The 224,604-nt window shown below is 64.4% G+C and carries 213 protein-coding genes, 3 tRNA genes and 3 pseudogenes (2 of these 219 only partly in view); 107 read left to right on the top strand and 112 right to left on the bottom strand.

Annotation, left to right across the window (positions count from 1 at the left end):
• From AXW83_RS16760 to ykgO, 3 genes are all read right to left on the bottom strand, one after another.
• Positions 1 to 942: the 5' portion of an alpha/beta fold hydrolase gene (locus tag AXW83_RS16760; RefSeq protein ID WP_066615239.1), read on the bottom strand. 24 nt of this gene lie to the left of the window's left edge; 942 of the gene's 966 nt are visible here — the first part of the coding sequence; it begins with the start codon at positions 940 to 942; the stop codon falls past the left edge of the window.
• A 49-nt stretch (positions 943 to 991) separates the two neighbouring features.
• Complete coding sequence (locus AXW83_RS16755) at positions 992 to 1,633, bottom strand: tetratricopeptide repeat protein (protein ID WP_082767515.1); 642 nt, start codon at positions 1,631 to 1,633, stop codon at positions 992 to 994.
• A gap of 166 nt (positions 1,634 to 1,799) precedes the next feature.
• Complete coding sequence (gene ykgO / locus AXW83_RS16750) at positions 1,800 to 1,925, bottom strand: type B 50S ribosomal protein L36 (protein ID WP_066615235.1); 126 nt, start codon at positions 1,923 to 1,925, stop codon at positions 1,800 to 1,802.
• A 522-nt stretch (positions 1,926 to 2,447) separates the two neighbouring features.
• Between ykgO and AXW83_RS16745 the strand changes: the two genes are divergently transcribed.
• Positions 2,448 to 5,531, top strand: coding sequence for a cyclic nucleotide-binding domain-containing protein (locus AXW83_RS16745; RefSeq protein ID WP_066615234.1), 3,084 nt, complete (start codon positions 2,448 to 2,450; stop codon positions 5,529 to 5,531).
• Positions 5,524 to 6,378 (top strand): MBL fold metallo-hydrolase, encoded by an 855-nt coding sequence (locus AXW83_RS16740; protein ID WP_082767193.1) that lies wholly within the window; start codon positions 5,524 to 5,526, stop codon positions 6,376 to 6,378. The genes AXW83_RS16745 and AXW83_RS16740 overlap by 8 nt, the downstream gene beginning before the upstream one ends.
• A gap of 202 nt (positions 6,379 to 6,580) precedes the next feature.
• Here AXW83_RS16740 and AXW83_RS26645 read toward each other — a convergent pair whose 3' ends face one another.
• The 9 genes from AXW83_RS26645 to AXW83_RS16695 all read right to left on the bottom strand — a co-directional run bounded on the left by AXW83_RS26645 (position 6,581) and on the right by AXW83_RS16695 (position 16,212).
• Complete coding sequence (locus AXW83_RS26645; protein WP_082767192.1) at positions 6,581 to 7,393, bottom strand: phosphate/phosphite/phosphonate ABC transporter substrate-binding protein; 813 nt, start codon at positions 7,391 to 7,393, stop codon at positions 6,581 to 6,583.
• 11 nt (positions 7,394 to 7,404) lie between these two features.
• Entirely contained in the window at positions 7,405 to 8,406 is a 1,002-nt protein-coding gene (locus AXW83_RS16730) for an ornithine cyclodeaminase family protein (protein ID WP_066615231.1), read from the bottom strand.
• A 145-nt stretch (positions 8,407 to 8,551) separates the two neighbouring features.
• Positions 8,552 to 9,736 carry a mandelate racemase/muconate lactonizing enzyme family protein gene (locus AXW83_RS16725; RefSeq protein ID WP_066615230.1) on the bottom strand — a complete coding sequence of 395 codons (1,185 nt, stop codon included), beginning with the start codon at positions 9,734 to 9,736 and terminating at the stop codon, positions 8,552 to 8,554.
• On the bottom strand, positions 9,733 to 10,734 hold the full coding sequence (locus AXW83_RS16720; RefSeq protein WP_066615228.1) for an Ldh family oxidoreductase: 1,002 nt from the start codon (positions 10,732 to 10,734) through the stop codon (positions 9,733 to 9,735). Before AXW83_RS16720 ends, AXW83_RS16725 begins: the two co-directional genes overlap by 4 nt.
• Complete coding sequence (locus AXW83_RS16715) at positions 10,734 to 11,693, bottom strand: oligopeptide/dipeptide ABC transporter ATP-binding protein (RefSeq protein WP_066615227.1); 960 nt, start codon at positions 11,691 to 11,693, stop codon at positions 10,734 to 10,736. Before AXW83_RS16715 ends, AXW83_RS16720 begins: the two co-directional genes overlap by 1 nt.
• A gap of 11 nt (positions 11,694 to 11,704) precedes the next feature.
• Positions 11,705 to 12,688 (bottom strand): ABC transporter ATP-binding protein, encoded by a 984-nt coding sequence (locus AXW83_RS16710; protein WP_066615225.1) that lies wholly within the window; start codon positions 12,686 to 12,688, stop codon positions 11,705 to 11,707.
• Between the two features lie 2 nt (positions 12,689 to 12,690).
• A complete protein-coding gene (locus AXW83_RS16705) occupies positions 12,691 to 13,545 on the bottom strand; it encodes an ABC transporter permease (RefSeq protein WP_066615223.1) in 855 nt (284 codons plus the stop codon).
• Positions 13,542 to 14,516, bottom strand: a complete 975-nt coding sequence (locus AXW83_RS16700; RefSeq protein ID WP_210179605.1) for an ABC transporter permease — start codon at positions 14,514 to 14,516, stop codon at positions 13,542 to 13,544. Before AXW83_RS16700 ends, AXW83_RS16705 begins: the two co-directional genes overlap by 4 nt.
• A 151-nt stretch (positions 14,517 to 14,667) precedes the next feature.
• On the bottom strand, positions 14,668 to 16,212 hold the full coding sequence (locus tag AXW83_RS16695) for an ABC transporter substrate-binding protein (protein ID WP_066615221.1): 1,545 nt from the start codon (positions 16,210 to 16,212) through the stop codon (positions 14,668 to 14,670).
• Positions 16,213 to 16,499: 287 nt separating this feature from the next.
• On the opposite strand from AXW83_RS16695, the gene AXW83_RS16690 reads away from it, so the two are divergent.
• Positions 16,500 to 17,456 (top strand): fatty acid desaturase, encoded by a 957-nt coding sequence (locus AXW83_RS16690; RefSeq protein WP_082767514.1) that lies wholly within the window; start codon positions 16,500 to 16,502, stop codon positions 17,454 to 17,456.
• A gap of 69 nt (positions 17,457 to 17,525) precedes the next feature.
• On the opposite strand, the gene AXW83_RS16685 is transcribed toward AXW83_RS16690, so the two are convergent.
• Positions 17,526 to 18,383 carry a helix-turn-helix domain-containing protein gene (locus AXW83_RS16685; protein ID WP_066615219.1) on the bottom strand — a complete coding sequence of 286 codons (858 nt, stop codon included), beginning with the start codon at positions 18,381 to 18,383 and terminating at the stop codon, positions 17,526 to 17,528.
• A 240-nt stretch (positions 18,384 to 18,623) separates the two neighbouring features.
• Here AXW83_RS16685 and AXW83_RS26640 point away from each other — a divergent pair, with 240 nt between their 5' ends.
• From AXW83_RS26640 to AXW83_RS16590, 20 genes are all read left to right on the top strand, one after another.
• Positions 18,624 to 19,205, top strand: a complete 582-nt coding sequence (locus AXW83_RS26640; RefSeq protein WP_168166111.1) for an aromatic ring-hydroxylating oxygenase subunit alpha — start codon at positions 18,624 to 18,626, stop codon at positions 19,203 to 19,205.
• The gene (locus tag AXW83_RS26635) at positions 19,205 to 19,792 is read left to right on the top strand and encodes an SRPBCC family protein (protein WP_082767190.1); all 588 of its coding nucleotides are present in this window, start codon (positions 19,205 to 19,207) and stop codon (positions 19,790 to 19,792) included. Before AXW83_RS26640 ends, AXW83_RS26635 begins: the two co-directional genes overlap by 1 nt.
• Positions 19,793 to 19,844: 52 nt before the next feature.
• Positions 19,845 to 21,374 (top strand): HAL/PAL/TAL family ammonia-lyase, encoded by a 1,530-nt coding sequence (locus tag AXW83_RS16675; RefSeq protein ID WP_236841965.1) that lies wholly within the window; start codon positions 19,845 to 19,847, stop codon positions 21,372 to 21,374.
• Positions 21,375 to 21,440: 66 nt separating this feature from the next.
• Positions 21,441 to 21,620: a hypothetical protein gene (locus AXW83_RS16670; RefSeq protein WP_054140785.1), complete on the top strand. Its 180-nt coding sequence runs from the start codon at positions 21,441 to 21,443 to the stop codon at positions 21,618 to 21,620.
• 479 nt (positions 21,621 to 22,099) lie between these two features.
• Entirely contained in the window at positions 22,100 to 23,158 is a 1,059-nt protein-coding gene (locus AXW83_RS16665) for an ABC transporter substrate-binding protein (RefSeq protein ID WP_442855252.1), read from the top strand.
• A 30-nt stretch (positions 23,159 to 23,188) separates the two neighbouring features.
• The gene (locus tag AXW83_RS16660) at positions 23,189 to 24,061 is read left to right on the top strand and encodes a branched-chain amino acid ABC transporter permease (RefSeq protein WP_066615216.1); all 873 of its coding nucleotides are present in this window, start codon (positions 23,189 to 23,191) and stop codon (positions 24,059 to 24,061) included.
• 56 nt (positions 24,062 to 24,117) lie between these two features.
• Complete coding sequence (locus tag AXW83_RS16655; RefSeq protein ID WP_066615215.1) at positions 24,118 to 25,104, top strand: branched-chain amino acid ABC transporter permease; 987 nt, start codon at positions 24,118 to 24,120, stop codon at positions 25,102 to 25,104.
• Positions 25,101 to 25,871 carry an ABC transporter ATP-binding protein gene (locus tag AXW83_RS16650; RefSeq protein ID WP_066615213.1) on the top strand — a complete coding sequence of 257 codons (771 nt, stop codon included), beginning with the start codon at positions 25,101 to 25,103 and terminating at the stop codon, positions 25,869 to 25,871. Before AXW83_RS16655 ends, AXW83_RS16650 begins: the two co-directional genes overlap by 4 nt.
• A complete protein-coding gene (locus AXW83_RS16645; RefSeq protein WP_066615211.1) occupies positions 25,864 to 26,604 on the top strand; it encodes a branched-chain amino acid ABC transporter ATP-binding protein in 741 nt (246 codons plus the stop codon). Before AXW83_RS16650 ends, AXW83_RS16645 begins: the two co-directional genes overlap by 8 nt.
• A gap of 75 nt (positions 26,605 to 26,679) precedes the next feature.
• Positions 26,680 to 27,651, top strand: a complete 972-nt coding sequence (gene nac, locus AXW83_RS16640) for a nitrogen assimilation transcriptional regulator NAC (protein ID WP_066615208.1) — start codon at positions 26,680 to 26,682, stop codon at positions 27,649 to 27,651.
• Between the two features lie 146 nt (positions 27,652 to 27,797).
• Positions 27,798 to 29,861 (top strand): hydantoinase/oxoprolinase family protein, encoded by a 2,064-nt coding sequence (locus AXW83_RS16635; protein ID WP_066615207.1) that lies wholly within the window; start codon positions 27,798 to 27,800, stop codon positions 29,859 to 29,861.
• Between the two features lie 11 nt (positions 29,862 to 29,872).
• Positions 29,873 to 31,558, top strand: coding sequence for a hydantoinase B/oxoprolinase family protein (locus tag AXW83_RS16630; RefSeq protein ID WP_066615206.1), 1,686 nt, complete (start codon positions 29,873 to 29,875; stop codon positions 31,556 to 31,558).
• A gap of 9 nt (positions 31,559 to 31,567) precedes the next feature.
• Complete coding sequence (locus AXW83_RS16625) at positions 31,568 to 32,371, top strand: SDR family oxidoreductase (protein WP_066615205.1); 804 nt, start codon at positions 31,568 to 31,570, stop codon at positions 32,369 to 32,371.
• A gap of 16 nt (positions 32,372 to 32,387) precedes the next feature.
• On the top strand, positions 32,388 to 33,092 hold the full coding sequence (locus tag AXW83_RS16620; protein WP_066615204.1) for an HpcH/HpaI aldolase family protein: 705 nt from the start codon (positions 32,388 to 32,390) through the stop codon (positions 33,090 to 33,092).
• A 101-nt stretch (positions 33,093 to 33,193) separates the two neighbouring features.
• Positions 33,194 to 35,974 (top strand): heavy metal translocating P-type ATPase, encoded by a 2,781-nt coding sequence (locus AXW83_RS16615; protein WP_156640138.1) that lies wholly within the window; start codon positions 33,194 to 33,196, stop codon positions 35,972 to 35,974.
• Between the two features lie 236 nt (positions 35,975 to 36,210).
• A complete protein-coding gene (locus tag AXW83_RS16610) occupies positions 36,211 to 37,710 on the top strand; it encodes an ABC transporter substrate-binding protein (RefSeq protein ID WP_066615203.1) in 1,500 nt (499 codons plus the stop codon).
• A 75-nt stretch (positions 37,711 to 37,785) separates the two neighbouring features.
• Complete coding sequence (locus tag AXW83_RS16605; RefSeq protein ID WP_066615201.1) at positions 37,786 to 38,730, top strand: ABC transporter permease; 945 nt, start codon at positions 37,786 to 37,788, stop codon at positions 38,728 to 38,730.
• Positions 38,720 to 39,595 carry an ABC transporter permease gene (locus AXW83_RS16600; protein ID WP_066615199.1) on the top strand — a complete coding sequence of 292 codons (876 nt, stop codon included), beginning with the start codon at positions 38,720 to 38,722 and terminating at the stop codon, positions 39,593 to 39,595. The genes AXW83_RS16605 and AXW83_RS16600 overlap by 11 nt, the downstream gene beginning before the upstream one ends.
• The gene (locus AXW83_RS16595) at positions 39,592 to 40,641 is read left to right on the top strand and encodes an ABC transporter ATP-binding protein (protein WP_066615198.1); all 1,050 of its coding nucleotides are present in this window, start codon (positions 39,592 to 39,594) and stop codon (positions 40,639 to 40,641) included. Before AXW83_RS16600 ends, AXW83_RS16595 begins: the two co-directional genes overlap by 4 nt.
• Complete coding sequence (locus AXW83_RS16590; RefSeq protein WP_066615197.1) at positions 40,638 to 41,606, top strand: oligopeptide/dipeptide ABC transporter ATP-binding protein; 969 nt, start codon at positions 40,638 to 40,640, stop codon at positions 41,604 to 41,606. Before AXW83_RS16595 ends, AXW83_RS16590 begins: the two co-directional genes overlap by 4 nt.
• Positions 41,607 to 41,649: 43 nt before the next feature.
• Here the strand turns inward: AXW83_RS16590 and AXW83_RS16585 are convergent, their stop codons facing one another.
• Positions 41,650 to 42,834, bottom strand: a complete 1,185-nt coding sequence (locus AXW83_RS16585) for a nickel/cobalt efflux transporter (RefSeq protein WP_066615196.1) — start codon at positions 42,832 to 42,834, stop codon at positions 41,650 to 41,652.
• Positions 42,835 to 42,976: 142 nt separating this feature from the next.
• Positions 42,977 to 43,531, bottom strand: a complete 555-nt coding sequence (locus AXW83_RS16580; RefSeq protein WP_082767188.1) for a GNAT family N-acetyltransferase — start codon at positions 43,529 to 43,531, stop codon at positions 42,977 to 42,979.
• Positions 43,532 to 43,637: 106 nt separating this feature from the next.
• Here AXW83_RS16580 and AXW83_RS16575 point away from each other — a divergent pair, with 106 nt between their 5' ends.
• The 3 genes from AXW83_RS16575 to AXW83_RS16565 all read left to right on the top strand — a co-directional run bounded on the left by AXW83_RS16575 (position 43,638) and on the right by AXW83_RS16565 (position 45,193).
• Positions 43,638 to 43,922, top strand: a complete 285-nt coding sequence (locus AXW83_RS16575) for a metal-sensing transcriptional repressor (RefSeq protein ID WP_066615192.1) — start codon at positions 43,638 to 43,640, stop codon at positions 43,920 to 43,922.
• Positions 43,923 to 43,983: 61 nt separating this feature from the next.
• Positions 43,984 to 44,628 carry a hypothetical protein gene (locus AXW83_RS16570; protein ID WP_066615190.1) on the top strand — a complete coding sequence of 215 codons (645 nt, stop codon included), beginning with the start codon at positions 43,984 to 43,986 and terminating at the stop codon, positions 44,626 to 44,628.
• A 118-nt stretch (positions 44,629 to 44,746) separates the two neighbouring features.
• Positions 44,747 to 45,193 carry a MerR family transcriptional regulator gene (locus AXW83_RS16565; protein ID WP_066615188.1) on the top strand — a complete coding sequence of 149 codons (447 nt, stop codon included), beginning with the start codon at positions 44,747 to 44,749 and terminating at the stop codon, positions 45,191 to 45,193.
• Here the strand turns inward: AXW83_RS16565 and AXW83_RS27180 are convergent.
• A complete protein-coding gene (locus AXW83_RS27180; protein WP_236841964.1) occupies positions 45,180 to 45,404 on the bottom strand; it encodes a hypothetical protein in 225 nt (74 codons plus the stop codon). The two genes, AXW83_RS16565 and AXW83_RS27180, sit on opposite strands and share 14 nt — an antisense overlap.
• A gap of 83 nt (positions 45,405 to 45,487) precedes the next feature.
• Positions 45,488 to 45,610 carry a hypothetical protein gene (locus AXW83_RS28055; RefSeq protein WP_257722104.1) on the bottom strand — a complete coding sequence of 41 codons (123 nt, stop codon included), beginning with the start codon at positions 45,608 to 45,610 and terminating at the stop codon, positions 45,488 to 45,490.
• 17 nt (positions 45,611 to 45,627) lie between these two features.
• Between AXW83_RS28055 and AXW83_RS16560 the strand changes: the two genes are divergently transcribed.
• Positions 45,628 to 45,816, top strand: coding sequence for a ring-opening amidohydrolase (locus AXW83_RS16560; RefSeq protein ID WP_066615186.1), 189 nt, complete (start codon positions 45,628 to 45,630; stop codon positions 45,814 to 45,816).
• 9 nt (positions 45,817 to 45,825) lie between these two features.
• Here the strand turns inward: AXW83_RS16560 and AXW83_RS16555 are convergent, their stop codons facing one another.
• Positions 45,826 to 47,367, bottom strand: a complete 1,542-nt coding sequence (locus AXW83_RS16555; RefSeq protein WP_156640134.1) for an aromatic amino acid ammonia-lyase — start codon at positions 47,365 to 47,367, stop codon at positions 45,826 to 45,828.
• 955 nt (positions 47,368 to 48,322) lie between these two features.
• Between AXW83_RS16555 and AXW83_RS16550 the strand changes: the two genes are divergently transcribed.
• Positions 48,323 to 48,508, top strand: coding sequence for a hypothetical protein (locus AXW83_RS16550; RefSeq protein ID WP_066615185.1), 186 nt, complete (start codon positions 48,323 to 48,325; stop codon positions 48,506 to 48,508).
• Between the two features lie 60 nt (positions 48,509 to 48,568).
• Here the strand turns inward: AXW83_RS16550 and AXW83_RS16545 are convergent.
• Together AXW83_RS16545 and cpdR are read right to left on the bottom strand one after the other, a co-directional pair.
• Positions 48,569 to 48,643 (bottom strand) — tRNA-Val (locus tag AXW83_RS16545).
• A gap of 128 nt (positions 48,644 to 48,771) precedes the next feature.
• Entirely contained in the window at positions 48,772 to 49,131 is a 360-nt protein-coding gene (gene cpdR / locus AXW83_RS16540; protein ID WP_038363805.1) for a cell cycle two-component system response regulator CpdR, read from the bottom strand.
• 218 nt (positions 49,132 to 49,349) lie between these two features.
• On the opposite strand from cpdR, the gene AXW83_RS16535 reads away from it, so the two are divergent.
• Together AXW83_RS16535 and hisN are read left to right on the top strand one after the other, a co-directional pair.
• Positions 49,350 to 50,270, top strand: coding sequence for an N-formylglutamate amidohydrolase (locus AXW83_RS16535; RefSeq protein WP_082767187.1), 921 nt, complete (start codon positions 49,350 to 49,352; stop codon positions 50,268 to 50,270).
• 333 nt (positions 50,271 to 50,603) lie between these two features.
• A complete protein-coding gene (gene hisN / locus AXW83_RS16530; RefSeq protein WP_066615184.1) occupies positions 50,604 to 51,386 on the top strand; it encodes a histidinol-phosphatase in 783 nt (260 codons plus the stop codon).
• Here hisN and AXW83_RS16525 read toward each other — a convergent pair.
• Entirely contained in the window at positions 51,291 to 52,346 is a 1,056-nt protein-coding gene (locus tag AXW83_RS16525; protein WP_082767186.1) for an alpha/beta hydrolase, read from the bottom strand. The two genes, hisN and AXW83_RS16525, sit on opposite strands and share 96 nt — an antisense overlap.
• 198 nt (positions 52,347 to 52,544) lie before the next feature.
• Between AXW83_RS16525 and AXW83_RS16520 the strand changes: the two genes are divergently transcribed.
• Positions 52,545 to 53,018 carry an Hsp20 family protein gene (locus AXW83_RS16520; protein WP_066615182.1) on the top strand — a complete coding sequence of 158 codons (474 nt, stop codon included), beginning with the start codon at positions 52,545 to 52,547 and terminating at the stop codon, positions 53,016 to 53,018.
• A 225-nt stretch (positions 53,019 to 53,243) separates the two neighbouring features.
• Here the strand turns inward: AXW83_RS16520 and AXW83_RS16515 are convergent, their stop codons facing one another.
• Together AXW83_RS16515 and AXW83_RS16510 are read right to left on the bottom strand one after the other, a co-directional pair.
• Complete coding sequence (locus tag AXW83_RS16515) at positions 53,244 to 54,032, bottom strand: hypothetical protein (protein ID WP_066615181.1); 789 nt, start codon at positions 54,030 to 54,032, stop codon at positions 53,244 to 53,246.
• 83 nt (positions 54,033 to 54,115) lie between these two features.
• Positions 54,116 to 55,177: a threonine aldolase family protein gene (locus AXW83_RS16510; protein ID WP_066615176.1), complete on the bottom strand. Its 1,062-nt coding sequence runs from the start codon at positions 55,175 to 55,177 to the stop codon at positions 54,116 to 54,118.
• 598 nt (positions 55,178 to 55,775) lie between these two features.
• Between AXW83_RS16510 and gltB the strand changes: the two genes are divergently transcribed.
• Together gltB and AXW83_RS16500 are read left to right on the top strand one after the other, a co-directional pair.
• Positions 55,776 to 60,464, top strand: coding sequence for a glutamate synthase large subunit (gene gltB / locus AXW83_RS16505; protein WP_066615175.1), 4,689 nt, complete (start codon positions 55,776 to 55,778; stop codon positions 60,462 to 60,464).
• Positions 60,465 to 60,577: 113 nt separating this feature from the next.
• Entirely contained in the window at positions 60,578 to 62,002 is a 1,425-nt protein-coding gene (locus AXW83_RS16500) for a glutamate synthase subunit beta (protein WP_066615174.1), read from the top strand.
• Between the two features lie 107 nt (positions 62,003 to 62,109).
• On the opposite strand, the gene AXW83_RS16495 is transcribed toward AXW83_RS16500, so the two are convergent.
• Positions 62,110 to 63,324, bottom strand: a complete 1,215-nt coding sequence (locus AXW83_RS16495) for an SGNH/GDSL hydrolase family protein (protein ID WP_066615173.1) — start codon at positions 63,322 to 63,324, stop codon at positions 62,110 to 62,112.
• 57 nt (positions 63,325 to 63,381) lie between these two features.
• Entirely contained in the window at positions 63,382 to 64,614 is a 1,233-nt protein-coding gene (locus AXW83_RS16490; RefSeq protein WP_236841694.1) for a lytic murein transglycosylase, read from the bottom strand.
• A 174-nt stretch (positions 64,615 to 64,788) separates the two neighbouring features.
• Here AXW83_RS16490 and AXW83_RS16485 point away from each other — a divergent pair, with 174 nt between their 5' ends.
• Together AXW83_RS16485 and AXW83_RS16480 are read left to right on the top strand one after the other, a co-directional pair.
• On the top strand, positions 64,789 to 65,031 hold the full coding sequence (locus AXW83_RS16485; RefSeq protein ID WP_066620618.1) for an AbrB/MazE/SpoVT family DNA-binding domain-containing protein: 243 nt from the start codon (positions 64,789 to 64,791) through the stop codon (positions 65,029 to 65,031).
• On the top strand, positions 65,028 to 65,417 hold the full coding sequence (locus AXW83_RS16480; protein WP_066615172.1) for a type II toxin-antitoxin system VapC family toxin: 390 nt from the start codon (positions 65,028 to 65,030) through the stop codon (positions 65,415 to 65,417). Before AXW83_RS16485 ends, AXW83_RS16480 begins: the two co-directional genes overlap by 4 nt.
• Positions 65,418 to 65,424: 7 nt before the next feature.
• Here the strand turns inward: AXW83_RS16480 and galE are convergent, their stop codons facing one another.
• Positions 65,425 to 66,414, bottom strand: a complete 990-nt coding sequence (gene galE, locus AXW83_RS16475; RefSeq protein ID WP_066615171.1) for a UDP-glucose 4-epimerase GalE — start codon at positions 66,412 to 66,414, stop codon at positions 65,425 to 65,427.
• 184 nt (positions 66,415 to 66,598) lie between these two features.
• Between galE and AXW83_RS16470 the strand changes: the two genes are divergently transcribed.
• The 7 genes from AXW83_RS16470 to grxD all read left to right on the top strand — a co-directional run bounded on the left by AXW83_RS16470 (position 66,599) and on the right by grxD (position 72,291).
• Positions 66,599 to 67,480 carry a UTP--glucose-1-phosphate uridylyltransferase gene (locus tag AXW83_RS16470; protein WP_066615169.1) on the top strand — a complete coding sequence of 294 codons (882 nt, stop codon included), beginning with the start codon at positions 66,599 to 66,601 and terminating at the stop codon, positions 67,478 to 67,480.
• Between the two features lie 30 nt (positions 67,481 to 67,510).
• Positions 67,511 to 68,392, top strand: coding sequence for a methyltransferase domain-containing protein (locus AXW83_RS16465; RefSeq protein WP_066615167.1), 882 nt, complete (start codon positions 67,511 to 67,513; stop codon positions 68,390 to 68,392).
• Positions 68,393 to 68,396: 4 nt separating this feature from the next.
• On the top strand, positions 68,397 to 68,834 hold the full coding sequence (locus AXW83_RS16460; protein ID WP_066615161.1) for an acyl-CoA thioesterase: 438 nt from the start codon (positions 68,397 to 68,399) through the stop codon (positions 68,832 to 68,834).
• Positions 68,835 to 68,927: 93 nt separating this feature from the next.
• Positions 68,928 to 71,138 (top strand): phosphoribosylformylglycinamidine synthase subunit PurL, encoded by a 2,211-nt coding sequence (gene purL / locus AXW83_RS16455; protein ID WP_156640132.1) that lies wholly within the window; start codon positions 68,928 to 68,930, stop codon positions 71,136 to 71,138.
• A 12-nt stretch (positions 71,139 to 71,150) separates the two neighbouring features.
• Entirely contained in the window at positions 71,151 to 71,387 is a 237-nt protein-coding gene (locus tag AXW83_RS16450) for a BolA family protein (protein WP_066615159.1), read from the top strand.
• Between the two features lie 41 nt (positions 71,388 to 71,428).
• Positions 71,429 to 71,956 carry a DUF29 domain-containing protein gene (locus AXW83_RS16445; RefSeq protein WP_066615157.1) on the top strand — a complete coding sequence of 176 codons (528 nt, stop codon included), beginning with the start codon at positions 71,429 to 71,431 and terminating at the stop codon, positions 71,954 to 71,956.
• Positions 71,956 to 72,291, top strand: coding sequence for a Grx4 family monothiol glutaredoxin (grxD, locus tag AXW83_RS16440; protein WP_066615155.1), 336 nt, complete (start codon positions 71,956 to 71,958; stop codon positions 72,289 to 72,291). Before AXW83_RS16445 ends, grxD begins: the two co-directional genes overlap by 1 nt.
• Positions 72,292 to 72,313: 22 nt before the next feature.
• Here the strand turns inward: grxD and AXW83_RS16435 are convergent, their stop codons facing one another.
• From AXW83_RS16435 to argJ, 3 genes are all read right to left on the bottom strand, one after another.
• A complete protein-coding gene (locus AXW83_RS16435; RefSeq protein WP_066615153.1) occupies positions 72,314 to 72,562 on the bottom strand; it encodes a DUF1272 domain-containing protein in 249 nt (82 codons plus the stop codon).
• Between the two features lie 86 nt (positions 72,563 to 72,648).
• Positions 72,649 to 74,379, bottom strand: coding sequence for a carbamoyltransferase family protein (locus tag AXW83_RS16430; protein ID WP_066620615.1), 1,731 nt, complete (start codon positions 74,377 to 74,379; stop codon positions 72,649 to 72,651).
• 72 nt (positions 74,380 to 74,451) lie between these two features.
• Positions 74,452 to 75,702 (bottom strand): bifunctional glutamate N-acetyltransferase/amino-acid acetyltransferase ArgJ, encoded by a 1,251-nt coding sequence (gene argJ, locus AXW83_RS16425; RefSeq protein ID WP_066615151.1) that lies wholly within the window; start codon positions 75,700 to 75,702, stop codon positions 74,452 to 74,454.
• 134 nt (positions 75,703 to 75,836) lie between these two features.
• Here argJ and AXW83_RS26630 point away from each other — a divergent pair, with 134 nt between their 5' ends.
• Both AXW83_RS26630 and AXW83_RS16415 read left to right on the top strand, forming a co-directional pair.
• Positions 75,837 to 76,106 (top strand): BrnT family toxin, encoded by a 270-nt coding sequence (locus tag AXW83_RS26630; RefSeq protein WP_082767183.1) that lies wholly within the window; start codon positions 75,837 to 75,839, stop codon positions 76,104 to 76,106.
• Positions 76,084 to 76,335, top strand: a complete 252-nt coding sequence (locus AXW83_RS16415) for a BrnA antitoxin family protein (protein WP_066615145.1) — start codon at positions 76,084 to 76,086, stop codon at positions 76,333 to 76,335. Before AXW83_RS26630 ends, AXW83_RS16415 begins: the two co-directional genes overlap by 23 nt.
• Before the next feature lie 9 nt (positions 76,336 to 76,344).
• Here the strand turns inward: AXW83_RS16415 and AXW83_RS16410 are convergent, their stop codons facing one another.
• A complete protein-coding gene (locus AXW83_RS16410; protein ID WP_066615142.1) occupies positions 76,345 to 77,202 on the bottom strand; it encodes a peptidylprolyl isomerase in 858 nt (285 codons plus the stop codon).
• A 352-nt stretch (positions 77,203 to 77,554) separates the two neighbouring features.
• On the opposite strand from AXW83_RS16410, the gene secA reads away from it, so the two are divergent.
• The 6 genes from secA to serA (AXW83_RS16380) all read left to right on the top strand — a co-directional run bounded on the left by secA (position 77,555) and on the right by serA (AXW83_RS16380) (position 85,122).
• Positions 77,555 to 80,368 carry a preprotein translocase subunit SecA gene (secA, locus tag AXW83_RS16405; RefSeq protein WP_066615140.1) on the top strand — a complete coding sequence of 938 codons (2,814 nt, stop codon included), beginning with the start codon at positions 77,555 to 77,557 and terminating at the stop codon, positions 80,366 to 80,368.
• Positions 80,369 to 80,531: 163 nt separating this feature from the next.
• The gene (locus AXW83_RS16400) at positions 80,532 to 81,383 is read left to right on the top strand and encodes a phosphogluconate dehydrogenase C-terminal domain-containing protein (protein WP_066615138.1); all 852 of its coding nucleotides are present in this window, start codon (positions 80,532 to 80,534) and stop codon (positions 81,381 to 81,383) included.
• 5 nt (positions 81,384 to 81,388) lie between these two features.
• The gene (locus tag AXW83_RS16395; RefSeq protein ID WP_066615136.1) at positions 81,389 to 82,099 is read left to right on the top strand and encodes a transcriptional regulator NanR; all 711 of its coding nucleotides are present in this window, start codon (positions 81,389 to 81,391) and stop codon (positions 82,097 to 82,099) included.
• 104 nt (positions 82,100 to 82,203) lie between these two features.
• Entirely contained in the window at positions 82,204 to 83,181 is a 978-nt protein-coding gene (locus AXW83_RS16390) for an SPFH domain-containing protein (RefSeq protein WP_066615132.1), read from the top strand.
• 9 nt (positions 83,182 to 83,190) lie between these two features.
• Entirely contained in the window at positions 83,191 to 83,637 is a 447-nt protein-coding gene (locus AXW83_RS16385; protein WP_066615130.1) for an NfeD family protein, read from the top strand.
• Between the two features lie 228 nt (positions 83,638 to 83,865).
• Positions 83,866 to 85,122, top strand: a complete 1,257-nt coding sequence (serA, locus tag AXW83_RS16380) for a phosphoglycerate dehydrogenase (protein WP_066615127.1) — start codon at positions 83,866 to 83,868, stop codon at positions 85,120 to 85,122.
• A 17-nt stretch (positions 85,123 to 85,139) separates the two neighbouring features.
• Here the strand turns inward: serA (AXW83_RS16380) and tlpA are convergent, their stop codons facing one another.
• Entirely contained in the window at positions 85,140 to 85,769 is a 630-nt protein-coding gene (gene tlpA, locus AXW83_RS16375; RefSeq protein WP_066615125.1) for a thiol:disulfide interchange protein TlpA, read from the bottom strand.
• Positions 85,770 to 85,797: 28 nt separating this feature from the next.
• Here tlpA and argH point away from each other — a divergent pair, with 28 nt between their 5' ends.
• The 4 genes from argH (at position 85,798) to AXW83_RS16355 (ending at position 91,670) form a co-directional block, all read left to right on the top strand.
• A complete protein-coding gene (gene argH / locus AXW83_RS16370; RefSeq protein ID WP_066615124.1) occupies positions 85,798 to 87,189 on the top strand; it encodes an argininosuccinate lyase in 1,392 nt (463 codons plus the stop codon).
• 111 nt (positions 87,190 to 87,300) lie between these two features.
• Positions 87,301 to 87,564, top strand: coding sequence for an LPS translocon maturation chaperone LptM (gene lptM / locus AXW83_RS16365; RefSeq protein ID WP_066615123.1), 264 nt, complete (start codon positions 87,301 to 87,303; stop codon positions 87,562 to 87,564).
• A gap of 9 nt (positions 87,565 to 87,573) precedes the next feature.
• Complete coding sequence (gene lysA / locus AXW83_RS16360; RefSeq protein WP_066615122.1) at positions 87,574 to 88,863, top strand: diaminopimelate decarboxylase; 1,290 nt, start codon at positions 87,574 to 87,576, stop codon at positions 88,861 to 88,863.
• A 131-nt stretch (positions 88,864 to 88,994) separates the two neighbouring features.
• Positions 88,995 to 91,670 (top strand): TIGR02302 family protein, encoded by a 2,676-nt coding sequence (locus AXW83_RS16355; RefSeq protein WP_066615121.1) that lies wholly within the window; start codon positions 88,995 to 88,997, stop codon positions 91,668 to 91,670.
• A 187-nt stretch (positions 91,671 to 91,857) separates the two neighbouring features.
• On the opposite strand, the gene yddG is transcribed toward AXW83_RS16355, so the two are convergent.
• A complete protein-coding gene (gene yddG / locus AXW83_RS16350) occupies positions 91,858 to 92,760 on the bottom strand; it encodes an aromatic amino acid exporter YddG (protein WP_066615120.1) in 903 nt (300 codons plus the stop codon).
• Positions 92,761 to 92,934: 174 nt separating this feature from the next.
• On the opposite strand from yddG, the gene AXW83_RS16345 reads away from it, so the two are divergent.
• Entirely contained in the window at positions 92,935 to 94,143 is a 1,209-nt protein-coding gene (locus AXW83_RS16345) for an MFS transporter (RefSeq protein WP_442855251.1), read from the top strand.
• Here AXW83_RS16345 and arsC read toward each other — a convergent pair.
• The 3 genes from arsC to AXW83_RS16330 are packed head-to-tail and all read right to left on the bottom strand — an operon-like array spanning position 94,140 to position 95,615.
• Positions 94,140 to 94,553 carry an arsenate reductase (glutaredoxin) gene (gene arsC / locus AXW83_RS16340; protein WP_066615119.1) on the bottom strand — a complete coding sequence of 138 codons (414 nt, stop codon included), beginning with the start codon at positions 94,551 to 94,553 and terminating at the stop codon, positions 94,140 to 94,142. The genes AXW83_RS16345 and arsC overlap by 4 nt on opposite strands.
• Positions 94,550 to 95,251 (bottom strand): aquaporin, encoded by a 702-nt coding sequence (locus AXW83_RS16335; RefSeq protein ID WP_066615118.1) that lies wholly within the window; start codon positions 95,249 to 95,251, stop codon positions 94,550 to 94,552. Before AXW83_RS16335 ends, arsC begins: the two co-directional genes overlap by 4 nt.
• A gap of 10 nt (positions 95,252 to 95,261) precedes the next feature.
• Positions 95,262 to 95,615: an ArsR/SmtB family transcription factor gene (locus AXW83_RS16330; RefSeq protein WP_442855193.1), complete on the bottom strand. Its 354-nt coding sequence runs from the start codon at positions 95,613 to 95,615 to the stop codon at positions 95,262 to 95,264.
• 62 nt (positions 95,616 to 95,677) lie between these two features.
• On the opposite strand from AXW83_RS16330, the gene arsH reads away from it, so the two are divergent.
• A complete protein-coding gene (gene arsH / locus AXW83_RS16325; protein ID WP_066615116.1) occupies positions 95,678 to 96,403 on the top strand; it encodes an arsenical resistance protein ArsH in 726 nt (241 codons plus the stop codon).
• A 27-nt stretch (positions 96,404 to 96,430) separates the two neighbouring features.
• Here the strand turns inward: arsH and phbB are convergent, their stop codons facing one another.
• The 3 genes from phbB to AXW83_RS16310 are packed head-to-tail and all read right to left on the bottom strand — an operon-like array spanning position 96,431 to position 98,589.
• Positions 96,431 to 97,153 carry an acetoacetyl-CoA reductase gene (phbB, locus tag AXW83_RS16320; RefSeq protein WP_066615115.1) on the bottom strand — a complete coding sequence of 241 codons (723 nt, stop codon included), beginning with the start codon at positions 97,151 to 97,153 and terminating at the stop codon, positions 96,431 to 96,433.
• Positions 97,154 to 97,188: 35 nt separating this feature from the next.
• Entirely contained in the window at positions 97,189 to 97,404 is a 216-nt protein-coding gene (locus AXW83_RS16315) for a DUF1737 domain-containing protein (protein ID WP_066615114.1), read from the bottom strand.
• Positions 97,405 to 97,407: 3 nt separating this feature from the next.
• Positions 97,408 to 98,589, bottom strand: a complete 1,182-nt coding sequence (locus AXW83_RS16310) for an acetyl-CoA C-acetyltransferase (protein ID WP_066615113.1) — start codon at positions 98,587 to 98,589, stop codon at positions 97,408 to 97,410.
• Positions 98,590 to 98,901: 312 nt separating this feature from the next.
• Here AXW83_RS16310 and phaR point away from each other — a divergent pair, with 312 nt between their 5' ends.
• Positions 98,902 to 99,501: a polyhydroxyalkanoate synthesis repressor PhaR gene (phaR, locus tag AXW83_RS16305; RefSeq protein WP_066615112.1), complete on the top strand. Its 600-nt coding sequence runs from the start codon at positions 98,902 to 98,904 to the stop codon at positions 99,499 to 99,501.
• Between the two features lie 15 nt (positions 99,502 to 99,516).
• Here phaR and AXW83_RS16300 read toward each other — a convergent pair whose 3' ends face one another.
• Positions 99,517 to 101,208 carry a bifunctional diguanylate cyclase/phosphodiesterase gene (locus AXW83_RS16300; protein WP_066615111.1) on the bottom strand — a complete coding sequence of 564 codons (1,692 nt, stop codon included), beginning with the start codon at positions 101,206 to 101,208 and terminating at the stop codon, positions 99,517 to 99,519.
• Between the two features lie 175 nt (positions 101,209 to 101,383).
• Here AXW83_RS16300 and AXW83_RS16295 point away from each other — a divergent pair, with 175 nt between their 5' ends.
• Entirely contained in the window at positions 101,384 to 101,572 is a 189-nt protein-coding gene (locus tag AXW83_RS16295) for a hypothetical protein (protein WP_066615110.1), read from the top strand.
• A gap of 74 nt (positions 101,573 to 101,646) precedes the next feature.
• Here AXW83_RS16295 and rpmF read toward each other — a convergent pair whose 3' ends face one another.
• Together rpmF and mtgA are read right to left on the bottom strand one after the other, a co-directional pair.
• Complete coding sequence (rpmF, locus tag AXW83_RS16290) at positions 101,647 to 101,832, bottom strand: 50S ribosomal protein L32 (RefSeq protein ID WP_043233137.1); 186 nt, start codon at positions 101,830 to 101,832, stop codon at positions 101,647 to 101,649.
• 135 nt (positions 101,833 to 101,967) lie between these two features.
• Entirely contained in the window at positions 101,968 to 102,672 is a 705-nt protein-coding gene (gene mtgA, locus AXW83_RS16285; RefSeq protein WP_236841693.1) for a monofunctional biosynthetic peptidoglycan transglycosylase, read from the bottom strand.
• Positions 102,673 to 102,754: 82 nt separating this feature from the next.
• Between mtgA and AXW83_RS16280 the strand changes: the two genes are divergently transcribed.
• Together AXW83_RS16280 and AXW83_RS16275 are read left to right on the top strand one after the other, a co-directional pair.
• The gene (locus AXW83_RS16280; protein ID WP_066615109.1) at positions 102,755 to 103,705 is read left to right on the top strand and encodes a polyprenyl synthetase family protein; all 951 of its coding nucleotides are present in this window, start codon (positions 102,755 to 102,757) and stop codon (positions 103,703 to 103,705) included.
• A gap of 146 nt (positions 103,706 to 103,851) precedes the next feature.
• Positions 103,852 to 104,499, top strand: coding sequence for a glutathione S-transferase family protein (locus AXW83_RS16275; RefSeq protein ID WP_066620608.1), 648 nt, complete (start codon positions 103,852 to 103,854; stop codon positions 104,497 to 104,499).
• Between the two features lie 116 nt (positions 104,500 to 104,615).
• On the opposite strand, the gene AXW83_RS16270 is transcribed toward AXW83_RS16275, so the two are convergent.
• From AXW83_RS16270 to AXW83_RS16260, 3 genes are all read right to left on the bottom strand, one after another.
• Positions 104,616 to 105,017, bottom strand: a complete 402-nt coding sequence (locus AXW83_RS16270) for a GFA family protein (protein WP_066620606.1) — start codon at positions 105,015 to 105,017, stop codon at positions 104,616 to 104,618.
• A gap of 121 nt (positions 105,018 to 105,138) precedes the next feature.
• Positions 105,139 to 106,347, bottom strand: coding sequence for a hypothetical protein (locus AXW83_RS16265; RefSeq protein WP_066615108.1), 1,209 nt, complete (start codon positions 106,345 to 106,347; stop codon positions 105,139 to 105,141).
• Between the two features lie 67 nt (positions 106,348 to 106,414).
• Complete coding sequence (locus tag AXW83_RS16260) at positions 106,415 to 107,707, bottom strand: adenylosuccinate synthase (RefSeq protein ID WP_066615107.1); 1,293 nt, start codon at positions 107,705 to 107,707, stop codon at positions 106,415 to 106,417.
• 229 nt (positions 107,708 to 107,936) lie between these two features.
• Here AXW83_RS16260 and AXW83_RS16255 point away from each other — a divergent pair, with 229 nt between their 5' ends.
• A complete protein-coding gene (locus AXW83_RS16255) occupies positions 107,937 to 108,515 on the top strand; it encodes a tyrosine phosphatase family protein (protein ID WP_066615106.1) in 579 nt (192 codons plus the stop codon).
• Between the two features lie 184 nt (positions 108,516 to 108,699).
• Here the strand turns inward: AXW83_RS16255 and AXW83_RS16250 are convergent, their stop codons facing one another.
• The 5 genes and pseudogenes from AXW83_RS16250 to AXW83_RS16240 form a co-directional block, all read right to left on the bottom strand.
• Positions 108,700 to 110,427 carry a mucoidy inhibitor MuiA family protein gene (locus AXW83_RS16250; protein WP_066615105.1) on the bottom strand — a complete coding sequence of 576 codons (1,728 nt, stop codon included), beginning with the start codon at positions 110,425 to 110,427 and terminating at the stop codon, positions 108,700 to 108,702.
• Between the two features lie 213 nt (positions 110,428 to 110,640).
• Entirely contained in the window at positions 110,641 to 111,999 is a 1,359-nt protein-coding gene (locus AXW83_RS16245) for an MATE family efflux transporter (protein WP_066615104.1), read from the bottom strand.
• Positions 111,999 to 112,088 (bottom strand): DUF6460 domain-containing protein, encoded by a 90-nt coding sequence (locus tag AXW83_RS27860; protein ID WP_236841962.1) that lies wholly within the window; start codon positions 112,086 to 112,088, stop codon positions 111,999 to 112,001. The genes AXW83_RS16245 and AXW83_RS27860 overlap by 1 nt, the downstream gene beginning before the upstream one ends.
• Positions 112,089 to 112,094: 6 nt before the next feature.
• Positions 112,095 to 112,287, bottom strand: a pseudogene (locus tag AXW83_RS27855) (LysE family translocator); the annotation flags it as partial.
• 149 nt (positions 112,288 to 112,436) lie between these two features.
• Positions 112,437 to 113,321 (bottom strand): type 1 glutamine amidotransferase, encoded by an 885-nt coding sequence (locus tag AXW83_RS16240; RefSeq protein ID WP_066615103.1) that lies wholly within the window; start codon positions 113,319 to 113,321, stop codon positions 112,437 to 112,439.
• A 132-nt stretch (positions 113,322 to 113,453) separates the two neighbouring features.
• On the opposite strand from AXW83_RS16240, the gene AXW83_RS16235 reads away from it, so the two are divergent.
• Positions 113,454 to 114,365, top strand: a complete 912-nt coding sequence (locus AXW83_RS16235) for a DMT family transporter (RefSeq protein WP_236841692.1) — start codon at positions 113,454 to 113,456, stop codon at positions 114,363 to 114,365.
• Positions 114,366 to 114,512: 147 nt separating this feature from the next.
• On the opposite strand, the gene bla is transcribed toward AXW83_RS16235, so the two are convergent.
• From bla to AXW83_RS16215, 4 genes are all read right to left on the bottom strand, one after another.
• Complete coding sequence (bla, locus tag AXW83_RS16230) at positions 114,513 to 115,505, bottom strand: class A beta-lactamase (RefSeq protein ID WP_066615102.1); 993 nt, start codon at positions 115,503 to 115,505, stop codon at positions 114,513 to 114,515.
• A 48-nt stretch (positions 115,506 to 115,553) separates the two neighbouring features.
• Positions 115,554 to 115,784, bottom strand: coding sequence for a DUF1902 domain-containing protein (locus AXW83_RS16225; RefSeq protein ID WP_168166109.1), 231 nt, complete (start codon positions 115,782 to 115,784; stop codon positions 115,554 to 115,556).
• Positions 115,785 to 115,840: 56 nt separating this feature from the next.
• Complete coding sequence (gene serA, locus AXW83_RS16220; RefSeq protein WP_066615100.1) at positions 115,841 to 117,433, bottom strand: phosphoglycerate dehydrogenase; 1,593 nt, start codon at positions 117,431 to 117,433, stop codon at positions 115,841 to 115,843.
• A gap of 220 nt (positions 117,434 to 117,653) precedes the next feature.
• Entirely contained in the window at positions 117,654 to 118,832 is a 1,179-nt protein-coding gene (locus tag AXW83_RS16215) for a phosphoserine transaminase (protein WP_066615099.1), read from the bottom strand.
• Between the two features lie 1,220 nt (positions 118,833 to 120,052).
• Here AXW83_RS16215 and AXW83_RS16210 point away from each other — a divergent pair.
• Entirely contained in the window at positions 120,053 to 120,313 is a 261-nt protein-coding gene (locus tag AXW83_RS16210; protein ID WP_066615098.1) for a hypothetical protein, read from the top strand.
• Positions 120,314 to 120,489: 176 nt separating this feature from the next.
• Here the strand turns inward: AXW83_RS16210 and AXW83_RS16205 are convergent, their stop codons facing one another.
• Complete coding sequence (locus AXW83_RS16205; protein ID WP_066615097.1) at positions 120,490 to 121,140, bottom strand: GGDEF domain-containing protein; 651 nt, start codon at positions 121,138 to 121,140, stop codon at positions 120,490 to 120,492.
• A 322-nt stretch (positions 121,141 to 121,462) separates the two neighbouring features.
• On the opposite strand from AXW83_RS16205, the gene AXW83_RS16200 reads away from it, so the two are divergent.
• Genes AXW83_RS16200 through AXW83_RS16190 form a run of 3 tightly spaced genes read left to right on the top strand, consistent with a single transcriptional unit; the run spans position 121,463 to position 123,811 of the window.
• Entirely contained in the window at positions 121,463 to 122,167 is a 705-nt protein-coding gene (locus tag AXW83_RS16200) for an ABC transporter permease (RefSeq protein ID WP_168166167.1), read from the top strand.
• A 5-nt stretch (positions 122,168 to 122,172) separates the two neighbouring features.
• On the top strand, positions 122,173 to 122,895 hold the full coding sequence (locus AXW83_RS16195) for an ATP-binding cassette domain-containing protein (RefSeq protein ID WP_066620603.1): 723 nt from the start codon (positions 122,173 to 122,175) through the stop codon (positions 122,893 to 122,895).
• Between the two features lie 37 nt (positions 122,896 to 122,932).
• A complete protein-coding gene (locus tag AXW83_RS16190) occupies positions 122,933 to 123,811 on the top strand; it encodes an ABC transporter substrate-binding protein (protein WP_210179604.1) in 879 nt (292 codons plus the stop codon).
• A 103-nt stretch (positions 123,812 to 123,914) separates the two neighbouring features.
• Here AXW83_RS16190 and AXW83_RS16185 read toward each other — a convergent pair whose 3' ends face one another.
• From AXW83_RS16185 to AXW83_RS16160, 6 genes are all read right to left on the bottom strand, one after another.
• Positions 123,915 to 124,793, bottom strand: coding sequence for a hypothetical protein (locus AXW83_RS16185; RefSeq protein ID WP_066615096.1), 879 nt, complete (start codon positions 124,791 to 124,793; stop codon positions 123,915 to 123,917).
• Positions 124,794 to 124,995: 202 nt separating this feature from the next.
• Positions 124,996 to 125,739: an extensin-like domain-containing protein gene (locus tag AXW83_RS16180; protein ID WP_066615095.1), complete on the bottom strand. Its 744-nt coding sequence runs from the start codon at positions 125,737 to 125,739 to the stop codon at positions 124,996 to 124,998.
• Between the two features lie 36 nt (positions 125,740 to 125,775).
• Positions 125,776 to 126,891 (bottom strand): L,D-transpeptidase, encoded by a 1,116-nt coding sequence (locus tag AXW83_RS16175; RefSeq protein ID WP_236841691.1) that lies wholly within the window; start codon positions 126,889 to 126,891, stop codon positions 125,776 to 125,778.
• On the bottom strand, positions 126,884 to 128,800 hold the full coding sequence (locus tag AXW83_RS16170) for a hybrid sensor histidine kinase/response regulator (protein ID WP_066615093.1): 1,917 nt from the start codon (positions 128,798 to 128,800) through the stop codon (positions 126,884 to 126,886). The genes AXW83_RS16175 and AXW83_RS16170 overlap by 8 nt, the downstream gene beginning before the upstream one ends.
• A gap of 165 nt (positions 128,801 to 128,965) precedes the next feature.
• Positions 128,966 to 129,175, bottom strand: coding sequence for a hypothetical protein (locus tag AXW83_RS16165; protein ID WP_156640130.1), 210 nt, complete (start codon positions 129,173 to 129,175; stop codon positions 128,966 to 128,968).
• 488 nt (positions 129,176 to 129,663) lie between these two features.
• Positions 129,664 to 129,739: transfer RNA gene (locus AXW83_RS16160), tRNA-Ala, on the bottom strand.
• Between the two features lie 116 nt (positions 129,740 to 129,855).
• Here AXW83_RS16160 and AXW83_RS16155 point away from each other — a divergent pair.
• The 4 genes from AXW83_RS16155 to AXW83_RS28110 all read left to right on the top strand — a co-directional run bounded on the left by AXW83_RS16155 (position 129,856) and on the right by AXW83_RS28110 (position 132,043).
• The gene (locus AXW83_RS16155; protein ID WP_066620598.1) at positions 129,856 to 130,146 is read left to right on the top strand and encodes a YggT family protein; all 291 of its coding nucleotides are present in this window, start codon (positions 129,856 to 129,858) and stop codon (positions 130,144 to 130,146) included.
• 17 nt (positions 130,147 to 130,163) lie between these two features.
• Entirely contained in the window at positions 130,164 to 130,484 is a 321-nt protein-coding gene (locus AXW83_RS16150; RefSeq protein ID WP_066615091.1) for a DUF167 family protein, read from the top strand.
• A 67-nt stretch (positions 130,485 to 130,551) separates the two neighbouring features.
• The gene (locus tag AXW83_RS16145; protein WP_066615090.1) at positions 130,552 to 131,250 is read left to right on the top strand and encodes a carbonic anhydrase; all 699 of its coding nucleotides are present in this window, start codon (positions 130,552 to 130,554) and stop codon (positions 131,248 to 131,250) included.
• A gap of 121 nt (positions 131,251 to 131,371) precedes the next feature.
• Complete coding sequence (locus AXW83_RS28110; protein WP_066615089.1) at positions 131,372 to 132,043, top strand: cold-shock protein; 672 nt, start codon at positions 131,372 to 131,374, stop codon at positions 132,041 to 132,043.
• Between the two features lie 155 nt (positions 132,044 to 132,198).
• Here the strand turns inward: AXW83_RS28110 and AXW83_RS16135 are convergent, their stop codons facing one another.
• The 3 genes from AXW83_RS16135 to AXW83_RS16125 form a co-directional block, all read right to left on the bottom strand.
• Positions 132,199 to 132,741 carry an MOSC domain-containing protein gene (locus AXW83_RS16135; RefSeq protein ID WP_082767178.1) on the bottom strand — a complete coding sequence of 181 codons (543 nt, stop codon included), beginning with the start codon at positions 132,739 to 132,741 and terminating at the stop codon, positions 132,199 to 132,201.
• A gap of 10 nt (positions 132,742 to 132,751) precedes the next feature.
• A complete protein-coding gene (locus AXW83_RS16130; RefSeq protein WP_236841690.1) occupies positions 132,752 to 133,669 on the bottom strand; it encodes a DMT family transporter in 918 nt (305 codons plus the stop codon).
• A gap of 96 nt (positions 133,670 to 133,765) precedes the next feature.
• Positions 133,766 to 134,248, bottom strand: a complete 483-nt coding sequence (locus AXW83_RS16125; protein ID WP_066615087.1) for a MarR family winged helix-turn-helix transcriptional regulator — start codon at positions 134,246 to 134,248, stop codon at positions 133,766 to 133,768.
• Between the two features lie 262 nt (positions 134,249 to 134,510).
• Between AXW83_RS16125 and folD the strand changes: the two genes are divergently transcribed.
• A complete protein-coding gene (folD, locus tag AXW83_RS16120; RefSeq protein ID WP_066615086.1) occupies positions 134,511 to 135,371 on the top strand; it encodes a bifunctional methylenetetrahydrofolate dehydrogenase/methenyltetrahydrofolate cyclohydrolase FolD in 861 nt (286 codons plus the stop codon).
• Between the two features lie 110 nt (positions 135,372 to 135,481).
• On the opposite strand, the gene lpdA is transcribed toward folD, so the two are convergent.
• The 11 genes from lpdA to AXW83_RS27170 all read right to left on the bottom strand — a co-directional run bounded on the left by lpdA (position 135,482) and on the right by AXW83_RS27170 (position 147,737).
• Positions 135,482 to 136,879: a dihydrolipoyl dehydrogenase gene (lpdA, locus tag AXW83_RS16115; RefSeq protein ID WP_066615085.1), complete on the bottom strand. Its 1,398-nt coding sequence runs from the start codon at positions 136,877 to 136,879 to the stop codon at positions 135,482 to 135,484.
• 43 nt (positions 136,880 to 136,922) lie between these two features.
• Complete coding sequence (locus AXW83_RS16110; RefSeq protein ID WP_066615084.1) at positions 136,923 to 137,225, bottom strand: pentapeptide repeat-containing protein; 303 nt, start codon at positions 137,223 to 137,225, stop codon at positions 136,923 to 136,925.
• A complete protein-coding gene (locus AXW83_RS16105; RefSeq protein ID WP_236841689.1) occupies positions 137,222 to 137,614 on the bottom strand; it encodes a hypothetical protein in 393 nt (130 codons plus the stop codon). Before AXW83_RS16105 ends, AXW83_RS16110 begins: the two co-directional genes overlap by 4 nt.
• Positions 137,615 to 137,623: 9 nt before the next feature.
• The gene (gene odhB / locus AXW83_RS16100; protein ID WP_066615083.1) at positions 137,624 to 138,922 is read right to left on the bottom strand and encodes a 2-oxoglutarate dehydrogenase complex dihydrolipoyllysine-residue succinyltransferase; all 1,299 of its coding nucleotides are present in this window, start codon (positions 138,920 to 138,922) and stop codon (positions 137,624 to 137,626) included.
• Between the two features lie 134 nt (positions 138,923 to 139,056).
• A complete protein-coding gene (locus tag AXW83_RS16095; RefSeq protein WP_066615082.1) occupies positions 139,057 to 142,014 on the bottom strand; it encodes a 2-oxoglutarate dehydrogenase E1 component in 2,958 nt (985 codons plus the stop codon).
• A 123-nt stretch (positions 142,015 to 142,137) separates the two neighbouring features.
• Positions 142,138 to 143,022 (bottom strand): succinate--CoA ligase subunit alpha, encoded by an 885-nt coding sequence (gene sucD, locus AXW83_RS16090; RefSeq protein ID WP_066615081.1) that lies wholly within the window; start codon positions 143,020 to 143,022, stop codon positions 142,138 to 142,140.
• Between the two features lie 9 nt (positions 143,023 to 143,031).
• Positions 143,032 to 144,228: an ADP-forming succinate--CoA ligase subunit beta gene (gene sucC / locus AXW83_RS16085; protein WP_066615080.1), complete on the bottom strand. Its 1,197-nt coding sequence runs from the start codon at positions 144,226 to 144,228 to the stop codon at positions 143,032 to 143,034.
• Positions 144,229 to 144,319: 91 nt separating this feature from the next.
• The gene (mdh, locus tag AXW83_RS16080; protein ID WP_066615079.1) at positions 144,320 to 145,282 is read right to left on the bottom strand and encodes a malate dehydrogenase; all 963 of its coding nucleotides are present in this window, start codon (positions 145,280 to 145,282) and stop codon (positions 144,320 to 144,322) included.
• Between the two features lie 262 nt (positions 145,283 to 145,544).
• Complete coding sequence (locus tag AXW83_RS16075) at positions 145,545 to 146,144, bottom strand: TetR/AcrR family transcriptional regulator (RefSeq protein WP_066615078.1); 600 nt, start codon at positions 146,142 to 146,144, stop codon at positions 145,545 to 145,547.
• A gap of 2 nt (positions 146,145 to 146,146) precedes the next feature.
• On the bottom strand, positions 146,147 to 147,325 hold the full coding sequence (gene zapE, locus AXW83_RS16070) for a cell division protein ZapE (protein ID WP_066615077.1): 1,179 nt from the start codon (positions 147,323 to 147,325) through the stop codon (positions 146,147 to 146,149).
• A gap of 202 nt (positions 147,326 to 147,527) precedes the next feature.
• Positions 147,528 to 147,737 carry a hypothetical protein gene (locus tag AXW83_RS27170; RefSeq protein WP_156640128.1) on the bottom strand — a complete coding sequence of 70 codons (210 nt, stop codon included), beginning with the start codon at positions 147,735 to 147,737 and terminating at the stop codon, positions 147,528 to 147,530.
• 133 nt (positions 147,738 to 147,870) lie between these two features.
• On the opposite strand from AXW83_RS27170, the gene AXW83_RS16065 reads away from it, so the two are divergent.
• From AXW83_RS16065 to AXW83_RS16040, 7 genes are all read left to right on the top strand, one after another.
• Complete coding sequence (locus tag AXW83_RS16065) at positions 147,871 to 148,254, top strand: hypothetical protein (RefSeq protein ID WP_066615076.1); 384 nt, start codon at positions 147,871 to 147,873, stop codon at positions 148,252 to 148,254.
• A 34-nt stretch (positions 148,255 to 148,288) separates the two neighbouring features.
• A complete protein-coding gene (locus tag AXW83_RS16060; RefSeq protein WP_066615075.1) occupies positions 148,289 to 148,573 on the top strand; it encodes a BrnA antitoxin family protein in 285 nt (94 codons plus the stop codon).
• An 89-nt stretch (positions 148,574 to 148,662) separates the two neighbouring features.
• A complete protein-coding gene (locus AXW83_RS27165; protein WP_156640125.1) occupies positions 148,663 to 148,830 on the top strand; it encodes a hypothetical protein in 168 nt (55 codons plus the stop codon).
• 13 nt (positions 148,831 to 148,843) lie between these two features.
• Positions 148,844 to 149,047, top strand: a complete 204-nt coding sequence (locus tag AXW83_RS16055) for a hypothetical protein (RefSeq protein WP_156640123.1) — start codon at positions 148,844 to 148,846, stop codon at positions 149,045 to 149,047.
• A 28-nt stretch (positions 149,048 to 149,075) separates the two neighbouring features.
• A complete protein-coding gene (locus AXW83_RS16050) occupies positions 149,076 to 149,288 on the top strand; it encodes a hypothetical protein (protein ID WP_066615073.1) in 213 nt (70 codons plus the stop codon).
• 245 nt (positions 149,289 to 149,533) lie between these two features.
• A tRNA-Ser gene (locus AXW83_RS16045) sits at positions 149,534 to 149,623 on the top strand.
• A gap of 110 nt (positions 149,624 to 149,733) precedes the next feature.
• Entirely contained in the window at positions 149,734 to 151,044 is a 1,311-nt protein-coding gene (locus AXW83_RS16040; protein WP_066615072.1) for a tyrosine-type recombinase/integrase, read from the top strand.
• On the opposite strand, the gene AXW83_RS16035 is transcribed toward AXW83_RS16040, so the two are convergent.
• The 10 genes from AXW83_RS16035 to AXW83_RS15990 form a co-directional block, all read right to left on the bottom strand.
• Positions 151,022 to 151,291 carry a hypothetical protein gene (locus AXW83_RS16035; protein ID WP_156640121.1) on the bottom strand — a complete coding sequence of 90 codons (270 nt, stop codon included), beginning with the start codon at positions 151,289 to 151,291 and terminating at the stop codon, positions 151,022 to 151,024. The two genes, AXW83_RS16040 and AXW83_RS16035, sit on opposite strands and share 23 nt — an antisense overlap.
• A 68-nt stretch (positions 151,292 to 151,359) precedes the next feature.
• Positions 151,360 to 152,982, bottom strand: coding sequence for a hypothetical protein (locus AXW83_RS27160; protein ID WP_156640118.1), 1,623 nt, complete (start codon positions 152,980 to 152,982; stop codon positions 151,360 to 151,362).
• Positions 152,983 to 153,270: 288 nt separating this feature from the next.
• Positions 153,271 to 153,789 (bottom strand): RraA family protein, encoded by a 519-nt coding sequence (locus tag AXW83_RS16025; RefSeq protein WP_066615069.1) that lies wholly within the window; start codon positions 153,787 to 153,789, stop codon positions 153,271 to 153,273.
• 175 nt (positions 153,790 to 153,964) lie between these two features.
• On the bottom strand, positions 153,965 to 154,669 hold the full coding sequence (locus AXW83_RS16020) for a hypothetical protein (RefSeq protein WP_156640116.1): 705 nt from the start codon (positions 154,667 to 154,669) through the stop codon (positions 153,965 to 153,967).
• A gap of 272 nt (positions 154,670 to 154,941) precedes the next feature.
• Positions 154,942 to 156,114 (bottom strand): AAA family ATPase, encoded by a 1,173-nt coding sequence (locus AXW83_RS16015; RefSeq protein WP_082767177.1) that lies wholly within the window; start codon positions 156,112 to 156,114, stop codon positions 154,942 to 154,944.
• Between the two features lie 164 nt (positions 156,115 to 156,278).
• The gene (locus AXW83_RS16010; RefSeq protein WP_066615066.1) at positions 156,279 to 157,274 is read right to left on the bottom strand and encodes a hypothetical protein; all 996 of its coding nucleotides are present in this window, start codon (positions 157,272 to 157,274) and stop codon (positions 156,279 to 156,281) included.
• Positions 157,275 to 157,403: 129 nt separating this feature from the next.
• Entirely contained in the window at positions 157,404 to 158,354 is a 951-nt protein-coding gene (locus tag AXW83_RS16005; protein WP_066615065.1) for a hypothetical protein, read from the bottom strand.
• 351 nt (positions 158,355 to 158,705) lie between these two features.
• Entirely contained in the window at positions 158,706 to 159,668 is a 963-nt protein-coding gene (locus AXW83_RS16000; RefSeq protein ID WP_066615064.1) for a hypothetical protein, read from the bottom strand.
• 124 nt (positions 159,669 to 159,792) lie between these two features.
• Positions 159,793 to 161,154, bottom strand: coding sequence for an exonuclease domain-containing protein (locus AXW83_RS15995; RefSeq protein ID WP_236841688.1), 1,362 nt, complete (start codon positions 161,152 to 161,154; stop codon positions 159,793 to 159,795).
• 65 nt (positions 161,155 to 161,219) lie between these two features.
• A complete protein-coding gene (locus AXW83_RS15990) occupies positions 161,220 to 161,603 on the bottom strand; it encodes a hypothetical protein (RefSeq protein WP_156640113.1) in 384 nt (127 codons plus the stop codon).
• Positions 161,604 to 162,204: 601 nt separating this feature from the next.
• On the opposite strand from AXW83_RS15990, the gene AXW83_RS15980 reads away from it, so the two are divergent.
• The 3 genes from AXW83_RS15980 to AXW83_RS27555 all read left to right on the top strand — a co-directional run bounded on the left by AXW83_RS15980 (position 162,205) and on the right by AXW83_RS27555 (position 166,209).
• Complete coding sequence (locus tag AXW83_RS15980; protein ID WP_082767176.1) at positions 162,205 to 164,391, top strand: mechanosensitive ion channel family protein; 2,187 nt, start codon at positions 162,205 to 162,207, stop codon at positions 164,389 to 164,391.
• Between the two features lie 128 nt (positions 164,392 to 164,519).
• On the top strand, positions 164,520 to 165,878 hold the full coding sequence (locus AXW83_RS15975) for a methyl-accepting chemotaxis protein (protein ID WP_066615059.1): 1,359 nt from the start codon (positions 164,520 to 164,522) through the stop codon (positions 165,876 to 165,878).
• Between the two features lie 82 nt (positions 165,879 to 165,960).
• Positions 165,961 to 166,209, top strand: a complete 249-nt coding sequence (locus AXW83_RS27555) for a hypothetical protein (RefSeq protein ID WP_066615058.1) — start codon at positions 165,961 to 165,963, stop codon at positions 166,207 to 166,209.
• A 246-nt stretch (positions 166,210 to 166,455) separates the two neighbouring features.
• On the opposite strand, the gene AXW83_RS15965 is transcribed toward AXW83_RS27555, so the two are convergent.
• The 4 genes from AXW83_RS15965 to AXW83_RS15950 form a co-directional block, all read right to left on the bottom strand.
• Positions 166,456 to 167,748 carry a TRAP transporter large permease gene (locus AXW83_RS15965; protein WP_066615057.1) on the bottom strand — a complete coding sequence of 431 codons (1,293 nt, stop codon included), beginning with the start codon at positions 167,746 to 167,748 and terminating at the stop codon, positions 166,456 to 166,458.
• A gap of 2 nt (positions 167,749 to 167,750) precedes the next feature.
• Positions 167,751 to 168,251 (bottom strand): TRAP transporter small permease, encoded by a 501-nt coding sequence (locus AXW83_RS15960; protein ID WP_066615056.1) that lies wholly within the window; start codon positions 168,249 to 168,251, stop codon positions 167,751 to 167,753.
• A 110-nt stretch (positions 168,252 to 168,361) separates the two neighbouring features.
• On the bottom strand, positions 168,362 to 169,357 hold the full coding sequence (locus AXW83_RS15955; protein ID WP_066615055.1) for a TRAP transporter substrate-binding protein: 996 nt from the start codon (positions 169,355 to 169,357) through the stop codon (positions 168,362 to 168,364).
• A gap of 90 nt (positions 169,358 to 169,447) precedes the next feature.
• Entirely contained in the window at positions 169,448 to 170,806 is a 1,359-nt protein-coding gene (locus tag AXW83_RS15950) for an NAD(P)H-dependent oxidoreductase (protein WP_066615054.1), read from the bottom strand.
• Between the two features lie 291 nt (positions 170,807 to 171,097).
• Here AXW83_RS15950 and AXW83_RS15945 point away from each other — a divergent pair, with 291 nt between their 5' ends.
• A complete protein-coding gene (locus AXW83_RS15945; RefSeq protein ID WP_066615053.1) occupies positions 171,098 to 172,012 on the top strand; it encodes a LysR substrate-binding domain-containing protein in 915 nt (304 codons plus the stop codon).
• Positions 172,013 to 172,453: 441 nt separating this feature from the next.
• Here AXW83_RS15945 and AXW83_RS15940 read toward each other — a convergent pair whose 3' ends face one another.
• Genes AXW83_RS15940 through mobC form a run of 3 tightly spaced genes read right to left on the bottom strand, consistent with a single transcriptional unit; the run spans position 172,454 to position 174,363 of the window.
• On the bottom strand, positions 172,454 to 173,395 hold the full coding sequence (locus tag AXW83_RS15940; protein WP_066615052.1) for a hypothetical protein: 942 nt from the start codon (positions 173,393 to 173,395) through the stop codon (positions 172,454 to 172,456).
• Between the two features lie 30 nt (positions 173,396 to 173,425).
• Entirely contained in the window at positions 173,426 to 173,995 is a 570-nt protein-coding gene (locus AXW83_RS15935) for a relaxase/mobilization nuclease domain-containing protein (RefSeq protein ID WP_066615051.1), read from the bottom strand.
• The gene (mobC, locus tag AXW83_RS15930) at positions 173,995 to 174,363 is read right to left on the bottom strand and encodes a plasmid mobilization relaxosome protein MobC (RefSeq protein WP_066615050.1); all 369 of its coding nucleotides are present in this window, start codon (positions 174,361 to 174,363) and stop codon (positions 173,995 to 173,997) included. The genes AXW83_RS15935 and mobC overlap by 1 nt, the downstream gene beginning before the upstream one ends.
• A 316-nt stretch (positions 174,364 to 174,679) precedes the next feature.
• On the opposite strand from mobC, the gene AXW83_RS15925 reads away from it, so the two are divergent.
• The 14 genes from AXW83_RS15925 to AXW83_RS15860 all read left to right on the top strand — a co-directional run bounded on the left by AXW83_RS15925 (position 174,680) and on the right by AXW83_RS15860 (position 189,806).
• On the top strand, positions 174,680 to 175,285 hold the full coding sequence (locus tag AXW83_RS15925; RefSeq protein WP_066615049.1) for a hypothetical protein: 606 nt from the start codon (positions 174,680 to 174,682) through the stop codon (positions 175,283 to 175,285).
• Positions 175,286 to 175,319: 34 nt separating this feature from the next.
• Positions 175,320 to 176,189, top strand: coding sequence for a hypothetical protein (locus AXW83_RS15920; protein ID WP_066615048.1), 870 nt, complete (start codon positions 175,320 to 175,322; stop codon positions 176,187 to 176,189).
• Position 176,190: 1 nt separating this feature from the next.
• Positions 176,191 to 177,093, top strand: coding sequence for a hypothetical protein (locus AXW83_RS15915; RefSeq protein WP_066615047.1), 903 nt, complete (start codon positions 176,191 to 176,193; stop codon positions 177,091 to 177,093).
• A gap of 3 nt (positions 177,094 to 177,096) precedes the next feature.
• Positions 177,097 to 178,704, top strand: coding sequence for a hypothetical protein (locus tag AXW83_RS15910; protein ID WP_156640109.1), 1,608 nt, complete (start codon positions 177,097 to 177,099; stop codon positions 178,702 to 178,704).
• A gap of 346 nt (positions 178,705 to 179,050) precedes the next feature.
• Positions 179,051 to 179,503, top strand: a complete 453-nt coding sequence (locus tag AXW83_RS15905; protein WP_066615045.1) for a hypothetical protein — start codon at positions 179,051 to 179,053, stop codon at positions 179,501 to 179,503.
• A gap of 19 nt (positions 179,504 to 179,522) precedes the next feature.
• Positions 179,523 to 180,209 carry a hypothetical protein gene (locus AXW83_RS15900; RefSeq protein ID WP_066615044.1) on the top strand — a complete coding sequence of 229 codons (687 nt, stop codon included), beginning with the start codon at positions 179,523 to 179,525 and terminating at the stop codon, positions 180,207 to 180,209.
• A gap of 131 nt (positions 180,210 to 180,340) precedes the next feature.
• Positions 180,341 to 180,949 (top strand): hypothetical protein, encoded by a 609-nt coding sequence (locus tag AXW83_RS15895; RefSeq protein ID WP_156640106.1) that lies wholly within the window; start codon positions 180,341 to 180,343, stop codon positions 180,947 to 180,949.
• Between the two features lie 469 nt (positions 180,950 to 181,418).
• Positions 181,419 to 182,924 (top strand): ABC transporter substrate-binding protein, encoded by a 1,506-nt coding sequence (locus tag AXW83_RS15890; protein WP_066615042.1) that lies wholly within the window; start codon positions 181,419 to 181,421, stop codon positions 182,922 to 182,924.
• Positions 182,925 to 182,953: 29 nt separating this feature from the next.
• Complete coding sequence (locus AXW83_RS15885; RefSeq protein ID WP_066615041.1) at positions 182,954 to 183,874, top strand: ABC transporter permease; 921 nt, start codon at positions 182,954 to 182,956, stop codon at positions 183,872 to 183,874.
• A 62-nt stretch (positions 183,875 to 183,936) separates the two neighbouring features.
• On the top strand, positions 183,937 to 185,817 hold the full coding sequence (locus tag AXW83_RS15880; RefSeq protein WP_066615040.1) for a dipeptide/oligopeptide/nickel ABC transporter permease/ATP-binding protein: 1,881 nt from the start codon (positions 183,937 to 183,939) through the stop codon (positions 185,815 to 185,817).
• A complete protein-coding gene (locus tag AXW83_RS15875; protein ID WP_066615039.1) occupies positions 185,814 to 186,905 on the top strand; it encodes an oligopeptide/dipeptide ABC transporter ATP-binding protein in 1,092 nt (363 codons plus the stop codon). The genes AXW83_RS15880 and AXW83_RS15875 overlap by 4 nt, the downstream gene beginning before the upstream one ends.
• Positions 186,906 to 186,973: 68 nt before the next feature.
• Positions 186,974 to 187,267: a (2Fe-2S)-binding protein gene (locus AXW83_RS15870; RefSeq protein WP_066615038.1), complete on the top strand. Its 294-nt coding sequence runs from the start codon at positions 186,974 to 186,976 to the stop codon at positions 187,265 to 187,267.
• Positions 187,267 to 188,661: an FAD/NAD(P)-dependent oxidoreductase gene (locus AXW83_RS15865; protein WP_066615037.1), complete on the top strand. Its 1,395-nt coding sequence runs from the start codon at positions 187,267 to 187,269 to the stop codon at positions 188,659 to 188,661. Before AXW83_RS15870 ends, AXW83_RS15865 begins: the two co-directional genes overlap by 1 nt.
• Entirely contained in the window at positions 188,658 to 189,806 is a 1,149-nt protein-coding gene (locus tag AXW83_RS15860) for an NAD(P)/FAD-dependent oxidoreductase (protein WP_066615036.1), read from the top strand. The genes AXW83_RS15865 and AXW83_RS15860 overlap by 4 nt, the downstream gene beginning before the upstream one ends.
• Positions 189,807 to 189,825: 19 nt before the next feature.
• Here the strand turns inward: AXW83_RS15860 and AXW83_RS15855 are convergent, their stop codons facing one another.
• Positions 189,826 to 190,719 (bottom strand): LysR family transcriptional regulator, encoded by an 894-nt coding sequence (locus AXW83_RS15855; RefSeq protein ID WP_066615035.1) that lies wholly within the window; start codon positions 190,717 to 190,719, stop codon positions 189,826 to 189,828.
• A gap of 125 nt (positions 190,720 to 190,844) precedes the next feature.
• Here AXW83_RS15855 and AXW83_RS15850 point away from each other — a divergent pair, with 125 nt between their 5' ends.
• The 5 genes from AXW83_RS15850 to dapA all read left to right on the top strand — a co-directional run bounded on the left by AXW83_RS15850 (position 190,845) and on the right by dapA (position 197,193).
• Positions 190,845 to 192,314, top strand: a complete 1,470-nt coding sequence (locus tag AXW83_RS15850; protein WP_066615034.1) for an NAD-dependent succinate-semialdehyde dehydrogenase — start codon at positions 190,845 to 190,847, stop codon at positions 192,312 to 192,314.
• A gap of 366 nt (positions 192,315 to 192,680) precedes the next feature.
• Positions 192,681 to 193,730 carry an amino acid ABC transporter substrate-binding protein gene (locus AXW83_RS15845; RefSeq protein ID WP_066615033.1) on the top strand — a complete coding sequence of 350 codons (1,050 nt, stop codon included), beginning with the start codon at positions 192,681 to 192,683 and terminating at the stop codon, positions 193,728 to 193,730.
• Positions 193,731 to 193,796: 66 nt separating this feature from the next.
• Positions 193,797 to 195,080 carry an aspartate aminotransferase family protein gene (locus AXW83_RS15840; protein WP_066615032.1) on the top strand — a complete coding sequence of 428 codons (1,284 nt, stop codon included), beginning with the start codon at positions 193,797 to 193,799 and terminating at the stop codon, positions 195,078 to 195,080.
• Between the two features lie 9 nt (positions 195,081 to 195,089).
• A complete protein-coding gene (locus AXW83_RS15835; RefSeq protein WP_066615031.1) occupies positions 195,090 to 196,265 on the top strand; it encodes a YyaL domain-containing protein in 1,176 nt (391 codons plus the stop codon).
• Between the two features lie 34 nt (positions 196,266 to 196,299).
• Positions 196,300 to 197,193, top strand: a complete 894-nt coding sequence (gene dapA / locus AXW83_RS15830) for a 4-hydroxy-tetrahydrodipicolinate synthase (protein WP_066615030.1) — start codon at positions 196,300 to 196,302, stop codon at positions 197,191 to 197,193.
• A 216-nt stretch (positions 197,194 to 197,409) separates the two neighbouring features.
• On the opposite strand, the gene AXW83_RS15825 is transcribed toward dapA, so the two are convergent.
• The 7 genes and pseudogenes from AXW83_RS15825 to AXW83_RS15795 all read right to left on the bottom strand — a co-directional run bounded on the left by AXW83_RS15825 (position 197,410) and on the right by AXW83_RS15795 (position 203,436).
• Positions 197,410 to 198,108, bottom strand: a complete 699-nt coding sequence (locus AXW83_RS15825; RefSeq protein WP_236841960.1) for a LysR substrate-binding domain-containing protein — start codon at positions 198,106 to 198,108, stop codon at positions 197,410 to 197,412.
• Between the two features lie 63 nt (positions 198,109 to 198,171).
• Positions 198,172 to 198,360 (bottom strand): annotated as a pseudogene (locus AXW83_RS27840) (LysR family transcriptional regulator); the annotation flags it as partial.
• Positions 198,361 to 198,752: 392 nt separating this feature from the next.
• A pseudogene (locus AXW83_RS26625) lies at positions 198,753 to 199,510 on the bottom strand (IS5 family transposase).
• Positions 199,511 to 199,579: 69 nt separating this feature from the next.
• Positions 199,580 to 200,263, bottom strand: a complete 684-nt coding sequence (locus AXW83_RS15810; RefSeq protein ID WP_066615027.1) for an amino acid ABC transporter permease — start codon at positions 200,261 to 200,263, stop codon at positions 199,580 to 199,582.
• A complete protein-coding gene (locus AXW83_RS15805) occupies positions 200,260 to 201,060 on the bottom strand; it encodes an amino acid ABC transporter permease (protein ID WP_082767171.1) in 801 nt (266 codons plus the stop codon). The genes AXW83_RS15810 and AXW83_RS15805 overlap by 4 nt, the downstream gene beginning before the upstream one ends.
• 49 nt (positions 201,061 to 201,109) lie before the next feature.
• A complete protein-coding gene (locus AXW83_RS15800) occupies positions 201,110 to 202,012 on the bottom strand; it encodes an amino acid ABC transporter substrate-binding protein (RefSeq protein ID WP_066615026.1) in 903 nt (300 codons plus the stop codon).
• Positions 202,013 to 202,113: 101 nt separating this feature from the next.
• On the bottom strand, positions 202,114 to 203,436 hold the full coding sequence (locus tag AXW83_RS15795; RefSeq protein ID WP_066615025.1) for an aspartate aminotransferase family protein: 1,323 nt from the start codon (positions 203,434 to 203,436) through the stop codon (positions 202,114 to 202,116).
• A gap of 189 nt (positions 203,437 to 203,625) precedes the next feature.
• Between AXW83_RS15795 and gcvA the strand changes: the two genes are divergently transcribed.
• Complete coding sequence (gene gcvA / locus AXW83_RS15790) at positions 203,626 to 204,606, top strand: transcriptional regulator GcvA (RefSeq protein ID WP_236841687.1); 981 nt, start codon at positions 203,626 to 203,628, stop codon at positions 204,604 to 204,606.
• 776 nt (positions 204,607 to 205,382) lie between these two features.
• Positions 205,383 to 205,838, top strand: a complete 456-nt coding sequence (locus AXW83_RS15785) for a hypothetical protein (protein ID WP_066615024.1) — start codon at positions 205,383 to 205,385, stop codon at positions 205,836 to 205,838.
• 158 nt (positions 205,839 to 205,996) lie between these two features.
• On the opposite strand, the gene AXW83_RS15780 is transcribed toward AXW83_RS15785, so the two are convergent.
• The 5 genes from AXW83_RS15780 to AXW83_RS15760 all read right to left on the bottom strand — a co-directional run bounded on the left by AXW83_RS15780 (position 205,997) and on the right by AXW83_RS15760 (position 211,555).
• A complete protein-coding gene (locus AXW83_RS15780) occupies positions 205,997 to 207,739 on the bottom strand; it encodes an acetolactate synthase catalytic subunit (RefSeq protein WP_066615023.1) in 1,743 nt (580 codons plus the stop codon).
• 75 nt (positions 207,740 to 207,814) lie between these two features.
• Positions 207,815 to 208,564, bottom strand: a complete 750-nt coding sequence (locus tag AXW83_RS15775; RefSeq protein WP_066615022.1) for an ATP-binding cassette domain-containing protein — start codon at positions 208,562 to 208,564, stop codon at positions 207,815 to 207,817.
• A gap of 61 nt (positions 208,565 to 208,625) precedes the next feature.
• Positions 208,626 to 209,546, bottom strand: a complete 921-nt coding sequence (locus AXW83_RS15770) for a substrate-binding domain-containing protein (protein ID WP_066615021.1) — start codon at positions 209,544 to 209,546, stop codon at positions 208,626 to 208,628.
• A gap of 47 nt (positions 209,547 to 209,593) precedes the next feature.
• Positions 209,594 to 210,586: an ABC transporter permease gene (locus AXW83_RS15765; protein ID WP_156640100.1), complete on the bottom strand. Its 993-nt coding sequence runs from the start codon at positions 210,584 to 210,586 to the stop codon at positions 209,594 to 209,596.
• A 45-nt stretch (positions 210,587 to 210,631) separates the two neighbouring features.
• A complete protein-coding gene (locus AXW83_RS15760) occupies positions 210,632 to 211,555 on the bottom strand; it encodes a MaoC family dehydratase (protein ID WP_066615020.1) in 924 nt (307 codons plus the stop codon).
• A gap of 247 nt (positions 211,556 to 211,802) precedes the next feature.
• Between AXW83_RS15760 and AXW83_RS15755 the strand changes: the two genes are divergently transcribed.
• Both AXW83_RS15755 and AXW83_RS15750 read left to right on the top strand, forming a co-directional pair.
• Entirely contained in the window at positions 211,803 to 212,912 is a 1,110-nt protein-coding gene (locus AXW83_RS15755) for a LacI family DNA-binding transcriptional regulator (protein ID WP_168166108.1), read from the top strand.
• 24 nt (positions 212,913 to 212,936) lie between these two features.
• Positions 212,937 to 214,088 carry a CaiB/BaiF CoA transferase family protein gene (locus AXW83_RS15750; protein ID WP_066615018.1) on the top strand — a complete coding sequence of 384 codons (1,152 nt, stop codon included), beginning with the start codon at positions 212,937 to 212,939 and terminating at the stop codon, positions 214,086 to 214,088.
• 20 nt (positions 214,089 to 214,108) lie between these two features.
• Here AXW83_RS15750 and AXW83_RS15745 read toward each other — a convergent pair whose 3' ends face one another.
• From AXW83_RS15745 to AXW83_RS15730, 4 genes are read right to left on the bottom strand one after another with little or no spacing between them, the layout of a single operon-like run.
• Positions 214,109 to 215,026: a carbohydrate ABC transporter permease gene (locus tag AXW83_RS15745; RefSeq protein WP_066615017.1), complete on the bottom strand. Its 918-nt coding sequence runs from the start codon at positions 215,024 to 215,026 to the stop codon at positions 214,109 to 214,111.
• 3 nt (positions 215,027 to 215,029) lie between these two features.
• Positions 215,030 to 215,893 carry a carbohydrate ABC transporter permease gene (locus AXW83_RS15740; RefSeq protein WP_066615016.1) on the bottom strand — a complete coding sequence of 288 codons (864 nt, stop codon included), beginning with the start codon at positions 215,891 to 215,893 and terminating at the stop codon, positions 215,030 to 215,032.
• Positions 215,894 to 215,950: 57 nt separating this feature from the next.
• Entirely contained in the window at positions 215,951 to 217,237 is a 1,287-nt protein-coding gene (locus AXW83_RS15735; RefSeq protein WP_082767169.1) for an ABC transporter substrate-binding protein, read from the bottom strand.
• A gap of 47 nt (positions 217,238 to 217,284) precedes the next feature.
• Positions 217,285 to 218,685, bottom strand: a complete 1,401-nt coding sequence (locus tag AXW83_RS15730) for an FAD-dependent oxidoreductase (RefSeq protein ID WP_066615014.1) — start codon at positions 218,683 to 218,685, stop codon at positions 217,285 to 217,287.
• Positions 218,686 to 218,868: 183 nt separating this feature from the next.
• On the opposite strand from AXW83_RS15730, the gene AXW83_RS15725 reads away from it, so the two are divergent.
• Positions 218,869 to 219,696 (top strand): IclR family transcriptional regulator, encoded by an 828-nt coding sequence (locus AXW83_RS15725; RefSeq protein ID WP_066615013.1) that lies wholly within the window; start codon positions 218,869 to 218,871, stop codon positions 219,694 to 219,696.
• 700 nt (positions 219,697 to 220,396) lie between these two features.
• Here the strand turns inward: AXW83_RS15725 and AXW83_RS15715 are convergent.
• From AXW83_RS15715 to AXW83_RS15700, 4 genes are all read right to left on the bottom strand, one after another.
• Complete coding sequence (locus AXW83_RS15715) at positions 220,397 to 221,233, bottom strand: fumarylacetoacetate hydrolase family protein (protein ID WP_066620575.1); 837 nt, start codon at positions 221,231 to 221,233, stop codon at positions 220,397 to 220,399.
• Between the two features lie 115 nt (positions 221,234 to 221,348).
• Positions 221,349 to 222,245 (bottom strand): MBL fold metallo-hydrolase, encoded by an 897-nt coding sequence (locus AXW83_RS15710; protein WP_066615011.1) that lies wholly within the window; start codon positions 222,243 to 222,245, stop codon positions 221,349 to 221,351.
• A 9-nt stretch (positions 222,246 to 222,254) separates the two neighbouring features.
• Positions 222,255 to 223,259 (bottom strand): ABC transporter substrate-binding protein, encoded by a 1,005-nt coding sequence (locus tag AXW83_RS15705; RefSeq protein WP_082767168.1) that lies wholly within the window; start codon positions 223,257 to 223,259, stop codon positions 222,255 to 222,257.
• A gap of 110 nt (positions 223,260 to 223,369) precedes the next feature.
• Entirely contained in the window at positions 223,370 to 224,167 is a 798-nt protein-coding gene (locus tag AXW83_RS15700) for an ABC transporter permease (protein WP_066615009.1), read from the bottom strand.
• A gap of 148 nt (positions 224,168 to 224,315) precedes the next feature.
• On the opposite strand from AXW83_RS15700, the gene AXW83_RS15695 reads away from it, so the two are divergent.
• Positions 224,316 to 224,604, top strand: the beginning of a protein-coding gene (locus tag AXW83_RS15695; RefSeq protein ID WP_156640098.1) for an ABC transporter ATP-binding protein. The gene runs 467 nt beyond the window's last position; the window shows 289 of its 756 coding nt (coding positions 1-289); the start codon lies at positions 224,316 to 224,318; the stop codon falls past the right edge of the window.

The raw sequence follows: 224,604 nt of genomic DNA, 5'->3' as shown, positions 1-224,604 counted from the left end.
CGGCCCGACCAACTGGTCGATCGCCTCGACGACGATCTCCGGCGCAGCATGGTGGGGCATGTGGCCGACGCCAGGCAGCAGCACGAAGCGGCCTTGCGGCGCCTGGCGCGCGATCGTGGCCGAATGGATCGTCGGCGAGACGATGGCGTCGCTGTCGCCGGTGATGGCCACGACCGGCACCTTCAGCTCGCGATAGCGCGGGGCCTGCGCGGTCACGAAATCGAATGTCGCGGCGACGTCCTGCGAATTGGCCTGGAAGTCCGATGGGCGCAGCAGCAGCCGAATCTCGCCGGTTTCGATATAGTCGGACGGGGCCTGGCGCGGGGCGAAGACGCTTTCGGCGCCGGGCTCGAGCAGCAGGCTCGCGGCCGGCAGCGCGGCGAGCCTGGTGAAGAGTGGCCCGACCAGCGGCCAGGAGGTCGGGTGGTGGTACCAGGCGATACCGCCCGGCCAGGGATGCGTCACGCCGCCGAGCAGGACGAGACCTTTCAGCCGCTCCGGCCGGTCGAGTGCGATCCGGGTCGAGAGCGCGCCGGCGAGCGAATGGGCGACCAGCACGAAGGATTCGGGCGCGATGCCGTCCAGAGCCTGCATCAGCACGGCGGCCTGCCGTCCGGGGTCGGCCATGGCGCGGCCTTCGAGGCGGTCGCTCCAGCCATGGCCGGGCCGGTCGAGCGCGATGACGCGGTAATGGCCGAGATCGGGACCGAGCGTCGCCAGCAGGTCGGCATGGTTGGAGGAGGCGCCATGGATCAGCACCACGGTGCCGCGAGGGTCGCCCGAGGGCTTTTGCTCGACATAATGCAGGCGGCCGCCTGGCACGGGGAGGAAGGTGCCCTTCGGCGGATAGGCGCGCGCGACCTGCGCCGCGATCCATTCCGTCCTGACGACGAGGCCCGATGCGATGACGAGGGCAAGCAGAACAAGAGCGCGGGTCAGCATGTCTTGCTTACGTCGCTGCGCCCGTTTTGGTTTCGATGGGAGGGTGGGTTCAGGCGTCGCGCCCGTCGACGTCGGCCTTGAGTGAATCGACGGCGCTTCTGATCGCTTCCATCTGGGGATAGACTTCGAGGGCGCGGCGGTAGGCGACCATCGCGCTCCTGTCGTCGCCCTGCTGGCGCAGAATGGTGCCGAGCCCCATCATCGCGCCGAAATGGCGTGGCTCGCGCTTCAATGCCTCGCCGATGTCGATCATGGAGCGGATGGGGTCGCCTGCGATGAAAAGTGCGTTGGCACGCTGGTTCCAGCCCTCCGCCCAGTCGGGTTCGAGGCTAACGACGCGATCGAGCAGTTCGATCGCGAGTTCGAGCTGTTTGCCGCGCATCGCGGTCTGGGCGCGTGTCATCAGCAAGTCGGCGGTATCGGAGCCCGAACGCGCCCAGCGGCGCTGGATCAGGTTCGCAATACCCTTTGCCTCTTCGGCGTCCTTGGCGGCCGCCAGACGCTCGAACAGCCGGTCGAGCGTCGCCGCCGGCGTCCGAGACGGGGCAGGCGGCGCGACTTGAGGATTGTCGTCCTTGTCGGAGGGGGCGACGATGCCGGGGCGGGGCGGCGGGCTCTCCTGCGCCGTCGCGGGGGCTGCCGCAATGGTTGCGGCAATGGCCAGTGCCAGCACGATGTCAGTGGGAAGCATTCGCGTGATCATCATGACACAAGAGTGTCATGACCGGCTGCCGCGCGTCAATTCACGGGATGGCGACCGCCCCGACGCAAAAAAGCGGGCTACGCCATCGGCGCCCCGCTTTCCGTCTCCAGCCGAAGCCCGGATACCGCGCGGACATCGCTGTCCGCGCGAGATCTCAGCCCTGGCGCGCCTTGAAGCGCTTCTGGACCTTGTTGATGATGTAGACGCGGCCTTTGCGGCGCACGAGCTGGTTGTCGCGATGGCGGCCGCGCAGCGACTTCAGCGAATTGCGAATCTTCATCGGTCTCAACTCCATCGATCCGGCCTCAAAGGGTCGAACCGGTCAAAAAATCCACCGACGCGACGCGAACCGGAGACCGGTCCTCATCGACCACGCGAATGGTGCGGCTGATGCGATGCCGGCTGTATACGGATTTCCACGCGGATCGCAAGGGGATGGCCTCAGGCAATTCGGGTCGAGGTCGGTGAAGGCGGCTGTTTTGAAGCCGCTCCGAATGCAGTCGGCTGCCCTTGTCGCGGCATCCAGCGGGACGTTCGTGCCCCCCGATGCCTTGCGGGAGGCCTTTACGGCATTCCCCGGTTGACTCGGAGCAATCAGATCATGCTCTTGTCTTGGATCGCGCCGTATTCGGTTTGGGCATGTCCTGATCAGGAAACGGGATGGGCGGACTTCATGGAAAGTGGTAGATTCTCTCTATTTGGTTGGTTTTCAACTTAAGCGGGGCCAAATCGAACGCTGCCTCGCAGGAAATCGCGACAGAAATTTGATTGGTAGACAGAAAAGAGGCTCCCTGATTTTGTCATGATCGGCTTCTTTTCCTACATATGGCGCAACAGCCGTATCGAGCAGATCAAGATACTGTCCATCGTCGTCGTTTCATTGCCGTTCTATTTTCTGTCTCTGGATCTCCCAAAATACATCATTTCCGATGCCCTGCAGGGACGCGCCTTCCCGGGAGGGGCAGAGACGGCGCGCGTGTTCCGGATCGATCTGGGCTTGCCGGCCTGGCTCGGAGGCCCCCGGCATGTCTTCGATGGCGTCCTGCTCGATCGCCTGTCCTATCTCATGGCGTTGTCGGGCGCGTTCCTCCTGCTGGTATTGATCAATGGCGGCTTCAAATACGTCATCAACATGCGCAAGGGCGCGCTGGGCGAGCGGCTGCTGCAGAAACTCCGCTTCGATCTGTTCTCGGCGCTGCTAAACTTCAGCCCGGAGGCGATGCAGCGGCTGAAACCCTCGGAAGCGGCCACGATCATCAAGGACGAGGTCGAGCCGATCGGCGGCTTCGTCGGCGACGCCTTCGTGCAGCCCGTGTTCCTGGGCGGCCAGGCGCTTACGGCGCTCGTCTTCATCCTGCTTCAGAATGTCGTGCTCGGGCTGATCGCGGCGTCGATGGTGCTGATCCAGGGTATGCTCATCCCGTGGCTGCGGCGCGAGCAGATCCGGCTGGGGAAACAGCGCCAGATCGCCTCCAGGGCCTTTGCCGGCAAGATCGGCGAGGTCGTCGAGACAATCGGCGAGGTTTCGAACCATGGCACCGCGGCGGTCGAGCGCAATCTGGTCGCCGAGAGGCTGGAGGTGCTGTTCGGCATTCGCTACCGGCTCTATGGCCGCAAATTCGCGGTCAAGGCCCTGAACAATCTCCTGGCCCAGGTCACGCCGTTCCTGTTCTACACCGTCGGTGGACTGGCGGCGCTGTCGGGACAGCTCGGCATCGGACAACTTGTTGCCGTCATCGCCGCCTATCGCGATCTGCCGCCGCCGGTGAAGGAACTTATCGACTGGGACCAGCAGCGGCTCGACAGCGAAGCCAAGTTCCAGCAGATCATCGAGCTGTTCGAACTGCCCGATGATCCGTCACGCGCGGATCCGCCGGATGTTCACACGCAGGGCGACCTGCCGGCTGCCGGGACGATTTCAGCACAGCGCCTGACGGTCGCTAATGCGACGGGCGACCGCCTGCTGGACCAGGTCTCGCTGGCGGTTCCGCTCGGCCGGCATGTCGCCATCACCGGGACGGGCGAGGGCGCGAGCTGCTTCGCGCAAATTCTGGGCGGACGCATGACCGCGACCGAGGGCACGCTGTCCATTGCGGAGATTCCGATCGGCGAGTTGTCGCATTCGGTCCGCGGGCGCTGCCTGGCCTATGCCGGGCCGGAACCCGCACTGCTCGACGGCACCTTGCGGGACAACATCCTTTACGGCCTGCGGGCGCCCCCGCCAGCCGGCCAGACGCCGTCACATTGGTCGATCGACTTCTCCGGCGCGAAAGCCGGCAGCGCTGCCGAACTGGACGTCCGAGTGATCGAGGTGCTGCGTGTGGTCGGGCTGGCCGATACCGTCTTCCGCTTCGGCCTGGCGCGCAAGATCGGGCTGGACGCTCCGACCGAGCTCGTGCCACGTATCGCCGAAATCCGCTCGCGGCTCCGCGATACGCTCGCGAGTTACGGCGCCGAGGACGCCATCGAGCCTTTCGATCCACAGCGCTACGTCAGGAACGCCTCGATCGGCGAGAACATCCTGTTCGGCGTCCCGATCGAGTCGGCTTTCGCCGGTGCCAATCTCGCCAATCACACCATGACGCGGCAGGTGCTCGATCAACTCGATCTGACGGATCACCTGACGCAGACGGGCCGGCGGATTGCCGCGACCATGCTGGAGATCTTTCAGGACGTGACGCCCGATCAGGCGCTGTTCGAGCAGTTCTCATTCATCGCGGCCGAAGATTTTCCAGAGTATCGCGAAAGCCTGGCGAGGACCGAAGGCGGGGCCGTCGGCGAGGCGGACCGGTCGCGCTTCATCGGGCTGGCCTTCCGCTATGTCGAGCCGGTTCACCGCCTCGGCCTTCTGGACGGCGAGTTCGAGCATCGGATTTTGTCCGCCAGAGATGCGTTCCGCACGCGCGCCGCCTCCGATCAGGGCCGATCGATCGCGTTCTACGACCCCGCAACCTACTGCCCGGCGGCTCCGGTGCGGGACAACCTGCTCTTCGGCCTGGTCGCGCATGGGGCTGCGGCCGCCCGCGAGCGTGTCGACGAGGCCATCTTCGATAGCCTCACAGAACTCGATCTGGAGGGGGAAATCTATCAGCTCGGCCTGGAGCAGCCGACGGGCTATGCGGGCCGGTTGCTGTTCCCGTCGGTGAAGGCCCAGGTCGCTCTGGCGCGCTGTCTGATCAAGCACCCCCAGATCCTGATCCTCGACAATGCATTCGGCGCCTTCAGCCAGACAGAAGCGCAGCAGATGCAAAGCCGTCTCCGGGCGGAAATGGCGGGGCGGACACTGATCGTCGTCGGCCGTGAAATCGATGCCAAGGCGGATTTCGATCTGCACGTCGCCTTCGATGGCGCAAAGCTGGCGACAGGGCCTGCGAGCCATGCCGATGTACCCATCGAGCGCTTGGAGGCGCCAGTGACGAGGGATGGCGACAATGAGGAACTCAGGGCGCTTCGCGCGGTCCCCATCTTCGCCTATCTCGATATCGCCCGCCTCAAGCTGCTGGCCTTCACCAGCGAGCGGGCCGTCTTCGCCCCCGGCGAGGTGCTGTTCCGGCAGGGCGACGAATCGGATGCGGCCTATGTCGTGATCGCCGGGTCGGCCGACGTGCTGATCGAGACGTCCGACGGCCCCGTGCGGATTTCGACGGTCGAAGCCAGTGCCATTCTCGGGGAAATGGGGATCGTCACGGGCGATCTGCGCTCCGCCACGATCGTCGCGGCGACGGCGGTGACGACATTGAAACTACGCAAGGAGATTTTCCTCGCCTTGCTGGCCGAGTTCCCGCAGATGGCTCTTTCCGTCACAAGGCTGATGGTCAAGCGGCTTCAAGACAACGTCGTCACGATGAGCCAGGGTTCGCGCACCGGGTCGAAGAGCGATGGCTGACGTCATGTCTACCGGCAATGGCCCGTTCGGCATCCGCTTCTGGGGCGCGCGCGGCTCGATTCCGGTCTCCGGTGCGGAGTATCGAGTCTATGGCGGCGATACGAGCTGCTTCGAGGTTACGGTCGGCAGCCGGAGCTTCATCATCGATGCAGGATCCGGGCTGCGAAGGCTCGGGCAGGCGATCATGCAGGCGGGGACTTCCGAGGCGACGCTGCTCCTGACGCATCTGCATCTCGACCACATCATCGGCCTCTCGGCCTTCAAGCCGCTGTTCTCGCGACAGGGCCGTGTCGCCATTCACGCGCCAGCCCCCGGCGGCGCCAATCTGCCGGCTGTGCTGGCGCGCCTTTTCGCCGAACCGTTCTTCCCCATCGCCTTCGAGCGGCTGCCCTGCCGGCTCGATTGCTCAAGCTTCGTGCCGGGAGCGACTTTGAGCCTCGGCGAGACCGCCGTGCGGACGATCGCCTTGCGCCATGGCGGTGGGGCTAGCGGCTATCGCTTCGACCATGCCGGCCACGCGCTGGTGATCCTCACCGACCACGAGCATGACGGCGCAGAGCCCGAACAGGGCCTCGTCGCCTTCTGCCGCGGCGCCGATCTCGTGGTCTATGATGGGATGTGGGACGAGACGCTGGATTTCGAAGCCCATCGCGGCTGGGGCCATTCGAGCTGGCAGGCGGGCCTGCGCCTGATCGCGGCCGCCGGAGCCGGGCGCCTGGCGTGCACGCATCATGCGCCCAATCACGACGACACCGAGCTGAGCGAGCGGGAAGCCCGGCTCAAGGCCATTCAGCCCGCCAGCTTCTTCATTCGCCAGGACGAAAGCGTCATCCTGCTGCCGCGCTGAGAGATCGGCCGCGGCCGCCGCTGTTTTTCGAACCCGGTTTGGATTCTGGCGTCGTAGAATGGATAGAGGCGCGACATGTCGGCAGCCCGGCTTCCGGCCAGGAATGAATTGGCAAGATGCGCTGCGCGGTCGACCAGCTCGTCACTGGCACTTTGCGATCAGCATAATAGCTGGCGCCAGTCATCATTTGACGGCTTCGGCATCAGTCGAGGCACGCATGACCAGCGTCGCGCGCGGCTGTGTCCCATCGATCGAGAACTTCATACGACGCGACATCGACCACGGCGAAGCCCTTGAGCTGCAGTCTATCGAGGATCGCCTTTGCCTCCCCGTCCGCAGAACTGTTCAGGAGTGCGGCGGTAAGCCGATCCGTCGTGCCACGTGAGGTCGAGGGGGCGGCGACGAGGAAGGGAATTGGCGCAGGCTCGGTCACGGCCACAACGCGAAGCTGATGGACCGGGTCGCCTGGCGACATCTTCATCAAATCGAATGCATAGGAATCGATTGGACCGAGATCGATTTTCCCCGACACGAGCGCGTTCACGACTGCGCGCGGTGTGTAGAGAGGTCCGATGCTGGCGGCGTAAAGTCGAGGTTTGGCTTGGCTCCGAAATGGAAGCAAGTGATAACGTAGCGCGTTGAATCCAGACTGACTTTCTTCAATTGTATAACCCAGCCTGCCGCCAAACGTGTCAGGCAGTTCTTGAAATCGGCTGTCGGCACGCACCGCTAGATAGGTCATGTAGTAGGGGCGCTGGTCGTACTGCGCGAGGGAGGGAACCGGCGCTGCCAGTGGAACCGGTTTGGGCCAGGCACGACGCCAGGGCCTGCCGCACATAAAAACGCAACCGAGATCACTTCGCCTCCAGAGAGCCGACATCGGCGCAGGAGGGGCGTGGGCAATCGGTTCCAAGGCAACACCGCTCGCCTTGGCTAGCCAAGCGAACAGGTCCGCCCAGGCCGCGGCGACCTGAGCATTGACGGAATACATCCGGGCGTTGGCGATGAGGGTCATCGGCGGATAACTCACGCGTAGCGGAGGCGTTGGCCGATCTGCAGTTTATGCGCCTTCTGCAGCATGGCGTGGCCGAGGGCGATATCCGAAAGCGAAAGCCCGCGGTGCCAGAAAAGATTGGTCTCGTCGTCGCTTTGCCGACCCGGCTTGAGACCTGCTACAATCTGCCCAAGTTCGGCATGGAGTGTGTCGATCGAAAGTCGACCGGTTTCGACATGGGCGCGGAGGCTGCCGAATTTGCCGCCTTTGCATTGCCCCCAATCATCGACGACGAGTTTGTCCATGACATCGGTCAAGGACAGCTCGACTGCGCTCATCGTCCCGTAAGGCACAACGAAGGCTCCCTTCTTGATCCACTCCGTCTTGAGGATTGGTGTTGGCGCGTCGAGGCGGGAGGCTTCGACGACGATATCGGCCCCGACCACGCAGCTTTGCCAGTCGTCAGTGGCAACAACCGTCTTGCCGAGATCCTGGCTCAGTCGCTCGGCAAAGCTGTTGCGGCTTTCCGGCCGACGGGAATGGACGCGGATTTCGTCAAAGTCGAACAGATGGTCCAGAAGCCTCACATTCCAATATGCCGTTCCTCGCGCACCAATATGGCCGAGAATCCTCGATCCCTTCCGCGCCAGATACTTCGCGCCGATCGCCGTGACAGCGCCGGTGCGCATGTCCGTGATCGCGCTCGCATCGAGGAATGCTTTGGGAACGCCAGTGCGTGGATCGAACAAGAGCAGGCTGGCAAGTTCCGATGGCAGGCCGAGCTTATAATTGTCGACGAAATCGCCGACGATCTTCACACCCGCTGAATCGATGGGCTCCTTCAGAGCACCGCGCAGAACATTGAAGTGACCGTTGGCGACACCAGGCTCGAGGTGCATGCGTGGCTCGATGACGGCTTCCCCGCGCCCCTGGGTCGCGAGACTCGTCTCGATGGCTTCGAGGATCTCGTCCTCGGTCATTGCCAACTCCTCAACATCGAGACGGTTGAGGTAGTCCATGTAGATCGGTTTCATCGTCTTCCGTCCTGTCTCATACGAATGTCAAACTGGTCCGAAGGGCGAGCCGATCGTGACGAGAGCGCTTCGGGCTTTTGCGGCATGAGATTGCGGTCGCCGCAAAATCGACAGCCATAGGCGTCTGCGCGCGGTGCTCATCGACTCACGACAGCGGCAGGCGCCGAAAGATGCCAGGACGATCCGGGTCGTGGAACTTGTCGTAGGGTCCGTTGTCAACGAAGTCGCGATGACAGAATGCCAAGCGATCGCGAGACAGCGTGACCCCGATCCCCGGACCTTGCGGAACCGCCACGACATTGTCGCGCGGGCGCAGCGGACCTTCTTCGATCACGTCGAAGGGCTGCATGTGAAACAGCGACTGCGAGGGCTCCCGGATGTGATGATGGGCGGCTGCGAGGTGCAGATATACGCTGCTCGCGATGCCGGAGTCGCCTGAGTAGCACCAGAAATCGAGGCCGACCTGTTCGCAGGCGGCGATGAACTTCAGCGTGCGTCCAATACCACCATGCACGTTGACATCCGTGCAGAAGGCATCGGGAACGCCAAGTGCCAGCGCCCTGCGCAGGTCCGGGGTGTGGACAGAAAATGGAATGCTGGTATGGCGGCGCAGCTTCGCCATGTCCTCGAATGTCGCGACCGGATCTTCCCAGGACCGAATCCCGAGCGGCTCGATCGCCTGGGCGATGCGTGTGGCCGCGCCGAGAGAATAGGCTTTGTTGGAATCGATACGCAAAACGGCGTCCGCACCAAGGCGTTCGCGCAGAAGCTCCAGGGTCTCGATCGAAGGCCGGGGGTCGGCCGTCGAGAGCTTGCCTTCGAACATGGTGGTTCCGAAGCGCTCCCTTTGTCCGAGGCAGTAGTCGAGTACGGCCTGCGGGTCGCTTTCTCCACCGACCCCGTCTTTCTCCTCGCGAAACGAGAAGTAGTCCGTGAATGTGATTGCGTCGCGCACGCGGCCTCCGAAGAGGTCGCAAAGCGGCCGCCCCCACGCCTTCCCGCGAATGTCCCAAAGGGCCATCTCGATGGCGCCGAAAGCGCGGATGCTGGCGAAGTCGACATCCGTGTAGACCCCGCGCCATGACGGCAGGCACCGTGCTTCGCAGGCTTGAATGTCGATCGCGTCCATGCCGATCAGGCGCGGAGCGAAATTGTTGATGATGACTGACGCGTTCGCGGGCGACGGGCCTTCGCCGAGGCCGACCAGCCCATCGCTGGTCTCGACCTCCACAATCGTCTTCGAGAACCCTGCCAATGAGCCGTAGGACCAGAGATAGGGCGCCTCGAGCGCGATATTGACCGGCGTGGCGCGGATGGCCGTGATCTTCATGACGTGGCCTGGATTGTTCTGATCTCGGCGATGAGCGCATCGTCGACGTCGACGCCGGCGATCTCTGCTTGCCGACGAGCCTGCAGCCTCCGGTCGCCAGGAAGGCGAGCTCCGGACTGAGCGGTGATGGCCAGGGCGAGATCCTCGATGCGATCGCCAAATCCCGGAGCGAAAGCCTCTGGAGCGAAGGCGATGATGCACTGGCCGACGCCGGGTGGCGGGCCATCCGGCTTTGCATAGGCCGATGCGTCCTTCGAGAAATTCGCACCGGTCAGCCCTGCGGCCAGGATTTCGACGAGGAGCGACAGTGCTGCGCCCTTGGCACCCCCCATCGGGGCAATCGAGCCCGTCAGGGCCGCAGCAGGGTCTTTGGTTGGCCGGCCATCGGAATCGAGAGCCCAATGATCTGGGAGTGGGTCGCCAGCTCGCGCGGCAGCTGTGAGAGCGACCTTCGTGACCTGGCTCGTGGCAAGGTCGATTACCAGCGGCGATTGCCCAGGCCTCGGACATGCAAATGCCAGTGGATTTGTGCCAAACAGCGGTTTCCGCCCTCCCCACGGCGCGACATTCGGCGGAGAGTTGCTGAAGGCGAGAGCGATCAGGCCGTCCTCCGCCAAATCTTCCACCGGATGGCCCAGCACTCCGATCGAATAGGATCGACGGATCGCCAGCGTTGCACAGCCGACCTCGCGTGCGGCTGCCGCGAGCGACGGACGTGCAAGGTCGAACGCCGGATGGGCAAAGCCGTGCTGCGCATCGACGAGAACGGCGCCCGCCCGTGCAGATGTCACCAGCGGAAATGCGTAGCCGTCGACCTTGGCCGACTTGAGATGGCCGAGATAGATTCCGAGATATCCCAGACCGACGCTCCCGATCCCGTCGGCCTGCGCCCGACGGATCGAGCGCGCGACCGAGGCCGCAGCGGTCTCCGAGGCGCCGCACGCAATCAGTGCTTCCTTCGCAAAGATCTCGACGTCCGTCAGAGTAAGCCTTGCCATCAGGTCGAAGCCTGGGTTGCGGTCAAAGGGAAGTGACAGCGCACGGTTCCGCCCTTGATGGTTGGTCTAAGCAGCGGTTTTTCCTGGCTGCACCGGGCCTGCACCTGCGGGCAGCGGGTGTGAAAGCGGCAGCCTGATGGCGGGTTGATGGGGCTGGGGATCTCGCCCTTCAGGATGATGCGCTCTCGGCGTCGGGCGGGATCGACGGAAGGGTTGGTCGAGAGCAGCGCGGACGTGTAGGGATGGGCAGGCGCCTCGAACAGAGACTTGGTCGGAGCTTCTTCGACGATCTGGCCGAGATACATCACGACGGTGCGGTTGGTCAGACGCCGCACGACATTGAGGTTGTGGCTGACGACGAGATAAGTCAGAGCAAACTCCTCATGCAGATCCCGCATCAGGTTCAAGAGGTCGCCCTGGACCGACACGTCCAGCCCTGCCGTTGGTTCATCTGCGACGACGATCTGCGGCTCGAGGACAAGCGCTCTTAGAATCGCGACACGGCGGGCCTGCCCGCCCGAGACCTGATGCGGAAACTTGTCGAGTGTTGTCTCTGGAAGGCCGAGCCGCTTGAGAATACGCAGCAGCCGGGCCCGGCCCTCGACCATGGGCAAGCCATGAATCTTCAGGGGTTCCTCTACGAGAGCGCGGATGCGCATTCGCGGCGAAAGCGAGGCAACTGCATCCTGCAGCAGCATCTGCGTCTGCCGGCGGAAGCCCAGCGGATCGCGTGACAACCGAGTCGCCAGGAGCTCGCCGTCGATGGCAATCGTTCCAGAGGTAGCTCGAACGAGCCCCATGAGCACGCGGCACAGGGTGGTCTTGCCTGAGCCGGATTCGCCGACAAGGCCGACGATTTCGCTTCGCTCGATGGCAAGCGAAATGCCATCGAGCGCGCGGACCTGACCATTGTAGACGACCGCGACATCACTGAAATCGATCAACGGGCGGTTGACCATTGGCAACGCGCTCATGGCAGGACCTCGTGCGAGCGCACGCAGGCGGCCTGGCGTCCAGCGCCTGCTGTTGCGAGCGGTGGATGCCTTTCCAGGCAAATCTCAGCGGTAAAGCCGCAGCGGCTCGCGAAGATACATTGCGTCAGCTCGCTCAGAGGATTGGGCACCTCGCCTGGAATCGTCGCGAGACGTCCCTCGTCGCCATCCTCAATCTCGCAATCGAGCAAAGCGCGGGTGTAGGGGTGGCGGGGGCGGTTGAGCACCTCGGCAACCGGTCCGGTCTCAACGATGGCGCCGCCATACATCACGCAGAGATCGTCGCAGAGCTCGGCGATCAGGCCGAGGTGATGCGAGATGAAAACGATAGATCCGGAAAAATCCTGCCGGAGACGGTCGAACAGAGCAACGATCTGGGCTTCGACGGTTGCGTCGAGCGCCGTCGTCGGCTCGTCGGCCAACAACAGATCGGGTTCGACAGAGAGCGCCATCGCGATCATCACGCGCTGGCGCATGCCGCCGGATAGTTGGTGCGGGTAGGCCTTCAGCCGCATGGCGGGCGCGGCGATGCCGACCTTGGCCAACATCGCTTCGCTACGGGTCATGGCCTCGCGCTTCGTCAGCTTGGGAAACCGTCTTCGCAGCACATCGACCATATGCGTGCCGACGGTGAAGAGTGGGTTCAGCGCCGTCATCGGATCCTGGAAGATCATGGCGATGCGCGTCCCGCGCCACCCCTGGATTTCCTTGGCCGACAGTTTGAGGAGGTCGGTGCCGTCGAAGCTGATCTCACCATCAAGGCGACTGATGTTGCCCGGTAGAAGCTGCAGCAGGGCCGAGGCCAGCGTTGATTTGCCGGAGCCGGATTCCCCGACCACACCGAGGATGCGTCCTCGGCCGATCTCGAGATCGAGCCCGCGCAGGATATGCGCCTGCCCACGCTCGGTGCGTGCATCGAGGGTGAGATTGCGAATGCTGACGAGGGACGATGCGTGAGCCATTGCTAGCGATCCGTGTTCAGGCGCGGATCGACCGCGTCGCGCAGGGCTTCGCCGAAGAGTGTGAATCCGAGGGTAGCGATGCCGAGCGCGCTACTGGCGATCACCACAGGAAGCTTTGAATCCGAGAGGTAGGCATAGCCGTCGTAGATGAGCGTCCCCCAGCTTGCGAGCGGCGGCCGGACGCCGAGTCCGATGAACGAAAGCCCGGCCTCGATGGTGATGACGACAGGGATGTCGATCGATGCCAGCACCATCAATGGCCCGGCGATGTTGGGTAGGATGTGGGATACGATAATGCGCCAGGAGGAGGCGCCCAGCAGCCGCTCAGCCTCGATATAGGGCGCATTGCGGACGGTCAGCACCTGAGCCCGTGCGACCCGGCCAAAATGCGGGATCAAGGTGATCGCGACGATGACGACCACGAGCGCCGTCGAGGGGCCGAAGACCGCAACCACGGCAAGCGCCAGCACGAGACTCGGGAAGGAAGAGATGACGTCGAAGAGGATCAGGATAAGCCGCTCGGAGCGCGCAGGCAGCGAAGCGGCGAGGATGCCCAGCAGCGTGCCGGCGATCAACGCGGTCGAAATCGAGGTCAGTGCAACAGCCATCGCCACGCTGGAACCATGAACGAGGCGGCTGAACAGATCGCGGCCGAGATGGTCTGTGCCGAGCCAATGCTGCGTGGTAGGGCCGGAGAAGCGGTTCAGGACGTCGAGCGCATCGGGATCATGTGTTGCCACCAGCGGCGCGAACACGGCCGATGCGACCACGACGAGAACAATTGCAAGACCGACGGCGCCTCCGAATTGCGAGCCGATGCGTCGAAACATTCCGGCAGTCGCGGTGACAGCGTTCATCGTCCCGCTCTTTCGGATGTCGTGTTGCGGCGGATGCGCGGGTCGATCGCGGAATAGCTCAGATCGACCAGCAGATTGGTGACGACGAAGATCAGCACAACAACGAGCACCGCGCCCTGCAATACCGGGAAGTTGCGCGTGGCGATCGCATCAAAAATCAGGCGCCCAAGTCCGGGCCTTGCAAAGACGATCTCGACCAGAACGGCGCCGCCTAGCAGCCGGCCGATACCCATGCCGAGGACGGCGATGGTCGGGATGCAGGCGTTCTTCAGCGCGTATTTATAGGTCACCATGCTGTTGGACAGGCCATAGGCGCGTGCTGTCCGGATATAGCTCTCGCCCATCACCTCCAGCATGGAGGAGCGGACGAGCCGGGCGATGAACCCGATCCAGCCGACGCTGAGCGCCGTGGTCGGCAGGATCAATCGCTTGGCCTGGTCGGCCCAGTTTCCAGCCTCGCCGGCGCCGAGAACAGGCAGCCAGTCGAGCCAGATCGAGAAGATCAGCAAGAGGAAGATCGCGATGACGAAGGAGGGGATCGCGATGAAGGCCACGCTGACGAAGGCGAGCGCATGGTCGGCAACCGAGCCGCGATGGGTCGCGGCATAGCAGCCGAGTGGCACGCCGATCAGCACGGCGAGCCCGATCGAGGCGAAAGTCAGGATAAAGGTATAGGGTATGACGGCCCCGACGATGGCCGTGACCGGCCGCCCCGACAACACATCCGTGCCGAGATTGCCGACCAGCAGATTGCCGAGAAAGATGAAGAGCCGGCGATACCAAGGCTGATCGAGCCCCATCTCCATGATGAAGCGCTTTGCATATTCCGGCGTCGCCTGTGGCCCTAGCAGAGCCGTTGCTGGATCGCCCGGCACGATGGCTGACAGCGTGAACAGCAGCAGCATCGCGCCGAGCACGATCAGGGCTGTGGTAACGAGGCGGCTTAGGAGATAGCGGGCGGTGTCGTTCATGGGGACGAGCCATGTCGCCCACCTTCAGCCCTCATCCTGAGTAGGCTGCGCAGCAGCCGTCTCGAAGGATGCTCCAGAGCGTACTGAAGCATCCTTCGAGACGCGCATGCGGCGTTCCTCAGGATGAGGGCTTCGAGGTTGGGGAGCCCGCTCAAGCGGCCGTAAACCTGTCGAGCTGCCAATCGATCGCGCCCGGCAGATAGGCTGGCTTCACGGTCGCGCGGCGGACAGGGAAGGCGACGTCGTTGGTCAGCCAGACGAAGGCGGCGGACTTGTCCATCTCCTGCTGCGCCTTGATGACGATCGCGGCCCGTTTGGCCGGGTCAGCCTCGACGATCGCCTCCTGGTAGAGCCTGTCGAATTCGGGGCTATTGAAACGCTGCCAGTTCCAGGTGCCGATCTGGCCCGAGACGAACCACTGCATCAGGAAGTTGGGGTCGAGCTTGCCGTTGAAGCGCATCATGAAGAGATCGAGGTTCTTGCCGGCCTCGCCCTTGCCGGCCTCCCAATAGGTACCGCCCTCCTGCACGTCGAGTTCGGCCGTGATGCCGACCTCGCGCAGCAGCGCCTGCGCCACCAGCGCCATGGTCTGGTAGGCGGGCTGATTGAGGATTGTGATGCGCGTCTTGATCGCGGGATGGCCGGCTTCGGCCAGCAGCTTCTTCGCCTCGACGACGTTGCGCTTGTAGACCGGCGCCTCGGTCCAGGCGCCGAGGACGGGCGCCATCACCAGCGTGTTGAGGCGCGGCGCCTTGCCGTTGAAGCCGGCGAGCAGCATCTGGTCGACGTCAAGCGCAAGTCTGATCGCCTGGCGCACGCGGAGATCGGTGAACGGCGCCTTCTCCATGTTGATACCAAGCCAGATATAGGCAAGGCCGGGCGCCTGATCGACGACCAAGCCCGAAACATTGCGCATCGGTTCGGCGACGGCGGGTGGGAGCACGGCAAAATCGAGCTCGCCGGAACGCAGCGCCAATTCGGCAGTCTTCGGGTCCTGAATGAAGTTAACCTTGATCTCCTCGAAAGTCGGCTTCGGGCCTGTATAAGCCGGGTTGCGCTTGAGCACGGCGCCACGCTGTTTCTCGACTGAGATGACCTGATAGGGACCCGAGCCGACCGGCTTGATGTTGTGCTCGACGCCGCGCTCCAGGACCGCCTTCTTGCAGACGATGCAGCCCGAGCCATCGGCCAACGCAATGGCGTAGAGTCCCGCATTGGGCTGGGAGAGCACGATCTTGCCGGTGTATTTGCCGGTGACTTCAACCCCGGTCAGCCCGGTCCAATCGCCCTTGTAGGGCGACACCTTGCCATCGACGGGCGAGACCGAAAAGCGCTCGAAGGAGAATTTCACATCCTCGGCAGTCATTTCGCCATAGCCGTCGGTGAACATCTGGCCGGGCTTCAGCGTAAACTCGATCAGTGTCGGGCTGACCTGCTTCAGTTCGGAGGCGGCGTCGAGTTCGGTCTCGGCGGAATTGTCCTTCTGCTTGATCAGGCGCTGATAGACAGACTTGAAGATATTGGCGTCGTGCGGGCCGCCGCGGAAGGCAGGATCCAGCGCCGTGACATCGCGGTCGATCCGAACACTGATACTGGTTTTCTGCTGCGCGAGAGCCCCGCGACCTGACGACACGGCCAATGCCGCGGAGGCAGCGGCACCGCCCAACAGATCGCGCCGCGAAATGATATTCTTCATGACAATCCCCTTCGTTATTGCAGGTCAGTGCCCGCTTTCATTGGACCATTTCTGATTGAGGCCGGATCGTAAAGCGCTCGTTTGGGATTTGCATATGCATGAGCGCTGCAGTGCAGCATTGGGTGCGTTTAGCGCCGGAAATGACCATTTTGTCGATGGATCGAGCGAAAAGTAAATTTTCAAAACATTCGACCATAAATCACACCAATGGTGACTGTATGGTGCATTCATCTCGTTGTGAAAACGCTGACCATTTGCTGTTTTAAGGGGAGCATATGGAGCCCGCTATGATCAGCCAACTATCGATTTCCATCGCTTGTGAGCAAGATGAGCGCTCAAATTCGCAGTTTGTGGCTCGGCGGCGGAAGATCGAGTGGCCAACAATCGCTCTGGCCGCGCTGATCTACGGCAGTTGGCTTGCTCTGACCTATTTCCATGCATTGCTACCGTCCTGGTTCGTGGCAGCGGCTGGCGCCTGGCTCGTCGCCTGGCACAGTTCGCTGCAGCATGAAATCTTGCATGGTCATCCCACACGCTCGCGAACGATGAATCGTCTGATAGCATCGTGGCCGATTTCTTTGTGGCTGCCTTACGAGAGCTATCGCGTCTCTCACCTGCGCCACCACAATAACGAGCGACTGACCGACCCGCTTGACGATCCCGAGTCGCGATATGTCACGACGGCGGACTGGGAGGCTCTGGGGCCGGCTGGTCGATGGTTGCTGCGAATCCAGAAGACTCTATTTGGTCGCCTGACGATCGGTCCTGCATGGAGCATCATCGCGTTCCTTGTCGATCAAGCCCGGGGCGCCCGCCGGGGTGACGCAGCCATATGCCGCGCGTGGCTCCAGCATCTCCCGATGATGGTGCTGGTCGTGATCTGGCTTGTCGCGATCTGCGAGATGGACCTCTGGTTCTATGGTCTCGCTATCGTTTACCCTGCGACGTCATTAATGCTTCTACGCTCATTCGCGGAACACAAGGCGGCCGATGGCGTGCTGGAGCGCACGGCGATCGTCGAGAATGCACCAATCCTGGGCTTGCTCTATCTTTATAATAACCTGCACGCCGCTCATCACGAGTGTCCAACCATGCCCTGGTACGAGATTCCGCGATGGTATCAGGACAACCGCGACCGACTGGTCATGGAGAATGGAGGGATGGTCTACGATGGCTATATCGACGTCGTCCGGAGGTTTCTTTTGCGTGCGCACGATCCTGTCGTGCACCCCCTAAATGTCTGACAAGCCTGTTTCACGCGAAATTGCAGAGCGCTCCAGCGCCACCTTTCTCACGCGAGATTGCTCACGATATCATTCGATCTCGGACAAAATGTCTTTGAGCGTCTCTTCGATTTGGTGAGGTTGGACGACCGCCAATTTGATCAAATCGTCGAAGCGTTTACTGAACAAGCGGATATGGTCAACGCCGTTCAATACCAGGTAGCTTGTGCCAAGGAAAAGAGCGACGCGCTTTGGCCCAAACACGGTAAATGGATTTGAATATGTTTCGACTAACGTATAAAAATAGATCCTCAAGCTTGGATAAAGCTCTCGATATAATTCTATAAGATATGCCAACTGATTGCAGCGTGCAGTTTTACTAAGGCCAGCCCATTTTCCTTCGGCTTTCGCCATGGTCGTGATGGCCTGTATCGATGCGCACACTTCAAGCTCGCTATCGGGGCGCCGCATCACGGCAAGTCGCGCCGCCATCGCCTCGACCGAACTCCCGACCGTGTTGAATGACGAGCCCTGATACTCGAATTTGAGAACGTCTTCCGTCTTCAAAAAATCAGGAAAACTTTCGGGGACGGTTCGGACGCGATAGCCCTCCGCCTCGCGCAGCCAACCGACAAAACGCTCGTCGATGGGGGAGCGCGTATGAGACTGGATCTGGAGCATCGAATCGATGATTTCGAGGCCGATCTCTTCGCGCGGCGTGAGACCGAGCAACCAGTCTATCGAGACCCGACAGGAGGTTGCGAGCGCGACGAGCGTATCTGCTCGCGGCATGCGCGGTCCCTCCGCCGAGAGAAGTTGCGACAAGGTCGAGCGGTCTACGCCCGCCATTCGCGCGAATGAAGCCTGATTCATATCCGATCGATCGATCAGGGCATGAAGCCGTGCGCGAAAGCCGTCTGCCATCGTACTGGAGATGACGGTGTTCATTGGCGCGCGAGACCGTTCATTTGAATCACAAAGAGATACAACTGGATCGTCTGGTTACATTGCTCGCGAAAAATAGACAAGTGTAACCACGATCGCCTTGGCGCAGCTTGGTCTCCGACGATATCAAAATGTCGGTTCGCAAAGGGCGGAATAATGGACGACAGAACAGCGGCAAGCCGCGCGCAGCATGCGAGCTCCAGTCGGCAAATGGCACAACTCTTGAGCGAGCGATCGCCCCGGATGTCGCTGCCACATGCATTCTACAATGACCCGGATTTCTTTCGTCTGGACATGCGCGGTATTTTCGAGAGCCGCTGGATTTTTGCCGGGCCAGCCTGCGAGCTTACTTCATCTGGCTCGTTCTTCACGATTGAGATCGGCGAAACTTCGGTTGTCGTCTGCCGCGATCGCGAGGGCGTCATACGCGCATTCTTCAACAGCTGCCGCCATCGGGGCTCTATCGTCGTCGATCAGGCCTGCGGCCGTAGAATGTCATTCGTATGTCCTTATCATCATTGGAGTTACGATCTGACAGGCCGATTGCTGCGCGCGGCCAATCTCGATGCCAATGCTGACAAAAGTGAGCTTGGACTGCGCCCGGTCCATGTCCGCGATATCGCCGGGCTGATCTATATCTGCCTGGCTGACGTTGCGCCGGATATCGAACCCTTTGCCGCGGCTCTTGGGCCTGCTGCGGCGCCGCATGATCTCACCCACGGCAAGGTCGTCCATACGATCACGCTGCACGAGCAGGGCAACTGGAAGCTCGTGATGGAGAACGCGCGCGAGTGCGATCATTGCGAGGCAGGCCACCCAGGTTGATGAACACCCTGCTGATCTTTGATTTTGCCGACCCTTGGAGCGATCCCTATATCGCCGATTTCTGGACGCGCTGCGAAGCAACAGGATTGCCCAGCGTCACCAAAGATGGCGAGGATTTTCGCGTCGGCAGAATGCCGTTCAAGCCGGGCAATCTGTCGATCACAATGGATGGCCAACCAGCCGTTGCAAAGCGTCTTGGAAACTGGCCGGACCAGGATATCGGTTCGCTGCGCTTCACGCATTATCCGAGCATGTTTTGTCACATACACGCAGATTACGCGGTGATCATCCAGATGCTGCCCAAGTCGGCACATGAGACCACCGTGATCTGCAAGTGGATCGTCCCTGGCGACGCTGTCGAAGGGGTCGATTACGACTTGGAACGCCTGGTTCAGGTCTGGCGCGAAACCAATGATCAGGATCGGAAACTCGTGGAACGCAATCAACGTGGTGTGCGCTCGATCGGATACCGTCCCGGCCCCTACGCCGAGACATCGGAGCACGGCGTCTGGACCTTTGTTGAATGGTATGCACGCACGATGCAGAACCACGTCGGCCATCTCTCTGCGCGCGCCGCTGCCGAGTGATTCTGAGGCCGCCTTTCAGCCGTTTCGAACAGGAAAAATGCACGTGAACGTCATGGAACTGGGATTGGGCGTCGCGTCACTTGGCGACGTGCTGGCAAACATTGAACAGGGATCGCGTATCAGCATCAGCGCAAAGGCTCGTGACCGGCTCGCGCAAGCACGAAAGGTCGTTGACCGCTATACCGAGGGCGACGAGCCCATTTATGGCATCAATACCGGCCTTGGCGGCAATGTCGCCTACCGAATTCCAAAGGCGGAAATCGAGGCTTTTCAGGTTCAGATGATCCGCGGCCGCTGTATCGGTGTCGGTGAGCCGTTTCCTGAGAGTACCGCGCGCGCCATGTTTCTGTGCCGACTGATCAGTCTTGCGCAAGGCGGGTCCGGCATTTCACCCTCGGTATTCGAGCTTATGGTCGCGATGTTCAACGCCGGGATCACGCCCGTCATTCCGGGACGTGGGTCAATTGGCGGTGGGGACCTCGGCCTTTGTGCCCATATCGGTGCAGCTCTCATCGGGCGTGGGGACGTTTATGTTGGGGGTGAGCGCATGCCGGCCGCCTCGGCTCTGAAAGCGGCTGAACTCGTGCCCGCAAAACTCGCCGCGAAAGATGGTCTCGCAATTCTCAATGCAAGCGCAGTAAGTTGCGGCTATGGGGCAATTGTACTTGCGAATTTGGCGCAGACATTGTCATCGTCGATGGTCATTGCTGCCATGGCTGGCGAAGGCTACGCAGCCAATCCGAGTATTTTTGACGCACGTTTGGCGGAGGCGCGCCCGGCCCGAGGGCAGGTTAAAGCCGCCGGAATTTTTCGAAGCCTGCTTCAGGGCAGCTATCTCCACGACAATGGTGCTGCGCGTTCGATCCAGGACGCCTTGAGCTTCCGTGTGCTCTCGCAAATTTACGGGCCTGCCCTGGAGAGCTTCAAATTGGCCGTGGAAAGCGTGGCGACCGAGATCAATGGCGCTGCGGACAATCCTTTGGTTCTGACCCAAGACGACTTGATACTGTCTACTGCAAATTTTCATACGCCGGATATCGCCCTATGCTTCGACGTTCTGGCTATTGTCAATACACAGCTTGCCACGGCTTCAACCTATCGCACGATTAAGATGATGAATGCCCAGTTGTCCGGCTTGCCTAAGTATCTATCCCCGATCGGGGGCGCATCGAATGGCTTTAATTCGATGCAGAAGACTCTCTCTGCGTTGCATGGCGAGGTCCGCTTGAAAGCCCTGCCGGCGAGCACGGATTCGATCCCGGTTTCGGAAACGGTCGAGGACCACGCTCCCCAGACGCCGTTGGCAATTCGCAAGCTCGAGGAGCAGATCGTGCCGCTGCGCCTCATCTTCGCAATCGAGGCGCTGGTCGCAGCTCAGGCGGTGGATATGCGCTCCAGACCTCGCCTCGCACCAGCCACCGCGATTCTATATGATGCGATCCGTGCCTGGATCCCAATGGTGAATGAGGATCGCGAAAACGGTCCCGACGCCGATACCGTTGCAAGAATCCTGGCGGATCCGATCTTAGCCAAGGCGCTACGGGTCGGACTTGGCGACACCGGCGCGTTTGCGCTGAGCTGAGCGCGTCTGTCGCGCAGTTGAGATGGCGAGAATGCCTCAAATGGACCGACGGAGCAGGAGCAGATTGTGACCGAGCGATTTGAACGGCATCGCCAACCCTGGACATATGAGGAACTCGAGAAGCTAAAGTTGCTCGCCAAGAAGGGCATGGCACTGAAAGCGATTTCGAAAGCGATGACCCGCAGCGAAGAATCCATCAAAGACCGCGCGAAACTCGATGGCATCGGGATCGCCAAGCTCCGTTAGCCGTGCTCACGTCTAGGCGTTAGAGCGCAAACCTGACGTCGGTTGTCGGATCATGATGCAACGGCCGCTCCTGGCGCCTTACCCAAGCGAAGCCAGTTCGGATCGCTGGCGACGTCCTGCTATCCCCGTTCTGACCGCCCATTTCATAGCGTACCGTTGCACGCCATAAAGAATCCCTATGGCGGCAGAATGCAGTTGTGTTTCCCAGGCCGCGCTTGCTGAACCTAGACTTTTTTCCAGTCGGGCATGCCAGCCAGGTCCGATCGGACGGAGCGTCGCCAGCTTGTGACTGAGCCGTTCCGGCTAACCGCGACGCGATCGCGGAACACGATCAGGGAACGGAGTCGATCATGGCCACGAGCATTCACCGCAGGACTTTCTGCCTTCTCGCATCCGCCACCTGCCTTGCCGGCGCGCCCGCCTTCCATGGCGTGGGATTGGCGCAGGACAACAGCATCCGGCTCGGCATCGTCGCGCCGATGAGCGGCCCCAATGCGCGCTACGGCGCGTTTTCGCTGCGCGGTGCGCAGCTCGCCGCCAAGGAGATCAATGCGACTGGGGGTATCGACGGGCGCAAGATTGAGATCTTTTCGGCCGACAGCCAGGGCACACCCGTGGAAGGCGTCTCGGCGACCAAGCGGCTGATCGCGCAGGACAAGGTCGATTTCGTCATCGGCGACGTGTCGAGTTCGGTGACGCTGGCGATGCAGCCGGTCGTCGAGGATGCCGGCGTGCTGCTGATCAACGCGGCCTCGTCCAACCCCAAAATCACCTATGCGGCGGGCGTCGGCGGCTTCAAATGGAGCTTCCGCAATTATCCGACCGACGAGAACCGCGCGCTGATCGTCGCGCAATACGCCGCCGAGAAGCGTGGCTTCACCAAATTCGCGGTTCTGTCAGTCGACAGCGACTATGGCCGCTCGGCGATCGAGTTCACCAAGAAGTACCTGCCGCGCTTCAAGGGTCAGATCCTCACCGAGGACTACTACAAGGAAGGCGAGGTCGATTTCCGCAGCGTGCTCGCCAAGATCCGCGATTCCGGCGCGCAGGCGATCATCATGTACGGGCTAGCCGACACCACCCCGATCGTGGCCCGCCAGATGACCGAGGTCGGTCTCGCCGGCAAGATCCCGCTGATCGGCAATGGCGAGTTCAACACTGAGAAGACGATCAAGTCGGCGCCCAAGGCCATGGAGGGCGCCGTCGAGGCCGCAGCCTGGCTGCCGGCCTGGGACAGCCCTAAGAGCAAGGCCTTCGTGACGAAGTTCAATGCGGAATACCGCGAGGCGCCCAACAACCACGCCTATGTCCATTGGGAGACCGTGAACCTGCTCGGCAAGGCGGTCGAGGCGGCCAAGAGCATCGACCGGGCCCAGGTTCGCGACGCGCTCGCCAAGATCAAATACGACAGCGCAGTGGGCGAGGTGACCTTCGACGATCACAATCAGGCGAAGCTGCCGATGATTCTGCTGCAGATCGAGGACGGCAAGCCGGTGGTCAAGGGCGCCTATTCCGCCGACATCGACTATCCGCGCTGATCATCTCGTCGAAGGTCGAAGGAGCTCGAGATGCTGTTCCAAATCTCCGAGCAGATCGTCAACGGCATCGTGACCGGGGCCGTCTATGCCCTGGTCGCGGTCGGCATGACGATGATCTTCGGCGTCCTGCGCGCGATCAATTTCGCCCATGGCGAATACTACATGGTCGGCACCTTCGGGGCCTGGGTCGCGATCGAGTATTTCGACCTGCCTTACCCGATCGCGATCGTGGCCGGCGTCATCGCCACTGCCTTCGTCGCGCTGGTCGTCGGGCAGTTCGTGATGCAGCGCATGGTCGGGGCTCCGGCCGAGGCCGGCGTGCTGGCGACGCTCGGCATCGCGCTGATCCTGCAGAACACTGTGATCCTCGTCTTCGGTGGCGGCTACAAGTTCTTCGAGGGTGGCTATATCGAGCCGGTCACGATCTTCGGCATCTCGCTCGCCGAGCAGCGCCTGCTGATCATCGCGGTCGCGGTGCTGGTGTTCTTCGGGCTCGAGCTTCTGGTCACCCATAGCCGCATGGGCAAGGCGATGCGGGCCGTTTCGCAGAACGTCGATTGCTGCGCGGTCGTCGGCATCGATGTCCGCAAGGTCGTGGTGCGGACCTTCATCCTGGGTGCGGCGCTGGCGGGGCTGTCGGGCGTCCTCACCGCTCCGGTCAATGTCAGCGTCTATGGTGGCATGGGCGAGCTGATCACCTTCAAGACGCTGCCGATCATCATCATGGGCGGGTTGGGCAATGTCCGGGGCACCTTCTTCGCCGCGATGATCCTCGGCATCGCCGAGAGTCTCGTCGCCACCTATGTCGGCCTGCAATTCCGCGACACGGTCGGCTTCGCCACGCTGATGCTCGTGCTGATGTGGCGCCCGCATGGATTGTTCTCCTCGCAGGCCCGCTACTGACCAAGCCTTCTCTAGAACGCGCGGCCGATTGCGGCCACTCTGTCCGAGGATCGACGATGTCGCTGAACGAGACCTCGCTTCCAGCTGCCGGACGCGACCTGCGATGGCCCTTCGGTCTCGCCATCGCCGTGCTGGCCTGCTGTGCGCCGCTGCTCTTGGGCAGCTACGCGCTCCATGCGGTGATCATCTCGCTGATCTTCCTGCTGCCGGCGCATGGGCTCAATCTGCTGGTCGGCTATACCGGGCTGCTCTCGCTGGCCCAGGCGGCCTTCTTCGGCGTCGGCGCCTATGTCTCGGCCCTGATGGCGGTGCATTGGGGCACGCCGTTCTATCTCAACCTGATCGCCTCGGGCCTGTTCGCCGGCGCCCTCGCCTTGCCCTTGGGCATCCCGGCGCTGAGGCTGCGGGCGACCTCCTTCGTGATGTGTACGCTCGGCTTCGTCATCATCGGACAGGCGGTCGCGAAGAACTGGATCAGCGTCACGCGCGGCGACATGGGCCTGTCGGCCATTCCCAAGCCCCATTTCGCGCTGGGGCCTGCGTCCTTCACGGTGTCGGGTACGGTCGGGTTCTACTATCTCGTGCTCGCCGTCGCGGCTCTGGCGACCTTCGCCGTCTGGCTGATCGTCAATTCGCCAGCCGGGCGCAACATGGTGGCGATCCGCGAAAACGAGACGCTGGCCGAATCCGTCGGCGTGCCGACCTGGCGCTACAAGCTGGTCGTGTTCATGATCAGCGCGGCTTTCGCCGGGCTCGGTGGTAGCGTCTACGCGCATTACCTCACCGTGGTCAGCCCGCTGACCTTCCAGATGTCGAACTCGACGCTAATGCTGATCATCGTGCTCGGCGGCGGACCGGGCACGATCTCGGGCGTCGTCTTCGGCAGTCTGCTCTTTGTTGGCCTGTCGGAGTTTCTCCGCATCGCCCCCGAGCTGCGCATGATCGCCTATGGCTTCTGCCTGCTGGCGCTGGTGTTCTGGTTCCCGAAGGGCTTCGCGCCGCTGATCACGCGCTTTTGGACTTTGCTGAGGGGGCGCTCATGACCGGTCTTCCGATCCTCGAGATCAGCGGCCTCAGCAAGTCCTATGGGGCGATCAAGGCCGTCGACGGCGTCGATCTGCAGGTTCACCGCGGCGAGATCTGCGGTCTGATCGGCCCGAACGGCTCGGGCAAGTCGACCTTCTTCGACTGCGTATCCGGACTCGCCAAGCCCAATGCCGGCTCTGTCAGGCTCGATGGACAAGACATCACCGGCTGGTCCTTGAACCGCATCGCGCGCGAAGGCCGCATGCTGCGCTCCTTCCAGAAGACGGTCACGTTCGGTGCGCTCGATGTCGAGGAGAACCTCGTCATCGCCGGCCAGATGTTCACCTTTCCCGGCGTCGCCTCGACCTTCGGCTTCGGCGCGCGCTCGCGCGCCCGGGTCGAGGGGCTGCGCAAACGGGCGCGCGAGCTGATCAAGTTGTCGGGCCTCTGGGACGTACGGACGCAAGCGGCCGGCAATCTGTCGGGCGGCCAGCAGAAGCTGATCCAGTTCGCCTCGATGCTGATGCCCGAGCCCAAGCTGATCCTGCTCGACGAGCCGATGGCGGGCATCAATCCCAAGCTGATCGAGCGCGTCGTCGAGGCGATCCGCTATGCCAACACCGAACTCGGCGTCAGCTTCCTGGTGATCGAGCACAATATCGACGTCATCACCAGCATCTGCCAGCGCGTCGCGGTCCTCGACCAGGGGCGCAAGCTCGCCGAGGGCACGGCATCCGAGATCATGCGCAACCAGGCGGTTCGGGAGGCCTATCTCGGTGGCTGAGACCAATCTTTCGATCGCAGGCTTGCGAGCCGGCTATGGCTCGCTCGACATCCTCAACGGCATTGATCTCGAGGTGCCGCAAGGCCAGTTCGTGGCGCTGATGGGGCCGAACGGCGCCGGCAAATCGACGCTGCTCAAGACGCTCTACGGCATGACCACGGTCAAGGGCGGCACCATTCGCTGGCAAGGCCGGGACATCGCCGGGCTGGCCTCGCGCGAAATCCTGGCGCAAGGCGTTTCCTTCGTGCCGCAGGGGCGCTGCAACTTTCCGCTGATGACGGTCGACGAGAACCTGCAGATGGCGGCCTATACGCTGCGCGACGCCAAGGTGAAGAGCGACCGCGACTATGTCTACGAGCTGTTCCCGATCCTGAAGAAGCGTCGCGCGACCATCGCCGGCAACATGTCGGGCGGCGAGCAGCAGCTTCTCGAGGTCGCCATGGCGGTGCTGCAGCGACCGCGCATCCTCCTCGTCGACGAGCCCTCGGTGGGCCTGTCGCCGGCCGCGATCGGCATCGTCTTCGACGAATTGCTGCGGATCAACGCGATGGGGCAGACCATCCTGCTCGTCGAGCAGAACACCAAGAAGGCGATGGAGGTCGCGCAGCGCGCCGTCATCCTGCGGCTCGGCCAGGTGATCTGGGACGGCAAGCCGGCCGAGATCAGCCATGACGAACTCGGCGAACTGTTCATGACCGGCAAGATGCGCGGCGAGACGGAGGCGCAGCACTGAGGGCAGCCGCAGCGCGCTGGTTTCGTGATCCTCCGGAATGACCTATCGTCCCCACCCAGGGAGCCGGCCTGGTCGATGAGCGTCGATTTCAAGAAGTTGAAGAGTTTCGTGAAGGTCGTCGATGCGGGTAGCGTGTCGCGCGCGGCCGACATCCTGCGTACGGCACAGCCGGCGCTGTCCCAGCAGATCGCCGCGCTGGAAAGCCATTTCAAGCACAAGCTCTTGATCCGCAGCAATCACGGCATCACGCCGACCGAGGCGGGGCTGATCCTCTACCGCCATGCCCAGCTCCTGCTGAAGCAGGTCGAGCAGGCGCAGATCGACATCGAGCAGTCCTCGCGCTCCGTCGCGGGCCGGGTCTCGATCGGGCTTGCCACCTATTCCGCGTCGAGCGCGCTCTCACTGCCGCTGCTCAAGGCGATGAAGACGCGCTATCCCGACATCGTCATCCATATCAACGACAGCTTCGGCCATGTGCTGAGCGAGCTGATCATGACCGGCAAGATGGACATGGCGGTGATCTACGGCTCGCGGCCGATCAAGGGCGTGGTGCTGCAGCCGCTGTTCACGGAAGAGCTCGTGCTGGTGTCGCCGCCGGGCTCCGTCTTCGAGACACCCGAGGGCGAGGCGCTACCACTTTCGGCGCTGGCCGAGGTCGATCTGCTGCTGCCGAGCCGGGGGCATTTCCTGCGCCAGATGATCGATGAATCGCTGGGGCGGGCCCGCGTCGCGCCCCACGTTGCAGCTGAAATCGAGTCGGTCTCGTCGCTGGGCGCGGCGGTGATGGACGGGCTCGGATCGACGATCCTGCCTGGCTCGGTGGCGGCCAGTGCGGCGGGCTTTCGCGGCGCCGTCGTCCGGCCGCTGGTTCGCCCGGCGATGACCGCGACGGTCTCGCTGTGCGTCTCGGACCATCTGCCGATGTCGGAGCCGGCGATCGCGGCTCGCTCCGTGCTGATCGAGATCGTCCAGGAGCTGATCCGCGAGGCGCCCTTCGGCCTGAAGCCGGTGCCTGTCGAGGTCGAGCGGGCGCCGCCGGCCCCATAAGCCGGGCGCCGCCAGCCCCATAAGCAAAGTCTATGGCGGCAGACCGCAGTCCTGTTGGCCAGTCCCGTGCCGAGGCCTCTACCCTTCGCGTGTCGTCGTGGAGCACACGGCTCCGCGATCTCCGCAAGGCAGGATCAGAGGACATCATGGCCAAGCTGGCATTCGACACCGGTGGCACCTTCACCGATTTCGCGCTGCTCGACGATGCGGGCGAGGTGCATCTGCACAAGGTGCTCAGCACTCCCCTGAACCCGGCCGAGGCCGTGGTGCAGGGCGTAAGCGAACTTCTGGAGCAGTTCGGCGCCGCCATCGACATCGGCAAGCTTCAGGTGCTGGGCGCGACGACGGTCGTCACCAACGCGGTGCTGGAGCGCAAGGGCGTCGAGACCGGCTTCATCGCCACCGCCGGGTTCCAGGACATGCTGCGCATCCGCAACGAGGGCCGCTACGACCTCTACGATTTGAACCTGCGCTATCCCGATCCGCTCGTCACCCGCGCCAACAGCTTCGGCGCCCGCGAGCGCATCGCCGCCGATGGCGAGGTCGTCACCGAGCTGCAAGAGGACACGGTCCGCGAGATCGCAGGGCGCCTGCGCGAGAAGGGCGTCCGCTCCGTCGCCGTCTGCCTGCTGCACGCCTACAAATATCCCGCCCATGAGCAGCGTGTCGCGGCGCTGCTGAAGGACGAATATCCCGACATCTTCGTCTCGCTCTCCTCGGAAGTCTGCCCGGAAGTCCGCGAATTCGACCGCGCCTCGACCACGGTGGTCAACGCCTATACGCGGCCCCAGATGGCCGGCCATGTCGCCCATCTCCAGCGCGAGTTCGCCCGGAAGGGCATCGACCGCCAGGTGCTCTGGATGACCTCCTCGGGTGGGCTCGTTCCGAGCCGCCGCGCCGCAGAACTGCCCGTGCGCCTGATCGAATCCGGCCCCGCGGCCGGCGCGGTGGCGGCCGCCGAGTTCGGCCGCATCGCCGGCGAGGGCAGCGTGCTCTCCTTCGACATGGGCGGCACCACCGCCAAGCTCTGCCTGATCCCCAATGGCGAGCCGACGGTTGGCACCGATCTCGAAGTCGCCCACTACCAGCGCTTCCGCAAGGGCTCGGGCTTCCCACTCAAGATCCAGTCGATCCAGATGATCGAGATCGGCGCCGGCGGCGGCTCGATCGCGGCGAAAAACCCGCTCGGCCTGCTCGATGTCGGCCCGCGTTCGGCCGGCGCCCTGCCGGGACCGGCGGCCTATCAGCGCGGCGGCACGGAGCCCACGGTCACCGATGCCGATATCCTGCTGGGCTATATGGGCACTGAATCCTTCGTCGGCGGCTCGTTCAAGGTCTCCAAGCAGGCCGCCCATGATGCGATGGCCCGGCTGGCCGCCGATCTCGGCGTCAGCGTCACGCGCTGCGCCTGGGGAATCCACGACCTCGTCAATGAATCGATGAGCAAGGCCGCCGCGATGCATGCGACCGATCTCGGCGTCGATCCGCGCTCGCTGCCGATGGTCGCCTTCGGTGGCGCCGGGCCGGTGCATGCCTATGGCATCGCCCAAAAGCTCGGCATCAAGCGGATCATCTGCCCGACCGGCGCTGGCGTGACCTCCGCGATCGGCCTGCTGATCGCGCCGGTCGCAGTGGATCTCTCGGCGAGCTTCCCGATGGCGCTCAGCGAGTGGGACGCCGCCGAGATGCGCCGATTGCTCGGCGATCTCGCAGCGCAGGGCGCCGAGGTCGTCTCCGCCGCCGGCGTGCCGAAGGAGACGATCGCCAACCGCTACACCGTCGACATGCGCTATGTCGGCCAGGGCCACGAGATCACAGTCGCACTGCCCGATCTCGACCTGCCGCAGGACGCGTTCCTGGCGCAGCTCACGGCCAATTTCACCACGCTTTATCGCGAACTCTTCGGCCGCACCGTCAAGGCCGGGCTTGAGGTCATCACCTGGCGCCTGCGGGCCGGCGGTGAGAAGGACAAGGTCACCCGGCCGCACGGCACGACGGCAGCCAACGCCATGAAGGGCACGCGCGAGGTCTATTTCCAGGAACTGGGCACGGCCGTCGAGACCCCGGTCTACGACCATTACAGCCTGACGGTGAACCAGCCAGTGCAAGGTCCAGCCATCGTTGAGCAGCGCGAATCCACGGCCGTCATCGGCCCGAGCGGGACGGCCCATGTCGATTTGCATGGCAATCTCGTCATCAACATCCTTTGAGGACGATCCCGATGTCCAAGACCGAGACGACCAAAGCCGCCACCGACTTCAACGATCCGATCAACCTGCAGGTGATGTGGAACCGCCTGATCTTCATCGCCGACCAGGCCGACACGGTGCTCGGCCGCACCGCCTTCTCGCCGATCGTGCGCGAAAACCATGATTACGTCACCGTGCTGCTCGACAGCCGCGGCCGGGCGCTGGCCCAGTGCACCTGGTCGATCCCCGTCTTCATCACCTCGCTGCCGGTTGCGGCGCAGACCTATTTTCTGCCGAAGTTTCCAGAGGACACGTTGCAGGAAGGCGACGTTCTCGCCACCAACGATCCCGAGATCGGCACCGGCCATCTGCCCGACGTGACGATGATCACGCCGATCTTCAAGAACGGCAAGATCGTCGCCTATGCCGGCTCGATCGCGCATCTGCCCGATATCGGCGGCGCGCCGCTGCATTCGGAGGCGAGCGACATCTATGAGGAGGGCATCCGCTTCCCGATCGTGAAGCTGCACCGCGCCGGCGTGCCCAACCAGGACGTGCTCGACATCATCGCGGCTTCCGTGCGGCTCCCGACCGAAGTGCTCGGCGACCTGGAATCGATGGTCGCCGCCAACAACGTCATGGGCCGCGAACTGGTGAAGTTCCTCGATGAATACGGCCTCGACGAGGTCGATGGTCTGGCCGACGCGATCCATTCGCGCTCCGAGGCGCAGATGCGCAAGGCGATCCGCGCCTGGCCCAACGGACGCTACGAGGCGGAGGTCGTGCTCGACGGCTACCATGACGACATCACGCTGAAGGCTGCGGTCATCGTCGGCGACGAGACGATCCATGTCGACTACGCCGGCACCTCCGACCAGGTGCTGCACTCGATCAACTGCCGCACCAATTACCGTTACGCCCACTCCGTCTACGCGCTGAAATGCCTGCTCGACCCCGAGACGCCCAACAATGAGGGCTGCATCACACCCGTCACCGACGAGGCGCCGCTGGGCTCGATCCTCAATCCCGAAGCCTGGACGGCCGGCAACTCCCGCAACCTGATCGGCCATGTCATCCCCTCGCTGATCTTCAAGGCGCTGGAAGGCATCGTGCCCGACAAGGTGATGGGCGACAGCGGTGGCGCGCCGATCTGGGCCGCCAACTGCGTCGGGCGTCGTGATGACGGCTCGCAATATGGCTCGGTGCAGAATTTCCATGGCGGGCAGGGCGCGCGGGCGGAGATCGATGGGTTGGACACACTGAGCTTCCCGTCCAACTGCAAGGTCACCGCGATCGAGATGTTCGAGATCGCCGTGCCGGTGCTGACCGAGTGCAAGGAATTGATCGCCGATTCCGGCGGCGCCGGGCAGCATCGCGGCGGGCTCGGCCAGCGCGTCATCCTGCGCAATCGCGCCAGGGCGCCGATGAACGTCTATCTCGCGACCGAGCGCGTCCGCCACCCCTGCTTCGGCGTTGTGGGCGGACAGTCGGGCACACCCGGCAAGGTCGCCAAGAACAGGCAGGCACAGTTTCCGAAAGGCAAGGTGGTTCTCCAGACGGGCGATCGCCTCGAGGTCGAGACGCCGGGTGGTGGCGGCTGGGGCAGGGCGGCCGCGCGCTCCGCCGATCTCATCGCGCAGGATCTCGCCGAGGGGCTTGTCAGCCCCGATGCAACCCGGCGTCTCTATGGCAACGCCTTCTCGGCGGCGGCTGAATAGGACAAGATCATGGCATTGCTCAAGGGCAAGATCGCGCTCGTCACCGGCGCGGGCACCGGCATCGGCCGCGAAAGCGCCATCCTGCTGGCGCGTGAGGGCGCGGCCGTGGTGCTGACCGGGCGGCGCCAGGGTCCGCTCGACGAAGTTGCGCAAGTGATCGCGGCGGAGGGCGGCCACGCTGTCGCCCGTACGCTAGACATCGCCTCGCGGGGCGCCATCGTCGCGACCGTCGCGGCGATCGAAGCGGAGGTCGGGCCCGTCGATATTCTCGTCAACAATGCCGGCAGCGCCAGCAAGGTGCTGAACGCCCGCTTTCTCTCCGAGGAAGAGTGGAACGCGACGCTGAACGTCAACCTCACCGCCGTATTCTCGCTGACGCAGACGGTTCTGCCGGCGATGATCGCGCGGGGCGCAGGCACCATCATCACGGTCTCGTCGCTGGCGGCGTTGAATCCGAACCTGCTGGGCGGCGCGGCCTATGGCGCGGCCAAGGCCGGCGTGAAGAATTTCATGGGCTTCCTGCACAATACCTATCGCAACCAGGGCATCCGCGCGACCACGATCCTGCCCGGCGAGACCGACACGCCGATCATGAACAACCGCGCCCGGCCGCCTCTGGCCGAGGAGCGCGCCATCATGCTTGACCCGCACGACGTCGCCCGCGCGGTGCTGCTCTGCGCCAGCCTGCAGCCCGGCGCGACGATCCCCGAGCTGCACATCTGTCCGACGCGGATGCGCGACACCGCCGCCGATATCGAGACCGCGCGCTGGGTCGGCGCGCCCGACGATACGCCTGATATGCCGAAGCGCTGAAAGCGAGGACGACCTCATGAACGGAGCCAAACTGCGCGAGAAGCTGAGCCGCGGCGAGTGTGTGAGCATGCTGACTTCGCATTACGCGTCACCCGGCCATGCCGTGCGCCTGACGGAACTCGGGGCAGATTCGATCTTCCTCGATTGCGAGCACGGCACCTGGAGCTTCGAGGATGTGCGCCTGACGGCCCAGGCGATCCGGGGCGCGGGCGGCGCCGCGATCGTGCGGCCCGACTGCCACCAGCGCTCGCTTTTAATCCGCTATCTCAACGCCGGCGCCGACGGTCTGATGGTGCCGATGATCGACACCGTCGAGCAGGCGCGCGCCGTGGTCGATGCCGTCCGCTACGGCTGCCATGCCGATCATGAAAAGCGGCTCGTCATCGGCATGATCGAGACGCTCGAGGCCATCGACGGGATCGATGCGCTGCTCGCCGTAGAGGGCATCGACGTCTTCTTCATCGGCCCCGGAGATCTTTCGCAGAACATGGGCTATCCGCCCGCGCCGCCTTTCGGCCAGCCGCGTCCGCAACCGGTCATCGACAAGGTCGGCGAGGCCGTCGCCAAGATCCGCGCCGCCGGCAAGGTCGCCGGCACGCTGGCGACTGCCGACGAGCTGCCGTTCTGGCAATCCAGGGGGGTACAGTTTTTCTATGTGCATTCGGACCCGTTCCTGCGCGCCGGCATGAGCGAAATAGTCCGGCTGCTCGTCGCAGAGTAATTGCAGGCCCCACCGCGGCTTCACAAAAAAGTTAAAAAAGCCTCTTGCTCCTCTAGTCGGTAGAGGAATTAGCGTCTCCTCGACAACAGGAGGAGAGCGCCATGTCTTCGGCCACAATCGCCGCTTCGAAGGTCCGTCAATCCTTGACCTGGAAGGTCGAGGGCATGGATTGCGGCAGTTGCGCGGCGACGCTGCGCACAGCGCTGGAAAACCTCCCCGGTGTCAGCGAGGTCGCGGTCTCGGTGCCGCGCGAGCGGCTGACCCTCACCCTTTCCGGCGAGGCCACCAGCCGCGAGCAGATCGAGGGGCGCGTCCGCAAGCTCGGCTTCGGCCCGACCATGCTCAGCCAGAAGAGCGATGCGCCCGCGCCGGAGGTCACGCCGGCCGAGACCGGCGGCTGCGGTCACGACCATAGCGACGGCCACAGCAAGTCGCACGGGCATGACCACGACCATGGCAAGGCTCATGATCCCGCGGCCCACGCCCACGCCCATGCGCATGCCGGCGATGCGCATGGCGACCACCCGGGCCACGACCCTCACGCTGGCTGCAACCACGATAACGACCATGGCCACGCTCACAGTCACGGCAAGACCCACAGCCACGCGGGCCCGACTCATGACCATGCCGGCTGCGACCACGCTCATCATGACCACGGCCCTGCCCACCACGATCACGACCATCATGGCCATGCACCCGCGCACGCCGCCGATCCCGGCCGCCTGACCTGGAAAGTCAGCGGCATGGATTGCGCAAGCTGCGCCGGCACGGTCCGCACCGCTCTGGAGCGCCTGCCAGGCGTGCGGGATATTGCCGTCTCCGTCACCAACGAGACGCTGTCGCTGAAGCTCGCGTCCGGCGGCACGACCGCCGATGCGATCACGGCGCAGATCGCCAAGCTCGGCTACGGACCGGAAATCCAGCAGGCTGCGGTCCCGGCGATCGTCCGCGCCGCCGAGGCGCCAAAGCGCTGGTGGCAGACCAGCAAGGCCCGCGTCGCGATCACCGCGGGCGCGCTGCTCGTCGTCGCCTACATCGCCGGCGAACTGGTTCCGGCCGCCTCGTTCTGGTTCTTCGTCGCGGCGACGCTGCTCGCGATCGCGCCAATCACGCGGCGCGCCATCGCCGCGGCCATGGCCGGCGCGCCTTTCACCATCGAGATGCTTATGACGATCGCCGCCGCCGGCGCACTCTTCATCGGCGCGATCGAGGAGGCCGCGGTGGTCGTCTTCCTCTTCGCCGTCGGCGAGGTGCTCGAAGGGGTCGCCGCCAACAAGGCCCGCTCCGGGATCCGGGCGCTCGCGGCGCTCGTACCGAAGACCGCATGGCTCGACGAGGGCGGGAGCGTCCGCGAGGTCAAGGCGGAGGCCCTGCGCATCGGCCAGACCGTGCTGGTGCGGCCGGGCGACCGTGTACCGGCCGACGGCACCGTCCTCGAAGGCCATTCCGGCGTCGACGAATCGCCGATCACCGGAGAATCCGTGCCCAAGGCGAAGGAGCCGGGCGCCCCGATCTTCGCCGGCTCGATCAACCAGGAAGCCGCGCTACGGATCCGCGTCGAGAAGGCCGCCGAAGACAACACCATCGCCCGCATCGTCACCCTGGTCGAGGAGGCGCAGGACGCCAAGGCGCCGACCGAGCGCTTCATCGACCGCTTCTCCCGGATCTACATGCCTTTCATCGTCGGCCTCTCGGCACTCGTCGCCGTGCTGCCGCCGCTGCTTGGCGGCGGTGACTGGTCGAGCTGGATTTATCGCGGGCTTACATTGCTATTGATCGGCTGCCCCTGCGCCCTCGTGATCTCCGTCCCGGCGGCGATTGCATCGAGCCTGTCGATGGCAGCGCGCCGCGGCCTGCTCGTCAAGGGCGGCGCGGTGATAGAGGAACTCTCCCGCGTCCGCTCCATCGCCTTCGACAAGACCGGCACGCTGACCTGGGGCCGACCCGTCGTGACCGATATCGTGCCCCTCGATGGCGATGCCCGCAGCCTGCTCTCGCTCGCCGCCGCGGTCGAGCGTGAATCCAGCCATCCGCTCGCCCGGGCCATCGCAGAGCGCGCCGCCGACGACGGCGCCCCGCAGCTCTCGGCCAGCGCCGCCCGCGCCGTCGCCGGCAAGGGCATGGAAGGCGTCGTCGCCGGCGCCCGGATATTCATCGGCGCGCCGCGCTTCGCCGCCGAGCGCGGAGCGCTGGCAGAAGCCGTTTCCCGGCAGATCAGCGCGCTGGAGGAGCAGGGCAAGACCGTCGTCGTCGTGCAGAGCGAAGCGCAGGCTGTCGGCCTGATCGCGCTGCGCGACGAGCCCCGTCCCGACGCCCGCGCCGCCATCGCCGAGCTTCGTTCGCTCGGCATCACGCCGATCATGCTGACCGGCGACAACCGCCGGACCGGCGCGGCGATCGCCCGCGATCTCGGCATCGACGTCCAGGCCGAGATGATGCCCGAGGCCAAGGTCGCGGCAGTGCGCCAGCTCGCCGCGCAAGGCCATGTCGCCATGGTCGGCGACGGCATCAATGACGCGCCGGCGCTCGCTGCCGCCCATGTCGGCATCGCCATGGGCTCGGGCACCGACGTTGCGCTCGAGGCAGCAGACGCCGCCCTGCTCAAGAGCCGCGTCGCCGATGTCGGCCGACTGGTCCGGCTCTCGCGCGGCACCATGGCGAATATCCGCCAGAACATCGCGATCGCGCTCGGGTTGAAGCTGGTCTTCCTCGTGACGACCGTGACCGGCACCACCGGCCTCTGGCTCGCTATCTTCGCCGATACCGGTGCGACCGTGCTCGTCACCCTCAACGCGCTGCGGCTTCTCGGCTTCTTCCGGGATGAGGAAAGCGCTCCGGCGGAACCCAGCCAGCGCGCCGGCGAGGCGCTCGCCTCGGCCTGAGTCAACCCCGGGTGGGGACCGCAGGCCCCCGCCCAGCATCCTGCAAGTACGCTTGCGGGTCATCGGAGGCGACGACGACCGGACGAGACGCGCTTGGGCGCTCATCTCGCCGGGATCCCAAGGAGCCGACTATCACAGCGTAACGACCAGAAATGGAGCCTGACGCCTCATCGCCCAAACGCCCATGAGAGGCGGGGCGCACCGGGCCGGCAGGCGTTCAGCGGAGGGGTTAGACCATGCAGAAGACACTCATCTTGGCCTTCGCCTGCGCCACGGCCTTTCCGGCCGCGGCCCTCGCCCAGAGCGGCGGGAAGATCGTCATCGCCGAGAATTTCGCGCCAAAAGCCGGCTTTGCGCTCGAGACCGACGACGCCAACGTTCTCGCCAAGGCCGGCTGCCTCGAGCCGCTGACGCGGATCGACTTCGACGGCAAGCTGCAGCCCTCGCTCGCCGAGAGCTGGACACAGGCCGCGCCCGACAGCTGGGACTTCAAGTTGCGCAAGGGCGTGACCTTCCAGGATGGCAAGCCGCTCGACGCCGCCGCCGCCGCCGCGTCCCTCAATGCCGTGCTCAAGGTCCCGACACCCGCCCGCGCCTTCTCGCCGCGCGTGATCAAGTCCGTCGAGGCGGTCGGCGAAGATACGGTGCGGGTGACGACACCGACACCCTCCGTGCTGACGCCCCTCAGGCTCGCCGCCGCCAATGCCGGCATCCTGTCGCCGGCGGCCTACAAGGACGGCAAGATCGATCCGGCCGGCACCTGCACCGGCCCCTTCGTCATCACCCGCGTCAACGGCCAGCAGAGCATCAGTCTGAAGCGCAATGACAGTTACTGGGGCGGCAAGGTCGCGCTCGCCGAGGCCGAGATCAGGTTCATCCCGGACGCCAATGTCCGCGCCACGCAATTGCGCACGGGCGAGGCCGATGTGGCCGGCGCCGTGCCGGCCTCGACCCTGGCGCGCCTGAAGCAGACCCCCGGCCTCAAGGTCGCAACGCTGGCGACGCCGCGCACCACCACGCTGCTGATCAACACGAAGAAGGCCCCTTTCGACAACGAGAAGGTCCGCCAGGCCCTGCAGGCCGCGCTCGACCTCGAAAGCATTGCGGGCAGCATCTACGAAGGCTCGGTTCAGCCCGCGATCGGTCCGTTCGCGCCGCATGAGCCCTGGGTCCCAAAGGCGGCCAAGCCCGCCGCCTATGATGTCAGGAAGGCGCAGGCGCTGCTCGCCGAGGCCGGGATCAAGCCGGGCGGGCTCGAGTTCGAGATCATGGCCTATAGCGAGAAGGTCGAGTTCAAGGACCTGGCCGCGATCCTGCAGGACCAGTTCAAGGCCGTTGGTATCAACGCCCGCATTCGCCTCGCCGAATACAAGGCTCTGGAGCCGGACATGACCGCGGGGCGCTACGACGTGGCGCTGCTCTCGCGCAGCCATCTGGTCGACGTCGCCGATCCGGCAGGCTTCCTCCAGTCCGACTATGGCTGCGGCGGCGGCTTCAACCTGTCGCAGCATTGCGACAAGGATTTCGACGCCAGGCTGGCCACCGCGACGGGGGAGGCGGATGCCGGCAAGCGTTACGCCGTCTACGCCGATCTGGCGCAGCATTTGCAGTCGAAAGCGGTCAACGTCTTCGTCGTCCACGAGGCCGGCAATGACGGCTACAAGACCAGGGTGAGGAACTACCGGATTCACCCGCTCTACCAGTACGTGCTGACCAAGGATCTCGCCGTCGACTGAAGGCAACGGACAAGAACGACACCGGGCGCCGCACCGCGACGGCGCCCGGCGGCCAGAACGCAAGGAGCCCACCCAATGTGGCACTTCGCTCTTCGCCGCGGCACCGTCCTGCTGCTGACGCTGCTCGTGGTTTCCATGATCGCCTTCCTGATCCCCTATATCGGCGAGGGCGACCCCGCCCTCCTGGTGTTGCGTGCCCGCATCGCCGACCCCAATGTCGACCACGTCACGCTCGAGGCGATGCGTCGCCAGCTCGGTCTCGATCGGCCGCTGGCGGTCCAGTACCTTGCCTGGCTCAGCGATGCGGTGCGCGGCGATTTCGGCCTGTCCTTCACCAGCCGCGCCCCGGTCACGGACATGCTCGGCGGCGCGCTCATCGTCTCGATCACGCTGGCGCTCTCGGCCTTGCTGATCGCGCTCCTGGTTTCGGCGCCGCTCGGCACGGCGGCGGCGATGCGTCCCGGCGGAGGCGCCGACACCGCCGCAACGCTGCTGACCCAGACGCTCATCGCGATTCCCGCATACTGGATGGCGCCGATGAGCATTCTGGTCTTTGCGCTCTGGCTCGGCTGGCTGCCCTCGGCCGGCTGGAACGGTCCGGCCTCGCTCGTCCTGCCGGCGCTCGTCCTGGCGCTGCGCCCGCTCGCCTATTTCACCCGCATCATCCGCGCCTCGATGATCGATGTGCTCGACGCGCCCTTTATCACCGCCGCCCGCAGCCGCGGCCTCAGCCTGACCCAGACGGTTATGCGCCACGGGCTGCGAAACGGCGCGATGCCGGTCATCACCATGTTCGCCCTCTGGCTGGCCGGCCTGCTCGGCGGCTCGGTCATCGTCGAGGTCATCTTCGCCATCCCCGGCATGGGCCGGCTGATCTACGAGGCCGTGATCAACAAGGACATCCCCGTCCTGCAAGGTGGTTTCGTCGCCATCGTGACGTTCGCCGTCTTAGTCAACACGCTTGTCGACCTCGCCTATCTTGCCATCAACCCAGCTCTGAGGCACAGCCATGGCGCTTGACGCAGCCCTGCCGGACGCCGCGTCGCCCTTTCGCTCGTCGGATGTCGCGCGCCGACCGCGCTTCGCCACCCCGCCCTGGACGCTCGTCACCGGCGCGCTGCTGTTCTTGCTGGTCGCGCTGACACTTTGCCTCGGCCCCTGGCTCGCCCCCCATGATCCGACGGCACAGGCGCTGATCCGCCGCCTGAAACCACCAAGCGAAGCGCATTGGCTCGGGACCGACCATCTCGGCCGCGACGTGTTCAGCCGTCTTCTCGTCGGCGGGCATTTCGCCATCGTGATCGCGGCGGTGACGCTGACGCTGTCGGTGGTCATTGGTACGCTGATCGGCGTGATCAGCGCCCGCAAGGGCGGGCTCTTCGACGAGATCGCGATGCGTTCAGTCGATCTGCTGATTTCCTTCCCCGAGGTGGTGGTAGCGATCTTCCTGATCGCGCTGCTCGGGCCTGGCTATGGTACCCTGATTCTGGCGCTCACCCTCGTCAGCTGGACGCCTTTCGCCCGCCTCGCCCGCGGGCTCGCCATGGAGATCAACGCCAAGCCCTACATTCGCGCCGCTGAAATCCTCGGCTGCTCGCGCCGCTTCATCATTCTGCGCCACATCATCCCGAACGCGATCGGCCCGATCTCGGCCCTGGCCTTCCTCCGCTTCGGTCACAAGATGATCACCGTAGGCGGCCTGTCCTATATCGGGCTCGGCATCCAGCCGCCTCATGCCGACTGGGCCGCGATGATGGCGGAGGCGCAGCCCTATATCGAACGCGCGCCGCTGCTCGTTCTCTGCCCGGGGTTGGCGATCTTCATAACCGCGCTTTCGGTCACCTGGATCGGACAGGGCCTGTCGCAACGTGGGGGCACGCCATGACCGTCGTACTTTCCCTCGCCGACCGTCGACCCGCCGTGGAGCCAGCAGAACCGCTCCTGGCGATAGAGGACCTGCATGTCGCAATCGGACCGGCCGGACGCGCCGCGCCGGTTATCGAGAGCCTGAATCTAGAGATACGCCGCAGCGAGGTCGTCGCGCTTGTCGGAGAGTCGGGGTCCGGCAAGAGCCTCACCGCCCTGTCGGCGATGCGGCTCCTGCCGCGCGCTGCGCAGGTCACCCGTGGTCGGATCCGCTTCGACGGCGAGGACGTGCTGACCATGAAACCGCGCGAGCTCGACGCCCTGCGCGGCGGCCGCATCGGCATGATCTTCCAGCAGCCGCAGGCCATGCTCGACCCGACCTGCCGCGTCGGCGACCAGGTGGCGGAAGGGCTTCGCCGGCATCGCGGGCTGTCGCGCAGCGCAGCCGCTGCCCGCGTCGTCGAGCTCTTTCGCGAGGTCGGCATCCCCGCGCCGGAGGCCCGCGCCCGGGACTACCCATTCGCCTTCTCCGGGGGCATGGCTCAGCGAGTCATGATCGCCGCAGCGCTCGCAGCCGATCCAGACCTGCTCATCGCAGACGAGCCGACGACCGCGCTCGACGTCACCGTCCAGGCCCAGATCCTGCGGCTGCTTGACGAGCAGCGCCGGCGCCGGCGTATGGCGCTGCTGCTGATCACCCATGATCTCGGTATCGTCGCGGCGTTGGCCGACAGGGTCGCGGTCATGTATGCCGGCCGCGTCATAGAGGAAGGGCCGGCGCGCCAGATCCTGTCGGCGCCGCGCCACCCCTATACGCAGGCGCTCGTCGAATGCTCGCTGCTGAAGCGCGATACCGGCGGCCGACTGATCGCACTGCCGGGCAGCGCGATCTCGGCGCGCGAGCTGTCGTATGGTTGCCGCTTCCAGCCCCGCTGCGCGATCGTCGCCCAGAGCCCGCACAACCATAAATGCTGCAGCAGCGAGCCGACGCTCTCCTGCTGCCAGGGCTCGCACAAGGCACGCTGCTGGGCAGTGACGCCGGAGATGGAGGAGGCGCAGCAATGAGGTCGCAAACGGCCCCTGCCTTCCTCGACGCCCGCGACATGGTCAAGACCTACCCGGTCCCCGGCTGGCTGACGGGCGGCCGCCGGGTGAACTCGGTCGACCAGGTCTCGTTCTCGATCGGCAAGGGCGAGGTGCTCGGCCTCGTCGGCGAATCCGGCTGTGGCAAGAGCACGGTCGCAAGGCTGCTGGTGCGGATGGACCGGGCCGACAGCGGATCGATCCGGATTGGCGGCGCCGAGATCGGCGGGCTCGCGGGGCAGGACCTGATGGCGCTGCGCCGCAAGGTCCAACTCGTCTTCCAGGACCCCTTCGGCGCGCTCGACCCGCGCATGCGGCTGGGCGAGAGCCTGGAGGCGCCCTTGCGCGCCCATGGCATCGGCGATCGCGGCCAGCGCCGCGCCATCGCCCTCGACATGCTGCGCGAGATGGGACTCGATGAAAGCTTCTACGACCGTCTGCCGCGCGAATGCTCGGGCGGACAGCTCCAGCGCGTGGTGATCGCGCGCGCCCTGATCCTGAAGCCCGATCTGCTCGTCTGCGACGAGCCGACCTCCGCGCTCGACGCCTCGCTGCGCTCGCAGGTCCTGAACCTGCTGGTCGATTTGAAGCAGCGCCTCGGACTCACCTTGCTGATGATCTCGCATGATCTGCGCGTCGTGCGCGAACTCTGCGACAGGATCGCTGTGATGTATCTTGGCGAGATCGTCGAACTCGCCCCGGCGGCCGAGCTCTTCGCCAATCCGCGCCATCCCTATACGCGCGCACTGATCGCCGCCTCGATGCTCGACAACCCGGACCTCTCTGCCGTCGGCGCCGCGCTCAGGGGCGAGCCGCCGAGCCCGCTCAATCCGCCGCCGGGCTGCCGCTTCCATGGTCGCTGCCCGCAGGCCGAGGCGCTCTGCTCGGAGGGCCGCCCCGCCTTTGATGCGACAGCGGCACATGCCGCCCGCTGCCATTTCGCCTGAGCCGTCGGCGCCGGGGCGGCCGATACGCCCCGGGCCTATTTGCTCATCCCATGCTCGGCGCGACCGTGACGGCCGCCGCCGGCTTGCCGTGATGCTGCGCCTGCAGGCCGCTCCAGCCGTGATAGCCGGTGTACAGCCCCACCAGGATGATCAGGGCACTTGAAAAATAGGGTGCCCGGGCGGTCGCGGTCGACAACCAGCCGACACGCTTGGTCGCATGGCGTACCCCGATCGCTGCCACTGCGCCGACCGTGACCAGCGTGATCGCCAGCCCGATCGAGAAGCACACCACCAACACCGCCCCGAGCGAGAATTCGCGCAACTGGATGCAGAGCAGCAGAACGGTGATCGCCGCCGGACAGGGGATCAACCCTCCGGTGAGGCCAAACAGCACGATCTGCCAGGTGGTGACGTTGCGCCCCGAGAAGCGCTTGCGGATGTCGTTGGCATGAGACAGGGCGTGGGCGTCCATATAGCCCTCATCGGCGAGTTCGACCCCCTTCTGCTGGTGCAGCGGGCCGCTCCCCGTGTTCCCTTGCAGGAAGGAGACGTCGTAGCTGTGCTCGTGGTCGCCATGGTCGAGGTTGAGCCGGACCATGAAATCATGGGGTTCGGCCACCTTTTCCGCCGATTCCATGTAGCCGTCGCGATCGACGAAGGTGAAGCGCTGCGTGCTTCCGTCGGGCAGCTCGGTCGTCAGCGTCACATATTCGCCTTGCCATTGGTCGCCGCTGATGACTGTCAGCCGAAAGTGGGCGGGCCTTTCCGGCGGGATTTCGAGCGACATGAACCCGTGGCCCGTATCGACACGATGGCTCGGCGCCGTCCCGGCCCTGTTCTTCTCGTAGTCCTCGACCTCGCGGGCATGGCGTTTGGCCGCTTGCTGGTCGCGCCAGGTCTGCCGGAACATCCAGGCGGCGATGGCGATGATGATGACGGCGGAGACGAGCTGGAAATAGGGTTCGGTCGTCTCGGCATCGATGCCCTTGAACAGGTACATGCCGCCGAGCGCGATCGCCCAGACGATCGCCGTATGGGACACCGTTGCCGCGAGACCCAGCAGCACGGCCTGGAAGAAGGTGCCGCGCACCGCGACGATGAAGGCAGCCATCATCGTCTTGGAATGGCCGGGCTCGAGTCCGTGCAGTGCGCCAAGCATGATCGCGGTTGGAACGAAGAGCCAGGCATTGGCGACGCCTTGCTGGAGCAGCTCCGTGAAACTGGTCATGGTTTTAGTTCCGACAGTTCGGCCGGACACCGCATCGCCGCACCCGCCCGCGACGGGGCCGACGGCCGAGGATGCTGGTGCCCGATCCTCGCTAGTCCTGACTGAAGGGGCGGCGCGCGGACTTCTGCCGGCGCAGGCCGGGTCAGGGGGAATTCGACAAGGTCTTGTCGAAATGAAAATAGGCCCCGAGCGCGGCGATCTCGGCATAGCCGCGCCCGCGCCAGAAGCCGAGCGTCGCCGGCGCGTCTGCGCTGGCGTGCAGATAGAGCCTGTCGTAACCGAGGCGGCGCGCCCCGGCTTCGGCGATGTCGTTGAGCCAGCGGCCGATCTGCCGGCCGCGCTGGTCGGCCCGGACATAGACCCGCGCGAGCTGCGGCACCCGATCGGGCCGCGGATAGAGCGCCGCCAACTCCGTGGCGAGATTTGGTTTCCAGCCGAGATGATAGAGGCCGGCGGTCGCGACGATCGCCCCGTCGTCGTCCCTCGCCATCCAGAACGCGCCGCGGTTGAGCGAGCTGTACCAGGAGCGCGCCGGCTCCCCGGTCAGCGAGTCCAGATCGGCGTGCCAGTCTGACCGATAGTCGGTGCTGTAGAATTCCTTGATCACCGCGAGGCAGAAGGCTCGCGCCTCGATATGGCGAGCGTCCGGCCGATCGGTCAGTCGGTCGAGCGCGAGCATGGATCGGGTAGCCGACATGATCTCGTCTCCGCAGCCGGAAAATTCTGATGCCGCCGACGCCGCTCTCTTGCCGGCCGGCGAGAAAAAGTATATCCCCTCCCCCAGGATAGGATCAAGTCAAAAAATGGAACCGCACGACCAGATTCACCACCACCGCCACCCGGAGATCATCACCCGGCTGAAGCGGGCCGAGGGGCATCTGCGTTCGACCATCGAGATGGTCGTCAATGTTCGCTCTTGTCTTGAAATCGCCCAGCAATTGCAGGCGGTCGAAAGCGCCATCGCCAATGCCCGCAAGATCCTGATCCAGGAACATATCGACCATTGCCTCGAAGAGGCCGCCGGCCATGTCCCGGCGGACGCCCGCGAACTTCTCAAGGAATTCAAGGCCGTCGCGAAATTCCTCTGACGGCGTCAACGCTTCCCCCGGCGATGTGCTCGGCCGGCCCCCCTTCGAATGGAGAGTTTCAATGTCGCAGCCGAACTCGATCCATATTGGTCACGGCCAGATGGTCGATATCGTCACCATCGGCACCGACGCCTGGGAACTCGTCTTCAGCGAGGCCGGTGTCGCCGATTACAAGGCGCCGCCGCTGGCCGAGGTCGAGGTCGACGCCATCGACGGTTCCGGCCGGATCCACCCGCTCGCCATCTCGTCTGGCAGCAGCGGCTCGCGGGTCAGGGCCAGCGGCCATGTCGCCGGCGCCTATCGGGCGCGGGTCCGCGTCGTGCACGGCGACCATTTCCACACCCGCGAATCGCCGCTGCCCGGCGCCAGTGCGGTCGCCCCGGCGCGGGGGCCGTCCGGCGGCGCGCTCGCGACCTTCGACGACGGCCTCGGCATCGAGGTGAGTTGGGTCGATTCGACCCGCTGGCAGCTTACCTTTCTGCGTGATGGCAAGCCGGTCAGTGCTCCGGCCTCCACGTCCGTCATCGCCCAGGCTGTCGGTCCCCGCGCCGAGGACTACCAGATCCGCAATTTGGCGACCGAGCCGAGCCCAACCGGCGAAACGCTGATCGTCGGTGGCAAAATCAAGGATGCGACATTCGCCCGCCTGACGTTGAAGACCGCGACGGGCGAGCAGATCCGTAGCATCCCGATCATCCCGGCCTGAACCCTCTGGTGGGCCTGCCTGCCAGCGCGACGACCTTGTTCCGGCGTTGCATCAAACTGGTAAAAGGATTGAAATGAGCCAAGGCTCCAGCCTTGCCGATGCCTTGTGGGAAGCAACCATGCATGAATTGCCTATCGGCGAACTCTCGCGTGATACGGGCGTCAAGATACCGACAATCCGCTTTTACGAGCAAATCGGCTTGCTGAAGGTGCCTCGGCGCACGAGCGCCAACCGCCGCTACTACAGCGGCGACGACGTCAACCGCCTGCATTTCATTCGTCATGCCCGCGAACTCGGCTTCGAGATCGATGATATCCGGGCGCTGCTGGCGATGTATGACGAGCCACAGTCGTCTTGCGACAGCGTTCACCGGATTGCGAAGCGCCATCTCGACCAGATCGACCTCCGCATTGGCCAGCTCGAGGCCCTGCGCGGCGAATTGCAGCGCATGGTCCACGAGGGCCAGCACGGCCGCATCTGCGATTGCCGCGTGATAGAGGTGTTGGCCGACCATAACCAATGCCGGCACGATCACGCCCGAGCCGGCGGCGTCATGGAAAGATGAAGCCGAGCCGCAGGTTGAGGAACGGCCTGATCTCGATCACGGGCGGCGGCGCCATGACATAGGTCAGGATCACCCTCTCGGCCTTCAACTCGTCCGCCGCCGCAAACGGCGCCTGGCCGAAGGTGTCGCTGCGACCGCAGCGGGTAAGGGACGCGACCACGTCGCGCGCCCGGACATTTTCGCCGTTGTGGAAGACGAGCTCCGGCCGCAGCGTGATCGGCCAGCGCCGACCGCCGTCCTCGATCTCCTCGCCGCCGACCGTCTGGGCTGCGGCCGCAACTGGCTGTCGAGGTCCTACAGCGTGTCGAACACCAACAGCCCATGGGTGCGGCCGATGATGGCAGTGGAGGTGATCGGGTCAAGCACCGCAAGGTCGGCCTGCGGCACGAAGACGAGCGGCCCTTCACCCGTCCCCAATCCTTCGGAGTTAACCCATGCATGTCGGCGTCTGGAAATGCGCGATGGCCGCTCCCAACGACGTGTCCGAGATCAAGGTGCTGATCGCCTCCGGTTCGGTCGAGCCGGCGACCATCGTCGCCCGGATCGGCAAGACGGTTCTGGCACGTCATGACGCCGTCAACGCGCAGCGCGCCGGTTGTGAAGCCGGCGCGCCCAATGATTGAAAATATGACTCAATGAGGAAATTTGGCGGCCGCGAACGGTGTCTTCGCGTCGGGCCGCACAGGGCCTGCCGCGTAGAAATGCGAGGCCGGATTCTCACGCATGAAATCGTAGACAACGGCGCCGATAGGTCGTTGCGGTCGCTCGGACGCCGGCTGGCGCCACGGCAAAGCCTTACGTAACGCGGTGAGCGCGGCGGTCGGAGCAATGCCGAAATTGCGGGCCGGGGTTTGGGCCTTGCGGATTTCCATCCAGTGACTGGCCGTCAAAAGGTCCTGAGCAAGAAGGTGGAAGGAGACATCGACGGCGCTGCGTGCGCGCAGCGGTTTGATGCGCGTCTGGGCCTCGAGATCCTCGACCGTTCCGACGATGGCCTGCCCGGCTGGAGTGACCGGGGTCCCCATTCCCGCGAGCTCCTGCCACAAATCCGTGGCCAGATAGACATCGAACGGCAGAATGTCCCTTCGCTCCTCGGCCGTGAGGACGTCCGTCAGCTTCGCGACGGTGAAGAAAGGATTTCTGAAACGCTCGATCCGCTGGGCGACGGCGACGCCGAGGTTGGTGAGGGCGATGGTAAATGCCTCGATCTGGTTCGCCATCGGGTAGGGGTCCCAATTGGCGTTCGACAGAATGTACCCAGACTGCCCGTTGCTCAGCGGCCCGCCCTTTACGTAGTACTGCATGAATTGCGGCGTGCTCAGTTCCCATGAGCTGTCGGGCGTCAATCCGGGCAGGACTGCAGGATTGTGATCCGACGAGTTGATCGACAGGTGCACGGAATCCCGGAGGTCGGCCCAGGCTTGCCAAGCCGATCCCTGCCTCTGGCTGGAGGCTCTCATACTTTCGGGGTCCTGGATGATGCGGGTGGGATCCTTCTCGAAGAGATAGCTTCCCTTGATCATGTCCATGATGCGAGCAGCGTCCCATTCCAGCCATCCGTAAGGGCGCATGGCCTGCACGGGAGCGGAAATCGGGGTGATGCTCGAGTTCATGCCGGTCAGGCCCATCGCGTGGCTCAGGTCCGTCCATTCCAGCAACTCGCGCGCATCCTCGACCAGCAGGGCGGCCTGCGCGTGCGCATAGGCGTAGGTGCTGACGAAGGCAGCCTGATCGGCTGCGGTCGGCTCCAATGGCTTGATCCCGGCTTCGGACAAGGCCTTCGCAGCGGGCATCCGAATGCCGTTGTAATAAACGTCTCCAACGCCGACCATCGCGGCGGCAATATTGTTCATGGTCGGCAGATCACCCTCTCCCACGGTCCCTCGCGACTGGACGACCGGGGTGATCCGTTTGTTCAACAATTCGACCAGAATATTGGTCAACTGGGGGCTGGCAGCCTCGTAGGACATGGTATTGGCGCGTATCGCCATGATCGCCCTGACAAGCGCCTCCTCCTTGATCTCGGGACCGTAGCCACGCGTGGCGCCGGCCTTGAACCTCTGCAATTGCTGGTCTTTCAGGAAAGCCGCGTTTGCCGGGGTCATAGGGTCGCCCGAGAAGATAACGGATTCGCGCTGGTCGCCCGCTCCGCGATTGAACCAGTAGATGGTCACGCCTTCGGCGGCACCCTGAAGAAGAAGACCTTAAGCTGCCGCGGAGCGCGCCAATGCCGACTCACTCAACTCGACCCTGGCGCCATTACGGGCAATATCGATCACCTGTTCGAACGTAAGGTCACGCCCAGTCAGCGGTGATCGTCTTGTCAGACAATCCCGGAATCGTCATATACGCTGTTTGAAATTCAAGTCCTTTGGAATTTACCGTAGGTGATATGAATATGGCGGCGCTTACAAATATAAGTGCTGATTTCCTCAAAATATTATAACCTTTACCACAATTCATGATTCTCTCCATTCGATCAAAGATAGAAAATTGATGCATTCGCACTTCTGTATCAAAGGAAAATCTTCTCATATGCTTCGAACAGGCGTGGAGAGTTGCGGCGTTTAGGTCATGCCGGATCGATATTTGAAACCAGACGGATCGCATTCAGCAGAAGATTTCACGCTCCGGCATCAGGGGTCCACAACGGCTACCAACGATAGTGTTCAAGCTTCGTCGTGTCAGCGAGGGGCAGACGATCCGATCGGCCACGGTGCTCAACGAGTGTCTGCGTGATGGCGCGAAGAATCCCGCCGACCCTGTGTCCTTCTGGACCCGTCGCGCCCACTCGATCTCGCGCGCGCAAGACGTACAGCAACAGCGCGGCAACGATCGACCGGACTCTCAGCGTGCTAGGCGCCGCTATGAACGACGCCGCCGCCCTCACGATGCGGCCCGATCCGAGGGGGGCGAGATCGAGGGCGCGCTCGTCTCGCGTGTTCCGACAATCACTTATCGGCGGATGCGCATCTCAAGGGAGCTTAAAATAGCCCGCCGAAGAAGGGCGGTTTCGTCCCGTCGCCCAGCAGATGGCGACATTCATCGAATCGATCGAGACGAAGCATCTTCTGCGATCAATTATCTTGGCGCTCCACACATGGGCGAGGCCCGAAGCGACCACGGACCTTGATCCGTCCGCGAGCGCTGACCCTATGGCTCGGTCATACCGTCAGGGAAGGCTCGCTGACCACGGAGCATTACGAGGCGTTCGATGTCGACGTGCTGGACGAGGTAGCGCTTGCAACCGACTTCGTCATCGTCGAGCTGCAGAAACTGACCACGACGCGGCAGTTTCCTGTTGAAGTGCAGTGACGAAGGAGGATTTAGGGGGAACCCCCGTGCCGCAAAAGCCTTGCGGGACGGGGGTTCAATTGGTGGGCGCGACAGGGATCGAACCTGTGACCCCTACGATGTCAACGTAGTGCTCTCCCGCTGAGCTACGCGCCCGTCTGCCGTCGGAATATTATCCTTCGGCTTGCCGGAACAGGCTTCCGCGTTGCAGCGGCGATCCTGTTGCGAGGTGAGCGGCTATAGCCGCTCAGGCTTTGGCTTGCAAGGCGCTTTCGCGGCAAACGTCAGGCGGCGAGAAGCTTCTCGACCTCATTGACCAGTTCGCGAAGGTGGAAGGGCTTGGAGAGCACCTTGGCATCCTTGGGCGTCTGCGAATCGGGGTTGAGCGCCACGGCGGCGAAACCCGTGATGAACATGACCTTGATGTCGGGGTCGAGCTCGGTGGCGCGTCGCGCGAGCTCGATGCCGTCCATCTCCGGCATCACGATATCGGTCAGCAGCAGCTCGAAGGGTTCTTCACGCAGGCGGTTATAGGCCGAGAGCCCGTTGTCGAAGGAGGCCACGTCATAGCCCGCATTCTGCAGGGCCTTGACCAGGAAGCGGCGCATGTCGTTGTCGTCTTCGGCGAGAAGTATCTTCGTCATGGGCCTGCTGTGTCCGTCCCGTGTCGTCTTGATCGTCGCTATGGTCGGCCGTCGTCTGCCGGGTGCGCGCTGGAGCGTTAGAGCGCCCGCGCGGTGCGTGGAACCACGTCGTTCTATAAGGCATCGCCATGGTAAACAACGCGTGAATGCCGCCATGGTTTACGCCGTTCATCGACGGTGCTTCTACAGGGCGCCGTTGTGTGCTTCAGTCCTTGAGCATGACCGCTCCCTCCGGCTCTTTTTCACCCGACCCAGACGATGTCGTCGCCGAGATCGAGCGGCCTTTCACGCTGTATCAACCGGCGCTTCAGGTCGTTCCCGTGGTCGTCGATGTGCCCCATGCCGGACGGCGCTATCCGCGCGCGTTCGTCGATCGGGCCCGGCTGCCGCTGCGCTCGCTCAGGCGCTCCGAGGATGCCTATGTCGACAGGCTGTTCTCGCAGGCGGTCGGGCTTGGCGCGCCGCTACTGGTGGCCGAATTTCCGCGTGCCTTTCTCGACGTCAATCGTGAGCCTTACGAACTCGATCCGCGCATGTTCGACGGGCGCCTGCCGGCCTTCGCCAATACGCGGTCGATGCGGGTCGCAGGCGGGCTTGGAACGATCCCGCGTATCGTCGGCGATGCGCACGAGATCTATTTCGGCCGCATCCCGGTCGAAGAGGCGCTGTCGCGGATCGACGGGCTGTACCGGCCCTATCATGCGGGCCTGCGCGGACTGGTGCACCGCACGCAAGGGGCGTTCGGGACCTGCATCCTGGTCGATGCCCATTCGATGCCCTCCAACGGCCTCGACCGCGATGGTCTCGCCAAGGCCGATGTCATCCTGGGTGACCGCTTCGGCACCAGCGCGGCGGGCTACGTCATCGACATCGCGGAGGCGGCCTTCACACGGCTGGGGTTCCGCGTGACGCGCAATCGCCCCTATGCCGGCGGCTTTATCACCGAGCACTACGGCGCGCCGGCGTCGGGCGTTCATGCGCTGCAGATCGAGATCAACCGGGCGCTCTACATGAACGAGGCGACGCTGGAGCCACATGCCGGATTCGCCGAACTCGAACAGGCGATGGGTGCGGCGATGGCGGACTGTTTCGCGCGCTGGAGCGGCTGGCTCGACGAATGGCGCGAGGCGGCGGAATAGGGGAAATCCATGCCCGTGACCGGCTTGCCATGGGCAGGCCAGAAAAAAGGGCCGCACACTTGCGTGGCGGCCCAAGTCTAGGGAGGAAACGCCCAAGGAGGGCAACGAAGGCTTGAGGTGATCGCCCCTTCGCAGTGCAACATATGACAGTGCAGCGCAAAAATGCAAGGGGATTTCTCCGAAATCTTGAGGGGTATGCGCTGCGCGCAGGTGTGGCCCTCAGGTTAGCCGCTGTTTTCCTCGTTTTCCGGCTGTACCCCTCGCACGAAGACCGGCAGAAACGGCCAGTCGCATATGGGTGGGCGGGCAACCGCAGGCTGCGGAGAACTCGGAATGAGCGCGATTGATTTCGGTGCCTTTGTCGCGGAACTCGCGACGCAATCGGGCAAGGCGATCCTGCCGTTCTTCCGGGCGCATTACGCGACCGAGGACAAATCGCTGGGCGGCGTATTCGATCCCGTCACCGAAGCCGATCGGGCCGGCGAGAACGTCATGCGCCATCTGATCAAGCGCAGCTTTCCGGCCCATGGCGTGCTCGGCGAGGAGTTCGGCTCGGAAAACACCGACGCCGAATATGTCTGGGTGCTGGATCCGATCGACGGCACGCGCGCCTTCATCTCCGGCATTCCGGTCTGGGGGACGCTGATCGGCCTGACGCGGAACGGCGTGCCGGTCTATGGCATGATGCACCAGCCCTTCACCGGCGAGCGCTATTCGGGCGACGGCCGGCAGTCGCGCTATGAAGGACCCAACGGCCCGCGCACTTTGCGCACCCGGCAGGTCACCGAGCTTTCGGCGGCAACCTTGATGACGACGTCGCCGGGCTTGTTCGAAGGCCCACATGCGCAAAGCTACGCCCGCGTCGAGAAACAGGTGCGCATGGCGCGTTATGGCTGCGATTGCTACGCGTACTGCATGCTTGCGGCCGGACATATCGACCTCGTCATCGAGACGGGGCTGAAGCCCTACGACATCGTCGCGCTGATCCCGATCGTCGAGGGGGCCGGCGGCATCGTCACCTCATGGGACGGTGGCAGCGCCGCCGGTGGCGGTGCGGTCATCGCTGCCGCCAACGAGACGCTGCATCAGGCCACGCTCGCTCTTCTCGCCGGCTGAAGCGGTCACCTTGTTGTCCTCGCCGGGGATGAAGGCGTCGAAGGCCGCCCAGAACTGCGCCCTGATATCGTCGGTTTCCATCAGGATCTCGTGCCGTGCGGTGGGCAGGACCAGCGCCGAACCGGTCTTCAGCCGCGCGGCGAATCGTTCGATCGCAGGCGTCGAGACCACCGGATCCTGGCCAGCCGCGATCACCAGCGTCGGCACGCGCACGTCACGGGCCGCCGAGGGGGCGTTGAGCCGGGCCATCAGCTGAAATGCCGTCCTGACCCAGCCGATGGTCGGGTCGCCGATGGACAGGTGGCGCGCCTGCGCCGACAGCGCGCTGTTGCGGGCATAGCGCACCGGATCGCCCGTGAGACGATTGCCATCGAAGGGTTTCGTTGCGATCGCGGTATCGCCGCCGCCTGGGACGAAGGATTTGCCTAGGCCGAGCCAGAACAGAAAGCTCGCCAGCCGCCGGGCGGCATCGGGTCTTTCGATGATGGACAGCCCCAGCATCGGCGCCAGCGCGACGAGGCGCGAGACCGGCAGGTCGCCACGCCTTGCGGCATCGAGGCAGATCGCCGCGCCCATCGAATGGGCGAGCGCGAAATAGGGCGCTGGAAGGTTCGCCTGCATCTGCGCCATCGCCAGGGCGAGGTCGTATTCGTAGTGGCGCGGCCAGCCGACATGGCCCTTGCGGTCGCGCCTGACGAAACGCTGCGAGCCGCCCTGGCCGCGCCAGTCGAAGGTCAGGACGTGGAAGCCGCGACGGCGCAATTCGGCAATTGTCTCGCTGTAGCGCTCGATGAATTCGGCCCGGCCCTGCACGACGACGACGGTGCCGCGCACCGGCTTCACAGTCGGGCGCCAACTCGCGAAGCGCAATTGCGCGCCGTCGCGGGTCGTCGCGAGCCAGACCTTGCCGTGGCCGGGCACCGGATAATCGGGATCGGCGAAAAGTTCGGCCTCAGCCATTCCGGCCTTTCCAATCGCAGGGGCGCCACGCGGGCGCCAGCTTGCTTATGCCTGTCGGGGCGGCCTCTTGAAAAGCCGAAATCATACTCCCAGATCAGTCCTGCGCAGGCCAGAGCCGGCTGCGCAAGACTGAAACAGGCCCGCGCTCACGATGAGGCGGGCTGGATTTGAACCGTCGCTTCTTCTGGAGGACATACCATGCGTCACTTCGATCTTTCGCCGCTCTATCGCTCGACTGTCGGCTTCGACCGGCTGTTTTCGCTGCTCGATCAGGCCAGCGCCAGCGAGGCGGCTCCGACCTACCCGCCCTATAATATCGAACGCACCGATGAGAACGCCTACCGTATCACCATCGCGGTCGCGGGCTTCGGCGAGACCGACCTCTCTATCGAGAGCAAGGAAAACACGCTGACCGTGCGTGGCGAGAAGCAGGCCAACGACAATGGGCAGACCCGCGAGGTCCTGCATCAGGGCATAGCCGCGCGCGCCTTCGAGCGTCGCTTCCAGCTTGCCGACTATGTGCAGGTGACCGGAGCCAGCCTCGAGAACGGGCTGCTCCATATCGATCTCGTGCGCGAGATTCCCGAGGCCAAGAAGCCGCGCCAGATCGCGATCGGCAGCAATCAGGCCAAGGTGCTCGAAGCCAAGGTCGAGACCGCCAAGGCCGCGTAACCGCCGGCTTTGTGGGCTGACATGACAGGGCGCCTCCGGATATCCGGGGGCGCCTTTTTGTTGCCTATTCCACAACGGGAACGTCATTCCGGACAAGCCGCGAAAGCGGCGCCGATCCGGAATCCATCGTAAGGCGCAGTCCTCGACGATGGATTCCGGGTCTCCCCTTCGCTGCGTCTGGAATGACGGCGCGTTTGTAAGGAGAGCTTTACCCTGCCCGAACCGTCAATCCAGCGGAGCGGCGGGCACGGCCGGCGTCTCGGGGCCAGGTTTCGGAGGCGCGATGTCCTCGATCTGGACGGGTGGCAGCTCGACCGGCGGAATCGAGATGGTCGGTGATTCGGCCCTGGCGAGCGGCGGGGAGCGCTCGGCTTCGCCGGTACCGCGTACATCCTGCGGATTGACGAGGCCGGGCTTGGCAGGTTCCGGCCTCGCCAGTTCAGGTTTGGGCTGGCCGCTGGCCGGGTTCACCGGGCCAGGCGTGGGCGTCGGCGGCATTGCCGGCAATGCGGGGACGGCTGTCGCCGGCGCGCTCGCCTGAGCCGGAGGCTTCAGTGAAGCGGGGCGCTCGGGCGGGCGCGGGATGATCCGGGGGGGCGGCCTGTCGTCGTCGCGCGGATCGACGCGGGCGACGCGCGGTGCCGGCGGGCGGTCGGGCCGCTGCAGTATGACGCGGTCGACGAGAAGGCCGCTGCGGGCGTCGAAAATCAGGCGCAGGCGGGCGCCGTCGGTCGCGCTGCCATCGACGACATAAGACGAGCCGGTGCGCAGGGTGCGCTCGATTCGGTTCATGCCGAAATCGCGCACCGCGATGCGATTGACCATTCGTGGCGGGGTCGGCGGGGCGCGATAGACCTCGCGATAACCATCGTCATAGTCGTATCCGCGGCGATACCCGCCGCCGTAGTCGTCGATATACTGAGCCGCTGCGCCGCCGGCCGTTCCAGCCAGCGCGCCGGCGAAGGCAAGGCCCGCCCAGGCGCCGCGGCTGGACGCGATCGAACGAAATGCCATGTCGTCATCCTCTCGGGATCGAATCGTGGCTTTAGTCTTCCTTAGGGATTGCGGCATGCGTGCGGCTGAAACCGGAGCGGAATTCAGCCCTGCGCGGCGGCGAAGACCTCGATCAGCCGCGTGACATCCTCGGGTTTAGTGGCGAACGACATCACGAAGCGGCCGATCACAGCACCGTCCGGAAGTACGGTGTCCCGCGCCAGCGCCGTCTGCGACCAGGGCAGATAGCCGACGCCCGCGTTCTTCAGCGTCTCCTGCAGCGCCGCCGACAAGATCGGAAACACTTCGTTGGCCTGGCAGGGCCAGGCGAGCGGGATATTCTGGGCCGCCAGTGCCTCCGCGAGACGCGTCGCCATGGTATTGGCGTGGCGGGCGAGGTCGAGCCAATGGCCGCCGGTCAGCAAACCCTCGAATTGCGCGCCGATCAGCCGGCCTTTCGACAGGGCGTGGCCGGCGCGCTTGCGCCGCCATTTCATTTCGGCCGCCTGCGCCGGATCAAAGAAGATCACGGCTTCAGCCGCCCAGGCGCCGTTCTTGGTGCCACCGAAAGAGAGCACGTCGACGCCTGCCTTCCAGGTGATCTCGGCCGGCGTACAGCCCAGCGTCACCAGCGCATTCGCGAAGCGGGCGCCGTCCATGTGAAGCGTGAGGCGGCGCGTGGCGGCGGCCTCTTTCAGGGCGTGAACCTCTTCGACGGTGTAGATCTTGCCGCATTCTGTCGCCTGGGTGATCGAGACGGCCTGCGGCTGAACCTGATGAAGCGCGCCCTCGCGGAACCGGGCGAGGGTCTGGGTGACGATGTCGGGCGAGAGCTTGTTGCCGGTACCGGGCAGGCCAAGGAGCTTGGCGCCGTCGCTGAAGAACTCCGGGGCGCCGCATTCGTCGTCGGCGACGTGGCTTTCCTCATGGGTCAGCACCGCGCCCCAGGGGCGGGTGATGCTGGCGAGCGCCAGCGCATTGGCCGCCGTGCCGCTGGTGACGAGGAAGACCGCGACCTCGTGTTCGAAGATTTCCGCAAAGAGCGCCTCGACGCGGACGGTCCACGCGTCGGTGCCATAGGCGGAGGCGTTGCCGTCGTTCGCGGCAGCGATCGCTGCCATGACAGGGGCGCTGGCGCCGGCGGTGTTATCGCTGATGAAGTTCATGGCCGAGCGTTAGTCGTGCTCCGCGCCGATGCCAAGCGCGCTTGCGGAATGCCTGCTCGGCTGCCATCGCTGGCGACGATCAGACAAGGCGGAAAACAAGAAGCGTGCCGACCGAGTCACTGTTTCGATCCGGATATGTCTCGACGCCACTCGATATCGCAATAAAATTTCGTCGAGGCTTCAAATCGGCGCTTGTGTCCAGATTGGAATTCTGGCAAATTCATCGCAATAGGACAGTGTTGCTGTCCCATTTTCACCGCGCCGATCCTGTGCCTGATGGCCGAGGTCGGACGATCGCAACGGAGCGGACCGATGACGAAGGGTATGGCCAAAAACGCCAAAGCCGATCGTACGCGCGCCGCCCGCAAAGCGGCGGCCTGACAGGCGCGGCCGGGCTACGAGCCCGAGGCGCCTGCGGAGGACGCGGGCGCCCCTCAAAACAGCGCAAGCAACCCTCCAGACGAATGACGGCCGCGTTGGCCTCATCCTTGCTGCCGGTTCCGATGGGCCGGTCGCGGGTCCGACGTGGTGAAGGATGGTGTGGACTCAAGGGCAGCTGTCGGCGGAAGCTGGAAGCGGCGTGGAGCGGGGTTTGACGATGAGCACAACCAGCAAGGCGAGCGTGGCGGCGGCAGCGGCGGCTTTCCCGGCAGTGCGCGATCCGGCGATGCCTGTGCGCCAGGGGCTCTATGATCCTTCGTTCGAGAAGGATTCCTGCGGCGTCGGCTTCATCGCCGACATGAAGAATCGCAAGACCCACGCGATCGTCGAGCAGGGCCTGCAGATCCTGCGCAATATCGACCATCGCGGCGCGGTCGGCGCCGATCCCAAGCTCGGCGACGGCTGCGGGATCCTGACCCAGATTCCGCATGGCTTTTTCAAGGAGGAGTGCGCGCCGCTCGGCATCGATCTGCCGGAGCCCGGCCATTACGCCATCGGCCAGTTCTTCATGCCGCAGGATGCGACCGATCGTGCCGTCTGCGAGGACATCGTCGCGCAGACCGTCGTCGAGGAAGGGCTGATCTTCCTCGGCTGGCGCGATGTGCCGGTCGATGGGTCCGATCTCGGCGAGGCCGTAAAGGAGAGCGAGCCCGTCCATCGCCAGCTCTTCGTCGGTCGCCCGGAGGAGATCGCCGACGAGGAGGATTTCGAGCGCAAGGTCTATGTCCTCAGAAAGTCGGTCTCCAACAAGGTCTACAAGCGCCAGGACCGTGCCACGGCGACCTATTACCCGGTCTCGATGTCGTGCCGCACCATTGTCTACAAGGGCATGGTGCTGGTCACGCAGCTCGGCACCTATTTCAAGGACCTGACCGATCCGCGCTTCGTCAGCGCGCTCGCGCTCGTGCATCAGCGCTTCGCTACCAACACCTTCCCGTCCTGGCGGCTGGCCCATCCATACCGGATGGTCGCCCATAACGGCGAGATCAACACGTTGCGCGGCAACGTCAACTGGATGGCGGCGCGGCAAGCCTCGGTCGATTCCGAGCTGTTCGGACCCGACATCTCGAAGCTCTGGCCGATCTCCTATGAGGGCCAGTCCGACACCGCCTGCTTCGACAACGCGCTCGAATTCCTGGTGCAGGGCGGCTATTCGCTGGCCCATGCCATGATGATGCTCGTTCCCGAGGCGTGGAACGGCAACCCGCTGATGGATGAGGAGCGGCGCGCCTTCTACGAGTACCATGCGGCGCTGATGGAGCCGTGGGACGGGCCGGCCGCAATCGCCTTCACCGACGGCAAGCAGATCGGCGCGACGCTGGACCGCAACGGCCTGCGTCCGGCGCGCTATCTCGTGACCGATGACGGGCTCGTCGTGCTGGCCTCGGAGTTCGGCGTGCTGCCGATCCCGGAAGAGAGCATCGTCGAGAAGTGGCGCCTGCAGCCCGGCAAGATGCTGCTGATCGACCTCGAACAGGGCCGCATCATCTCCGACGACGAGATCAAGACGAGCCTGTGCCTGGCCAACCCCTACAAGGACTGGCTGAAGCGGACCCAGATCGTGCTGGAAAACCTGCCGGCGGTCGAGGCGCGGGCGCAGCGCACCGACGTGGCGCTGCTCGATCGCCAGCAGGCCTTCGGCTACACGCAGGAAGACACCCGCATCCTGATGGCGCCGATGGCCGTGACCGGCCAGGAGGCGGTCGGCTCGATGGGCACGGACACGCCGATCTCGGCGCTCTCGTCGAAGTCGAAGCTGCTCTACACCTATTTCAAGCAGAACTTCGCGCAGGTCACCAACCCACCGATCGATCCGATCCGCGAGGAGCTGGTGATGAGCCTGCTCTCCTTCATCGGACCGCGGCCGAACATCCTCGATCTGGAGGGCACCTCGCGCCGCAAGCGGCTGGAGGTGCGCCAGCCGATTCTGACCAATGACGATCTCGAGAAGATCCGCTGCATCGGCCATTACGAGGACCGCTTCGACACCAAGACGATCGATTTCACCTATCCGGCGCGGGACGGGGCAGCCGGCATGGCAGCCGCGCTGGAGCGGCTCTGCGAGCGGGCCGAAGCTGCCGTGCATGGCGGCTACAACATCATCATCCTGTCGGACCGGCTGGTCGGACCGGACCGGATTCCGATCCCGGCGCTGCTGGCGACGGCGGCCGTGCATCATCACCTGATCCGCACGGGGCTGCGCACCTCGGCCGGCCTCGTGGTCGAAACCGGCGAGCCGCGCGAGATCCACCATTTCTGCTGTCTCGCCGGCTATGGCGCGGAGGCGATCAACCCCTATCTCGCCTTCGACACCCTGCTCGGCATGCACGCCGACGGCGTCTTTCCCGAGGAAGTCGATGCCGACGAGGTCGTGAAGCGCTACATCAAGTCGGTCGGCAAGGGCGTGCTCAAGGTCATGTCCAAGATGGGCATCTCGACTTACCAGTCCTATTGCGGCGCGCAGATCTTCGACGCGGTCGGTCTACGCAGCGATTTCGTCGAGCGCTACTTCTTCGGCACGGCGACGGCGATCGAGGGCGTCGGCCTCGAGGAGATCGCGGAGGAGACGGTCAGCCGCCACCGCGATGCCTTCGGCGATGCGCCGATCTATCGCAACAGCCTCGATATCGGTGGCGAATATGCCTATCGCACCCGTGGCGAGGAGCATGTCTGGACGCCGGACGTTGTCGCGTCCCTGCAGCACGCCGTGCGCCTCAATGCGCGCGACCGCTACGAGGATTTCGCTCGGCAGGTCAATGACGAGGCGCAGCGCCTGACCACCATCCGCGGCCTGTTCAAGCTGATGCTCGCGGGCGACGACGGCCGCCAGCCGGTGTCGCTCGACAGCGTTGAGCCGGCTACGGACATCGTCAAGCGTTTCTCGACGGGGGCGATGTCCTTCGGCTCGATCTCGCGCGAGGCGCATGAGACGATGGCGATCGCCATGAACCAGATCGGCGGCAAGTCTAACACCGGCGAGGGCGGCGAAGAGGCGATCCGCTTCAGGCCGATGGCGGACGGACGCTCGAAGCGCTCGGCGATCAAGCAGGTGGCCTCGGGGCGCTTCGGCGTCACGGCCGAATATCTCGTCAACTCGGATGTGATGCAGATCAAGGTCGCGCAGGGCGCAAAGCCCGGCGAGGGCGGACAGCTGCCCGGCCACAAGGTCGATGCCAAGATCGCCAAGACGCGGCACTCGACGCCCGGCGTCGGGCTGATCTCGCCGCCGCCGCATCACGACATCTACTCGATCGAGGATCTGGCGCAGCTGATCTTCGACCTGAAGAACGTCAACCCGGCGGCCGATGTTTCGGTCAAGCTCGTCTCGGAGATCGGGGTCGGCACGGTCGCGGCCGGTGTCGCCAAGTCGCGGGCCGACCACATCACCATCTCCGGCTTCGAGGGCGGCACCGGCGCGAGCCCGCTGACCTCGCTGAAACATGCAGGCTCGCCCTGGGAGATCGGGCTGGCCGAGACCCAGCAAACGCTGGTGCTGAACAAGCTGCGCGGACGGATCGCGCTGCAGGTCGATGGGGGGCTTCGCACCGGCCGCGACGTGGTCATCGGCGCGCTGCTGGGAGCCGACGAGTTCGGCTTCTCGACCGCGCCGCTGATCGCGGCCGGCTGCATCATGATGCGCAAGTGCCATCTGAACACCTGCCCGGTGGGCGTGGCGACGCAGGACCCGGTGCTGCGCAAGCGCTTCAAGGGCCTGCCCGAGCATGTGATCAACTATTTCTTCTTCGTCGCCGAGGACATCCGCCAGATCCTGGCGCAGATGGGCTTCACCCATATCGAGCAGATCGTCGGGCGCTCCGACCTGCTCGACAAGCGCGACGCCATCGACCACTGGAAGGCCAAGGGGCTGGATTTCACCAGGCTGTTCCACAAGGTCGACATGCCCGGCGTCGCGATCCGCCATGTCGAGCTCCAGAAGCACCCGATCGACAAGGTCCTCGACCGCGAGCTGATCGCCCAGGCGCAGAACGCCGTCGATACGGGCGCGCCGGTCGTGATCGAAAAGATGATATGCAATGTCGACCGCAGTGTCGGTGCGATGCTGTCGGGCGTCGTCGCCAAGGCCCATGGCCATGCCGGGCTGCCCGACGACACCATCACCGTGAAGCTCAAGGGCACGTCGGGCCAGAGCTTCGCGGCCTTCCTCGCGGCGGGCATCACCATGGAGCTGACCGGACAGGCCAACGACTATGTCGGCAAGGGGCTGTCGGGCGGCAAGCTGATCGTGAAGCCCGATCCGGCCTCGAAGGCCGTGCCGGAGCGCTCGATCATCGTCGGGAATACAGTGCTGTACGGCGCGATCGCGGGCGAGGCCTATTTCCGCGGCATCGCCGGCGAGCGCTTCGCCGTGCGCAATTCGGGTGCGATCGCGGTCGTCGAGGGCACGGGCGACCATGGCTGCGAGTACATGACCGGCGGCGTCGTCGCCGTGATCGGGCCGACCGGCCGCAACTTCGCGGCCGGCATGTCGGGCGGCATCGCCTATGTCCTCGACGAGGACAAGAGCTTCGCGGCGCGCTGCAATCTGTCCATGGTCGATCTCGAGCCGGTCGAGGAAGAGGAAGACCTGATGGAGCGGTTGCACCATCATGGCGGCGATCTCGAGCACAAGGGCCGCATCGACATGGCCAACATGTCGGGCCATGACGAGGAGCGGCTGATCCAGATGCTGACGAACCATGCCGATTACACCGGCTCGGAGACGGCGCGTCGCATCCTCGACAACTGGGCCGACTACCGGACCAAATTCGTCAAGGTGATGCCGGTTGAGTATCGGCGAGCCCTGCGCGAGATGGAGCAGGCCCGCACGCTGCAGGCTGCGGAATAGGACGAGACGTCAGCCCCGGTCGGCGCGTTCGATCCGGGATCTCATCAGAACAGGCGCCCCGGCCATCGGGGATGCCCGGCTTGAAGCCAGGCAGGGACGGCGAGAGACACGACATGGGCAAGGTCACCGGCTTCCTCGAATACGACCGGCAGGAGCAGAAGTATCAGCTCGCCGGCGACCGCATCCGGCATTTCCGGGAGTTCACGCTCCCGCTGGAGGAGCGCGACGTCAAGAAGCAGGCGGCGCGCTGCATGGATTGCGGCATCCCGTTCTGCCATGGCCCGACTGGCTGCCCGATCCACAACCAGATTCCGGACTGGAACGAGCTGGTCTATTCGGGCGGCTGGGAGGATGCGCTTCGCAACCTCCATTCCACCAACAACTTCCCGGAGTTCACCGGGCGGATCTGCCCTGCGCCGTGCGAGGAGGCCTGCACGCTGAACCTCGAAAACATGCCCGTCACGATCAAGACGATCGAGCAGGCGATCGCCGACAAGGGCTGGCAGCAGGGCTGGATCGTCCCCGAGCCTTCCGTCATCCGCACCGGCAAGAAGATCGCCGTGGTCGGCTCCGGCCCGGCAGGTCTGGCGGCTGCGCAGCAACTTGCCCGCGTTGGGCACGACGTGCATCTCTACGAGCGCGAGGCACGGGCCGGCGGGCTGCTGCGCTACGGCATTCCCGACTTCAAGATGGAAAAGCGCCATATCGACCGGCGCGTCGCCCAGATGGAAGCCGAGGGCGTGACCTTCCACTACAACGTCAATGTCGGCGTCACGCTGCCGTTCGCGACGCTGACGGCAGAGCACGACGCCGTTTTGATGACGGGTGGTGCGGAGGCGCCGCGCGATCCCGGCCTGCCCGACACCAATCTCGACGGCGTGCACTATGCGATGCCCTACCTCACCCAGCAGAACAAGCGCACGGGCGGAGAGGACGTCTCCAGAATCACGCCGATCCTGGCGGGCGGCAAGCATGTCGTGGTCATCGGCGGCGGCGACACGGCCTCCGACTGCGTCGGTACGGCGTTCCGCCAGGGCGCGCTCTCGGTGACGCAGCTCGACATCCGGCCGATGGCGCCGCAGCTCGAGAACAAGCTCACCGTCTGGCCCTATTGGCCGACGAAGTTCCGCACCTCGTCGTCGCAGGCCGAGGGCGCGGAGCGCGAGTTCCAGGCTGCAACGCTGGGATTGGAAGGCCGCAACGGCCGCCTGACCGGCGTGAAATGCGTTCGCGTCGACGAAAAGCGTAGGCCGATTCCAGGCAGCGAGTTCGTCCTGCCGGCCGACCTCTGCTTCCTTGCGATCGGGTTCGCGGGTTCGCTGATCGAGGGTATGATCGCGGAGTCGGGCGTGGCGGTCGACAAGCGTGCGAATGTCATCGCCAATGAGCGCGACTATCGGACCAGTGCCGAGAACGTCTTCGTCGCCGGCGACATGCGGCGGGGCCAGTCGCTCGTCGTCTGGGCGATCCGCGAGGGCCGCCAGGCGGCCCATGCCATCGACAAGCACCTGATGGGCGAGACCATCCTGCCGGTGTGAATGCAAGGCGTCATGGTCGGGCTTGACCCGACCATCTTGGAAACCAGTGCCTTCTCGTCATGATATTCTCGGGTCGGCGCTTCGCTTCGCCCGAGAATGACGGCAGCTCAGCGCGGCCAGCGGTAGTCGTCGATCCGCCCCGGCTTCGGTTCGGGGGCGATGCCGTCCCCGAAGACGCGGTCAAGCTGGGCTGCGATCTCGCCGCGGCCGCGCGCATCGGGAATCGAGACGAGCAGCGCCTGCTCCCCACCGCCGACGATGCCCGTGAGCGGCAGGATCGGCCCGGCCAGCGGCTTGACCTGGAGCGTGGGGGCCAGCCCGATCGTAGCGGGCAGGCCACTCACCATGCGGTCGATCATCCGCTCGATTCCGTCTGGCTGCAGTTGCGCATCGGTTGGTGCCCCGGTTCCGGGCGAGGCCGGCAAGGCGATCGCGTTCTCGCCGGGCTGGCTTTCGATCATCCGGCGGATCACTACATCGACGAAATGTGCGGCCTTGCGCGCGCCGGCAGCGGTGAAATGAATGCCATCGCCGACACGCAGCCGCATGGTCTGGCCGGATACGTCGGGCCCCATCGCCGTATAGCGGTTCTCCGCATCGACGAAGCCGCCCCAGAGATCGACATATTGCCCGCCGGCCCGTTCGACGCGCTGGCGGTAGAGCTCGTTGAAGGTCACCAGATCGGCCGAGAGCCTGCTGTTCTGCACCGGCGGCGCGCCAACCCAGATCAGCGGCACGCGCTTGGCCGAAAAGGCTGCCGCCACGGCGTCGATGCGGTCGCGGTAGAGTTCGAGCCAGCGCGGGCTCAGCGGCTCATGGACCGTGTCGCCCTCGCGGATCGACTGGCGGTCGTTCAGCCCGAGCAGCATGACGCCGACGGTGACCTTCTGCTCGCTGGCAAGCAGGTCCGTGGCTGCTTTCGGCCAATCGTAGAAATCCGCGCGGACGAGACCGGAATCGGGCCGTGCCCGTCCGACGACGACGGCGTCGGGCCGGTCGTTCAACGCGTCGTCGAGGCCGGTGGCCAGCATGCTCGCCAGCGAATCGCCCATGACCACGACGTAATGCCGGATATCGACCTTCGGGATCACAGGGTCGTCGCGCACGACGACATTGGGGGCGCGCCGCCTCACCACAGGCGCCGCCGGTGCGACGCGCTGACGGCGGGGATCGATGGCGGGCTGCTGCGGCTGCTGCCAGAACATCTGGAAGAAGCTGCGCTGCTGTTGCGGCGGCGGCGCCTGGGCAAACGATGGCTCGCTGCCGGTTAGCAGCACCAGGCAAGCCGCAGCCAGAATCATGATCGTCGAACGCAGGCGCATCGGACTCCCGATCCTTCGCCGGAACATCATGGCATATAACGCGAAATCGAGGCGCCGTCAGCGTCCCGCACGCATCCGCGCCAGCAGTTCCGGCGTCGGATAGCCGTCTGCGATCGCGCCGATGCGCAGCTGGTACTGCCTGACCGCCTCGCGGGTGCCGGTGCCGATGCGGCCGTCGGCATCATGATCGTAGAGGCCGAGCGCCTTGAGCCGGTGCTGGACGTCCTGGGTTCCGGCCTTGTCGAGGCGCGGTGCCTGCACCGGCCAGTCGGCCTGGATCGCCGGGCGGTCCACGATCCGGTCGCCGAGATGGCCGACCGCGAGCGCATAGGCGTCCGAGGAGTTGTATTTCTTGATGACGTCGAAATTCTCGGTGAGCAGCAGAACCGGGCCGCGATGCCCGGCCGGATAGAACAGCCGCGCCTCGCCCGAGGATGGCAGTGCCCGGCCATCGGCCCGGCGCACGCCGGCGGCCTGGAAGGAGGCGAAGCTCGCCTTGCCGAGCTTGTGGTCGAAGTTCGGCGGCAGATCGACTTCAAGCCCCCAGGGCAGGCCCGTCACCCAGCCAAAGCCCTTGAGGTAGTTCGCCGTGGAGGCGAGGGCGTCGCTGGTCGAGGTCCAGATGTCGGCGTGGCCGTCGCCGGTGAAATCGACGGCGTATTTCTTGTAGCTCGACGGCATGAACTGGGTGTGGCCCATGGCGCCGGCCCAGGAGCCGCGCAGTTCGCCGCGGTCGACATGGCCCTTCTCGATCAGCTCCAGCGCGACCAGCAGTTCGTCGCGGAAGAAGTCGCCGCGATAGCGGATCTGGGCGAGCGTCGCCAGCGAGCGGATCGTATCCTTGTCGCCCTTGAACGCGCCGTAATTGGTTTCCATGCCCCAGACCCCGAGCACGATCTCCTTGGGCACGCCGTAGCGCGCCTCGATCTGCTGGAGGACGCCGGCATTCGCCGCCGCCGCGTCGCGGCCGCGCGGGATGCGCGTGCCGCCGGTCGCGTTGTTGAGATAGGTCCAGATCGGCGCGGTGAACTCCGACTGTTTCTTCGTCAGCGCGACGATCGAAGGGTCGGGCGTGAGGCCGCGGAAGGCGAGGTCGAAGGTGGCGCGCGAGATGCCGCGAGCCTGTGCCATGGGCCAGAAAGTCTTCAAAAACGGGTCGAAGGCGTTGGCAGACGCGGCAGGGCCGGCATCCCTGGCCCTTGCGGCCGATGTGTTGATCGAGCCCGTCGTCTGGGCGAAGGCCGGAGCGAAGCTGGCAAGCGCCGCGACGACGATGACAGACATGCGCATAGGAACCTCGTGCAGCTGCGTCGGAGGAGTAAGGTATCTCCGAGACAGCCCGAACAGGTTTAACCAAAGGTAAACGAAGCGCAATTGCGCAGCTCGCCGCAACAGAACCGCATTTGGCGTATCGGCATGTTCATGCCACAAGTGACGAGGTGCGGCATAAATGAGGAGTACGACATGAGAGCACGGGTCATGCCGGACGGTCGTGTCAGTTTGCCGGCCGATATGCGACGTCGCCACGGCCTCGATCGTGGTGGCGATGTCATCGTCGAAGATACTGGAGATGCGATTGTGCTGCGGACGCTCGATCAGATCGTTGCCCGCGCACAGGAACTCAGCCGCCAGCTGCTTGCCGGAAAGGCGAACGTTTCGGTGGATGACTTTCTGGAGGAGCGGCGCAGGGAGGCTGAGCAGGAATGAGCGTCGTTGTCATGGACGCGTCGGCTCTGCTCGCGCTCCTCTTGAAAGAGCCGGGCGCTGCCTTGGTCAGATCTCACCTGGACGATGCTGCGATGACGACGGTCAATCTTGCTGAAGTCGTCAGCTACTACGCCAAACAAGGCCTTCCACGCCTATCCATAGAAGCATTGCTGAAGCCGTTTCCGATCGAGATCATTCCGGTCGATATAGATTTGTCCTATGATGCCGGAATGCTGAGGCCGCTGACTCTGGCGGGAGGCCTTTCACTCGGAGACCGCTGCTGCCTCGCGCTCGCCCGGAGAATGAACCGGCCAGCCCTTACCGGAGAGCGGCGTTGGCCCGAGATCGCCGAAGCGGCCGGCGTGCGTGTCGAACTGATCCGCTGACCCCGCCTCAGACCGCGTTGCGCGTCCTGAGCTTTTCCTCCCAGGCCAGGGCCTGGCCGACGATCTGTTCGAGATCGTCATGCTCCGGCTTCCAGCCGAGTTCGGCGCGGATGCGGTCGGCCTTGGCGATCAGCGAGGCGGGATCGCCGGCGCGGCGCGGCGACAGCCGGACCGGGAAATCGACGCCGGAGACCTTCTTCACGACATCGACGACCTGTTTAACCGAATAGCCCTGCCCATAGCCGCAGTTCAGCGTCAAATTCGCCCCTCCGGCACGCAGATGATCGAGCGCGGCGAGATGGGCGCGGGCAAGGTCGGTGACGTGGATATAGTCGCGCACGCAGGTGCCGTCGGGCGTCGCATAGTCGGTGCCGAAGATGTCGAGGCCGTCGCGCTGTCCGAGCGCGGCTTGGCTCGCCACCTTGATCAGATGCGTCGCGTTCGGCGAAGACTGGCCGGAGCGGCCCTTGGGATCGGCGCCAGCAACGTTGAAATAGCGCAGGGCGACATAACTCAGGGGATGGGCGCGTGCGACGTCGGCGAGCATCCATTCGCTCATCAGCTTGGAGCGGCCATAGGGGTTGATAGGATCCAGCGCGATCTCCTCGGGCACCGGGCTGACCGCCGGCTCGCCATAGACCGCCGCCGTCGAGGAGAAGATCACATGCCTGACGCCGCCGCGCACGGCGCTTTCGAGCAGCGCGCGCGTTTTCACAGTGTTGTTGAGATAATAACCGAGCGGATCGCTGACCGAGTCAGGCACGACGATCCGGGCGGCGAAATGGGCGATTTCGCTGATGCCGTGCTCGGCGATGACGCGCTCGACCAATTCCTGGTCGCCCATATCGCCCTTGACGAAGGTCACTTCGGGGGGCACCGCCGACCAGAAGCCCGTCGAGAGATCGTCGAGAACCACCACTGTCTCGTTGCGGTCCAGCAGTTCGAGGACCATGTGGCTGCCGATATAGCCGGCTCCGCCCGAGACAAGTATCGCCATGGTTTGCTTCCTCTCACCGTCGCTCTAGGTGTTGCTCTATGAAAAAACATTGACGATCGGGCAAGCCCGTTCTGGTATCTGCCATCACGACCGGCTTTCCTGGGGCACCAGCCGTGTCGTCTCCCGCCTTATGCCTCTACCGCGACAGGCCGTCAGAAGCCGAGGCGCGTGAAATGGACCATTCATGACGAAACGCATCCGCAAGGCCGTCTTTCCCGTCGCCGGTCTCGGCACCCGCTTCCTGCCCGCGACCAAGGCGATCCCCAAGGAGATGCTGACGATCGTCGACAGGCCGGTGGTCCAGCATGTCGTCGATGAGGCGCGGGCAGCCGGCATCGAGCATTTCGTCTTCATCACCGGGCGCAACAAGGCCGTGATCGAGGACCATTTCGACCTCGCCTACGAACTCGACGACACGCTGCGCAAGCGTAGCAAGATCAAGGAGCTGGAAGCGCTGCTGGCCGATCTGCCACCGGCAGGCGGCACCAGCTTCACGCGCCAGCAGGCGCCGCTGGGTCTGGGCCATGCGGTCTGGTGCGCGCGCGATATCATCGGCGATGACGAGCCGTTTGCGCTGCTGCTGCCCGACATGCTGCACCATACCCACGGCAAGGGCTGCCTGGCCCAAATGATGGATGCCTACGAAAAGCATGGCGGCAACCACATCGCGGTCGCCCCTGTGCCGGATGACCAGACGCATCAATACGGAATCGTCGGCGTCGAAGACCGCAACGCCAAGGTCTCGAAGGTCACGAAGATGGTCGAGAAGCCGGCCAAAGGCACGGCGCCCTCGAACCTGCACATCACCGGCCGCTACATCCTGCAGCCGACGATCTTCAATCTGCTCGCCAACCAGGAGCCCGGCGCCGGCGGCGAAATCCAGCTGACCGATTCGATGATCGCGCTGTCGCGGCTGGAGCCGTTCCACGCGGTGCGCTTCGACGGCGACATCTACGACACCGGCTCGAAGATCGGCTTCCTCACCGCCAACATCGCCTATGCGCTCGATCGCGGCGATCTCGGCCCACAGCTCCGGCAGGAGATCGAGCGGTTGCTGGAGCGCTGAGCGTCTTGCCGGCAAGGCCGGAGCGCATCGATGAGCGACCACGCCCTGGTCTTCGATCGCAGCCTCGTGCGCAGGCGGCTGGCGCGAGCGGTTCGTGCCGGCTATCCGGACTTCCTGCTGGCGCGCGCCGCTGCCGATCTCGACGAGCGGCTCGGCGCCGTGCTGCGGCGTTTTGGCGGCGCGATCGATCTCGGCTCGCCATTGCCTCTGCTGGGAGAGACGCTGCGCGCACGGAGCGACAGCGTCAGGCGGCTGGCCGAATGCGAGGGGGCTTCCAGCGATATCGTCGGTGATCTCGAGACGCTGCCGCTGGCGCCGGGCTCCGTCGATCTCGTCGCGTCTCTGCTTGCCCTGCACGCCGTCAACGATCTGCCCGGGGCGCTGATCCAGGTCCGCCGCGCCCTGCGGCCCGACGGTCTCTTCATCGGCTGCCTGCTCGGCGGCCGCAGCCTGCAGGAGTTGCGCGCGGCCCTGCTGGCTGCCGAGGCGGAGACGACCGGCGGGGTCAGTCCGCGAGTCGCGCCCTTCGCCGATCTGCGCGACATGGGCTCGCTGCTGCAGCGGGCCGGTTTCGCGCTGCCCGTGGTCGACAGCGAGTTGGTGACGGTACGCTATGACGACATGTTCGGCTTGCTGCGCGATCTGCGTGCGATGGGCTGGGCGAATGCGCTGAGCGATCGGCGCAAGGCGCCGTTGCGCCGCGACACGCTGCTGCGGGCGGCCGCGCTCTATGCCGAGCAGAGCGGCGACCCCGACGGGAGGGTGCGTGCGAGCTTCGAGATGGTTTGGTTGTCGGGCTGGGCACCGCATGAGAGCCAGCAGAAGCCGCTGCGGCCGGGGTCCGCCAAGGCGCGGCTGGCGGATGCGCTCGGCGTGCCGGAGCGGGGCGCGGGCGAGAATACAGGGAGGTGATGCGATGAGCGAGCGCAAGCCGCGGCTGGCCCGCGAGGCCTTTACCGTGTTCCGGCCGATCCCGACGCGCTGGCACGACAACGACGTCTTCGGCCACGTCAACAATGTCGTCTATTATTCCTGGTTCGATACCGGGGTGAACGCCTGGCTGATCGAGAACGGATTTCTCGATCTGGCGCAAAGTGAGATCGTCGGCCTCGTCGTCGAGACGAGCTGCACCTATTTCGAGAGCGTCGCCTTTCCCGAGACGGTGGAGATCGGGCTCGGCGTCGAGCGGCTGGGGACGAGTTCCGTGACCTATCGGCTCGGCATTTTCCGCAAGTGTGGCGAGCAGGCGGCGGCGCAGGGACGCTTCACCCATGTCTATGTCGAGCGGGCGACGCAGAAGCCGGTGATGATCCCGGCAGCGTTGCGCGCGGCGTTGGAAGCCATGACGCGCTGAAAGCGCTCGGATTGGCGGGAATGCGTTGTCTCGCAGGCGCGCACGCGCTATGCCCGCCGCAACCTCGCCGGCTCGCCAGGAACCCTTACGCCCGTGATTCCCAATGACATCAAGATCACCCCGCAGCTCGTGGCCGAGCATGGCCTGAAGCCCGACGAATATCAGCGCTTCCTGCATCTGATCGGGCGCGAGCCGTCGATCACGGAGCTCGGCATCGTCTCGGCGATGTGGAACGAGCACTGCTCGTACAAATCCTCCAAGCTGCATCTGAAGACGCTGCCAACCAAGGCGCCCTGGGTCATTCAGGGACCGGGAGAGAATGCCGGCGTGATCGACATCGGCGACGGGTTGGCCATCGTGTTCAAGATGGAGAGCCATAACCACCCATCCTTCATCGAGCCCTATCAGGGCGCGACCACGGGCGTCGGCGGCATCCTGCGCGACGTCTTCACCATGGGTGCGCGGCCGATCGCGGTGCTCGACGCGCTGCGCTTCGGCTCGCCGGAGCATCCGCGCACGCGCCATCTCGTTTCGGGCGTCGTCGCCGGCATCGGCGGCTATGGGAATTCCTTCGGCGTGCCCAATGTCGGCGGCGCCACGGGCTTCCACAGCCGCTATGACGGCAACATCCTGGTCAATGCCATGGCGGTCGGCATCGCGAAGGCCGACGAGATCTTCTATGCCAAGGCCTCGGGCGTGGGTAAGGCGATCGTCTATCTCGGCTCCAAGACCGGCCGCGACGGCATCCATGGCGCGACGATGGCGTCGGCCGCCTTCGGCGAGGGCGCCGAGGAGAAGCGCCCGACCGTGCAGGTCGGCGACCCCTTCGCCGAGAAGCTGCTGCTCGAAGCCTGCCTCGAGATCATGGCGGCCGGCCATGTCGATGCGATCCAGGACATGGGGGCGGCAGGACTGACCTGCTCGGCCGTCGAGATGGGCGCCAAGGGCGATCTCGGCGTGGAACTCAACCTCGACGCGGTGCCCTGTCGCGAGGACGGCATGAGCGCCTATGAGATGATGCTGTCGGAGAGCCAGGAGCGGATGCTCATGGTGATCAAGCCCGGCCATGAGGCGCCGGCCGAAGCGATTTTCAGAAAGTGGGGTCTCGACTTCGCGGTCGTCGGCTACACCACCGACGATCTGCGCTTCGTCGTGAAGCACCAGGGCGAGGTCCTGGCCGACCTGCCGATCAAGGAACTCGGCGACGAGGCTCCCGAATACGACAGGCCCTGGATCGAGACGCCATTGCGGCAGCGCATCGCGGCGGAAGCCGTCGAGCCGCCGATGTCGAATGCGGAGGCTCTGCTGAAGCTGATCGGCTCGCCCGACCTCTCCTCCAAGCGCTGGATCACCGAGCAGTACGATACGCTGATCCTCGGCAATTCGGTGATCACGCCGGGCGGCGATGCCGGGCTGATCCGGATCGAGGACGGACCCAAGGGCCTTGCCATGACCGCCGATGTGACGCCGCGCTATTGCGAGGCCGATCCGTTCGAGGGCGGCAAGCAGGCGGTGGCGGAAGCCTGGCGCAATCTCACGGCCGTCGGCGCGACGCCGCTCGCAGTCACCGACAACCTCAACTTCGGCAATCCGGAGCGGCCGGAGGTCATGGGCCAGCTCGTCGGCTGCATCCGCGGCATCGGCGAGGCCTGCCGGGCACTCGATTTCCCCGTCGTGTCGGGCAATGTCTCGCTCTACAACGAGACCAACGGCGTCTCGATCCTGCCGACGCCGACGATCGGCGCCGTCGGCGTGATGGCAGATGTGACGAAACACGCCACGATCGCGTTCAAGCAACAGGGCGAGACCATCCTTCTCATCGGCGAGACGCAAGGCTGGCTCGGCCAATCGGCCTATCTCGCCACGGTCTGCGGCCGCGAAGAGGGCGCGCCGCCGCCGGTCGATCTCGTGGTCGAGCGCAGGAATGGCGATGTCGTGCGTGGGCTGATTACGGCAGGGCGCGTGAGTGCCTGCCATGATTTGTCCGATGGCGGGCTCGCCGTTGCACTGGCGGAAATGGCGATGGCCGGCGGCATCGGTGCTGCGGTCACCGCGCTTCCGGCCGGCACGTCCCATGCCGTGCTCTTCGGCGAGGATCAGGCGCGCTATCTGGTGACGGTGCCCACCGCTTCTGCCGATGCCATTCTGGCTGAAGCGAAGTCTGCCGGTGTGCCTGCCATGGCGATTGGTCGGACCGGCGGCGATATGCTTGCCTTGCCGGGGGGGACCGTGGTCGCCATCTCGTCGCTGAAGACGGCGCATGAAAGCTGGTTGCCGGACTATATGTCCGGCAAGGCGGCCTGAGGAGACGACACCATGGCGATGGATGCGCGCGACATCGAGGCGATGATCAAGGCGGCGTTGCCTGATGCGACGGTCGAGATCAAGGATCTCGCGGGCGACGGCGACCACTATGCTGCGACCGTGACCTCGGCTGCGTTTGCCGGCAAGAGCCGGGTGCAGCAGCATCAGATGGTCTATGCGGCGCTCAAGGGAAACATGGGCGGCGTTCTGCACGCCCTTGCGCTGACGACCTCGGTTCCCCAGAATTAGGGCAGGGCTTTAGCGAGGGCCCGATTTTCGCGGAGGCCCGCATGGCGGCCGAAACGCTTCACGAGGACGACATCGTCGCTTGGGCCGAACAGCAGGCACAAGCGATACGCGAACTCGCGCGCACCCGGCCGGAGCTGTCGAATGTCGTCGATTGGAACAATCTGGCGGAGGAGATGGACTCGTTGGGCCGAACCGAAACGCGCGCCTTCACCGGTCCCCTGCGACAGTTCCTTATCCATGTCGTCAAAGCCTTGTCGTCGCGTTCAACAAGCATCCGGGGCTGGCGGACAGAGTGTCTCAATTTCCAGGGGTTGGCGCGCGACGCGTTCACCAACTCCCTGCGACAGAAGGTCGATCTGGATCAGTTATGGGTAGATGCCTTGCGGCAAGCCGATGCTGCCCTCGCGGTTTTCGACGAAACTCTTGCGGGAGATTTGCCTCGAACCTGCCCGCTTTCACTCGACGAACTGGTTGATCGAGACATGGACCTGGACCGCGCCATCGCGATCGTATCGGGCCGCATCGGCCGGGCGAGATCAGAGATTCTGCTACAGAAGGACCATATGTGATGACCGACATCAACGCCCGCATCGACGCCGAAGTGAAATCAGCCGACGTCGTCGTCTTCATGAAGGGCACACCACAATTCCCGATGTGCGGCTTCTCGGGCCAGGTCTCCCAGATTCTGGGCTTCCTCGGCGTGCCCTGGAAGGGCGTCAACGTGCTCGAGGACATGGAGATCCGCGAGGGTATCAAGGCCTATTCGAACTGGCCGACGATCCCGCAGCTCTACGTCAAGGGCGAGTTCATCGGCGGCTGCGACATCACCCGCGAGATGTTCCAGGCCGGCGAACTGCAGGCGCTCTTCGAGGAGAAGGGCATCTCGGTCAAGCAGGCGAGCTGAGCTTCGCGCCGGTGCCGTAGCATCAGGCGGCCGTGCATTCCGGATGAGCCTTCAAGATCCGCTCTTTTGAGGGCGGGTTCTTCGCAATTTTGCTCGCCGGCCTGGTCGGCCGCCGCACCAGTTCGCCGCCGCAATTGGGACAGGCGCCCTTGAAGCGAACCTCCGCGCAATCGGCGCAGAAGGTGCACTCGAAGGTGCAGATCATGGCCTCGCGGCTGTCATAGGGCAGGTCGCGGTCGCAGCATTCGCAGTTCGGGCGCAGTTGCAGCACGTTGTTTTTCCTCCTGAACGCAGAATGCCGTCAGTGGCGCATTCAGGCCAGCGCTTCCCGCCGATAAGTGCGGTCGTCCTGGGTCGTCACTTCACCAAAAGCCAATCCTCTATGACCAGCGCGTCGAGGCCGCTGGTGTAGAACATCAGGATCGCGTCCTCCGTCGTGTGCAGGATCGGCTTGCCCATGATGTTGAAGGAGGTGTTCAGCAATACCGGCACGCCGGTCAGCGCGTGGAACGCCGAAATCAGCGCGTGATAGCGCAGGTTGCGCTGCTCGGTGACGCTCTGGAGCCTGCCCGTGCCGTCCTCATGGACCACGGCTGGCACGCGTGCGCGCATGTCCTGCTTCCAGACCAGAGTGCGCTCCATATAGGGCGCGTCCTGGTAATGCTCGAACCAGTCCGGGCCGTGCTCGGCCAGGATGGATGGGGCGAAGGGGCGGAAAGCCTCGCGGTACTTCACCTTGGCGTTGAGCAGGTCCTTGGCGTTCGCAGGGCGCGGATCGGCGAGAATCGAACGGTTGCCGAGCGAGCGGGGGCCGAATTCGGCCTTGCCCTGAACCCAGCCGACGAGTTTGCCATCTGCCAGAAGCTGCGCCGTGGCGGGGGCGACTTCGTCGGGCGCGAGCTTGCGCAAGCGCGGCTCCCAAGCCTGCATCCGCTCCAGCGGTTCGGTCGAGACCGTCGAGCCGAGATAGGGCGAGAGCGGCCCCTTCGGTGCACGCCAGTCCGGATTGGCTTCGAAATGCGCGAGCCAGGCGGCGCCGATGGCATTGCCGTCATCGGCCGGGGCAGAGGGTACGAAGACCTCCCTGAAGCCGTGACGCCCGGCGATCTTGCCGTTGAAGGACGAATTCAGAGCGCAGCCGCCGGCCAGCACCAGGTTTCCGCTGGGCACGAGCGCGGCAGCTTCCGATAACAGCGCCTCCATCATCTCCGCGAAGACGTCCTGGCCGCAGCGGGCGAGGTCGGCCCAGCCCTGATCGAGGGCATCCGCGGGCCGCAAAGCAAGGATTTCGGCGCTGACGGTGCGGACCGTGCCTGCGTCCGCAAAGGAGAGCTTGTGGCCCTCGATGCGGTAGAGTTTCCGCAGCAGGGCCATCAGACGGTCATCGGTCGTGCCATAGGGCGCGAGCCCCATGATCTTCCATTCCTCGCCCTTGGCCTGGTCGAAGCCGGCGAGATCGGTGACGAGGCCGAAATAGAAGCCGATCGATTCGCGCCCGCGATGGCGCTTGACCTCGGTGATGCGGCCGTCCTTCAGCGCGAAGATCGCCGAGGCCCCGGTCTCGCCCATGCCGTCGACGATCAGGCAGGCGGCGTCGGTGAAGGGCGAGGACCAGCAGGCATAGGCGGCGTGGCTGAGATGGTGGCCGAAACGGGCGAGGCCCGTGACGTTGGCGGCTCCGAAGGCGCGATCGAGGCCGAGCAGGGTGCCGAGACCCGCGCGCTGCTGGCCCAGATGCAGCGAGGCGATCAAGGCGCGCTCGGTGCGCTCGGGCACGAGCGAGCGGTTGAGTTCCGGCGAGAGCTTCAACAGGGCATCGAGCGAAAAGGAGCCGGCGCGACTCATCTGGTCGAGAAAACCGGTGAATTCCGGGCCCCAACTCGTCGCGATCCGTACCGGTGCATCTTTTGGAATGTAGCGCTTCAGCAGGCCTTCCATGCGCGGCGCGGAATCGGGCTCGCAGTTCGGGGCGCGCTTGTATTGCAGATAGCGCTCGGTCGCCTCGGCGAAGAGCACCTCGCCATCGGGGCCGATGATGGCGATGGCAGGATCGTGGAAGGTGGTGGCGAGGCCGATCGTGTAGGTCATGACCGGCAGCGTATGAAGCAGCGGGAGCGCGGAGGCAACGCGCCGCCGCTCCCGCTGCACGCGAACCCTGCCTCAGGAGCGGTAATCGCCGTTGATCTCGACATAGGCCTTGGTGAGGTCGCAGGTCCAGACGGTCGCCTTGCCGCGGCCCAGTCCGAGATCGGCGGTGATGACGATGTGCTCGCCCTTCATGTAATCGGAGACGGCCTGCTCGTCATAGGACCCCGCTCGGGCACCCTGCTTCGCCACCATGATCCCGCCGAAGGAGATGTCGAGCCTGTCGCGATCGGCCGGCTCGCCGGCCTTGCCGACCGCCATGACGACGCGACCCCAATTGGCGTCCTCGCCGGCGATGGCGGTCTTGACCAGCGGCGAATTGGCGATCGAGAGCGCGACCCGTTTGGCCGAGCGCGAAGACATCGCACCAGCAACACGGATTTCGACGAATTTGCGTGCGCCCTCGCCATCCTTGCAGACCAGATGGGCGAGTTCGAGCAGCAGAGAATTCAAGGCGCGCTTGAAGCTGGAGAGGCGGCCATCGCCGATCTCGGTGATCTTCGGCACGCCGCGCTCGGCTGCCTTGCCGGTGGCGAACAGCATCAGTGTATCGGAAGTCGAGGTGTCGCTGTCGACCGTGACGGCGTTGAAAGAGCCCTTCACGCCCTTCGACAGCAGCGCCTGCAGCACGGGGGCCGCGATCGGCGCATCGGTGAAGACGAAGGAGAGCATCGTGGCCATATCGGGCGCGATCATGCCGGCGCCCTTGGCGATGCCGGCGAGCACGACCTCATGACCGTCGATCTTCGCCTTGCGGGACAGCGCCTTGGGAAAGGTGTCGGTGGTCATGATCGCGCGGGCCGCGTCGATCCAGGGGCCGTCTGCGGCGCGTTTGGCGCAATCCTGCAGCACGCCCTCGAACTTCGTCCCGTCGAGCGGCTCGCCGATCACGCCGGTCGAGGCGATGAAGACCTCCTGCGGCTTGCAACCGGCCGCCTTCGCGGCGATCTGCGCGGTCAGCTTGACGGAGTCGCGGCCCTTGAGGCCGGTGAAGGCATTGGCGTTGCCTGAATTGACGACGACCGCCCGGGCCGAGCCTTGCGCCAGGTTCTCGCGGCACCAGTCGACCGGGGCCGACGGGCATTTCGAGCGGGTGAAGACGCCCGCGGCCTGCGTGCCTTCGTCGAGCAGCATCAGCACGACATCGGTGCGCCCCTTGTAGCGGATGCCGGCCTCGGCGGTGGCGAAACGTACGCCCGGCACGGCCGGCACTTTCGGCTGGCGCTTGGGCGCGAGCGGGGAAACGGGAACATCCTTGCCGGCCATCGTCAGCGCCTCCTGTCGGGGAGGCCCATGTGCCGCAGGGCGGGCCGGAAGACAAGGTGGGGCGGAAGGATCGCCCTGATGCCAGTGAAAGGGGACGCGATTTGCCAAATGGCAAATCGTAGTTACATTGTGCCATGGATGTCGAGTTTGATCCCGATAAGGATGCTGCAAACGTCGTCAAACACGGTATTTCGCTTGGCCGAGCAAAAGACCTGGAGGTTCTGGCGTTTCAGGAGGATGTCCGTTTCGGTTACGGCGAGATCCGCTACCGCGCCTGGGGCCTGATCGATGGCGCCACCTATTGCCTGGCGTTTGCCAGAAGAGAAGGCCGGCTGCGCGCCATCAGTTTGCGGCGCGCCCACAATAAGGAGATCAGACGCCATGTCCCGCAAGATCGTCTTTGATGATGATAATCCCGAATGGACCGAAGAGGATTTCCGCACGGCCCGGCCGGGTTGGGAACTTCCACCGGAAATCCTCGCCGCCTTTCCCAACACGAAGCGCGGTCCGCAGGTTGCGCCCACCAAGGTTCAAATTACGCTTCGACTTGACCGCGATGTGGTCGAGCGATTTCGCGCCACCGGCAGTGGCTGGCAGACGCGCATCAACGAGGTCTTGAAGAAGGCCGTCTGACGGCCGCTCTCAGGGCTTCTTCGGCTCGGCCGGCGCAGGCACTGCGGCCGGCTGGTCGAGACGCTCGACCTTGGCCTTGTCGCGCAGCGCGACGACGATGTCCTGCTGGGCCTTGCGCTCGAGATACTGGTCGATCTGCGGCTTGACGGAGGCGAAGTCCGGCGCCGGCTTGGTGCGGCGATCTTCCAGCTTGATGACATGCCAGCCGAACTGGCTCTTCACCGGCTCGGAGACCTGGCCTTTTTCGAGCTTGAACGCCGCCTCGGCGAATTCGGGCACCATGCGGTCCTTGCTGAACCAGCCGAGCGAGCCGCCTTCCTTGCCGGAGCCGGGATCCTTGGAGAGTTCGGCCGCGACCTTGGCAAAGTCCTCGCCCTTCTTCAGGCGTTCGACGACGGCCTTGGCCTGGGCCTCCTCCTCGACGAGGACGTGGCGGGCGTTGACCTCCTCCTCAGCCGGCAGCGACTTGACTGTGTCGTCGAATAGCTTCCGGGCGGCTTCCGGCGTCGCGGCCTTCTTCGCCTCGCGCTGCAAATATTCGTCGAGGAGCACCTTGTCGCGGTTATAGGCCAGTCGAGCCGCGAAATCGGGGCCGTCGGCGATCTTGGCGTCGGCCGCCGCCTTGGCGCCGAGCTTGAGATCGACGAGATAGTTGATGACCTCGTCGCGCTTGCGCTCCTCGGGGATCTGCGCCAGGCGCTCGCCGAGGTCTTCCGTCGCCAGCGCCACGTCGCGCTCGTTGATGGCGATGCCGTTGACCCTGGCGACGACCTTGTCGGTGGGTGCCGCGGCCGACTGCGCCAGCACGGCAGGCGCCGCCGAGAGCATGAAACCAAGGGACAGGATGGCGAGACGAGACAGCGTCATCGGGCTAAACCTTTCGCGCGCAGCGTAAAAACGGCTATTTCCGCTGCACTGCCAGTTGAACGCGGCAAAGGCAAGGCGTTCCCGCCGGCAGCGCGCCTGATCACGAAGCTTTGCGGGTCCGCGCGGGCGTCATGCCACGGGTGTGGCGCCAGTCCCTTGGAAGATGAGCCGCAAAGCCCCACATCGGTTGCGAAATCGCCGCCGGTTCGGGTCCGCACGCCTTGAAAAGCGGTGCTGGACCCGGCCTGCGCACGCGTCTAAACACGCGGTCGAATTGAGAATTATCGGGCTGATGCTCGCGCGCGGGTCACCGCGGTGGCGTGCGTCGGCTGCAGTATCGAAAGGCCCAACAATGCTTGGCGCGCTCGCAAAGAAACTTTTCGGCTCGTCGAACGACCGACGCGTCAAGGGCTACGGTCCTCGCGTGGCGGCGATCAATGCTCTTGAACAGGAGGTCTCGGCACTCAGCGACGAGGCGCTGCAGGCGCGCACCGCCGAATTCCGCAAGCAGATTGCCGAGGGCGCCACGCTCGACGATCTGCTGGTGCCCGCCTTCGCCACCGTGCGGGAGGCCGCCAGGCGCGTGCTCGGCCAGCGGCCCTATGACGTTCAGCTGATCGGCGGCATCGTGCTGCATGAGGGTGCCATTGCCGAGATGAAGACCGGCGAGGGCAAGACGCTGGTCGCGACCCTGCCGACCTATCTCAACGCGCTCGAAGGCAAGGGCGTCCATGTCATCACGGTGAACGATTATCTCGCCCGCCGCGACGCCGAATGGATGGCCAAGCTCTACAATTTCCTGGGCCTCAGCGTTGGCATCATCGTCCACGGTATCGAGGATGAGGATCGTCAGCGCGCCTATGCCTGCGACATCACCTATGGCACCAACAACGAATTCGGCTTCGACTACCTGCGCGACAACATGAAATACGACGTCGCGCAGATGTCCCAGCGCGGCCACCATTTCGCGATCGTCGACGAGGTCGATTCGATCCTGGTCGACGAGGCGCGCACGCCACTGATCATCTCGGGCCCCCTCGACGACAAGTCGGAACTTTACGTCCAGATCGACAAGGTGCTGCCAGGCCTCGTCAAGACCGACTACGAGGTCGATGAGAAGCAGCGCGCGGTGTCGCTGACCGAAAGCGGCAACGACCATATCGAGGAGCTGCTGCGCGAGGCCGGTCTGCTCAAGGAAGGCGATCTCTACGACGCCCACAACGTCACGCTGGTCCACCACATCAACCAGGCGCTGCGGGCGCATTCGCTGTTCACGCGCGACAAGGACTATATCGTCCGCAACGACGAGGTCGTGATCATCGACGAGTTCACCGGCCGCATGATGCCGGGCCGGCGCTATTCGGAAGGGCTGCACCAGGCGCTCGAAGCCAAGGAGCACGTCACGGTCCAGCCCGAGAACGCGACGCTGGCCTCGATCACCTTCCAGAACTACTTCCGGCTTTACGGCAAGCTCGCCGGCATGACCGGCACGGCTGCGACGGAGGCCGACGAGTTCTTCCAGATCTACAAGCTCGAGGTCGTCGAGATCCCGACGAACGTTCCCGTCTCGCGCAAGGATGAGGATGACGAGGTCTACCGCACTTTCGAGGAAAAGGTGCGCGGCGTCATCCGCGAGATCAAGGAAGCCCAGAAGCTCGGCCAGCCCATGCTGGTCGGCACCACCTCGATCGAGCGTTCCGAACTCGTCGCCGAGATGCTGCAGAAGGACGGCTTCCAGCAGATCGACTTCTCCTCGCCCAACGCGCTGGAGCCGATCTATGCCGCCGCCCGCCAGGGCAAGCCGTCGAACTACTTCGCCGTTCTCAACGCGCGCTTCCATGAGCAGGAGGCCTATATCGTCGCCCAGGCCGGCGCGCCGGGCGTCATCACCATCGCCACCAACATGGCTGGCCGCGGCACCGACATCCAGCTCGGCGGCAATGCCGACATGCGGATCAAGCACGATCTCGGCGACATGCCCGAGGGCGAGGAGCGGACGCGGCGCGAGGCGGAAATCCGCGCCGAGGTCGTCGATTTCAAGCAGCGCGTGCTCAAGGCCGGCGGGCTCTACATCGTCGGTACCGAGCGCCATGAGAGCCGGCGCATCGACAACCAGCTGCGTGGACGCGCCGGCCGCCAGGGCGATCCCGGCCGCTCGAAGTTCTTCCTGTCGCTGCAGGACGATCTGATGCGGATCTTCGGCTCCGACCGCATGGACGGGATGCTCAAGACGCTCGGCCTTAAGGAGGACGAGGCGATCGTCCACCCCTGGATCAACAAGGCGGTCGAGAAGGCGCAAGGGAAAGTCGAGGCGCGCAACTTCGACATCCGCAAGAACATCCTGAAATACGATGACGTCATGAACGACCAGCGCAAGGTCGTGTTCGAGCAGCGCCGTGATTTCATGCGCCAACCGACCGTGCGCGAGACGATCGACGACATGCGCCATGGCGTGGTCGAAGACCAGGTGACCCGCCACATCCCCGAGGAAGCCTATCCCGAGCAGTGGGACACCGCTGCGCTCAAGGAAGGCGTGCTGCAGTTCCTCAATCTCGATTTGCCGATCGAGGAGTGGGCCAAGGAAGAGGGCATCGCCGATGTCGAGTTGCGCGAGCGCATCCGCAAGCTCGCCGACGAAGACTATGCCGCGCGCATCGCGCGCAACACCGAAGAGGTGATGGTCTATGTCGAGAAGCAGGTGCTGCTGCAGACGCTCGACCTGCTCTGGCGCGAGCACCTCGTCACGCTCGACCATCTCCGACAGGTCATCGGCTGGCGCGGCTATGCCCAGCGCGACCCCCTGAACGAGTACAAGCAGGAGGCTTTCGAGCTGTTCGACTCGCTGATCGGCCGCTTGCGGGAGCAGGTCACCAGCAATCTGATGCGTATCGAGGTCCGGTTCGACGCGCCCGAGGATCAGGGCGGGCTGCCGCCGCTGGATGGAGGGGGGCAGGGCTTGGGTGGGCCTGGCTTCGACGGCCCCGGCTTCGGCGCTGGCGGCGATTACGGCGGCAGCGGGATGCAATATGCCGCGACCGACGGAGACATCGCCGTGCTCGACCGCAACCCGGACGATCCCGAAAGCTGGGGCAAGGTCGGCCGCAACGAGGCCTGTCCCTGCGGCTCGGGCAAGAAGTACAAGCACTGCCACGGCCAGTTCGTCTGATAGCCTGCCGCCGACCGAGATCGGTCGCGCGGCGGCTCCGCATTGTCCTAAATCTGTCCATATGACGCGAGGCGCGGCGCGTCTTGCTGCCGTTTTTCAACTGGTATAATCACTATTCCAGTTGTGGCCGACACTCGACGGAATCGTGGAAGGGACTGCGCAGATGAAGACGATCGCTTTGCTGGGTGCCGGCGGAAAGATGGGTGTGCGGCTGGCCACCAATCTCCAGGGCTCGCCCTATGAGGTGCTGCATGTCGAGCCCTCGGTAGTGGGGCGCGAGCGCCTGAAGGCAGCAACCGGCTTCGACTGCGTCGATGGAGACAACGCGCTGGCCGAGAGCGACGCGGTCCTTCTGGCGGTGCCCGACCGGCTGATCGGCAAGATCGCCCATACCTTCATCGAGAAGGTGAAGCCGGGCACCGCGATCATCATGCTCGATGCGGCTGCGCCCCATGCCGGCGAATTGCCGGAGCGAGACGACGTCAGCTATTTCGTCACCCATCCCTGCCATCCGCCGATCTTCAACGACGAGGTGACGGAGCAGGGGAAGAAGGACTTCTTCGGGGGCGTCCATGCCAAGCAGCATATCGTCTGCGCGCTGATGCAGGGGCCCGAAGAGCACTATGCCGCCTGCGAGGCGATCGCCCGGACGATCTACAAGCCGGTGATGCGGGCGCATCGCTGCACGGTCGAGCAGATCGCGATCATGGAGCCGGCTCTGGCCGAGACCATCGGAGCGACTTTGTGTCTGGCCTTGCGTGCGGCGACCGACGAGGCGGTGCGCCGGGGCGTGCCGCGGCAGGCTGCGACCGATTTCATGCTCGGGCACCTGACCATCGAGCTCGCCATCGCCTTCGAGATCTTTCCCGAGGGTAAGTTCTCGGACGGCGCGCTTTACGCCATCGAACAGGCCCGCCCCGAAATCTTCAGGGAGGGCTGGCTCGAGCGGATCTTCGATCCCGATGCGATCAAGCGGTCCGTTGCGGAAATCTGCAATCCGCCCAAGGCGGCCTGACGCGGATGGGGAATGGCTCGGAAACCATCGTTCGCAGGAAACTCGCGCATGAGGTGTTCGACCGCCTGAAGACGATGATCACCGAGGGCGAGCTTTCGCCGGGCGACGCCATGCCGTCGGAGCGCGAGCTGATGGACCGTTTCGGGGTCGGGCGTCCTGCCATCCGCGAGGCGATGCAGTCGCTGGCCGGCATGGGCCTCATCGCCATCGCCCATGGCGCGCCGGCGCGCATCCAGCAACTGACCGCCCGGTCGATCCTGCAGCAGGTCGATCTCACCGCCAGTATCCTGCTGTCGGCTTCGCCCGACAGCCTGGACCATCTGAAGCAGGTGCGGCGCTTCTTCGAGCGCGGCATGGTGCGCGAGGCGGCCATCAAGGCGAGCGCGGATGATGTGGCAGCTCTGCGCGAAACCCTGGAGCAGCAGGCGCGCAGGGTCGCCGAGCCCAGCGCCTTCATCGACGCCGACATGCGCTTCCATACGCAGATCGCCGCGATCTCCGGCAATCCGATCTTCGAGGCGGTCAGCGAGGCGATGCTGGGATGGCTGCGCCGGTACCACACCGAAATGCTGCTATGGGCGGGGAAGGAGAACCTCACTCTCGGCGAACATCGCCGGATCATCGACCATATCGAGCGCCACGAACCCGACGAGGCGGAGGAGCAGATGGTCAGCCATCTCGACCGTTCGAGCGTACTCTACACCCGCAACGGTTGATGTCGTTATCTGCGGCGAGAGCCGATGCGTCCGCGCCCTTGCATCCGTCTGTCGCAATCGTCAGGCTGTCTGTCTGACGTAGCGTTCTCGGGGGAGTGGCTTTGATGGCTCTATACGGTTTCGACATCGTCGTCGTCGCGCTGGTCGCGCTGGTCATCCTGACGATCGCGCTCGGCGTCCGCACTGTTCCGCAGGGCTACAATTATACGGTGGAGCGCTTCGGCCGATATTCCCGCACGCTTGGCGCGGGGCTGGCGCTGATCATGCCGTTCATCGACCGGATCGGGCACAAGGTGAACGTGATGGAGCAGGTGCTCGACGTTCCCTCGCAGGAAGCGATCACCAAGGACAATGCCGGCGTGCGGATCGACGCGGCGGCGTTCTACCAGGTGCTCGACGCGGCCAAGGCCTGCTACGAGGTGTCGTCGCTCGACACGGCGCTGATGACGCTGACGATGACGAATATCCGCACCGTCGTGGGCTCCATGGATCTCGACCAGCTGCTGTCCCATCGCGACGAGATCAACGAGCGGCTGCTGCGCGTGATGGACGCCGCCGCTTCGCCCTGGGGCGTCAAGGTCACGCGCATCGAGATCAGGGACATCCTGCCGCCGGCCGACATCGCGGGCGCGATGAACCGGCAGATGAAGGCCGAGCGCGAAAAGCGCGCCGCGATTCTGGAAGCGGAAGGGCTGCGTCAGGCCGAGATCCTGAAGGCCGAGGGCCAGAAGCAGTCCCAGATCCTCGCGGCGGAGGGCCGCAAGGAGGCTGCTTTCCGAGACGCGGAGGCGCGCGAGCGTTCGGCGCAGGCCGAGGCCTCGGCGACCGCCATGGTCTCCGAGGCGATCAGCAAGGGCGACATCCAGGCGGCGAACTTCCTGCTGGCCGAGCGCTATACCGACGCGCTGAAGGCACTTGCGAGCGCGCCCAACAGCAAGCTGGTGATCGTCCCGATCGAGGCCGCCGCGCTGGCAGGCACAGTTGGCGGCATCGCTCAGCTGACCCGCGCTGTCTTTGGCGAAGAGGCAGTGGAGGCGCGGCGCACCGGCGCGGTGCCGTCGAGCCGCCGGACGAGCAGCTGAGGCGGGGCGATGCTGGAGTGGTTCGCAGGCGCCGGCGGCTGGGCTTGGGTCGTGCTCGGCCTCGCCCTGATCGGCGGCGAGATGCTGGCGCCGGGCGTCTTCCTGATCTGGCTCGGCCTGGCGGCTCTGCTGACCGGCATCGTCGTCGGGCTGAGCGCGATCGGCTGGCAGGCGGCGGCGCTCGTCTTCGCCGCGCTTTGCGTCGTCAGCGTGCTGGCGGGACGGTTCCTGACCCGGCGCAAGGGCGAGGAGCCCGACGCCGCCACCGGTCTCAACGATCGTGGCCGCCAGCTGATCGGAAAGGTGTTCCGGCTGGAGGCGACGATGGCCGGCGGGGAGGGCCGCATCCGCGTCGGCGACTCGTCCTGGCGCATCACCGGCCCCGAGCTTCTGGCCGGCAGCGAGGTCAGAGTCGTGCGCGTCGAGGGCGCGACGCTGGTGGTGGAGAAGGCTTAAGTTTGGCGGCTCCTTTTCGGAAAAGAGCGCAGTCATTCCGGGCGAAGCGAAGCGCAGACCCGGAATCCATTCCTGACCCTTTCCGAACAGCGCTCAGGCATGGATTCCGGATCGGCGCGGCTTCGCCTTGTCCGGAATGACGGTGGCTAGGTTCTGATCGGCAAAATCCGGTTGTGTCGCGACGTAGCGGGTCTATACGGACGCCTCCGCCGCCAGCCCGATCGTGCCATGCAACAGCCTCCCGCCCGCCTGTCTTTGTCCAAGGACCGCATCAAGGTCCTGCTGCTCGAAGGCATCAACGACACCGCCGCCGATCTCATGGTCCAGGCCGGCTATACCAATATGGTCCGCCTGCCCAAGGCGCTCGACAGCGATGCCCTGCTGAAGGCGGTCGAGGGTGTGCATGTGCTCGGCATCCGCTCGCGTACGCAGCTCAGCGAAGAGGTTTTCGCGCAGGCGAGCCGGCTCTTTGCCGTCGGCTGCTTCTCCGTCGGCACCAACCAGGTCGATCTGCAGGCGGCGCGCGGGCGCGGCGTACCGGTGTTCAACGCGCCGTTTTCAAATACCCGCAGCGTCGCCGAACTCGTCATCGGCGAGATCGTGATGCTGCTGCGCAAGATCACCGACCGCTCGGTCTCGGCCCATGCCGGCGGCTGGGACAAATCCGCCATCGGTTCGTTCGAGGTGCGTGGCAAGACGCTCGGCATCATCGGCTACGGCAATATCGGCAGCCAGCTCTCGACGCTGGCCGAGGCGATGGGGATGCGGGTGATCTATTACGACCACACCGACCGCCTGCGCCACGGCAACACCGAGCCTGTGGAGAGCCTGCGCGAGCTTCTGGCATCGAGCGACGTGGTTTCGCTGCACGTGCCCGAGACGCCGGAGACGGCCGGCATGATCGGGGCGCAGCAGATCGCGATGATGAAAGCGGGCGGCTACCTGATCAACAATTCGCGCGGCACGGTGGTCGATCTCGACGCGCTGGCGGCTGCGTTGCGATCCGGCCATCTCGCGGGTGCGGCTGTCGACGTGTTCCCGGTCGAGCCGGCTTCCAACAGCGACCGCTTCGTTTCGCCGCTGCAGGGCCTGCACAACGTCATCCTGACACCGCATGTCGGCGGCTCGACCGAGGAGGCGCAGGAGCGCATCGGCGCGGAAGTCGCCCGCAAGCTGATCGACTATTCCGATGTCGGCTCGACGGTCGGCGCCGTGAACTTTCCGCAGGTGCAGCTGACGCCGCGTGCGCTCGGCACCCGCTTCATCCATGTCCAGCGCAACGTGCCGGGCATGCTGCGGCGGCTCAACGATGTCTTCGCCAGCCGCGAGGTCAACATCTCCGCCCAAAACTACCAGACCGACGGCGAGGTTGGCTATGTCGTGATGGAGGCCGACAGCGTCGGCCCCGTGGCACTCGATATCCTGCGCGAGATCAGGGCGCTCGACGGCACGATCCGGGCGAGGCTGGTCTATCAGCGGGCGTAAAAAACGCTGTCGTGGGCTCAGCGGCCGAGCGCAGCTCTGATCAACGCTGCGGCATCGGCGCTGGCCCAGTCGGCTGGACCCTGCAGGATCGCCAGTTCGCAGCCTTCGCGATCGACCAGCAGGCTGACCGGCATGCCCTCGACCTTCTTCGCGGCGCGCAGCGCCTGGAAGACGCCGGCCTGCGGATCGGCGTAATAGGGCAGGGTTGCGATCTTGTTGTCTGCGAGCCAAGTTTTCGGCTTGTCGAGATTGCGCGTGTCGATGTTGATCGCGACCACCGCGAAATCCAGGCCGCCGAGTTTGACCTGTAGGGCGTCGAGCGCTGGCATCTCCTTGAGACAGGGTGCGCACCAGGTCGCCCAGAGATTGACCAGCACTGTACGGCCCTTGAAAGCCGAGAGGGAGGTCGGCTGGCCGTCGGGTCCCGTGAAGGTGAGCTCAGGCGCCGGCGTCGGGCGTGGGCTGATCTCGACGGCCGCGACTTCGCCGCGCGCCAGCGGCTTCAATTTCTGTGCGGATTTCGCGGCGGCGCTGCAGGAAGCGGAATTGCCGGCATTGCCCTCGACGGAGTAGAAGGCGGCAACGCCCCCAAGCGCAAGCAATGCGAGCGCACCCAGACCAGCCCCTATTTTCCATCGAGACGTCATTAGCGTCCTAAAAGCAGGAATAGTTGTCGTGAGCAATCGCATGTGGGGTGGGCGTTTCGCCACGGGTCCTGATGCTATCATGGAGGAGATCAACGCCTCCATCGATTTCGACAAGCGGCTGTGGCCGCAGGACATCCGGGGTTCGCTGGCACATGCCGCGATGCTGGGCGAGACCGGTATCCTGACCAAGGACGATGTGGCTGCGATCAGCGCCGGACTCAAGGGCGTCCAGGCCGAGATCGAGGCCGGGCGTTTCACGTTCTCGCGGGCGCTGGAAGACGTGCACATGAACGTCGAATCGAGCCTGAAGGATGCGATCGGCGCGGCTGCCGGCCGGCTGCATACGGCGCGCTCGCGCAACGACCAGGTCGCGACCGACATGCGGCTTTGGGTACGCGACACGCTCGATGCGCTCGACGAGCAGATGGCCGATCTCCAGCTTGCGCTTGCGGAAAAGGCCGACACTTATGCCGGCGCGGTGATGCCGGGCTTCACCCATCTGCAATCGGCGCAACCCGTCACCTTCGGCCATCATCTGCTCGCCTATGTCGAGATGCTGTCGCGCGATCGCGGCCGCGTCCGGGATACCCGCGTGCGGCTAAACGAATCGCCGCTCGGGGCCGCAGCGCTGGCAGGCACCTCCTTCCCGATCGACCGGCACATGACGGCGAAGGCGCTCGAATTCGACCGGCCGACGGCGAATTCGCTCGATTCGGTCTCGGACCGCGACTTCGTGCTGGAGACTCTCGCCGCCGCGTCCATCTGCGCGATGCATCTGTCGCGGCTGGCCGAGGAGATCGTGCTCTGGGCGACGCCGCAATTCGGCTTCGTGCGACTTTCCGACAAGTTCTCGACCGGCTCGTCGATCATGCCGCAGAAGCGCAACCCCGATGCCGCCGAGCTGGTGCGCGGCAAGGCCGGGCGGGTCTTCGGCTCATTGCAGGCGATGCTGACGATGATGAAGGGCCTGCCGCTGACCTATTCCAAGGACATGCAGGAGGACAAGGAAGGCACGTTCGACGCCCTGCAGACGCTGTCGCTCTGCCTTGCCGCCATGGCCGGCATGGTCCGCGACATGGAGCCGGACCTGAAGGTGATGAAGAAGGCGGCGGGGATGGGCTACGCCACCGCGACCGACCTTGCCGACTGGCTGGTGCGGGTGCTGAAGATGCCGTTCCGCGACGCTCACCACGTCACCGGGCGTCTCGTCGGCATCGCCTCGGAGAGGAGGATCGGGCTGGAGAAGCTGACCTTGGCTGAGATGCAGGCGGTCGAGCCGCAGATCACGGAGGCTGTCTTCGCGGTGCTGGGTGTCGAGCAGTCGGTCAAGAGCCGCGTCAGCTATGGCGGTACCGCGCCCGCCAATGTCCGCAAGCAGGCGCGGTCATGGCTGCGGCGGCTGGCGAAGGAGAAAGCCTGAGCCGGACGGGGACGGCGGTCGTTGCGGAATGACGCCATGCCTGCAAAAGCTCGCAACGCGATGCGCCATTCGCTACAGTCGCCATCAATTCCTGCCTGAGGGTTTCGTTTCGTGCCGCATTCCCGCCTGTCACTGAGCCGCGCCGTTCTGGTTGCCGGCGTTCTCGGCCTCTCGCTGACGGCCTGTGGCCGCAAAGGTCCGCTCGAAGCGCCGCCCAATGCGACGGGCGCGATCGATCTGCCGGCGAGCCAGATCGGCGGCACCGAGACCGAAGTGCCGTCGACGGGCGACATCGCGCCGATCGCCAAGCCGGCCAAGACCAACAGGGCGATCGTCGTGCCGAACAAGAGTTTCGTGCTCGATCCCCTGCTCTGAGCACCCGACATGCATCATTTCAGCTATCGCGACGGCTCGCTCTTCGCCGAGGACGTCGATCTGAGGCGGATCGCGGCGCAAGTCGGCACGCCGGTCTATGTCTATTCCTCGGCGACGATCGAGCGGCATTACCGGCTGTTCGAGGCGGCGATGAAGACGAGCGCGCCGGGCGGCAAGGCGCATGTCTTCTATGCGATGAAAGCGAACGGCAATCTCGGCGTGCTGAAGACGCTTGCGGCGCTGGGCGCCGGCGCCGACACAGTGTCGGAGGGCGAGATACGCAAGGCGCTCGCCGCCGGCTTTCCGCCCGAGAAAATCGTCTTCTCCGGTGTCGGCAAGAGCGAGAGCGAACTGCGTTTCGCGGTTCAGGCCGGGATCTACCAGGTCAATATCGAGACCGAGGGCGAGCTCGATTTGCTCTCGAAGGTCGCGGCCGCGCTCGGCCGGCGGCAGGAGGCGGTGTTCCGGGTCAATCCCGATATCGGCGCCGGCGGTCATGCCAAGATCACCACGGGCTCGTCCGAGAACAAGTTCGGCGTCTCCTTCGAGGAGGTCGGCCGGCTCTATGCGCGGGCGGCGAACATGCCCGGCGTCAGGATGATGGGGCTCGCACTCCATATCGGCAGCCAGATCCGCGAGACGGAATCCTTCGAGGCGGCCTATGCCAAGATGGTGGTGCTGGTGGGGGCACTGCGGAGCGAGGGCCACCGGGTCGACCGGCTCGATCTCGGCGGCGGACTCGGCATTCCCTACGAGATCCCCAAGGATTTCGACCATGGCCCCGGGCTGATCGAGGCCTACGCCGCCATGGTCGGGCGGGTGACCGCCGGGCTCGATGTCGAACTCGGCTTCGAGCCCGGCCGGCTGATCGTCGGCAATGCCGGCATCCTGATGACGCGGGTGCTGCATCTCAACCCGCGCCCGACGAAGGAATTCCTGGTCGTCGATGCCGCAATGAACGATCTCGTCAGGCCTGCCATGTACGAGGCCTACCACGAGATCTGGCCGGTTTCGGAACCGGAAGCCGGCGCCGCCGAGGTGGCCTATGACGTCGTCGGGCCGATCTGCGAATCGGGCGACACCTTCACAGCCGGGCGGGTTCTGCCCGAACTGAAACCTGACGACCTGATCGCGTTCATGACGGCCGGAGCCTATGGGGCCAGCATGTCATCGACCTACAACCAGCGCCTTCTGGTGGCCGAAGTGTTGGTGAAAGGCGCGGAATTCGCCGTGACGCGGCCCCGCCAGAGCTATGAGGACCTCCTCGGCACGGATCGTGCACCGCCCTGGCTGCCCTGAGGCGCTCGTTCACGATGCGATGAGCCGCTTGCGGGAGAACGACCTTCGCACTGGCCTTGCCACATTCACGTGTTAGCCTGACACTCGTGGATCGAAGCATAAGTGGCGCGGGGGCGGCTCGGAGCGACGGCATGACAGAGGCGCAGCGCCGCAAGGCGCCTGATCCGATCGAAGGCACGAGGCAGCGGCTCGGCCGTCTCGCGACGGCGTCGCGCCTGTCGCTGGTCTGGGAAAGGCTCTGGCCGCGGCTGTGGCTTCCGGGTGCGATCGTCCTCCTCTTCCTCGCGCTCTCATGGTTCGGCCTGTGGACGCATCTGCCCTGGCAGGGGCGCGTCGCCGGCGTGGTGCTGTTCTTCGCGGCGCTGACCGCCGGTTTCTGGCACGTCGCCATGATGCGCCTGCCGACGCGCCAGGATGCGCTGGCCCGGCTCGACCAGTCCATGGCGGGCGGCCATCGCCCTGCCTCGGCGCTGGAGGACAGCCTCGCGGTCGGCTCCGCCGATCCCGTCTCTCAGGCCTTGTGGAAGCTGCATGTCGCGCGCCAGGGCGAGCGCATCTCGGGCCTCAAGGTCGTGGCGCCGCATCCGTTGATGGCCGGGCGCGACAAATTCGCTCTGCGCGCCGTGCCGCTGCTGGCGGCAGTGACCGCACTCTTCGTCGCCGGTCACGAGGCTGGCCCACGCCTGCAGGCGGCCTTCGACTGGCGCGGGCCGTCGGCGCCCGCGCCCGCGATCCGCATCGACGCCTGGATCGACCCGCCGGCCTATACAAGGCTGCCGCCGATCCTGATCGACTTCGCCCGGCTCCAGAGCCCGAATTTCAGCGCGCCCGAGAAATCCACCATCGTCGTGCGGATCGCCGGCAAGGCGAAGATGGACGTGGCGACGACCGGGCGGCTCGACGCCTTGCCGGCGCCGGAGGCCAAGGACGCCAAGCCCGTGACGGCCGATGGGCCGGCCGTGCTGGAAAAACGCTATGCGCTGGCCGGCAGCGGCACGCTGCGGCTGACCGGCAGCGGCGCGCCGGGCACCACGCTGAACCTGACGGCGATCGCCGACCAGCCGCCGCAGATCAGTTTCGTCGAGGCGCCCAAGCCGATCACCGGAGCGCAGGCCGGCGGGCTCGGCCTCGCCTACCGCGCCAAGGATGATTACGGCGTGGTCTCGGCCGAGGTCGTCGTCTCCCGGCCCAATCCGGTCTCGACCGGACGTTCGCTGGTCGAGGCGCCCAAGCAGTCGCTGACCGTGCCATCCTCGCCGACCGGCGATGAGGAGATGAAGAGCACCGTCGATTTCTCGGCCCATCCCTGGGCCGGTGCGAAGGTGCGGATGACGCTGGTCGCGCGCGACGAAGCCGGCCAGGAGGGTCGCAGCGAGCCGGTCGAGGTCACGCTGCCGCAGCGCACGTTCTCCAAGCCGCTGGCCAAGGCGCTGGTCGAGCAGCGCCGCAAGCTGGTCATGGATGTCGAGGATCGACGCAAGGTGCAGCTCGCCATGGACGCGCTGCTGATCGAGCCCGATCTGTTCATGAAGGAGACCGGCGTCTATCTCGGAATGCGCATGATCAACGAGCGGCTGCGCCGTTCCGGCAGCGACGACCAGCTCCGCGAGGTCGCCGATCTGATGTGGTCGATGGCGTTGCAGCTCGAGGACGGCGATCTGTCCGATGCCGAGCGGGCGCTCAGGGCCGCGCAGGAGAACCTGCAGCAGGCGCTGGAGCGCGGCGCTTCCGAGGAGGAGATCAAGAAGCTCACCGAGGAGATGCGGCGCGCGATGGACCGCTTCATGCGCCAGCTCGCCGAGCAGATGCAGCGCCAGCAGCAGAATGGCGACCAGAAGACCGCGCAGATGCCGGAAAATTTTCGCTCGGTGACGCCGCGCGACCTGCAGAACATGCTCAACCGGATCGAGGAGCTGTCGAAGCGCGGCGACATGGCCGAGGCGCAGCGGCTGATGGAAGAGCTCAACCAGATGCTCAACAACCTGCAGATGGCCCGCCCGGGCCAGCAGGATCCGCGCCAGCGCGAGATGAACCAGGCGCTGAGCGATCTCGACAAGATGACCCGCGAGCAGCAGCAACTGCGCGACGAGACCTTCCAGCAGGAGCAGCAGCGCCAGAACCGGGCGCAGCAGCGCCGTCAGGGTCAGCAGCAGGCGCGGCCCGGCCAGCAGGGCCAGCGCCAGCAGGGGCAACAGGGACAGCGCCAGCGCGGCCAGCAGCCGGGGCAGCAACCCGGCGAGCAAGGCGAGGGCGAAGAGGGCGAGAACGGCGAAGGCCAGCAGGGGCAGGGCGGCCAGAGCCTGGCCGAGCGGCAGCAGGCGCTGCGCGAGCGTCTGCAGGAGCTGCAGCGCCGGATGCGCGGCATGGGCGCGCCTCAGCAGGGCGAACTCGGCGAGGCCGAGGACGCGATGGGCGAGGCTCAGGGCCAGCTCGGCCAAGGGCAAGGTGAAGGTGCCATGGAATCGCAGGGGCGGGCGCTGGAGGCCTTGCGGAAGGGCGGCCAGAGCATGGCCCAGCAGATGCAGGGTCAGCCCGGCGAGGGCGACGGCACGGAGGGCGCCTTCGGCGAGCCCGATGGGCAGCCGGCGGGCCGGCCCTCGGCGCAGCAGCGCGGTCGCGAGGATCCGCTCGGCCGGCCGCAGCGCCAGCGCGACTGGGCCGATGGCCGGGTGCGCGTGCCCGGCGCCGACGAGAGCGCAACCCAGCGCGCGCGTCGCATCCTCGACGAGTTGCGTCGCAGGCTCGGCGATCCGAGCCGGCCGACCGAGGAACTGGACTATCTGGAGCGGCTGCTCAGGCGGAATTGACTGGCGTTACGCCTCTTCCCTTCTCCCCTTGCGGAAGAAGGTGCCCCGGTAGGGGCGGATGAGGGGTCGCGCCGCTGGCCCGTCATTGCGAGGAGCGCAGGCGACGAAGCAATCCAGGGGGACGTAGAGCGGCAAGGCTGACTTGCTTCGCTGCGCTCGCAATGACGGCCGAGGGCGGCGCGACCCCTCATCCGTCTCGGCTTCGCCGAGCCACCTTCTCCCGCAAGGGGAGAAGGGAGGGGACCGCAGCGCTCGCAACCAGCGCCCCGACCACGATCAGCACGCAGGCTGCCGCCAGCAGCCAGCTCGCGGTGGCGTAGCCGGCGATCACCAGGATGATGGTCGAGATCACGGGGGCGGCGTAGGAGGCGACGCCGAGCAGCGCGACGTCGCCCCGTTTCATGCCGATATCCCAGACGACGAAGGCGAGCCCGATCGAGCCCAGCCCGAGGCCGAGCACGCCGCCCCATTCGATCGCGGTCAGCGACCAGAGCGTGCTCTCGAAAGCGAAATGGCAGGCGAAGGCGGGTATGGCGCAGCCGAGCATGGTGACGCCGAGGCTTTCGGACGGCACTTCGGCGAAGAAGCGGCGCGATACCACCGAATAGCTCGCCCAGACGAAGGCGCCGACCCCGGCAAGGACATGGCCCAACTGGATGCCGCCGCCGCTGCCAAGCCCCCCCGAAATCAGCAGCGTGGTCGCGGCCAGCCCGATCAGCGCGCCGACGAGATGGCGGGCTCTCAGCCCGCCGCCCGGCAGCAGCGCCGCGAACAGCACGATCAGGAGCGGCCAGAGGTAGTGGATCAGGTTGGCTTCGGCGGCAGGGGCCGTCTTGACGGCGGCGTAGTACAGAAAGGTGTCGCCGAACGGGCCATAAAGCCCGAGCGCGAAGGAGGCCTTCGTCGGCATGACGCGCGAAAGCTGACCGCGCGCCGCGGTGATCGCCAGGATCAGCAGCCCGCCGATGACGAAGGTCATGCCGACGAGCTGGAACGGCGGCACACGTCCCGACATGGCGGTGAACAGTGCCAGTGTCGACCAGAGCAGGATGGCGATGAAGCCTATGAGGGTCGCGGTGCGGGATGTCATGGGTGTCTGCCGTCGATTCGTAGACTCTCCGATATCAGCTGACGCAGCGAATGCCGACGGTGCGACGTGCATGAACCTGATGCTGCGCCGCACCTCGGTTTCCACGCCATGGTCGCCATGCGGTGGACGCCGCTTCGGGCCATTGACCGCGGCCGCGTGAGGCATCATGCGTCGGTGATGACCACGATCACGATGCCTGGTGCTGCCAGACGCCCCCTGATGCCCGTGCTGGCGGCCTTGAGCGTCGCCCATCTGCTGAACGATCTCGTCCAGTCGATGATCCCGGCGCTTTATCCGCTGATCAAGGACACGTATCGGCTCGATTTCATGCAGATCGGGTTGATCACGCTGGCCTTTCAGGTGACGTCGTCGCTACTGCAGCCGCTGCTCGGTTATCTCACCGACAAAAGGCCCTGGCCTTATGCGATGGTGGCGGGAATGGGTGCGACGCTGGCGGGTTTGCTGCTGCTGTCCTATGCCGGCAGCTACGGCATGGTGCTGGTCGCCGCCGGGCTGATCGGCCTCGGCTCTGCGGTGTTCCATCCCGAGGCGACGCGGATGGCGCGCCATGCCGCCGCCGGGCGGCAGGGGCTGGCGCAGGGCGTCTTTCAAGTTGGTGGTCATGCCGGCTATGCGATCGGCCCGCTGCTCGCGGCCGTGATCGTGGTGCCGCGCGGCCAGGCTAGTCTCGCCTGGTTCTCGGGCGTCGTGCTGGTCGCGATGCTGCTGATGTCCTGGACCGCGACGCGCTACAGCGCCTTCCGCCGGGCACAGGCTGCCTCGAAGGATCACGCCGACGAGGTTGCCGGCCATGGCCTGCCGCGCGGGCGCGTACTCTTTGCGATGGCGATCCTGATCGTGCTGCTGTTCTCCAAGAACGCCTACACGTCGGCCTTCACCTCCTATTACACCTTCTATCTGATCTCGCGCTTCGAGATCACCGTGCAGCTCTCGCAGATCATGTTGTTCCTCTATCTCGTCGTGAGCGCCTTCGGCGTGATCATCGGCGGGATGATCGGCGACCGCATCGGACGCGACCGGGTGATCTGGCTGTCGATCGTCGGCACGCTGCCCTTCGCCCTGATGCTGCCCTATGCCGACCTGTTCTGGACCGGCGTTCTCAGCGTGGCGATCAGCTTCGTCATGGCGAGCGCGTTTTCGGCGATCCTGATCTATGCGATCGACCTCGTGCCGCATCGCGTCGGGCTGGTCGGCGGGCTGTTCTACGGTCTGTCCTTTGGACTCGGTGGCGTCGCGGCGGCGGGCCTCGGCGCCATGGCCGACAGGATCGGCATCGTCGATGTCTTCAAGGTCTGCGCCTGGCTTCCGGCGCTGGGGCTCTTGACCTTCCTGCTGCCGAAGGCGCCGCGGGGAGCAGGCTAACCAGGCGACACCACCTCGCCGTCCTCCTTCGTGAAGGAGGCGGGGCGGCGGTCGAGCACATCGAAGACCGCTTCCGACGGCCGCGCCAGGCAGACGCCCCGGGGTGTCACGACGATCGGCCGGTTGACGAGGATCGGGTGTGCAACCATGGCATCGAGGATCGCGTCGTCGGTTGTTTCCGGGTCGAGCAGACCCAACTCTGTCGCCGGCGTGCCCTTCTCCCGCAGGATGGCGCGGGCGCCGGTCGCCATTGTCGCAAGCAGGGCGCGCAGCTGGTCCTTGCTCCAGCCCGCTTGCAGATACTCGACGACCGTCGGCTCGTGGCCGGCGGCGCGGATCATCGCGAGCGCGTTTCGCGAGGTGCCGCAGGCCGGATTGTGAAAGATCGTGATCGGAAAATCGTCGCTCATGATGCAGGCTTCTCCCTCAAGAGCCAGTCGAACAGCAGGAAGGCGGCTACTGCCCCGAAAAGCTGCGCAGCGACGAAGCCCGGGACCGAAGCCGGGGCTATGCCGGCGAAACTGTCCGAGAGGCTGCGCGCCAGTGTGACGGCGGGGTTGGCAAACGAGGTCGAGGCGGTGAACCAGTAAGCCGAGGTGATGTAGAGACCCACGATCCAGGGCGTGGTTTCGGGCCTGAAGCGGGTTGCGCCGGCGATCGCTCCGACGAGGCCGAACGTCGCCACGCCTTCCGACAGCATCTGGGCCGGTCCATCGCGGAGCTTGCCGGAGTTCTGCAGAAGCGGTTCGGCGAACATGGCGTGGGCCAGCCAGACGCCAAGCGTCGCGCCCGCCAACTGGGCGGCGAGATAGCCCAGCGCGACCGTTGCAGCGATCTCGGAGCGGAGCACTGCGACGAGCGTCACCGCCGGATTGAAGTGGGCGCCCGAGAGCGGGGAGAAGATCGTTACCAGAACGACCAGACCCGTGCCGGTCGCGACCGCGTTGCACAGGAGTGCAAGAGCCGTGTTTCCGCCGGAGAGGCGCTCGCCCATGATGCCGGAACCGATGACGATGGCGAGCAGCAGCAGCGTCCCGAGCGTTTCCGCGACGAGCCGGCGGCTCAGAGTGAAGCTTGCCGCTTTGGCTGAGTTGGCGATGGCGGCCATGGAAGACATCCTATTGTGCGGATGCGCCGGACGCGCAGCAGGCGGCGTTCGCCAACGACTGAGCCAGCGGAAGGCAAATCTCCGGTGAACCGTTGCAGCAATCCTCCAGCAGATAAGCGAGCAGTTCGGTCATTTTCGCATATTCCGCGCTGTAGATGATCGAACGCCCGTCGCGCCGCGATGCCACGAGCTCGGCGTGGCTCAGGACGGTGAGATTTGCAGACAGGCTGCTGGGCGGAACGCCGAGCCTGCGGGCGATATCGCCAGCGGGGATACCACCCGGTCCAGCCTGAACCAGCATCCGGAAGATCGCGAGGCGGCCTTCATGAGCAAGGGCGCCAAGGCGCAGAACGGCGGACTTCATTTCCATATTTCGATAGTATATGAAATAAAGAAATATAAAAGCCCTTTCGGAGTGATTGCCTCATGACCTCTTCGACCCTGCAGGCACTGGATTGTGCCTACCTCGACCCGCCCGATTCGGCCCGGCTCGAGCCGGTGCGGCGTGCCGGCCATCCGCCGCGCATCCTTCTGCTCTACGGCTCGCTGCGGACGCGCTCCTTCAGCCGTCTCTTGGTCGAGGAGGCAGCGCGCATTCTCGAACGGTTCGGAGCGGAGGTCGCGATCTTCGACCCGCGCGAGTTGCCCCTGCCGGACGCGACTGCCGCAGATCATCCCAAGGTGCAGGAACTGCGTGCGCTCTCGCTCTGGTCGGAAGGGCAGGTGTGGTGCAGCCCCGAGCGTCATGGCGCCATCACCGCGGTGATGAAGGCGCAGATCGACTGGATTCCGCTGGAAATCGGCAGCGTGCGTCCGACGCAGGGGCGCACGCTGGCGGTGATGCAGGTCAGCGGCGGGTCGCAATCCTTCAATGCGGTCAACACCCTGCGCCTGCTCGGGCGCTGGATGCGGATGATCACGATCCCGAATCAGTCTTCGGTGCCGAAGGCCTTCCAGGAGTTCGACGAGACCGACCGGATGAAGCCCTCGGCCTATTACGACCGCGTCGTCGACGTGATGGAAGAGCTGGTGAAGTTCACCCTGCTGACGCGCGACCGCGCCGAGTATCTGGTCGATCGCTACAGCGAGCGGCGCGCGCAGGGGCGGGCCTCCGCCACGGCGACGCTGGTCGCCGAGGCGATGCGGAACTGAGCGCTGCTGCTAGCCGTTCCCGGCAGGCTAGGCCATGTACTGCCCGCCATTGACGGCAAAGGTCGCTCCCGTGGCGAAGGCGCCCTGCTCGGAGGCGAGGAACACCACCATCGCGGCGATCTCCTCCGGTTTGCCGAGGCGGCCTACCGGGATGCCGGCGATCACGCGCTTGAGGGCTTCCTCGGGCATCGCCGCGACCATGTCGGTGCCGATATAGCCCGGCGTGATCGCGTTGACGGTGATGCCCTTGTTGGCATTCTCCTGTGCCAGAGCCTTGACGAAGCCGATGTCTCCGGCCTTGGCGGCGGAGTAGTTGACCTGCCCCATCTGGCCCTTCTGGCCGTTGATCGAGGAGATCACGATGATGCGGCCGAAGGCGCGGGCGCGCATACCCTCGATCACCGGCCGCGTCATGTTGAAGAGCGAGTCGAGATTGGTGCGGATGACGGCCGACCACTGGTCTTTGGTCATCTTGTGAAAGAAGCCGTCCTTGGTGATGCCGGCATTGTTGACGAGGATATCGATGGGACCGAGATCGGCCTCGACCTTGGCGATGCCGGCGGCGCAGGCGTCGTAGTCGCCCACATCCCATTTGAAGACCGCGATGCCGGTCTCGGCCTGAAACTTCGCAGCCGCCTCGTCATCGCTGTGATAGCTCGCCCCGACCGTATGGCCGGCGTCCTGCAGCGCCCGGCTGATCGCCGCGCCGATGCCGCGCGTTCCCCCTGTGACCAGTGCCACCTTCGTCATGTCCGTCCCTCCTCAATGGCAGTCTCAGCGCTGCACTATTGTTCTGATAGCTTCATGTCGGGCGCATACGGCCCGTCCACATCCTTGATGATCGCCTGGCCGCAGACGACGCGCTGTTCCTTTGCGTCGAAGGTCAGGGTCGGGTGCCCGTAGAGCACCCAGCCCTTGCTCAGTGCCTCAGAGACCCGATGACAGAACGCGGCGTCATCGGGTCCGGTGAGATAGCGGTAGAGCGTCGTCTGCCGCGCCATGCCTCAGGCCCGCTCGACCGCGAGCGCCACGCCCATGCCGCCGCCGATGCAAAGCGTCGCGAGGCCCTTCTTGGCGTCGCGCTTCTCCATTTCGTGCAGCAGCGTGACGAGCACGCGGGCGCCGGACGCGCCGATCGGATGGCCGATCGCGATCGCGCCGCCATTGACGTTGACGATGTCGGTGTTCCAGCCGAGGTCCTTGTTGACCGCGATGGCCTGGGCGGCGAAGGCCTCGTTGGCCTCGACGAGCTCGAGATCCGAGACCTTCCAGCCGGCCTTCTCCAGCGCCTTGCGGGTCGCCGGGATCGGGCCCGACCCCATGATCGCGGGATCGACGCCCGCCGTCGCCCAGCCGGCGATCTTCGCCAGCGGCTTGAGGCCGCGCTTGGCGGCTTCCTTGGCGCTCATGATCACCAGCGCGGCGGCGCCGTCATTGATGCCCGAGGCGTTGCCGGCGGTGACCGTGCCGTCCTTCGAGAAGGCGGGCTTCAGCTTGGCCATGGCCTCTACGGTCGCGCCATGGCGCGGGTACTCGTCGTCGCTGACGACGATATCGCCCTTGCGGGTCGAGACGGTGAAGGGGACGATCTCGTCCTTGAACCTGCCGGCCTTCTGCGCGGCCTCGGCCTTGTTCTGCGACCTGGTCGCGAAACCGTCCTGTTCCTCGCGGCTGATCTGCCATTTGGTCGCGACGTTCTCGGCGGTGGTGCCCATGTGATAGCCGTGGAAGGCGTCCCAAAGGCCGTCCTTCAGCATTGTGTCGATGAATTTCAGGTCGCCCATCTTGGTGCCGTTGCGCAGATGCGCGCCGTGCTGCGACATCGACATCGATTCCTGGCCGCCGGCAACGATGATGTCGGCGTCGCCATTGGCGATCTGCTGAAGACCGATCGCAACGGCGCGGAGCCCCGAGCCGCAGAGCTGGTTCAGGCCCCAGGCGCTCGCCTCCTGCGGGATGCCTGCGGCCATGGCCGCCTGGCGTGCAGGGTTCTGGCCCTGGCCGGCGGTCAGGACCTGGCCCATGATGACCTCGTCGACATCGGCGGGGTCGACCTTGGCGCGGGCGAGCGCCTCCTTGATCGCGGCGGCGCCCAGCTCATGGGCAGGGGTGTTGGCGAAGGCGCCGTTGAAGGCACCGACCGCTGTACGCGCCGCGCCGACGATCACGATATCTGAATCAGCCATGGGGAGAGTTCCTCGCTGTTGTCGGCTGTTCCGCTCTCGCGCCGGAACGCCTGTTCGGAGCTTACCTTCAAAGGACACCGCAGCCGCGTCAAGTGATGTCAAAGACGTGGAGCTGCCCATCGACGCGGCGCGGGCCCTATCGAATGCCGCGCCGCTGGGCAGATTGTCATGCTTTAGTCTTGTTTTTGCGCTGCACGCTCAAAAAACTTGCGGCAGGCCCCTGAGCGGCTATCGTCAGCCATCGAGATCGTTCCGTTTTGCCGTCGTGCGTGTTTCGCGGCAGGGCGCGAGCCAACGTGATGCAGGATTCTGATGGCCAGCGACAAAGAACCGACCGTCATCAAGAAATATGCGAACCGGCGCCTCTATCACACCGGCACCAGCTCCTATGTGACGCTGGAGGACTTGGCCGGGCTCGTGCGCGGCGGCGAGGATTTCGTCGTCTACGACGCCAAGTCCGGCGACGACATCACCCGCTCCGTGCTGGCCCAGATCATTTTCGACGAAGAGGCGAAGGACGGGCAGAATCTTTTGCCGATCGCGTTCCTGCGACAGCTGATCCGCTTCTACGGCGACAGCATGCAGGCGCTGGTGCCGCGCTATCTCGAATTCTCGATGGACAATCTGACCAAGGACCAGGGCCAGTTCCGCGAACAGATGACCAAGGCCTTCACCGGCGGTGGCTTCGGTGGCGGGGCGCTCGATGCCATGCAGGCGCAGACGCGCGCGAATATGGCGATCTTCACCGAGGCGTTCAGGGTGTTCAATCCCTTCGCCGCCGCCAGCGCCGCGGCCAAGGCCAAGGAGGAGGCGGCGGCGCCCGGCGCGGCCAAGTCCGACGAACTGGTCGACATGAAGCGCGAGCTCAGCGAGATGCGCGAGCGGCTGGACAATCTGGCGAAGGGCAAGTGACGGCCTGAGGGCGCGTCAGCCGGTGGCGTGAAGAAGGGCCGAGGCGTCGCCCCGCTGCGGGAGTTCCGCCCTGCCGACGAGGTGGCCCTGCAGATAGGTCACGCCCCAGTCGCACAGCATCGTTGCCTGGAGTTCGTCATCGACCCATTCGGCGACCGTGTCGACGGCAAGGTGGCGCGCCAGTTCGATCAGGGTGCGGACATAGAAGCGGTCGTCGGTCGAGCGCCGCAGGTTCTGGGTGAAGGCGCCGTCGAGCTTCAGGATATCGATCGGGAAAGCCCGCAGGTGCCGCAGCGAGGTGTGGCCGGCGCCGAAATCGTCGATCGCGATGCGCGCGCCGCGATCCTTGATCTGCTTCAGGATGCCAGCCATGCGCGCCGGGTCGGCGATGGTCGCGGTCTCGGTGACCTCGACGATCAGCCGCTCGGACATGCCCGGGGCGGCGCGCGTGCAACCCAGAAAGGCATCGAGCCATTCCGGATCGATCAGCGACCGTGGAGAGACGTTGATCGAGAGCGTCAGGCGCGGGTCGGCAGCCAGGAATTCGGTGGCCAGTTCGAGCACGCGATGGTCGAACAGCCGCACGAGCCCTCGCCGTTCCAGCAGCGGGATGAGTTCGGCCGTGGCGAAGAACGGGCCATCCATGCCATGGCCGACACGCAGCAGCGCCTCCTGGAAGGCGACCTGGCGCGTTCCTGCATCGACGATGGGCTGCAAGGCGAGCCGGACGCGACGTTCGTTCAGCGCGGCGACGGCCTGGACGTCGAGCGAGGGCTCGTCGGCCCTGGTCTCGCGCCCCTGGCGGCGGCGGGCGATGACGGCCGTGTCGCTGGCACCGGCCTTGGCGCCGGCGAGCGCGTTCTCGGCGCCCGCGATCAGTGCGCCGGCCTGTGTCGAGAACTCGGGGGCGACGGCGGCGCCGATGCGCAGGCTCACGAGCGCGATGCCGCGTCCCGTCTCGATAGCGGTCTGGCCCACGGCCTTGCTGAAGCGGCGCGCTGCCATCTCGACCTGGTTCTGCGGGCAGCCGGTGAGCAGGATCGCGAAGCGATTGCTCGAATAGCGGATGAGATGGTCGCGCCGGCGCATCACGGAGCGCAGCCGGTCCTGGACCTCGGTGATGATCTCGTCGGTCGCCTCATGGCCGAAATCGTCGTTGAGGCGGGTCAGTTCGTCGATCGCGGCGATCAGCACGACGATGATGCGCTCCGCCGGCAGATGCTCACCGAGGGTCTGCTCAAGGCGCTCGATCAGGGCGGTGCGGTCGCAGACATCGTTGCCGGCGGCGCCGAGTTCGCCGTCCCTGACCTGTCGTTCGAGGCGAAGCACGCCGCGCGCCGTGGCGGGGCGGCCATCGGCCCCTGCGAACCAGCGGCCGGCGTCCTCGATCCACATCTTGCGTCCGGCCAGATCGGCGGCGTAGCGGGTGCGATAGACGACGCCGTCGCCATGGTCGTGGCCGCCGGAGGAGACGATCGCGTCATAGCGGCTGCGGCCGCTGCCGGGCTCGACCAGGCCGGCGAAGGCGAGGCCACGATTCAGCGCGGCCTCCGGAATCCTGCCCAGAACGTCGCCGGCGTTGGGACCCCATTGCAGGCCGTCGCTGTGGATATCCCAGCTGTAGACCACTTCGCCGATCGAAGAGAGCAGGCTGCGCGGGTCGATGTTGCTACCGTCACGAGGGCTGAGAATCGACGGCGCGGGCATCGTGCGTGAGCCTCAAGGGCCAGGCCGCGCGGCATGATGCATGTCGCGTCGTCCTGGCTGGACGGTTCAGGAAATGTCTCCGAATGATGCAGGAATCGGCCTTAACGTCCCGTTAAGCTTGGTCGCGGCTTTGCACATTCAGCTCCGAGAACTCTCAGATGTTTCGGAGCGGGACATGAGCGACGGCCAGAAGACCGAGATTTTCGCGCCGGGTGCCGCGATCCTGCTGCTTCAGGCGGCCGCGAGCCAGGCCGAAATCGGCCCGTTCGCAAGGCGGGCGCTGGAGACGCCGCGGGAAGCGGCTCGGCACTACCGGGCTGCCATGGCGGCCAATGCCCTGAGACTCCATCGTTCGGCGATCTAGCCAAAAAGAAAGCCGGCCTTGCGGCCGGCTTGGTTCACAAGCGTCAGAGGTCGGCCCACCGGGCCGAACGGCACTCAGGCCTCGGTCTTGGCCTTCAGCACCTGGCGGCCGCGATACATGCCCGACTTGAGGTCGACATGGTGCGGACGGCGCAGTTCGCCGGAGTTCTTGTCTTCGATATAGGTGGGCTGCTTCAGCGCGTCGGCGGAGCGGCGCATGCCACGCTTCGACGGCGACGTCTTTCTCTTCGGAACGGCCATTATACTCTCCATCGTGCCGCCGCCCGGAAGCGCTGAGCCCAGGGCCGCGCAACCGCCACGACGACGGATCAATCTCGTGAGGCGTTGCCCATACACGCTGTGGCGCGGGATGGCTAGTACCTAGTCGACAACTTTCTACCCGACAGGCACGGCGCAGTCGCCGAGCGGTCCCAACTGGCCGACGCGGCGCTGCACGCGGCCGGCCGCCGATTGCAGGCCGCGGCTGGGGCGGGCGGGGTCGCGGGCGATCGGGTTGGGCAGCGCGCCGGCGAGCCTTGCCGCCTCCGACGCGTTCAGCCGGGCCGCGGGCTTCCTGAAATAGCGCTGGGCCGCGGCCTCGGCGCCGAACAGGCCATCGCCCCATTCGGCGACGTTGAGATAGACCTCGATGATTCGGGGCTTGGGCCAGGCGAAATCGATCGCCATGGCGAGCGGGATTTCGAGCGCCTTTCGGACATAGGAGCGGCCGGGCCAGAGGAAGACGTTCTTGGCTGTCTGCATCGTCAGGGTCGAGGCACCGCGGCTCGGCCCGTCCTCGTCTTCCATGACCGTGTTGAGCTCGACCCAGTCGACGCCGGCATGGCTGCAGAAACGCTGGTCCTCGGCCGCGATCACCGCTCGGATCAGGGCCGGCGAGATCTGGGTCAGCGGCACCCATTGCCTTTCGACGGGCTGCAGCGTGAGCCAGCGGCCCAGCATCAGCGTCGATGGCACGGGCACGAACCGGAACAGGACCAGCGCCAGCAGCAGGGCGGCGAGGATGCCGAAAGCGAGGAAGACAAGCCATCCCAGCGTCCGAGCGACGATGCCCCGCCGCGTCCTCGTACCCGCCTCGCTCATGGCCATGCCATCCCCCCGTCGGCTTGACGATCCCGCCGCGCTCCGGCAAGCCCCGCGAAGCCAGCGAACGCGAGACCCATCCATGAGTTCCGTCCCGCCCGATGCCAGCGCCGACGGCCTTGCCGCGCGACTGGTGCTGACTGCCGAACGGGTCGAGCGGCTGCTCGACAATCTCTTATCGCCGAAAGCGGCCCAGGGCGAAATCGCACGGCCAGAGCGACTGCTGGCGGCGATGCGTCATGGCGCGCTCGGTGGCGGAAAGCGGCTACGGCCTTTCCTGACGGTCGAGACGGCGCGGTTGTTCGGGGCTGATCTGGACCAGGCGCTGCGTGCTGGAGCGGCGGTCGAACTCGTCCATTGCTATTCGCTGGTGCATGACGACCTGCCGGCGATGGACGATGACGATACGCGCCGCGGTCGGCCGACCGTGCACAAGGCCTTCGACGAGGCGAGCGCGATCCTTGCCGGCGACAGCCTTCTGACGTTGGCCTTCGGCGTCATGGCGGACGCCGCAACGCATCCTTCCGGCGAGATCCGCTCGGCGCTGGTGCTGGCGCTGGCGCGCGCCGCCGGGCTCGGCGGGATGACGGGGGGCCAGATGCTCGATCTCGCGGCCGAGGGGCGGTTCGACGGCGACGTGCCGCAGCCGCTGGCCGAGGTCGAGATCCGGCGCCTGCAGGCGATGAAGACCGGTGCGCTGCTGGCGGCGAGCGTCGAGATCGGGGCCCTGCTCGGTGGGGCGGATGACGCACAGTTGAACGCGTTGCGGCGCTACGGGGTAGCGCTCGGCGCGGCCTTTCAGGTCGCAGACGATATTCTCGACGTGGAGGCCACGCCCGAGGAACTCGGCAAGGCGACGGCGAAGGACGAGGGCAAGGGCAAGGGGACGCTGATCGCGGCGCTCGGTCTCGTCGGTGCCAAGCAGGAGCGCGACCGTCTGAGCGGCGAGGCGGTCGCGGCGCTGGCCGGTTTCGGCCCGGAGGCCGATATGCTGCGTGCGGCGGCGCGGTTCGCGGCTGAGCGGAAGAATTGAAGGTCAGCCATCACTGACTGAGGTCGAAGACAAGGGCTCCATGCGGACGAGCCGGATATGGAACGGAGCCGTCCTCAACTCCCGTGACTTTGCCTTGACGGCTCGCGAGCCCGCATCCCATGATTTTGGCCAAGGAGGAACCTCCGATGACCATCACCATCACTGCGTTCGAGCGGTCGCCCGATGGCGGCAAGGGGCTGGCACGCGACACGCGCGTCCGCTGGGCGCTCGAGGAAGTCGGTCAGCCCTACGAGGTTCGCCTCGTCTCCTTCCGGGCGATGAAGGAACCCGAGCATCTGGCGCTTCATCCTTTCGGGCAGATTCCGACCTATGAAGACGGCGATCTCGCCCTGTTCGAGACCGGGGCGATAGTGGTCCATATCGCGCAGCGTCATGCAGGCCTGTTGCCGGACGATGCGAATGCCCGGGCGCGGGCGATCACATGGATATTCGCCGCGCTGAGCACGGTGGAGCCGCCGATCCTTGAACTTGCAACCGCCAGGCTCATCGAGAGCGACAAGCCCTGGTCTGCGCAACGTTTGCCGCTCGTCGAAGGTCGCGTCCGAGACCGGCTGAACCAGCTTTCCCGTCGTCTCGGCGATACCGATTGGCTCGATGGTCCGTTCAGTGCGGGCGACCTGATGATGGTGTCGGTCCTGCTCAGGGTGAAAGCGTCCCGTATGCTGGACGAGTACCCGAACCTTTCAGCCTATGTGGCCCGAGGCGAAGCGCGGCCCGCCTATCAGCGGGCCTTCGAAGCTCAATTGGCGGTCAACAAGCCGCCGGAAGGTTGATCGAGGTCAGGGCTGGCCGGGCTGCGAGCCGCAGCGGGCCGTGCTCGTGAATGTGACCTTGCCGCAAGTCAGTATGCTGCTCGCGTGCTCCGGTGCCGGGCCGCGAGTGGTCGGTGTCAGGCGCCGGACTCCTTGCGATCCCGTATGTGCTGCTCCGCGCTCTCGTGATGCGCCAGCCACGGCTCGCGGCGGATGGTCCAGAGTTCATAGGCTGGCACCAGCGCACTGGGCGGGCTGTCCAACGTGCCGAGCTTGATCTCGATCTGGTCCGACTCTTCAGCCCAGCAGAAGAGCGACGAGCCGCATTTCGGGCAGAAGCGCTCGCCGCCCGCCCGGCTTTGCCAGCATCCGAGTTCCCCCGACAGGGTTGCGCCGGCCCTGGGCCAGATTCCGAAGAAGGAGAAGGCCGAGCCGGACGTCTTCCGGCAGGTCTCGCAGTGGCAGATGCCGACGCGGGTAGGCTCGCCGTCGAGTTCGTAGCGGACCTGTCCGCAGTTGCAGCCTCCGGATAGTTTCATCGTGATCTCGCGCGCCCCGGGTTTCGCCGCCATGGCCGGTAGACCAACGGCGTTCGGTCCGTGCCGGTTCCTGAGAGCCGTGCTCGCCGGCAAAATAGCGGCTTGCGAGGGGCTCGCGTGGTCAGCGCCAGCGGCCGACGGCGTCGGCGAGCGTCTGGTTGCCCGAGAGGCCCTTCTCGAAGGTGATGATGCCACGGCGGCCGGAGGCAAAGCGGACCGGGACGTCGATCCAGCTGCGGTTCAGGATCAGCTCCAGATTGCGCTCGACCTCGACGGGGACGTTCGACAGTGCAGCTACGAAGAGGTTGTCGCCAAGCGCTGAATTGATCGCCGAGAGCGGGGCGCCGCGCTCGTTCTCGTCGGTCTTGAGCTGCGGCACGCCGACCTCGCGGATCGGGTCGCTCGTCGTATCGCCGGTCTGGGTGAAGCGCAGGCCGATGATGTGCGAGGCCGGGAAGGCGGCTTCCGTGTTGCGGCGAAGCGTGAAGTCGAGCCCGAGCCCGGCCTCCGGAATTTCCACGGTCGCGCGCACAATCGTCTCGACCGGGCGACCCTGGCCGGCGCTCTCGCTGTCGAGCCGCCAGAAGACGCGGCCGTTCACGGCGCGCGGCTGCTGCGGGCTTTCGGGCACCTCGGTGTAGAGGATGGCGCGCTGCGCGACCGCGATCTCGCTCCCTTGCGGCGGGGCGGCCGTTGTCGGCGCCGTCCGGGGGGGAGGCGTGGTCGCGGCCGTGTCACCGACGCGGTCGTTGAGCTTGCGCTCATTGTCGGCCTGCGGCTGTACCGCCGGCTGCTCGACACGAGGCCTCGCCGCCGTGTCCGGCGGATTGATCTTGTTCACATAGTAGGCCGCTGCGGCGATCGCCGCGACGGCGATCGCGACGCCGCCGCCGACGATGGCCGTGCGGACATGGCCGGGATCGACGCGCCGTTCCCGCGGCGGGGCGACGCGCGGGCGGATCGCCTGCGTTTCCGCCGGCTCCGGCAGGGGATCGTCGAAACGGCGATCGTCCAGATCCCGCACCGGGGCGGGCGGCTCGGGTAGCGCGTCCACCGACGGTTTCGGCTCGGGCAGCGTGGCGGGCCTGATCACCGCCGGCGGCGCCTGCTCGACGAAGGCGGGCTCGTAATCGGCCTCGACCCGGGCGATGGCTTCGTCGAGCGCCAGCCGCTCGCGCATGATCTCGGCCTCGCCCAGGGGCGGGTCGAGGCTACGCAGCTGCGTCAGCAGCGCGGCCGTGGCCCGATCGAAGACGGCGCGGCGCGCGTCGGGCGATCTGTCGGGCAGGCCGGCGACAGCGCGCGCCAGGATCGGATAGAAATCGGCCATTGGCCTCACTTGTCGATGTTGGGCCTCAAGGTCAACCCTCGAAAGGCGGTCAGCGCTCGAAGGGCAATTATCCCTCGAAAGGATTGTGCACCAGGATTGTGTCGTCGCGCTCCGGGCTGGTCGACAGCACGGCGACGCTCGCGCCGATCAACTCCTCGATGCGGCGGACATATTTGATCGCCTGCGCCGGCAAATCGGCCCAGGAGCGGGCATTGGCGGTGGAGCCTTCCCAGCCTTCGATCGTCTCGTAGACCGGTTCGACGCGAGCCTGGTCGCTCTGGCCGGCCGGGAGATGTTCGAGAATCTCGCCATCGAGCCTATAGCCGGTGCAGACCTTGATCTCGTCGAAGCCGTCGAGGATGTCGAGCTTGGTCAGGGCGATGCCGTCGATGCCCGAGGTCTTGACGGTCTGGCGCACCAGGCAGGCGTCGAACCAGCCGCAACGGCGCTTGCGGCCGGTGACGACGCCGAACTCCTTGCCCTTCTGGCCGATCAGCTCGCCGATCTCGTCGAAGAGCTCGGTCGGGAACGGACCTTCACCCACGCGGGTGGTGTAGGCCTTGGCGATGCCCAACACATAGCCGACGGCCGAGGGGCCGAGCCCGGAGCCGGTCGCGGCCTGGCCGGCGACGATGTTCGACGAGGTCACGAAGGGATAGGTGCCGTGGTCGACGTCGAGCAGCGCGCCTTGGGCGCCCTCGAACAGGATGCGTTTTCCCGCGCGGCGCTGCGCATCGAGCAGGGCCCAGACCGTATCGGCATAGGGCAGGATCTGCGGCGCGATCTTGATCAGCAGCGCCAGCAGTTCCTTGCCGTCGACTTCCGCGATGCCCAGCCCGCGCCGGAGCGCGTTGTGGTGGGCGAGCAGCCGCTCGATCTTGGCCTCCAGGATCGCGGGATCCTTCAGGTCGATGACGCGGATGGCGCGGCGGCCGACCTTGTCCTCATAGGCCGGGCCGATGCCGCGCTTGGTCGTGCCGATCTTCAGCCCGGCATTGGAGGTCTCGCGGAAATGGTCGAGCTCGCGATGTAGCGGCAGGATCAGCGTGGCGTTGTCGGCGACGCGCAGGTTCTCGGGCGAGATCGCGACGCCCTGCGTGCGCAGCCGCTCGATCTCCTCGACGAGATGCCAGGGATCGACCACCACGCCATTGCCGATGACGGAAAGCTTGCCGCCGCGCACGATGCCCGAGGGCAGCAGCGAAAGCTTGTAGACGATCCCGTCGATGACCAGCGTATGGCCGGCATTGTGCCCGCCCTGGAAGCGCACCACGACATCGGCCTGGCTGGAAAGCCAGTCGACGATCTTGCCCTTGCCCTCGTCGCCCCACTGGGCGCCGACAACCACCACATTCGCCATGGCTAAGCCGTCCTGCTGTCTTGCTTCGAGTGACCCGTGCAAGCGCCGCGCGCATGAAAAACCCCGGCGCAAGACCGGGGTTCGTAAGGCAGGTTCTTGCAGGCCCTCTTGGGCCAACATGGTGGCAAGGTCAAGGCGCGTGCGCAGCCCGACTCGCGTGCGGCAGCGGTTGTGGCCGGGCGCGCGCAGGTTTAAGCCGGCCTCGTCATCAACTGTTTCCCAGGTCCCGATGCAGTCCCTCGCCATTTCGACCCTGACGATCTGCGGCATCGACGAGCTGCCGAGCCACAGTATCCGCCGCGTCACGCATGTTCTGTCGCTGCTCGATCCCGATCGCGCCGAACTCGACACATTCGGGACCTATGGCGAGCATCACCGGGTCACGCTGCGATTCCACGATATTCTCGGCCCCTCGCAGGGCATGACCCATCCGCAGCCGCGCCATGTCGAGCAGATCCTGGGATTCGGCGAGAGCCTGAAGGACGGCGTCACCGAGCGCGTCGAGGGCCATCTGCTGGTGCATTGCCATATGGGCATTTCGCGCTCGACCGCCGCCATGCTGATGCTGATGGCGCAGAACGATACTGAGGCGACCGAGGACGAATTGTTCGCGCGCCTGCGCGAGGTGCGGCCGCAGGCCTGGCCGAACTCGATCATGATCGGGTTCGCCGACGAGCAGCTCGGACGCGGCGGTCGGCTGACCGAGGCGCTGCGCCGCCATTACGGTCACCAGCTCAAAGTCCAGCCGCAATACACAGACTGGATGACGCGGCTGGGCCGCACGAGCGAACTCGATATGGCGCTGTAGGCTGCTTCAAGGCGCCCACATCCTCATCATTCGCCCGCCGTCATTCCGGGCGGAGCGAAGCGCAGACCCGGAATCCATCGTAAAGCGCGACTGTGCCTTATGATGGATTCCGGATCGGCGCCGCTGACGCGGCTTGTCCGGAATGACGCCGTTTTTTGACTTTAAACCGTCGGACCCCGGCCGGTCAGTTCATCGGCCGCGGCATCGGAGCCGGCCTGACCTGCGGCTCGAAGCTCAGTTCGCGGTCGCCCGGCCATTTGATGCGGTAGGCCAGCCGGATCTCCTTCTCCGTACCAGGCGCGAGATCGAAGCTCCAAGCCGAGACGCCGCGCTTGTCGCCGACCTGTTTTTCGGTCGGTGGCGTGGTCTGCGACAGCGTCTCCACCGTAATCGCGCTCGACTCCGAGAACGGAATCCGCTCGCTGACCGTCACCTTCACGGCTTGCGAATGCAGGCTTTTCACAACTGTCCTGAACTCGCGCAGGTCGGTGCGGGTCTGGCCGAGCCAGGTCGGCTCGTTCTCGCGGCGGCGCACAGGCGCGCGCGTCACCTTGAGCTTGTCGTCGGCACCGAAGCCGAGCTCGACCTTGTCCCCTGGCGCGACGAGCCCGATCCGGCCGCGGCCGATGAAGGTGCCGTCGCGGTGCAGAAAAACCTCGCCGGGCATCAGCGGGGCCTCGTCCTCATGGATGAAGGCGGCTTCGAGATAGGCCTTCTCCTCGAGTTCCGGCGTCGTGCGGGCGCTCAAGGCCGGCGCGACCTTGCTCTGGCTCAGCACCACCGCCTTGGACGAGCCGTCCTGCGGGATCGTGACCCGGCCCGGTACCTGGAAGCTCGCCTGATAGGCGCCGGCCTCGACGGTCGCGTTCGTCAGCGTCGCCTCCTGCATGACCGGGCGGGCGGCGCGATCGTCCTGCGGGGCGAAATCCGACATCGGCGCGGGCGCTCCTGCGAGGGCGGGCGGCGCGGCGCGCTCCGTGGCCTGTTTGCGCATCTGCTCGGCGGCCCGCGCCCGGCTCTCATGGATCGAGGGCGGTTCGAAGAACATCACCTGGATCGGGGGCAGGTCCGGCGCGCGGGTGCCGCCGACCGAGCGCGTCGTCGAGAGCGTGACGGCGACCTCGTTCCAGTCCTCGCCGCTGCGCTGGCGCAGTTCGGCGCGCCGGGTGAAGGCGATTTCGGGCTTGGCCGCGGGACTTCCCGTCGTCAGCCTTGCCTCGTATTGCGGCGTCCAGCCCGCACCGGTGACGCGGTAGCTCACCGCGAATTCGGCCGCGACCGGGCTTTGCGCCTCGACCGCGATGGCGACGTCGCGCTTTGGCGCGCCGGGCCGGCCGGGTTGCGGGCGCGCCCGCTCCAGCGTCGCGATCTCGGCCTCGGTGTCGGCGAGGCGCAGGCGCGCGCCGCGCAGCTCCTCATGGACCTTGACCAGCGCGGTGCCGATGGCGTCGAACACCGCCGGCCAGTCCGCGACCGGCAGGGCCTTGCCCTCTGGGCCGAGCTTGTCGGGCCCGATCTGGCCGAAGCGCTCGATCGTGCCGCGTTTGGCCTCGGTCGCCGCGATCTGGCCCTCAAAGGCGGATTTCTGCTCGCGCAGCGCCCTCAACTTGCTTTCGATGGCGCTGTCGAGCGGCTTGGCCTCGCCCGGGGCAAGCCGGACATCGACCGCCCCGACCGAGAAAGCGCCGTCGCCCCTGGCCTCGACCCGGATCGAGGCGGGGTCGATCGTGGCGGGCAGGCCGCGCAGCACGATCTGGGCCGTGCCCTGCAGCAGTTCGGCCTTGCCGAGCCGGGTCACGACCGCGCCGTCGGGATAGACCGTGACGCGGTCGATGCGCGAGGCGAGTTCGGTCTCGGCGGCTGCGGCGAAGCTCGGCGCCACGATCAGCGCTGCGGCAAGTCGGTTCATCATGTGGTTTCCCCCCAAATCACGGTACGGCAATTGGGGCGGCGGATTCCGGCGCGGGGAAGGCGGAATTGGGGTGGAGTGGGGGAGGGGGTGACGGGGTGTGCCACAGGTGTTGAAGGGCGCGGGGTGACGAGGGACGACTTCCGCTTCCGACCCTGAGCTGCCCTACGGCAGCTTTTGCACGGCTCGGTCCGTCGTGCCCAGGAAGCGGACTAGCTAGCGGTCTGCGGTCACGGCCAGAGCGGGGTATTTCCAGGCAAGGGTGACCGCGCGCGCGATGAAGAACACGGCTTGAGCAAGCCATAGACCATGGTTTCCGAGCCACGGCAGCGCGATCGCGAGCACGCCAAGGTATACGACGAAGCTCACGAGCATCATGTTGCGCATGTCGACAGTGCGCGTCGCCCCGATGAACACGCCGTCGAGCAGGAAGCAGCCGACGGCAATCAGCGGTAGCCATGCGACCCAGGCGAAATACGCGGCGGCATGCGCCTGCACCTCGGTGTTGGTGGTCATGAAGGCGATGATCGGGCCGGCCGTGAACCAGAGCACCACGCCGATGAATGCGCCGGTGATCGCGGCCGCGATGGAGGCGAGCCGCACGGAGAGATCGAGACGCGGCCGGTCTCTTGCGCCGACGGCCTGTCCGATCAGCGTTTCCGTGGCATGGCCATAACCGTCGAGCAGGAAGTAGGTGATCATCAGGATGCTCGCGAGCAACGCGTTGGCGGCGAGTACGGCATCGCCTTGCGTGGCGCCGAAGCGGATGAAGATCTGCCCGACGGCGAGCACACAGACGGTGCGGATCATGATGTCACGATTGGCGGCGAAGAGCGCGCGGAGTTTCGCCCCGTCGAGCAATGTCGCGCGGGATGCGCCGGCGCCGTGGGCGGCGAGTTCGCGCCGTGCGTAGTAGAACCCACCGGCGACCGCCGCGATTTCGGAGAGAAACGCCGCAAGGCCGACGGCCGAGACGCCCCAGCCGAGCCACGACACGAAAGCGAGCGCGAAGACGATGTTGAGCACGTTGGCGAGCACTTGAACGCAGAACGCGACCATCGTGCGTCCGAGGCCGATGAACCAGCCGAGCAGCGCGACGTTGGCGAGCCCCGCAGGCGCGGCCCAGATGCGCCAATCATAGTATTCGGTCGCCGCCGCCTGCACGGCGGGTGAGCCGCCGAGGAACCAGAGCAAGGCACGTCGGATCGGGGCTTGGAACACCACGACCGCGATACCAATCACGCCAGCGATCAGCAGGGCGCGCAGGAGAGTGGCCGCGATCTCCGTGCTGTCGCGCGCGCCATAGGCCTGCGCCGTGAAGCCCGTCGTGCTCATGCGCAGAAAGCCGACGCACCAGTAGATGGCATTGAAGATCGCAGCCCCGACGGCGACGCCGCCGATCAAGGCCGCGTTACCGAGCTGGCCGATGACGGCCGCGTCAACGAAGCCGATCAGCGGCGTCGAGGCGTTGGCGAGCATGATCGGGGCGGCGAGCGCGAGCACGTCCCACAGGGTCAGCATGGGCGATGGTGTCGGCGCGGCGGCGCGCGTCGTGTCGGTCACAGTGTCCTGCATCAGCGTGAGCCACCACAGCCGCGCAGCAGCGTCATGACCAACCACACCGGCGCCACGATGACCGCGCCGAGGACGAGATATTCGAGCACCCAATGAATCGCACCGAAGCCGAGTGCAGCCGCCAAAGCGTGGCAATACGTGCCAGCTTGTATGCCTGCAGTGTTGCGAAGCCGGCAGCCCTTCCTTGTGCGATGCTGCGACTTCCAATCAGCAACATGTCGGGGCCCGGGTTGCAGTGAGCACCAGACATGCAAGCGAGAACATCGCGATTGTTTGAAAGTCCAGCATGTCCAGTCTTCCCTCTAGACGATGAGTAAATCGAGCGTATCACCACGACGAAAATTCGTCTCCTCCTGGCCCATAGCGGAAGTTGCGATAATCGCCCGCAAGAGTTCTCAGAGGCACATCGCTTTTGCGGCTGACGCCACACCCAAATCTCACGCCCGCCCGCGCGAACTCGCATGTGGCTGGACGCGGTGGGTCAGGAAATTCCTCAGTTCGGTGACGCGGCGCGCATCGTCGAGGACCTCCGCGTCGAGGCCATGGCTCCAGGCGAGATCGCCGCGGGCGGGGTCGGCGTCCAGCGCGGCGATCTCGTCGAGCCAGGTCCTTGCGGCTGCGTCGTCCTTGCGGAAGCCCTCGTCGATCAGCTGCGGCACCATGCGCCGCAGAATCGAGGCGACCTGTCTCAGTGGGAATTCGGGGTGGTACTGCACGCCCCAGAAGACGCCGCCATCATGCCTGATCTCGGCGGCATGGACGGTGCTGTAGACGTTTGAGGCCAGCACCAGCGTGTCGCCGGGCGGTTGGACGATGGTGTCGAGATGGATCGCGGGCGCGTCGAAGGATAAAGGCCTGCCGGCAAGCAGCGGGTGGTCGCGCCCGGCTTCCGTCAGCGTGATGCGGCGGGCGAAGCCGACCTCTCGGCCCCTGGGATTGGCGACGACCGTTCCCCCGGCGGCGACCGCGCCGATCTGGATGCCCCAGCAGGAGCCGAAACAGGGCGTGCCGCTGGCATAGATCGCCCGCATCAAATCGATCTGGCGGGTGATCGCGGGGTCGTCATGATAGATGTGCAGGGACGAGCCAGTGAGGAAGATGCCGTCATAGGATTGCAGGCCGGCGCCGTCGGGCAGGTTCGCCCCCGCATCGGCCGGCAGGCAGATATCGGTGATCGCGTCGGGCGCAATCGCGGTTACCTCCTGCGCATAGGCGGCGGACGGCGAGAGGCCCCCATAACCCGCCGCATGGGCCTCGCGCTGCTCGCGCGTATTGCCGTCGACGACGAGCAGGCGAAGGGGGCGGGCTGAAACGTCGATCATGGGAGATGGCCGCGGGAGATTGGCTGGGAGGGGATGCGCCGGGCGCCGGGCAACCTTGCGCCTCATCCCACATGACGCGAACCCCGCGCAAGGCTATTGCAGGCGCTCCTCATACGGACAGGCTCCAAGCCCTTGCCTCCCACCCAGACCCTGCCGCAGCGAGCCTGGGCCAATCCCTATCTCCTGCTGGCGCTGACGATGCTGATGTGGTCCGGCAATGCCGTCGCCAGCCGGCTCGCGGTCGGCAACATCTCGCCGATGACGATGACCGCCCTGCGCTGGGGCGGCGTCTGCCTAGTGCTGCCTTTGCTGCTGCGCGGCCAGATCGCCGAACATGCGCCTAGCTTGCGCCGCCGCTGGTGCTACATCGCGCTGATGGGCGTCTGCGGCTTCACAATGTTCAACGCGTTCCTGTATCTCGCCGGCTATTCCACCACCGCGATCAATATCGGCATTCTGCAGGGCTCGATCCCGATCTTCGTGCTGATCGGCGCCTTCCTGGCCTTCCGCACGCCGATCGCCCCGCTGCAGGCGCTGGGCGTGGCCGTCACCATGGTCGGCATCGCGGTCACGGCCAGCCGCGGCGACATCCATGTGCTCGCGGGCCTCAGCTTCGCGACCGGCGATGTCTACATCATCCTCGCCTCGATACTCTATGCCGGCTACACGGTCGCGATCCGCAAGCGCCCGGCCATACCGGCCCTGGTCTTCTTCACGGCCGCGGCCTTTGCCGCCTTCGTCGGTTCCCTGCCGCTGCTCGCGATCGAGATCGCGACCGGCAACGCGTTCTGGCCAACGCCGAAGGGCTTGCTCGTCCTCGTCTTCGTGGTGCTCGGGCCCTCCATGGTGGCGCAACTCAGCTTCCTGCGTGCGGTCGAACTGATCGGTCCCGGCCGGGCCGGCGTCTTCGCCAATCTGGTCCCGGTCTTCACGCCGATCATGGCCGTGCTGATCATCGGCGAGCAGCTCGCGCTCTATCACGGGGTGGCCTTGCTGTTGGTGCTGGGCGGCATCTTCATCGCCGAGCGGTTGGGGCGGCGCTGAGGTTTTGGCGTCATGGTCAGGTTTCGACCCGACCATCCCGGAAACCAGCGCCTTCCGGTCCTGAGATTCTCGGGTCTGCGCGGAGTTTACCCTTGGGCCGATCGAAGATCGGACCCGAGGGCTTCGCCCGAGATTGACGGCAGCCCGTCACCGCAATGCGCCGACCGCCAGCCGCGCCACGGCCGCATGGGCCGCCTCGCGCTGTTTCGCATCGGCGGTCGAGCCCGCCAGATAGACCGCGATGGCGAAGACGCGGCCATTGGGCAGCGTGACGAGGCCGATGTCGTTGGTGGCGTGGTTCAGGCTTTCGGGGCTCGGTCCCAACCCGGTCTTGTGCGCCAGGCGCGCCTTCTCCGGCAGGCCGGCGCGCAGGCGCTCCGGCCCCGACATGGTCTCGCTGATGACGCGGTCGAGCCAGGCGGCGTGGGTCGGATCGCGCAGCCAGTTGCCCTTCGCCAGTGCTTCGAGGAAGGCGACCGAGGCGTCGGGGGTCGCGCTGTCGCGCGGGTCGGAAAGAGCCGCCTGCAGGGCCGCCCGGCGCTTTGCCGCCGGTACGGCCTGGACGGACTGATTGAACTGCCGCCGGTCGATCGCCTGGTCCCAGCCGAAGCCCGGCAGGCCGAGAATCTCGGGCTGAAGCATGCGCTCATAACGGTCGATCGACATGCCCGTGATGCCGCCGGCCTTCAGCATCGCCGTGACCGCCTGCGGGCCGCCGACCAGACGTAACAGAAAGTCGGCGGCGGTGTTGTCGCTGTCGCCGGCGGCGCGCGCGATCAGTTCGCGCAGCGGATAGGCCTTGCTCTCGCCCTCCAAGGCGTCGGCGAGCGGGCTGTGATAGAGCGAGAACTCGCTGCGTTTGATCGTGACCGGCTGATCGAGCTTCAGCTTGCCGGCTTCGACAGCCTGCAGCACCGCCACCGCCAGCGGCAGCTTGAAGACGCTCTGCATCGGGAAGCGCTCGGCTCCGCGATGCGACCAGGTCTTGCGGTCCTTCAGGTCGAGCAGGGCGACGCCGAGCCGCCCCTTCGACTGCCGCTCGATCGCGATAATCTCGCGGTCGAGTTTCGCCTTGTCCCAGTCGGCCAGCGTCGGCGTGGCAATGAGGCAGGTAAGGGTGAAGGCGGCGGCTCGAAGCATGGGCATCTCCTGTGGCGGCGGCGCGCACGGGAGGGGGCGATTGCGGCCTTAGCGCGGCGGCAGCTCGCAGCAGCCGAAGGCCAGTTCGTCGCTGCACATCTCCAATTCGATCGGGCAGTCGCAGTCGAGTTCAAGGAAGTCCGGCACGAGCTGCTTCAGCCGCTCATGCAGGGCCTCGATCGTCTCGGCTTCGGTGACGATGCCGCTGTCGTCGGTCGCGACCGCGTACCAGACGCCAGCCTCCTCATCGCGACGGACCTCGAACTTGACGGGCGCCATGGTCGCATCCTTGCGGGAGGCGACCAAGGCACGAAGGCCTGCAAAGCGCATGGCTTTCAGAACCGCAGGCGCCGCGCCCGCTTGACCATCGGGATCTCGTGGATCTTCGCCAGCAGTTCGTCCGAGATCGCCTCGTCGACCGCGACATAGCAGATCGCGTCGCCGCCGGGCTTGTCGCGGCCCAGCGAGAAGGTCGCGACATTGACGCCGGCCGCGCCGAGCAGCGAGCCGAACTGGCCGATGAAGCCCGGCTTGTCGGCGTTGCGGACATAGAGCATGTGCGGCGCGAACTCGGCATCGACCTGGATGTCGCGGATCTCGACGATGCGCGGCTTGCCGTCCTGGAACACGGTGCCTGAGGCGTGGCGCGGCATGTCTTCGGCGTCGACGACGATGCGGATGACGCTCTCCAGATTGCCGGCGACCTCGCGGGTCATCTCCTCGACGACAATGCCCTTTTCCTTCGCCACCATGGCGGCGTTCACCATGTTGATCTCGGGCAGGAAGGGCCGCAGCACGCCGGTGATGGCCGCAGCCGAAATCGCCTTAAGGTTCAGGCTCGCGACCGCGCCCTCATATTCGATGCGGATGCCCTTGACCGGCGCCTCGGTGAGCTGGCCCAGGAACGAGCCGAGCTTTTCGGCGAGTGCCACGAAGGGCTTGATGCGGGGGGCTTCCTCGGCCGAGATCGAGGGGAAGTTCACCGCATTGGTGATCGCGCCTTTCAGCAGATAGTCGCTCATCTGCTCGGCGACCTGCAGCGCGACATTCTCCTGCGCCTCGTTGGTGGCGGCGCCGAGATGGGGCGTGCAGACGACGTTCTCCAGCCCGAAGAGCGGATTGCTCTCGGCCGGCTCCTGCGAGAACACGTCGAAGGCGGCACCCGCGACATGGCCGCTCTTGATCAGCTCAGCCAGCGCCTGCTCGTCGACCAGCCCGCCACGGGCGCAGTTGATGATGCGCACGCCCTTCTTGGTCTTCGCCAGCGCCTCGGCCGAGAGGATGTTCCTGGTCTTTTCCGTCATCGGGACATGCAGCGTGATGAAATCGGCGCGCTTCAGGAGGTCTTCCAGCTCGACCTTCTCGACGCCGAGTGCGACCGCGCGCTCGGGTGTGAGATAGGGGTCGTAGGCGATGACGCGCATCTTCAGGCCGATGCCGCGCTCGGCGACGATGGCGCCGATATTGCCGCAGCCGATCAGGCCGAGCGTCTTGGCGGTGATCTCGACGCCCATGAAGCGGTTCTTCTCCCACTTCCCGGCTTGCGTCGAAACATCGGCCGAGGGGATCTGCCGGGCGAGCGCGAACATCATCGCGATGGCGTGTTCGGCGGTGGTGATCGAATTGCCGAAGGGCGTGTTCATCACGATGATGCCGCGCGCGGTGGCGGCCGGGATTTCGACATTGTCGACACCGATGCCGGCGCGGCCGATCACTTTCAGGTTCTTCGCGGCTTCCAGCAGCTTTGCGGTGGCCTTGGTGGCCGAGCGGATGGCCAGCCCATCATAATCCCCGATCATCGCAAGGAGCTTGTCCTTGTCCTTGCCGAGGTTCGGATCGAACGTCACCTCGATGCCGCGATCCTTGAAGATCTGCACGGCGGCGGGGGAGAGGGCGTCGGAGATCAGGACGCGGGGGGCGGTGGTCATGGGATGGCTCCTGGCCCGTAACGGGCGCTGCGGAATCAGGGCGCGCGACCCCTTCTCCCCTTGCGGGAGAAGGTGCCCCGAAGGGGCGGATGAGGGGTCGTGCAGGTCGGAATCGTTGGCGGGGGCGACATAAGGCGATCAGCGTCGGTGCGACCCCTCACCCCAGCCCTCTCCCGCAAGGGGAGAGGGGGTAGGTCGAGGGCGTCAGCGGTGGCAGCGCTTACGCCGCCTTCTTCGCCAGCCCGGCCTTGGCCTCGGCGAAGGCATACGCGATCCACGGCAGCAGCGCCTTCAGATCGCGCGACTGCACCGTCGCGCCGCACCAGATGCGCAGGCCCGGAGGGGCGTCGCGGTAATGGCCGAGGTCGAAGCCGGCTCCGGCCTTCTCGATGATCGCGACGACCTGCTTGGCGAAGGCCGCCTGCGCGTCAGGAGCCAACGCCGTCACGGCCGGGTCGGAGAACTTCAGGCAGACGCTCGTGTTGGAGCGCGTCTTCGGCTTCACCGCGAGAAAATCGATCCAGTCGTTCTCGCGCACGAATTTCGCGATGACGCGGAAATTGCCGTCCGCGCGCTTCACCAGCCCGTCCAGCCCGCCGACCTTCTTCGCCCAGCCGAGCGCATCGAGATAATCCTCGACCGCGAGCATGGAGGGCGTGTTGATCGTCTCGCCCTGGAAGATGCCCTCGATCAGCTTGCCGCCCGAGGTCATGCGAAAAATCTTCGGCAGCGGCCAGGCCGGCTTGTAGGTGACCAGCCGCTCGACCGCGCGCGGCGACAGCACGATCATGCCATGGGCCGCCTCGCCGCCGAGCACCTTCTGCCAGGAGAAGGTGGTGACATCGAGCTTTGGCCAGTCGAGGCGCTGGGCGAAGGCCGCCGAGGTCGCGTCGCAGATCGTCAGCCCCTCGCGGTCATCGGCGATCCAGCTCGCATCGGGCACGCGCACGCCCGACGTCGTGCCGTTCCAGGTGAAGACGACGTCGCGGTTCTTGCTGTCGATCTTCTTCAGGTTGGGCAGCTCGCCATAGGGCGCGGTGATGGTGCGCACATCGGTCAGGCGCAGCTGCTTGGCGACGTCGGTCACCCAGCCCTCGCCAAAGCTCTCCCAGGCGACCATATCGACGCCGCGCGCCCCGAGCAGCGACCACATCGCCATCTCGACCGCGCCGGTGTCCGACGCCGGCACGATGCCGATGCGGTAATCGGCCGGGATCTGCAGCACTTCGCGCGTCAGGTCGATCGCGAGCTTGAGCTTGTCCTTGCCGATTTTTGCGCGGTGCGAGCGGCCGAGCGGGGCCCCGCTAAGGCCCTTGAGGGTCCAGCCGGGGCGCTTGGCGCAGGGGCCGGACGAGAAATTGGGCACGCGCGGCAGCGCGGCCGGAGCCGTATTCGTCATCGATGTCTCCATCCTTACAGATGGGCGCGCCACGGTGGGGTGGCGTGTCCCGTCGATGGGGGTAAGGCGGAGGGGTGGGGGAGTCAAGGGTGGGTGGAGAGGCAACCGGGCGGGAAGTGGTCTAACTCAAATGATAAGTATCGAGGCTCGGAGCAGAAATGCTGCTTTGGATAATTTGCTTAAGTGAAGGTACAGAATCAGATATATCGCTTATCAAATTTTTCAAAAAGGCAAACAAAACATATCCTAAGTAATTATACTCATGATGATACTCAGATATAGTGCTATTAGGACTGTCGAAAAAATCGACATTATATTTATATGAGACCCTCCGCATTATATCACTATCAATAATATCATCTTCCCTGCTCCAAGATGATACATTATACAATAATCTATTTCTCTCTTTCGATAGTCGCGAGTGGCGGTGCTTCCATCGAAACTAATCCCCGCCGCTTCTCCCTCGCCCTAAGGTGCAGCCACCTCATCCCCGAGGGGCAGCCATCCGGAGGTATGCCGTTGGTGGGGATGGGGGCGGCGCCTGCGGGTGGGGGTTACGCCCTGCTCCCGGGAGGCTTCGGGAACCGCCCTGGGGTACTACGGCCCCTGCGCGAGGAGCTCGCTATAAGGATGACGGGACGACGAGTTGACGGCAAAGGTCGCGACAAGCCTCAGGCGAACTGGCACCCGAGCTTTCAGATCGAAACCTCGAAATCCCGATAAGCGCGGCCCGGAGTCGTCAAATCGCCGATGAGCGGAGCGCCACGGGGCGTGCGGAGGGTGGCTCAATCCCTCCGCGCCGCGACCTGGCTCAATGGTTGCGGATTTCTACCCCGCGCCTCGCGGCGCTCCGCTGGCCCCTCATGATCAGCCGACGCGCAAAAGCGCGGGCGGGGATTTGGCGCGCGCCTATCGAGGTGAAACGCCGGGAACCCCTCTCCCGCCTCGAAGTCGGGTATACCCGACTTCGACACTTTGAATGCTGAACTCGGGCAGGCCCGAGTTCAGTGAGAGGGGCAGGGGTGAGGGACCGCCGCTGATCGTCAGGCTGCGACGGAGCCGTTGCACCCTTGCGCCCGGCGGCAGGCCCTCATCCGGCGCTCCGCGCCACCTTCTCCCATCCAGGAGAAGGGAAAGGGCGTCTCGGCAAGACGAAGGGCAGGCAGGCCCGGCATTTCGTGATAGGCAGCGGCGACACTCCCCGAACAGGTTCGACAGCCATGGCCCAGAAGACCCCCGAACAGCTCGCCCGTGAATTCGAGGGCCGCAAGGCCAAGGGGCTGGCCAAGGGCGGGGCGGCGTTCTGGCCCAACATCATCGCCAATGCCGTGCTGAAGCTGACCGCCGCGCGCGAGACGATCGACGCCGCCGTGCTGATCGCGACGATCGAGCGCGAGATGCCGGGACAGGATGTGACGATCAAGGCCGGCGCCGAGGAGGCGATCGCCCGGCTGCGGCAGGCGGTGGCGAAGGCGTCTTAGGGCGCAGGTCGTCGTCGAATCGTGTGACACCACCGCGATGTCATTCCGGACAAGCCGCCCTGGTGGCGCCGATACGGAAGCCATGCCGGAACGCTGATCCGAAAAGTTCGGGCATGGATTCCGGGTCTCCGCTGCGCTGCGCCCGGAATGACGGCGGTGAATTCTGAAACCGGCGTTCAGATGTTGTAGATCGTCCGGGCGGCGCGCTTGCGGCGGTACATCGCCTGGTCGGCGGCGCGCAGCGGCTGGTGGGAGGGGTCGGCCTCGACCGCCGAGGTGCCGACCGAGACCGAGATCTGCAGCATCTCGCCGCCGAGCTTGTATTCGATGGCGCAGACGGCCTCGCTCAGCAGTTCGACGCGCTGGCAGGCATCCTCGAAGGCGATGTTGCTGAGGATGACGGCGAACTCGTCGCCGCCGATCCGGGCGACGAAATCCGAGGCGCGGATCTGCGAGCGCAGGCACTGGCCGATGGCGACGATCATGGCGTCGCCGGCGTCGTGGCCATAGAGGTCGTTGACCTCCTTGAAGCGGTCGATGTCGAACAGCGCGACGACGGCGGGCATCTGGTAGCGCCGGGCCCGGTCGACCGTGCGCAGCATCTCGTCGTCGAAGGCGCGGCGGTTGCCCAGCCCGCTCAGGCTGTCGACATAGGCGAGCCTGGTCATCTCGGCGAGGCGGCGATGGGCGTCCCGAAGTTCACGTTCGAGCTGCGCGATGCGGTCGTTCGCGGCGGAGCCGGCGTTGGTCCTGCCGTCCTCGACGGAGCGGACAGGCTCGGCAGCCGGGAACTGATCGAGCGGGGCGCGCAGGGGTGAGGCGTTCATGGCCGCAGGGTCCGTTGGGTCAGGAGAGCGTTCAACTGTACCATCTCCACGCACTGCACTTGCCGGCCACGCGTGAGCGGAGCTTTCGCGGTGCCGATCCAGGGACGTTACCATAGTGTCTGAAGATTTCCTCTAACGCGTCGACGCGGTTTGATTCGATTTGAACCGGACTTTCTTCAGCGTCGCCCGCCGCAAACCGCGGGCCGAAGAGGCGCCGTGCGGGAGCGCGACGGTCGCATCCGCTCCGAAGCTGGCATTTGGTCGCATTGAACTCTAGAAATCGACGGTGTCTGCAGGGTGCCGACGGCAGGAGCGCATCAGCATCGTGGAATTTGGGGCGATCTTTCAGGCGGCCTTCGGGCTGGTGGCCGGGCTCGATCCCGGCTTCCTGGCGATCGTCGGGCTGTCGCTGCGTGTGACGCTGACCGCCGTGCTGATTGCCGCCGTGATCGGGCTGCCGCTCGGTGCTGCGCTGGCGCTGGCGCGCTTTCCGGGCCGGGCGGTCGTCATCGTCTGCCTCAACGCGCTGATGGGATTGCCGCCGGTGGTGGCGGGGCTGATCGTGTTCCTGCTGCTCTCGCGTTCGGGCCCGCTGGGGTCGTTCGGGATGCTGTTCACGCCGACGGCGATGGTTGTCGCGCAGGTCCTGCTGGTGCTGCCGATCGTGATCGCGCTGACCCGGCAGACGGTCGAGGATCTCTGGACCGAGTATCGCGACCATCTGCGCTCGGTCGGGCTCGACGGCATGAGGGCGATCCCGACATTGCTGTTCGACGGGCGCTTCGCGCTGGCCACCGCGCTGCTGGCGGGCTTCGGCCGCGCCAGCGCCGAGGTCGGGGCGGTGCTGATCGTCGGCGGCAACATCGCCGGCTATACCCGCACGATGACGACTGCGATCACGCTGGAGACCTCCAAGGGCGATCTGCCGCTGGCGCTGGGCCTGGGCCTCGTGCTGCTGACGCTGACGTTGGCGATCAACGCGGTCGCCTTCGGCGCAAGCCGGATCGGCGCGCGCTATGCCGGATGAGCGCCATGCGTGACGTAGCCTCGATCCTGCCGCTACATCTCGACCGCGTCTGCTTCGCCGCCGAGGGGCGCGAGCTCGTCACGGATGCGAGCTTTTCGATACCGGCGGGCGGCCTGACCGTGCTGCTGGGTCCCAACGGCGCCGGCAAATCGCTGATGCTGCGGCTCTGCCATGGTTTGCTCGCGCCGAGCGCGGGGGCGGTGCACTGGGCGGCGGGCTCCGCGAGCCGGGCCAAACGCCATGCCATGGTGTTCCAGAAGCCGATCATGCTGCGCCGCTCGGTCGAGGCTAATGTCGTCCACGCGCTGGCTGCGGCTGGCGTCGGCGGTGTGGAGCGGCGCCAGCGCGCACAGGCGGCGCTGGAGCGCTTCGGATTGGCGGATCGGGCCGGGCAGGCGGCGCGCCTGCTCTCGGGCGGCGAGCAGCAGCGGCTGGCGATTGCCCGTGCCTGGAGCCTGCGGCCCGAACTGCTGTTCTTGGACGAACCGACCTCGCAGCTCGACCCTGCGGCAACCCGTCAGATCGAGGCGCTGCTGTCGGGGCTCGTGGCGGAGGGCATCACGGTGATGATGTCGACCCATGATCTCGGCCAGGCCAGGCGGCTGGCGAGCCGCGTGCTCTTTCTGCATCGCGGGAGGCTGATCGAGGATGCGCTGGCCGAGACATTCTTCGATGGGCCGGTTTCGGCCGAGGCGCGCTCCTTTATTGCCGGAGACCTGATCTGGTGAGGTTTTTTGCAAACCCCAGAAACTTGAGGAGACGACCATGACGATGACCAAACGCCTGCTGCTGGCGGCCGGCTTTTCCGTTGCGCTGACGGGTCTTGCGCTTGCGCAGACCACGACAGCCGCGCCGCCTGCCGCATCCGCGCCCGCTGCGGCGGGAACGCGCTACATCACCGTGTCCTCGACGACCTCGACGCAGGATTCAGGGCTGTTCAGCTATATCCTGCCGTTGTTCAAGGTGAAGTCCGGCATCGAGGTACGGGTGATCTCGCAGGGCACCGGGCAGGCGCTCGACACCGGCCGCCGCGGCGATGCCGACGTCGTCTTCGTCCATGCCAGGGCGCAGGAGGAGAACTTCGTCGCTGATGGTTTCGGGCTGGAGCGCAAGCCTGTGATGTACAACGACTTCGTGCTGATCGGCCCCAAGAGCGATCCGGCCGGGATCGCCGGTACGAAGGATATCGCCGCGGCGCTGGTCAAGATTCAGGAGAAAAGCGCGGTCTTCGTCTCGCGCGGCGACAAGTCGGGCACCCATGCGGCCGAGCTTTCGCTATGGAAGATCGCCGGCGTCGACATCGATGCCAAGCGCGGCGGCTGGTATCGCGAGATCGGGCAGGGCATGGGCGCCGCGCTCAACAGCGCCGGTGCGATGGGCGGCTATGTGCTGGCCGATCGCGGCACCTGGATCTCGTTCAAGAACCGGGGCGATCTCGTCATCGCGGTCGAGGGCGATCGGCGCTTGTTCAACCAGTATGGCGTGATCGCGGTGAACCCTGCCAAGCACCCGCATGTGAAGATCGCCGACGGGCAGGCCTTCGTGACCTGGCTGACGAGCCCCGAGGGCCAGAAGGCGATCGCCGATTACAAGATCGAGGGTCAGCAGCTGTTCTTCCCGAACGCGACGCAGGCGGGCGCGTAAGGCGATGCGCCAACTCGTCCCGGGCGCATGATCCCGTAAAGCTCAGGAGGTCGCGTCATCTGCACCGGGCGGCGACGTTGCCGCCGCCCGGCACGGGACCAGATCAGGATCCGAAGATGCCAGTCAGATCCATTTCCTCGTCGCGGTGCTTGCCGCCGAGCTGCGCGGCGAACCAGGCAGTGGCACCTCCCACAAGGAGGACGGCGGCAGTCAGGAAGGCGGCGATGATTGCCGTCTTGCGGGCGCGCTCGGCCACCTGCTTGGCGGTCTCCTTCGCCTGGTTTAGCTTGGCATAGGCCTCATCGATCTTCTTTTGAGCCTCGGCTTCGGGGATGTTCATCCGCGCGGCTATGCGCGACGCGACGTAATCGCGGTCGGCCTGTTCGATCTTGCCGTTGGCCAGTCCGGCGACGAGGATCCGTGACGCTTCGTCCCGCTCCGCAGCCGTCGGCGGCGTCGCCCCGTTCGACCGCATCACGCTGTCGAGAGCAGAAGCCAGAGGATCGGCCTGCTGGCTGACCAGCGTACCGGCGCCGGCCGTCAACGCTGCAGCACCGCTGGCGGCGGTCCTGGCGGCGCCGACCAGGGTCGAGCTCGTGATCATCGCCACCAGCAACGCACCTACGGCCCAGACGACGAGGCCATGCGCGCCATCGCGCACCTGGCGCTCATGGACGCTGGCATCGGATGCCGGCTTGCGCATACGCCCTGCAAGATAGCCGCCGGCCGCGCAGGCCGAGACGGCGATCCAGAGTGCCCAAATGCCACCTGCGATCGCCATGGCGGCAAGGCCTGTCGAGCGACCGGGTTCGGCGGAGACCATCGACAAGCCCAGCGCCGACCCGAAGGTGGTCATCAGTGTCGAGATCGCCGCGGAGAGAACCGCGCCTCCGGCGATCGCGCTCCATTCGAGATATGAACCGTCATGAGTTCGCGCGGCCGGAGGCGCGACGACGACGACGTCTGTGTTTGCCAGGGACATGGTGCCAGCCCTCCTAGCGCAGACCGAGGAAGGACAGGATGGCCAGAACCACCACGACCAATCCGACAAGATAAATGATTCCGTTCATTTCGCCCTCCTTCGCCCGTCACGTCGACGCGATGAAAGCAGAACGGTGATGCGACAGAGAAGTTCCGATTAGAACCACGCGCCTGCTTCAATGCCGGCGAGCGCTGCATTTTCGTCAGTCGAGCGTCCACTGGCAGATGCGGTACCCGCGCGGGCGTTGACGCATATCGAGGTGGAGATGATCCTTGTGCGACGCATCGGAGCCTGGCCCCAGGACGGTCGTAAACCTGTCGCAGACGCTCTTGCGGAGGGCTTCGCGACTGGCGCGAGATGCAGCGTCGCCGCCAGTCAGGGCAATGGTTCTGCCGTCCTGCAGGCGCAATGTGCCCAGGTCGAGCGCGTTGCCTACGGCATGTTCGCTCATCTGCGCACCCGCAACCCGATTTCGCGGCCGGCAGGCATATCCACCGACGCCGACCAGCTTGCCTATCCTGCCATTCTCCCGGGCAGCGATCGCCGGCAGGTCGTCGCGAACCCATGCCAGGATATCGAGCGCGAAGGCACAGCGCACCGTGATCGCGCTATCCATCTCGACGCGGGAGCCGTCAGGCATATCGATCTGGCGGAATGTGACCGGCTCCTCGACGCGGCACTCGCCGGTGCCGTGATCAGCTGTCAGAGGAAGAGCGATGCCGCCCCGTTCGGCGAATGTCTTCATGCAGGCTGAGGGCGCAGTCGGGCCATTTTCCGCCGAAGAGGGTCCGTCGTCTGCTTCCGGACCGGCGACGGGCTTCAACTCCGCCGGCCTCACCGGAGGCAGCGGCGCCATGATGGTGGCTGGCGGCGATTTTGCCGCCGTTCCGATGCGGTCGGAACGTTCCCGTGCCGCCGATGCGGATGCGGCCAGAAGCAGCAGCATACAGAGCAGGCGGGAACCGAGGCGGGACATCGAGGGTCAGTCCACGAAGCGCACCGGCACTCCCGGCTTCACCAGACTGGCGAGTTCCTCGGCGTCCCAGTTGGTCAATCTCACACAGCCATGTGACGTCGTTTTGCTGACCCGCGAGGGTTCGGGCGTGCCATGTATGCCAAAGGTCGGCTTTGACAGGGCGATCCAGACCGTCCCGACCGGGCCATTGGGACCGGGCGGAAGGACCAGCGTTTCGGTGTTCTTGCCCTGCACGAAATTCTTCTCGGGATCGTAGGTATAGTTCGGATTTTTTGCGATGCGCTCGATCGTGTAGTCGCCCGCCGGAGACGGCGTATCCTCGCTGCCGATGGTTGCCGGGTAGCTCGCGAGAATCGTATCGCCGGCCCCGAAGACGACGACCATCCCGGTGCTCTTGACAGCCTCGATCCGCCGCGCACTGCCGGCCTCGAGCGATCGCGCAGCGGAGGCCACGCGCAGAGGATTGCCGGCTTGCGAATAATCGGCGCGCGGGTTCAGCGCGGACAGCAGCTTCTCGCTCATGTGAAAGCGCTCGCCGAGCATTTCCTCCGGGCTGGTGTAAGAGAGGCGCTTCATCTTCGCCTGTTTGGCATAGTCGCGCGGGATCGAGTCGGCGAAATCATAGCCGGCATCCTTCTCGGATAGCCGGTACTCGCCGATGATATCCGTCGTGGTGTCGCCGCCGAGTTTAAGCCAAGCCTGGGCGTCGATGTCCTCTACATCTCCGAGTTTCTCCTGGCGGCGAAACTGTGCGACCGCCTTGCGAAAGTTCTCGCCGTCGACGCCATCGATGACGCCGGGAGAAATGCTGCGCCGGCTGAGCAGCACCTGCGCCTTGACGATGAAGGGGTCGGCCCCTTCACCGGACTGTCGAGGCCGGTCGGCAAAGGTCACCGCGTTGATCTGCTCTGCGGTCAGCGCAAATGCCTGATTTGCCCCGAGCGACAGGATTGCCGCCAGTATTGCCATGCCGAGATTGTTTGCCATCGCTGCCCTCGCGCCTCCGCAGTTGCGTGAGTTATACGGCCGGCCGGTCATTACGTTCCCATGGGGCACTGTGCCGGATGCTTTTTTTTCGCAGCCTGGTGCAGGAGCGTCAGCCTGTATTCGGGCGCTAGGCACCGGTGACGTCAGCGATGGCCTTCTGGAGATCGGACTGCCAGAACGGCTTGCCAAGACGCCTCACCCCGGCCTGAAGTCCATCTGGCAAGTCGGCATAACCCGTCGCCAGAATGATCGGGATGTCCGGCCAGCGCCGGCTGACCTCGGCAATCAGCTGTCCGCCGGTCATGTGCGGCATGGCATGGTCGGTGATGATCAGATCGAAAATCTGTCCTTCCTCGAGACGTTTCAGAGCCTCCTGGCCCGAGGCGGCTTCGACGACCGTGTGGCCAAGGTCTTCCAGCAGGGCCACGGTGTTCATCAGGACGAGCGCGTCGTCATCGACGGCAAGAACTGACAGCGGGCTGTCGCCGCCTCCATCGACGTCCAGTCTGTCCTCCGCAGGCAAGGCAGCCGCCGGCTCGCTGGCGCGCAACCAGAGCGTCGCCGTCGTGCCCTTGCCGGGTTGGCTTGCAAGATCGAGGCGGCCGCCAAGCTGTTGGGCGGTTCCCAGAACCATCGGCAGTCCGAGGCCGGTGCCCTTGCCCACGCCCTTGGTCGTGAAGAAGGGCTCGGAGGCCTTGGCAAGCGTCTCGGCATCCATGCCAAATCCTGAGTCCTCAACAGCGATCCGGACATAATTTCCCGCTGCCAGGCTATTCTGGACACTTTCGAGTATCGTTTCATTGCTGGCAGAGATCGTGATCCTGCCCCCCGACGGCATGGCGTCGCGGGCATTCACCGCGAGATTCAGGATGGCCAGCTCGAGCTGGTTCGGATCGGCGAATGCCGGCTTCAGGGACGCCGGGAAACGGGTATCGAACTCGATAGACGGACCGAGCGACCGGCTCAGCAGATCGGTCATGCCCGCGACCAGCTCGTAAATATTAACGGCTTTGGGCTGCAATTCCTGCTTTCGCGCGAAAGCAAGCATACGCTGGGTCAAGGTGATCCCGCGCGTCGCCCCTTTCAGGGCGTTTCCGATAAGGCTCAGTTGCTTGTCATCGGTCACCTGCTTGCGAAGCAATTCCAGGCTACCGACCACCGCATTGAGCAGATTGTTGAAATCATGCGCGATGCCTCCGGTGAGCTGGCCCAGCGATTCCATCTTCTGGGATTGGTAAAGTGCTTCCCGCGCCACTTCGAGAGCCTGCTCAGCCTGTCGGCGTTCGCTCATGTCCCGCGTAATCTTGGCGAAGCCGATGATCTGCCCCGTGTCGTCGCGGATCGGGTCGAGGGCCACGCTGGCCCAGAAACGTTCACCGTTCTTGCGAACCCGCCAGCCGTCCGTCTGGAAGCTGCCGGACTCCCGCGCAATCGCCAGAGCCCGTTCGCAATCGCCGCGGGCCCGATCTGCCTGCGTATAGAAGACCGAGAAATGCCGGCCGATGATCTCCTCGGGCCGATAGCCTTTTATCCGTTCGGCACCCGCGTTCCAATTGGTGACAATGCCCTCCCGATCGAGCATGTAGATGGCGTAGTCCGTAACCCCTTGAACCAGCAGCCGAAACGACTGTTCGCTCTGTCGCAGAGCTTCGTCCTGCTTCTTGCGGTCGGTCAGATCCCGGGTGATCTTGGCATATCCCAGCACGCGACCGCTTGTCGGATGCAGGATCGGATCGATGACCACATGAGCCCAGAACCGGGTTCCATCCTTGCGGACGCGCCAGCCCTCGTTCTCGAATCGCCCCTCCTTTGCCGCGGTTTCGAGCGCCCGCGCCGGCAGGCATGTCGCCCGGTCTTCCTCGGTGTAGAAGCGTGAAAAATGCTGCCCGATAATCTCGTGATCCCGATAGCCTTTGAAACGCCGGGCTCCCGGATTCCAGCTCGCCACGAGACCGTCCGGATCCAGCATGTAGATCGCGTAGTCGGTCACGGCATCGATCAGCAACCGATACCGATCGCCGACCAGCATATCATCGGTGTTCATCTTGGTTCATCTCGGCAGCACGCTGCGCCTTGCCATAAGGGCAGCACCGCACAACGTATAGCCGGCATTTTTGTTCCAGCGAATGGCTGGGCGGTCATCGAACGTTGGGGCGTCACCATCACGACTTCACATCCTTGGCCGCCCTGATCGCGATTGGCACAGCCGTCACCTCGACAGATGTACGTCCTGGCTGGCACGATAGGCAGGGTCGAGAACCGGCCGGGACGCCGTGATGCGATTGACGCATTCCCAGGCTTCGATGGCCTCCGTGATCTCCGGGAGGCGGGCGCGCTCCGGACTGGCCGGAGGGAGCCCTTCAAGCTTGGCGATCGCGGCCAATGCGACGGCATATTCCAGTTGGGACCTTATCAGCATGACATCCTCCGCCTTCAAATAACGGCCGACGTGCGGTCGCGTTCCGGCACAACGCCGCCGACGATGCTGCAAGATCGGACAGCCCGACCTGCGCGAACTGCCGCGAGCGCGACGGCATTCCGGTCAGAGAACCATCACGCCCAGGATCAGCGCCAGCGAAGCAAGCAGACCGACGATCGCGCCGGTAACATTTGGATCAGGCAGTTTGGTGGAGTGCATCATGACGCCTCTCCCGTGGCTTCGACACCCGACAGAGCTTCAACTGCGAAACGCACTCATCTGTTCCGCTGCAGACAGGATTGCTGAAACCCCGGGGTAAGGACCGCTCATTGATCACGTCAACGCTGTCCTGCGCCGGAAGCCAGACCGATGTCGCCGCTTGCAGTTATCCGACGCAGCGTGGCGCCATCGTCACGGTGAGCGATCAGGCGCCTCAACAGTCGTAAAACGGGTGATGGCCGAGCCTCCACCATGCACCCCGAGGGGCCTGGTGGAGCTGAGGGGAATCGAACCCCTGACCTCTGCAGTGCGATTGCAGCGCTCTCCCATCTGAGCTACAGCCCCGAAGGCGCTGGCCTTCTAGGCCGTGCGTCGCGTGAATGTCAATCGCCCGTGCCATCTATTTGGGCTCGAGGCGGTGGCGGTGCGCGGACCTCCCAAAGACGACAAGAGGAATGCCGATGCGTGCCGTTCTCGATGTGGTGATGCTCGCCTTGAACATCTACACATGGATCCTGATCCTCTCGGCCGTGCTGAGCTGGTTGATCGCCTTCAATGTCGTCAATACGGGCAACCAGTTCGTCGCCGCCGTCTGGGACTTCCTCTATAAGGTGACAGAGCCGGCGCTCAGGCCGATCCGCAGGATGCTGCCCGATCTCGGCGGCATCGACATATCGCCGATCATCCTGCTGCTGATCATCTTCTTCATCGAGCGGATCATCGTCTATTATCTCTATCCGATCGTGATCTGAGGCGAATTACCTGCCGAATGGCCGCTCCGGCCTGGACCGTCGCCGAGGATGGCCTTCGCCTGACCATAAGGCTCACGCCGCGTGGCGGGCGCGACGGGCTGGACGGCCTCGACACCTTGGCTGACGGACGTCAGGTGCTCAAAGTGCGCGTCCGGGCAGCGCCCAGCGACGGCGAGGCGAATGCCGCCCTGATGAGGTTTCTAGCTGATCTCCTCGACTTGCCGCGATCGCGGATATCGCTCGTCGCCGGCGCTTCCGCGCGGCTGAAGACCGTAGTTGTATCGGGCGATGGCGCGGCGCTTCTCATCAGGCTGCAGGCACGGCTCGGGCCGACCTGACCGGCCGGCAGGGGTTGCGGTGCAACATGCGCTTGACGAAAGCCCGCGCGTCCTGTTCGACAGGGGCATGGACACGCCAGCAGCCCCGTTCCCCGAACGCCTGACGGAAGGCTACCGCGCCTTTCTTGACGATCGCTTCGACCGCGAGAAGTCGCGCTACGAAGAACTCGCCGACGGCCAGACGCCCAAGATCATGCTGATCGGCTGCTGCGATTCCCGCGTTTCGCCGGAGATCATCTTCGACGCACGGCCCGGCGAAATGTTCGTCGCCCGCAACGTCGCCAATCTGGTGCCGCCGTTCTCGCCCGACGACACTCTGCACGGCACCTCGGCTGCGCTCGAATATGCGGTGCAGGCGCTCAGGGTCGAGCATATCGTCGTGCTCGGGCATGGCCGCTGCGGCGGCATCCGCGCCTTCGCCGACGACACGCAGCAGCCTCTCTCGCCGGGCGATTTCATCGGCAAATGGATCACGCTGATCGGCCCCGCCGCGCAGCGCAGCGGCGGGCGCGGCCGCAACGAGAACTTCGACGACTATGTCGAGCGGCTCTGCCTCGCCTCGATCCAGCAATCGCTGGCCAATCTGCGCACATTCCCCTGCGTCCAGATCCTCGAGGGCAAGGGCCGGCTGCAACTGCACGGGGCCTATTTTGCGGTGGCGACCGGCGTGCTGATGCTGCTCGATCCGGCCAGCGGGCAATTCGTCCCGGCGGTCGGCGAGATGCCGAAGAAGGTCCAGATGATCCGCTGCGACGAGCCCGGCTGAGTCGTCGATGGCCGCGGAGCATGCGACTTTCGGCGCGACAATTTCCTTTCTTGTCCCCGATGACGACTGGCGAAGCTTGCGCTAGATTGCGGTTTCCCGGTCACTCTCGTCTTGAAGCTCCATGTTCGATCGTCGCAAGCCCCCCGCTGCCCAGCCTTTCGTCACCCACGAGAATATCGAAGCCAAGGTCAAGTGGTTCGACCCCGAGAAGGGGTTTGGTTTTGCCTCCCCCGCCGACGGCTCCGGCGACGTCTTTCTCCATGTTTCGGCGCTCGGCCCGCTCGACCAGCAGGACCTGCAGCCCGGCGCCACCATCATCGCCGATCTCGGCGAGGGACGGCGTGGCCTGCAGGTCGTCGCGGTCCATGAGATCGATGCCTCGACCGCCCAGCCCGCCGCGCCGCGCTCGGATCGTGGTCCCCGCGGGTTCTCGCCGCGACCGCCGCGCGATGATTTCGGCGGTGGCAGCGGTTATGGCGGCGGTGGTTACAACGATCGCGGCAACGATTATGGCGGCGGCGGTAGCGGCTATGGCGACCGGGGTGACCGTGGCGGCTTTGCCAGCCGCGACAGCGGCCCGATGGAAGGCCCCTTCGACGGGGCCGTGAAGTTCTTCAACACCGAACGGGGCTTTGGCTTCATCGCGCCCGACAAGGGCGGTCCTGACGTCTTCCTGCATGTCTCGTCGCTCAGCCGCAGCGGCCTGCAGCCCCCGATGGATGGGCAGCGGCTGCGCTTCTCGATCCGCGCCGGCAAGAAGGGCCCCGAAGCGGCCGATGTGAGTTTCATCTGACGAACGGCCGTTGAGGCCGACGAACGCAATCATCGTCATTGCGAGAAGCGCAGCGACGAAGCAATCCAGAGCGGCGTGCTCCACGCCCCCTGGATTGCTTCGCTGCGCTCGCAATGACGATAAAGGCTGCGGGCTTTCGATTCGCGTGAAGATCATCAGACACGTTCCAGAGCGCGATGCGGCCCCTCGGGCAGTGTGAGCTGGATTTTAGCTCCGCTACCGACCTCGCCCCCCTCCAGCACGATCCCCATAATGCCGGCCTTGCGGACGAGTTTTCCGTGGGCATCGCGACCGAGCACGGCGGCGAGCAGGCCGGGGCGGAAGGTCTCGATCTGGGAGCAGGGGTTGCGGAGGCCGGTGATCTCGACGAGCGCGTCGGCGCCCAGCCGCAGCCGGGCTCCGACCGGCAGCCGCAGCAGGTCGAGGCCGCGGGTCAGGATATTCTCTCCCATCTGCCCAGGGGCCACGTCGAAGCCGGCTGCGTTCACTTCGTCGAGCAGTTCGGCCTGGAGCAGATGGACCTGGCGCAGATTGGGCTGCGTCGGATCGACGGCGACGCGGGAGCGATGCTTCACCGTTGCGCCGCAATGAGCGTCGCCCTCGATACCGAGCCCGGCAAGCAGGCGGATCGAGGATTGCACGCTCTTGCTGAAGCGATGGCCGTCATCGCGGCTGACCGAAACCACCTGCGCCGTCATGGGCATTCTCTCAATCGAGCCGGGCGGATCCTTCGGGCACCGCCCGGATCCGCTCGCGATAGAGCAGATACAGGCCCGATGCGATCACGATGGCGGCGCCGACGAAGGTCCAGCGGTCGGGAAACTGGCCGAAGACGAACCAGCCGAGCGCGATCATCCAGATAATCTGCGAATAGATAAACGGCGCCAGCACCGTCGCTGGCGCCAGCCGGTGCGCCAGAATGAGCAGCCAGTGGCCGAAGCCACCGAGCCCGCCCATCACCACCATTACCAACCAGACCAGCGGGCTCTGCGGCATCGACCAGAAAAACGGGATCAGCGGCAGCATGGCGAGCGTGCCGGCAACGCCTGAATAGACCATCGTGGTTTCCGGAGGGTCGTATGCCGCGAGCTTGCGCGTCGCCAGCGAGTAGAACGAGTAGCAGACGCAGCCGAGCACGCTCAGCCATGCGGCCGAATGCATGCCGCCCAAGCCCGGACGCGTTATCAGGAGAACGCCGCAAAAGCCGACCGCGATCGCGGCCAGCCGGCGCGGTCCCGGCCACTCGCCCAGCAGCGGCCCGGCGACGAGCGCAACCAAGAGCGGGCCGGCAAACATGATCGAGACGGTTTCGGCGAGCTGCAGATATTTGAGTGCGAAGAAATTCAGGGCGGTCGAGCCCAGCAGCAGCAGGGAACGGACCGCCTGAAGCCAAGGGCGCTGCGTCCGCAGGATGCCCGGACGGCTCCATGGGTTGAGCAGAAGCGAGACCAGCACCATGCTGCCGGCATAGCGGGCGAAAACAACCTGGACCGGATCCATATAGCCCGACAGCCACTTCGCGCTGGTATCGAGCAGCGCGAAGAACAGCACAGCGCTGCACATCAGACCGATAGCGATCAGGCGCGAGCGACCCGTTTCCGGATGGTGAGAGGGGGCGGCGGGCAAAGACTCGTCCGTCATGCATTGAAGGAATGACGAAGCCAGATTTAACCGAGTTGAGCAGCAATGCCAGCGTTTGGAGACATGCGCTCCATGCGCAAATCAGCCTTCGCTATCGGCCTCGTCGCCATCAGCCTCTGGTTCGTCAGCTTCAGCGCCGGCCTTGGAGAGACCCTTGGCCGCCTTGCGCAGCAGTCTGCGAAGCTGCTTGCGTTCCTTGCCGTCGAGCTTTTCGAGCAGCTCTTCCTCGACCTGATTCCAGACCGCATCGAGCTGGGCTGCCATCGCCTGCCCGTTCTCGGTCAGCGCAACCTGGACCAGCCTGCCGTCGCGGCTGCCACCCTCGCGGACGACGAGCCCCTGCATCGAGAGCCGACCAATGGTCTTCGAAACCGTCGGCGGCTTGACGCGCAGCAGCGTCGCGAGTTCGCCCATCGTCATCGCCGCCGGCTGGAGCGCCTTCAGCGCCTGCTCCTGGCCGGGGAAGAGGCCAAGCGCGTTCAGCCTCTCGCCCATTCGGGCGCGATGCAGCCGCGCGGCCACGAGCAGTGCGCGCCCCACGCTTTTCTCGAGAGACTTGGTCATGAGCCAGTCCTTGCATCGGGTCGGGAAACGTTTCGCCGGCTGCCAAATCGCTTGCGTTGATGACAGCGTAATGACACGTGCGGGTCACGGCGTCATGTCGCACCGAGATGTTTGGTGACGATACTTGGAAATGCGTCATGCAAGGACCGCGAAAAAAGGCCTCGGCCCACATCGCTAACGGTGCAGCTCGTGTCGTTCCCCGGCTTGCGGCAGCGCGGCCGATCGCGCATGAGGGCGGCTCGCGAAGCCGACGAGGACCGCCATGCCGCAGCCAGCGCACATCATCGACGGCAAGGCCGCCGCAGCCGCTTTGAGAGCAGAGATAGGCACCGAGGTCGCGGCGATCAGGGCCCGGAGCGGCCTCGTGCCGGGGCTGCATGTCGTACTGGTGGGCGACGATCCGGCGAGCCGCGTCTATGTCACCTCCAAGGAAAAGCTCGCCGTCGAGGTCGGCATGAACTCGGTCGCGCATCGCCTGCCGACCGAGACGAGCGAGGCGGACCTTCTGGCGAAGATCGCCGACCTCAACGCCGACGACGCCGTCGACGGCATCCTGGTCCAGCTTCCTCTGCCGAAGCATATCGACACCGGCGCCATCATTGACGCCATCGACCCCGCCAAGGATATCGATGGGCTCCACCCGATCAATGCCGGCCGGCTCGCCGGTGGCAAGACCGGCCTCGTTCCCTGCACTCCGCTGGGCTGCATTCTGCTTCTCAAGCAGGTGCTGCCGACGCTCGCCGGACTGGAAGCGGTGGTCATCGGACGCTCCGAACTCGTCGGCCGCCCGGTCGCGCAGTTGCTGCTGCAGGCCGATTGCACGGTGACGATCGCGCATTCGCGTACCCGTGATCTTGCAGCCGTGGTGCGCCGCGCCGACATCGTCGTCGCAGCCGTGGGCCGCCCGCATTTCGTCCAGGCCGATTGGCTGAAACCGGGCGCCACCGTGATCGATGTCGGCATCAACCGGATGCCCGACGGCAAGCTCGCGGGAGATGTCGATTTCGCGGAAGCCGTGGAGGTCGCCGGTGCGATCACGCCCGTGCCCGGCGGCGTCGGCCCGATGACGATCGCCTGCCTGCTAAGGAACACGCTGACGGCTTTCGAGGCCAGGCGGGGGTAGAGCGCGTCATGGTCGGGCTTGACCCGACCATCTCAGGACGAGAAGGCGCCTTTTCCTGAAAGAGATTCCCGGGTCCGCGCTGCGCGCGGCCCGAGAATGACGGCCATCCCTCACATATGGATCGGGCGCTTGTCCACCGCGAGCGCCGCTTCCTTCACTGCTTCGGCAAGCGTCGGATGAGCGTGGCAGGTGCGGGCGAGGTCTTCCGAGGAGCCGCCGAACTCCATCAGCACGGTGACCTCGGCGATCAGGTCGCCGGCATGGGGGCCGATGATGTGGCAGCCGAGCACGCGGTCGGTCGCGGCATCCGCCAGGAACTTCACGAAGCCGTCGGTATGGCGCATGGCGCGCGCGCGGGCATTGGCGGTGAAGGGGAACTTGCCGATCTTGTAGGCGACGCCCGCGGCCTTGAGCTCTTCCTCGGTCTTGCCGATCGCGGCGACTTCCGGCGCGGTGTAGATGATGCTCGGGATTGCGTCGTAATTCACATGCCCGGCCTTGCCGGCGATGATCTCGGCGACCGCCATGCCCTCGTCCTCGGCCTTGTGCGCCAGCATCGGCCCGCGCACCACGTCGCCGATGGCGTAGATGCCCGCGACATTGGTCTTGAAGTGATCGTCGATCACGACGCGGCCGCGCTCGGTGGCGACGCCGGCTGCGTCCAGCCCCAGCCCCTCGGTGTTGGGACGGCGTCCGATCGCCACCAGAACGACATCCGCCGAGAGCGTCTTCGCCTCGCCGCCCGCCGCTGGCTCGACAGTGAGCGTCGCGCCCTTCTTGCCGGTTTCGACCTTGGTCACCTTGGAGCCGAGGATGAACTCAAAACCCTGCTTCTGCAGGATGCGGCTAAACTGCTTGGCGATTTCCTCGTCCATGCCCGGCAGGATGCGGTCGAGATATTCGACGACCGTGACCTTGGCGCCGAGACGGCTCCAGACCGAGCCGATCTCGAGCCCGATCACGCCCGCCCCCACGACCACCAGTTCCCTGGGAACGGCGGTCAGTTCGAGAGCGCCGGTCGAAGTCACGACGGTCTTCTCGTCGATCGCGACGCCCGGCAGGCCGGTCGCCTCCGAGCCGGTGGCGATGACGATCGCCTTGGTTTCCAGCTCCTGCGTCTTGCCGTCAGCATCCGTGACGACGACCGTGCCGGCACCGGGGATGCTCGCCGTACCCATGAAGGGCTCGATCTTGTTCTTCTTGAGCAGAAAGGCGACGCCGTTGACGTTGGCGTCCACCGTCTCCTGCTTGTGGACCATCATCTGCTTGAGATCGAGCTTGGGCGTGCCGACTACAACGCCCAGGCTCGGGAAGGTATGGCTCGCCTCCTCGAACATCTCGGAAGCGTGCAGCAGCGCCTTGGACGGGATGCAGCCGATATTCAGGCAGGTGCCGCCGAAGGTCTTGCGCTTTTCGACGACGGCGACCTTGAGGCCGAGCTGGGCGGCGCGAATGGCGCAGACATAACCGCCGGGGCCGGTTCCGATGACGACGAGATCGTAGGACATGGGTTCTCTTAAACGGTCATGCTGGAGCAAAAAGCCAGCTGCATCAGGAAAGGTTGAACGAAGCTCGGTCGAGATAATCGGGCAAGATCGTCGACCCGTCGATGATCGCCTCGGAAAGCTGCTCTATGGTGAGATTTTTTGCGCCGGAAAGATCGGCCCCGCGCAGGTTCGTGCCACGCAGGGAAGCGCCAGCGAAATCGGCTCCTCGAAACATCGCGTTCGCTGCGTCGGCGCCGGCGAGGTTAGCTCCGCGCAGTGAAGCGCCGCTCAAATCTGTTCTGCGGATGAAAGCGCCATGAATGTCCAGAACGCGTCGCGGTTGTTCGTTCAATCGTGCCTGCGTCATGCGTCACCCAGTCTGCTTCGAAGCATTTTCATGATCTCCTGCACGTCGATAGGCGGAGCATCGTCTCCATACTCTGTGTCGCTTGCTCTCAGGAATGCCTGCAAAAGATCGAACACAGGGTCCGACAGATCGGGAAAGTCCTTCGCGACCTCCCTCAAGACGTATATCGCCGCCAGTCGAACCTCAAGATTGGGATCGCGCAATTGTCCAACCGAGCGGTTGAACAATTCTGTCACATGAGCCCTGCGAGCCAGCGTGGCCTGCGTCGAAGCCGACCTCGCCTGCAATGACGCCGGAGAAAGCTGACGCCATGCCAGAATAGCGCCAACACAGGCAGCGGCCGCGAGTGCGAAGTTCCGAAGGACCTCCGAAAACGCGACCCAGTTCATGGCTGGGCCTCAGAGATCCAGCACAAGCCGCGCCGGATCCTCCAGCGCCTCCTTGATCCGCACCAGGAATGTCACCGCTTCCTTGCCGTCGATGATGCGGTGGTCGTAGGAAACAGCCAGATACATCATCGGGCGCACTACGATCTGGCCGCCGACGACCATCGGGCGCTCCTGGATTTTGTGCATGCCCAGGATCGCCGATTGCGGCGCGTTCAGGATCGGCGTCGACATCAGCGAGCCGTAGACGCCGCCATTCGAGATGGTGAAGGTGCCGCCCTGCATGTCCTCGATCTTGAGGGCGCCGTCGCGGGCTTTCTTGCCGAGCGCGCCGATGGCCTTCTCGATGCCGGCGATGGAGAGCTGGTCGGCATCGCGCACCACCGGCACGACGAGGCCCTTGTCGGTGCCGACGGCGACAGCGACATGGTAGTAGTTCTTGTAGACGATGTCGGTGCCGTCGATCTCGGCATTGACGGAGGGAATCTCCTTCAGCGCCTGCACGCAGGCCTTCACGAAGAAGCCCATGAAGCCGAGCTTCACGCCGTGCTTCTTCTCGAACACATCCTTGTACTGGTTGCGCAGCGCCATCACCGCCGACATGTCCACCTCGTTGAAGGTGGTCAGCATCGCGGCCGTCGCCTGGGCTTCCTTCAGGCGGCGCGCGATGGTCTGGCGCAGCTTGGTCATCTTGACGCGCTCTTCGCGCGAGGCGTCGTCGGGCGCCGACGGCGCGCGGACCTGAACCGGAGCGGCCGGAGCAGGAACCGAGGACGCAACGGCGGGGCCGGTCGCGATCGCGGCCAGCATGTCGCCCTTGGTGACGCGGCCATCCTTGCCCGAGGCGTTGGCGGTCGCGGGATCGACGCCACTCTCGGCGGCCAGCCGCGACACGGCCGGGCCTGAATCGGCGGCCTTGGTCGCAGGCTTGATTTCGGTGTCGCCGGCAACCTCGCCGGTCTTCTTCTCGGCTGCGGCCGAGCTCGCTTCGCCGGCCTTGCCGGAGGCCTGGGCCACGGCGGTGTCGGCCTTCTTCGCCTCGGCCTTCGGAGCAGCCGCGGCCGCCTTGCCGTCGCCGGCCGTGATCATGCCGAGCAGGGCGCTGACGCCGACAGTGTCGCCTTCCTTGGCGACGATCTCGCCGAGCACGCCGGCAGCCGGCGCGTTGACCTCGAGCGTCACCTTGTCGGTTTCGAGCTCGACCAAAGGCTCGTCGGCTTTCACCGCGTCGCCGGTCTTTTTGAACCACTTGCCAATGGTGGCCTCGGAGACGGATTCGCCGAGGGTGGGAACGCGGATTTCGGTCGCCATGTCAGGCCTCTTTTTTCTTCAAATCTCGTGAGCGTCATCCCGGCCGGAGCGAAGCGGAGAGCCGGGATCCATTCCGGAACAGGTCAGGAATGGATCCCGGGTCGATCTGCGATCGCCCGGGATGACGGCGGTGTTCAGGCCGCAAAGGCCTCGTCGAGGAACGCGTTGAGCTGGGCAAGGTGCTTGGACATCAGGCCGGTCGCTGTCGCAGCCGAGGCCGGGCGGCCGACATAGCGCGCCCGCTTCGACTTCACGCCGGCATGGCCGAGCACCCATTCGAGATAGGGCTCGACGAAGGTCCAGGAGCCCATGTTCTTGGGTTCCTCCTGGCACCAGACCACGTCGGCGCCCTTGAAGCGCGCCAGCTCCTGCGCCAGCGACTTCAGCGGGAAGGGATAGAGCTGCTCGACGCGCATCAGATAGACGTCGTCGATGCCGCGCTTCTCGCGATCCTCCAGCAGGTCGAAATAGACCTTGCCCGAGCACAGCACGACGCGACGGATCTTGGAATCCTTGACCAGCTTGGTCGAGGAGCTGCCGCGCTCGGCGTCGTCATGCAGCACGCGGTGGAAGGTCGAGCCCTCCGCAATGTCGGCCAGATCGGAGACGCAGCGCTTGTGGCGCAGCAGCGACTTCGGCGTCATCAGGATCAGGGGCTTGCGGAAATCGCGCTTGAGCTGCCGGCGCAGGATGTGGAAATAGCTTGCCGGCGTCGAGCAGTTCGCCACCTGCATGTTGTCTTCCGCGCACATCTGCAGGAAGCGCTCCAGGCGCGCCGAGGAGTGCTCGGGGCCCTGGCCCTCATAGCCATGCGGCAACAGGCAGACCAGACCCGACATGCGCAGCCATTTGCGCTCGCCCGACGAGATGAACTGGTCGAACAGCACCTGCGCGCCGTTGGCGAAGTCGCCGAACTGCGCTTCCCAGCAGGTCAGCGCGTTGGGCTCCGACAGGGTGTAGCCGTATTCGAAGCCCAGCACCGCCTCTTCCGAGAGCATCGAGTTGATGACCTCGTAGCGCGACTGGCCCTCGCGGATATGGTTCAGCGAGGTGTGGCGCGCTTCGGTTTCCTGGTCGATCAGCACCGAATGGCGCTGCGAGAAGGTGCCGCGCTCACTGTCCTGGCCCGACAGGCGGACCGGGTTGCCGTCGAGCAGCAGCGACCCGAAGGCCAGCGACTCGGCGGTGGCCCAGTCGATGCCCTTGCCGGTCTCGATCGCCTTGCGGCGGTTGTCGAGAAAGCGCTGGATCGTCTTGTGGACGTTGAAGCCCGGCGGAACCGACGTGATCTTCTCGGTGATTTCCTTGAGCACGGCGGCGGGAACACCGGTCGCGCCGCGACGCGGATCGTCCTCGTCGGCACGGATCGCCTTCATGCCGGCCCAGCGGCCGTCGAGCCAGTCGGCCTTGTTCGGCTTGAAGGCCTGGCCGGCTTCGAACTCGATTTCGAGTCTGGCCTTCCAGGCCGCGCGCATCTCGTCGAGTTCGCCTGCTTGAATCACGCCCTCGGCCTCGAGCTTGGCGGAGTACAGCTCCAGCGTCGATTTGTGGGCGCGGATCTTGCGGTACATCAGCGGCTGGGTGAAACCCGGCTCGTCGCCCTCATTATGGCCGAAGCGGCGATAGCAGAACATGTCGACGACGACCGGCTTGTGGAATTTCTGCCGGAACTCGATCGCGATCTTGGCGGCGAAGACGACAGCCTCGGGATCGTCGCCGTTGACATGGAAGACCGGGGCCTCGACCATCTTCGCCACGTCCGACGGATAGGGCGAGGAGCGCGAATAACGCGGATAGGTCGTGAAACCGATCTGGTTGTTGATGATGAAGTGGATCGAGCCGCCGGTGCGGTGACCCTTCAACCCCGACAGGCCGAGGCATTCCGCGACGACGCCCTGGCCGGCGAAGGCCGCGTCGCCATGCAGCAGCAGCGGCAGCACCTTTGAGCGCTCGACGATGTCGCCGAACTGGTCCTGCTTGGCGCGGACCTTGCCCAGCACGACGGGATCGACGATCTCCAGATGCGACGGGTTGGCCGTCAGCGAGACGTGGACGTTGTTGCCGTCGAATTCGCGGTCCGACGAGGCACCGAGATGGTACTTCACGTCGCCCGAGCCCTCGACGTCGTCGGGGGCGAAGGAGCCGCCCTTGAACTCGTGGAACAGCGCGCGATGCGGCTTGCCCAGCACCTGGGTCAGCACGTTGAGCCGGCCGCGATGGGCCATGCCGAAGACGATGTCGCGCACGCCGAGCGCGCCGCCGCGCTTGATGATCTGCTCCAGCGCCGGAATCAGCGACTCGCCGCCATCGAGGCCGAAGCGCTTGGTGCCGGTGTATTTCAGGTCGATGAACTTCTCGAAGCCCTCGGCCTCGACGAGCTTGTTCAGGATCGCCTTCTTGCCCTCGCGGGTGAAGGCGATTTCCTTGTCGGGCCCCTCGATCCGCTCCTGCAGCCATGCCTTCTGCTCCGGATCGGAGATGTGCATGAACTCGATGCCGATGGTGTTGCAATAGGTCCGCTGCAGGATCGCGGTCATCTCGCGGATCGTCGCGGATTCCAGGCCCAGCACGTTGTCGATGAAGATCTTGCGGTCGAGATCGGCTTCGCCGAAGCCGAAGGCGGCCGGCGACAACTCATCGGAATTGTCGACGGTCTCGATGCTGAGCGGGTCGAGCTTGGCGTGAAGGTGGCCGCGCATCCGGTAGGCCCGGATCAGCATGATCGCGCGCACCGAATCGCGCGTCGCCTGCTGCACGTCCGACGCGCTGATCGCGGCGCCCGTCGCCTTGGCCTTGGCGCCGAGCTTGTCGCTGATCACCTTCTCGACGACGCTCCAGTTGCCGTCGAGCGCCGAGACGAGTTCGCCATTGGCATGAATGGGCCAGTTCGGCTTGGTCCAGGACGCGCCCCTGGCATTCTGGACGATGGCCGAGCCTTCGTCCTTCAGCCCGGCGAAGAAGCCCTGCCACTGCTCGTCGACCGATTTCGGATCGGCCTCGTAGCGGGCGTAGAGATCCTCGATATAGGCCGCATTGCCGCCATAGAGGAAACCCGTCTGCGCGAGAGCCTCGTTGATGTCCTGGCGAGCCATGATCGTTTCTGCCTTTTCCTGCCTGCCTAGCGCGTCATGCTCGGGCTCGACCCGAGCATCTTTTCGGGAGTCTAGCGCGTCACGAGATGGTCGGCTCAAGGCCGACCATGACGCGTGAAGCCCTCAGCCTTTCAACACGTCCACCAAGGTCTTTCCAAGGCGCGCCGGCGACGGCGAGACCCGGATGCCGGCCGCTTCCATGGCCGCGATCTTGTCTTCCGCGCCGCCCTTGCCACCCGAGATGATCGCGCCCGCATGACCCATTCGCCGGCCCGGAGGGGCGGTACGGCCGGCGATGAAGCCGACCATCGGCTTGGAGCGGCCGCGCTTGGCCTCGTCCCTGATGAACTGCGCAGCGTCCTCCTCGGCCGAGCCGCCGATCTCGCCGATCATCACGATCGAGGTCGTCTTCTCGTCGGCCAGGAACATCTCGAGCATGTCGATGAACTCGGTGCCCTTGACCGGGTCGCCGCCGATGCCGACCGCCGTGGTCTGGCCCAGGCCCTCGCGGGTGGTCTGGAAGACGGCCTCATAGGTCAGAGTGCCCGAGCGCGAGACGATGCCGACAGAACCCGGCTTGAAGATGTTGGCCGGCATGATGCCGATCTTGCTTTCGCCCGCCGTCACGACACCGGGGCAGTTGGGCCCGATCAGCCGCGACTTGGAGCCCGAGAGCGAGCGCTTGACGCGCACCATGTCGAGCACCGGGATGCCCTCGGTGATGCAGATGATCAGCGGGATTTCGGCGTCGATCGCCTCGCAGATCGCGTCGGCCGCGCCCGGAGGCGGTACATAGACGACAGACGCCGTGGCGCCGGTCTTCTCGCGTGCTTCAGCGACGGTGTCGAAGACCGGCAGGCCGAGATGCAGCGCGCCACCTTTGCCCGGCGAAGTGCCGCCGACCATCTGCGTGCCATAGGCGATCGCCTGCTCGGAGTGGAAGGTGCCGTTCTTGCCGGTAAAACCCTGGCAGATGACCTTGGTGTTCTTGTCGATCAGGATGGACATGGTTTCTCCTCAAGCCTTCTTGATCGCAGCCACGATCTTCTGCGCGGCATCGTCGAGATCGTCGGCGGAAATCACGTTCAGGCCCGAGGACGAGATGATGTCCTTGCCTTCCTGGACGTTGGTGCCTTCGAGACGCACCACTAGCGGGACTGTGAGTCCGACCGCCTTCACCGCGGCGATGACGCCGCGCGCGATGACGTCGCACTTCATGATGCCGCCGAAGATGTTGACCAGGATGCCCTTTACCTTCGGATCGGCGGTGATGATCTTGAACGCCGCCGTGACCTTCTCTTCCGTGGCGCCGCCGCCGACATCGAGGAAGTTCGCCGGGCTTTCGCCATAGAGCTGGATGATGTCGAGCGTCGCCATGGCGAGACCGGCACCGTTGACCATGCAGCCGATCGTGCCATCGAGCGCGATATAGGCGAGGTCGTATTTCGAGGCCTCGATCTCCTTGTCGTCCTCTTCCGTGGTGTCGCGCAGGGCGAGGATCTCGGGATGACGGTAGAGCGAGTTGGAATCGAACGAGATCTTGGCGTCGAGACACTTGATCTGGCCCTGCGTCGTCACGATCAGCGGGTTGATCTCCAGCATGTCCATGTCCTTGGACACGAACGCCGTATAGATCTGGCCCAGAACCGTGCCGGCCTGCTTGGCCTGGTCGCCCGAGAGGCCCAGGATGCGGGCCATGCTGCGGCCGTGATGCGGCATGATGCCGGTCGCGGGATCGACCGAGAAGGTCTCGATCTTCTCCGGCGTGTCATGGGCGACGGCCTCGATGTCCATGCCGCCCTCGGTCGAAACCACGAAGGCGACGCGCGAGGTCTCGCGATCAACCAGCGCCGAGAGGTAGAACTCCTTCTCGATGTCGGAGCCGTCCTCGATATAGAGGCGGTTGACCTGCTTGCCGGCCTCGCCGGTCTGCGCGGTCACGAGCGTGTTGCCGAGCATTTCCTTGGCATGGCTCTCGACCTCTTCGACCGACTTGGCGAGGCGCACGCCGCCCTTCGCGTCAGGACCAAGTTCCTTGAACTTGCCCTTGCCGCGTCCGCCGGCGTGGATCTGGCTCTTCACCACATAAAGCGGGCCAGGCAGCTTCTTGGCGGCCTCGACGGCCTCGGCGACGGTCAGCGCCGGAAAGCCGGCGGAGACGGGCGCGCCGAACTCCTTGAGGACCGCCTTGCCCTGATATTCGTGGATGTTCATGTGCTCAGGTTCCTTGGAAGCGAATAGCGAATGGCGAGCGGCGAATGCGTACTAGCGGACGTTCTGCCCGCCATTCGCCATTCGCTGAATGTCACGCCAATGACGAATCGACGGTCTTGCAGGCGTCGATCAGCGTCACGACCGAAGCGACGGACTTTTCGAGCATAGCCTTCTCCTCGCCGTCGAGCGCGATCTCGACGACCTTCTCGATGCCGCCGGCACCGATCACGACCGGCACGCCGACGAAGATGTCCTTGACGCCGTACTGGCCGGTCAGCGCAGCCGCTGCGGGCAGAACGCGCTTCTGGTCCTTGAGATAGCTTTCGGCCATGGCGATGGCGGATGCGGCGGGCGCATAGAAGGCCGAGCCGGTCTTGAGCAGGTTGACGATCTCGCCGCCGCCCTTGCGGGTGCGCTCGACGATGGCGTCGAGCTTGGCCTGCGTGGTCCAGCCCATGGCGACGAGGTCGGGCAGCGGGATGCCGGCGACGCCGGAGTAGCGCACCAGCGGCACCATGTCGTCGCCATGACCGCCGAGCACGAAGGCCGAGACGTCCTTGACCGAGACCTTGAACTCGTCGGCGAGGAAGTGGCGGAAGCGGGCGCTGTCGAGCACGCCGGCCATGCCGCAGATCATGTTGGGCTTCAGGCCGGAGAACTTCTGCAGCGCCCAGACCATGGCGTCGAGCGGGTTGGTGATGCAGATCACGAAGGCGTTCGGCGCGTGGGCCTTGATGCCCTCGCCGACGGCCTTCATCACCTTGAGGTTGATGCCGATCAGGTCGTCGCGGCTCATGCCGGGCTTGCGCGGCACGCCGGCGGTGACGATGATCACGTCGGCCCCGGCGATGTCGGCATAGGACTGGGTGCCGGTGTAGCTGGCGTCGAAACCATCGACCGGCGCGGATTCGGCGATGTCGAGGCCCTTGCCCTGCGGGATTCCCTCGGCGATGTCGAAGAGCACGATGTCTCCGAGTTCCTTCAAACCGGCGAGATGGGCGAGCGTGCCGCCGATCTGGCCGGCGCCGATGAGGGCGATCTTCTTGCGGGCCATAGCCTAGTCCTTGTTCTTAGCGTTGCGAGAAGCCGGCGAGCCGGGCAAAACCGTGCGTTCCTTTGACCCAAACAGGCCTTTCGTCGCAACCCTGCCGGGCGCCATGGTAAACTAGATTGCCATGTGTGGGCGAGAGCGGATGTGACTATTCCGCGCGAACGATTTCAAAGGCTTGTCGGCCAGCCTAGCCTTGGCGGCAGCCGGGATGGCGGGAAAAGGGGCAATGTCAATTTACAGAAATTGTAAATTGTCACAAGATTTTTTACACGATGCCGGTCCCTAGCACCCGCAATGCGACACGGATCAGCGTCGAGAGCCGGGCATCGACCGAGGCCTGCGGCACGTCGGATTCGAGCGCCAGGGCGGCGGGATGGATGAAGCGGTGGGTGGCGTCGATGACGAAGGCGATCGCCCTGTCGCGGTCGCGCGGTTCGAAGGCGCCCGATGCCATGCCCTCGTCGATCACGCGTTCGAAGAGCGCCCGCACACGTGTCCGGTTGCGCCGGCTGATCGCATGGCGCTTTGCCACGGCCTGCGACAGCGCAGCGAAGAGATGGGGATCCTCGGTCAGCAGGTCGCGATTGGCCTTGGCCAAAGCGAGGATCAGCCGCTCCAGCTTGTCGTCGGCGGGATCCGGGCCGTCGGCGATGTCGGCCAGACGTCGCTCGGCCGCCTTCAGCCAGACATCGACTACGGCGTCGATCAGGGCCGCCTTGGACGGGAAGTAGCGGTAGACGTTGGCATGGGTCATGCCGGCCTCCAGCGCCACCGCCACGACGGTGAAGCGCTTCAGCCCATGCAATCGAAGGTGCTCGCTGGCGACCGAGAGAATGCGGGTCTCGCTCGGCTCGCGGGTCGCCATGATCAGGTCTCGACCAGGCCGCCGCTGTCGCCGCTGGCGGCCGAATCGGCGCGGCCATGCGGCAAAGCGAGATAGTCCTGCGAGCGCATCTCGATCAGCCGGGACACCGTGCGGTCGAACTCGAAGGCTTCGCGGCCCCGGCTGGCGAGATAGAGTTCATGCGGCTCGGCCGCAGCCGATGCGACCAGCTTGACGTGATGCTCGTAGAGCGTGTCGATCAGGATGATGAAGCGCTTGGCCTCGTTGCGCCGGTCCGGCGTCATCGCCGGGATGTCGTCGAGCACAAGGGTATGGAAGCGTTGGGCCAGCGCGATGTAGTCGGATGCGCCATAGGCCTGGCTGCACAGATCGGCGAAACTCGCGCGTGCCACGCTACTGGCGGCCTGCGGGATGACGAGGTCGTGGCCTTTCACCGACAGGGTGACCGGCGAGCCCTGCGCGACGCCGGCGAGCCGCCTGAAGGCCTGATCGAGCGCGCCATGTGCCGCCGCATCCGCCGGCACATGGTAGACCGGCGCGCCGCCGAGTTTTTCCAGCCGGAAATCGGTGCGGGCATCAAGCCTGACGACATCGACCTTCTGGGCCAGAAGATCGATGAAGGGCAGGAACAGCGAGCGGTTGAGCCCGCCCTCATAGAGCCGCGACGGCTCGACATTGGAAGTCGCGACCACGACGACGCCGGCCGCGAACAGCGCCGTGAAGAGCCGCCCCAGGATCATCGCGTCGGCAATGTCGGTCACGGTGAATTCGTCGAAGCAGAGCAGGTTCGCCTCTTCCGCGATCTCCGCGGCGACTGGCGCGATCGGATCCGGCTCCTTCACTTCGCCCGCCTTGAGCCGCTGGCGATAGGCATGGATGCGGCCATGCACATCGGCAAGGAATTCGTGGAAATGCACGCGGCGCCGCTTCGGCACAGGTGCAGCGTCGTAGAACAGGTCCATCAGCATGGTCTTGCCGCGCCCGACCGAACCCCAGATGTAGAGGCCCTTCGGTACTTCGGCGCTGTTCTTCTTCGCCCCGAACAGCCAGCCGAGCGCGCTGCTCTTGTGCGCCAGCCGGCGCGCGGCCAGCGTCTCGGCCAGATCCGCCAGGCGCTTCACCACCACGACCTGCGCCGGGTCGCGCTCGATGGCACCCGACTGGACGAGGGCGGCGTATTGCTCGGTGATCGGGACGGCCATGGCTCGAGGGGCTTGGGCGGCGGGCTTTCCGGTTACGGCAGCGCCGCTTGGGCTGCAAGTGTTGGCACGGGCAGGGCCGTATCACGCCGGCAGTCCGGCGCCTTGTCACGGAACAGGTCGGGTTGACTGCGCGGCTCTGATTGCCATCGAAGTCGCAGGTTCGACGCGCCGCATATGAAACGCTGCGGATGGTGCGCGGAGGCTAGAGCGCGGACGCGATCTCGCGATGGGCCGCCGCGAACCTCTCCGCATTCCGGCGAAACAGGATCCAGGCGGGCGAATTGCCCCTGTCCGTCGGCGGTTCAGCCAGCGCCAGCCTGCGCAATTGCGCGCCATCGGCCGGTTTGTCGGGATCGAGCCTTGCGGCCCGGCACATGGCTCGTGCAATTCTTTTGATGCGTTCATCGTCCATGGCGCTGCTCATCGAGTAAGGGTGATGCGGCGGTCTGAACGTCGGACTTGCAAACCTTGTTCCAAGACGAAAGGACTGTCTCTGCTAAGGTCCGACCGAGACACGGTCCGCAGGGCAGCCCGGAGACCCATGAATGCAGCGTGTCGTCCTCGTGCCGGTGCTGTGCCTTGCTCTCGCGGGGTGCAACTCCGGCGGCCGAAGCGGTCCGGACCTCACCCAGGACCCGGGCCAGTGCGGCAAGTTCCAATGGGGAACGCCGGAGATGGCGCAATGCCTGGACACGGTCTCCGCCGCCAGGGCCGAAGCGGCAAGGCCGGTCCAGGCCGTCGAGCCCGCCCCGCTGCCATCGCCGCCTCAGCCGCATCTCCAGCCAGCGCCACCCCAGGCGCAGGTCCAACAACAGCCGCCGTCTGCCGCTGCCCTGCCGGCCACCGCCGACGCTCCGGCGTCCGTCCCGGAAGTGCCGGTCGCGCCGGACACCGAGCCAGCGCCGAAAAGCTGGTGGCCCTGGCGCTAGAACCATTTCGTGATCCCGAACGGAGACTGATTCCATGAACAACGATCGACCGCGCCGGCCGGTGAACGCCCGCGACAAGGCAGAGGCGCTGTTCAAGCCCGCCGTGCCCAAGCCGGCTGCGCCGGCCGAAAGGCCGAAGGCGCCGCCCGGCGCGCGGGAAATGGTTTCACTGCGGATCGACACAGCCGTGCTGGAGCATTTCCAGAGCGGCGGCCCGGGCTGGCAGGACCGTATCAACGAGGCCTTGCGGCAGGTCGCGAATATCGGCGGCGACGAGGGGCTGCGACCCGAGGAACTCAATTCGTCGAACGACGGGTAACGGACGCCGCCGTTCACATCCAGAGGAGGATCAGGGATCAACTGGCGGCGGCCTGCGTTCTTCCGTCCAGCAATCGGGACCGTAGCCAAATGACGATCGAGACGGATGAGGATTATCGCGCCGCGCTGACGCGACTTGCCGATCTGGGACACCCGCCGGAGGATAGCGCCGAGGATGTGGAGTTCCTCGAACTGACCGCCGCGATGGTGGATTACGAGACGCGCCGGCATCCGGCGCTCCAGCAGCAGAGGGATTAGGACTATGGAGGCCGTGAAAGCCATCGTCCGCTGCGAGGACGACTACGAGCGCGCATCCCTGCGCGTCCAGGAACTGGCCGGCGCGAAGCCGGGATCGCCCGAGGAGGCGGAACTGATCGGTCTGATCGAGGCCATGGAAAAATGGGATGCGCGGCACGAGGACGATGTGAGGACTGGGGCTAACATGTTCGCTGTGACGCGTCTGTCGTATAGCTGACCTCATCGAAGCGCGCGGAAGTGATCCCATGCCGAAGCTCTGCAAGTTCACGTCGCCTGCTGACGGCAAGCCCGTCTACGTCAATCCCGCGCTGGTTACCGCCGTCTACGTCTTCAAAGGGAGCCCGCCCGACACGATCATCGCTTTCGGCAAGGATTTCGTGCTTGGCGTGAAAGAGGGCCTGGAAGAAACCGTGCGACTGCTCGACAAGGCGATGGCCGGCGAGACCGAGGGTGCCTAGACCACAGGAGACAGTGCTGCGGCCGTGCGTGACTTGCCGCTGACGACGCAGTCGCCAAGGTCAGGCCATGACTACGGACGATCGCTTCTCCTCGCGGAGCGCCGGCAGTCCTGTTGATTCCGCAGGTATCGTGCGATCGCGCCGAATCTGTCATGTGGCCGCAGTTGGCGCATGCATCCAGACCGGACTTGTCTCTGCCGCATCGCACGTGTAGTAACCAGCGCGCTTCGACCGAAGGCGACCGCGGACAGGTGGCAGAGTGGTTGAATGCACCGCACTCGAAATGCGGCATACCCGCAAGGGTATCGGGGGTTCAAATCCCTCCCTGTCCGCCATCCCCATCCCCGTAAATCGCTGAAATCGCTATATTTCTCCTGTGCCGGTGGTTGCGCGGGGAATTTTCGTGTAACAATGCGCGCAACTTATCGTCCTACGGAGACGACAAATGCGCGACTATCTCGGCCGGCGCGATGGCTTTTGGCATTATGTCAGAAGGGTCCCTACGGCGTTCGCTGCGCTCGACCGACGCGTCATCGTGCGGCAAACGACGAAGGTGCGAATCGCCGACGATCCTCGCGGCATCGTCGCGCGTCGCGCAGTCGCGAAGATCGACGCGGAGCACCAAGCCTATTGGAAGGCTCTGTACCTCGGTCAGAGCGATAACGCCCGCGAACGGTATGAGGCAGCCCGAGATCTCGCTCGAGCGCTCGGGTTCGACTACGTCCCGGCACGGGAACTGCTCTCCCGCCCTACGTCCCAGATCGTCGCGCGCGTCGAAGCCGTGACGACGCGCGGCCTGGCGCCCGAGTCGAAAGCCGCGGACGCTGTGCTTGGCCTCGTGGAGAAGCCAGCGTTTCGATTGAAAGATCTTTTCACGGAGTACGAGAGGATCCAGCGAGCATCCTTGTCGGGCATGTCTGAGGAACAGAAGCGACGTTGGCGGAACGCCAAACGGCTCGCCGCCGAGAGCGTCTTCGATGTCGTGGGCGACAAGACCCTGTCCGAGTTGACCAGAGGCGACGCGCTTGATTTTCAGGCGTGGTGGCAGGAGCGCGTGCTGGACGAAGGCATTGAGATTGGTACGGCCAACAAGTCGATCGGACAGGTCAACAAGATGTACCGGACCATCAACACGCACCACCGGCTTGAACTTCCGCCGCTTTTTAGCGAGCTTCGGATCGAGGGGGAAACGACGGCGTCGCGCTCCGCTTTCGCCGCCGAATTCGTGCAGACGCGAATCCTGGAAGATGGTGCGTTTGCCGAGCTGAACGAGGAAGCGCGGCGCGTCATCTATCTCATGGCCGACACCGGTCTGAGAATCTCCGAGGCCGTGAATTTGACCGCCGATACGATCGTGCTGGACCATCAGATTCCTTACGTCCACATATGGCCCGATGGCCGCAAACTGAAGACGGCGCAGTCCTTTCGGCAGATCCCCCTCGTTGGAGCGGCCCTGGCTGCGATGAAGCTGCAGCCCAATGGCTTTCCGCGGTATCGTGACAAGAATGCCGGCTTGTCGGCGCTGGTTAACAAATTTCTGACGAATGCGAAGCTTCGGCCGACGCCAAACCACACCCTGTATTCGCTCAGGCATACCTTCGAAGATCGGCTGACCGCCGTGGGTGCGCCGGAGAAAGTTATGGCGGTGTTGATGGGGCATAAATACCAGAGGCCGCGATATGGCGATGGACCTAGCCTGGTTCAAAAAAGAAACTGGCTGCAGCGGATTGCCTTCAAGCCCCCTGCTTCGCTTTAGCCTTGGCAATGATGGCGTAAGCGCGAGAAATAGGATCGCGCCCTGCCATCATCGTCGCGAGGTCATCTTCGAGCTTCTGGAGGAATGGAGCGTAGGCTGGCCCCGCCGCAACGATGCATTCTGCGAGGTAGAGCATGGCCGCCTCGAGACGATCTTGCGTCAGCGCCGACAATCCCTCTTCGGTCGATCGATCGAGAGAGCGACTATCGCGAATGTCGCGTTGCACGGCCACAGAAACCTCCGTCATGGAGGCTTCCAGAATCATGCTGGTCGGCCGGTTCGATACCCCCGAGTCTGGGAACTTTTCTGATCCGGTCAGGCGAAAAGCGTTGCCTGAAGTGCCATGTCTTCCCAGGGAGCGACGGGTTCAGACACCAATGAAGGCCCCCCGCCTTGAGGCGTCACGGATCGGATTGCCCGCCCAGACAAATGCGGGAAACCAGAAATGGTACGCTCGCAGATTTCGGCGATCGAGGCCGCAAAATCTGGGAATTTCGCGCCTATCCAGTACAGCCAATGCATTACAAGTGTTGAAGGGCCGGAGAAATGGTTGATTTCGCCGAAATTGCGTCGCCGCTGCTCCAGGCAGAATTCCGCCATCCAGACGGTGACATGGCTTGGTCGATCGGCATCAAGATCGGCAACCGCCATCATCCAATGCCCCAGTGGCACCGCCCAGCGCATATCGTGCCAGATCAGGAACGGGTTAAAACGCCCATGCATGGCAAGGATAAGAAGTTGCTCGATGCCTAAATCCGTGAGGTCCTGAAATGTGACCGAGCCAACCGCCTCGTGCGCGAGCCTAGCTGAATCGCAGGTCTCATTTGTCGGGTCTAACTTATCCGCTTTGTGGAATTCGCCGTGTGAATTGAGGCGGCCAATTGAGATTGCACCTTGCCGCCAGTGTTTGGCGCGCAGCAATGCTAGGAAAGACCATGAAAGCAATTTGAGAGCATGCTCACGTAACGCGCTATGATTATCAGCATCGACTACTGGCCTCGGCGTCAGACCATCGCCGAAAAGCAGGAGCCTTTCGGATAGAGGTTTTGTCCATGACGCACCTGCGTTGCGAAAGGCCGCGCGCGACGCTATGGCCAATTTATCGAGTTCAGCCGCTACTTCCGAATTTCTATAGGCCCGATCTGTTTTACTCTTTGGCTCGGGCAATCGCAGCGAAATCGCCATAAGGTCGCGGATTTGCTGTGTCCTAGACCAATCCCGAAGCAGCGTCAGTTGATCGAATATTTTTCCGTCGCGATCTGCTACGTCCTTGCGGAGAAAATCGACGAGCTTGCAAAAGAGAATTTGTAAGCAGATTTCCTGATGCCGCGGAGTTGAAGGGCCCGATTTTTGCGGATCGGGAAACGCATCGGCCAAACCGGTTGCCAAATTTCGACTTTTGCCGCCGCTGTTGCGCGCAACTTCAAGCCGTCTATGCGCCTCGGCACGTACTTTCCCGCTGTCCGACAAAACCATCGTGTAGGCGAACGGATTGGTCACTTTGGAGCCGGAAAGCCTGGCCTGTGAAACCCTCTTGGGCATGATGGCATCGCCAGGCCTGCTGCCAAAAGGCAGTGTTGCCCGCCCCGAGCGCTGAAAGTGTTTGCCAGTGATGCGATGAGGGGGGGCATCAAGGCGCTCACCCAACTTTCTTGCCCAAGGAGCGGCACCCCAGAGCTTTGCTCTGGCTTTTGAGATCATAATGACAGGTAGTAAGATATTCAGCCCTCGCGCCCGGACGACACGCGCTTTGCCATCAAGTATTTCATATTCTGATGGATCATCGCTTTCAGGAGGCCTCCTCCCTTCAAAGACAACGATCAGGGGAACATCGCAGTCCTCACGACTAAGCTGGTCGGCGTACGCGATGTAAGAATCGACTATCGGACCGCTGATGCCTTTGAGGAGCACCTTGGCGCACACCAACCTGCGCGTCACATAATCAGCGCCATCGCCAGTGCGTATAGCGGCTTGAACTTTCCGGGATAACCAGCTTACGTTAACTATAAGGCCAGTTCCGTCGTCGAGCCGCCGTGTCTCATCGAATAATGGAACAAGCGGCCTGAACTCGGGAACTTCCAACGACGAAAACCTCGAGATAAATACTTTCCGATAACCGCGGATTGATCGCGTTCGGGCCAATTAAAATGGCCGAATCAACTCTCTGAATTTTGCCCGACGGACGGCAGTAAGGTCAACTCGCGGTTCGGAGCTTTCGCTGCACCCTTATGGCACTGGGAAATGTTCCTGCATCTTGTCTGTTCGGATCGCGACGATGCCATCATCGTCACCCGTGATGTAGAATTCGTTGGTGATCAGGCCCGCGTCGCAGTCGAGATAGGCGGTATCGACCCGTCCACCGATTGCCGACAGCACCCGAGGGGAGTTCTGCGACGCAAGGATCGGGAGTTTTTTGTCGGCGAGCTTGCCAACGCCATAGACATTGCCAAACACGATGAGCGCGCGGCACTTCCCTTTAGCCGCGCTTTCGGCCTCCTCCGGGCCGACGATGCCATTCGTGCCGAGGTTACGTCCGTCAATAATGACGACATGATGCGCGCAGTCTCTCCCCAGCACTGTATTGAGCATCGCGCGGCCGGTGCGAGGAAGGAAAATTGTCGCAGGTCCGCTGAACGGGGTTGAAGATGCGTAAGACTGCATCAGCGGCATGATGCGGGCATGAGGCCCAAAAGCCGCGCAGATTTGGAGGGTGGTGGCGCGCCTGGGAGTTATCTCGCCCTGCATTGAAGTCTCCCGTCATCTCCAGGCGGCATGTTGCCGTTCGGCGACGAGGTTGGCCCACGACGCAGAACCGCGACAGGGCCGAGTCTGGGAACTTTCGCGGACGCAGCGGACGCACGATTTCGAATGGGCGCTCCTGCGCCATCGCAACGGGCTCAGCCCGAGCGAAGACGGGTTTTTAGATCGGATGGGCGAACGCTCCAGACCGCCGAGCAGCATGCTGGCTTCGGCTCGTCCAGTTCGTTGGAGCTCTGGGAGCCGTGCCGATGACCCACTGTTGAATGATTGTCTCGATGATCATCAGCAGGCGATCGGCGTCCTCGCCGATAGGACGGAAGATGTAGATCTCGTCGCTTGGCGAGAGCCTGGTCGGCTGGCCGAAGCGGTAGTCGCTGAACCGCTGATGGTTGCCCGGATCAAGTCCCAGCATACGGCAGTGAGTTTGGCCCGCCGGCGATGCCAGCCAGGAATTCAGGCTCGCGTTCTTCATCGCGACGTGGAGGCGCTTCTCGAACTGGTGGTTCTCAAGGCCCGCCGGCAGGATAACGCTGATCGAACGCGCTTCCAGTTTGATCGGCGCTCCGGCGAGCGGACTGCGATTGGGGGAGATCTGCTGCAGCGCCCAGGTATTGAACCCGAGATCCGAGACGGAGCCCTCCTTTAGCTGACGCCTGACGCCATACCGATCGCGGTTGAGCCCATCGATGCGTCGACGAGGGTCGGCGCATTTCGTGCTGGCGACCTTGTACAGGGGCATCTGGAGGTCGCGGGCGGCGCCGAGCAGGCCAGTGCCGAAGTCAGGCGAACTGATGTCACCGCAGGCGGCGACGTAGGCATGGACGAGAATGCCCGGCCGATAGCGCGTGGTGAAGCCCGGCTGCATGAATGCATCGTCGGGCAGAGGTTTCAGCGCCTTGCCGCCGATCCGCTCCCATTGCGTTGGATACCATCGCGTGACGGCAGCGGCACTATTGGGCGGCTGAATGGTACGGCCGATCTGGCCAGGCCGGGGCTTGATCTTCATAATCTGACTTTCGTTTAGTGCCTGAGCGAAGTTTCCGGGGGTACTCTCCCCAGAGCCTTCATTCCGTCGTTCCCTCTTTCGAACTTTCTGCGGTGGGTACGTCCCGTCGTGTACTCGATGCGAACAGGCGATCATCGGTGTCCGACATCAGCTATGCGCTGTGCGGCCATGAAGCCGATCGACCGCTTTGTCTGGCCTTGGCCGGATACCAGCGCCGCGGCATCGGTGATGTCGCGCTGACGTAATTCCCGGCGTCCGTCCGCGCAGGCGATCGCCATCGCGGCCGGCCAAAGCCGCGTCATCGTCCGGGCGTTGTAGTCGCGGGCGAGGCGAAACAGGCTCTGCGCCGGTCGGATGAAGGTAGAGTCTGCGACCTCCGCATTGGCGCGGTCGAAGATCGATTCCTGGATGGTCAGCCTGTCTGCCTCACCCGGATCGATCGTGAAGACGATCATGCGGTCGACCAGCGAAGGCGGCATCGGGCTCAGGCTGTTGGCCGTTGTGACCCAGAGGATTTCATCGGCCCGGATCGGAAACTCCAAGAACTCGTCGGTGAACGCCTGGGCGTTCTGGCGTTCCAGGAGCGAGTGAAGGGCCTGGAGCGGGTCCTCTGCGGGGTTGATCGGTGATGGCTTGTCGATCTCGTCGAGGATGAAGAGGGGGGCGGCGCTGTCGCCGTCGATCAGCGCCTGCGCGACACGGCCAGGACGTGACCCCCGCCATACCGGCGTGAGTCCGGTGAGCATCGACCCACGGTCGGTCATGACGTTGATGGCGAGTAACTCGGAACGCACGCCCAGCGCTCGGGAGAGCTCTGTTGCGAAGAACGTCTTGCCGATGCCGGCATCACCGAGCAGGCAGCAGGGATCGAGACGCAGGGGGCGGCCGCAGATCAGAGCGAGCTGCATAGCCCGAACGATCCAGCCGATAACGTTACGGAAGTGAGGACCAGTGACGACGAGCGCGGCGACGCGCTCGATCATGGCAACGTCAGGACGGATTTGGTTACGCCACGGTCCACGTGGATCGTTGTGAAGACGAGCCCAGAGCTTGACCTGTCGGTCGAGCCCGTTGTCGTCGGCCACATGTTCGCTTGGATCAACGTGGTAGCCTGGAGACGTACCGAGCCGAGCAGCAAGCGCATCGGCGTCGAACAGAGCGATTTGGTACGGAGGCCGAACGGCGTCTGGCGACGGGGCCGGCGTCTCACTGAGAGTCTTCTGCCTTTTTGCCCGCTTCGCCCTAACAACGCGTGCCTTAAGTGCCGGGTCAGCGAACTGGAAGTCGTATTCGTCTTTGGTCATCGAGTTGGTTCGCGGCGCCGCGAAACCTGAGTGTCCCGCGGGGTGGCCGGTCCGGCCCTCCGCGAGCCCCGATTGAATGCGAAAAGGCGGCACCTCGCGGCGCCGCCCTCTTGATGTGATGTGCTCGTCGGTTGATGGAACCCGTTTGAGCGCCGACGACGGGACTATACGATCTCCGTCCAGGTTGGCATCTTGATGGCCATCCGCTCGGCCCCGAGGAGCCTGGTCAACCAGGTGGACTCCTCGAAGATGTGGCGGACGGCCGCCTGCATATGGAGCGGATCTGAACGGCAGGCGCGATCGTCGATCGCCTTCGCCATCCGGCACTTCGCCTTGACCCCGGCCGAGCCGCGTTCGACCGGCCAGATCGCGACCTGCGCGGCATTCAGGTACGCCATGATCTGCGCGCCCTCGGCAGCCTGGCGCAGCTCGGCATGGTTGTCGCCGGGGCGCGCGGCAAGCAGGAACAGCCGGTCGGCCGTCGCGAGCAGGCGCTCGACACGATCCGCGAGCCGATCGAGATCTGGCGGCGTCGTCAGGAGGGCGGACCAGATATTCGGCTGCTGGTCGGCGAACACCGGCACCCCACCGCGCTGCGGCAGGAGCAGCGTCAGGTCGAGGCCCTGCAGCGGCCAGGTCGCGAGCCCGCGATCGATCGATGCCGGCCCGGCGGGCTGCGGCGGCACCATCAGCTCGCCGACGTTGAAGGCGGCGCGCCGGACCCTGATCCGCCGCGCGGTATCGGGTTCGAGCATGGGGGCGTAGTCGTCTTCCTGGTCGTCGCCATGAACCCTGTTCACCTTGACCAGCGCGAGCTTGGCCTCGACCTCGTCGAGGCTGTCCGACGGCCAGATGCAGACCGTGGCGACGAAGGAGAGTCCGACCAGCATGAGGCCGGCGGCGACGCGATGCGCTGCTTCGATATCAGTGCTTGCCAGCCTGATCCGCATCGACTCGTCCAGGAACTCTTTGGCTTTGCGAGCCGCGAACTTGAGATCCGGCGCGCCGTTGCGAAAGGCGGCGAGCTCACTGAGGCTGGGGTCGTCTCCGATGCTGCCGGTCATCATGGCGATGGGATCGCCAGGGATCTGATGCCCGGGATTTTCGATGGCGCCGGTCTTGCTGGGCGCCGGCACGCCCTTGTTGTTCTCGTTGGTCACGGAGTGATCCTTTACGTGGGTGACAGCCATGTCGCTGCTCCCTGCGATTTTCCCGGACACAAGAAAGGCGCCCCGCGCGGGGCGCCTCCAGGACTGATCGGGACGCCGATCTGAGGGAAATTTTCCCCGTCAGACGATGTCGCTCCAGGCGACGTCCGGGTGGCGCCACCGGAAGGGCGCGCTGCCCAGCCGTACCGCCTCGCGCGAGCGCTCATAGGCGAGCATCACGGTGGCGATCATGTGGGTAGGATCGTCCGAGCTGACGCGGCTGTTGACGAGCGTGATCAAGTCGACCTTCGCGGCGATGTCGTCGGCATCGTCCCGGCTCGGCCAGAGGGCGGCCTGCGCGAGGAGCGAATACGCCGAGATCAGCGCGCCCTCCGACGCCAGCCGCAGTTCGAGTGCATCCGGCCCCAGCCGCATCGCCTGACCCCGAAGCTGGTCGGACGCCGCCAGAAGCTCGCGGGCTCGCTCGATCAGCGGCGCCACCTTGGGACCGCTGAAGGCGAACATCGCTAGGCGCTCGCATTCGGCCTTGCCGTAGGCATCTCCTGTCGGAAGCGTTGCCGCGTCGCTGGCACCGACCTCGTGGCCCACGGGCCAGAACACCAGCGCGCGATCATCCGGGGTCGGCTTCGCCGGCGCCGAGACACGCAGATAGCCCGGATGGAGGGCCGCGAGCACCACGCGAAGATATCGGTCACCGCGCAGGTTGCGCTGGGTTTCGGGATCGGGGTGAAGCGAGAGTTTCGCCCTGGCGATTTCGTTGTCGTCCACCGGCCAGATCGCGACGATCGCCTCGTTGGCTGCCGCCAGCAGTTGCAGGCCGGCCTGGGCCAATCCGAAGAGCCGCCCGAAGCCGACGCCGAGCGGGCTCACCTTGACCATCGCCTCGAAGAACGTCGCGGAGCGGGCAGCCTCTGCCAGATCGGGCGTGGCGCGGCGAAGCGCGATCAGGTCTGCGATCAGCGGATCATGCGGCAGAATCGCCACCAGCGCCCCGAGCGGCTCGGTGATCGGGTGGACGTCCTGGGTGAGAGGCTCGTCGTCGAGAGGAACAGAATGCGTTTCGTCGGTCATGTAAAACTTCCGTGTGGGGTAACAGCCAAGTCGCTGCACCTTTCGATCTCCGGACATGAGAAAGGCGCCCCCGTGGGAGCGCCTTCATTTGGTCTGACGCGGTTCTGACCGTCCCGTTGTCGTGTTGTCGCCGTCCTGGCTCGGTGCCCGGTCAGGATTGTGGTGGGAGCGCCGTCCTGGAGGCCACCTGGCGCCAACCGACCTTTTCCAACCGCCGGCGGAAGCCAGCGATTTGCAAGCCTGAGGGCTTCCTGGCGGCCTCTTGCGAGGTCCTGAGTCGGTTTGCCGTCCTGGGCGCTTCCTGTTGTCGTGTTGTTGGCTACCGAGATCGGGGCACCGCTTCGCAACCCGTCAGACCTCGGCCTTGCTCAGGCGCGCGCGGAGCGTCCCAAGCCCGGCCTCCATCTGTTGCCCGATCACGAACGCGAGTTCGACGATGGCCTTCTGCCGATCCGGGTACTGCCGCGCCCGCATCAGCTCACGCGCCTCGGCCTTGACCCGATGGTCGCCAGGATCGCGGGCGGGCCAGAGCCCGATCCGGCCGAGATCGGCGAGCGCGAGGATCATCGCCCCGGCCTGAGCCCGGCCGAGGCGATCACGCTGGTCTGGGCTGATCTCGCCATCCTCGAGTTCTGCGGCGAAGTTGTCGGCCCGGCGCAGATGGAGCCGGACCGAATCGAGGCGGTACTCGAGGTCGAGGTGATCGCTGACGTAGTCGGTCAGCGTTTTGCCACGCTCGAGCCCGTGAACCCCAGCGGCGTAGTCGTCACTGTCCCTGCTGGGCGCCAGTGCGTTCGTCACGGCGAGGAGACGGTCGGCTCCGGCGATGAACGCCCGCGGCGACGCCAGGGCCGCATTCACCGTGGGCGTATCCAGGCCGAAGGCAGAACGAGCCAGTTCGGCAGTCGCCGTCTTCTGATGCCGCTTCGCCGCCTCGACGACGCTCTCGCCGGCGTCGCCGCGGATCCAGTCGTCGACGGTGTCGCTGGTCGGCAGCAGCGCGACCGCGAGCGTCGCGGCGTGGTTCAGCATCGTCAACGCGACCAGCCACTGCAAGCGGCCCTGGATCAGCCCGTGGTCCTGCGTCCGGCTGGCGAGATCGAGGAAGCGTTCGACCTGGCACGCGTGGTAGCGGGCGCGGGCGGCGACGTCGAGAAGCGAGGGAAGCCCCTGCAGCACGCGGCTGTAGCCTTCGGCGTCGCCATCTCCCCAGGGCCGCTGCTGCGCGATGGCATCGAGCTCGTCGACAACGGCGCCGTTCCACACCTCTGCTTTCACATCAGCGAGGCTGCTCTTGGTCTTGGTATCCGTCATGGTCTGTCCCTTTTTGTGCGGGGTTCTGCCCAGTTGGCAGCGCTGACCTCCTTTCCCCTGGAACGAACGAAGGCCCGCGAGCGGGAGCGCGCGGGCCTTCGTCCTTGTCCGTCCTGTGATGGGGCTAAGCGGCGGATGCCCGCGCGAGTTCCTGCTGGCGCCCCACGAGCCAGCGCTCGATCTCCGCGATCTGACGCAGGCGTTCGTCGTCGCCAGCTTCGGTTTGAGCGCGAAGACCGTCGATCTCCTTCAGCGCTTTCGACAGCGTCAGCCACGGCACATCGTCCTCGGTCTGGAGACGATGGCGCAGCCAGTCCCGGCTTTTCGCCCAGGCCGCCGGCGAGAGGTGCTCGGCGGCCTCAAGGAAGCAGAGCCGATTGGAGAAGGCGCGCAGCCGGGCGTCCGTGAACAGCTGATCGGCGAAGGCCGGGCGCTCAACCCAGTCGATTTCGCGCCAACGGCGGGACAGGCGCATCTGCTCGTCGCTGATGAAGCCACCGCTGTACAACGTAGCTTCCGGCCAGGGCGACGGCTCGGCATCGGCATATTGGTTGGCAAGCGCCTGCAGCAGGTTCTTGCGGAAGCCTGCGTGATCACGGACCTGTCGCGCGCGCTGGCGGTAGACGGCGTCATCAAGGCGATCAGCCGGCAGGGCATGCGCCCCACGCTCCCATCCGACGAGGATCGGCTGGGCATTGGTCCGGACCGTCCGGATCGCGCGCGGTCCTTTGGCGGTCAGCAGCGCGGCGATCTCCTCCAACGAGCCGTCGAGATAGGTTGCAGGGTCGACCGAGAGGTCGGCCACGGCCCAGGCTGCGGCGTTGCGCGGGCTCGGCGCGATGCCGATGACCGGCACCATCGCGTTCATGCCGCCGAGCAGGATGGGCTCGTCACCGGCCAGCAACGCTGCGGGTCCGGACTTGTGCGTATTCTCCAGCATCCGCGCGATGGTGGACGGGGCCACCTCCCGAAGATGCCGGAACAGCGCCAGGGTGGCGCGGGTGTCGGCGAGCGCGTCATGAGCATCCTCCTCGTGGAGGGCGATGCCGTTCGCGCGGCAGACGTCGCCGAGCTTCATCGACGGCTTGCCGTTGACACCGATCGGGATCGTCACAGCGTTTGGTTCAAGCAACCGAACCGCGCGCAACATGACCAGAAGGTCGGCCCGCTTCAGCCCGGGGCCCTGGCTGGAGTACGGCGGCAGCAGGTGCGTGAAGAAGGCATGCCGCAACACCTCCTCGTCGAAGCGCAGACCGTTGTAGGTCACGATCGTTGCCGGGGCCCATTCGTTGAAGGCCCGGGCGATGAGGCCGAGCATGTCCCCGACCGAGAGCGGTGCCTGCTCGAGCATCGCTGGCGTGACGCCTGTGACGAGAAGCGCGCCGGGCGAAGGCACGATGTGCGCCGGCAGCCGCGCCCGGAACGAGAGTTCTGCCTGGATCTTCAGATCGGCATCGGCGTGGATCAAGGCGGCCTGCAGCGGCACATCCCATTGCGGGGCGAGGCCGGAGGTTTCGAGGTCGTAGAAGATGAAGGACATGGTCGCCGTCCTCAGTGCCAGCCGCCTTCATCGGGCATGACGGGGCCTTCGTCGAGAACGATGCCGAGGTCCTGCGCGTCGCGCCGGATGGCGGCCTCGATCATTGCCACCGCGCGCGAACGCTTGAGCTCGTCGGCGTCGATGATCATAGCCTCATAACATGCGATTTTGAGGCGCAGCAGCGGCTCGGAGAACGCCGGCGGCTCGCCCAGAAGCAGCGCGAAGCGGCGCGCCGCGATCCGCGCACCCTCGCCGATCTGTCGGCCGTTGAGGCCATGCTCGGTATGGATCCGGGTCGGATCATGTTCGAGCAGCATCGCGTGGGCGGTATGCAGCTGCCAACGCAGGTAGAAGGTGTCGGCCTCCGCACGCAGCCGGTAGGCGCGGGCGTACATCTCGAGTTCGGCATCGTTCGGGCGCGGTTCGCCGCCCGGAGGGGTCTTCAAGGTCATCGGATATCCAAAGGTCGGAGCATTAGGCCCGGCCCGCTCACTCTCCTTCACAAAGGCTGACGTGCGCAGTTCCGGGGGTTCCCTTCGATGGGTTCCAACCGTTCTGTCTCCTATAGTTTTGGACACGACCTTTTACCAGCGACCGGCTCATCCAACGAGGAAAGCTGGCGCATGTCGTCCCAGAGCGGGAGGACGGCTTTTGCGCATCTCGTCCGAGCGAACGGCTGGCGGTTCTGGCGAAACTCGCCACGAGCGACCGACGTTTTTGGACCATTGCGGCCCTTGGGAGCGTCTGCTTCCGGGTATGTCGATTGCCGTGAGGCGAACGACCGAACTTCGGCCGTGCCGGGACTGGCTTCTTCCGGAAGTTTAAGTGAGAAAGCAGACCTGCCTTCGCCCACGACTGATGGAAAGCCGGCGCGGCTGTCGGCTGCTGAAGGCGCATGATCTGAACTACCAGATGTAAGCTGATCTAGTCATGCCCCTTGACCCACGTTAGCTTCGCCCGAAGCCTTCATTTTGGGGGATCGTACCGGGGTTGGTGATGCTTTTGTCGTCGCGCGCGCGTGCTCTCTTCGCAGGCGTCATCCTTATCAACGTTGCGACCTTGATATCGGCCGATGCCGAGGTGCGGCAGACGACAATTGTGGTCCAGCCGAGCGATGATCCGGCCCGCATCGGACGTCTCGCAGATGAACTCGCGCGAAACGGATCAAATATCATCGTCCGAACCGAAGCAGTATCTGCTCCTGATACGCGCGGTGAGACAATTGCTCCGTCGAGGCCGTTGCCGCCCTGGACGGCCTTCTGGCAGGGGCTTGGGAATGGCTTTACCGGGGTACGTCAAGTCGGCGATGTACTGGATAAGGCATACCTAGCATGGGCTGAAAATCGAAACGGCTCGGGCCGAAGCGCGCTAATGCTGATCATCGCGGTCGTTGCTATTGCGGGCGCTGTAGCGACCGGGATGCGCATGGTGGTAAAGCCGCTCGTTCGCCGCCCGAGGGACGAAGCGACTAGTGATTTCATCTCTCGACTGTGGGCCGCGACAGCAGCGGCTGCTCCCGACATTGCCACTCTTGCCGCTTTCGCGGCCAGCGGGCGCCTCGCGCTCGATGGATTACTTCCACAGGCCGACCTCGCGCGTTCGATCGCCCAAAGCGCTCTCGACGCGTTAGCCCTCTTCGGCCTCTACATCATCGCTGGCCGATTCCTGCTCGCCCCTCAAGCTCCCCAGCGTCGCCTTTTGCCGCTGCCGCACGCCCAATGGCACTGGCGAATGCTGCTGGCGTACGGGCTAATCCAGCCCATACTCATGCAATCCGTGCGGCTGAGCCAGGAGGTGGGCGGCGAGCGTGTCTCTCTCGAAGGGTGGTTCCTTATCGCGAGCACGATCGTTTTGGCACTGAGGCTATCGTGGTTTTGGGGCGGAAGGCACGATATTGCAGCACTGGCGCGAGGAGACGTTAGTTCTGCGTCAAAACCCGGCCTGCTCCGCCGGCTCGCTGGGTCAGCTTTGCCTTGGATCTTTATCGCCGTCGCGGTCTTTATCTGGTCGGTCAACCGGATCGGCGCGGTTTCTCCGACCGTCACGCGGCTTGGCGCTCCCGGCACACTCACTCAGCTGCTGGTCGTCATACTGCCGATACTGACGGCTGGCGCCGGCGCGATCGTTTCCACCTTGACCTCCCGGGCGCTTGTCCGAAGCGGGTCGAGTCCGGCCAGACTCGCCTTGGCAGCGGTCGCATCCAACTTGACGACTGGGGTCATGTGGCTGACGAGTTTCGGCGTATTGGCACTGGTCTGGTCAGATTATTTGAGTGATATTCAGTCCACCGCTGCCGTCGCAGCACTACAAGCCGTGCTGGCTGCTGGCACCGCTTTCGTGACAGGCTGGATCATCTGGACATACTTGTCGACCTACTTCGCTGCGCATGCCCCAAAAGCTCGCTCCGGCATTCCAATCGATGAGGATGGGAGCGAAGCGCCTGTTCGGACTCGGCTTGCGACTGTTCTGCCGCTCTTAAAGGGCGTCGGGCTGGGCGGCGTCGTTGCCGTCACGGCGCTAGTGATGCTTGCAAGCCTGGGAGTCCAGATAGGCCCGTTCCTCGCAGGGTTTGGGGTCATCGGGCTTGCCATCTCGTTTGGCTCCCAAGCACTTGTCAAGGATGTCGTATCTGGCGTCTTCTTTCTGACCGACGATGCATTTCGGATCGGCGAATACATCGATATCGGCAATCTGAAAGGCACGGTTGAGAAGATTACCCTCCGCTCGGTCCAGCTCAGGCATCAAAACGGGCAGGTCCACACAATACCGTTCGGGCAAATCCAATCCACCACGAATTTCTCGCGCGATTGGGCGACTATGAAATTCTCCCTCCGGCTGGATCACAGCGCAAACATTGAACAGGCACGTAAGCTGATCAAAAAGATTGGTCAGGAGATGCTTGAAGATCCCGAACTGGGCTCGGAATTCTTGCTGCCACTCAAGATGCAGGGCGTGCAAGAGATCCAGGACGGCGCGATCGTTATACGGTGCAAGTTCACGGCCAAGCCGAACAATCCAACACATCTGCAGCGCCAGGCCCTTAAGCGCATATATGCCAGATTGAACGAGGCCGGCGTACCATTTGCCTCCAACACCGTCATTGTCAGAGGCAACGAAGGCAGTGGAATGAGCGGCGGCGCAGCGGTCGCATCCGGTCAGCCAGCCCCAACTGTCACTGCATAGAAGCTGCTCAGCATTCTCAGAAGCTCCACCGTGATCGTAAGCGCGGTAAGACATTGTTATTCGCCTTCGCAGATCGTGGCGTAAGCAGCAAAATCTAGAGGCGACCACGAGTTTGGCGGACGTTGGCGATGCAGTCTGACCTGTCTCAACTGTTTGGCATCCCGGCGCTGACCGAACTCATCGCGCTAACCTCCGTTGTCCTGATGGTCATGGTCTCGGCCACTTGGATGCGAAGCCGGAGACGCAATCGAAGCCTTCAGCGCGTTCTGGATCAGCTTTCGCAAGGTGTTTGCCAATTCACCGCTGGACGCCAGTTGGTCATGTGCAACGAGGCCTATCTGAGGCTTTACGGCTTGGACCCCCTGAGGGTGAAGATAGGGTGCTCCCTCCCAACAATCGTTGATCTGCGATTTGCCGCCGGCACTTATCCGAAGATGACGCAGACTGAATACGTCGCGTGGCGAGACAAGATACAAGGGTCAAATGAGCCCTCCGATACGATTGTCGAGCTAATGGATGGGCGGATATTTGAGATCCGCCACCGGCCCACTTCTGATGGCGGCTGGGTAGCGACCCATGAAGACATAACGGTCCGGCAGAGAGCGGTTGCCGAAACGGCATTGCACGAGGAAAAAGACCGGTATCGCGAGCTGTTAGAGCAAGCGATCCGCCGGTTTAAACTCGAGATCGGCGAGACGCTGGCCACCGTTGCAGCCACTGCAACGGCGGCGCGCGATACAGGCACCGCATTATCCCGATCCGCCGATGACACTTCGGCCTACGTTACCGAAGTGGCTGCTACGGCAAAAGCCGCCGCTGCCAACACAAGGGTCGCGGCGCAGTCGAGCGCAGACTTGTCGAACTCGATCAGCTCAATCAACGAGCAGCTCCGAGCTACCAGTTCGCTGGTGGGGGTCTCGCGCACAGAAGCGTCCAGCGCCAATCACGCGATTGAAGGCCTGTCTAATGCCACCGACGCGATAGGTGGCATTGTCGCCATGATCCAGGCGATCGCGGGACAGACCAACCTGCTTGCACTCAACGCGACGATTGAAGCTGCTCGTGCGGGCGAGGCGGGCAAGGGGTTTGCCGTCGTCGCTGCGGAGGTCAAATCGCTTGCCCAGCAAACTGTAACGGCCGCTGGGCAAATTTCGAAACAGATCGATGATGTGCAGCGTTCCACCCGCGGGGCCATCGCGTCGATTGAAAGCAGCGCTGGCCGACTCGGCGAAATCGATGGCAATACAAGAGACGTAGCTGCCTCCGTTCAGAAACAATCAATGGCCACGGCGGAAATCTCGCATAATCTAGCTCTGACCGCGCGGCATACTGAAGAGATTGCCACCGCTGTAGCACAAGCCAATGGACATGTTGGCGAAACACGTCGCTCCGCAAATGACGTAGCTGAGTTAGCCGAGAATATTTTAGTATCGACACTAAATCTTGAGCAGAAGGTACAAGTTTTCCTTCAGGAGGTTGCAGCTTAATTATCAATTATTTAGATCGTGTTTCGGCGTGCTCCCACCGCGCCACACGGCGTAAAACCTGCCGAGGCACTAATCGCCCTGGATGACAAACCAGTGGCAGATCGCCCGGCCTATAGTCCCGACTTCTCCCATCGAGAACGCCTTCGTCAAGCTCAAGGCGCTGCGAATCTCCTGCGCGAGTGTCGTATCGGGCGCCGTCGGCGACTCGCTCGGTCTTCAACTTGAGAGCGCCGGGCGTCATGATGCTCTGGGGCACAGGCGGTTGGCTGCGCGACTGCTCTATCAGCTCGCGCAGGCCGTGCGGCCGGTGGCGGCAACGGAATTGCGATAGGCAGCCGAACGCGGTCGATCGATCAGCGCTGAGGTCGCGCGCTGACAAGAACGATCGGCTCTGTACGTCGGGTTTTGGGCGGGGAGGCAAGGTCAGCTCATGGCGCGGCGCGCCCTTCGAGCCCCTCAGCATCTGTTTGCGGGCAATCTCATCGCTCCTGATTACGCGGCGTCATCGTTCGGCACTGCCTGACAGGGTCTTGGGCTCACGCCGCCGCCCGATCGCCTGTTTGCTCCGCGACGGGACCTACCGGCCGTAATCTACAAGTAACCTCGGCAGCCAGAGCACCGTCGCCGGAAACAGCGAAATGATCACCAGCACGATGAAACCGGCGCCGAGGAACGGACCCAGTTCCCGGCTTTCCTCCTCGAGCGTCACATTGGCGAAGTTGGCGCAGATGTAGAGCAGGATGCCGACCGGCGGCGTGATCAGCCCCAGGCAGAGATTGAACACCATCACCAGCCCGAAATGGACGAGGTCGATGCCGACCGCCTGTACCACCGGCACCAGCACCGGTATCAGGATGAACATCGCTGGTAGCGGCTCCATGAAGATGCCGATGATCAGCAGGAAGACGTTGATCATCATCAGGATGATCGTCGGATCCGAGGAGACCGAAGCGATCCAGCTGGCAATGGCGCGCGGTGTGCCCGAGACCGCCAGAAGCCAGCCGAAGCCCGACGACAGGGCGATGATGAACATCACCAGCGCCGTATCGAGCGCTGTCTGGACCAGGATCGGCCAGATCGTCTTGATGCTGAGTTCCTTGTAGACGAAGAAGCCGATGAAAGCGGCATAGACCACGGCGATTGTCGCGCTCTCGGTGACCGTGACGACGCCGCCGGTGACGCCGATCAGGATGATCACCGGCATCATCAAAGCCCAGCTCGCCGGGAGGATCAGGCGGGGAATCTGGCGAACCGGCACCGCTTCCGAGACGGGATAGTTGCGCTTCACTGAAATCCAGTAGGCCGCGACCATCAGCGAGAGCGCCAGCAGCACGCCCGGCACGATGCCGCCGAGGAATAGTGCGATGATCGAGACGCCTTTGCCCGCCGACAGGCCGTAGATGACGAGCGGGATCGAGGGCGGGATGATCGGCCCGTTGACGCAGGCCGACGCCATCAGCGCCGCGGCGAAGCCACCGCCATAGCCCTGCTTCTTCATCGCCGGGATCAGAACCTTGCCGAGCGCCGAGGCGTCGGCCGCAGCCGACCCCGAGAGCCCTGAGAAGATCATCGCCGCCGTCACCGAGGTCAGCGCCAGACCGCCGCGGAACCGGCCGACCATGGCGTTGGCAAGGTTGATGATCTGGTGGGTGATGCCGCCGCCATTCATCAGATTCCCGGCCAGGATGAAGAACGGGATGGCCAGCAGCGCGTAGGAATCGGCGCCGACGAGCGTCCGCTGCGCCAGGATCGACATCGGCAGCGAGCCATGAGCCATGATCGCGGCGATGGTGGCGAGCCCCATCGCAAACGCGATCGGGACGGAAAGTGCCAGCAACAGGAAGAAGCTGCCGATCAGAATGGTGCTCATCGTCAGAACTCCCCCGCGACGCCGACCGGCTGCCTTTTCGAGGGATCGACGATCTTCTCGACGAAATAGAGCATCATCATCGCGCAGGAGACCGGCGCGGAGACATAGAACCAGGCCGGGGTGATATCGAGCGCGCCATAGGTGTTGGGCAGGACGTCGATCGAGAGCTTCACGCTGTAGATGAACAGCACCACGATGAAGGTCAGGTTGGCGAGTTCGATCGCCCAGAACATCACCTGCTGGGCGCGGCCCTTGAGCATGCCGATGAACATGTCCACGCCGATATGCAGCTTCTGGCGGTAGAGCACTGCCGCGCCGACGAAGGTGATCCAGATGAACAGGATGTTCGAGACCTGCTCGATCCAGGAGATCGGCGCGTTGACAACATAGCGCCACCATACCGCGGCGAGCGTGATCAGCACGATCGCCGCAACACAGAGGCCGAGCGCGAATTTGGCGACCTCGGTGACGAGGTCCGATAACCTGCCGATAAGCGCCTTCATGCGCAAAGCTCCGCTGTCTTGCCGGGATTTCTTGCCGGGGGCCCGAGACGCTCACGCACCGCTCCGGCCCGTGACCGAAGCGGTGCGCAGGTGCGGCAGAGATGACCGCGTCAGGCGATCTGGCCGATGCGGTCGGCCCATTTCTTGCCGGCCGGGAACTCGGTGGCCAGGTTCTTCACCGTCGCGGTGAAGGCGGCCTTGTCGACCTCGGAGATCACGATCTTCTTGGCCTTGATCAGCTCCAGGATACGGACATCGTCGGCGATCACCTTCGGCCGCATCTCCGCTTCCATGTCGCGCGCCGCCTTATCGACCGCTTGGCGCAGCTCTGGGGTCAGCTTCTGGTAGGCGTCGTTGCCCATCAGGATGCAGTTGTCCTGCATCATGTGCTCTGTCAGCGAGAGATGCGTATTGGCGTCGAAGATGCCGGAGTTGAAGGTCAGGCCCATCGGGTTCTCCTGGCCATCGATCACGCTCGACTTCAGGGCCTGGAAGACCTCGGGGAAGGGCAGGGGTGTCGGCGAGGCCCCGAAGAGCTCGAAGGTTCGGCGCCACAGCGCCGTTTCCGGCACGCGGATCTTCAGACCCTTCATGTCGGCCGGAACTTTCACGACCCGGTTGCAGGACAGCATGCGCGGCATCCGCGGGATCGCACCGAGCGGCCTGAGCTTGCCGGTCTTGGCGATGTCCTCTTGGTATTCGGCCCGCATCGTGTCCCAGACGCGGTCCTTATGGGCAACGTCCTTGAACAGATAGGGGTGGGTCCAGACCTCGGCCGGGCGATACCAGCCGGCGACCACGCCCTGGCCCGGCGTCGCGATCTGGATCGCGCCCTGCAGCACGGCCTCGACGTGCTCGCGCTCGCCGCCGAGCGCACCGCCATGATGGCTGGCGACCTCGATCTGGCCCTTGCTGAGTTCGCCCAGGCGCTTGCCGAAGAAGTCGAGGCTGATGCCGATGAAATCCTGCTGGGAGGCGGCGTTGGCGCCGATCCAGCTTATCTTCTGGGCCCTGAGCACGCCCGGCATGGCGATTAGCGAAGCGCCTGCGGCAAGCCCGCCGAGCGCCGCGCGGCGTGTCGGAATGAATCGTCCCTTGGTGGTCATGGTGTTTCCTCCTCTGTTATCGTTTGGCCCGTTGCTCGGGCTCTGGGATGCCAAGACGGAGCGCGGATGCGCGCCCCGTCAGCGCGTCGGTCACGCCGCCTGTGTATTGGGGCGGGCGAAGGCTGCCTCCATTTCGCGCCGGACCTTCACGGCAATGTTGGCGGGGTCATAGGCGACATCGCTCCATTTCAGGCGCTGGCCCTCGGCGATGTCGGCCTTGAGCTTGACGTTGTGGGCAAGGCCAAGCGGCAGATAGCCCTGGTCGAGCGAGGCCGACGCCGGGGTCTGCTTGCCCCAGACGCAGAACCCGCCTTCGCCGTCGAGCATCTCTCCGGCCTTGAGCGCACGCTTCGCGGTCGCGACGACGTCGGAGTTGAACATGATGGGGGCGCCGGTCGCTTCCTTGCGCAGGGCAGCCGACGCGACCGAGATGCCGAGCTCGAGCCCGATCATGTGGATCGGCCGATAGAGGCAGGAATACTTACCGCTCTTGTCGGGAAGCATGCTGTATTCGCGGAAGCACTCCTCGCTATAGGCGCTGTCGCTCTCGAACACGACATAGGTGCCCATCACCAGCGAATGCGGCACGTCCGTGCCGTCGCGATAGACCGAGGACGTGACCTCGGTGACGCCCGCCCGTTCGAGCACGCCGCCATCGGCCTTGGGCTTGCAGATCTCGGCATGCTCGAAGCGCGTTGCCGGCGGGAACGAGAGCCCCTCCGCCTGCGAGTGCAGGCCCGTCGCATTGCAGACCGCCGTCATCTCGATGCCCGACTTCGTGCCGTCGACGAAGGAGTTGAACATCTTGGGATTGATCGAATTGCGATCCTTGATCTTCATATACTTGTCGAGGATGTCCCAGACCGTGTCGGGCGTCGACTGATGGTAGGTGGGGTGGTAGCGCGTGCCCTTGCCGGCGCTGACGACCTTGAAGCCCGCGGCGCGGGCCCAGTCGACATGGTCGGCGATCAGGGCCGGCTGGTCGCCCCAGGCCAGCGAATAGACGACGCCGGCCGCCTTCGCCTTGCGCGCCAGGATCGGGCCGGCAACCGCGTCGGCCTCGACATTGACCATTATGATGTGCTTGCCGTGCTCGATCGCCTTCAGCGCGAAGGCGATGCCGGCGCCGGGATCGCCGGTCGCCTCGATGATCACCTCCACGGCGGGATGGGTGATCAGACTGTCGGCATTGTCGGAAATGAGCGTCGCGCCGTTCTTGAGCGCGTCGTCGATCGTGGCGGCCGCGTACTGCTCGTCGGGCCAGCAGGCGAGCTTGAGCTGTGACCGGGCCCTGTTGGTGTTGAGATCGGCGACGCCGACGATATGCATGCCGTCGGTGTTGCGGGCCTGCGAGAGGAACATCGTTCCGAACTTTCCGGCGCCGATGATGGCAACCGTGACCGGCTTCCCGGCAGCCTTCCGTTCAAGCAGCATGCGATGCAGGTTCATGTCGTCTCAGCCTTCCGCCTTGGCCGATCGGGGATCGGGCCAGCCTCATCGAGCGAGAAACCGACATACGGAAAAGCTTGCGCCGCGCCGCCATGGCGGCCGGTTGCGACTGACGGGCGGACTAACGTCTTCCCGCCGATCTCCGCCCCCCGCCTGTCGCGGGCGACGTCTTCTCCCAGTCGTCAGCAGCTTCTTTTGATGAGCTGCATTCCTCATTGGCAAGTGCTAGCATAGGCTAATAGTCGAGCAATAACGAATAAGGATGCCGGTATTGATGAGCAGCATTCGCTGATGATCGGTGGACTGCCGCCCCTGCAGTGGCTCTCGACCTTCCGTGCCGTAATGGAGGCCGGCAGTTTCGCCGGCGCGGCCAAGCTCTTGAGTCTGACGCCGTCTGCGATCAGCCATCAGATGCGCGCGCTCGAAGGCATGCTCGGCCGCCAGCTCTTCCTGCGCGTCAAGCGCAGCGTCGTGCCGACCGAGGAAGCGCTGACCTACAGTGCCTCGATCGGGGAGAGCTTTGCCAGGCTCGTGACCGCCACCAGCCGCGTCGCATCGGGGGCAGGCGTGCGTCGCCTGCCGATCCACTGCTCGCCCAGTTTCGCGACATTGTGGCTGGTGCCGCGGCTCGGGCAATTTCTGCGCGAGCATTCGGCGATCGACATCGCGCTCTACGCCAGCCATGAGCCGGCGCGGCTCGGCCAGGACGGCATCCTCGTCGATATCCAGTATGCGCGCCCGGTGCCGGAATCCTGCGAGGCGGTGCCGCTGGCCGAGGAACTGATCGTGCCGATGGCGTCCGCGAGCTTCATCGCCGAGCACCGCCTGACGAACCCCGCCGACATCGCCCGCGTGCCGCTGATCCATTCGCTGCGCTGCGTGGTGCCATGGGACCAGTGGTCGGCCAGGCACGCGCCGCTGGTGCCGCTCAACCCGCGCGGCCTGCAGTTCGACCGCGCCCATCTCGCGCTGGCGGTCGCGGCGGACGGGCTCGGCCTCGCGCTTGAATCGACCTTGCAGGCGCGCGACCACCTGCGTCGCGGCACGCTGGCTATGCCGTTCGGGCCGCTTGGGATTTCCGCGATTGCACATCGCCTGCTTTATCGCCGAGAAGATCGAACCAATCCCGACATCATCGCCTTCGTCAACTGGATCACTGGCATGCTGGCGCACGAACGCCTACGAATCAGCGCGAACGTCCTGTGACGGCGCGGGATCGGATTTGAGTATCGTTCAGGCGGACTGGTTGAGATGCTATCTTGGTAGGGCTGGCGAGCGGCCGAACGTCTCCGGCAATCGCACTGCAACTGCTTGCGGCGCGTTTTAGCTGCGCCAGGAATTGTCCGCGCCAATATGACCTGTCTTTAATATGACCTGTCTTTGGATGTCCGCTTTGCGGCAGGCGGCCAGAGTCAGTTTATGGCGCATCTCGCACGCGACGGCGATATCGTTTGTGGCGTGTTTTCGGCGGAAGCGACACGACTGCGACAGTTGCCGCCCGACTTCGGTCGAGACCTCTGCCTTAATTGGAAATAATCTGGGAACAGCGAGACGGCTTAGCGGACCAGCCGGCATCTATGGGGTGGATACCTCAGAGATACGCCACAGATGCAAATCCTATATGCTCGCCCCGCCTTAGAAGAGACCTTATCGCTCGGGACCATTCCGATTGCGAGTGGGTTTCCGCACGGCACGGACCCGTGTCGTAGCAACAGTGGAGTCAGCGGCCGTACCTCGCCGCCTCCGACTGTTGATCATCTGTATGCGCATCTTCTGGGCGCGTCGAGCCTCCTCCTGGCTTTTACGGATGAAGGCCGCGCGCCTGGCGAAGAATGCCCTGCCCGCATTCCTGACTTCCTCCACCAGAAGGGCCTGATCCGAATTCCGCTCGGCGTTAGCCGCCTGTCTCACCCTTTGCGCATCGCGACGATCGGGCAGAGCAGCAACAACCATTCCTGCGCCGATCAACGCTGTGACAACCCCAGCGCCTGTCAGCACAGCAGCGCCGGCCGCGAGAAAGAACACGAGTTTTTTCATCTGGGGGGTGGCGAATATCCGAGCGGCCAAAAACGCGCGATTGACGCGCGCTTTCCGAATCCGATCGCGCTGGCGAAAGCGATCGCGAATAGCGGCCTGCCGATTTCGGAGTTCGAGGCCCTCCTGGTCAGACAGGCGGTTGGCAAGGCGAGCTTTAGCAGCCTTTGCTTTCGCGTCCACGATGGTGTCGCCGTCGGCCTCGCATTCCCCGATAAACCGATCGAATTCAAACTCGACGGCCTGGCCAGCGCGCTGAACGGAGCTTCGGGCGTAGGTGCCTTGGAGTTCTTTCAGAGTCGGAAGCCGTCCCAGCACTTCGCGGACATCGCGCTCGAGCAGCCGGGCCCCCTCACCATGAGCCTTGGAGACAAGGTTGACATGCCGAACGAGCGAGGTGGGCAGACCACTCTCGAGGTGAAAAAGCGTCACGGATTTGTGGCCCATGGCAATTCCAAACCCGGCCTCGGGGCATGCCGCTGCAAAGCGCCTCAAATCGCTGCCGCTGCTTCGCCAGAGCGCAAGCAAGCGCTCGTCGATCTCAATCAGTGTCACGTCACGGCGCGCAGCCTCCTGTACGGCCGGCTAGGGGTGGCGCATGCCGCGTTCGGCCTTAGGGCCACGCGCGACCACTTCGGCCAGCTCGATCTCCTCACGCTCCCGCAACAGCTGCGCAACGCGCTCGACGCGAATGCTGGGCACGAGAGCCTCACCGAACTCGACCTCCAGTTTACGGGCGATCAGTTCGTCTCGCTCCTTCGAACGGGTATTGCGCAGGGCCCGGCCGGTCGAAGGATCTACAGCACTGTAATTAATATGAAAATGCGGCGGCCTTCGCCCTTTTCGGTGCTCGACGACGTGGCGGAAAACAGCCCCGCTGATACCATATTCAGCCTCGTAAACCTCAAGGACGCGCTTCAGCTCGGCATCTGTCAGATCATGGTTCGGGCTGATCTTGACGTGCCAGAAATCGTACTTCACCCGCGGCGAGGCCCGCGAAACGCCAGCCATGAGCCTGAGTGCCAGGCTGATATCACTGGGAACGCCGCGCAGTTCATCCTGGCGGATGACCACGAGCTGGTTACTCCCGCGGCCAACCTTTCCCAGGTGCTCTGCGAGATTGCCGATCGACCTGACGTCGGTGAAGACCATCATCAGACGGTGGTCTCCACACCCAGCGCATCCAGGACGAGGCTGGAAAGTGCGTCGAGCTGGCTCCTGATGACCGCAACGTCAGTCGCGATCATCGTGTCGTCGCTCATGTTAGCTGCCTTGGCGAGCTGGTTGAGATTCGAGCCCTGGCGCCGCAACTCGACCAGCGCCTCGCGCAGCAACTCGGCGTGCGGGATCCTGCGATATCGAGGCGCCTTCATCGCGCTCCCGAGCAGATCGATGACGTATTCGCGCACCAGCGCGGCGGGCTTCACGCCTCGCGCGCTGGCGGCGTCGCAGAGCTTCTCGAAGGTCGCCCCATCGAGCCTGAACGCCAGGCTATGGGGGAAGCGGTTTCCTTCTGTCGTCATTGGAACTCTCCTTGGTCGGCGGAGCCGGCGCCCCGCAGGGCGCAACCGCTCGAGCGGTTTCGGGGTCAACGGGGCGGAAGCCCCTTGCAAGTGCGAAGTTCAAGCAACGCGCCGTAAACTTCGCCCACACTTGCGCATTATAGACTCTATAGATCTCTAATTTCCAGTTGTATTAGATTTATCCGCGTTAATATCAAGGTCATATCATATCAATTAACCGTCACGTATCATGAATTATCGCGATATAAATGAGATACGATAAATACAACTACACGGCGAGTATCGATACATGTAACTATACGTCCAGGAGAGACTTATGTCCGACTTAGATGCGAGCGGTGCAGTGACGAAAAGCAGCATGGAAGAGATCCGTGCGGCGATGGCTGAAGAAGCGCGTGCAGTGACCGGCACTCGAATTTTAAAGCCAGGTTACGTCTGGATGGTGGTGGCGGCAGCCTTGCCCGAGATTGACGCTATTTTGGCGGCGGCCGAAGGCAGCGGCGAGGGCGGCAAGGCGGTTTTCGAACGCATCGCTGCCATGCTGCGGGCAGCCTCCGGCTTCTCCGACCTTAGCGGAGAGTCGGTCCGGCAATATCGGTCCCGGATCAAGCAAGGCGTCTTCGACGAGCGTTTAGCCCGACTCGGCTTTCGCCGCGTCAACAACCGGATCGAGCCGATTGTCGCGTCGGCTGGAGCGCTCGTTGATGACGGTTCCGAAGCTTCGTCAGGCTCGTTCGACGATTCTCGAAGTCCGTCGGTCGAGGCAAACAAGCCTAATACCTCATCCTCAGGCGACGCTGGAACGACAGCCGTCGCTAAGCCATCCGTTCGCGTTAGCGCGCAGGCATCCACCGGGCACCGATCGACAGACCAGCCCTTAGACCGAGCCATGGATGAAGCGGCACCCGAGCGGCTGAAGTAACGGCGCGCTTGTCAACCCAACGAAAGGAAATCCGATGTCGATAAAGCTTCCTACCAAGCCACCCGTCACACCCGACCAGAAGACCATGGTGCCACCGCCATCAACTTCTCAAATCTTAGAGAAGGCCGGCAGCAACATTCGCGTCAAAATCATCGCACTCGTGCTGGAGAACAAGGGAGGAACGGGCAAGAGCAGGATTGCCGAGATCTGCACCTACACGCTGTCCAACGGAGAGGATCCTTCGAAAAAGATCCTAGTCGGGGAGACTGACAGCGCCAACAGAACTCAGAAAATGGTCGGAGCTTCCGAATTTATCGATCTAAGTGAGGTCCAGTGGACGGGTCAGCTCGAATACATAGGCGAGCGTGTCGCGTCGGGCGAATTTGACCACGCGGTGATCGACTGCGGCGCGCGGGATGAAACCGCTATTCGAGCGTTTCTGCCCGAGTATGGCGATTATCTGGCTTCAATGGGCATCCGGCTCGTTGTCATCAGACCGCTAACGCTTTCTACCTTCGTTCAAAATAATGCCTATCGCTTCGTCAGCCGCGTCAAGACTAGCAACATCGGTGTCGTTGCTGTCCGAAACCTCAGCCAAGGCCGTACCCTTGCTATGTTCGCCGGCTGGATCGCGAAGAAGGCTCGCGCCGAGATGCTGGCCAAGGGCGTGATCGAAATCGACATGCAGGATGCCGGCGCTCGCTGGTCGGATGAGGCGGTGGGTTATGGCCTGTCCTTCGCTGACATAGCCTTTGGTCGCTTCTCCAAAATCAAAGACGCCGAGGATCGCCAGGACGCGATTGGCATCTTCGACCGCCCCGTTCAGCTGTTTATCGCGAGCTGGTTGCGCAAGCAGTCTTCGTCCTTCAACACCGCCCTTCAAGCGGCCTCCGAGGGGCCTTGAAATGAGCAAAGATGAGCTGGACCGGCGCATCCGGGAACTCGAGGCTAGCGTCCCGCTCTGGAAGCGTATTTTCGTTCCTGAGGACGCGCAGCGCACCGTCGTTGAGCGCCTCATGATCAAGCTCTGGGCGATGGGGTTGCCTCAGGCTTTGATCGGGGCGGCGATAACCTTGGCAGGTATTGCCGCGCTCCCGTCTACAGGGGTTACGTTGGTCAGCAGCGTAGATGCGAGGCTTGCTGCCGTAGTGCGGGCACATTTGCCCGACGCGGATCGACTAGCCCCCAATGACTTGATGGCGCGAATTTCGGTTGGTGACCGCGCGGTCAAATTTGTGAGGGATGTCGTGGGCGAGCCGCTGCCGCCGGACACCCTGTCCTGGATAGGTCGGCTCAGCTTCAAAACGCCGCCTCTCGTTCGCGGTGATCGGGCTGAGGCCCTGGCGGATATCGTCCGGTTGCTCGGCGATCTTCCCACGGCGGAGCGACTGACTCGCCTGGATTGGCTCGTCACCTTCGCCGCCGAAACATCCAATCCGCATTCCGGCTTGGCCCACGCCCTGCAGGCGTTGTCGAGCTTGCCGGTTGCGCTACGCCAGCAGCTGCTTTTTGGCGACGCCGCGGAGTTGAAGGGGATCATCCGGCTCAAGCAGGAACGCGATGCCAACCGCGCCTCACTTGGCAGCGTGGAACAGGATCTCTCGGCGGAAACGATTAGGCTAGCGCAGGAGACAGCGCGCCGGCGCAATACGCTTGATCTCGTCAAGCAGCGCTATGCCAGCGTGTCCGCCATTGGTGCGACCTGCGCTGCCCAATGGCAGCGCTTTGACGCTTGCACGACAGGCGTCCTGTCTTCGGAGGTGCCTGCACTATCCTCGCCCCGTCCAACGACGACTCCGAGGAGGTGACACTTGACCACCCCCGAGCGCGACGAACCGACCGACAAGCCAGATCAATCAAAGGCCTCAAAGTCCGAGGAGCGAGCAAGCGGGACTACGCCTTCAACCGCCCGCCGGGCGATCGATATGATGCTGGAACTGTCGGACGGCCGGCAAATCCCAGACGATCCGCTGACGAGCCGACAAAAGCAGGAAGCAGCGAGGCGTGTTGGCGATGCGGAGTTCGCGCTTGCCCTGTTGGAGGATGATGTCACCCTTTTCCGCGCCGATGGTCAGTCCTATGCTTCCGTCGTTGTCGACGGTTTGCCGCAGGTGATGAACCTACGCTCGGCTGAATTTGGGGCAATGGCCCGCCAAAGATTTTTTGGCGAAGAAAAGCGCTTTCTCAGGAAGAGCCATTTCAGCGCGGTCCTGCAGGCCCTCGCGGACAAAGCGCTGGGCGCTCCGCAAAAGGAAATGTATCTTCGCACGGCTCCCATCGACGATGGCATCTGCATCGATCTTGGGGATGCTGCTGGCCGCGCGATCTCGGTCACTTCCGCCGGCTATTCTGTGGTTGACGAGCCAGAAGTCCATTTCCGGCGGTCATCCAAGCCATTGCCGATGCCAGCGGGCATTGGTAACGTCATGCTGCTGCGGCGGCATCTCAACCTCACCGATGGTCAGTTTTTGCTTGTTGTCGCGTGGCTGACTGCCTCGTTGCGGCCCATCGGGCCCTACCCAGTCCTCATGATCTACGGCCAGCAGGGATCGTCTAAGTCGACGGTCTCAAAGGTCCTTCGCCGGCTTGTAGATGGCGGCACGGCTCCAGGGCGTGCTCTCCCATCGAAGAAGAGCGATCTCGATGTTGCAGCGCTGCACTCGCACCTGTTGGCGTTCGACAACGTTTCCGTGATTCTCAACGCGATCTCCGATTGGTTGGCGCGCCTTGCGACGGGAGAGGAAGATGGCAAGCGCCGGTTGTTCACGGACGCCGAGGAGGTTGTATTGTCAGCCCGCCGGCCAATCCTGATCAACGGCATCGTAAATGTCATCAGCCGTGCTGACCTGGCCGATCGAGCCGTGTTCATCGAGCTCGCGCCAATACCGCCGGCCGCTCGGATCACCGAGGCTGCGTTCTGGCATCGCTTCGAGCAGGATGCGCCGGCCATCATGGCAGGCCTTCTGGACGTCGTTGCGCATGGCTTGAGCCGTCTCCCCACTACTGTCGTTGAAGACCTACCGAGAATGGCCGATTTCGCGGTCTGGGGAACCGCCATCGAGACGGCTCATTGGAAGCCGGGAGACTTTATGGTGGCCTATCGAGAGAACATTTCCGAAGCCAGTGGGGATGTGCTCGATCTCGATGAGGTTGGCAGTGCCATTATCATGTTGATGGGACGGCGCTCGGAGTGGTCGGGTACCGCAACCCAGCTGCTAGAGACCCTTCAGGGGCAGTCGCCGCCGCGGCGCGGCCGGCAGTTCCCTATCAATGCAAAGGTCCTTTCCGGAGAGCTTACCAGGCTCACGCCACTCCTTGGGCGACGGGGCATCGTCGTGACGCGCGCAAAAGCGGCGACCAAGGATCGAAGCCGTTTCATTTTGATCTCTGCATCTGGTGCGGATAGCGCCGCGGAATAGCTCCGCCGACAGGTATGTTTCAGGTCGAACACTTTTACCCTTCAAGGGCCTTGGTAGTTGGTTGGCAGGTGATCGGTTGTCCGGCTGTCGCTATGCCGCGCGTGATACTCGAAAGCATATCGGAAAGGCGTGACGCCAAGGGCGTTTGAAAATCGCTATCTGAATATATGCGTTATCCAAGCCCATAGCCGGCAGCTCTAATAAGATATTACTCGGATATGCCAACGATATAGATTTGCATATATATAATACAATTTGCACCGAAGCCGACCGGTGCCGTAATATATTATTTCAAATGAAATATGTGAACCAACTATGTTCACTTTTGCTGCAAACGAGAGCCTGCATGTTGTCATTCAAGCCATCAAAGGAGCAGTGGGTCCAGCACCTCGCCGAGCAAGCTGACTCGTACACTCAGATCAATGGGAAATATACCATGATCGGTGGAACGACCCTCAAATCCGTAAAATACGATGAGTTCTCTATCGTAGTCGCGAGTTACAAGCAGCTATCGGAAGCTGAAAAAACCAATAAGCCCGATCGCGGGGGATATTTTCCCTCGTCGAAAGACCTCGGCGGCGAACTTGCCATCCGCTACCGCCAGAAGCTCGTTTTGTACGTCGAATGGCAGCCTTACGGCTCCTATCGTATCCTACAGTATGTTCCCGGCGCCTGGGAACGCCGCAAGCTCATGACGATAGACTCGCTCTGGTCGCTTCGTGCCTGGGACGAACGTGCCGCAAAGGCTCGTCTGCGCCGAGCCGCCAAGCGTTCCCCGAACCTCGATGATCCAGCCTAGCCAAGAGATGGATTGAGCCATGGTCAACGCACTGACGCTGTATGCCAGCATTCCACTTCAGATCCCGCGTGTCGAGCAGTTCGTCTCGCGTGTCGCGAAGGAGGGCTTCTCAAAAGCGACCGTGTCGTTGCACGGAGCGTGGCTGGGACGTGTCCCAGAGCAGCAATACTTCGACGAGTCGATGCCCGCCTCTGAGGCCGTCGTCTTCGCTATGACGGCATATGGTGACAGTGAAAGCGCCGCCTCCCTCGTAACGATCCATGACGATTATCGCTACATTCAGCCGACCATTTTCGAGATGCAGATCGATTGGGGTAACGTCGCCGTTCACGCTAGGATGAATCTGATCGAGGCCCTTGCGACCGCGAACCGCTCTCGGGATCCTGAGTGGCTGGCCGATGTCTACGGTCAAGCGATTCTGCCCTATCTGTCCATGTTACGGGACGGGAACCAGTCACCTGAGCAGATCGCGCACCTCGCCAGCCGGGATCAAGATGTTGTGGCCGGACATCTCTATAATAATAAAATACTGAATCACGATGGAAGTTTATATTTGTCGGCATTCAAAATCAAATTGCCCGTAGATCCGTCGCGCATAACTAATGCGTTCATGCTTCCTCCAGGAGATCGCACCCCTCTATACGAACGCCAGGAGACTATAATTCAGATGGAACTTGAAGAATATCTAGCCAAAAATCCCCTGTAAATGACGAAATATATAAGGCTGCTTTGGCGATGGCAAGACCAATAATCCTTTACGCGAGTTTTCCAATTTCCGTTCCGGACATTGAACGGTTTGTGGAGCGCGTCGCAATGTACGGTTTCTCGACGCGGTCGATGAAGAATTTCACAGACTGGTCGCGTCATGCGCATTCGATGGCTGAATTCGTTCAAGTCGCGCCAGGGCAGTTGGCTCAAAAGCGCCCCGTTTACAACAATGGCACGCGCTGGATGACTGTCTACGGTGATCGGGAGAGCGCGGAATCGCTTAAGGCGGTCCGGGATGACCTCCGATATATCCTTCCCACCGTGTTTGAAATTGAGGCGGATTTCGACGACATCGTCGTTGATGGGGATATGTATTTGACGCCACTATTCTTGCGTGTCCAGCAGCCAACCGCGGTGGACTTTCTTGAGCGCATATTCGGGCCCACCGTGCGTCCTTACTTTCTGGAGGCGCTCTCGTCAGATAACGAAGGCTTCCGAAAAACGTTGGCAGAGGCGGCATGCCAAGACGCTAAAGTAATAGCCAGTCATCTTCGGAATATAGTTGTGCTCGGCTGTGATTATTTAAGTGCATTCCGTTCAAGCTTCAAATTAAAATTTCCTGTACCTCCCAAATCGGTTGTTAGGGCATACCTTATAAACTCAAATTCGAAATCACTGGATGTTGAACGCGAACTTGATTATTTAATTAGCAGCTTTAATGAAATGATAGATTATTAATTGACATAAAAATAGAATTTAAGTCACTTAATAAGTGAAATTCCAAGATTCCATTTATTCAATAGTTTGAGACGCCTTTTGTAGGAGCGGTGTGCATAGCCGATAACGTATAAACATTCTCCATTAATTAACATGTTGAAAGCCCATGATGGCCCTTTTCTGACGGGTCGAGACTATAACCACGGTGCAGCGTCGGCGCCGTTGGTCAACGGCCGAGGAACTCCGCCTCGCCGAGGACGCGATGAAGCAGGGCATGAGCGTGTATTTGCGACGCCATGTCCGACAGCTGCCCCCAAATCAGTACCCGTCCCGGCGATGCAGGGGATGAATTCAATTCATCTATTAAGGTCATATAGGAATTTGATTTCAGGCTCGGAGCACCTCCATTCTTGCCTAGCACGCGCCTCGATGCGCTGCCTCAGAACGAGGGGTATCCAACATGATTTCCAATACATGCATTTGGCGTTCGATGTTGCTCGCGACCCTGATCGGTGCTGCGCCCATCGCAGCCGTAGCCGCGCCCGTGGAAACGCTCCGCGTCGGGATCAGTACAGATCCGGACACGCTCGATCCGATGTCAGGCTATCTGCCGATCAGCACAACCGTCGATCTGCTCCTGTTCGACGGTCTGTTCAAACTCGACGCCAAGAACAATGTCGAAAAAGATCTCGCGACAGACTATGCCTATTCGGCCGACGGCCGGATTCTGACGGTAAAGATGGTCACGGGCCGGCGCTTCGCCAGCGGCGCACCGTTGAACGCGGCGGCCGTCGCCGCGTCTTTCAAGCGGCTTCTCGATCCGGCCAGCGGATCGATCTATCTCGGGCTCTACAAGGTGCTCGGCGAGGTGAAGGCGGTCGGGGAAGACACCGTCGAATTCCATCTGTCCGAGCCGAACGGCCATGCGCTGGTTCTACTCGCCGCTACCGCGGGCTCGATCGTCGATGTGGCTGCGGCCAAGACGCTCGGGGCCGAATTCAACCGCCGTCCCGCCGGCAGCGGACCCTATGTCGTCAAGGACTATATCGGCGGCGAGCGCTTCACGCTGGTTCCCAACCCCAACTACAACGGGCCCAGGCCTGCCAAATTGGCGAAGATCGAGTTCGTGACGGCGCCGGAAGACGGCTCACGCATGGCGCTGATGGAGACGGGGGACGTCGATATCGTCGAACGCGTTCCGCCTGAATCGATCCCCGCGATCAATGCGATGCGCAATGCGTCGGCGGTCGTCATGCCCGGCATGTTCTCGATCAACGCCGAGGCCGTCCTGCGCGGTCCGCTGCTCGACAAGCGCGTTCGCGAAGCCCTCAATCTCTCGATCGATCGGGACGGGATTACGAAGGGAGTTCTTGGAGGACTTGGAACCCCCTCGGTCGGATTTGTCGGGCCCGGAACGCAGGATGCGCTGCGGCAGACCTTCCCGCAGTTGCCCTACGACCCGCAAAAGGCCAAGGCCCTGCTCGCGGAAGCCGGCTACAAGCCCGGCCAGTTGTCGCTCACGATCACCTGCCCGACCGGTCGCTACATCAAGGACGCGCAGATCTGCCAGGCCCTCCAGGGACAATGGCAATCACTAGGCATCAACGTGAAAGCCGACGTCATCGATCGCGGCAGCTGGCTCAAGATCATCGGCCTGCCGCCGGAGCAGAGAAAGGACAATCTGGCCTTAGTTGGGCGGGGAACCGCCGGCATCGACTACACGCTCTACCGGCTGTTCTACACGGGCGTCAGCACGAACCGCACGGGCTACAGCGATCCGCGCATCGACACGCTCCTGACCAAAGGGCGCGCCACCGCCGATCCCAAGGAGCAGGCTGGGATCTATGGCGAGATCCAGACGATCCTCTGGAACGATCAGCCCTTCGTCTTCCTCTGGTACCAGAACCAGGTGCTCGGCGTCTCCAAGGCGGTCAGCGGATTTCAGGCCCGCATGGACGAGGTGATGATCTTCGACGAGGTCAGCGTCAAACGCTGAGACGGACTCTCGCGAAAGGGCACCACCAGATGTTCGTCCTCAAACGGCTTGCCGAGGCGGCGCCGACACTCTTCGTCGTCTCCGTTCTCGTCTTCTTCTTCGTGAACCTGATCCCGGGCGATCCCGCCGCTCAATTGGCCGGGCCGAACGCCTCGAATGAAGAGATCGCGGCCCTGACAGAGCATTTGGGCCTGAACGAACCGGCTCCCTCGCGCTATTGGCGTTTCCTGCGAGGCGTCGTCGATCCGTCCGTCGCGAAGTCGTTCAAGACCGGGCGCCCGGTCACGGTCGAAATCGCCGAGCGCCTCCCCAAGACGCTCGCGCTGGCCTTTGGCGCCCTCGCAGTTGGGCTGCTGCTGGGGACGATCTCAGGGGTATGCTGTGCGTTGTGGCAAGGCGGCTTCGTCGATGCGCTGGTAACGGTCCTGAGCCTGGCGGGGATCTCGATGCCGATCTACTGGCTCGGCCTTCTTGGGATTTGGCTGTTTGCGATCAATCTCGGCTGGTTTCCTGCGGCTGGGGCGAGCACGCCGCTTCACTTCGTCCTTCCAATTCTCGTTCTCTCGACGCGTCCCGCAGCCCTATTCAGCCGCTTGGTCACGGCAAATCTCCTTGAGGTCATGGGAAAGGACTACCTGGACACGGCCCGCTCGAAGGGGCTCAGCGAGATGCGGGTCATTTTCCGGCACGCGCTGCCGAACTCCTTGGTCGCGGCCGTGAGCGTGGCCGGCGTGCAGTTCGGCTCCATGCTTGGCGGATCGGTGGTGACCGAGAACGTCTTCGGCCTGCCCGGGCTCGGCCGCCTTCTGGTCCAGGGCGTAAGCAGCTCCGACTATCCGGTCGTCCAGTACACCGTCCTGATGTTCGCGACGTTCTTCATCGCGATCAATCTGCTTACCGACCTGCTGACCCAATGGCTCGATCCGCGCACCCGCGGTGCGGCGTCATGAATGTCTTGTCCGAACCGATACACGGTCGAGAAGGGCTGCCGCGCCGGGCGTCGCGTCCGGGCGTGCTGTTCCGACTGATGCGCCAGCCTAAGGGCGCGATCGGCACCGTGATCGTCACTTTTTACCTTCTGCTGGTGATCTTCGGGCCGATACTGGCGCCGCACGACCCGCTGAAACAGGATTTCGCTGCAACCCTGAGGTTTCCTTCCTCAGCGCACTGGTTCGGCACCGATCAGTTGGGCCGGGACATCTTCAGCCGCATCCTGGCAGCCGCGCCAGTCTCCCTGGGGATCGGGATCGGCGGCGTCGCGCTCGCCTTCGCGGTCGGCGTGCCGCTCGGCCTCGCCGCCGCCTGGCGCCGTGGCCCCTTCGATGCCGCCATCATGCGGGGCGTCGATGTGATGCTCAGCTTTCCCGACATCGTGCTGGCGCTGGCGATCGTGGCGATCCTCGGGCCGAGTACGCAGAACGTGGTCATCGCGGTCGGCATCGTCGCGATCCCGGTTTTCGTCCGCACGACCCGCGCCGTCGCGTTGAGCACGATCGCGGAGCCTTTCGTCGATGGCGCGATGGCGCTGGGGTGCGCACCATCCCGTGTGGTGCTCCGGCATGTTCTGCCGAATATGGCTGGAATTTTGGTGACGCTGGCGAGCCTTTTGTTCGCATCGACCCTGCTTTCGGCTTCCGGCCTCGGCTTTCTCGGTGTTGGCGTCCAACCGCCGGCTCCGGAATGGGGCACCATGCTGGGCGAAAGCCGCGCCTACATTCGCACCCACGCTTTCCTCGCCACGTTCCCTGGCCTCTTCCTCGCCTGCTCCGCGCTGGGCTTCAATCTCCTGGGGGAAGCTCTCCGGACCATCTACGATCCCATCGCTGCGAAAACGGCGCGGCGACCGCGCCGCCCGGATCTACCGCGTCGAGCGATCGACGATTTGGCCATAGCGGTGCCAGGACCGGCAGGGGGAGCAGCGCTGACCGCGAGCAGGCTGGAGGTGTCCTATTTCGGTGAGAAGGGGGCCATCGCCGCAGTGCGCGGGGTCGATCTCACCATGCGGCCGGGCCGCACCTTGGCGGTAGTCGGCGAGTCCGGCTCCGGCAAGAGCACCCTTCTGCGAGCTCTGGCGACATTGCTGCCGCAGGGTCGAGCCGGCGTCACCGACGGTCGGATCTTCATCGGCGACCGAGATCTCGCCCGCCTGTCCGATGCAGCCATTCGCGACCTGCGTCGCCGCGACATCGGAATCGTCTTTCAGGACGCCGCCTCTGCATTGAATCCGGTCATGACGATCGGTGAGCAGCTCATCGAGGCGATCAACGCCGGTACGAGCGTCCCCCGCGCCGAAGCGCAACGCCTCGCGATCCAGTTACTGACCGATGTCCAGATCTCCGATCCGCAGCAGCGGCTCGACGCCTATCCGCATCAATTCTCGGGCGGGATGAAGCAGCGCATCGTGATCGCCATCGCGCTGGCGCAGTCGCCGCGCATCCTGCTCGCCGACGAGCCGACCAGCGCGCTCGACGTCACGATCCAGCAGCAGATCCTGACGTTGCTGCGCGAGATGCAGCATCGGCGCGGCATGGCGATGCTGCTCGTCACCCATGATCTCGGCCTCGTCGCGCGTTACGCCGACGATGTCGCGGTGATGTATGCCGGCCGGATCGTCGAGACAGGCCCGGTCGAGGAGGTTCTGGGGAATCCGCGTCATCCGTATACTCGCGCGCTCCGGCTTTCGAGTCCCAGGCTGCGCAACACGTCGGGGAGCCGCTATTTGCCGGCCATCGCTGGAGAACCGCCCCTGGTCGGCGCCATTCCCGCAGGTTGCAGCTTTGCCCCTCGTTGCGAGCGGCGCGCTGGATTCGAGCGCTGTATGACCGACGATCCCGGACTGCGTCAACTCGCGGGCAGCGCCGCCGCATGTCACCGCGCGGAGGAGCCGGTATGAGCCGCTCTCAGGCCACGCAAGCTGCTCGCGCGTCGACGGGGGAGGATGCCGTTCTCGTTGTCGATGATGTCAGCGTGAGTTTCACGATCGGCGGCGGGTTCTTCGGCCTGGGCCAGCGAAGATTGGTTCGTGCGGTCCAAGATGTCTCCTTCCGCAATCCGAAAGGATCCTGCTTCGCCATCGTTGGGGAGTCCGGCTCCGGCAAGACCTCGCTTGCTCGCACGCTGGTCGGCCTCAATCGACAGACGGCGGGGACCATACGGATCGACGGCATTTCGCTCGGTGAGCTGAACGCGATCGAATTGCGCGCCCTGCGGCGCCGCGTGCAGATGGTCCTGCAGGACCCTCGCGCGGCCATCGATCCGCGCCTGTCCGTGCGGGAGGTTCTGCGCGAAGCGCTCGTGGTCCATCGGTTCTGCGCTCCCGCGGAATACGAGACGCGCATTCGCGCCGTTGTCCAGCAAGTTGGTCTCTCCGCTGCTCACCTCGACCGATATGCCACCGAGCTGTCCGGCGGGCAGCGGCAGCGCGTGGCGATCGCGCGGGCGATCATTTGTGAACCGGAGGTGCTCGTCCTCGACGAGCCGGTGAGCGCGCTGGACGTGTCTGTCCAGGCGCAGATCATCAACCTCCTGATCGCGCTGCAGGAGCGCCTGGGACTGACCTATGTTCTGATCACCCACGACCTGTCCCTGGTCGGACACATGGCCGATCTGGTCGGCGTGATGTATCTCGGCCGCTTCGTCGAACAGGGGCCGGCGCACGAGGTCATTGCCGCTCCCGCCCATCCTTACACCGCCAGCCTGCTTGCGGTGGTCGCAGAGGATGACCCGATGGCGGAAAGGCGCCGCACGGTTCAGCCTCTGGACGGCGGCATTCCCAGTCCGCTGTCGCCTCCTACCGGATGCGCTTTTCACACCCGTTGCCCGCAGGCCCGTGTCGTTGCCGCCAGCCTTGCTCCCGAACAGGTCATCGAGTCGGACGGTCGGCTCCTGCCGCGCCGCTGCATCGAGACAAGGCCGGAAGAGCGTTGTCCCGATGGCAACGCCGCCCGTCTTGCCGCCTGCCACTTCCTCCTGGAGGCGTAGAGCCGAAGGCGGCGAGGTTCGCGCCCGCCGCCATGACCTACCGAGCATGACCAAAGGATCGAGAGCCGATGCTGAGACGGATCGAGGACACGCAAGCGCGCCTCGCCTTCACCTTCGAAGGACGCAAGGTCGAGGCGCGGTACGGTGACAGCGTCGCGGCAGCCCTGATGGCTGCGGGATTTGGCGATCTGCGCGCCAGCGTCGTGACGGGCGCGCCGCGCGGTCCCTACTGTCTGATGGGCGCATGCTTCGACTGCCTGGTCCGGATCGACGGGGTCCACAATCGCCAGGCCTGCATGACGACGGTGGAGCCGGGAATGGATGTGCATCGCACGCCGTTTGCCGCGACGGAGCTGTGTTGATGGTCCGCGACGTCGATGTCGCGGTGATCGGTGCAGGACCCGCCGGACTGGCCGCCGCGACGCGGGCTGCGCAGGCAGGCCTGCGCGTCGTCGTGCTGGACGAGCAGGCGGCTCCAGGGGGCCAGATCTATCGAGGTGTCGAGGCCGCGAGCGCCGCGCGGCGGCTTATTCTCGGGCCCGACTATGAGAAGGGTCTCGATCTCATTGCCGCGTTTCGCCAGTCCGGGGCGAGCCTGATCAGCGGCGCGACGGTTTGGAACGTCGCCACCGACAAGCTGCTCGACTATTCTCAAGCTGGGAGAGCGCAATCTCTGCGCGCCCGCGCCGTTGTGGCCGCCTCCGGTGCTCTTGAGCGCCCCAGTCCGGTGCCCGGCTGGACGCTCCCGGGGGTGACGACCGTCGGCGCCCTGCAAATCCTCATCAAGGGCGCAGGCATGGTGCCGGACGCCGTCGTGCTCGCCGGCGCCGGTCCGCTCCTGTGGCTGGTTGCAGCGCAACTCGTCGCTGCCGGCGCTCCGCCCCTCGCCATCCTCGATACCGTTCCACCCGGCCAGATGCTGTCTGCGCTGCGACATCTGCCGCAAGCATTACGGTCCAAAGGGTACCTCTCCAAGGGCTGGGACATGCTTGCAGCGGTTCGCGCCTCGGGCGTGCCTGTTCACCGCCATGTTCGCGACATCCGGATCGAGGGAGACACCGCCGTCGAGGCGATTTCGTTCAAAGCCGGCGGACGGCGGCGGCGGATCGCGACAGGCGCGGTGGCGCTGCATCAAGGTGTTATCCCCAACCAGCAGATCGGCCGCCTTCTGCGCTGCGAGCATCTATGGGATCACCGCCAGCAGGCGTTCCGTCCTGTCCTCGACGAGAATTTCGAGAGCAGCGAGCCCGGCCTTTACATCGCCGGAGACGCCGGCGGGATCGGCGGCGCGCGCGCGGCCGCCCTGCAAGGGGCGATCGTCGGGCTACGGCTGGCGGAGCTCGCCGGCAAAGGGAACCCGGCAGAGCTTCGCGCCGCCCGCGCCGCTCTCTCGCGCGACATGGCCATACGCCCTTTCCTCGAAGCGTTTTACGCGCCGGCACGGGAGGTCCTGGCGCCAGCGGACGAAACGATCGTCTGCCGCTGCGAGGAGGTGACCGCCGGGGCGATCCGCGCCCGCGTCGCGAGTGGAGCGCCAGGGCCCAACCAGGTCAAATCCCTGATCCGGACCGGGATGGGGCCATGCCAGGGCCGTATGTGCGGCGTCGCGGTCTCGTCGATCATCGCCGCGGCCCGCAACGAGGAACCCGCGAAGACCGACTACTACCGGATCCGGCCTCCTCTCAAGCCGCTCCTTCTGACCGAACTGGCCGAGTATCCCGAGATGGCGTTCGAAATCGAGGCGCGCGAGCCATGAGCACACTCTCGGGAACTGGCTTCAGCTCCGATCTGATCATCATCGGCGCCGGAATCCACGGCTGCTCGGCGGCGCTCTTTTCAGCTCTGCGCGGCATGTCGGTTACGGTGATCGAAAAGGACAGTGTCGCGCGTCATGCTTCGGGCGTGAACGCCGGCGGCGTCCGCCGCCTGGGGCGCCATCTCGCCGAGTTGCCGATCTCGGTCAGGTCGATGGAAATCTGGTATCGCATCGCGGAGTTGGTGGATGACGACTGCGGCTTTCAGGTTTCGCCCCAGATCAAGCTCGCTCTGCGCGAGGAGCAGCTCGAGCAGATGCGCAGGCGCGTCGCCGAGCTCCAGGCGCTGGGGTACGATCACGAGACGATGCTGACGCCCGCAGATTTGCTTGCCCATATTCCTGGCGTGACCGATCGGATCGTCGGCGCGATCGGCAGTTTGCATGACGGTTTCGCGCAACCGTACCAGACCACCTTTGCGATCCACAGGAAGGCCCGGTCGCTGGGGGTCCGCTTCTACGAAGGATTGCGCGCGGAGTCCGTGAGCCGCGATGGCGTGGGCATCTGGGAGGTCAAGACGGCTCAAGGTATCTTCCGGGCTCCGAAAGTCCTAGTGGCCGCCGGACTATGGGCTGGCGCGTTTGCGGAGTCGCTCGGCGAGGCAGTACCCATGAGCGACTATGCGCCGATGATGATGGTGACTACGAGGCTGCGCCCCTTCTGCCACGCTGTCGTCGGCGCCGCTGGCGTGCCGCTCTCTTTCAAGCAGATGCCGAACGGAACGGTCGTAATCGGCGGCGGGCGCCCGGGCTTGCCGGATCCCGAGACGAATCGGGCCGAGGCAACCTTCGCCCCGTTGCGGCTCTCGGCCCGGACCGTCACGTCGCTGTTCCCTATCATGGCCGAGGCATCGATCGTCAGAGCCTGGGCAGGGCTCGAGGGGCGGATGGCCGATGAAATTCCGGTCGTCGGCGCGTCGAAACGGCATCCCGGCCTATATTATGCCTTTGGGTTTTCCGCGCACGGCTTCCAGCTTGGCCCTGGCACAGGCGAGATCATGGCCGAACTGATGGCTACGGGGCAGTCACCCGTGGATCTCGCGCCTTTGCGGATCGACCGCTTCGGGGAACTTCGGCAAGCCGCCTGAGCTCGGAGATGCGCTGGCGTTATTCGGGAAGCTGTTTGGGCCTGAACTTGAAGATGTGCTCGCAGAATCTCTTCGTTGCCAAGCTCTGCGGGTTGCGGTTGTTCAAAGCGATATAGATCGGCGTCTTGATGACCGGCCTGAAGGGGATCGTCACGGTCGACGGCCATTTTCCCGAGCTCGCGGTTTCGCTGTCGACGACGCCAATGCGCCGCCCTGCCTCCACGAGGGCGCAGATCATGTTGCTTTGTGTCGCCTCGATGCGGGAGTGAAGGTTGATCCCCTTGCTCAACACCCTTCCGTCCAGCATGCGTCGGAATTCATCCTGGGCGGACAAGAGCACGATCGACTCGTTCTCGAGATCGCTGGGCCCGATGACCTCGTTGCCAGCGAGCCGGTGCCCCAACGGGACGACACAGACGAGCTGCAGCTCCGACAATTTCCGCTTCACGACCGCAGGATCTTCCTCCCGCACCTGGCCGACCCCGATATCAAGCTCGCCCTGAGCGACCCGCTTGACGATGTTCGCCGAACCAAGAGCCGTCAGCACGACCGAGACCTCGGGATAGGCTTCCGAGAAACTCGTCACGACACGCGCGAGCCAGCCGGCCGACATCGCCGGCATGACACCGACGACAAGGCGAGCATGCTCGAGTCGATGGAGCTTTTTTGCGTACTGGCTCAGGCTTTCAAAGCCATTGAGCAAGCGACGGGCCTCGGCGTGGAGTCCTCGCGCCTCATCGGTCGCGTGGAGACCGCGCGTCGTGCGGTTGAACAACTTCAACCCGAGGTGATCTTCCAACGTCTTCAGCGATTTGCTGACCGCGGACTGGGACAGGCCGAGATGATGCGCGGCCTCGGTCACCGAAGCTCGATCCATGATGGCGGAAAAGATCTCAATCTGACGATAGTTCATGGATTCGACATTACTTGAATTCATGCATTCGGCAATAATAGAAATTTGACTGATGACCTGACCCTGATGACATTAGCGAAACGCCGCGAGAGCGATGTTGTGAACGCAAAGGGACAGCCAGCACAATGATCGTGACGAATACAGCCAGCGACCGCTCGTACGAACGCTTGGGCATGCTGATCGGAGGTGAGTGGATCTACGACGCGCCGCTACACGGCGACGTCATCGATCCTGCGACTGGAGAGGCCTTTTCGCGGCTGCCTTTTGCTGGAAGCGCGGAGATCGAACGGGCCGTGGAATGCGCCCATCATGCTTTCCTCGCATGGAAGGACAGTTCTCCACTCGATCGCTCGCTGATCCTGCGGCGTTTTGCCGACCTGGCGCGTCGCGATGCCGATACGATCGGATGGAGCCTCACGCGCGATCAGGGCAAGCCGTTCGCAGATGCCCGCGCCGAAGTTCGTTTTGCTGCCGATCATGCAGATTGGGCGGCTGAAGAAGCACGCCGCATCTATGGCCGGATCATTCCGCCGCGGGACCCTAGAGTTCATCAGTATGTCGTGCGCGAGCCGGTCGGGGTCTGCGCTGCATTCACGCCATGGAATTTTCCGTTCAGCCAGGCGCTGCGCAAGGTCGTCGCGGCCGTGGCGAGCGGATGCACAATGGTCTTGAAGGGGCCGGAAGACTCGCCCTCGGCTGTTGTCGCCCTAGCGCGGCTGATGGAAGAGGCCGGACTGCCGGCGGGTTGCATCAACATCGTTTGGGGCGAGCCGGCCGCGATCTCGGAGGCGCTGCTGCGGCATCCCCTCGTGAAGAAAATCTCGTTCACGGGCTCTGTTGCGGTCGGCAAGCAGCTGGCCGCGCTGGCGGGACTGCATATGAAGCGCGCGACGATGGAATTGGGAGGCCACGCTCCCGTGATCGTTTATGACGATGCGGACATCGATGCGGCTGCTACAGCCTTGGCAATGCAGAAAGTGCGCAATGCCGGCCAGGTCTGCATTTCGCCGACACGGTTCTATGTGCAAGACAAAGTCCACGATCAGTTCCTGTCACAGTTTGTCGCGACAATCGCCAAGACCCGCGTGGGCTCCGGGTTCGAGGAAGGCGTTCAGATGGGGCCCCTGTGCCACGAGCGCAGGGTCGGAGCGATCGAAAGCCTGGTGTCCGATGCTCGCGAGCGCGGGGCGACAATAGCGGTCGGCGGCGAGAGGCTGGGGAACCGTGGATTCTTCTACGCTCCCACGGTCGTTGCGGGAGCCACCGAAGGGACGCGACTCATGACCGAGGAGCCGTTCGGTCCAATTGCAGTCGTATCTCGTTTTACGAACTTCGAGGACGTGATTTGCCGCGCCAACAGTTTGCCTTTTGGCCTCGCATCCTACGTCTTCACGAGATCGCAAGAGCGGGCACAACACAGCTCGCGGGCGTTGGCTGCCGGGATGGTGAGCGTCAACCATTTTGGATTGTCATTGCCCGAAACGCCTTTCGGCGGGATCAACGACAGCGGTTACGGCAGCGAGGGCGGTGCTGAGACCCTGGACAGCTACCTCAACACCAAGTTTGTCTCGCAGCTCGCGCAGTTGCCCAACTAGACTGGCCGGCTGTGAAGAGGCGTCGTGGTCGGCGCTGAGGATCGCTTCATCGCGGCATCGGTAGGCAAAAATTGTCAGGATCGAGCCGTCTTTCTGGATTTCGGCGTCGCCGTCACCTTCGCAATTTGGTCTTAAGAGCGGCGGAGCCGGTCCGTCGGGAGACTTCTCGACGCTCACTTTCGGAGGATTTCTGCGCCTAGCCTTCAAGTTTTTCGAGCTCATAAAACTCTGAAATTGCGCGGTTATATTCCTCTTTCGGTTTGGATTGCTCGTCTTGGTTGAGGAATACTGTGGAGAGGCTTAGTTTTTTGAACTGGCCTACAGACGGCTCCAATGATCCCTCAAGGGTTCACGGAGGACGGTTCCATGGCCATCAGCAAGACGTTGCTTCGCTTCATTGCGAAATCATCATTACGCCTTCTCTTCTGCCTTGCCGGCTCCGTCGCGGTCACGTCGTCATTTGCTCAGAGCGCTTCGGTGCTCGACGGGGTGAAGTCGCGAGGGGCCATTCGATGCGGTATCCATGTCGGTCTCGCCGGCTTCGCCTTTGTCGATAAGTCCGGCGCCTGGCAGGGTCTCGACGTAGATCTCTGCAAAGCCGTCGCAGCCGCGGTACTCGGCAAGTCGGATAAGGTCCAATTCCTTCCGCTGAACGCCAAGGACCGGTTCATCGCGCTGCAATCTGGCGAGATAGACCTGCTGTCGCGGAACACGACATGGACCTTGGACAGGAACACGCGGACCGGGTTGAATTTCACCGGCGTCAATTTTCATGACGGCCAGGGCTTCATGGTGAAGGCTACCTCGGGAATTAAGGTGGCGACTGAACTCAACGGCGCCACTATCTGCGTCGTCCAAGGCACCTCGACCGAAAAGGGGCTTGCTGATTTCTTCGCCTCCCGGAAGCTGAAATACGAACCTGTCGCCTATTCCGAGACCGATGCGGTGCGCGACGCCTATGTCGCCGGCCGTTGCGACGCCGTCACCAGCGATCGCTCGCAACTCGCGGCGATCCGCTCGGTCCTCACCGATGCCAAGGCCCATGTCATATTGCCCGACGTCATTTCGAAAGAACCGTTGGGCCCGTCTGTCAAGAATGGGGATCAGCAGTGGGCAAACATCGTCCGCTGGAGCTTGAACGCCATGATCGAGGCGGAGGAACTCGGGCTGAGCTCACGCGAGATTCGAGCGCGGACGGCGGGAAGCGCCGATCCGGTTATCCAGCGGTTTGCCGGAAAACTGGACAATCTCGGCGAGGCCCTGGGTCTCGACAACGACTGGGCGGTCCGGATCATCGAGCAAGTCGGCAACTACGCCGAAAGCTATGACCGCAATATCGCGCCCATCGGCCTCGATCGCGGCGTGAACCGTCTCTGGCGCGACGGCGGGCTGCTGATCAGCCCACCCTTCCGGTAGCGCGTTCAGCGCTGAAATTCGATCAGCTCTAATCAGCGTTCCGCGCAGCGACACAGGGAAGACGTGATGACAATGGTCAGTATTTTCGAGGCGCGCGCGAATCGCCACCTGCTTCGATACGGATGCGATTTTGCCAAATTCGTTCCGGCGAAAGGCGAAGGGTCCTGGTTATACGATGCGACCGGACAGCGCATGCTGGATTTCACCTCGGGGCAGATGAGCTCCATCCTAGGGCACTGCCATCCTGAGGTCGTCGCGACCCTGCGAGCAGCTGCTGGGACGCTGGATCACCTGTTCTCGGCGATGATCTCAGAGCCCGTCGTCGGCCTCGCCGAGAAGCTGGCCGAACAGGTTCCCGAACTACCCAGGGTGATGCTGCTTTCGACAGGCGGCGAATCTAACGAGGCGGCGATCAAGCTCGCCAAGACCGTGACTGGCAAATGGGAGATCGTTGCCTTCTCCAAATCCTATCACGGCGTCACCGCCGGCGCTGCGGCGGCGACGTTTAAGATCGGCCGTGGGGGTGTCGGGCCGCTTCCCGCCGGCTATTACGCAATCCCTGCTCCCAACGCCTACAGGCCGCGCTTTGTCGGTGTGGACTGGCGGCAAGAGCTGGACGACGCCTTCTCGCAGATCGACCAGCAATGCACCGGCAATCTCGCGGCCTTCATCGCCGAGCCGATCCTCAGCAGCGGCGGCGTGATCGAGTTGCCGCCGGGCTACCTGACCGCCCTCAAGGCACATTGCGAGGCGCGCGGCATGCTCCTGATCCTAGATGAGGCGCAGACGGGTCTCGGCCGTACCGGCACGATGTTCGCCTTTCAGCGCGACGGCGTGGTTCCCGACATCCTGACGCTGTCGAAAACGCTGGGAGCCGGCATGCCGCTGGCCGCGGTGATGACCAGCGAAAGGATTGCGCAGGCTGCCGACGACAACGGGTTCTTCTTCTACACCACGCACGTCAACGATCCACTGCCGGCTGCCGTCGGCCTCAAGGTGCTCGAGATTGTCGTCCGCGACCGTCTACACGAGCGGGCGAAGCAGGCCGGAGATCAACTTGCCGCGGGCCTGCTGCGGTTGAAGCAGCGCCATCCCTGCATCGGCGACGTCCGTGGCCGTGGCCTGCTCCGAGGGATCGAGTTCACCGACCATGATGGCAAAGACGCGACCCAGATTTCGAACGCGGTGACTTACGCGGCCATGGATATCGGCCTGGTCGCCAATCTCGTCCGGTCCGGGACCTCGGGCGGCGTCATGCGGATCGCGCCGCCGCTGACGGTGAAGGACGAGGAGATCGAACAGGGCCTGGACCTACTGGGCCGGGCTATCGCAACCGTCACCCGACACTGAGCGCGCACCATGACGAACAGACCTGCCTCCTCGACCTATCGGCTTGCGCTCGAAAAAGGCCTTCGGACGCTCTGCAGCGGCGCCGACGCTCTGTGCGACGAGATGGCGTCGAGCCCCGGCGTTCCACGGCTCAATGCCATGACCGGCGGCTACAGCTTCGACGCGGATTATGTCTGGAACAGCTGGGCCGATTTCCAGTGGGCTGGTTTCCTCGCTGGGCGCCTCTGGCTCCTGCACGCGCTGACGAAAAGCCAGCGCTACGGCGATGCCGCAATGGACATCTGCCGGCGGATCGGCCCGGTTCTTGCGCGGCATCCCACGGTCTTCTCCTCGACCGGTCTCGACATGTATTACGCGCTGACGCTGGGGTTCAAAGTCACGGGCGATGCCGCGCTCAAGGACTGGATGCTCAAGGGCGGGGATAACTTCGCGAACATCTTTGACCGCAAGGCGCAGGCGTTTCTCCAGATCGCCAATGCGGACCGCATCGTCATCGACACCGGCCTCAACCTTCCGTCCATGCTGTGGGCCGCCCAATGGGAGCCCGCGCGCGGCGAACTCGCCTTTCGCCACCTCGACACCGTTCTCGAAGTAGGCCTGGTCCGCGCCGACGGCTCGAGTTGCCATGCCGCAGCACTCGATCCCAACACGCGCGCCGTGGCCGGGCTCTTCAGCCTGCAAGGCTGGAGCAACGACAGCGTCTGGGCGCGCGGCCAGGGCTGGGCGATGCTCGGCTATGCCCATGGTTTCGAGGCCAGCGGCGATCCGCGCTACCTCGACGCGGCCCGGCGTGCGGCCGACTGGTATGTCGCCAATGTTCCGCCGGGATGGATTCCGCACTACGATTACCAGGATCCAGAGCGCGACAAGCTGCCCTATGATTCCTGTGCGGCGGCGATAGCGACCGCGAATCTGATGCGGCTGGCGCGCTGGCTGCCGGATCGGGCCGAAAGGTACCGAACGGTCGCGCAGGAAACGCTCCAAGCACTGCTCGACAACTTCCTGTCGCCGGGCGGCGTGTTGCTCCACGGCAGCTGGGGCCGGATGCGCCATATCGAGCCCGGAAAGCCGCGCCTCGGCCGCTTCCCGCAGCAAGACGTGATGCCCTACGGCAACTACTGGATCGCCGAATGCCTCTTCCGGGAATTGTCGGACGACTGGTCGGTCCTCGCCCTCAAAGACTGACACTTGAAATGAACGCTGCAGACGGGATCATCCTATGAAGTTTACGCCCAACGGCATCTACACCGCCATCGTGACGCCCCTGACCGAAGCCGACGAGATTGACGAGGCGACGCTCCGCAAGCTGATCGACTATCAGATCGTCGAGGGCGCTGCCGGCCTGCTCGTCATCGGCGGAAGTGGCGAGTTCGTCAGCCTGACGCCGACCGAGCGCCAGCGCGTGATCGATATCGCGCTCGACCAGACGGCGCGGCGAGTGCCGGTGATCATCGGCGCGCTGGCGCCCGGCACGCGCGAGGTCCAGGAGACGGCGCGCTATGCCGCTGATGCCGGCGCGAGCGCGGTGCTCGTCCTGCCGTCCTACTACATCAAGGCCAGCCCCACTGGGATCGTCGAGCATTTCAAGCGGGTCGCCGGTGCGACCTCCATCCCGATCGTCGCCTACAACAATTCGGGGCGGACGGGCATCACGCTCGACATCCCGCTGCTGGAGAGCCTCGCAGCGATACCCTCGATCGTCGCCCTAAAGGAATGCGAGCGGGATTTGGCGATCGTTTCGGCGAAAATCCGCGCGGTCGGCGAACGGATCGCGATCATGTCGGGCGATGACGATCTCGGCTTCCCGACCTTTCTACTGGGCAGCCCCGGCGGCATCTTCATGACGTCGAACCTGGTGCCAGCCTTCCATCGCAAGCTGCTAGAAGTCACGCAACGAGGCAATCTGACCGCCGCGCGGCAGGGGCATTACGCGCTGCTCGGACTGGTCGATGCGCTCTATACCGCCAATCATCCGGGGCCGCTGAAGGATGCGATGGCACTGATCGGACATACGGTCGGCCCGGTCAGGGCGCCGCTGCAGCGCGCGAGCGCAGCAACGCTGGAGCGCGCCAAAAAAGCGCTGGACGAGATCGCGGCGGTCGCGTTCGACTGAGACCGCAACGCTGGATTTGAAATATATCCGTTTTCCCCGCTCACGTCGTCCCGGCAAGCCGTGCCGCGGTGCGGATCAGGGATCCATCGTAAGGCACCACCACAGCCGTAGGATGGATTTCCGGGTCGACCATCGTTCGCTCAGGATGACGGCGGTGGTCCCGAGCAAACTGGGAGTGCCTGCACCGTCCGCCTTCTGGCCGGATCACCAGGCCAGTTATCCTACCGAGCCTTGGTATCTGTCTACGGCCGTCTTGAGCCAGCGCTCGAATGCGTTGACCTGATTGGTGCGGTGCTGCTTGCGGGCCTTGACCAGATAATACGTCGTCACGTCGAAGCTGTGGCCCTCTTCGTCGAAGAGCGCGACGAGCTTTCCGCTGTCCAGTTCTGCGCTTGCCAGAACCCGGCTTTCGAGAATGACACCGGCGCCCTGAACGGCGGCCTCGATCGCCATGTCGGACTGATCGAGCCAGATGTCGTTGGCGCCCTGCAGCCCGTCCTGACCGATCCGTCGCAGATAATCCGGCCAGGTCAGAGCATTCACGGAGTGGATGAGCGGAACTCTCGCAAGATCCTCCGCAGCGCGGATCGCGACGGCAAGTTCGGGGCTGCACATGGGGCGCAGTCTCTCGGTGATCAGGGGCTCCACGAGCTTTTGGCTGTCGGCCGGGCGTCCATAAGCGATCGCGATGTCGAACCGGTCGGCCTCGATGTCGTCGCGGTAGCATAGCGTCGACAAGCGCACCCTGGCGTCGGGGTTGGCGCGCAGGAAGTCCGGAAGACGCGGTTGGAGCCATCTGGCGGCAAAGCTCGGTCCGGCAGCGATCAGCAATTGGCCATGCTGCGCGCGCGGTGCCACGAGGCTGGTCGCGCTCGCCAGAACGCCGAAGGCATGCTCGACCTCGCGGGCGTACAATGAACCGGCAGACGTCAGGACGGTTCTCCCGGCGTCTCTGTCAAAGAGTTTGACGCCTAGGAATTCTTCCAGCCTTTGAATGTGATGGCTGATCGCGGAGGGAGTTACACCCAGCTCTTGGGCGCCACCAGCGAAACTCCGATGATGCGATGCGGCTCGGAATGCCAGCAGAGTGCCAAGCGGAGGTAGGCTGGCACGAATCTTCGTGCCAGCCCGGCCGTTGAGAGATTGGAGCGCGCTCGTTCCCACCATCGACCCCCGAAAGTTCGCTATCAGATTATCATCAATCGGCTCGCGTTTCGCAACGTTTGTCCACGGTTACATTATTAGAGCGCTGTCTCTCGTTGATCAGGCTCGGCCCACTGCAATCTCGCAATGCCCGCTTCTGGGCATCGCACTTATGTCGGCTATTGCTGTTCTACTCGAGTGTGCGGACTTATAATGAAATAGGCTTGTATTGATGCCATTCAAAGACCGGACACATCCTCCTTAGGTGAATGTTCTCGATTCCACTTGCTGTGACGGTATCCAGGGCTTTGTGCGGGTTAGGAAGGTTGCCCGCCTGCTGCCGATTTCGTGGACGGTCCGAATAGCTAAACTGAGGTTTTTCGAACGCGGCGGTGAAGCAGTTCTAGGGCCCGGACTCATAACCAGTAACTGACGGTTGCAGCGATGCAGACGGCGGCGAGGAAGTTGACGGCGAGGCGGTCGTATCGGGTTGCGACCCGTCGGAAGTCCTTGAGGCGGCAGAACATGCGCTCGATGGCGTTGCGATCGCGGTAGAGGACCGGCGAGAAGCAGTTCTTCCAGCGCCGGTTGGCCTTGGGCGGGATGTTGGGCATCGTGCCGTTATCCTCGACCTGCCGACGAATGGCGTTGCTGTCGTAGCCCTTGTCGCCATGAAGGATGCGGGCGGCCGGCATCTGCTTCAGCAGAGCCGATCCGGCCGTGCAATCGGCGACCTGGCCTCCGGTGAGCAGGAAGGCGATGGGCCGGCAGTCGCGATCGGTCAGCGCGTGGATTTTGGTGGTGCGGCCGCCGCGCGAACGACCGATGGCCTGGTTTCGCTCCCCCCTTTTCCGCCCGAGGCCGAGCGGTGCGCCTTGACGGCGGAGGAATCGATCAGCACCTGGGCCGGGGGACCGCCGGCGCTGGCCAGCGCGTGGAAGAGGTCGACCCACACGCCCTTGGCGGCCCAGCGGACATAGCGGTTGTAGAGCGTCTTGCGCGGTCCATAGTCGGGTGGCGCATCGATCCAGCGCCCGCCGGACTTGAGAACGTGGACGATGCCGCTGATCACCCGGCGATCATCAACACGCGGCTTGCCACGCGTATCCGTCGGCAAATGTGGCTCGATCCGCTCAAATTGCGCGTCCGTGAGCCAGAAACGATCCCGATTCATCCGTGCTTCCTCCCGGAAGCCGTGAATCACACCAAGCCGGCGATGCCAACCACTTTATGGGTCCGAGCCCTAGTGGCGCCTGATCTTTCCGCCGAGACTTGCGACGAACTGCGACGCCGAACTGCAAATCAGGAAGTAGACGAGCGCCACAGCGAGATACATCTCGACCAGGCGCCCATTGATTTGGGACATCTTCGAGGCTGCGCCCAGCAGGTCCGTGAGGGACAGAACGTAGACCAGCGAAGTGTCCTGGAACAGGATGATGGTCTGCGTCAGCAGGATCGGGCTGACCGCGCGCACCACCTGCGGCATGATGATGAGGCGGTAAGTCTTGATCGCTCCCAGCGACAATGCGCGCGCCGCCTCATATTGTCCCTTGGGGATGGCGCGAAGGCCTGAGCGGATGATTTCGCAGTAATAGGCTGCCTCGAAAAGGCCGAAGGTGACGAAGGCGGTCGCGGTCGCGCCGATCGGCACGGGTCGGCCGCTGCCGCTCAGATGGCCGATCATCAGCGGCATCAGGAAGAAGAACCAGAACAGCACCATGATCAGCGGAACCGATCGCATCAGCGCGACATAGCCGCGCGCGATCTGGGCGATAACCGGGAGTTCTAGATGCTGCGCCAAAGCCAGCAGCGTGCCAAAGACCATGCCGATGATGAAGGCCGCGGCCGTTAGCGCGAGCGAGAATTGCAAGCCCTGCCAGAGGTACGGCGCGGACTGCCAGACCACGGAGAAGTCGAGCGAGTTCACGGACGGTTTCCTGCGGGAATGTGCGCTTCGGAGGAGGGGAAAAGGCCGGTATCGAGTGGTGGCTCGCGTGGCCGACGCGGCGCGCCCGGTTGATGACTAGGTATCTTCAGCCGGCCATCGATGATGCTCATCAACTGATATGCGGCCAGCGCCAGAGCCAGGTAGATCAACGTCGCCCAGGCGAAGGCGGCGAAAGTCTGAAACGTCGCCTCGCTGATCTGGCGCGCCTGCGCGGTCAGTTCGATGACGCCAATCGTCAGCGCAACGGAGGTATTCTTGTAGATGCCCATGACCTCGCTGGTCAGGCTCGGCACGATCATGCGCAGCGCCTGCGGCACGATAACGTGCCGGTAGACCTGGCCGGGCTTTAGGCCCAGCGCGGCGGCGGCCTCGCTTTGGCCGCGCGGAAGCGCCTCGATGCCCGCCCGGACCTGCTCGGCGACCCGCGCTCCGGTGTAGAAGCTGAGGCATATCAGCGCCGGGACGAAGGAGCCCCAAGGCGGTGGCATCTGCTTGAGCCAGTCGCCGGCCGTCGCCGGCAGCATCTCGGGTAGGACGAAGTACCAGAGAAAGAGCTGCACCAGCAGGGGCGTGTTGCGGAAGATCTCGACATAGAGCCGCGCGGCGAAAGAGACGACCCTGCGCGCCCTGGTGCGGTTGATGCCAACGAAAACTCCGATGACGAAGGCGAACAACCAGCCGAAGAAGGCGAGCGCCAGCGTCCAGCCCAGCCCGGAGAGAAGCCAAACGAGGTAAAGCGCGCCATCGGGTCCTCGCTCGAAAAGAAGGTCGAACACGGCAGCCCCCTAAAGATTGCGATCCGATATGCGGCCTGGAGCTCCAGGCTCAGGGCGTGAGCGCGTCACTGGGGGAGGCCACGCGCGCCTTCAGGGCTTCGCTCATCTCAAGGGCGAGGTTCTGTCCGTTGGGCGGAATCGGCGAGGTGAACCATTTGGCGTAAAGCCTGGCGAATTCGCCCGATGCCATCTTCTCCTTGATCGCCCCGTCGACCACGGCCTTGAATTCCGCATCGTCCTTGGGAAGCATCAGGCCGTAATAGTCGTTTCCGCCATACTGATCCGCCAGGAAGGTAAGCGCTTTGGGATCGGGAGCGGCCGCCGCCAGCCCAGCTTGCAGGATCTTGTCCTCGAACCAGGCCGCCGCGCGCCCTGTGCGCAGCATCAGCAGTGACTCGGCCTGCTCCTTGGCCTGAATGAAGGTGAGGTCGAGACTCCCCTCCTTGCTGATCTTCTGTGCCAGCGCCAGGTTGAGCGAGCCTTGCGTCACGACCACGGTCTTGCCCTTGAGGCCGGCAGCGTTCGTGATGCCCGTGGCTTTCGTCGTCAGCCAGCTCGGCTGGCTCGCAAAAGTCGCCACCGAGAATGCCACCTGCTTCTGGCGGTCGGCGGTGTTGGTCGTGCTGCCGCACTCGACGTCGATGGTGCCGTTCTGGATCAGCGGAATGCGGTTGGAGGCGTTGACCGCCGTATAGGCGACCTTAAGTGCGGGCAGGTTCAACTGCGCCTTGACCTTGTCCGCGACGGCAGCGCAGAGGTCCATCGACAGCCCAACCGGCTTCTGCTCGGCGCCCAGATAGGCAAAGGGAACGGAAGACTCGCGATAGCCCAGCGTCAGCGTTCCGCTCGACTTGATCTTATCGAGAGTCGTACTTGCGGCGTGGGCGGAAGTTGTCGCCGCCAAGCACGCGGCAGTGGCCAGCATGGACAGAACAGCGTGTTTCGTCGTCATTGAGATCACCCCTTTGTCATCGATGGATCGACGTTCTTGGTCTCATGTCCGAGACTGTTTCGGCCGCTTCCCGGGCTGGACCCGGAAGGCGGCCGCCGGTGTCAGGCAGCCTTGGCGGCGGCGAGTTCGTCACGGCTTTCGCGCAGCGCCTTTTCGAGGATGTCCACTGCCTGGTCGATCTCGCTGTGGGAGACGGTCAGCGGCGGCGCGATCCGCCAGACCGAGCCGCGTTCGGGACGGCGCCGAATGTTCATGCTCAACCCGTTCTCGAAGCATTTCTGCGTCGTCAGCGCTCCCAGCGCATGAGCGGGTTTACGCGAGGCGCGGTCGGTGACGAGCTCGACGCCCAGCAGCAGGCCAAGGCCGCGCACGTCGCCGATCTCCTCATAGCGCTGCTGCAATTCCTCGAAGCGGCCGCGCAGGTATCCGCCCATCTCCTTCGAGCGCGCGACCAGTTTCTCCTTCTTGATCACGTCGAGTACGGCGAGGCCCACCTCGGCCGCCAGCGGATCGGAGACATGGCTCGTATAGAAGGCGAACTTCTTGGAGTGGATGTCGTCCTCGATCTTGGCTGTGGTCGCGACTGCGGCGATCGGCAGGCCGCCGCCGAGCGTCTTAGACATCGTCATGATGTCGGGAACGACGTCGAAATACTCGGAGCCGGTCTTCGTCCCGATGCGCCCGAAAGCCGTCTGCGCCTCGTCGAAGATCAGGAGCATGCCGCGGTCGTCGGCGGCCTTGCGCAGCGCCTGCATGAAGGACTTCGGAGGCACCAGTACGCCACCGGCGCTGATCACGGGCTCGACGATGATCGCGGCACCTCGGCCGGCCGACTGCATGTCGAACATCTTCAGGGCAAGGTCGAGATTGGCGAGCGCAGCCTCCTCTTCGGTGGCGCCCTGGATGTAGGGCCGGTAGGCATTGGGCTCGGGGATCACGAAGACGCCGGGTGCGGGTACGCCATAGCCCTTGCGGTCGCTCGCCATCGAGACCGAGCTCGCCCCACCGGTGATGCCGTGCCAGGAGCCTCCGAGCGCCAGGATCTCATAGCCGTCGGTGTACATCTTGGCCATGCGCAAGGCGACTTCCGTCGCCTCCGAGCCGGTGTTGATGAAGATCGAGCGCTTGATGTCGCCCGGCAACCAGTCGTGAGCGAGGGTCTGGGCGAGCTCGGCCACGACCTCCGGGATCATGCCGCTGAAGAAGTGGAAGGCCTTCTCGCCAGCGCGATGCACGGCCTCGACGATGGCGGGGTGGTTGTGGCCGATCGTGGCGCACATCTGCCCGGAGGTGAAATCCAGATAATCGCGACCGGTTGAATCCTTGACGATCGTGCCTTTCGCCGAGGTGAACAGCGCTGGGAATACGTCGCCGCCATAGCGGACCAGATATTCCTTCGATGCGTCCAGAAGCGTCTCGGTCATGATCCTGTCCTTAGCCCTGCCGACGCGCCGCTTCAGGGCCCACCAACCGGCGCACGCGCCTGTCGATCGGCTGCGCGGAACAGCGCGTTCAAGCTTGTCTTGTCCTGTCGGATGGCGAACGCTGCTTTGTCGTGCTTGGCGCACGATTTGCGTTACGTTGCCTGGCGGGAAAAATGTCGAGAGAAGCCGATGCGAGCCAGCGCGAAAATCTCAACACCCGGTGAATTGCGTTCAGCAGCAGGTGCGAAGCGGCCCCGGCTGCCACCGCTCAAGTCGCTGCTCGCCTTCGAGGCGGCGTCTAGGCATGGCAGCTTCGCCCAGGGCGCCGAGGAACTTGGTGTCACGCCGTCAGCGGTGAGCCATCAAATTCAGGTGCTAGAAGACTTCTTAGGCGTGAAACTCTTTCAGCGCCACGCAGGCCGCGCGACGCTGACAGGAGAGGGACGGATTTACAGCCGGGAGATGGAGCATGCCTTCAGGTCCATCGCCGAGGCCACCAAGTTGGTCGCTCCCCAATCGCAACAGGACCATCTCGTCATCGCGTCGGGGCCGAGTTTTGCAGCCAAATGGCTCCAGCCCCGACTCTCCGACTTCCAGAGCGCTCATCCCGCTGTAAGGGTCAGGCTCTCGACCTTATCGAGCACGGATGATCTCGATGCCACCCGCTTCGATATCGCGATCGCCTACGCCTTGCCCCAGACGACCAGGCATGACGTCCGGCCCCTGCTGGTAGAGCGTCTGCGTCCCTTATGCAGCCCAGCGCTGGCAGACGCGTTAGGTCTTCAGACGCTGCGAGACCTTAGTCGGGCAACCCTGATCCACTCGACGAACGCCGTGACCTGGACCGATTATCTGCGAAATCTTGGCCTCTCCGACCTACGCCCGGCCAACGAGTTCTGGCTGGACAGGTCGAGCATGGCCATCGACGCGGCGGTAAGAAGCCAGGGCATCGTTCTGGAAGGCGAGATTCTGGTCGAACAGGAATTGCGCGACGGCACGCTCATCGCCCCATTCGACGATGAGACCTGCAGCATCGTGGCAACATCTTATTATCTCGTGCGCCCAAAAGGATTCAGGAGCGGCAGTCAGATCGCAGCATTCGAAAAATGGCTCCAGTCCGCCTTGGATGATGCGAACCTCACGAAGCAGCGCTCACCTGTCGATGCGTAGAATTGCCAGCGTTTGGCATCGCTTATAGCCGTCCCATTATTCTGTTTCCAAACGATGGGCCGTTCGCAAAGATTCTCTCCCGGTCTTCGGCAGGACCGCCTTTGGTTTCGGAATTCGAGGCCCTTCGACTACCAACCAGCCTTGACGCCGTCAGATCGGGAATGTCCGCTTGCTGGCGCGACCTCAACGTCTGCAACTGTGAAGGGTTTCGGATGCCGGCCCGTGCGAGCGGGTTCGGACCGGGCTGAGGGCCGGCGTTCGAAAGCCTCCAGGGGAGGAAGCCGCGGGCCGGGGCCGTGCGCTATGGGGATTTCGCGGCGCCACCTGTTCGGCGGGAACGTGCGAGGCGCGCGACGGCGGCGCGATGCTCCGACCGAGATGCCCGGAAGCCCCGGGTTTGCGGCACCTGTGAGGGATCCGGAATCGCCGCAAGGTGCATTTCCGCCATCGGGGCGAACAGGATCGCCCGCTCTCTGGCCGAGCCCGGTCGTGGTCTGTCTGGGTGTCGCCGTGGCGCCATCCTCATGATGTGTCGATCCTGACGGCGAAGATGGTGCGCGGCGCTGTGCCCGGAGCGAAGCGCTCGACGAGGATCATGCGGCCACCGCAGCAGGGGTGTGAATAGGCGTCCGCTTTGCCCCCTGCATCGGCGTCCTAAATGACACTGCAAGATTTGAATTGTGTACAATTATATCAATAACATACCGCCGATCTGATGGGGGGAGGCTTGTGCGCCGATCGGGTGTCAAACAGCATGCCGCTTCACACCGGCAATCATGGCGGGGCTGCTCGACCTCATCCTACATGGGTCGAAGATGCTACCGGACACGGTCGTCAAAGGCCTGCCCAGAATGGCCGATTTTGCGCTATGGGGAGCGGCGATTGAAAGCGCCCACTGGAAAGATGGTACTTTCATGGATGCGTATGGGGCCAACATCGCGTCCGCGATGGCCGATGTCCTAGACGTCGACGACCTCGGCGTCGCGATTATCGAACTGATGTCCACTCGGCCTCAATGGTCCGGCAAAGCGACCGAGCTGTTCGAGATACTGCTGCAACGGCAGACGCCCGGACAGCGCCGCTCAAGGCAGTTTCCAACCGATCCGAGGCACCTGTCCGAACAGCTGAACCGCATCAATCCCGTGTTGAGGCGTCGGGGCATCATTGTCGAACGTGTCCGAGCGCCTACCAAGGATCGGACTGCGACGATCACGATAACGCTTGCGGGATAGGAGATTGCCCCCTTCTTCGCTTTGGCGGTACGGTAGATGCAATCGGGTTCCCTGGTCGTCTGTGAAGAACGGTGAGCAACAAGGTAGACCAGCGACGAGTTTAGGCGCTGGTCGTTAGTTTTGCATTGTAAAACTGGCGTATCCACGCCGGCAATCCCTCAGTACGATAAGGCGCTGTGATCGTTGAAGAAGCTGATGGGCGGGTAGGCGTCCTCAGCTGTGATGGCGTCGATGACCGTGGTATTGGGGCGGGCGAAGGCTTCCTTGAGAGCAGGCAGGAAATCGGCCGCCTGCTCGATCCGGACGCCGACGCAGCCCGTCGCCCTGGCGATCGCGGCGTGGTCGACGGGCATGAAATCGCAGGCGTCGCTGTAGTCGTTGAAGATCACTTTCTCGGCGTGCTTCTCATAGCCGAGAATCGAATTATTCAGCACCGTTACGACGACGTTGAGGTTCATCCGGCGGGCCGTCTCAAGCTCCGACCAAACATGGGCGAAGCCACCATCGCCGACCAGCGCGAACACGGTCGCGTCCGGCCGGGCGCATTTGGCGCCGAGCGCATAGGGCAGCCCCCAGCCGAGACCCGCAAGGCCGCGCGGCGTTATGAAGCGCATCCCCGGCCGGCGGCTGGTCAGGAAATTGGCGATCCAGATCGACGAATAGCTCGCATCGGAGACGACGATGGCGTCTTCGGGCAGAACGCCGTCGAGATCGCGCATCAGGCGCTCCGGACGCACCGGGCTGGCGTCGGAGCGCTCCTGAGTGTCAGCGTCCCGCCTGCCGGCGAAGCGGCCCGCGGCGATCCCCTTCTCCACGCCATCGCGCGCCGCACGGCGCTTCGACAGATCACCTGATTGGAGCGCGTCAATCAGAGCCTCGATTCCAAGCCGCGCATCGCCGAGCAGGCGCAGCGCCTCATAGTTGCGGCCGATCTCCTGGCCGTCGATGTCGAGATGGATGTAGCGCGCACCCGCAGGGTAGAGGCTCCAACTGTCGGTGCCGTTCTGGTTGGTGCGGTTGCCGATCAGCAAGATGACGTCGGCGCCCGTGACCATCTCGCGCAGATGTTTCGTGCGGCTGCGATCGGCCATGAAATAACCGACGACGCCGACGGAAAGCGGATGCTCCTCGCTGACGGCGCCCTTGCCCATGACGGTCGTGGCGACCGGGATGCCCGACATGTCCTGAAGCTCAGCGAGCGCGGCGGCCGCGCCCGACACATGCACGCCGCCACCGGCGATAATCAGCGGCCGTTCGGCCTTGGCGAGCCATTCGGCCGCCTCCCGCACCCGGGCGGGATCAGGCGCGCAGCGATCGAGCGGGAAGCTGCCCAGGCTGGCGACGCGAGAGCCCGTCGCCGTCCTGGCTTGGTCCTGGAACAGGTCGATCGGCACGATCAGCACGGCGGGGCCGCAGCGGCCCGATGCGGCGGCGGTGAAGGCCATGTCGATGTAATCGTCGATGCGGTCGACATCGCTCAGGCGCCGGATCCATTTCGCGACGCCCTTGAACAAATCGAGATGGTCGAGCTCCTGGAAGGCGTTCTTGTCGGCGAAGGCGCGCGGAACGTCCTGGACGATCGCAACGATCGGCACGGACGCTTTGTAGGCCTCTGCCAGCCCCGCAACGAGCAGGGTCGCCGCCGGCCCGTTCTGCGCGGTCACGACCGCGACCTTGCCCGAGACGCGGGCATAAGCATCCGCCATCACCGCGCCGGCATTCTCAGTGCGGTAGCCGATCTGGCGGATGCCGTAAGACGGCGCCACGAGGAACAGCGCAGCGGGAATTGACTGCCCGAAGACGATTTCGACGCCGTGCCGGCGCAGGGCGGCGGCCATGACATGGGCGCCATTGAGGTTGGAGTGCTTCATCGGCGCGGGGGCGCTGCTTGCGTTCGTCATTCGTTTCTCCATTCGGAATGGCCCAGGCCCTCGCTGGCTCGCGCCGCGACGACTTGCGTGATCTCGGGTGCCGGATCAGTGGACCACCAGGTTGCCGCCCGTGATCAGCTTCACGATTTCGTCCGGCGTGGTCCCGGCAGTCTCGCGCACGCCGGCCGTCCGGCCCTGCCGAAGGACGTGGATGCGGTCGCTCACGGCGAAGATGTGATGCAAATTGTGGCTGATCAGGATGATGGAGAAGCCGCGCTCCTTCAGGTCCTTGATCAGGGACAAGACCTTTTCCTGCTCGGGCACGCCGAGCGCCGCCGTCGGCTCGTCGAGGATGACGACCTTGCGGCCGAAGGCGACGGCGCGCGCGATGGCGACGCTTTGCCGCTGCCCCCCCGACATGCTCTTCACGGTGAAATGGGTCGACTGGATATGAATCTTCAGCGATTTCAGCAGCTCGGCTGCGCGCTCATGCATCTCGACCGCCTTCAGGAAGCGGATGCCGGGTGTCTTGCCGACCAGTTCGCGGCCGGCGAAAATGTTCTCGGCGACGTTGGAATTATCGAACAGCGCCAGATCCTGGTAGACTGTCTCGATTCCGAGCGCGCGCGCATCGTCGGGCTTGCGGACGGTGACGGTCGCGCCGTTGAAGAGGTAGTCACCGGAATCGGCCGTCTGCGCGCCGGAGATGATCTTCACCAGCGTCGATTTGCCGGCACCGTTGTCCCCGGCAAGCGCCAGGACTTCGGAATCCCGCAGATCGAACATCACGTTCGAGAGCGCCTGAACCGCTCCAAATGATTTCGAGATGCCGCTCAGCCTGAGTAGCTCGGTCATGGGATCTCCCCCGATCGGTGTTCGCGGCCGACGGCGCAGGCGCCCCCGGCCGCCGACACGCTCACTTGCAATAGGTCGACTGGTTGGCCTTGGAGATCATCGGCGTCTGGACGAAGGTCGATTTCTCGACCTTCTCCTTGTTAAGGACCTTCATCGTCAGTTCGAGCGCTTCCGGAAACATGGTCGGATAGTAGATCGAGCCGGTGAGCTTGCCGCTGACGACGCCCTCGCAGCCCTCCTTGCCGCCATCCATGCCGGTCACGACCACGCCTGTGATCTTGCGCTCGTCGAGGACCTTGGCCGCGCCCATCGCCATAGTGTCGTTATGGGCATAGACGCCCTTGGCGTCGCGATGTGCCGTCAACGCGTCTTCCATGGCGGCGACCGCCTCTTGGAGCCGGTAATGGCCGACATAGGAGACGACCCTGAGACCGGCATGCTTGGCGACCTCCTCCTCGAAGCCCTTCTTGCGATCGACCGTGGCGGAGGCGCCGGGCGTGCCTTCGAGCTGGATGATCTTGCCGGTGGTGCCGATCTTCTCGATGATGAAGCGGGCGGCGACGCGTCCCATCTCGATATTGTCGGCGCCGATGAAGGCGGCGTATTTGTCCGCCGGAACGTCGAGCGCCCGGTCGAAGACGATCAGCGGGATGCCGGCGCGGGCAGCGGCATCGGCTGCCGGCGCCAGGGCCTTGGAATCATTCGGTGACATCACGATCGCGCTGACCCGCCGGGTGACGAGATCCTCGATACCCGACAGCTGCACCGCGCTGTCGCGGCGGCCATCGACGATGGTCAGCTGGACGTTCGGGTTCTTGGCGCCCCAGGCCTTGGCGTTCTCGATCCCGCCGACGCGATAGGGGTGCTCGACATTGGGCTGGGCGATGCCGATCTGGACCTTGGTCTGAGCCGATGCCGGTGGTACGACCAGTACCAGCGCCGCCGCGCCAGCAAAAAAAGCCGTCTTTGTTAGTATTGTCATGTTTTCTCTCCCTGTTTGATGGTTATGCTCTCGTTATCGAGAGTCTTCTAGTGACGTGCTTTGCCCTTCGACTCGCGCCTGATGCTGAACATCACCGCGACGACGATGATCAGACCGCGCGCGACATCTTGCGCATAGGGCGAGACCGACAGCAGATTCAGGATGTTGTAGGTCAGGCCGATAACCATCAGGCCGATGAAGGTTAGGAAGACGCTGCCGACACCGCCCGCGAAGGGCGTTCCGCCGATGACGACCGCCGCGATGGCCGAGAGCTCGAACAGCATGCCGCCGGTGGGCTCGCCGACACCGAGCCGGCCCAGGAACAGAAGACCCGCCGCGGCCGCCAGCACGCCATGCAGGACATAGACGCTGCGCACCACGCGATCGACGGGGATGCCGGAGCGATGCGCTCCGACCGGGTTGTCGCCGACCAGGCAGACATGACGGCCATAGACTGTATGCTTGAGCGCGACCGCCGCGACGACGAAGGCGATCGCCGTCAGGAGCACCGGCATCGGCACCGGACCGAGATAGCCACGCCCGAAGACGAAGACGAATTCCGGCGGCAACTGCGCAGGCAGCGTCCGGCCGTCGCTCAGGATAAGCGCCATCCCGCGCGCCGCCGTCATCATGCCGAGCGTCGCGACGAAGGGCGGAACCCGCCCCCAGGTGATCATCGCGCCGTTGAGGAAACCGCAGAGCGAGCCGATGGCGAGGACGACGAGCACCATGCCGAATGCGCCCAGATGCGGCGCCGTCAGGGCGCCCACGACCGTCGCCAGCGCCATGATCGCGCCGCCCGAGAGATCGATGCCGCCGGAGATGATGACGAACGTCAGGCCAATGGCGATGAGCCCGACCATCGACCATTGGCGCAGGACGTTGAAGATGTTGTCGACAGTAAGGAAATAGGGCGACAGCATCGCCGACGCGACGATCAGGGCGATCAGCCCCGTGACCGCGATGTTCTTCAGCGCCAGATCCCGCAGGAATCCGGCGGCGTTGCTGCCCTGCGTCACGGGCACGTCCTTCATCGTCATGGTCCGCCCTGTTCTTCGTCGTGTCAGGCTGGCATGCTCTCGCCGTCAGACCGGGCCGTTGCCCGCAGCCCATCCCGCGGCCGTCATCAGGCCATCGGCGTTTCGCGCCCAGACCTCGAGCTCAATGCGGCCATCGGGTTTCCTGCCAGTCACCAGGCCGAAGACGGTGATCTCGTCGCCGGCGAAGACCGGCTGCAGATAGCTCGTCTTCATCCAGCCGCTGGAGAACCAGTTCGGACCGAAGAAATTGGCGAGCATCTCCGACATCCAGCAGGTCGCCTGCATCCCCTGCGCGAGCCGGGCCCGAAAGCCCGCCGCATGGGCAATGTGGTCGTCGGTATGGATGTTGTGGCGATTGAAGCCAGCGCCCGAGAAGACCGACATCTGGTCCTCCCAGGCGGTCTTGGTCAGGGGCGCGATCGGCGTGCCGACGGTGACATCCCGCGTGGCGCGGGCTTGGAACGCGACGCCCGCCGGGAGCGTTCCCTCGACCCGCCTGCCGCTTCCGCCCGAGGTGCCGGCGCCCATGCGGATGCCCTCGGGGATGCGCATGATCTCGGTCGATTTCTGCCGGACGAGCAGTGTGCCGGCCTCGTCGCGTGCCTCGCAGTCGAGCACGCAGTAGCCCTTGCCGCGACGTTCGTATTTATCGACATAGGCGCCGGTCAGCGACACAGTCGTGCCGAAGACGACGGGCGCGTGGTACCAGACCTCCTCGGTCTGGTGCAGGCCGACGACCGTATTGGGATTGTATTTCGTCAGGAACAGCGCGACGCCGTCGCGCGCCAGCGCCGCCGATGGCGCGATGCGCGCTCCAAGCGCCGGATCGGGCCGGAAATAGCAATCGCTGTAATCGTCCAACGCAAAGCAGGCGGACCGGACATAGTGCTCGTCGATCGCGATGAGTTGCGGCCCGAAGGCCTCGCCGACTTCCACGGATTCGAAGGTCGGATCTTTGTAGGTCGTCATTACATGCCCTCGTCATCGTCGGGGCGCTCAAGGCCACCGGATTCAAGTCCCAAAGGCCGCGAGGCCTTGCGCATCCAAACCGTCTTTCAGCGGCTGTTTGCGCTGACGCTTCCTCCCGGGAAGCCTTTTGTTGTTTTAATGGCTAGATCATAAAAACGTTTGCGCAAACGTTTTTATTCGATAATTCTGCGATCAACAAATTGGCGTGGACATGGCCTCGATGCGGCGTAGCAGGGCGAAACGTGGCGTGACGATCGTCGATGTGGCGCGCGAACTCGGAATCGCGCCATCGACCGTGTCCAATGCCCTGCACGACAAGAGCATCGTCGCGCCATCGACGAAGGCGCGAATCATCGCCAAGGCGCGGGAGATGAACTACGAGGCTTCGGCTGCGGCTCGCGCGCTTGTGACTCGGCATTCGATGACGATTGGTGTGCTGCTGCCCGACTTCGCCAATCCGGTCTACAGCGAGATCATCAAGGGGCTCGACCGCGTCATGGCGCGGCGGGGCTACGCCACGCTGATCGCAAGCACGGAGAACGACGAAGCCAAGCGCCTGGCAGCGACCGACGCCTTCATCCGCAGGCAGGTCGATGGCCTGGTGGTCATTTCCCAGAGCCTTCTCAGTGCCGAACTGCAACGGTTTTCCGATGCCGGCCTTCCGGCCGTGTTCGTTCATCGCAAGCCGATTGACCACCCAGACGGCGCGGGTTCTGTCGCGTTCGACTATGTCGGAATGGACAATGTCGGCGGGCTCGACGCGGCGGTCGCACATCTCGCCAGGCTCGGCCATCGCCGCATCGGACTGATCGGCGGGCCGCAGCGGTCCTCGGCCGCCAAGGAACGGACGATCGGCTTTCTCGGCGCCGTTCGCCGGCTCGGGCTCGACGGCGCTCCCAACCTGATCGTCGACGGCAATTACGAGTTCGTCGACGGGCTGGACTGCGCGCGGCGGCTGCTTGCGCTGCGCAAGCGGCCCACAGCGATCGTCGCGGCCAACGACCTGATGGCGTTCGCCGCCATGGATGTTGCCCAGCAGATGGGGCTCACCGTTCCCAACGACCTGTCCGTCGTCGGCGTCGACGACATCTTCGTCGCGGTCTTTCCGATGATTTCGCTGACCACGGTGAAGCAGCCTGCCCGCGAGATCGGCGAGAGCGCGGGCTTGCGCCTGCTGGAGCGCTTCGACGCCGACAATCTGCCGCCCAAGATCGTCACCCTTCCGGCCGACCTCGTCGTGCGCCACTCGACGTCCGACGCACCAATGAGCGTCAGAAGAGGCGCCACGCTCAGCGCCGAAGCCCTGGAAAGCTATCTCGCCGCGCGCTGGAAGCCGACGACGATCCCCGTAACCTGACTTGAAACGATGGCCAGAAACCCCATGCCGACCCAGCCCGCTTTGCACGGCATCAAGGTGCTCGACCTGTCCCGCTTCATCGCCGGGCCGATGTGCGGCATGCAACTCGGCGACATGGGCGCCGATGTCGTCAAGGTCGAGAAGAAGGGCACCGGCGACGATACGCGGCTGAACGAGCCGCGGCTGAAGGGCGAGAGCACCTATTTCCTCTCCTTCAACCGCAACAAGCGCAGCGTCGAGCTCGATTTCCGTGACCCTGCCGACCAGGAAAAGCTGCGCCGGCTCGCGTCGAAGGCCGACATCATGATCGAGAATTTCCGCAGCGGCACGCTGGAAAAAATGGGCTGCGGCTGGGAGGTGCTGTCGGCGCTCAACCCGCGCCTGATCCTGGTGCGCATCTCTGGCTTCGGGCAGGATGGTCCCTATGCCAGCCGCGCCTGCTTCGACGTGATCGCCCAGGCGATGGGCGGGCTGATGCACATCACCGGCCAGCCCGACGGGCCCCCGACCATGGCCGGCACCTTTTTCGTCGACTACGCAACCTCGCTCTACGCCACCATCGGGGCGCTTTCGGCCCTGCGGGCGCGGGCCGAAAGCGGCCAGGGCCAGCTTGTCGAGGCGACGCTGCTGGAGACCGCATCGAGCATGCTGATGAGCGCGATCCCCGACTTCAAGGAGCTCGGCCTGTCGATGGGGCGGATGGGCAACCGCGACCGCTATTCGGCGCCCGTCAACAGCTTCCGATGCGCCGACGGCGAATGGGTCTACCTCTCGGCCGGCACGGACGCGTTGTTCCGGCGCTATGTCGAGGCAGCCAGTACGCCCGGGCTTCTCGCCGACCCTCGCTTCGCGTCGGCCTCCGCGCGCCTGGAAAACCAGGACGCCGTCGAGGCCGCCGTGCAGGACTGGACGCTGCGGCATGGCTCGGATGCGATCGTCGAGCTCATGGAAGAGGCCGGCGTCCCCTGTGCCAAGATCGCTCGGATCGACGACGTCGTCGCCAATCCGCAGCTGCTCCACCGCAACCAGATCGTCGAGCTCCAGCATCCGGGCGTGGGCAGCTATACGACCCATGGCGTCACCGTCACCCTGCATGGCTCGCCGGGCAGCATCCGCATGCCCGCCCCGATGCTGGGGCAGCACACCGCCGAAGTGTTCGCCGACTGGGCGATCTGAAGGGCTGATGCCCGGCGGCATCAGCCCTTGACGCTGCCGCTGGTCAGGCCTTCGACGAAGCGGCGCTGCAGCAGCAGGAAGACGACCAGCACCGGCGCGATGGCGAGCATGGCGAAGGCCATGAACTGCCCCCAGGAGACGCCGATCGGATCCTGGATGAAGCGCACCAGCCCGACCTGGACGGTGCGGCGCTCCTCGTCGGTGGCCAGCACGGCGCCGATCAGGAAGTCGTTCCAGACGAACATGAAGATCAGGATGGAGATCGCCGCCAGTCCGGGCTGGATCAGCGGGATGATGATCCGCCAGAAGATGCCGAAGGTGGAGCAGCCATCGATCACGGCCGCCTCCTCCAGCTCCCTTGGCACCACCTCGATGAAGCCCTTCATGAACCAGATCGCCTGCGGGATCATCCAGGCCGAATAGACCAGCACCATGAAGACATAGGAGTTCAGCATCTCGGCCTTGACCGCGAGGATATAGATCGGGATCAGGATCGAGATGCCCGGGATCATGCTGGTGGCGAGGATCGTCAGCAGGAGCGACGTCTTGCCGAAAAAGCTCAGTCGCGCGGCAGCATAGGCGGCCGGCGCGGCAACAAGCAGACAGACGATAATCGTCGCCGTGGTCAGGATCGCGCTGTTGATGAAATAGTCGAGGATCGCCGGGCGTGACAACAGCGCGCGATAATGCTCCAGCGACAGCGTGCTCGGTAGCCATTGCGGTGGGTAGGTCGCGACCATCGCCTGGGGTTTCAGCGAGGTGAGCAGGCCCCACAGGATAGGCGCCAGCGCCAGGATGCAGCCGGCGACCAGAACCGCATAGGTCGCGACCGAGGCGACGAGGTCCTGCAATGGCTGCGACATCCGCAGGCGTTGCATCAGGCCGGCACCCGGCGCCGGTAAAGCGGTCTCCGGCAATGCAGTTTTGGCGATCTGCATGGCTCACTCCAGATGGGACTGCCGCAGGACGCGGATATAGGACAGGCTGAAGACGACGTTCAGCGCGAAGATGACCATGCCGACCGCCGCGGCGGCCGCGACCTTGAAGTTGAAGAAGCCGTCGAGGAAGACGAGCAGGCTGAGCGTGCGCGTATTGCCGAGCGGGCCGCCGCCGGTCAGCACATAGATCAGCGTCACCGTGTTGAAGAACTGCAGCGTGACCATGATTGTTGTGGTCATCACCGTCGCCTTGATCGATGGCAAGGTGACGTGCCGGAAGCTCTGAACGGTGTTGCAGCCGTCGAGATGGGCGGCCTCGTAGAGTTCCTTCGGCACGGTCTGGAGCGCGGCCAGGAACAGCACGGTTGGCAGCGGATAGCTCATCCATGTGTTGACCAGGCAGATGATGGTCATCGCCCAGTCCGGGTTCGACAGGAAATTGGCCTGCGAAATGCCGAGCTGGTCGAGGATGTGTTTGGCTGGCCCGAAGGAGGGGTTCAGCACCCATAGCCAGAGCATTGCCGTGACCGATTGCGACAGCGTCCAGGGGATGAACAGGATCGTCCGGAAGGCGGCGCGGAAGCGGATGTTGCGGTTCAGCATGAGCGCAAACAGCATGCCGAGCGGGATCGTCAGCAGCAGCGAGCCGAGCGCGAATTTCAGCGAGGTGACGACGGCGCGCAGGAAGTCGTTGCTCTCGAGCAGGCGCCAGTAGTTCTGCAGCCCCACGAAGGCGAGCTTCTGCATGAACTCGGTGCGGTGCAGGCTGATGTCGACGGCGTAGAAGATCGGGTAGAACGAGATCGCGCCGACGACGATCAGTGCCGGCGCCAGAAGGGCATAAGGCAAGGTGCGTGTGCTGTTCATGGGATCTCTAACCTGCACGAGCGGCGCCTTGGCGCCGCTCGGAGGAGGTTTTTGCCGTCAGTTGCCCAGTGATTTGTTGTAGGTCGTCACAGCCTGGATCAACGCCTTCTCAGGCGTCGCGCCCTGAAGGACGATCGACTGGGTCGCCTCGGCCAAGATCTGCCCGAAGCTCGACCAGCCGGCGGGGTAGGTACCGACGCGCCCGTTCTTGGCGATATAGTCGGACCAGCCGAGCATGAACTGCGACTCCGGCGTCTTGAACCAGGGATCGGCATAGGTCGATTTCCGGCTCGGCAGTTCGCCGCCCTTGGCGAGGTTGAGCTGCGCCTCGGCCGAAGTCATGAACTCGATGAACTTCCAGGCGGCCTCGGGATTCTTCGCGGCCTTGCCCATTACGAGGTTCCAGCCGGTGACGTTGACCGGAGCCGGCTTACCGGGCTCGAAGCTCGGTGGTGGCGCCCATGCGAGATTATCCTTGGCGCCGGCGGCGCGGATCGCTAGATAGCGATGCGTGCCGAGATTGGCCATCGCCACGGTTCCCGAGGTCAGGCCCTCGGTCAGCGAGTTGTAGTTGAACTCGGCAACCGCCTTGCTACTTGCCTTGCACTTGCCTGTCAGGTCCGCGATCAGCTGGAAGAACTTCTTGCCCGAGGCATCGTCGAAGACGGCCTTGCCCTTATCGTCGAATATCTTGCCGCCGCCGGTCGGGATCATGTTCTCGACCCATTCCAGCAGCGCGTTGGCATTGTCGCTCTGGGCGAGGCCGAAGCCGTAGCCCATCACCGATGTCGCGTTGATCTTGCCGGCGCCGGCGCAGACCTCGTCCCAGGTCATCGGCACCGTGACGCCGGCCTTGTCGAGAATGTCCTTGCGGTAGAGCAGCGCGAAGAAGCGGTGCTCATAGGGCATGCCGTATTTCTTGCCGTCGATCGCGGTGGCGTCCCAGGGCAGGAGCCAGTCGCTTTTGTCGATCGCCCCGGCGAACTTGTCGAGCGGCTGGATCGAGCCGGCCTGCGCGTGTTTGGCGAGATATTTGATGTCGATCCGGAGCACGTCGGCCGTCTTGTTGGCAGCGGCGCCCTGGATCAGGTTGGGGTCGATCATCGGCGGCGGAATCACTTCCACCTTCACCTTGATCTCGGGGTATTTCTTCTGGAAGGCCTCGACATTGCGGGCGAGCGCGTCGCCGCGCGGCGAGCCGTCGCCGGGTTTGATGAAGTCCCAGTAGACGATCTCGGTCTGCGCCGACGCCATGGTCGGCGCGACCAGCCAAGATGCCAGAGCGGCGGCGGAGAGCCACTTCAGGCAATGCCTGCGCTGTGTCCGGAAACGTGAAGCCATCATACTGTCCTCCCCTGGGTTCTGTTTTTTGTTGTGCCGGTTCTCGGATCTCAGACGATCGCTTCCTCCGCGGTCAGCGCATTGAAATGGACGCCTTCGATATAGGCGCCCTGGCGCAGCAGCTCGCGCTGGATCGCGCGCACGTCAAGCGCGCGCGGGGTGACCCCGGCGAGCGCGGCAAGCGCGGCGGCGGTCCCCGCCGACTGCCCGGTCGCCATGCAGGAGGTCATGTTGCGGGTCGAGCCGATGCCCTCGGCCGCGACCGAGATGCAGCGGCCCGCGACCAGCAGATTGTCGATCTTCTGCGGCAGCAGCGCCCGATACGGGAAGTCGTAGCTGTTACCGGAGGTCAGCAGCGAAAACTCGGCATCCTTGCCGTCGGAGGTGTGGTGGCCGATCGGCGCGCCATAGCTCGCGATCGCATCGGGGAAACGGCGCATGCTGACGATATCGTCCTTCGTCATCATGTATTCGCCGATGATGCGCCGCGTCTCGCGGATGCCGACGGTCAGCCCGGTCGTGACGATATAGGCGTCCCTGAATCCGGGGATGAAGCGCCGGTAGCAGTCGAGTGCCTCGAGTAAGCGCTTGCGGCATTCGATCTCGGCGCGCGTCAGGTCATAGACGTCGGTGCCGTCAATGCCGGTCGCGCCGGTCATGTTGAGGATGATCTCGCGCGGCCGCGGCGTCGAGTAGAACAGGATGAACCAGTCCATCAGGTATTCGTATGCCTTAGGCAGCTCGCCGCGCTCGTAGTGTTCGCGCAGCGGCCCGCCGATGCGGAACTGATGGAAGCCGGGATATTGCTGGCCATGGGTGTAGTGGCCGTGGAATTCGGGATGGGCCTCGTAAAACTGCGACAGGGCCTCGACATCGACATTGCCGAGCTTGGCCATCAGCGTCGCCGGGTGGAGCTTGTGCTTCGCCGGCAGGTCGAAGGGCGCGCCTGAGCGCGCGGCAACATCGGCATCGCCTGAGGCGTCGACCACGACTTTGGCCGTTATCTCCTCGCGTCCCGACTTGTGCTGCACGACGAGGCCGGCGAGCCGGTCGCCCTCCATGATCACGTCGGCGACGAAGGTGTGAAACAGGATAGTGACGCCGGCCTCGAGCGCCATGTCGTTCAGCACGACCTTCGCCATCTCGGTGTCGTAGATGACGAACATGTCCTTGGTGATGTCACGGCTGACGGTCGCGCCCATTGCATCGAGCCGCTGCATCAGTTCGAGCGGGATGCCTTTGACGACGAGCTTTTCCTTGTCGTTGAAGGTCCAGGTCGTGCCCATGATGCCGGCGGTAAAATTGCCGCCGAGACAGTTCAGCTTCTCGATCACCAGGGTACGTGCGCCGGTCCTGGCTGCCGCGATGGCGGCGATCGCGCCCGAGACGCCGCCACCGGCGACGATCACGTCGAATTCGCTGCGCAGTGGCGCCGCCGAGTGCCCGTCCATATCCGTCCGTCTCCCTGGGATCCGTGCGGGTGGAGCGTGGAAAGGCTCTCGTTATTTATCCCGCATAACGGACTATAACTTCTCCCAAATGGGAATCAAGTATCTTGGAAAGATTTTCCATGATGCTATACCAGATATCGCTTGGGCCATGTCGGTCGGCACCCAACCAAGGATACTGGCGTCATGTCGGGGTTCAGCGTCAGTTCGGCCGAGCGCTGCCTGACCATTCTCGAACTCCTCTCGGAAGAGGCCAACGGCCTGACGCTGAGCGAGATCGCCGCGCGGCTCGGTCTCTCGGTCAGCGCCGCGCACCGCTTGCTCGGCGTGCTGCGGACCAAGCGCTATGTCAGGCAGGATCGTCTGAACGAGCGCTATCTCGCGACGCCGTTGATCGCGGTCATCGGGCTGCGCGTGCTGGCCGCCACCGGCTTGTCCGACGTCTGCCAGCCGATACTCGACGATCTGGCCGAGCGGACCGGGGAACTCGTGCGCCTGTCGATCGTGCAGGAGGGCCACCTCGTCTGGATCGCCAAGGCGCAGGGCTCGCGCTCGAACATCCGCTACGACCCGCTCGATGTACGCAACCTGCCGATCTATGCGACGGCCGCCGGCAAGGTCTGGCTGGCAACGCTGGAGCCCGGCCCCGCCATCGCGGCCGTGAGGGCGCAGGGGTTTCCACAGGCCGGTGTCGGACCCCATGCGGCGACCTCGATCGAAGCGCTGATGACCCAACTGGAGGCTGTGCGAGCCTGCGATTTCGCCCTCGTGCGCGACGAACTCGAGCCGGAGATATCCGCAGTCGCGGTCGCGATCCGCATCGTTAAGCCCCCGGATGAGCTTATTGTCGGCTGCCTCAGTGTCGGGGGGCCGTCCTTCCGCCTCGACAAAGCGCGTCTGACCGGCTTCGTCCCTGCCCTTCGCCAGGCGGCAGCCGAACTCGCGGAGGTCTGGCCTTTGCGCGTGCTGGATGGGGCGACGCCGCCGCAACGCGCAACGATTGCGGCGCAGTGAAAGACAAGGCCGATCTATGACAAAGCCCTGGCTGATCGAGGGGTGGACCGTCGTCACCGGCACCAGTCACATAATAGGCGCGGCGATCGCGCGGCGCCTCGCCGAATGAGGCGCGAGCGTGGTGCTGGCCGATATCGAAGAGGAAGCCGCTGAGGCGGCCGCGCAAGCGCTGCGCGACGACGCACGTCGCTGGCCAACACTGTCGATGTCGCGTCGGAAGTCTCGAAGGAAGAGCTCGCTAAGGCAGCCATCGCAGCCAGGCCGCTCGTCGCTTGGGTCAACGATGCCGGCATCAGCCATCGTGCCAACCCGCTCGACCTCACCGTCGAGCAATGGGACAAGGACGATTTCAAGCGGGCGATGCTCCGTCTTGCGGAGACTGTCAACATCGTCACCTTGCATGAATGAGGCCGGCGGCTTGCATGGCATGGGACAGCCGTCATTGGTCTATGCCGAGCCCGCCGCCCCCTGACCTGCGTTGATCAAAGGCCTAGATGAGCGGCCATTCTGGTGAAATCCGGCGATTTTTGCGTCAATATCCTCGGCGCCAGGGCAAGGGGACCGAGCGCTTTGGCATCAGCGTGGGGCGGCCGTCGATCACGGCGCCCCCTCCAGATCTTTCTGGACCACTCTGATCTAGACTTCGCAGACCCTTCGTCTGCAGGATTCCTAGGCCTCGACCGCACCGCGAGGCCTTTCATCAAATGACGTGCTGTTGCTGCACGCCGAGCCCGTCTATGCCAAGCCGCATCACGTCGCCCTTTTTCAGAAAGAGCGGCGGCTTCATGCCGAGGCCGACGCCTGGCGGCGTGCCGGTCGTGACGATATCGCCCGGCTCCAGAATCATGAATTGGCTGATGTAGGAGACGAGATGGGCGATCGGGAAGATCATCGTCCTCGTCGAGCCATCCTGAACCTTCTTGCCGTTGAGTTCGAGCCACAGCGAGAGGTTCTGCGGATCGGGTACCTCATCGGTGGTGACAAGGTAAGGGCCGAGGGGGCCGAAGGTCGGACAGCACTTGCCCTTCATCCATTGGCCGCCGCGCTCGATCTGGTAAGCGCGCTCGGATACATCGTTGCAGATGCAATAACCGGCGACGTAGCTCAGCGCGTCGGCTTCCGGAACGTGACTCGCCGTTTTTCCTATGACGAACGCGATCTCGACTTCCCAATCCGACTTTTCCGAGCCGGGCGGAATCTGCACGTCGTCGTTGGGGCCGATGATGCAGGAGCGCGCCTTGTTGAACAGAATCGGCTCTTTGGGAATCTCGGCTCCGGTCTCGGCCGCATGGTCTGCATAGTTGAGACCAACCGCGATGAAGTTACCGCTTTCCGCGACGCAGGGCCCGATACGTTGGCCCGCGGGCAGAATCGGCAGTTTTGAAAGATCCGCAACCTTGACCGCCTCGATCAGCCCGGCGGCGAGCGTCTTCGGCGTGATGTCTCCAGCCAAGCTCGATAGATCGCGGACAGCACCGTCGCGATCAAGGACAGCGGGCTTCTCACGCCCTTTGGGGCCGTAACGCAGCAACTTCATCGGGATCTCCAGGAGCTGGATGTTGAAACGAAAGATGACTTCGACCCGGGCATGTGGTGTCAGGCGACCGGCCAAACGGCCTTAGCGGCGAGCGGCTCGCAACGGCGGCGCGAGCTCAAAGACGCCGTGGCATGCCATCGCCGTCTGCAAAGCGGAAACTGAAATTCGAGCCGCTTCGGTTGACGTAGCCGGCATGGGGAGCGGCAAAATGCGCGGGCAGCAGCACGATGTCGGCATCGGCGCTTTCAGCGAGAATGCGTCGTCTTGTCCTGATGGCAGCATCGGGCATCTCGCAATAGCGGCTGTTCCAATCGGGCCGATACACCTGAATCGGATGATGCATGATGTCGCCGATGAACAGGCCTTGCCGGCCTGCGCTCGTCAGGCGCAGCGTTACGGAGCCGACGGTGTGGCCGGGCGCCGGCTCGATCAGGAGAGCGTCGTTGATCGCATGGGCGCCGGCGACCGGGGAGGCCTGCCCCGAGAGCAGGATCGGCAGCACGCTGTCCTCGAACACACCTGCGTTCGGATCATCGGCGCGCCTCGGGTTGCGGCGAGTATCCGCATGGTCGAGCTCGTCGCAGGAAAAGATATAGCGCGCATTGGGGAATGTCGGGACCCAGTGGCCGTTACGCAGCCGCGTGTTCCAGCCGCAATGATCGACATGGAGATGCGTGCACATGACGATATCGACCTGCTCGGGGGCGACGCCTGCTTCCGCCAGTCGCTCCAGCCATGGCGTCTCGAGACGATGGAAGCCCGGATTGTTCGGGCGCTCCTTGTGATTGCCGGCGCAGGTATCCACCAGCACTGTCAGGCCCGGCATCCGGATCAGCCAGCTGTGGAAGCTTGCCATCAGCCGGTCTTCCGTCGGGTCATAATGATCCGGTGCCAGCCAGTTGAGATGCCGTTCGAAGGTCTGGCGGTCGAAATCCGGAAACAGGACCTCGGGTTTTGTCCGAGGTCCTTCGAATTCTCCGATCCGGGTCACGGAGATGTCGCCGATCAGCATCGTGGGCTCTCAGGCGACGTCGGGCAGGAATGCGTTCGTGTAGAAGCGATCGGCCGGCATGTCGGTGACGAGATCCTGGTAGCGCTTCATCAGCTCGAGCGTCCGCGCCCAATCCTCGGCCATCATGAAGCCCAGCCGCTTCTTGCTGTCGCTGGGCGCATAGAACAGGGTGCTGGCGACCTTGAGCTGCTCGGCGAACAGCGCCTTGTCCTCGCTTGGTTTGGCCTTGATGCCGGCATCGACGACTGCGGCGGGATTCTGCTCGGCATCCTTCATCGAGCGGATCATGGCGCGCACCATGCGCTTTACGAGGTCAGGCTGCTTCTGCTCAGTGGCCACGGTCGTGAAGAGCGACACGCCCTGGGTATTAGCGCCAAGATCGGCATATTTCAGAACGGTTTGCTTCAGACCCTTCTGCGCCAGTATGACTACCTGGCTCTCGAGCCCTGCCAGCACGCCATCGACGCGACCGCTGAGGATAGCGACGAGCTTACCGGAGCCGTCGACATTGAGGAGCTTGACGGAAGCCGGATCGATGCCGTTGGCGGCCCAGATCGCCTGAAGCAGCGGCAGCCCTGCCTCGCCCGGCGTGACGGCGATCGTCTTGCCGACGAGATCCTTGATCGTCTTGACGCCGACTTCTTCGCGCATCGATATGCTGTAGGGAGAGGTGTTCATGATGCCCATGACCGCCTTCACCGCCGCGCCCTTGGTCGCTCCGAGGATGATGCTGCCGCCGTCGGCAAGCCCGAAGGTGTCGCCGCCGGCGGCGACGGCCTGGACGGTGACGCCGGACCCCTTGCCTTCGCCGATGGTCAATTCGATGCCTTCTTCACTGAAGAAGCCCTTGTCGCGGCCGTTGTAGAAGGCCGAGAACAGGCCGCTCAGCACCCAATTCAACCGAAGCGAGACACGCTCGAGGGGCGCGGCTCGCACGATGGAGGGGCTGGCGAGCGCGGCGGCTCCGAGGCCGATCAACGCGGTGCGTCGATTAAGTCCTGTGGTTCCTGACATTGTTTTTCTCCTCCTTGGTGTGTTCCGAAATACGCATGCCGGTATTCATGGTGAAAAGGCCGGACAATGGACGAGCTCAGGCCCCGAACACTGCGCGCCTGGAGCTTCGCTCATGTCGGGCTCTTGGCTACCGTGAGGCCGTCGCGGCGCTGCGAGACATGCCAGGGAATGGCCCAGCGCTCGACAAGCTCCACGCATCCATAGAGCAGAAGGCCCAGCATACTCAGCACCACGATCGTGGCGAAGGTCATGCTGGTGTTCATGCTGCCGTTGTAGCCGAGCAGCAGGTAACCGAGACCGTTGTCGGACGCCACGAATTCGGCGACGACAGCCGCAGTGGCCGACAGCGCCGCGGCGACTTTGAAGCCCGCAAACAGGGATGGCAGCGCGCCGGGCAATTCGACCGACCAGAAGACGCGAAGGCGGCTGGCCCGGTAGGTCTTGGCGAGATCGTAGACGTCGGGCTCGGTCGCCTTGAACGCCGAGATCGCGTTGACGACTATCGGAAAAAACGACAGTAAGAACACCAACAAGACCTTCGACGGCAAACCAAAGCCGACCCAGATGATGAAGAGCGGTGCGATCGCGATCTTCGGAATGATCTGAAGGACAACGAGCAGCGGGTAAAATGCAGCCTCGAACGCCGGCGAATAGACGACAAGCAGCGCAAGTGCGACCCCGAGGATCGCCGCAGCGAGGAAGCCCAGAACCATCGGCTGAAGTGTGGCTAGCGCGGCTGGCGCGATGATCGCGGCGTTCTTGAACAGATCGGCGAAGACGCGGGTGGGTGCGGGCAAGATGTATTCCGGCACAAGAAGCACGCGGACCGCCAACTCCCACACCAACAGCGCGCCGACCAGACTTACAGTCGTCTGAAGGCCCGCGCGCCAGCGCCTGATAACGTCCATCGGCCTACTCCCTGAGCGTCGATATCCGGGGCTGAACCTCGGAATGCCGCTTCAAAAATCTCTTGTTGGAACGATGTTCTAGTTGTAACAGATTTCCTGTCAAGCCACTTCGATGGCGAAGCCAAATAGACAACGGGGGAGGCTCTGAGTGCCGGGAATCGAGATATCGGGCGTCACAAAGCGCTTTGGCGACGTCCTTGCCTTGGAGAAGGTCGATCTTCGGATTGGCGACGGCGAGTTCGTAGCCGTGGTCGGGCCGTCCGGTTGCGGCAAATCGACATTGATGCGGTTGATCTCCCGGCTGGCGGCGCCGAGTACCGGGACGATTTCCGTCTTCGGTGACGTAGCGAAACTTCCGCCGGCCGATATGGGCATCGTCTTCCAGGGTCACGTCCTGCTGCCGTGGCGCACCGTTCTCGACAACGTGTTGTTCCCCG

This window comes from Bosea sp. PAMC 26642 (assembly GCF_001562255.1).
Lineage (GTDB): Bacteria > Pseudomonadota > Alphaproteobacteria > Rhizobiales > Beijerinckiaceae > Allobosea.
Note: the sequence above shows the minus strand (reverse complement) of the source record. Positions and strands in the feature narration are given on the sequence as shown.

What these genes read in the sequence shown, in the direction of transcription:
- AXW83_RS16755 (WP_082767515.1), bottom strand. Translation starts at nt 1,633, where the DNA reads ATGCTTCCCACTGACATCGTGCTGGCACTGGCCATTGCCGCAACCATT.
- ykgO (WP_066615235.1), bottom strand. Translation starts at nt 1,925, where the DNA reads ATGAAGATTCGCAATTCGCTGAAGTCGCTGCGCGGCCGCCATCGCGAC.
- AXW83_RS16745 (WP_066615234.1), top strand. Translation starts at nt 2,448, where the DNA reads ATGATCGGCTTCTTTTCCTACATATGGCGCAACAGCCGTATCGAGCAG.
- AXW83_RS16740 (WP_082767193.1), top strand. Translation starts at nt 5,524, where the DNA reads ATGGCTGACGTCATGTCTACCGGCAATGGCCCGTTCGGCATCCGCTTC.
- AXW83_RS26645 (WP_082767192.1), bottom strand. Translation starts at nt 7,393, where the DNA reads ATGACCCTCATCGCCAACGCCCGGATGTATTCCGTCAATGCTCAGGTC.
- AXW83_RS16730 (WP_066615231.1), bottom strand. Translation starts at nt 8,406, where the DNA reads ATGAAACCGATCTACATGGACTACCTCAACCGTCTCGATGTTGAGGAG.
- AXW83_RS16725 (WP_066615230.1), bottom strand. Translation starts at nt 9,736, where the DNA reads ATGAAGATCACGGCCATCCGCGCCACGCCGGTCAATATCGCGCTCGAG.
- AXW83_RS16720 (WP_066615228.1), bottom strand. Translation starts at nt 10,734, where the DNA reads ATGGCAAGGCTTACTCTGACGGACGTCGAGATCTTTGCGAAGGAAGCA.
- AXW83_RS16715 (WP_066615227.1), bottom strand. Translation starts at nt 11,693, where the DNA reads ATGGTCAACCGCCCGTTGATCGATTTCAGTGATGTCGCGGTCGTCTAC.
- AXW83_RS16710 (WP_066615225.1), bottom strand. Translation starts at nt 12,688, where the DNA reads ATGGCTCACGCATCGTCCCTCGTCAGCATTCGCAATCTCACCCTCGAT.
- AXW83_RS16705 (WP_066615223.1), bottom strand. Translation starts at nt 13,545, where the DNA reads ATGAACGCTGTCACCGCGACTGCCGGAATGTTTCGACGCATCGGCTCG.
- AXW83_RS16700 (WP_210179605.1), bottom strand. Translation starts at nt 14,516, where the DNA reads ATGAACGACACCGCCCGCTATCTCCTAAGCCGCCTCGTTACCACAGCC.
- AXW83_RS16695 (WP_066615221.1), bottom strand. Translation starts at nt 16,212, where the DNA reads ATGAAGAATATCATTTCGCGGCGCGATCTGTTGGGCGGTGCCGCTGCC.
- AXW83_RS16690 (WP_082767514.1), top strand. Translation starts at nt 16,500, where the DNA reads ATGATCAGCCAACTATCGATTTCCATCGCTTGTGAGCAAGATGAGCGC.
- AXW83_RS16685 (WP_066615219.1), bottom strand. Translation starts at nt 18,383, where the DNA reads ATGAACACCGTCATCTCCAGTACGATGGCAGACGGCTTTCGCGCACGG.
- AXW83_RS26640 (WP_168166111.1), top strand. Translation starts at nt 18,624, where the DNA reads ATGTCGCTGCCACATGCATTCTACAATGACCCGGATTTCTTTCGTCTG.
- AXW83_RS26635 (WP_082767190.1), top strand. Translation starts at nt 19,205, where the DNA reads ATGAACACCCTGCTGATCTTTGATTTTGCCGACCCTTGGAGCGATCCC.
- AXW83_RS16675 (WP_236841965.1), top strand. Translation starts at nt 19,845, where the DNA reads ATGGAACTGGGATTGGGCGTCGCGTCACTTGGCGACGTGCTGGCAAAC.
- AXW83_RS16665 (WP_442855252.1), top strand. Translation starts at nt 22,100, where the DNA reads ATGAGCGGCCCCAATGCGCGCTACGGCGCGTTTTCGCTGCGCGGTGCG.
- AXW83_RS16660 (WP_066615216.1), top strand. Translation starts at nt 23,189, where the DNA reads ATGCTGTTCCAAATCTCCGAGCAGATCGTCAACGGCATCGTGACCGGG.
- AXW83_RS16655 (WP_066615215.1), top strand. Translation starts at nt 24,118, where the DNA reads ATGTCGCTGAACGAGACCTCGCTTCCAGCTGCCGGACGCGACCTGCGA.
- AXW83_RS16650 (WP_066615213.1), top strand. Translation starts at nt 25,101, where the DNA reads ATGACCGGTCTTCCGATCCTCGAGATCAGCGGCCTCAGCAAGTCCTAT.
- nac (WP_066615208.1), top strand. Translation starts at nt 26,680, where the DNA reads ATGAGCGTCGATTTCAAGAAGTTGAAGAGTTTCGTGAAGGTCGTCGAT.
- AXW83_RS16635 (WP_066615207.1), top strand. Translation starts at nt 27,798, where the DNA reads ATGGCCAAGCTGGCATTCGACACCGGTGGCACCTTCACCGATTTCGCG.
- AXW83_RS16630 (WP_066615206.1), top strand. Translation starts at nt 29,873, where the DNA reads ATGTCCAAGACCGAGACGACCAAAGCCGCCACCGACTTCAACGATCCG.
- AXW83_RS16625 (WP_066615205.1), top strand. Translation starts at nt 31,568, where the DNA reads ATGGCATTGCTCAAGGGCAAGATCGCGCTCGTCACCGGCGCGGGCACC.
- AXW83_RS16620 (WP_066615204.1), top strand. Translation starts at nt 32,388, where the DNA reads ATGAACGGAGCCAAACTGCGCGAGAAGCTGAGCCGCGGCGAGTGTGTG.
- AXW83_RS16615 (WP_156640138.1), top strand. Translation starts at nt 33,194, where the DNA reads ATGTCTTCGGCCACAATCGCCGCTTCGAAGGTCCGTCAATCCTTGACC.
- AXW83_RS16610 (WP_066615203.1), top strand. Translation starts at nt 36,211, where the DNA reads ATGCAGAAGACACTCATCTTGGCCTTCGCCTGCGCCACGGCCTTTCCG.
- AXW83_RS16605 (WP_066615201.1), top strand. Translation starts at nt 37,786, where the DNA reads ATGTGGCACTTCGCTCTTCGCCGCGGCACCGTCCTGCTGCTGACGCTG.
- AXW83_RS16600 (WP_066615199.1), top strand. Translation starts at nt 38,720, where the DNA reads ATGGCGCTTGACGCAGCCCTGCCGGACGCCGCGTCGCCCTTTCGCTCG.
- AXW83_RS16595 (WP_066615198.1), top strand. Translation starts at nt 39,592, where the DNA reads ATGACCGTCGTACTTTCCCTCGCCGACCGTCGACCCGCCGTGGAGCCA.
- AXW83_RS16590 (WP_066615197.1), top strand. Translation starts at nt 40,638, where the DNA reads ATGAGGTCGCAAACGGCCCCTGCCTTCCTCGACGCCCGCGACATGGTC.
- AXW83_RS16585 (WP_066615196.1), bottom strand. Translation starts at nt 42,834, where the DNA reads ATGACCAGTTTCACGGAGCTGCTCCAGCAAGGCGTCGCCAATGCCTGG.
- AXW83_RS16580 (WP_082767188.1), bottom strand. Translation starts at nt 43,531, where the DNA reads ATGTCGGCTACCCGATCCATGCTCGCGCTCGACCGACTGACCGATCGG.
- AXW83_RS16575 (WP_066615192.1), top strand. Translation starts at nt 43,638, where the DNA reads ATGGAACCGCACGACCAGATTCACCACCACCGCCACCCGGAGATCATC.
- AXW83_RS16570 (WP_066615190.1), top strand. Translation starts at nt 43,984, where the DNA reads ATGTCGCAGCCGAACTCGATCCATATTGGTCACGGCCAGATGGTCGAT.
- AXW83_RS16565 (WP_066615188.1), top strand. Translation starts at nt 44,747, where the DNA reads ATGCATGAATTGCCTATCGGCGAACTCTCGCGTGATACGGGCGTCAAG.
- AXW83_RS16560 (WP_066615186.1), top strand. Translation starts at nt 45,628, where the DNA reads ATGCATGTCGGCGTCTGGAAATGCGCGATGGCCGCTCCCAACGACGTG.
- cpdR (WP_038363805.1), bottom strand. Translation starts at nt 49,131, where the DNA reads ATGACGAAGATACTTCTCGCCGAAGACGACAACGACATGCGCCGCTTC.
- AXW83_RS16535 (WP_082767187.1), top strand. Translation starts at nt 49,350, where the DNA reads ATGACCGCTCCCTCCGGCTCTTTTTCACCCGACCCAGACGATGTCGTC.
- hisN (WP_066615184.1), top strand. Translation starts at nt 50,604, where the DNA reads ATGAGCGCGATTGATTTCGGTGCCTTTGTCGCGGAACTCGCGACGCAA.
- AXW83_RS16525 (WP_082767186.1), bottom strand. Translation starts at nt 52,346, where the DNA reads ATGGCTGAGGCCGAACTTTTCGCCGATCCCGATTATCCGGTGCCCGGC.
- AXW83_RS16520 (WP_066615182.1), top strand. Translation starts at nt 52,545, where the DNA reads ATGCGTCACTTCGATCTTTCGCCGCTCTATCGCTCGACTGTCGGCTTC.
- AXW83_RS16515 (WP_066615181.1), bottom strand. Translation starts at nt 54,032, where the DNA reads ATGGCATTTCGTTCGATCGCGTCCAGCCGCGGCGCCTGGGCGGGCCTT.
- AXW83_RS16510 (WP_066615176.1), bottom strand. Translation starts at nt 55,177, where the DNA reads ATGAACTTCATCAGCGATAACACCGCCGGCGCCAGCGCCCCTGTCATG.
- gltB (WP_066615175.1), top strand. Translation starts at nt 55,776, where the DNA reads ATGAGCACAACCAGCAAGGCGAGCGTGGCGGCGGCAGCGGCGGCTTTC.
- AXW83_RS16500 (WP_066615174.1), top strand. Translation starts at nt 60,578, where the DNA reads ATGGGCAAGGTCACCGGCTTCCTCGAATACGACCGGCAGGAGCAGAAG.
- AXW83_RS16495 (WP_066615173.1), bottom strand. Translation starts at nt 63,324, where the DNA reads ATGCGCCTGCGTTCGACGATCATGATTCTGGCTGCGGCTTGCCTGGTG.
- AXW83_RS16490 (WP_236841694.1), bottom strand. Translation starts at nt 64,614, where the DNA reads ATGCGCATGTCTGTCATCGTCGTCGCGGCGCTTGCCAGCTTCGCTCCG.
- AXW83_RS16485 (WP_066620618.1), top strand. Translation starts at nt 64,789, where the DNA reads ATGAGAGCACGGGTCATGCCGGACGGTCGTGTCAGTTTGCCGGCCGAT.
- AXW83_RS16480 (WP_066615172.1), top strand. Translation starts at nt 65,028, where the DNA reads ATGAGCGTCGTTGTCATGGACGCGTCGGCTCTGCTCGCGCTCCTCTTG.
- galE (WP_066615171.1), bottom strand. Translation starts at nt 66,414, where the DNA reads ATGGCGATACTTGTCTCGGGCGGAGCCGGCTATATCGGCAGCCACATG.
- AXW83_RS16470 (WP_066615169.1), top strand. Translation starts at nt 66,599, where the DNA reads ATGACGAAACGCATCCGCAAGGCCGTCTTTCCCGTCGCCGGTCTCGGC.
- AXW83_RS16465 (WP_066615167.1), top strand. Translation starts at nt 67,511, where the DNA reads ATGAGCGACCACGCCCTGGTCTTCGATCGCAGCCTCGTGCGCAGGCGG.
- AXW83_RS16460 (WP_066615161.1), top strand. Translation starts at nt 68,397, where the DNA reads ATGAGCGAGCGCAAGCCGCGGCTGGCCCGCGAGGCCTTTACCGTGTTC.
- AXW83_RS16450 (WP_066615159.1), top strand. Translation starts at nt 71,151, where the DNA reads ATGGCGATGGATGCGCGCGACATCGAGGCGATGATCAAGGCGGCGTTG.
- AXW83_RS16445 (WP_066615157.1), top strand. Translation starts at nt 71,429, where the DNA reads ATGGCGGCCGAAACGCTTCACGAGGACGACATCGTCGCTTGGGCCGAA.
- grxD (WP_066615155.1), top strand. Translation starts at nt 71,956, where the DNA reads ATGACCGACATCAACGCCCGCATCGACGCCGAAGTGAAATCAGCCGAC.
- AXW83_RS16430 (WP_066620615.1), bottom strand. Translation starts at nt 74,379, where the DNA reads ATGACCTACACGATCGGCCTCGCCACCACCTTCCACGATCCTGCCATC.
- argJ (WP_066615151.1), bottom strand. Translation starts at nt 75,702, where the DNA reads ATGGCCGGCAAGGATGTTCCCGTTTCCCCGCTCGCGCCCAAGCGCCAG.
- AXW83_RS26630 (WP_082767183.1), top strand. Translation starts at nt 75,837, where the DNA reads ATGGATGTCGAGTTTGATCCCGATAAGGATGCTGCAAACGTCGTCAAA.
- AXW83_RS16415 (WP_066615145.1), top strand. Translation starts at nt 76,084, where the DNA reads ATGTCCCGCAAGATCGTCTTTGATGATGATAATCCCGAATGGACCGAA.
- AXW83_RS16410 (WP_066615142.1), bottom strand. Translation starts at nt 77,202, where the DNA reads ATGACGCTGTCTCGTCTCGCCATCCTGTCCCTTGGTTTCATGCTCTCG.
- secA (WP_066615140.1), top strand. Translation starts at nt 77,555, where the DNA reads ATGCTTGGCGCGCTCGCAAAGAAACTTTTCGGCTCGTCGAACGACCGA.
- AXW83_RS16400 (WP_066615138.1), top strand. Translation starts at nt 80,532, where the DNA reads ATGAAGACGATCGCTTTGCTGGGTGCCGGCGGAAAGATGGGTGTGCGG.
- AXW83_RS16395 (WP_066615136.1), top strand. Translation starts at nt 81,389, where the DNA reads ATGGGGAATGGCTCGGAAACCATCGTTCGCAGGAAACTCGCGCATGAG.
- AXW83_RS16390 (WP_066615132.1), top strand. Translation starts at nt 82,204, where the DNA reads ATGGCTCTATACGGTTTCGACATCGTCGTCGTCGCGCTGGTCGCGCTG.
- AXW83_RS16385 (WP_066615130.1), top strand. Translation starts at nt 83,191, where the DNA reads ATGCTGGAGTGGTTCGCAGGCGCCGGCGGCTGGGCTTGGGTCGTGCTC.
- serA (WP_066615127.1), top strand. Translation starts at nt 83,866, where the DNA reads ATGCAACAGCCTCCCGCCCGCCTGTCTTTGTCCAAGGACCGCATCAAG.
- tlpA (WP_066615125.1), bottom strand. Translation starts at nt 85,769, where the DNA reads ATGACGTCTCGATGGAAAATAGGGGCTGGTCTGGGTGCGCTCGCATTG.
- lysA (WP_066615122.1), top strand. Translation starts at nt 87,574, where the DNA reads ATGCATCATTTCAGCTATCGCGACGGCTCGCTCTTCGCCGAGGACGTC.
- AXW83_RS16355 (WP_066615121.1), top strand. Translation starts at nt 88,995, where the DNA reads ATGACAGAGGCGCAGCGCCGCAAGGCGCCTGATCCGATCGAAGGCACG.
- yddG (WP_066615120.1), bottom strand. Translation starts at nt 92,760, where the DNA reads ATGACATCCCGCACCGCGACCCTCATAGGCTTCATCGCCATCCTGCTC.
- arsC (WP_066615119.1), bottom strand. Translation starts at nt 94,553, where the DNA reads ATGAGCGACGATTTTCCGATCACGATCTTTCACAATCCGGCCTGCGGC.
- AXW83_RS16335 (WP_066615118.1), bottom strand. Translation starts at nt 95,251, where the DNA reads ATGGCCGCCATCGCCAACTCAGCCAAAGCGGCAAGCTTCACTCTGAGC.
- AXW83_RS16330 (WP_442855193.1), bottom strand. Translation starts at nt 95,615, where the DNA reads ATGAAGTCCGCCGTTCTGCGCCTTGGCGCCCTTGCTCATGAAGGCCGC.
- arsH (WP_066615116.1), top strand. Translation starts at nt 95,678, where the DNA reads ATGACCTCTTCGACCCTGCAGGCACTGGATTGTGCCTACCTCGACCCG.
- phbB (WP_066615115.1), bottom strand. Translation starts at nt 97,153, where the DNA reads ATGACGAAGGTGGCACTGGTCACAGGGGGAACGCGCGGCATCGGCGCG.
- AXW83_RS16315 (WP_066615114.1), bottom strand. Translation starts at nt 97,404, where the DNA reads ATGGCGCGGCAGACGACGCTCTACCGCTATCTCACCGGACCCGATGAC.
- AXW83_RS16310 (WP_066615113.1), bottom strand. Translation starts at nt 98,589, where the DNA reads ATGGCTGATTCAGATATCGTGATCGTCGGCGCGGCGCGTACAGCGGTC.
- phaR (WP_066615112.1), top strand. Translation starts at nt 98,902, where the DNA reads ATGGCCAGCGACAAAGAACCGACCGTCATCAAGAAATATGCGAACCGG.
- AXW83_RS16300 (WP_066615111.1), bottom strand. Translation starts at nt 101,208, where the DNA reads ATGCCCGCGCCGTCGATTCTCAGCCCTCGTGACGGTAGCAACATCGAC.
- AXW83_RS16295 (WP_066615110.1), top strand. Translation starts at nt 101,384, where the DNA reads ATGAGCGACGGCCAGAAGACCGAGATTTTCGCGCCGGGTGCCGCGATC.
- rpmF (WP_043233137.1), bottom strand. Translation starts at nt 101,832, where the DNA reads ATGGCCGTTCCGAAGAGAAAGACGTCGCCGTCGAAGCGTGGCATGCGC.
- mtgA (WP_236841693.1), bottom strand. Translation starts at nt 102,672, where the DNA reads ATGAGCGAGGCGGGTACGAGGACGCGGCGGGGCATCGTCGCTCGGACG.
- AXW83_RS16280 (WP_066615109.1), top strand. Translation starts at nt 102,755, where the DNA reads ATGAGTTCCGTCCCGCCCGATGCCAGCGCCGACGGCCTTGCCGCGCGA.
- AXW83_RS16275 (WP_066620608.1), top strand. Translation starts at nt 103,852, where the DNA reads ATGACCATCACCATCACTGCGTTCGAGCGGTCGCCCGATGGCGGCAAG.
- AXW83_RS16270 (WP_066620606.1), bottom strand. Translation starts at nt 105,017, where the DNA reads ATGAAACTATCCGGAGGCTGCAACTGCGGACAGGTCCGCTACGAACTC.
- AXW83_RS16265 (WP_066615108.1), bottom strand. Translation starts at nt 106,347, where the DNA reads ATGGCCGATTTCTATCCGATCCTGGCGCGCGCTGTCGCCGGCCTGCCC.
- AXW83_RS16260 (WP_066615107.1), bottom strand. Translation starts at nt 107,707, where the DNA reads ATGGCGAATGTGGTGGTTGTCGGCGCCCAGTGGGGCGACGAGGGCAAG.
- AXW83_RS16255 (WP_066615106.1), top strand. Translation starts at nt 107,937, where the DNA reads ATGCAGTCCCTCGCCATTTCGACCCTGACGATCTGCGGCATCGACGAG.
- AXW83_RS16250 (WP_066615105.1), bottom strand. Translation starts at nt 110,427, where the DNA reads ATGATGAACCGACTTGCCGCAGCGCTGATCGTGGCGCCGAGCTTCGCC.
- AXW83_RS16245 (WP_066615104.1), bottom strand. Translation starts at nt 111,999, where the DNA reads ATGCAGGACACTGTGACCGACACGACGCGCGCCGCCGCGCCGACACCA.
- AXW83_RS16240 (WP_066615103.1), bottom strand. Translation starts at nt 113,321, where the DNA reads ATGATCGACGTTTCAGCCCGCCCCCTTCGCCTGCTCGTCGTCGACGGC.
- bla (WP_066615102.1), bottom strand. Translation starts at nt 115,505, where the DNA reads ATGCTTCGAGCCGCCGCCTTCACCCTTACCTGCCTCATTGCCACGCCG.
- AXW83_RS16225 (WP_168166109.1), bottom strand. Translation starts at nt 115,784, where the DNA reads ATGGCGCCCGTCAAGTTCGAGGTCCGTCGCGATGAGGAGGCTGGCGTC.
- serA (WP_066615100.1), bottom strand. Translation starts at nt 117,433, where the DNA reads ATGACCACCGCCCCCCGCGTCCTGATCTCCGACGCCCTCTCCCCCGCC.
- AXW83_RS16215 (WP_066615099.1), bottom strand. Translation starts at nt 118,832, where the DNA reads ATGACGAATACGGCTCCGGCCGCGCTGCCGCGCGTGCCCAATTTCTCG.
- AXW83_RS16210 (WP_066615098.1), top strand. Translation starts at nt 120,053, where the DNA reads ATGGCCCAGAAGACCCCCGAACAGCTCGCCCGTGAATTCGAGGGCCGC.
- AXW83_RS16205 (WP_066615097.1), bottom strand. Translation starts at nt 121,140, where the DNA reads ATGAACGCCTCACCCCTGCGCGCCCCGCTCGATCAGTTCCCGGCTGCC.
- AXW83_RS16195 (WP_066620603.1), top strand. Translation starts at nt 122,173, where the DNA reads ATGCGTGACGTAGCCTCGATCCTGCCGCTACATCTCGACCGCGTCTGC.
- AXW83_RS16190 (WP_210179604.1), top strand. Translation starts at nt 122,933, where the DNA reads ATGACGATGACCAAACGCCTGCTGCTGGCGGCCGGCTTTTCCGTTGCG.
- AXW83_RS16185 (WP_066615096.1), bottom strand. Translation starts at nt 124,793, where the DNA reads ATGTCCCTGGCAAACACAGACGTCGTCGTCGTCGCGCCTCCGGCCGCG.
- AXW83_RS16180 (WP_066615095.1), bottom strand. Translation starts at nt 125,739, where the DNA reads ATGCTGCTGCTTCTGGCCGCATCCGCATCGGCGGCACGGGAACGTTCC.
- AXW83_RS16170 (WP_066615093.1), bottom strand. Translation starts at nt 128,800, where the DNA reads ATGAACACCGATGATATGCTGGTCGGCGATCGGTATCGGTTGCTGATC.
- AXW83_RS16165 (WP_156640130.1), bottom strand. Translation starts at nt 129,175, where the DNA reads ATGCTGATAAGGTCCCAACTGGAATATGCCGTCGCATTGGCCGCGATC.
- AXW83_RS16155 (WP_066620598.1), top strand. Translation starts at nt 129,856, where the DNA reads ATGCGTGCCGTTCTCGATGTGGTGATGCTCGCCTTGAACATCTACACA.
- AXW83_RS16150 (WP_066615091.1), top strand. Translation starts at nt 130,164, where the DNA reads ATGGCCGCTCCGGCCTGGACCGTCGCCGAGGATGGCCTTCGCCTGACC.
- AXW83_RS16145 (WP_066615090.1), top strand. Translation starts at nt 130,552, where the DNA reads ATGGACACGCCAGCAGCCCCGTTCCCCGAACGCCTGACGGAAGGCTAC.
- AXW83_RS28110 (WP_066615089.1), top strand. Translation starts at nt 131,372, where the DNA reads ATGTTCGATCGTCGCAAGCCCCCCGCTGCCCAGCCTTTCGTCACCCAC.
- AXW83_RS16135 (WP_082767178.1), bottom strand. Translation starts at nt 132,741, where the DNA reads ATGACGGCGCAGGTGGTTTCGGTCAGCCGCGATGACGGCCATCGCTTC.
- AXW83_RS16125 (WP_066615087.1), bottom strand. Translation starts at nt 134,248, where the DNA reads ATGACCAAGTCTCTCGAGAAAAGCGTGGGGCGCGCACTGCTCGTGGCC.
- folD (WP_066615086.1), top strand. Translation starts at nt 134,511, where the DNA reads ATGCCGCAGCCAGCGCACATCATCGACGGCAAGGCCGCCGCAGCCGCT.
- lpdA (WP_066615085.1), bottom strand. Translation starts at nt 136,879, where the DNA reads ATGTCCTACGATCTCGTCGTCATCGGAACCGGCCCCGGCGGTTATGTC.
- AXW83_RS16110 (WP_066615084.1), bottom strand. Translation starts at nt 137,225, where the DNA reads ATGACGCAGGCACGATTGAACGAACAACCGCGACGCGTTCTGGACATT.
- AXW83_RS16105 (WP_236841689.1), bottom strand. Translation starts at nt 137,614, where the DNA reads ATGAACTGGGTCGCGTTTTCGGAGGTCCTTCGGAACTTCGCACTCGCG.
- odhB (WP_066615083.1), bottom strand. Translation starts at nt 138,922, where the DNA reads ATGGCGACCGAAATCCGCGTTCCCACCCTCGGCGAATCCGTCTCCGAG.
- AXW83_RS16095 (WP_066615082.1), bottom strand. Translation starts at nt 142,014, where the DNA reads ATGGCTCGCCAGGACATCAACGAGGCTCTCGCGCAGACGGGTTTCCTC.
- sucD (WP_066615081.1), bottom strand. Translation starts at nt 143,022, where the DNA reads ATGTCCATCCTGATCGACAAGAACACCAAGGTCATCTGCCAGGGTTTT.
- sucC (WP_066615080.1), bottom strand. Translation starts at nt 144,228, where the DNA reads ATGAACATCCACGAATATCAGGGCAAGGCGGTCCTCAAGGAGTTCGGC.
- mdh (WP_066615079.1), bottom strand. Translation starts at nt 145,282, where the DNA reads ATGGCCCGCAAGAAGATCGCCCTCATCGGCGCCGGCCAGATCGGCGGC.
- AXW83_RS16075 (WP_066615078.1), bottom strand. Translation starts at nt 146,144, where the DNA reads ATGGCGACCCGCGAGCCGAGCGAGACCCGCATTCTCTCGGTCGCCAGC.
- zapE (WP_066615077.1), bottom strand. Translation starts at nt 147,325, where the DNA reads ATGGCCGTCCCGATCACCGAGCAATACGCCGCCCTCGTCCAGTCGGGT.
- AXW83_RS27170 (WP_156640128.1), bottom strand. Translation starts at nt 147,737, where the DNA reads ATGGACGATGAACGCATCAAAAGAATTGCACGAGCCATGTGCCGGGCC.
- AXW83_RS16065 (WP_066615076.1), top strand. Translation starts at nt 147,871, where the DNA reads ATGCAGCGTGTCGTCCTCGTGCCGGTGCTGTGCCTTGCTCTCGCGGGG.
- AXW83_RS16060 (WP_066615075.1), top strand. Translation starts at nt 148,289, where the DNA reads ATGAACAACGATCGACCGCGCCGGCCGGTGAACGCCCGCGACAAGGCA.
- AXW83_RS27165 (WP_156640125.1), top strand. Translation starts at nt 148,663, where the DNA reads ATGACGATCGAGACGGATGAGGATTATCGCGCCGCGCTGACGCGACTT.
- AXW83_RS16050 (WP_066615073.1), top strand. Translation starts at nt 149,076, where the DNA reads ATGCCGAAGCTCTGCAAGTTCACGTCGCCTGCTGACGGCAAGCCCGTC.
- AXW83_RS16040 (WP_066615072.1), top strand. Translation starts at nt 149,734, where the DNA reads ATGCGCGACTATCTCGGCCGGCGCGATGGCTTTTGGCATTATGTCAGA.
- AXW83_RS16035 (WP_156640121.1), bottom strand. Translation starts at nt 151,291, where the DNA reads ATGACGGAGGTTTCTGTGGCCGTGCAACGCGACATTCGCGATAGTCGC.
- AXW83_RS16025 (WP_066615069.1), bottom strand. Translation starts at nt 153,789, where the DNA reads ATGCAGGGCGAGATAACTCCCAGGCGCGCCACCACCCTCCAAATCTGC.
- AXW83_RS16020 (WP_156640116.1), bottom strand. Translation starts at nt 154,669, where the DNA reads ATGCAGCCGGGCTTCACCACGCGCTATCGGCCGGGCATTCTCGTCCAT.
- AXW83_RS16015 (WP_082767177.1), bottom strand. Translation starts at nt 156,114, where the DNA reads ATGACCAAAGACGAATACGACTTCCAGTTCGCTGACCCGGCACTTAAG.
- AXW83_RS16005 (WP_066615065.1), bottom strand. Translation starts at nt 158,354, where the DNA reads ATGACCGACGAAACGCATTCTGTTCCTCTCGACGACGAGCCTCTCACC.
- AXW83_RS16000 (WP_066615064.1), bottom strand. Translation starts at nt 159,668, where the DNA reads ATGACGGATACCAAGACCAAGAGCAGCCTCGCTGATGTGAAAGCAGAG.
- AXW83_RS15990 (WP_156640113.1), bottom strand. Translation starts at nt 161,603, where the DNA reads ATGTACGCCCGCGCCTACCGGCTGCGTGCGGAGGCCGACACCTTCTAC.
- AXW83_RS15980 (WP_082767176.1), top strand. Translation starts at nt 162,205, where the DNA reads ATGCTTTTGTCGTCGCGCGCGCGTGCTCTCTTCGCAGGCGTCATCCTT.
- AXW83_RS15975 (WP_066615059.1), top strand. Translation starts at nt 164,520, where the DNA reads ATGCAGTCTGACCTGTCTCAACTGTTTGGCATCCCGGCGCTGACCGAA.
- AXW83_RS27555 (WP_066615058.1), top strand. Translation starts at nt 165,961, where the DNA reads ATGACAAACCAGTGGCAGATCGCCCGGCCTATAGTCCCGACTTCTCCC.
- AXW83_RS15965 (WP_066615057.1), bottom strand. Translation starts at nt 167,748, where the DNA reads ATGAGCACCATTCTGATCGGCAGCTTCTTCCTGTTGCTGGCACTTTCC.
- AXW83_RS15960 (WP_066615056.1), bottom strand. Translation starts at nt 168,251, where the DNA reads ATGAAGGCGCTTATCGGCAGGTTATCGGACCTCGTCACCGAGGTCGCC.
- AXW83_RS15955 (WP_066615055.1), bottom strand. Translation starts at nt 169,357, where the DNA reads ATGACCACCAAGGGACGATTCATTCCGACACGCCGCGCGGCGCTCGGC.
- AXW83_RS15950 (WP_066615054.1), bottom strand. Translation starts at nt 170,806, where the DNA reads ATGAACCTGCATCGCATGCTGCTTGAACGGAAGGCTGCCGGGAAGCCG.
- AXW83_RS15945 (WP_066615053.1), top strand. Translation starts at nt 171,098, where the DNA reads ATGATCGGTGGACTGCCGCCCCTGCAGTGGCTCTCGACCTTCCGTGCC.
- AXW83_RS15935 (WP_066615051.1), bottom strand. Translation starts at nt 173,995, where the DNA reads ATGATGGTCTTCACCGACGTCAGGTCGATCGGCAATCTCGCAGAGCAC.
- mobC (WP_066615050.1), bottom strand. Translation starts at nt 174,363, where the DNA reads ATGACGACAGAAGGAAACCGCTTCCCCCATAGCCTGGCGTTCAGGCTC.
- AXW83_RS15925 (WP_066615049.1), top strand. Translation starts at nt 174,680, where the DNA reads ATGTCCGACTTAGATGCGAGCGGTGCAGTGACGAAAAGCAGCATGGAA.
- AXW83_RS15920 (WP_066615048.1), top strand. Translation starts at nt 175,320, where the DNA reads ATGTCGATAAAGCTTCCTACCAAGCCACCCGTCACACCCGACCAGAAG.
- AXW83_RS15915 (WP_066615047.1), top strand. Translation starts at nt 176,191, where the DNA reads ATGAGCAAAGATGAGCTGGACCGGCGCATCCGGGAACTCGAGGCTAGC.
- AXW83_RS15905 (WP_066615045.1), top strand. Translation starts at nt 179,051, where the DNA reads ATGTTGTCATTCAAGCCATCAAAGGAGCAGTGGGTCCAGCACCTCGCC.
- AXW83_RS15900 (WP_066615044.1), top strand. Translation starts at nt 179,523, where the DNA reads ATGGTCAACGCACTGACGCTGTATGCCAGCATTCCACTTCAGATCCCG.
- AXW83_RS15895 (WP_156640106.1), top strand. Translation starts at nt 180,341, where the DNA reads ATGAAGAATTTCACAGACTGGTCGCGTCATGCGCATTCGATGGCTGAA.
- AXW83_RS15890 (WP_066615042.1), top strand. Translation starts at nt 181,419, where the DNA reads ATGTTGCTCGCGACCCTGATCGGTGCTGCGCCCATCGCAGCCGTAGCC.
- AXW83_RS15885 (WP_066615041.1), top strand. Translation starts at nt 182,954, where the DNA reads ATGTTCGTCCTCAAACGGCTTGCCGAGGCGGCGCCGACACTCTTCGTC.
- AXW83_RS15875 (WP_066615039.1), top strand. Translation starts at nt 185,814, where the DNA reads ATGAGCCGCTCTCAGGCCACGCAAGCTGCTCGCGCGTCGACGGGGGAG.
- AXW83_RS15870 (WP_066615038.1), top strand. Translation starts at nt 186,974, where the DNA reads ATGCTGAGACGGATCGAGGACACGCAAGCGCGCCTCGCCTTCACCTTC.
- AXW83_RS15865 (WP_066615037.1), top strand. Translation starts at nt 187,267, where the DNA reads ATGGTCCGCGACGTCGATGTCGCGGTGATCGGTGCAGGACCCGCCGGA.
- AXW83_RS15860 (WP_066615036.1), top strand. Translation starts at nt 188,658, where the DNA reads ATGAGCACACTCTCGGGAACTGGCTTCAGCTCCGATCTGATCATCATC.
- AXW83_RS15855 (WP_066615035.1), bottom strand. Translation starts at nt 190,719, where the DNA reads ATGAACTATCGTCAGATTGAGATCTTTTCCGCCATCATGGATCGAGCT.
- AXW83_RS15850 (WP_066615034.1), top strand. Translation starts at nt 190,845, where the DNA reads ATGATCGTGACGAATACAGCCAGCGACCGCTCGTACGAACGCTTGGGC.
- AXW83_RS15845 (WP_066615033.1), top strand. Translation starts at nt 192,681, where the DNA reads ATGGCCATCAGCAAGACGTTGCTTCGCTTCATTGCGAAATCATCATTA.
- AXW83_RS15840 (WP_066615032.1), top strand. Translation starts at nt 193,797, where the DNA reads ATGACAATGGTCAGTATTTTCGAGGCGCGCGCGAATCGCCACCTGCTT.
- AXW83_RS15835 (WP_066615031.1), top strand. Translation starts at nt 195,090, where the DNA reads ATGACGAACAGACCTGCCTCCTCGACCTATCGGCTTGCGCTCGAAAAA.
- dapA (WP_066615030.1), top strand. Translation starts at nt 196,300, where the DNA reads ATGAAGTTTACGCCCAACGGCATCTACACCGCCATCGTGACGCCCCTG.
- AXW83_RS15800 (WP_066615026.1), bottom strand. Translation starts at nt 202,012, where the DNA reads ATGACGACGAAACACGCTGTTCTGTCCATGCTGGCCACTGCCGCGTGC.
- AXW83_RS15795 (WP_066615025.1), bottom strand. Translation starts at nt 203,436, where the DNA reads ATGACCGAGACGCTTCTGGACGCATCGAAGGAATATCTGGTCCGCTAT.
- gcvA (WP_236841687.1), top strand. Translation starts at nt 203,626, where the DNA reads ATGCGAGCCAGCGCGAAAATCTCAACACCCGGTGAATTGCGTTCAGCA.
- AXW83_RS15785 (WP_066615024.1), top strand. Translation starts at nt 205,383, where the DNA reads ATGGCGGGGCTGCTCGACCTCATCCTACATGGGTCGAAGATGCTACCG.
- AXW83_RS15780 (WP_066615023.1), bottom strand. Translation starts at nt 207,739, where the DNA reads ATGACGAACGCAAGCAGCGCCCCCGCGCCGATGAAGCACTCCAACCTC.
- AXW83_RS15775 (WP_066615022.1), bottom strand. Translation starts at nt 208,564, where the DNA reads ATGACCGAGCTACTCAGGCTGAGCGGCATCTCGAAATCATTTGGAGCG.
- AXW83_RS15770 (WP_066615021.1), bottom strand. Translation starts at nt 209,546, where the DNA reads ATGACAATACTAACAAAGACGGCTTTTTTTGCTGGCGCGGCGGCGCTG.
- AXW83_RS15765 (WP_156640100.1), bottom strand. Translation starts at nt 210,586, where the DNA reads ATGACGATGAAGGACGTGCCCGTGACGCAGGGCAGCAACGCCGCCGGA.
- AXW83_RS15760 (WP_066615020.1), bottom strand. Translation starts at nt 211,555, where the DNA reads ATGACGACCTACAAAGATCCGACCTTCGAATCCGTGGAAGTCGGCGAG.
- AXW83_RS15750 (WP_066615018.1), top strand. Translation starts at nt 212,937, where the DNA reads ATGCCGACCCAGCCCGCTTTGCACGGCATCAAGGTGCTCGACCTGTCC.
- AXW83_RS15745 (WP_066615017.1), bottom strand. Translation starts at nt 215,026, where the DNA reads ATGCAGATCGCCAAAACTGCATTGCCGGAGACCGCTTTACCGGCGCCG.
- AXW83_RS15740 (WP_066615016.1), bottom strand. Translation starts at nt 215,893, where the DNA reads ATGAACAGCACACGCACCTTGCCTTATGCCCTTCTGGCGCCGGCACTG.
- AXW83_RS15735 (WP_082767169.1), bottom strand. Translation starts at nt 217,237, where the DNA reads ATGATGGCTTCACGTTTCCGGACACAGCGCAGGCATTGCCTGAAGTGG.
- AXW83_RS15730 (WP_066615014.1), bottom strand. Translation starts at nt 218,685, where the DNA reads ATGGACGGGCACTCGGCGGCGCCACTGCGCAGCGAATTCGACGTGATC.
- AXW83_RS15725 (WP_066615013.1), top strand. Translation starts at nt 218,869, where the DNA reads ATGTCGGGGTTCAGCGTCAGTTCGGCCGAGCGCTGCCTGACCATTCTC.
- AXW83_RS15715 (WP_066620575.1), bottom strand. Translation starts at nt 221,233, where the DNA reads ATGAAGTTGCTGCGTTACGGCCCCAAAGGGCGTGAGAAGCCCGCTGTC.
- AXW83_RS15710 (WP_066615011.1), bottom strand. Translation starts at nt 222,245, where the DNA reads ATGCTGATCGGCGACATCTCCGTGACCCGGATCGGAGAATTCGAAGGA.
- AXW83_RS15705 (WP_082767168.1), bottom strand. Translation starts at nt 223,259, where the DNA reads ATGTCAGGAACCACAGGACTTAATCGACGCACCGCGTTGATCGGCCTC.
- AXW83_RS15700 (WP_066615009.1), bottom strand. Translation starts at nt 224,167, where the DNA reads ATGGACGTTATCAGGCGCTGGCGCGCGGGCCTTCAGACGACTGTAAGT.